The sequence below is a fragment of the Acidovorax sp. 1608163 genome (genome assembly GCF_003669015.1).
Lineage (GTDB): Bacteria > Pseudomonadota > Gammaproteobacteria > Burkholderiales > Burkholderiaceae_C > Acidovorax.
Genome location: NZ_CP033069.1, coordinates 3307702 through 3535723, shown reverse-complemented (window position 1 = coordinate 3535723; position 228022 = coordinate 3307702). Strand labels below are relative to the sequence as shown.

Below are 228022 nucleotides of genomic sequence, written 5' to 3'. Positions count from 1 at the left end.
CTACGACATGGTGCTCAACGGCTGGGAGCTGGGCGGTGGTTCGGTGCGTATCCACCGTGCGGATGTGCAGGCCAAGGTGTTTGCGGCGCTCAACATCGGTCCAGAAGACCAGCGCGCCAAGTTTGGCTACCTGCTGGACGCGCTGCAGTACGGCGCTCCTCCACACGGGGGCCTGGCATTTGGCCTGGACCGCCTGATCACGTTGATGACCGGTGCCGAGTCCATCCGTGACGTGATTGCCTTCCCGAAGACACAGCGTGCCCAGGACCTGCTGACCCAGGCCCCTTCGCCTGTGGACGAGAAGCAACTGCGCGAGCTGCACATTCGCCTGCGCAACCTGGATGCTGCCAAAGCCAGCTGATAGGACACAAACCAAGGCCTGTTGCATGCAGTAGCAGGAACCCAAGCGGCACAGGCGTTGGTCTGGGCCGCTTTTTCGTTGGAGCCTACCTTTTCGATTCAGGGAGTAAGAGATGAAAAAAAACGTGCTGTGCCGCCGTGTGGGTGTCCGTCTGGTGGTGTTGGCCGCAGCCCTGGCTCTGGCCGGCTGTGGTGAGAAGAAAACCGAGCTGGGCGAGGGCGGCTCGGTGGTTTCAGGGTCTGCAGGCCCTGCCGGCGCCAAGGGGGCAGACAAGTCGCTCACGCAGTGCGATGCCCCGGTGGCGACGCTGGCCCTGGCAGAGAACCCGAACGGCTACACCGTCTCCAGCAGCTACCACCTGCCCGCGTCGCCTGTGCCCCTGATTCGGCTGATCGCCCAGCAAAGCGGCTGCTTTCGGGTGGTGGACCGTTCGGCGGGCCTGCGCGGCACGGTGCAGGAGCAAGAGTTGAAAGACGCGGGCATCCTGCGGCAAAAGTCCACCGTGGCCAAAGGGCGCGGTTACGAGGCCCAGTACACCCTCATCCCCAGCCTGACGTTCAGTGAGCAGGATGCGGGCCGCAGCATTGCGGGGGTGATCGCCATGATTCCGGTGCTGCGCGACATTGCCGGGCTGATCGGGCTGGCAGAGCAGGTCAAGCTCAAGGAGGCGCAAACGGCGCTGCTGCTGACCGACAACGAAACCACTGAACAAGTCGCTGCCGCCACGGGCTCGGCCCGCACCACGGACCTGGGCGCCGCCGGTGTTCTGTTTGGCCGCCTGGGCGGTGGGGCGGGTGCGGGCTGGAGCAACACCAACGAAGGCAAGGTGATTGTCGCAGCCTTCCTGGACTCGCACAACAAGCTGGTGGCCCAGGTGCGTTTGCTGCAGGCCAAGGAGTTGCCGCCCCCCGTGGCGGTGAAGAACCAGCGCTGATGCTGGCCCCAACGGTTTGTACAGAACTGCCTGCCCCGATGGCCGCCATGCCCGCCCAGGATTCGTTCAAGATCCCTGAATCGGTCTTGGTGGTGATCTACACCCCCATGCTGGACGTGTTGATGGTCCAGCGCACGGGCACCGAGGTGGGTGTGGAGCACTGGCAGTCGGTCACCGGCAGCAAAGACCGTTGGGACGAGCCGTGGCACGAGACGGCAGCGCGCGAGGTGCACGAAGAAACCGGCATGGACGTCGGCGCGCCCGGTTGCAGATTGACCGACTGGCAGCTGGAAAACCACTACGACATCTGGCCCCAGTGGTTGCACCGCTATGCGCCTGGGGTGCAGCGCAACCGCGAGCGGGTCTTTGGCCTGTGTGTGCCGGTCGGAACGCCGGTGCGGCTCAACCCGCGTGAACATGTGCGCTGGCAGTGGCTGCCTTGGCTGGAGGCTGCCGACTTGTGTTTTTCAGCCTCCAACGCGGAGGCTTGCCTGTGGCTGCCGCGCTTCGCAGCCCAGGTGCGGTGACACGGCCTGGCTCCGCTTCAACCGGGGCGCAGCCTGAGCTTGTCCAACGGGTCCGCCTCGCTCCACTGCGCTGCGGGGTCTTCCGCCGGGGCCTGGGCGGAGGGCATGCTGTCTGTGCGTGGCCGCGCCGCCCCTTCGGCATCGCCCGACGATGAGCGTGTGCGGATGACCACGCCGCCTGGGTGCCGTTCGCTGTCTTGCCCCAGCACCGCGCGCGTTGGGGCCGTGCCGCAGCGGGCACGCAATGCGTCAATCTCCTGCTGAAGCTCGTCGCTTTCTTCAATGCGCTCGCGGTGTCGCAGCAGCACCTGCTGCGACATGTCCACCAGTTTGGAGTTGAGTGTCTCGCCTCCGTGCCGGATCAGATTGCGCACAGCGCCTGCGGCATCGCCGGACAGGCTGCGGGCCATGGCCTTTTCGGCCCTTTTGTTGATGTGCTGCAGGCACTCGCGCACGCTGTCTGCATAAGGGGGGTACAGGTTGCAGGCATTGGCCATCAACTCGCAGAGACCCCGTGTGTTGGCGTAGCGCATGCCAATGGCATTCACCCACATCGGTCCCTCGTCCAGCTCAATCGACGTGGTGGCCAGCACGGCCAGCAGGCTGCCCAGGTTGCAGGCCGCTTCAAAGTCGAAACTGCTCTCCATGATTTCCAGCGCCATCTGCTTGACCGAGGCCACGGCCTGGGAGAACTGGCGCTGCTGGATGAGCTGCAGGGTGCGGGAAATTTCGACAAACCGCAGGATGCGCGGGCTGTTGGTGTTTTCGTGGCGCTCGAGCAGGCGCGCAAAGTCCGCCATGCAGCGCTCAATGCCCTTGCGGTCGTTGTCGGCAAAGTAGGCGAACGTGAGCAGCACCAGCGACTGGCAGTCAAACAGCTTGGAATCCAGCCCCAGAATGGCCGCCCGCGACAGCACCCGGGTGGCGGTGGCCCGCTCGCCCATGTAGTACGACATCATTCCCAGCTTTTGCAGGCGCACCACCGAGTCCGGGGTCAGTTCGCTGGCAACGCGGTAGGTTTCGATGGCCTCGCTGAAGTGCCCCAGCTCCACCTGCGCGCGGCCTAGCACGTCGTAGGCATCGGCAAACGATGCGTCTTCGCCAATCAGCCCTTGCAGAGTGGTGATGGCGCGCTGGGCCTGGCCTGACTCAATCTGCGCGCGCGCCACCCCCAGCTTGGCCCAGGGCAGGGCACGCGCTGCAATCACGGCTTCGAACAGGGTGCGGGCCTCGGCGTGGCGGCCCAGGCGCAGCAGCAGCTCGGTGCCGATGCGCGCGGCATACAGCCAATACGGCTGGCGCGCCTCAAAGCGCTCTGCGCACAGGCTGGCGGCCAGCTTGAAGTCGTCTTGCTCAATGGCGTCGAAGATGGGCTTGAGGTGGACTTTGCGCAGCCGCGCCAGGCTCATGCGTTCAAACAGGGCGCTGGGCGTGAAGGGCTTGAGCAGGTAGCCGTCCAGTGCGGACTCGGCCGCCTCGGCCACGGCGGCGTAGGACGCTTCGGCCGTCACCATGAAAAACACGGTGGAGAACGGCAGCAACTGCGCGCGGCGCAGATCGTCCAGCAGGGTCTGGCCCGAGTGGTTGGATTCGGTGAAGTACTGCTCGCACAGCACGTAGTCAAATACGGTGTGCTCCAGCCGGTTGCGGGCATCGCGCACGCGGCTGCACTGCACGATCTTGCTCACCCCGTATTCGCGCAGCTGGGCCACCAGGATGCTGCGTGACGTGGCATTGCTGTCAATCACCAGTGCCTGGCTGTCCTGAGGGTCCTGATCTTTGCCTGTGGCCATCGGGGGTGCTGTCTCGCAAATAACGGTCCGCTGAAATCGCGCGTTCACCTCTGCCACTGCGAACGGCACGAGCCAAAGGCTTTGTTTCCGCCGCTTGCTCGTGGCGCAGCCACTGGGTTGTGTTTAAGCACACGGCCTGTGGGTGAATTGCGGCTAGTGTATGCCCACTTTGGTGGCTTTGCGGATGCGGGAAAGCCCGTTGATGCGCTCTGCGCGGCGCCGTTGCGACACAATCAGCGCCATGGATCACACCGACATCTTGCGCGTAGCCACGTACAACATCCACAAAGGCGTGCAAGGCCTGGGGCCCGCGCGACGGCTGGAGATCCACAACCTCGGTCTGGCCGTGGAGCAACTGGACGCCGACCTGGTCTGCCTGCAGGAAGTGCGCAAGCTGCACCGGCGCGAGCAGGCCTACTTTCACCACTGGCCCGAGCTGCCGCAGGCCGACTTTCTGGCCCCCGAGGGCTATGAGGCCGTGTACCGCACCAATGCCGTGACCAAGCATGGCGAGCACGGCAACGCGCTGCTGACGCGCTGGCCCGTGGTGGGCCACCAGCATGAAGACATCTCTGACCACCGCTTTGAGCAGCGCGGGCTGCTGCATGTGCAGGTGCAGGTGCAGGGGCGGCCGCTGCATGCCATCGTGGTGCACCTGGGGCTGATTCCCGGCAGCCGCGTGCGGCAGGTCGAGCGGCTGCAGCAGTTCATTGAGCGCGAGGTTCCCCGCAGCGAACCCGTGGTGGTGGCGGGAGACTTCAACGACTGGGGCCCCCAGCTCAAGCGCATCCTGGCGGGGTACGGGCTGCACGAGTTCGATGCCCCCGCGCCTACACCTACCCGGCGCGGTTGCCGCTGGCGCAACTGGACCATGTCTACGTGCGGGGCCTCACGCCCCTGGGCCTGCATGTGCCGCGTGGCCGCATCTGGTGGCGCATGTCAGACCACCTGCCGCTGATCGCTGAATTCAAGCTCTGACCCCGTGGCCCTGTCTTTATCTCCGCCCAGGCTATGACCCAGACGCCAGAGTTTGCGCGCGACCACGACGTGCAGCTGTACCAAGGCGCGCAGGAATTGTTTCCTGCGCTGGTGCAGGCCATGGATGCCGCGCTCAGCGACATCCAGTTTGAAACCTACATCTTCGACTTCACCGGCGCGGGCGCCAGCGTGGGAGATGCGTTGATCCGCGCAGCGCAGCGGGGCGTGCGCACCCACCTGGTGGTGGACGGCGTGGGCACCGGGCGCCTGCCCGAGCCCTGGGCGGCGCGCCTGAGCGCCGCCGGGGTGCAGTGGCGCGTGTACTCGCCCCTGGGCACCCTGGGCCTGCTGCTGCCCCACCGCTGGCGGCGCCTGCACCGCAAGCTGTGCGTGGTCGATGGGCGGGTGCTGTTTTGTGGCGGCATCAATGTGCTGGACGACTTTCACGACCCCAACCATGGCGCCCTCGACGCCCCGCGCTTTGACTTTGCCGTGCGCGCCACGGGCAGCCTGGTGGCGCAGGCCAGCGACACCATGGAGCAGCTGTGGTGGCGCATGCAGGCCGTGCGTGACGTGCGCAAACGCCGCCTGCCCGAAGCCCTGCTGGCGTTGCGCACGGCCAGTGCCCAGCACCACGCGCAGCAACCTGCCGGGCCAGGCCAGGGTTCGTCCCCCGTGCGCGCGGCCCTGGTGCTGCGTGACAACGTGCGCAACCGCAGCCGCATTGAAAAAGCCTACCTGCGTGCCATTGGCGCCGCCCGGCATGAGGTCATCATCGCCAACGCCTACTTCATGCCCGGGCGCAAGCTGCGCAAGGCCCTGCTGATGGCGGCTCGCCGGGGCGTGCGTGTGCGCCTGCTGCTGCAGGGGCGCTACGAATACTTCATGCAGTACCACGCGGCGCGCCCTGTGTACGGCACGCTGCTGGAGGCGGGCGTGGAAATCCACGAGTACGAACCCAGCTTCCTGCACGCCAAGGTGGCCGTGGTCGATGCGCGGGGCGACAAGCCCTGGGCCACGGTGGGCTCGTCCAACCTCGACCCCCTGAGCCTGCTGCTGGCCCGCGAGGCCAACGTGGTGGTGGAAGACGCCGCCTTTGCCGCCGACCTGCGCCAGCGCTTGGTACACGCCATGCAGCACGCCGGGCGGCGCATGGACCCGGCCCGCTACGCTGGGCGCCCCCTGCGCCAGCGCGTGCTGGACCGCGTGGCTTTTGGCCTGATGCGGCTGGCGTTGTGGATCACCGGCAACCGCTACTGACGCCGCTGCCGTGGCGCTTGACCGCCTGGGGTGGTGCTGCATGGCAGGGCCTGGCCTGCATTGGTTGCGTGGTTTGCTATGTATTTGGTAGCTGCTAGCGCTTATCCAATAAGCGCTAGGGGCCTAAAACCTTTGCAGCACTGCGTGGTGCGATCGCTGGTAGGATGTGCCCATGTCCAGTCAACCCGCTGCCGCTATGACGCCCACCCCGCCGGATGAAGAAGGCACCCCCGTTTCCGTGAAGATCCGCGAGCGGATCAACGCCTCTCGCAAACGCTTCAACGCCAACGACAACATTGCCGAGTTCATCGAGCCAGGCGAGTTGGAAAAGCTGCTGGACGAAGTCGAAGCCAAGATGCAGGGCGTGCTCGACAGCATGGTGATCGACACGGCGGGCGACCACAACACCCACAACACCGCGCGCCGCGTGGCCAAGATGTACCTCAACGAGGTGTTCAAAGGCCGCTACGTGGCCGCGCCACCCATCACCGAATTTCCCAACGCCGAGCACCTCAACGAGCTGATGATCGTGGGCCCGCTCACCGTGCGCAGCGCCTGCAGCCACCACTTCTGCCCCGTCATCGGCAAGATCTGGATCGGCGTGATGCCCAACGAGCACACCAACGTGATCGGCCTGTCCAAGTACGCGCGCCTGGTCGACTGGATCATGGGCCGCCCCCAGATCCAGGAAGAAGCCGTGGTGCAACTGGCCGACCTGATCATGGAAAAGACCCAGCCGGACGGCCTGGCCATCGTCATGGAGGCCAGCCACTTCTGCATGTCCTGGCGCGGCGTGCGCGACATGGACAGCAAGATGATCAACTCCGTCATGCGCGGCGTGTTCCTCAAGGACAGCGCCCTGCGCCGCGAATTCCTGTCCCTCATCCCCAGAAAGAACTGACCATGTTGGTACGCCTGCTCTACGCCAGCCGCGCGGTCGACACCTCGCCCGCCGCCATCGAAGCCATCCTCACCCAGTCGCGCCAGCACAACCCGGGCTGCGGCATCACCGGCGTGCTGTGCTACGGCGGCGGTGTGTTCCTGCAAGCTATCGAAGGCGGCCGCTCGGCCGTCAGCGAGCTATACGGCCACATCCAGCGCGATGTGCGCCACAAGGATGTGGAACTGCTGCACTACGAAGAGATTTCCGAGCGCCGCTTTGGCGGCTGGACCATGGGGCAGGTCAATCTCAACAAGATCAACCATTCCATCTTGCTCAAGTACTCTGAAAAGCCCGAGCTGGACCCGTATGCCGTGTCGGGCAAGGTGTCGTTTGCGCTGCTCGAAGAGCTGATGGCCACGGCCTCCATCATCGGCAGGGCATAAGGATCACCCCCCTGAGGCGCTGCGCGCCTTCCCCCCGCTCTCGCACCGCTGCGCGGTGCGGGCAGGGGGACGCCACCAGTGCGGCGGGGCGGCCCTTGCACGGTGGCCGCTGGCTGGGGTCGCGCCAGTTGCAGATGCCTTGAGCGATATTCAACCCTGCAATAGACAGACCCTTTCACGCCACACCAAGCCGCAGCCCCAGGCGCTGCGGCTTTTTGCATTCAAGCCGTTCTTCTTTTCAGCCGTGACCCTTAACGCCTTCGCCCTCATCATCCTTGCCGGGCTCATCCATGCCTGTTGGAACATTGCAGCCAAGAAAGCGGGGGGCGATTCGCGTTTTGCGTTTTTTACCTCGGCGCTGATGATGTTTTTCTGGGCACCGCTGGGGTGGTGGCTGGGGCGTGATGCGGTGCCGCTATGGGGCGCGGTGGAGTGGGGCTTTGTGGTGGCCAGCGGCGTGCTGCATGTGCTGTATTACGTGATCCTGCTGCGCGGCTACCGCGTGGCCGATCTCACGGTGGTGTACCCGCTGGCGCGGGGCTCTGGGCCGCTCTTGTCGTCGCTGGTGGCCATCACCTTGCTGGGCGAGCAAATTTCGGCCCTGGGCGCGCTGGGCATTGCAGGCGTGGTGGGCGGGGTGTTTTTGATTGCCGGTGGCCCCGGCCTGCTGCGCGCAGCGCACGACCCCGCTGCGCGTGAGCGCGTGCACAAAGGCATTGCCTACGGCTTGCTCACCGGGGCGTTCATTGCCAGCTACACGGTGGTGGACGGCTATGCCGTCAAGGTGCTGCTGATGTCGCCCATCCTCATCGACTACATGGGCAACTTTGTGCGCGTAGGCCTGCTGGCCCCCGTGGTGCTGCGTGACTTGCCCACAGCCCGCACGCTGTGGCTGGCGCAATGGCGATTTGCCCTGCTGGTGGCCTTGGTGAGCCCCGTGGCCTACGTGCTGGTGCTGTATGCCATGCAGCAGGCCCCCATGTCGCATGTGGCCCCGGCGCGTGAAGTGTCCATGCTGTTTGCCGCGCTGATTGGCGGGCATTTGCTGGGCGAGGGCGACCGGCTGGCGCGCGTGTGCGGGGCCGTGTGCATTGCCGCGGGCGTCACGGCACTGGCTTTAGGATGACAAGATGCACCCCCTGAGTCGCTTCGCGCCTTCCCCCTCTCTCATCTCGCGGCGCGAGTTGGGTGGGGGACGCCCCCAGCGGGGCGGGGCGGCCCTTGCGCGGGGGCGCTGGCGTTTGTCGTGCCAGTAGCGTAGGTTGCGCCCCGTAGGTAGTTCAGAGTCTGAAAGGAATAGGCATGTTAGTCGGCTGCGATTTCTCCAGCAGCCCCAGTCGCCGCAAACCCATCGTGCTGGCGCTGGGCCGCAGCGACGGTGTGCGTGTGCAATTGCTGGCGCTGGAGCGCATCGAGACCTTGCCTGCGTTTGCCCAGTGGCTGGGCCAATCCCGGCCTTGGGTGGGCGGCTTCGATTTGCCCTTTGGCCTGCCGCGTGAACTGGTGCAGACGTTGCGCTGGCCCACCGATTGGCGTGCCTGCATGCAGCACTACCGCAGCCTCACGCGCGAGCAGATCCGTGAGGCCTTTGCGGGCTTTTGCGATGCCCGGCCCGTGGGCGGCAAGTTTGCCCACCGCGCCACTGATGGCCCCGCGGGCTCCAGCCCCTCGATGAAGTGGGTGAACCCGCCGGTGGCCTACATGCTGCACGCCGGCGTGCCCTTGTTGCTGGAGGCCGGGGTCTGGTTGCCCGGCCTGATGCCCCCTGGCGCAGGCGATGCCCAGCGCGTGGCGCTGGAGGCCTACCCCGGCCTGCTGGCGCGCGAGGTGCTGCAGCGGCGCAGCTACAAAAGCGACGACCGCGCCAAGCAAACGCCCGAGCGCCTCATTGCCCGCAAGGACCTAGTCAACGCGCTGGAGATGGGGCAGACCCGCCTGGGCCTGCGCCTCAAGCTCAGCCACGCGCAGCGCGATGCGCTGGTGGCAGACGCCAGCGGCGACAGCCTGGACGCTACGCTGTGCCTGCTGCAAGCCGCCTGGGCGCAACGCGAGCATGTGCAGGGCGACGCGCTGTATGGCCTGCCACCGGGGCTCGATGCGCTGGAAGGCTGGATCGTGACCGCCCCTGTTCCCTAGTGCCTCGAATCTCTGCCCACCATGAACCACCCCCAACCCCTGCACTGGTGCATCCGTCTGTCGGCCCTGGCGTTGTGCGCGGGCCTGGCCGCCTCTGCATTGCAGGCCGCCCCTGCGCCCTGGTACTACTGGCGCAGCAAGGTCGATGGTGCGCGGGTATGCGCCCAGACCTCGCCCGGCCCTGGCTGGGAGCGCGACAGCCCGCCCTATGACGGCCCCGGCTGCCAGCCCCGCCGCAAGGTCATCGTGGTGCCTGTGCGATAGCGCCTGTTGCGGCGCTGTGCCTGCGCCGTAGCGGCACAATGGCAGGTTGCTGCCCGGCGTGGCGTGGCGGCCTGCTTGTTCCGTTTGCCCGTCACTTTCACCACGGGCTTTTTTGCACCTTTGCGCCATTCGCGTGGCGATAGATTCATGCCTTCTACCGATACCTTGCTGGCCTTTTTCGGCGTCTCCATTCTTCTGGGCCTGACCCCCGGGCCAGACAACCTCTTTGTGCTGCTGCAATCGGCCCAGCGCGGCTGGCGTGCGGGCATGGCCGTGGTGGTGGGGCTGTGCATGGGCTTGGTGGGGCACACGGCGGCCGTGGCGCTGGGGCTGGCGGCGGTGTTTGCGGCCTCGGCCGTGGCGTTCACGGTGCTCAAGCTGCTGGGCGCTGCCTACCTGGCGTGGCTGGCATGGCAAGCGCTGCGGGCCCCGGCGCCGTCGGGCGATGCGGGCGGCACCGCGGCGGCATCGGCGGGCGCGGCAGCCCCCAGCCTGTGGCGCATGGTGGGGCGCGGCGTGGTCATGAACCTCAGCAACCCCAAGGTGCTGGTGTTCTTCCTGGCCTTTTTGCCGCAGTTTGCCGACCCTGCCCGTGGACCCATGGGCGGGCAGCTCATGGTGCTGGGGCTGGTGTTCATCGTGGCGGCGCTGCTGGTGTTTGGCGCCATCGCCTGCTTCTCTGGCGTGTTTGGTGCGCTGCTGTTGCGCTCGCCCCGGGCGCAGCAGTGGCTCAACCGCATTGCGGGCGTGGTGTTTTTGGGCCTGGCGGTGCGCCTGGCGACCTCTCAGCGTTGAATCCCCTACAGCGCTGAGGCTGCAGAGTTTGCTATGAATTGAATAGCTGCTAGCGCTTGTGGTTCAAGCGCTAGGCGCTGTTTTTGCTTGTCATTTGCGTCTGTATCTTCAAAAATGACGCCATGACCGAACTCATCCTCATCCGCCATGGCGAAACCGACTGGAACCGTGAGCTGCGTTTTCAGGGCCAGGTGGACGTGCCCCTGAACGCGATGGGGCATGAGCAGGCCCGCCGCCTGGCGCAGCGGCTGGCGCAAGAGCAGTGCGTGGTCGATCACCTGGTGTGCAGCGACCTCATCCGTGCCCAGCAAACTGCGCAACCCGTGGCCCAGGCCTTGCTGCCGCATTTGGCGCTGGAGGGGCTGACCGATGCCGGGCTGCGCGAGCAGCACTTTGGCGAGGTGGATGGCATGCGGGTGAGCGACATCCAGCAGCAGCACGCCCAGGCCTGGGCCGACTGGCTGCGCTTTGATGCCGACCACGCCATGCCCGGGGGCGAAACCACACGCCAGTTCCACGCCCGTGTTATGGACGCCGTGCGCCGCCTGGCCGCGCAGCACGCGGGGCAGACGGTGACGGTGGTGACCCACGGCGGCGTGCTGGACATGGTGTGGCGCACCGCCCAGGGCCTGGGCCTGAGCGGCCCCCGGCAAAGCGACATCCCCAACGCAGGCCTGAGCCGTGTGCGCCTGCAGGGCGATGCCATTGAGGTGCTGCACTGGGCCGACACCCGCCACTTGGCAGACCTGCCCGCGCAGCCGGTGTACGACCAGAAGAAATTGCTGGTGCGCTGAGTTCTCAGCGTTCCGGTTGGGCGCCTTGCAGCCGCGCCTCCCAGTTCTCCGCCAGCCCTTGCTCCAGCCGCCGCGCAAACAGCTTGCGCCAGGAAGGCGGCAGGGGCAGCTCCAGCACACCGCTCAACGCTGCGGGATCGCATTCCCGGTCGCGGATCAGCGCCAGCAGGCGCTGCACCGTCCAGCCGGGGTGGGGCCGCTCCAGCAGCTTCAGCCTGTCGCCCGCCTGCACCACACCGCCTTGCAGCGTGCGGCAGTACCAGCCCGCGCGCAGGGTGTTTTGCACGCGGGCCGACATGTCGGGCACGCCAAAGCGCAGGTTGAGCTTCCAGCACGGCTGGCGGCCCTGCGTGACCTCCAGCACCGCACTGCCCGCGCGCCAGTGGTCGCCCAGGCACACACCGGCCTCGTCCAGGCCCGTCAATGCCAGGTTCTCTCCAAACGCGCCGGGGGCTTGCAGCAGGGGCAGGTTGCCCAGCTCGCGCTGCCACTGGGCGTAGTGCTCCCAGGCATACAGGTGCACCGCCTTGTCCTGCCCGCCGTGCACGCGCAGGTCGGCCTGGGCATCGCCCGCCAGCCCCAGCGGGCCGATGGCAACCGGATGGGCCACGGGCTGCTTGGCAATGGCGCTGGTGGCACCGGCTTCGCCCAGTGGGGCCACGGCTCCGGTCAGCACTTGCAGGATGTGGGCGGTGGGTGGGGTCATGGGGTGTTTCGCGTTTCTTGGTCAAAGGTGTGGCGCAGGGCCCGGCTTGGGCCCTGCGCGCCACGGGCGGGCGATGTGGGCTATTGCTGCGTGTGCAGATCAGGCTGCAGGGCGCAGTTTGACGGCAGGGAAATCCACCGGCACCTCAAAAGCCACGTTCACATAGTTGGTGAACAGGTTCAGCGCTACATGGGCCAGGATTTCCATCACGGCTTCGTCGCTGAAGCCCGCGGTGCGCAGGGCCTGCACATCGTCGGCGGTGATCTGGGCGCGCTGCTCCACCACCTTGAGGGCGAAGTTCAGCGCCGCCTGGGTGGCGGCATCGCCAGCGTTCCCCACCTGGGCGGCGGCCATTTCGTCGGCGGTGGCACCGGCCTTGCGGCCCAGCGCCGTGTGGGCGGCCAGGCAGTACTCGCACGCGTTGCGGTTGGCCACGGCCACGGCAATCTGCTCGCCCAGCTTGGCGCTGAGCGTGCCGCTGCCCAGTGCGCCAAAGGCGGCCCACATGCTTTGCAGCGCGGCGGGCGAATTGGCGACGGCACGGAACATGTTCGGTGTGGCCCCAAAGGCGCCGTGGATCTGGTCCAGCAGTGCCTTGCGGTCGGGGCTGGTGTGGGCGCGGTCGATGAGGGGGATGCGGTTCATAAAGACTCCTGTGGGTGGTGTGAAAGAGCCTCTAGTGTGGGGCGGATGTTTGTATGATTGGATTCATAAAATACATCAAACAATGCAGATCGTCCAATGAGTGCACCAACCCCTTCTTCAGAAGCCCCAGCGGCACCCAACGCAGGGGTGGACCGCCTCTCGGCCCTGCTGGAGCGCTTTCGCGTGCGGGCGCACCTGTTCCACGCGGGGCCGCTGTGTGGCGTCACGCACTTTGCGGCGCAGCCGGGGCGGGCCTTTTTGCATGTGCTGCGGCGGGGCGACATGGTGGTCACGCACCAGCCGCGCAGCGGGGCCCCGCGCCGCCTGCAGGTGAGCGAGCCCACGCTGCTGTTCTACCCCCGGCCGCTGGACCACGACTTTCACAACGCTCCGGTCGATGGCAGCGACTTTGTGTGCGCCACGCTGGACTTTGATGGCGGCGTGCGCCACCCGCTGGTGCAGGCCTTGCCCTCGGTGCTGGCGCTGCCCGTGGCACAGGTGCAGGGCATTGGGCAAACGCTGGACTTGCTGTTTGCCGAGACCGAGCGCGTGCGCTGCGGCCAGCGCCTGCTGGCCGACCGCTTGTTTGAGGTGCTGCTGCTGCAGATGCTGCGCTGGCTGCTGGACCAGCCCGCGCACAGCGGCATCCAGTCCGGCGTGTTGGCGGGCCTGGCCCACCCCAAGCTGGCCCGCGCGCTCACCGCCGTGCACGAGCAGCCCGGCGCCGATTGGTCCCTGGACCGCATGGCCCAGGTGGCGGGCATGTCACGCAGCGGCTTTGCCGCTGAATTCAAGGCGGTGGTGGGCACCCCGCCGGGCGACTACCTGCTGCGCTGGCGGGTGTCCATCGCCCAGGCGCAGTTGCGCAGCGGGGCGGCGGTCAAGTCGGTGAGTGACGGGCTGGGCTATGCCAGCCCGGCAGCCTTCAGCCGGGCGTTCACGCAGGTGGTGGGTGCGTCGCCCCGTGCATGGCTCAAGGCCGAAGCGACGGAGACCGTGGATGGGCCTTGAGCTGCTAATGCTTTGGCTGATTGTTTGCTATTGATTTGATAGCTTCTGGCGCTTGTGGATAGAGCGCTAGAGGCCTGAAAGGCTTGAAGGCTTAACGGGTTGGAGAGAGAAAGCAAGTTCTCAATCTGGCAAACCCAGCGCCGTGTTCACCGTGTGCATCTGCCGCGCCAGCCGCCGCGATTGCGGCTGCGCATTGCACTGCGGCTGCAGCAGGTTCTGGGCCGATGCCCATTGCCCGTTGCACTGCAAGGCGTGCAGGTACAGCTGGCTGAACAGGTCGCGCTGCGCATGGCTGCCGCCAATCTCCACCAACTGGGGCAGGGCCTGGCCCAGGCCTGCGACGGCATCGCCCCATTGCTCTTGTGCAAATGCTTGAATGCCGCGCGCGGCGGGCACGCACACGCCCTGCCATACCGCCCGTTCTTGTGCCTCGGTGCGGCTGGCGGCATGGGCTTCGATATGGGCCATAAGGCGTGCGGCAGCAGCGTCTTCGCCCGCACGGCCCAGCCCCAGCAGGTATTGCAGGTCGAGAAAGGGCAGCACTTGGTCCTGCCCACGCGCAGCCAGGTAGCGGGCCACATTGGCCCAGCGGTCGCCAACGTCCACGCCCGCCAACTCCAGCCGCACCAGCAGGGAAATGGCGTTGATCTGGTCTTGCGAATACTCCTTGACCACCCCCCAGACCTGCGTGTCGTACAGGTGCAGGGCCTCGGCGTGCAGGTCTTGCTCCAGCAAAAACAGCGCCTGGTGCCACCAGTTGTGCGTGACCATGAAGGAGTTCAGTCCCGTCCAGGTGTCGTTCACGCTGGCCATGAAGGCCGCGCCCTCGCGGATGCGGCCTTGCGTCAGCATCACATGCGCCAGGGCGTGCTGGGCCCAGGGCTCCTTGCGGCACAGGGCGATGGCGTGACGGGCCGCAGCCTCGGCCTCTTGGAGGCGGTGGCACTGCTCCCAGCCAAAGGCCAGCATGCCGTGCAGGTAGGGCACCTCGGGCGCAGCGGGCAGGGCCTGCAAGGCCAGGCGCAGCATGCCGGGCGAGTCGCCCCGGTTGAACAGGTGGTACTGGCCCAGCTTGAGGGAGGCGAGGTCACGCGGGTGCAGGCGGGCTTGCTCTTCGTGCAGGGCAATGGCGCGGGGCACATTGCCATCCACCCACGCGGCCACGGCGGCCACAAAGCGCTGCTCGCGCTCGCTGGCCTGGTGGGCGCTGGCCTGCGCCTGGGTGATGAAGGGGTGCGCGTTGCGCGGTGCCTCGGCCGATTCGGCAAACATGTGCAGCGCGGCGCAGCAGGCCTGCACCATGGCACTGGTATCGCCTGCGGCTTGCAGCACGTTCACGGCCCTGGCTTCGCAGGCGATGAAGCCTTCTACAAAGTCGTTCACCGCATCCACGCTGCCTGTGTGATGCAGCGTGAGCGGGTTGCCCAGGCTGTCGGCCAGGGAGGGTGCACGGCCTTGCATGTGAGGTGGCTGGCGACGGGCGGGGCGCCTATTCGCCCTGGATGAGCGCCAGATAGGCGCGCCGGGTGGTCTCAGAGACCGATTCCACCAACTGCGCGTGCGGCGTCTGGTGGCGCGCCATCATGCGGGCCGAGGCGATGGTTTTGGACTTGCAGTACCAGTGGCAGGTGTGCTGCATCAAAAACAGCTCGGCCGTCATCATGAAGGCGCGGTCTTTGGTGGCCAGGTGTGCGGTGTTTTGCACCACATGGGCGATGCCCTTGGCGTGGATGGCCAGGGCCTGGCGCATGTCAAAGGTGAGGGCAGGCAGCAGCTTGTCGGCAAAGGGCAGGGCGATGGGCAAGCGGCTCACGCGTGCATCCTCTTCGCTGACCTTGGCGAAATCGGCGGCAAAGCGGCTGAATTGCTCGCTGAGTTGCTGCTCTGTGGTGCTCAGCAGCGACCACACTTGGTCGCGCCGCTCTGCGCTGCTCTCGCCCAGGGCGCGCATGTAGCCTTCGGTCAGGGCTTCCATGAGCTTTTCAATCTGGTAATGGCTCAGGTGCATGCCCAAAATGGCGATGCGTTTGCGCTGCTCTTTGGCATTGAGCATGTAGGTGCCGGAGGCGATGAGGATCGCCATGAAGAGAAGGTCCATGAAGTGCTGCAGTGAAGGCGTGAAAAAGTGAGGCGGGCTGGCCGCCAGGGTGGTCTTACCCAAAGATAGCGGATATTCCCGCCGAGTCAACGCAGCACCGCAAAAAGGCTGCGCAGTGCGGGGTGGGTCGTGCGGGAGATCAATTTGTGGGCTGCAGTGCCTACAAATGCACATCTGCTTGCATATGGAACGTAGGGGCTTGGCCTGGGTGCTCAGAGGCGCTGGTATTCTCCCGCGCACCATCCGAGGGGGTGGGTAACCCAATTCACAGATTCAAAATGAGCAAAAAAACAGCTTTGGGCGCCGCCGTGGCGCTGGCCGTGGTGGCCTATGGTGGCGCCACTTGGTACATGGGCCAACGTGCGCAAGCCAGCTACAACGAGGCGCTGGAGGAAGTGCGCAAGGTGCTGGGCGCTGAAGCCGTGGTGTCGCAGGACTACCAAAAGGGCTTTTTCACTTCGCAGGCCAAGCTGGTGCTGCAATGGACGCCGCCTGCCGATGCCGAGACCAACAAGCCAGCCCAGCCCCTGCGCGTGGTGGTGAACAGCGCGGTGCGCCACGGCCCGCTGGCCGGTGCCCGCCTGGCCGCCGCCGTGGTGGACACACGCTTTGCCCTGGACGGCCTGGATGAAAAAGCCGCCAAGGACCTGGCCAAGGTGACAGCCCCCACGCTCACCACCGTGCACGGCCTGATGGGCGGCCACGATGCCACCCTGCTGGTGCCAGCTGGCGAAGTGGGTGACGAAGAAGTGACGCTGCGCTGGCAAGAGATGAAGACCGAGTTCTCGGTCAATGGCGACCGCACACGCGTCAAGGGCAGCCTCCAGTGGCCCGAGATGTCTTTCTCGGGGGTGAACAAATCTGCGGACGAAGACCTGGGCGGCTCGGGTGACCGCTTTGCCGTGTCGATGAAGGGCATGACGGGCGACTTCGAGAACCAGATCATCGATGGCCTGTGGATGCTGGCACCGGGCAAGGGCAACATGCGCTTTGCGCAGATTGAAGCGACCAGCACCCCCAAGGACGGCGCTGCCAAGCCGCTGATGTCGCTGAAGGACCTGGCGGGCACCACCACCATTGACCGTGCGGACAAACTGATGAGCGTCAGCACATCGATCAAGGGCAAGGGCCTGATCGGCCCGGTGGATTTTGAGTCCATCGGCTTTGAAGAGAAGCTCCAGCGCATCGACGCCGATGTGCTCAAGAGCCTGCAGGTGCTGATGGTCGAGAGCTACAGCAAGGACGGGTTCAAGGCCATGACCATGGCCAACGAAGAGCAGGGCGGCAAGCTGATGAAGCTGCTGGCCGACAACGCCCAGCGCCTCACGGCCGCGTTGCCTGCGTATTCGATGAAGTTCTTTGCCACGCTGGGCGGGCAACAAGGCGAGCTGTCGTACGGTGGCGAGGTGACCCGCGCCCCTTCTGCTGACGAAGTGACCCAGGCCGGTTGGGGCCCTGTGCTGCTCAAGAACTCGACCCTGCATGCCGATGTGCGCCTGCCCAAGGCCTGGCTGCCCCAGTTGGCCAAGGCCGCTGGCCAGCAAGAGTTCAAGAGCGAGGACATGGACGGCATGATCGGCATGGCCCAGGCCGCTGGCTATGTGCGCCAGGAGGGCGACAACCTGACCAGCTCGCTGAAGATGGAAGGCGGCCAGGCCAAGCTCAATGGCAAGGTGATGGATTTGCCTAACTTCCTGCAGTAATCCACCGGCCCGCGACTGCCCTCAGGGCGGCTGTGCGACGGTACAAAAAAGCCCCGGTCACCGCACAGGTGACCGGGGCTTTTTACATGGCAGCGTCAGCGTGCGGGCGGCTGGGGCCAAGGCCGCTGCGGGTCGCGGATCAGCTCAAAGGCCCGCGCCACCTGCAGCACGCCCAGGTCGTCAAACCGTGCCCCGGCAATTTGCAGCCCGATGGGCAGACCGCTGGCGGTGTAGCCGCAGTTGATGGACGCTGCGGGCTGCTCGGACATGTTGAACGGCACCGTGAAGCCAATGTGCTCCAGCGGCCGCAGCGGGTCATTGGTGGGCGAGGGCAGCTCCGCCGCAAAGGCGGGCATGGGGGCCACGGGCGAGAGCACGTAGTCGAACGCGCTGCATGCCTTGACCGTGGCGACCCGTGTGAGGTGGAACTGTTGGCTGGCCTGGAACACCTGCGTGCCCGTGAAGCCCGCCGCGCTCTCGGCCCAGGCGCGGATGTAGGGCAGCACCTTGGCGCGCTGCGCATCGGGCAGGGCTTGCAAATCCATGTGCGAGCGCATGCGCCAGAAGTGGTCCATGCCGTCGAGCATGGCCTGGGTCATGAAGGGCTGCATCAGCGTCACGCGGGCACCGGCTTGCTCGAACAGGCGGGCGGCATGTTCCACCGCAGAACGCACTTCGTCTTCCACGGGCAGGCCACAACCGGCATCCAGCAGCAGGCCGATGCGCAGGCCGCGCAGGCGTTGCACGCCCTGGTCGTGGTCGTCCCAGGCAATGGTCTGCGGCGGCAGGCTCATGCTGTCGCGCGCATCGGTCAGGCTGAGCACCTGCATCATCAGCGCGGCGTCCTGCACGGTGCGCGTCATGGGGCCCGCCGCACGGCCGGTGTAGGGTGGGTCGATGGGAATGCGCCCCAGGCTGGGCTTGAGGCTGAAGATGCCGCACCAGCTGGCAGGCAGGCGCAGCGAGCCACCGATGTCGGTGCCAATGTGCAGCGGCCCATAGCCCGCCGCTGCGGCAGCGCCACCCCCGGCGCTGGAGCCGCCCGGGCCCTTGCTCACATCCCACGGGTTGCGCGAGAGGGGGTGAAAGCTCGACAGCCCTGAGGACAGCATGCCGTAGTCGGGCATGGTGGTCTTGGCCACCATCACTGCGCCGGCCTCGCGCAGGCGGGCGGCGGGGGGCGCATCGGCCAGCGCAGGCACCAGCGGCACGGCGGCGGTGCCCAGCGGCGTGGGGTCGCCCTGGGTGGCGATGTTTTCTTTGATGGTGACAGGCACGCCATCCAGCAGACCTTGGGGCTCGCCGCGCTGCCACCGGGCTTCGCTCTGGCGGGCCTGCGCCAGCGCGTGCTCAGGCCGCAGCAAGTAGGTGGCGCGGATGTGGGGCTCCCAGCGCTCCATGTGCGCCAGCACGGCCTGCGTGATCTCCACGGGGGACAGCGTGCGCTGGCGGTAGGCTGCAAGCAGGTCGTGGGCGGGCAGGTCGTGCAGTGCGGTCATGGCGGGGGGGGCTATCAATGAAAATGGCTGATAGCGCTTATGAATAAAGCGCTAGCAGCTATCATTTAAGGAGTAATCCGCTGCCGCAGAGGCAGCATGGGCATCATGACCAAGAGAGGGCGGAGAGGTCGTTCACAAACACCGGCATGTCCTTCCACAACCCTTTGAGGTTTTTGTTCGCCACGGTGATCCACTGTGGCTGGTACAGGAAGGCGTGCACAGCGTCTTCGGCCAGCAGCTTTTGTGCGTCGCCCAGCAGGCGGGCCCGGTCTTGCGGGCGGGCTGCGTTCTTGATCTGGTTGTACAGGTCGTTGAACTTGGCCGACTGGTAGCCCCAGTAGTAGTCGGGCTTGGCGAAGTTGCCCAGGTCGAAGGGCTCGACATGCGAGATGAGGGTCAGGTCGTAGTTCTTGTTGCCATAGGTGCCGCTGAGCCACTGCGCCCATTCCACGTTTTGCGTCTTGGCCACGATGCCGACCTTGGCCAGCTGGGCCACGATGACCTCACCGCCCTGGCGTGCATAGGGCGTGGGGGGCAAGGTGAGGGTCAGCTCCAGCGGGGTCTTGACGCCTGCCTCGGCCAGCAGTTTTTTGGACTTTTCGATGTCGAACGGGTTGACGCCTGTGGTGTCCACATAGCCAAACGCGCCGGGCACATAGTGGCTGCCGATGGGGGCGCCGTAGCCGTCACCCGCGCCTTCGATCACGGCCTTGCGGTCAATGGCCGCAGCGATGGCGCGGCGCACGCGCACATCATCGAGCGGCTTCTTGGCGTTGTTGATGGCGAGGATGGTCTTGGCCCGTGAGCCACAGACCAGCAACTGAAAGCGCGGGTTGGCTTTGAACTGCGCCACGCTGCGCGGCGTGACGCGGGGGAACAAGTCCACATCGCCCGCCAGCAAGGCGGCCACCTGGGCGGCGGGGTCTGAGATGAATCGGAAGGTGGCGCGGCGGATTTTGGCGGCGCCCGGGGTGCGAAAGCCATCCCACGCCGTCAGCACCACGGACGAGCCCTTGTTCCAGGCCCCCAGCTGGTAGGGGCCAGTGCCCACGGGCTTGGTGGCGTTGGTGTCGGCGCTCTTGGGCTCCACGATGATGGAGGTGGCCTGGCCCAGCGCAAACAGCAGGTCGGGGTCGATGTCCTTGTTCAGCACCACCAGGGTGTGCTCGTCCACCACCTGGGTGGTCAGGTTGGCAAAGGTGCGCTTGTCTTTGTTGGTGCTTTTTTCGCCGCCTGCGCGGTCGTACGAGAACTTCACTGCGGCTGCGTTGAAGGGCTCGCCGTTTTGGAACTTCACGCCACGGCGCAGCTTGAAGGTGTAGGTTTTGAGGTCGGGCGAGACCTCCCAGCTTTCGGCCAGCAGGGGCGTGACGCTGCCGTCGGCGTTGATCTTGGTGAGCGTCTCGAACACGTTGTATTGCACGATCTCGGCAATGGCCGACGCGGCCCCGGCCGTGGGGTCCAGGCCTGGGGGCTCCAGGGTCATGGCGAGCACCACGGCGTCTTTGCGGCCCTGGGCCAGTGCACCCACGGGGGCGGCGAGTGGGATGGCGGCCAGGGCGCCAGTGGCGAGGACGGATCGGCGGTTCAGCATGTTCGCAAACTCCAGACTAAGACCAGACAAAAACCTGCAGCCGCCCGCGCATCGGTGCGTGGCAGCGGGGCGGGAGACAGAGCGCTTTGTACACCATCGACAGCCTTTGGGACGTCACGCCGCAGGCGCGGGGGCAGGGCTGTGGGCGCGTGCGGCCGCCGCTGCCAGCCGCCTTGCACGCGCCCGCCCCGGCTGCACCTGGGGCACCGCGGCCACCAGGGCCTGGGTGTAGGGGTGCTGCGCGTGGTGGAACAGTTGCGCAGGTGCACCGCGTTCCACAATCTGCCCCTGGTAAAGCACCACGACCTCATCGCACAGGTGGTTGACCACGGCCAGGTCGTGGCTGATGAGCAGGTAGCTCACGCCAAAGGTCTGCTGCAAATCCTGCAGCAGGTTGAGCACCTGGGCTTGCACCGACACATCCAGGGCGCTGACCGGCTCGTCCGCCACGATGAGCCGGGGCCGGGTGATGAGGGCCCGCGCAATGGCAATGCGCTGGCGCTGCCCGCCCGAGAATTCATGCGGGTACTTGTCCAGGTCGTTGGTGCGCAGGCCCACCTGGGCCAGCACTTCGGCGGCTTGCTCGCGTTGCATGGCGCGGGTGGTTTCGCCCTGGGCCTGCAGGGGCTCGCTCACGATGCGCTCTACCGTCTGGCGCGGGTCCAGCGAGCCGTAGGGGTCTTGGAACACCATTTGAAAATCCCGCCGGGCCTGGCGCAGCGCTGCTGGGGCCAGTTGGTGCAGGTTGCGGCCCAGCAGGTGCACGCTGCCCGAGGTGGGGGTGTCCAGCGCCATCACGGTGCGGGCGAGAGTGGATTTGCCCGACCCTGACTCGCCCACGATGCCCAGGCTGCGGCCGCTGGGCATGGAAAAGCTCACGCCTTTGAGAGCCTGCACTTTGGCCGGTGGGCGCAGCAGGTGCTCGCGGGGCAGGGTGTATTCACGCACCAGGTCGGTCACTTCGAGCAGAGGCGCGTCGAGGGCTGGTGGGGCCGAAGAGGGGGTGGACAGGGTCATGCGGCTGCCTGAGTGGTCTGGGCGGTGTGGCTGGCCGCCTGCATGGCCTCGGGGCGCAGGCAGCGCACCTCGTGCACACCGTCTGCATCGTGCGCGACCACGGTGGCCTGCGGGCAGGTGCCGTGGCAGGCTTGTGCGGTGAAGGCGCAGCGGCCTGCAAAGGTACAGCCTGTGGGCAAATCCACCAGCTCGGGCACCGTGCCTGCGATGGTGGCGAGCCGCGCTGTGGGTGTCCGCTGCGCGCCCATCTGCGGGCGTGCGGCCAGCAGGCCGCGCGTGTAGGGGTGGGCCATGGCCGCAAACACCGAGGCCGTGGGGCCGCTCTCGACCACGCTGCCGCCGTACATCACCAGCATGCGGTCCACGTTCTGCGAGATCACGCCCAGGTCGTGCGAGATGAGGATGAGCGCCATGTGGCGTTCGGCCACCAGGTCGCTGATGAGGTCCAAAATCTGCTGCTGGATGGTCACATCCAGCGCGGTGGTGGGCTCATCGGCAATCAGCAGGTCTGGCCCGCAGGCCAGTGCCATGGCGATGGTGATGCGCTGGCGCTGGCCGCCCGAGAACTGGTGTGGGTAGGCGTCAAAGCGCTGCGCCGCGCTGGGGATGCCTACGCGGTCAAGCAGGGCAATGGCTTGCTGGCGTGCGGTGCTGGCATCCAGGCCCAGGTGCCTGCGCAAGGGCTCGGCCACCTGGCGGCCTATGGTGTGCACGGGGTTGAGCGCGGTCATGGGCTCCTGGAACACCATGCCGATGCGGTGCCCGCGCAACTGGCACATCTGCGCGTCGCTGCGGCCCACCAGTTCTTGTCCGTCAAACTGGATGCTGCCCGAGACTTCTGCGCTGTCAGGCAGCAGCCCCATGAGCGCCATGGCGGTGAGCGATTTGCCGCAGCCCGACTCGCCAATCAGCCCCAGCGTCTCGCCACGCCCCAGCGCAAAGCCCACGCCGCGCACCGCATCGGCGGGGCCCCGGTGGGTCTGCAAGCGGATGCGGAGGTTGGAGACTTCAAGCAATGTCATCTCTTCCTCGCCAAACGGGGGTCCATCAGGTCGCGCAAACCGTCGCCCAGCAGGTTCAGCCCCAGCACGGCCAGGGCAATCGCCACGCCGGGCCAGACGGCCAGCATGGGGGCCTGGAACATGAGGGTCTGGGCCTCGCTCAGCATGCGGCCCCAGGAGGGCTCGGGCGGTTGTGTGCCCAGGCCCAGGTACGACAAGGCCGCTTCGGCCAGGATGGCCAGTGCAAAATGGATGGTGGCCTGAACAATCAAAGCGGAAAGGATGTTGGGCAGCACATGCTCCAGCGTGATGCGCCAGGGCCCCTTGCCGCAGGCGCGGGCCGCCAGGATGTACTCGCGCGACCACACGGCATTGGCCGACGCCCGGGTGACCCGCGCGAAGGTCGGTATGTAGAAGATGCCGATGGCAATGATGGAATTGACGATGCCCGCGCCAAACACGGCCGTGAGCATGATGGCCAGGAGCAGGGCAGGGAAGGCGAAGGTGAAGTCGGCCAGGCGCATGATGGCTTCTTCTACCCAGCCGCGCCGTGCAGCGGCCAGAAGGCCCAGCGCGGTGCCGATGCCCATGCCGATGCCCACCGCAATCACGCCGACGAGGATGGAGTTGCGCGCCCCCACCATGATGAGCGAGACGATGTCGCGCCCAAAGGCATCGGTGCCCAGCCAGTGCGCGCCCGAAGGGGCCTGCAGCTTGCTGGCCATGTCCACCTCATAGGGCGACCAGGGTGTCCAGACCAGGGACAGCGCGGCGGTGCCGAGCATGAACAGCGTGAGCACGGCACCCAGCACAAAGCTGCGGTGGCGCAGTGCACGCTGCACCCAGGTGGGCGGGCGCAGGGCAGCGGGCGCGGGCTGTGGGCCTGTGGCCTGCGCCGAAGCGAGTGTGGAGGTGTCTTTGGCCATGGGGCAGGTTCAGCCTCTCAGATGTCGCTGGCCTTCACGCGAGGGTCGATCACCGCGTAAAGGATGTCCACCACAAAATTCACCACGATCACCATGGCCGCCAGCAGCATGACGCAGTTGCGCACCACGATGAGGTCGCGGTTGGCGATGGACTGGAAAATCAGCCGCCCCAGCCCCGGCAGGTAGAACACGTTTTCCACCACGATGGTGCCCGCCAGCAACGAGGCAAATTGCAGCCCCATGACGGTGACCACCGGGATCATGGCGTTGCGCAGCACATGGCCCCACAGTGCGGCCCGTTGCGACAGGCCCTTGGCGCGGGCGGTGCGCACAAAGTCTTCGCGCAGCACCTCCAGCACGGCCGATCGGGTGATGCGGGCCAGGATGGCCGCTTGCACCACGGCCAGGGCAATGGCAGGCAACAGCAGCGCCTGGAGTGCTTGCAGAAGTCCACCACCGCTGTCCTCGGTCCAGCCCGGAAAACCGCCCGCCGCAAACCATTGCAGCTTGACCGAGAACAGCAGGATCAGCAGGATGGCAAACCAGAAGTTGGGGATGGCGATGCCCACCTGTGCCAGGGCCATCACGCCCACATCGCCCCAGCGGTTGTGGCGCGAGGCGGCATAGACGCCTGCCAGCAAAGCGAGCACGGTGGTGATCACCATGGCCATGAGCGCCAGCGGCACCGTGAGGGCCAGCCGCTCCAGCACCAGGTCCAGCACGGGCGAGCTGTAGGCGTAGCTTTCGCCCATGTTGCCTCCCACCAGGCCTCCGATCCATTGCCCATAGCGCTGCAGCGCGGGCTGGTCCAGCCCCAATTTGCTGGCCAAGGCGGCCACGGCCTCGGGAGACGCATCCGGGCCCATCAGCATTTGTGCGGCATTGCCCGGAAGTATCTCCAGCACCAGGAACACCACCGCAGACGCGCCGAGCAAGGTGGCGAGCAGCGTGGTCAATCGTTTGAGGAGAAACAGTCCCATGGGGAGGTGTCAGTGGCGAGGCAAGAGAGGAGGTATCAATGCATGTGCGGACAAAGCATAGCGGCAAAGCGCCCCTTCTGCGGGCAGTGGGTTGTGCCCAGGTGTGCAAGCTTTGTGCCATGGTCGCGGGATAATCACGGCCATGACGTTTGCCTTGCCCTCTTCGGTGGCCCCATCCATGGCCCTGTCCCTTCGTATTCAGGCGGCCCCTGGCGCCTGTGGGAGCCTCGCATGGCGCTGATGATCACCGACGAATGCATCAACTGCGATGTGTGTGAGCCCGAATGCCCCAACGATGCGATTTACCTGGGCCAGGAGATCTATGAGATCGAGCCCAGCAAATGCACCGAGTGCGTGGGGCATTTTGATGAGCCGCAGTGCGTGCAGATTTGCCCTGTGGCCTGCATCCCGGTGAACCCGCAACATGTGGAAAGCCGCGAAACCCTGTGGCAGAAATTCCAGCGCCTGCAGGCCGCTGCATCCTGAGGCGGTGGGGTCGGCATGGCCCCGCAAGGCTTGGGGCGACGATGCGCCGCTTGCATCGTGCTTGGGCTGGTCGTCCCAACGGGGCGGCTGGGGATAGGGCCCCGCTTGCTGGGGAATTTATGACCCAATTGGGTCTCTAGCGCTTATCAATCAAGCGCTAGCAGCTATCTAAAACATAGCAAATTGTTGAAGTATCAGAACGTTTCGGCAGGCCGAGGCGGCTTGGGGCGTGGGGGCTTGGTGGTGTGCACCAGCAAGGTGGCTTTGTCCATGTCGCCTCCCAGCAGGGCGGGGTGGGCCTTGAGCGAGTGGGCAATGCTGTCTTCAATCAGCGTGCGCTGGTCGGGGGCCGGCTTTTTGAGCACCCAGTGGGGGACTTCGGCTTTTTCGCCCGGGTGGCCGATGCCGATGCGCAAGCGCCAGTAGTCGGGCGAGCCCAGTTGGGCATGGATGTCCCTCAACCCGTTGTGGCCTGCGTGGCTGCCGCCGCGCTTGAGCTTGACCTGGCCTGGTGGGAGGTCCAGCTCGTCGTGCACTATCAGAATCTCATCTGGCTGGATCTTGAAGAAGCGTGCCAGCGATGCGACCGATTTGCCGGAGAGGTTCATGAAGGTCTGCGGTTGCAGCAGCCAGACGCTTTGCCCGTGCACCGTGGCGCGGCCCGCCAGCCCGTAGTAGCTGCGCTCAGGCACCAAGTGCACTTTCAACTCGCGTGCCAGTGCATCAATCCACCAGAACCCGGCGTTGTGGCGCGTGGCCTCATAGTCTGGCCCGGGATTGCCCAGGCCCACAAACAGCTTGATCATGTCGGCGATTATCTGTGGAGCAGATCAAAAAAAACGGCCCACATGGGTGGGCCGTTTGGGCTGCCAACCCTGTATAGGGCGGCAGCAGCAGGGGAGTCAATGCAAGCCTGAGCTTACTTCTTGCCCTTGCCCTTGCCCTTGGCGTCAGCAGCTGGAGCGGCTTCAGCTGGGGTGTCTTCCACCACCACTGGAGGCACCACCGACACGAGCACAGGGTTTTGCTTGTTGCCACGGATCACGGCGCTCACGCCCTTGGGCAGCTTGATGTCCTTGAGGTTCAGGGACACGCCCTTTTCCAGCTTGGACAGATCGACAGCGATGAACTCTGGCAGGTCCGAAGGCATGCAGGTCACATCGAGTTCGTTCACGATGGGGTTGACCATGCACTTGTCCACCTTGACGGCAGGGGACTCTTCTGCACCGCTGAAGTGCAGTGGCACCTTCAGGTGCAGCTTGGTCTTGTCGTCCACGCGCTGGAAGTCGATGTGCAGAACCAATTGCTTGTAGGGGTGGTATTGCACGTCGCGCAGCACAACCTTGGCAGTCTTGCCAGCCACTTCCATGTCCAGCACGCTGGAGTGGAAGGCTTCCTTCTTGAGGGCGTGCCACAGAGCGTTGTGGTCGATCTCGATCAGTTGGGGTTCCGCAGCACCGCCGTACACGATGCCAGGCGTCTTGCCCGAATTGCGCAGACGGCGGCTCGCACCCGTACCTTGCTTGGCGCGCTCAAAAGCGACGAAGTTCATAGTTAGCTCCTGGAAAGGGTCGACCGCGACCAGTCGTTCCCTGTTAAAAAAGATCTGCCTGCGTATCGCGTATGGCAGACCTACTGGGTTGTTCTCGAACGGACAAGCCTCCCGAAGGAGGCTTGTTGCAGCGTCGATGAAAACGCGGCTTCCCTTGAGGGGAGCCCGCTGGTCATCAGGCGTTGTCTTGGTCCGAGAACAGGCTCATCACCGACTCGCCCTTGGCAATGCGCTGGATCGTCTCTGCAATCAGCGGTGCCACGGACAATTGGCGAATCTTGGAACATCCCTTGGCGGTTTCGCTCAATGGGATGGTGTTGGTCACCACGATCTCATCCAGGGCCGAGCCCTTGGAAATGCGTTCGATGGCAGGACCCGAGAAAATGGGGTGGGTACAGTAGGCGTACACCTTCTTGGCACCGCGCTCCTTGAGCACTTCGGCGGCTTTGACCAGCGTGCCAGCCGTGTCGATCATGTCGTCCATGATGACGCAGTTGCGGCCTTCGATCTCACCGATCACGTGCATCACTTCCGAAACGTTGGCCTTGGGGCGACGCTTGTCGATGATGGCCAGATCGCAACCCAGTTGCTTGGCCAATGCGCGAGCGCGCACCACACCACCCACGTCGGGGGAGACCACAATCAGGTCTTCGTAGTTCTTTTGGCGCAGGTCACCCAGCAGCACAGGCGATGCGTAGATGTTGTCTACGGGAATATCGAAGAACCCTTGAATCTGGTCCGCGTGCAGATCCATCGTCAGCACACGGGCCACCCCGACGGCCTGCAGCATGTTGGCCACCACTTTGGCGGTGATGGGCACGCGTGTGGAGCGGGGGCGGCGGTCTTGGCGGGCGTAGCCAAAATAAGGAATCACGGCACTGATGCGTTCGGCCGATGCGCGCTTGAGCGCATCCACCATGATCAGCAATTCCATGAGGTTGTCGTTCGTTGGTGCGCAAGTGGACTGAACCACGAACACATCGCGTGCACGAACGTTTTGCTTGATTTCGACAGTGACTTCACCGTCAGAGAATCGGCCCACATCGGCTGCGCCCAATTGGGTGCCAAGGTGTTTTGCAATTTCAGCTGCCATGCCAGGATTGGCATTGCCGGTGAAAACCATGAAGTCGGGTTGGTTGGCTTGCATGAGCATCCCAGCAGTCTGAAAAAAGCCTGTATGCGGAAACGAGAATTTGGCAGGGGAAGAAGGATTCGAACCTTCGCATGCCGGAATCAAAATCCGGTGCCTTAACCAGCTTGGCGACTCCCCTACACGGGTCAACTGCCGAAGGCAATCAACCTTAATTTCATTCTGAAACCCACCCTGCCAGAGGATGAATCATCAGATTGCCGCATGTTTTAATTTTCCATTCGCTGGGAGCGTCCTGAAAATTGACATCGCGCGGCATTTGTGCAAACACTGCACTACCCGAGCCCGTCATTCTAGCATGCATTCCTTTGAATTTCAGCCAATTTATGGCTTTTTTCACATCGGGGCACAAACTTTCTGCGACTGGCTGCAAGTCGTTACGACCAAAGTCGTAGTGTGCTGCAGCAAAGCCTAAGATTGTAGCATGACTTGAATCGCGCTTCAGAACGGGTGAAGAAAAAATTGCTTTTGTCTCCAATCCGGCCTGAGGTTTGACCACCACAAATTGCGTAGATGGTGGTTGTTGTCCTGGCTCAAGGGGCCGGATTGTCTCACCAATTCCTTCCACCCAGGCGTTGTGCCCGCGCAAAAAAAACGGAACGTCTGCACCCAATGCCAAGCCGATGCGCTCCAGCGCTGGGCGGGGAAGGTTCAGCTTCCAGAGGCGGTTGAGGGCGATCAGGGTGGTTGCTGCATCTGACGAGCCGCCGCCCATGCCTGCTTGCGCTGGAATGTTTTTTTGCACTCCAATGTGTGCGCCTGCGCGGCAGCCCGTGGCCTCTTGCAGTGCGTGGGCTGCTCGCAGGGTCAGGTCCATGGCGGGCAGTTCAGTGTCGAGATCCTCGCGGCTGAGTCTCCCGTCGGACCGCATTTCAAAGTGGAGCGTGTCGCACCAGTCCAGCAGCATGAAGACTGACTGAAGCAGGTGATATCCGTCCTCTCTGCGGCCGGTGATATGCAAAAACAGATTCAGCTTTGCTGGGGCGGGAACGTCGTAAAGCGCTTGCATACGTTGGTGTTGAGCCAGGCTCAGTGGGACAGCGAGATGCGCAGCGTCGCCTTGGGCTCGGGGAGGACCCGCTGCGCCGTGATGCGACCTTGGTGGGCCGCACTCAAGTCAGAAGTCCAGCCGGCTGCCTCTGCTTGGGAGCCCTTTAGCCAATGAAAAATGGCTTTGACTGGCAATGCTGCACCGGTCAGTTGGAGCACCAAGGCGTCCAGCGAGTCGGAGCGCTGAATTTGTTGGCCGGTTTGCAAGGTCGCGGTGCCTGCATCCCAGCGCAATTGCCCCAGCGTAGTGCCCAGGGGGCTGAACAGCGTGAGTTGGCCTTGGCTTTCTTCGCCTTCCAGTTCAAACAAGGCTGCAAACGATTGGGGTGTGTCGCCTTCTACCTGTAGCGCAATGCGCCCCGACCAGAATGGAGTCTCTGCATTGGTGGTGCGAGGGGGGAGTGCGCAGCCCACAAGCCCTCCCAACAGGGTGCTTGAGATGCTCAGAAGCATCCCTCTGCGCAGGGAGGATTGCGGTGCATCACATGTCAAATAGCGCGCATCACGCATCAAAATGAAACCCCGAGGCGCTTGAGCGTTTCTTTGAGCGTCTGGTTGTCGGGGCTCAGCCGCAAGCCCTCTTTCCAGATGGCTTTGGCTTTCTCTGTATTGCCCTGGCTCCAGAACACTTCACCCAGGTGGGCTGCTATTTCAGCGTCGGGCTTTTTGGAGAAGGCGGATTGCAGCAGTTGCTGTGCCTGGGCCTTGTTGCCCAAGCGGAATTCCGCCCAGGCCAAGCTGTCTGTGATGAATGGGTCACCGGGGGCGAGGTCAAGGGCTTTTTGAATGAGCTGCTTGGCTTCGTTCAACCGCACCCCACGGTCTGCAAGCGAATAGCCCAGAGCGTTGTAGGCATGGTGGTAGTCGGGCTGCCGTGCGATGACTTGGCGCAGCAGCTTTTCCATGACATCCAGTCGCCCCGTTTTTTCTGCCAGCATGGCTTGGTCATAGGCCAAGTCGTTGTCTTCTGGTGACTCGTTCAGTGCTTTGCCCTGCAGCTGAAAAGCTTCTTCGTTTTGGTTGTGCTCTTTGAGCAATTGCACTTCGGCCAACAGTTTCATCCGTTGCTCTTCTGCGTTGCTGCCTGGCAGCTCTTTTAGCAAGGCCCTTGCTTCATTCATGCGCCCTTGCTTGGCCAGAATGGACGCGCGTTGGCGTTGCACGCTGAAAGAATCGTTGGGACTTTCGATGCGATCCAACCAGCCCTGCGCCGCCTTCAGGTCGCCTTGCTTTTCTGCAATTTGCGCGGCCAGCACATAGGCTTGGGTCATGATCCGCTGGTTGATCTCGGTATCACCCGCAGCTTGGGCTATGTCCATGAACTTGCGCAAGGATTCTGCTGCCAGCGTCAGCTTTTGATCCTGCATCTGCAGGCTGGCGAGCACAAGCCATGCCTCTGCCATATCAGGCTTGTCTTGGGTGACTCGATGCAGTTGGTCTGATGCTTCTGTAAATTGGGATTGGGCAAGCAGAACCCGTGCATAGAGCATCCGGATTTCAGGGGCTGGCTGTTGTTGTAGAAAGTGTGTAACAAAAGGCTTGGCTTCGTTACGACCTTCATCCAGAAGCTCCAACGCGAGTCTGGCCAAACCTTCATGGGCAGGGTCGATGGCCTGCGCCTTCGCGAGACTTTCCAGCGATCCGGGTTGGTCGCCAGCGGCCAAACGCATGCGTCCCACGGTAATCCAGGCCGCTGCCCCGGTGGACGGATTGGCTATTTCGGCTTTGAGTGCTTCTTGTACTGCTCTGGCTGCGGCAGCTTTATCGCTTACGCGCCCATACATCTGTGGGATGGCGCTCAAAATGCCGACTTTGCCGGGCGCAGGCGCTTGCAGGATGAGTTGCTGCAATGGCGCTGCGGTTTCACTGACTCTGTTGAGGGCAATCAGGATCTGGAGCACATAGCGATTGGCCTCCCGGGATTGGGGGTGGTCTTCTTGCCACGCCTTGGCTGCTGCCAACGCATATTCGCCAGAGCGTGATTGCAAGGCAATGTCGGCAGCCCGTTGATACAGCTGGCTGCTGTGGCTGCGCCGGGCGGCGTCCAGCATCAAGGCATAGCCTGCACCTGGATCGCCCGTGCGTGTGGTGACTTCTCCAAGCAAAACTTCGTAGAAAAGGTTACCGTCTGCCGGCGTACCTTCCTCTGCGACGTCGGTCGTGGCTGTTTTTTGTTTGGCTGTTTGTACTGGTTGAGCCCAACTGCAAGTCGCGGCAAGCGCCAAAACAGTGGTCAGGGGGATCAAGCGAAAGCGATGAATATGCTCCATCGAACCATAATAATCCACATGTACACCCCCTTGCTCGAAGAGACTGCATATGCCTGAGTTGCCAGAGGTTGAGGTCACTCGACGCAGCTTCGCGGACGCCATTGCGGGTGCTCAGGTGCTCTCCATGCGAATGGGGAAACCCTTGCGTTGGCCCTTGGGGTGTGAGCCGAACGCGGTGGTTGGTCGATTCGTGGTGCGGGTTCGGCGCCGTGGCAAGTACCTCTTGCTGGACCTAGATCGGGGGATGTTGCTGGTTCACTTGGGAATGTCGGGGAGTTTGCGATTTGCGTCGCATTTGCCCGAAGCGGACAAGCATGACCACTGGGATTTGGTGACTTCCAGCGGAACGCTGCGCTTGCATGACCCACGGCGTTTTGGCGCTGTGGTTTATGCAGTGGACGAGGGTGACCCTGTCGCGGTCAAGCTGCTCGGGGGTTTGGGCATGGAGCCTCTGGGAGGCGCCTTTGCCGTTGATACGTTTGTGCAAGGCGTGCGGTCGAGCCGTTTGCCAATCAAGCAACTGCTGCTTGCAGGGCGCTTGGTGGTGGGGGTGGGCAACATTTATGCGTCCGAAGCCCTTTTTCTGGCTGGCATACGCCCCACAGTACGGTCTTCTGGGTTAACGATTGCCCGGATCAAGCGCTTGCACCAGAGTATTTGCGAAGTGCTGGAGAGGGCTGTGCAAATGGGGGGAAGTAGCTTGAAGGACTTTTCTAGCGCAGATGGCGCCAGTGGCCATTTTCAGACGGCGGCTCAGGTTTATGGGCGTGCCCAAGCGCCCTGCCATGTGTGCGCCACGCCCATCAAAATGGTGCGCCAGAGTCAACGCAGCAGCTTTTATTGTCCTGTTTGCCAACGATAGTTGTAACAGCTTGATGGGCTGATCATGGGCCGCGTTATGTAGGCAGAGCGGTCGGTGCTATATTTTGTTCATGTCTGCTTGCAGACCGACTATCGCATTCCGGGAGCAAAGTGGGACCCTCATTCAACGAACAGTTCGACCAGCATGGTGCATGGCGACGTGCATTTGCTCAGCAGCTCAAGCAGCTTGCCGAGTGGATGTCTGGCCATGATCTTATGGATGCTGCTGTGCAGGAGCGGCTTCAGCGCTTGGAAAATCAGGTCCGGACTGACAAAGTCATGGTGGCCTTCGTGGCCGAGTTTTCGCGTGGCAAGTCGGAGTTGATCAACTCCATTTTCTTTGCCGACTACGGTCGGCGCATCATGCCTGCCAGCGCTGGGCGCACAACGATGTGCCCCACCGAGTTGGGTTACGACCCCGCATTCGCTCCCAGCTTGAGGCTGCTTCCTATTGAGACGCGTCTGCAGATGCAAGGCTTGGCAGAGTGGCGTCTTAAGCATGATCGTTGGGTTGAGATTCCGCTCGATGTGAATGACGCGGATCAGATTGCGAAAGCCCTCGAAAAAGTCGCAGAAATTCGGCGGGTGAGTCTCGACAATGCCAGGGCCTTGGGCTTTTGGCACGACGATCTTGCCGAAGAAAACCCCGTGCCTGACGCTGAAGGCATGGTGGAAGTGCCCATGTGGCGCCATGCGTTGATCAACATTCCGCATCCGTTACTTAAACAAGGGCTGGTCATCCTGGACACGCCCGGACTTAATGCGGTTGGGGCAGAGCCAGAGCTGACGGTGAACCTGATTCCGCAGGCGCATGCCGTGGTGTTCATCCTCAGTGCGGATACCGGGGTGACCCGCTCGGACCTCTCTATTTGGCGAGAGCATCTGGCCACATCCACTGACAGCATGGACGCGCGGCTTGTTGTTCTGAACAAGATCGACACCTTGTGGGATGCCTTGAATTCGCCAGAGCAGGTGCAGGCGCAACTGGATCGCCAATGCAGGACTTCTGCAGAGATGCTGGGCATTCCGTTAGATCAGGTGGTGCCTGTCTCAGCCCAAAAGGGACTGGTCGCAAAAATTGCCTGTGACGACCTTTTGCTGGAGTCCAGTGGACTTCCTGCATTGGAGGAGGCACTTGCGCAAGGCGTGATGGGGCGACGGCAAGCCATTTTGCGTGCCGCTGTGGCCACGGGCGTGGCCAATCTCCGCGCTGAAACATCGCGTGTCATCAACATCCGGCGCCGTGACCTCGATGACCAGATGGCGGAGCTGCGTAGCTTGCGCGGCAAGAATATCTCGGTCATTGAGAGCATGCGGCATCGCATCGAGCAGGAGCAGCAGGAGTTTGATCTCAGCACTGCAAAGATTCAGGCTGTGCGCGCCGTACACCTCAAACTGTTGCGCGAGGTGTTTCATCAGCTCGGCTCCAAGGCTCTGAAAACCGAGTTGACGGAGCTGTCACAGTTGCTCCAGCAAAAGGGCTTGAAGCTCGGGGTGCGCAAGATCTATCTGGAAACCTTTGATAGATTGCGCGGCACCTTGGACAAAGCCCAGGCTTCCGGTACCGAGATCCAGGCGATGCTGGGCGGCACATTCAGGCAATTGAATGCGGAGTTCGGGTTCTCTTTGCAGGTGCCGCCGCCGCCTCAGCTTGAGCACTTTTTGCACGACCTGGCCCAAATTGAGCAAAGCCATTTGCAGTACCTTGGCGTGAGCAATGCGCTGAAGCTGGCCCAACCAGAGTTTTCTGAGCGCTTGGTGCGCGCACTTGGAACGCGTTTGCGTACCGTGTACGAATCGGCGGCCAACGATCTGGAGTTGTGGAGCAAGTCTGCGACAGCACAGCTCGACGCTCAATTAAGGGAGCGTCGGCGCAGTTTCTCCCGCCGCATTGAGGCTGTGGATCGCATTCAGCAAGCTGCCAGTGGACTGGTTGAGCGCATTGCCGAAATTGAGGCGGGTGAGGATGAGTTGATTCAGCTTGAGCACCGCTTGCAGGAACTCACCGCCCAATTGATTTCGTTGCCTGAGGAAGAGCATCAAGACGCTTCACTGGACTTCTTGATCGCATGACCGTGGTTGTTGATTCAGTGGCCACGCGTGTTGTACGGTGGCAGGTTGAGCACGGGCGTAGTCATTTGCCTTGGCAGCAAACCAGAGATCCTTACAGGGTTTGGCTCTCAGAGATCATGCTGCAGCAAACCCAGGTGGTGACAGTCCTCGACTATTACGCCCGATTTTTGGCGCGTTTTCCAGATGTGAGAGCATTGGCTTCGGCTTCTTTGGATGAAGTCCTGGGGCTGTGGAGTGGCCTGGGATACTACAGCCGCGCACGCAATCTGCATCGCTGTGCCCAACGGGTGGTCGCTGAGTACGGCGGTCTCTTCCCCGGTACGGTTGCATTGCTGGCCGATTTCCCTGGGATTGGTCGGTCTACCGCCGGTGCCATCGCGGCTTTTTGTTTTTCACAGCGTGCCCCCATTCTGGATGCCAATGTCCGCAGGGTTCTTACGCGCCTGCTTGGATTCGATGCGGATTTGTCCGTTGCCAAAAACGAGCGGGTTCTGTGGGACCATGCGGAATCTTTGCTACCGGTGGATGAGCTTTCGGTGAGCATGCCGCGCTACACGCAGGGAATGATGGACTTGGGTGCCACCATCTGTGTGCCTAAGAATCCGCAGTGCCTGATATGCCCCTTGATGGGCCTGTGCGCTGCACAAAAATCGGGCGAGCCAGAGAAGTACCCTGTCAAGACACGCAAGCTTTCGCGCCGTTCTGAGTCTTGGTGGCTTTTGGTGGTATTGCGGGAAGATGGTGCTGTGTGGTTGGAAACACGTCCTCCCAAAGGCATCTGGGCAGGCCTGCAATGTGTGCCTGCATTTTCGGACCGTGATGCTTTGTGGGCGTTGGCTTCGTCACTGGGCTCTGTGGATCAAACTCGGGAAGTGGGTGTATTCCTGCACGTTTTGACGCACAGGGACCTCCACTTGCATCCCGTTGTGGCTCAGGTGCCCACAGGCTCTCGCCCCAATGGAGACGGGCAGTGGTTGACGAAAGAGCAGTGGTCCAAAACCGGTTTGCCTGCACCGATTCGCAAAATGCTGGACGCTTTGGTCTAGCTGCTCTCGGCGTGCGGCACTTCAGCGTCCGTCCAGCTCTCTGTGCCGCCGCAGAACCTTCCAGCGTGTTTCAAAAATCTGCGCCAGTTGCTCTACCAAGTACACCGAACGGTGCTGGCCTCCAGTGCATCCAATGGCCACAGTGACATAGCTCCTGTGGTTTTGTTCCAAGACGTCCAGCCAGTGGGTTAGAAATTGCTCGATGTGTTGGCGCATGGTGGATACGTCCGGCTGCTGCTTCAAAAAATCGGCCACAGGCGCATCCAACCCGGTGAGGTCTCGCAATGCGTTCTCGTAGTGGGGGTTGGGTAGCATGCGTACGTCAAACACATAGTCCGCGTCCACCGGAATGCCCCGTTTGAAGGCAAATGACTGGAACACCAGCGTCATGCCACCCGGCGCTACGGACAGCAGTCCCTTGACATAGCTTTGCAATTGGGACGCGCGGATGTTGCTGGTGTCGATGACATGGGCTTGTTCGCGCAGGTCGGCCAGCAGCTCCCGCTCCAACTCAATGATTTGCACCAGTGCTTGGCGTCCCTGTTGGGTTTCGTCGTGGGAGAGTGGGTGCCTTCGCCTTGTCTCTGAAAACCGGCGTACCAAAGTGCCTGTGGTTGCATCCAAGAACAGAGACTGAACGACGACCCCTTGGGACTTTAGTCGGTTGAGTTCTTTGGGGACCTGGGGCAACGAGGTGGCACTGCGCACATCCATCGCAATCGCCACTCTGTTGCCGTGGTGCTGATGCTCCAGAGCGACAAATGCGGTCAGCAGTTCGGGAGGCAAATTGTCGACGCAGTAGTAACCTGCATCTTCCATGGCATGGAGTGCCACCGACTTTCCAGAACCCGACATTCCGGTGATCAACACGATTTCAAGCGCCATGGGTTTCCCCGCATTCGCTGTTGGCCGCTTGCAGCATTTCTGCGGCATGGGCCAGGCTGGTGGCTGTGGAGCGCTCGCCTCCGAGCATGCGCGCAATCTCGGCAGTTCGCGCTTCTTTGGTAACGTGCCTCACTGTGCTGGTGGTGCCTGTGCTGGATCGCAGCTTGGAGACCTGCAAATGCTGGTGGGCGTATGCGGCCACTTGTGGCAGATGGGTGACTGCCAAGACCTGCCTGTCTGCGCCCAGCTTTTGCATCAAGCGACCCACGGTCTCGGCGACGGCACCGCCCACTCCGGAATCTACTTCATCGAAGATCAAAGTGGGTGCTTTGCCCAACTGGCTGGTGGTCACGGCAATGGCCAGCGAGATGCGCGATAGCTCCCCGCCAGACGCGACCTTTCCAATGGGTTTGGGCGCCATGCCAGGATGACCTGCGACGAGGAAGGACACTTCGTCCAATCCATGCGATGCCGGCTCGTGCAGTTTGCGCAACTCCACCTCAAATTTGCCACCTTGCATGCCCAGCCCTTGCATGGCCTTGGTGATCGCCAAAGACAGCCTTGGTGCCGCCTTGGTTCTTTGCACTGACAAGGCCCTGGCCGCAGCGTGAAAGGCCTTGCCGCTGGCATCCGCTTTGGTCACAAGAGCGGCGAGATCACTGGAGGCGTCCAACTGTGCCAGCGAAGTTTTCCAGTCCTTGAGCAGAGCCGGTAGGTCGCGCGGGGGGCGCTTGTGCCTGCGGGCCAGTTGGAGCCATTGCGAAATCCGTGCATCCAGCTCTGCCAATCGTGTGGGATCAATCTCAGTGCGCCGCAAATAGCTTTGCAACGAGTGTGCAACATCGCTAGCTTGGGCCAAGCTGGATGCCAGTATGTCGGCCATGCTGCTGAAATCGACCTCGATATGCTCTTGATTTTGCAGCAGAAGATGAGACCTGGAAAGCGCTGCCAGCACACCGGAGTCTTCGTCTTCCAAGAGGTCAATGGCCGACTGCGCGGCTTCGATCAATGCATGGGCGTTGGACAGGCGTTTGTGCGTTGACTCCAGCTCATCCCATTCATCGGGCTGCGGGGCGAGCTTGTCCAGTTCTGAAATTTGCCACTGAAGGCGGTCGCGTTCCTGTTGCAGCGTAGCCTGCGCTTCGTGCGCTTGTTGTACAGCTTTTTGATCTTGCCGCCACTGTGCCCAGAGCGCTGCCGTCAAACTGGGATCTGTGTTGGCATAGGCGTCCAGCAGTCCACGGACAGACTCGGGGCGGGTCAAACTCTGCCACGCGTGCTGCCCATGGATGTCCAGCAACTGCTCCCCCAAAGCCCGCAATTGGGTGGCTGTGACGGGTGTGCCGTTCATCCAGGCGCGACTTCGACCGTGGGTATCCACCGTGCGCCGCAACAAAACGGTGCTGTCGGCATCAATGCCCAAATGCTCTAGCCACGGCCGCAAATGGTCTGGTACGTCAAATTCTGCACAGATGTCCGCCTTGGTGGCGCGCTCTCTTACTACGCTGGCATCTGCCCGGGAGCCTAAGGCGATTTGCAAGGCATCCACCAAGATGGATTTGCCTGCACCGGTCTCCCCTGTCAGAACGGTAAATCCCTCTTGCAACTCCAGTTCAAGCGATTCCACGATGACAAAATCGCGCAGCACCATCCGCTTGAGTGACATGGTCAGGACCCTCCCTCATTCCAGCGGAGCTTTTTCCTCAATGTCGCAAAGTAGTTCCAGCCGACCGGGTGCAAAAAGCGCACGCAATGCTCCGACCTGCGCACAAGGATGCGATCTCCGTGCTGAAGCGAGGCCAGCGATTGCATATCAAAATTGGCGCTGACATCGCGTCCGCTCACCACTTCCACCGCCACCTCGGTCGCGTCAGATAGAACAATGGGGCGATTGGACAATGTGTGGGGGGCAATAGGAACCAGCACCCAGCCTGGAATAGAGGGGTGAAGCATGGGGCCGCCAGCAGACAGAGAGTACGCGGTGGACCCCGTAGGTGATGCAATGATCAAGCCGTCAGCACGCTGATTGGATACGAACCTGCCTCCCACTTCCACGCGTAACTCCACCATGCCAGAGGTTCCGCCTCGGTTTACCACCACATCGTTCATGGCAAAGGCTTCGAAAACCATTTCATCGTTGCGCATGACCCTGGCGTGCATCAATGGCCGGGAATCTTCTTCATATTCACCTCGCAACATGGGCCCCAGTGTGGTCTGATAGGCATCGAAAGGGATATCGGTGATAAAGCCCAATCGACCTTGGTTAATCCCAATCAGCGGCGTACCGTGCCGAGCAAGCCTTCTGGCAATCCCAAGCATGGTGCCGTCACCTCCAACGACCAGCCCGACATCACAGTTGGCAATCGCATCAACCTCTATGGACGCATATTGCCGCAGACCTGTGTTCGCAGCGGTCTCGGCTTCCAGCATGACTTCACAGCCCATATGGGTCATGAAGCTGGCAATTTCTTCCAGAGCCTGCAAGCTGCTGTCAGTCATGCCGGACGCTGCAGAGGCTTGGTATTTGCCAATCAAGGCGACGCGACGGAGTTTCGGGGTCATTTGGAAATTACATCATTAAAATCAAACAATGCTCGATGACCGTGCCAAGTTGTTGCTCAAAGCGCTTGTCGAGCGCTATATCGCTGATGGGCAGCCCGTAGGCTCGCGCACCCTTTCACGTGCGTCTGGGCTGGACCTTTCGCCTGCAACGATCCGCAATGTGATGTCGGATCTGGAGGAGTTGGGGCTGATCGCCAGCCCACACACCTCCGCCGGGCGTATTCCGACAGCCCGGGGCTACCGGCTTTTTGTGGACACGATGCTCACGGTTCAGCGCGACGGACTGGATGCGCCGCAACTGAGGCCAGAGCAGCCGCAAAAGGTCATTGCCAATGCAGCCCATTTGCTCTCAAACTTATCTCAGTTTGTGGGCGTGGTCATGGCTCCGCGCCGTACCTCGGTGTTTCGGCACATTGAGTTCTTGCGGCTCTCTGAGCGACGCTTTCTGGTCATCATCGTCTCCCCTGAAGGTGACGTTCAGAACCGCGTGATCTTTACGGACGCCGACTATTCCCAGTCACAGTTGATAGAGGCCGCCAACTTTCTCAATACCCACTATGCGGGGCTCGCGATGGAGCAGGTGCGCGAGCGCCTCAAGTCAGAGGTGGACTTGCTGCGAGGAGAAATCGCTGCATTGATGCAAGCGGCGGTGACTGTCAGCTCTGAGGTGCTTTCACAAGCGCAAGATGAAGTCGTGATTTCTGGCGAGCGCAACCTGCTGTCCGTCAGTGACTTCTCCAGCGACATGGGCAACCTGCGCAGGGCCTTCGACCTTTTTGAGCAAAAGACGCAGATACTGCGGTTGCTCGACATCTCCAGTCAGGCGGAGGGTGTGCGTATCTACATTGGCGGTGAAAGCCAAGTGGTGCCATTTGAAGAGCTGTCTGTTGTAAGTGCGCCTTACGAAGTCGATGGCAAAGTGGTTGGCACTTTGGGGGTGATCGGGCCTACGCGCATGCCGTATGACAAGATGATTCAGATCGTGGACATCACCTCCAAGTTGGTCTCCAACGCGCTCAGCTACCGCAAATAAACACCTTACAATCCGGGTCTTCCGCGAGAGCGGGTTGGTACCGGGGCGTTAGCTCAGTTGGTTAGAGCAGAGGACTCATAATCCTTTGGTCGCGGGTTCAAGTCCCTCACGCCCTACCAAAGCCCGCGGTTGTCTGCACTCTTACTTTTTTATGAAAAGTTGAGATTTTGGGGAAAACACCCATCAGAGTGCATTACAATCTGAGGCATGCGATGAAGTTGATGTCTTCGTTAAGTTGACAAAAACAAGTTGCATAAATTTTTAAAGTTATAAAAATTTATGCTATAATTCAAAGCTTAGCGGCTGTAGCTCAGCTGGATAGAGTACTTGGCTACGAACCAAGGGGTCGTGGGTTCGATTCCTGCCAGCCGCACCAATGTTTAAAGCCTGCAACTGAAAAGTTGCAGGCTTTTTCATTTGTCTGATCGCTTGATTCTTTTTGGGGATGAGCGCGCTATGAGTAAAGCCTTTACCAAAGAGTCTGATGGGGATGAGGGTGATGAAGTCGCTCTGTCTCCCATCCCCGTAGGTGGAAAAAACTACATCACACCCGCTGGATATGCCCGTTTGCGTTCTGAGCTGCTGGACCTCATCGACAACGAGCGGCCCAAGGTGGTTGAGACGGTGCACTGGGCGGCCAGCAATGGTGACCGCTCGGAGAATGGTGACTACCTGTATGGCAAAAAGCGCCTGCGCGAGATAGATCGGCGCATTCGATTTTTGACCAAGCGGCTAGAGATTGCCGAGGTGGTCGATCCCAGTTTGCACGCGGGCAGTGACCAAGTCTTCTTTGGCGCAACGGTCACCTATGGCGACGATGAAGGCATTGACCGCATCATCACCATCATGGGGATTGACGAGGCCGATAGCCATGCTGGCCAAGTCAGTTGGATTTCTCCAGTCGCACGTGCGCTGCTCAAGGCGCGTGTGGGCGATGAGGTGCCTTTGCCCACGCCGGGCGGGGTGCGGTCGTTGGAGGTTTTGTCCGTAACCTATCCAAAGCCTGCATTACCCGGCTATTGATCCGGCACGAACCTACTTGATCCGTTCACGCTGAGCTTGCCGAAGCGCTGCACAAGGTTTCGACAAGCTCAACCCGAACGGATATTTCAAGTTCAAAGAGGCCTGCTCAATAAAACCCAAGCTATCCTGGATTGATGGATGGCTTGAGGTGCTTGTGCTTGTCAGGTGGCTTGCGGAGTGATCCGTGAGGCGCGAAGGACCGCCTGGGTGCGGCGGAGGTTGCGCAGTGCGGCTTCCAGGTGGGCTTGGTCTCTGACGGCGACGATGAAGCGCAGGTCGGTGGTGTCCAGGGCGACCTCATCGTCCATGTCCACATGGGTGATGTCCGCTTCGGAGTTGGCGAGTTCCTGTGCTATGCGCGCCAGCACGCCCTTGCCATTGGCAACGGTGACTACCACGCCGGTTTCAAACATGCGTATTGGCTCATCGGCCCAGTCCACTGCGATGAAGCGTTCACTGTCTTTGTGCTGCAGCCGCTTGGCCACACTGCAGTGGGCGTTGTGTACAACCAGTCCTTCACCGCGTCCCAGGTAGCCCACGATGCGATCCCCGGGCACAGGGCGGCAGCAGGGCGCGTACTGCACGGACGCGTTTTCACTGCCATCCAGTGTGACGGCCCCCTGTGACAACGTCTCGTGAGAGGTGTAGCGTTCTCGGGTGAGCAGCAGTGCGTCAGGGCGATGTCCGGTTTCGCCCAGCAGCACCACCAGCCGTTTGGCCACGATGCCTGCGATGCGTTTGCCCAATCCCAAATCTGTCATGAGCTCACTGCGATTACGGTTGCCCGTGAATCGCAGCAGTCTTTCCCATAGGACATGTGTGTCGCCTTCATCCGGCGGCAGTTGCTCCAAGCCCTCGGCCCGAATGGCCTGGGTGAGCAGCTTTTCGCCCAGGCCCTCGGACTCGGTTTGGGCCAGGGTTTTGAGGTAGTGGCGAATTTTGGAGCGTGCACGCCCCGTGCGCACAAACCCCAGCCAAGCGGGGTTGGGTGTGGACACGGGGGCTGTGATGATTTCCACCACATCGCCGTTCTTGAGCTCGGTGCGCAGGGGAACCTGCTCATTGTTGATTTTGGCTGCGGTCGTGCGGTCGCCCACGTTGCTGTGGATGGCGTAAGCGAAGTCCACCACGGTTGCGCCACGGGGCAGGGCCATGATTTGGCTCTTGGGTGTGAAGACGTACACCGCGTCTGGGAACAGATCCACTTTGACGTGGTCCCAGAATTCGGCCGCGTCTCGGGTTTCATTCTGGATGTCCAGCAGCGATTGCAGCCATTTGGTGCCCAAACGCTCTGCTGATGTTCCGTCGGTGTCCTGTGCCTTGTATAGCCAGTGCGCAGCCACACCGGCTTCTGCGATCACGTGCATTTCGTCGGTGCGCATCTGGAACTCAATGTTCACTCCGGATGGGCCCACCAGGGTGGTGTGCAAAGATTGGTAGCCATTGAGCTTGGCAATCGCAATATGGTCCTTGAACTTGCCCGGCACGGGCTTGTACATCTGGTGCAGTACTCCCAGTGCGGTGTAGCAGTCCGTCACGGTGGGCACAATCACGCGAAAGCCGTAGATGTCTGTGACCTGCGCAAAGCTCAGGTGCTTGAGGTCCATCTTTTGGTAGATGGCATACAGCGTTTTCTCGCGGCCCGCGAGACGGACCTTCATGCCGATGCGATTGAAGGCGGCATCGACTTCTGTTTGCACCTTTTGCACCAGGTCGCGCCGCCGGTTGCGTGATTTGTTCACGGCTTTGGACAGCGTGGCGTAGCGCCAAGGGTGCAGGTGCCTGAAAGACAGGTCTTGCAACTCCCGATAAGTCTGGTTCAGCCCCAGGCGGTGCGCGATGGGGGCATAGATTTCGAGGGTCTCGGAGGAAATGCGCCCCCATTTGCTGCGCGGCATGTCCGACAGCGTGCGCATGTTGTGCGTGCGGTCGGCCAGCTTGATGAGGATGACGCGCACATCGCGCGCCATGGCCAGCAGCATTTTGCGAAACGACTCGGCCTGGTTTTCTTCGCGGGTGTTGAACTGCAGCTTGTCCAGCTTGGTCAGCCCGTCCACCAGCTCGGCCACTGGCGCACCAAAGCGGTCGATCAAATCAGCCTTGGTCACGCCGCAATCTTCCATGGCGTCGTGAAGCAGTGCCGCCATCAGGGCTTGGGCATCGAGCTTCCAGGTGGCGCATTGGGCCGCCACTGCGATGGGGTGGGTGATGTAGGGTTCGCCGCTGTTGCGCAACTGGCCCAGGTGGGCCTCGTCTGCAAAGCGATAGGCCTGGCGCACCTGCTCAATGCTGGTGGCGTCCAGGTAGTCCAGGTTTTCTGTCAGCGCAGCAAAGCTGGCTGCAGCTGCGTTGGCGGCTGCAGCGGTTTGGCTGGCAGGGGATTGGCTGTCGCCAGGTCGGGTCTGCGTTGCAGAAGTTGAATTGAGCACCGCGTTCATGCCTTAAATGTAGCGTGGGAGCGCGCGGGCCGACGGGGAAGCAAAAAAAAGCACCGCAGAGCGGTGCTTTTTGGAAGGCATTGCCTGACAAAGCTCAACCGGGAACCTTCTTGAGCATTTCCAGGCCGACTTTGCCCTCGGCGATTTCGCGCAGGGCTGTCACGGCAGGCTTGTTGCGGCTTTCAATGCGAGGGGCGTGGCCCTGGCTCAGCATGCGTGCGCGGTACGTGGCGGCCAACACAAGCTGGAAGCGGTTGGGGATCTTTTCCAGACAGTCTTCTACGGTGATGCGTGCCATCGTTTTACTCCGGGGATTCAGGTGATATTGAGCGACTTGAAGGTGTCAGCACGGGCGCGGCGCTGTGCGGCGTACTTGAGTCGCTGGGCGTGAACTACGGCTTTCAGGTCGAAAAGCGCGCGCTCAAACAACTCGTTGATTATAACGAAGTCGAATTTGTTGGCCTGTTCCATCTCGGTGGCTGCATTTTTCAGCCGCAACTCGATGGTTTCTGGAGAGTCTTCGCCGCGCCGCTCCAGGCGGGAGCGCAATTCCTCCCAGCTCGGGGGCAGGATGAATACCAGCACCGCATTGGCAAAGGCCTGTTTGACTTGGAGTGCGCCTTGGAAGTCGATTTCCAGAATCACATCAGCCCCTTGGGCGATGCGTTCTTCAATGGCCTTTTTGGAGGTGCCATAGCGGTTGCCGTGCACCAACGCCCATTCCACAAAGGCGTTGCCCTGCACCATGGCGTCAAACTCTGACTGCGATGCGAAGAAGTATTCGCGGCCGTGCTTTTCTTGCCCGCGGGGCGCGCGCGTGGTGTGCGAGATAGAGGGGCTCACACGCGAGTCCAGCTCCAAAAGGGCTTTGACAAGGCTGGATTTGCCCGCCCCGCTGGGGGCTGCAACAACGAATAAATTTCCGGGATAGTCCATAGCTGGTAAGCGCTAAGCGCTATCAAAAAATGAGTGTTACTCGATATTTTGCACTTGTTCGCGCATCTGCTCGATCAGCACCTTCATGTCCACGCTGATGCGGGTCAGGTCCAGTGCTGCAGATTTGGAGCCCATGGTGTTGGCTTCGCGGTGCAATTCCTGGATGAGGAAGTCCAGGCGCTTGCCGACTTCTCCGCCTTTTTTCATCAGGCGCTCAATTTCGTCCAGGTGCGATTCCAGTCGCGTGATTTCTTCGGCCACATCAATGCGAATGGCAAAGGCGGTGGCCTCGGTCAGTGCGCGGTCGCGGGCTGCTTCGGGCAGGGTGGAGCCGTCGGTCAACGCCATGGCTTCCTTCCAGCGCTCCATAAAGCGCTGGCGCTGCTGCTCCACCAGTTGGGGCACCAGCGGCACGGCCTGCTGGGCCAGCGCGCGCAGTTGTTTGGCGCGGTCCAGCACCATGGCGGCCAAGCGCTTGCCTTCGCGCTCGCGGGCGGCCAGCAGGGCGGTGAGGGCCTCTTCGGCCAGGGCGGGCACAGCCTCGCTCCAGTCTTCCGATCCTGTGTTGGCGTTGGCGCACAGGCGCAGGGCATCTGCCACGCTCAGCGGTGCGGCGCCTGGCAGCCAGGCCTTGACGGAGTCTTGCAGGGTGTTTAGCCGTTGCAGCAGGCGCGCTGGCGGGTCTTGCAGGGTGTTGCTGTCTTCGTTTTCAATGGCCGCGCGCACTTCGACCTTGCCGCGCTTGAGGCGGGCTGTGAGCAGGCTGCGCAGCGTGGGCTCCAGCGCGCGCAGGTCATCGGGCAGGCGAAAGGACAGGTCCAGAAAGCGGCTGTTGACCGAACGGATCTCCAGGCCCAGCCTGCGATTTTGGGGGGCGCGGCCCTCGGTTTCAGCGCCAGCGGCAGACGCGCCTTGCTGTGCACTGGCGTATCCGGTCATGCTGTAAACTGGCATTGGACTTTTTGATGGTTGCTTGCGATCCGGCGATTATCCGGGTTCCGCCTTACCCCCGAGTCATCTTCGCAAAATATGTCAAAAATCAAGCCGGCTCCATTGCCGCCAGACACCGTTCTTGGTGGGTACCGCGTGGTTCGCAGGGTCTCCTCGGGGGGCTTTGGTGTGGTGTATCTCGCCATGGACCCTGAGGGCCAACAGGTCGCTATCAAGGAATACCTGCCATCGTCTCTGGCCACGCGCGGGCCGGGCGAGTTGCTGCCCAAGGTGCCCTCCGAAAAGCTCTCGCTGTACCGACTGGGGCTCAAAAGCTTCTTTGAAGAAGGTCGCTCGCTGGCGCAGATCTCGCATGCCTCGGTGGTCAGCGTGCTCAACTTCTTTCGAGAAAACGAAACCGTCTACATGGTGATGAATTATCTGGAGGGCGCGACCCTGCAGGATTTCATCATCACCGCACGCGATTTGAAGACGCAGAAGGTCTTTCGCGAGTCCACCATCCGCTCGTTGTTTGACGAGGTGTTGCGTGGCCTGCGCATCGTGCACCAGCACAAGATGCTGCACCTCGATATCAAGCCCGCCAATATCTTCATCACCGACGACAACAAGGCCGTGTTGATTGACTTTGGCGCGGCACGCGAAGTGTTGAGCAAAGAGGGCAACTTCATCCGCCCGATGTATACCCCCGGCTTTGCGGCTCCCGAGATGTACCGGCGCGACTCCTCCATGGGGCCTTGGACGGACATCTACGCCATCGGTGCCTGCATCTACGCTTGCATGCAAGGGTTCCCGCCCAACGAGGCGCCGCAGCGCATCGAAAAAGACCGCCTCTCGCTGGCGTTGACCAAGCTGCGTGGCGTGTACTCTGACAACCTGATCGAGGTGGTGGAGTGGTGCATGGCGCTGGACCCCTTGTCGCGCCCGCAGTCGGTGTTTGCCTTGCAAAAGGAACTGAGCCGCGAGGGCGAGCGCCGCTACACCAAGCTCACGGTGGCCGAAAAAATGCGCCTGCAGCTGGACACCCTGGTGTCTGACACCAAAAAGAACGTGCAAAAGGTGGGTGAAGCCACCGGCATCGGAGCCAAGCCCAAATGAAGGCGACCCACGCAAAGCGGGTTGGGGCAAGGCACATCTTCATTGACGATGCCAGCGTGCATCCCTGTTTGCGTGAGTCGCTATGAAATTTTCGGTTTTCCAGATCAGCCGCCGTGGTGGCCGCGAAAAGAACGAAGACCGCATGGGCTATTGCTACACGCGCGAATCGGGCCTGTTCGTTTTGGCCGACGGCATGGGTGGCCACCCCGAGGGGGAAGTGGCTGCGCAAATCGCGCTGCAAACCGTGTCGGCCCTGTTCCAGCGCCAAGCCAAGCCCCAGATCCAGGATGTGCAGGAATTCCTGTCGGGCGCGCTGCTGGCGGCCCACCACCAGATTCTGCGGTACGCCTCTGAGAAAGGCATGATCGATACGCCGCGCACCACGCTGGTGGCGGCGGTGCTGCAGGGCGGCTCGGCTTCGTGGATCCATTGCGGCGACTCGCGCCTGTACATGGTGCGCGATGGTGAGCTGCTGACCCGCACGCGCGACCACTCGTACCTGGAGCTGCGCAACGCGCCGCCCCCTGGGCTGGACCGCATCAACCGCAACGTGTTGTTCACCTGCCTGGGCTCGCCGACCAAGCCCATCTACGACATCACCGGCCCGGTGTACCTGGAGCAGGGTGACCGCATTCTGCTGTGCTCGGATGGCCTGTGGGGAACCTTGAGCGACGAAGAAATCGCCAAGCAAATGGCCCGCCAGGCGGTATCGCATGCCGTGCCCGACCTGGTCGAAGAAGCGCTGCGCAAGGCGGGCGAAAGCAGCGACAACGTGACGGTGGTGGCGCTGGAGTGGGAAACGCCCGATGCGTTTGAATCCACCCAGGGCGTGTCCACCGACAGCATCAGCGACGATGTGTTTGCCTCCACCATCCAGGCCGGGCCGCTCGATGGTTTGGTGGATGACCTGGACGACGCCGCCATCGAGCGCTCGATCGCTGAAATCAACGAGGCCATCCGCCGCTCTGCTGCCCGCAGGGGCTGAGGGGCGCTGACCCTTTTGCACCGGGGCTATTGGTGGCTACTGGTGTCTATTGGCGGCCCTGGGCCGCCCTTGGCGCTCCATTGCAGCCTTGCCTGCTCCTGTCTTTTCCTGTCTTTTCTTTTGCGATGCCATCGCTTGTGCCATGACCACCTTCCAACGCTCCGGCCAACGCGCCGCTGACCAGCTGCGCCCCGTGCGCATCACCCGCCACTACACCATGCACGCCGAGGGCTCGGTGCTGATCGAGTTTGGCAACACCAAGGTGCTGTGCACTGCCTCGGTGGAAGAACGCGTGCCCCCACACAAGCGTGGCAGTGGCGAAGGCTGGGTGACGGCTGAATACGGCATGCTGCCCCGCGCCACCCACACCCGCAGCGATCGTGAGGCCGCACGCGGCAAGCAAAACGGCCGCACGCAAGAGATCCAGCGCCTCATCGGCCGTTCGCTGCGTGCGGTGTTTGACTTGAAGCTGCTGGGTGAGCGCACCATCCAGCTCGACTGCGATGTGATCCAGGCCGACGGCGGCACCCGCACCGCCGCCATCACCGGCGCCTGGGTGGCCGCGCAAGACGCAGTGAACACGCTGATCGCCGCGGGCAAGATCACCCAGTCGCCCCTGCGCGAGCCCGTGGCCGCCATCTCGGTAGGCATCGTGCAAGGCACGCCGCTGCTCGATCTGGAGTATGTGGAAGACGTGGGCTGCGACACCGACATGAACGTGGTGATGACCGGTGCGGGCCACTACGTGGAAGTGCAGGGCACGGCCGAAGGCGTGGCCTTTACCCGCAAGGAAATGGACCAACTGCTGGCGCTGGCCGAAAAGGGCATTGCCGAGCTGATCCAACGGCAGCAGCAAGCACTGGTCGTTTAATCATTTGCTATTTATTTGATAGCTGCTTGCGGTTGATAAATAAGCGCTAGGGCCTGATTTGACTATGAAACTCGTATTGGCATCCAACAACCAGGGCAAGCTCGCCGAGCTGCAGGCCATGTTCGCCCCGCTGGGCGTGGAACTGGTGCGCCAGGGCGACCTGGGTGTGGGCGAGGCCGAAGAGCCCTTTCGCACCTTTGTCGAAAACGCGCTGACCAAAGCCCGCTTCGCCTCGCAGCACACCGGCCTGCCCGCGCTGGCCGACGATGCGGGCATGTGCGTGGACGCCTTTGGCGGCCTGCCGGGCGTGGACACGGCCTACTACTGCACCCAGTTTGGCTACGAAAAAAGCGATGCCAACAACGTGCGCGCCTTGCTGGAGCAACTGCAGGGCGTGGCCAACCGCCGCGCCGCTATGGTCAGCACCCTGGTGGCCGTGCGCAGCCCGCAAGACCCGGAGCCGTTGATCGCTGTGGGCCGCGTGGTGGGCGAGATCACCACCGAACCGCGTGGCAGCAATGGCTTTGGGTTTGACCCGATCATGTTCATCCCTGAATTTGGCAAGACCTTTGCCGAGCTGCCCGTGGAGGTGAAGAACGCCAACAGCCACCGTGGCCGCTCTGCCGCGCAAATGCTCGCCCTGATGCGCGAGCGCTGGTTTTGAACATTGAGTGGTGAGAAGAGCCTGCCTGTGACCCATATCCCGATTGCCCCGCACACCGACGATGCGCCCGCCGTGGTGCGCGACATCCAACACTACATGCGCCCCGGCCTGCTGCAACTCACAGCCCTGCCGCCTTTGTCGCTGTACGTGCACCTGCCCTGGTGCCTGAAGAAGTGCCCCTACTGCGACTTCAACTCGCACGAAGCGCGCGGTGGCAATGCTGCGGGTGAGGTGCCAGAGCAGCGCTACATCGACGCGCTCATGGCCGACCTGGAGGCCGCGCTGCCGCTGATCTGGGGCCGCTCGGTGCACAGCATCTTTATCGGAGGCGGCACACCCAGCCTTTTCGCACCGCAGGCGATAGATCGCCTGCTCAGCGACATCCGCGCCCGCTTGCGGCTGGAGGCTGACTGCGAGATCACCATGGAGGCCAACCCTGGCACCTTTGAGAAGGACCGGTTCCGCGCCTACCGCAGCGCGGGCGTCACGCGCCTGTCCATCGGGGTTCAGAGCTTCAACGATGCGCACCTCAAGGCCCTGGGCCGCGTGCATGACCGTGCCCAGGCCCTGGCAGCGGTGCAAGAGGCCGCCAGCGCGTTCGACACCTTCAACCTCGACATCATGTACGCGCTGCCGGGCCAGACCCTGGCGCAGATGGAGCAGGACATGCAGCAGGCGCTGCAACTGGCACCGCCGCACATCTCCATCTACCACCTCACCATCGAGCCCAACACCTACTTCGCCAAGTTCCCGCCCGCCATCCCTGAGGACGACCTGGCCTACGCCATGCTCGACCGCATCACCGAGATGACGAGCGCTGCAGGGCTGGCGCGGTACGAGATTTCAGCCTACGCCCGCGAGGGCCACCAGTGCTTTCACAATACCAACTACTGGCAGTTTGGCGACTACCTGGGCATTGGTGCGGGCGCGCACAGCAAGCTCAGCTTTGCGCACCGCGTGGTGCGGCAGGTGCGTTTTCGTGACCCGGCCCGCTACATGGACAACGCCCTGGCAGGCCATGCCGTGGCGCAGGACGACGATGTGCGCCGCGCTGATTTGCCGTTTGAATACATGCTCAACGCGCTGCGCCTGCGCGGTGGGTTTGCGTTGCCCGAGTTCACCGAGCGCACAGGCCTGCCAATCAGCGCCATCGCCAAGGCGCTGGAGGCGGCGCAGAGCAAAGGCCTGATCGTGCGCGAGGGCGTGCAGGTGCGCCCCACCGAGCGGGGCTTTGACTTCTTGAGCGACCTGCAGGAATTGTTTTTGGCGGACTGAGAAGGGCTCCAGGGCGTGGACGTGCAGCGCACGCCCACCCAGCCTGGTGCGCCCGTCGTCAGCCTTAGCCGCAGCGCACGGCGGTGATGCGGCCGCTGTCGTCCACCAGCAGGTTCAGGCGCTGCTCGTTGTATTCCTTGGTGATCATCTGGCCGGGCCGCAGCACCCGCGCCATGTGGGCGCCGGATTGCACGCGTGCCGCTTCGACCACGCTGGCAGTGCTGTCCTTGCCCACAAACGACTGCGCTGGCGCTGCATTGCATTGCCCGCCCACGGGTGGGGCGCCGGGTGCGGTCGGGGCGGGGTTGGCGCCTGCGCCGTGGCCTGCGCAGCCTGCCATCAAACCAGCGGCCACGGTGCTGCAGGCCACCATCCAGAGGGTGTGTCTCATACCAATACTCCTAGTGCCGAAAAATGAACCACACCATAGCGCAGTTGGGCCGGGGTGCGGTGTCGGCGCGTAACGGGACTTGCGCTGGCTGGCTTGGGGGCAAGGTCCGTCACAGCGCTGTCAAACTGTCTTTACACACTCGTGGTTTTGTTTCTTCCTGGGTTCCCCATGTCGATAAAGACCTTTGTGTTCCGCTCTGCTCAACCCGCCCAGCCCGGGCACCCTGGGCACTTGTCGCGCCGCACCGCCACGCTGGGCGTGGTGGCCATGGCCGCATCCACGGCCCTGCTCACTGCCTGCGGTGGCAGCGATGGCGGCCCGTCCAACGCCGGTGCCACAGCCACCCTGGCGGTGCTGGAGACGACCGACCTGCACTTCAACGTGCGCAGCTACGACTACTTCAAGCTCGCTGAAGACAAAAGCTACGGCTTTGAGCGCACCGCCACGCTGGTGCGCGCTGCGCGCAAAGAGTTTTCCAACACCTTGCTGGTGGACAACGGCGACACCATCCAGGGCACCGCGCTGGCCGACTACGAGGCCACCATCAGCCCCATCCCCTGCACGCAGCAGCTGTCGATGTACAAGGCCATGGGCGCACTGGGCTTTGACGCGGGCACGTTGGGCAACCACGAGTTCAACTATGGCCTGCCCTTTTTGAATCAGGTGCTGGGCGGAGGGCTGGATGTGGACGGTGTGGACGCCACCAAGAAATGCGCAGGCGCGGGCTACCCCGCCGTGCTGGCCAACGTGTACAGCAGCAAGACCAAGAAGCCGCTGGTGCAGCCCTACACACTGCTGGAGCGCACGCTGGTGGCCAAGGGCACCGACGGTCAAGAGGTGAGGCTGCCCATCAAGATCGGCGTGATCGGCTTCACGACCCCCGGCATCATGAACTGGGACAAGCGCTACCTCGAAGGCAAGGTCTACACCGAAGGCGCCGTCGAGTCGGCCACCAAGTACGTGCCCGAACTGCGCGCCAAGGGCGCCGACATCGTCGTGGCGCTGCTGCACGGCGGGCTCGATAGCGCGGCCTACTCGCCCACCATGGAGAACCCCGGCCTGCACCTGTCGAAGGTGGCGGGCATTGACGCGATGGTGATGGGTCACCAGCACGGCGTGTTCCCCGACACGGCAGCCACCCCCAGCTTCAACCTGCCCGGCGTGGACCACAAGGCGGGCACCATCAACGGCGTGCCCGCGGTGATGGCCAGCTCCTGGGGCAAGGCCCTGGGCGTGGTGCAACTGGCGCTGCAATGGGATGGCAGCAAATGGGTGATCAACAAGACTGCCAGCAAGAGTGAGCTGCGCAACATCCAGAGCAAGAATGCCGCAGGCGCCACGGTCTATGTGGATGCGGATGCGACCATCGCCCCGCTGATCGAGACCCAGCACCAGGCCGCGATCAAGTACGTGAAGACACCCATCGGCCAGACCGACTTCCGCATGAGCACGCTGTTTGCCGATGTGGGCGACCCCGGCGCGATCCAGATCGTGAACCAGGCCCAGCAGGCCTATGTGGCCGCCTACATCAAGGCCAACTTGCCGCAGTACGCAGCGCTGCCGGTGCTGTCGGTCAGCGCGCCGTTCAAGAGCGGCTTCCAGGGCGGGGCGGACTACACCGACGTGGCAGTGGGCCCGCTGGCCATCAACAATGCGGCCGACCTGTACCTGTACCCCAACACCGTGTACGCGGTGAAGGTGAACGGCGCCGACATCAAGAACTGGCTGGAAGCCGCTGCCCAGCGCTTCAACCAGATCGACCCCGTCAAGACCACCGAGCAGGCGCTCATCAGCACCTTCCCTGGCTACAACTTCGACATGTTCACCACAGCCGACGTGCAGTACGACATCGACGTGACACAGGCCAAGGGCGGCCGCATCAAGAACCTGACCTACCTGGGCAAGGCCATGGACCCCGCACAGGAGTTCGTGATCGCCACCAACAACTACCGCGCCACCAGCGGCAAGAGCTTCATCGACAAGCTCGACGGCTCGGGCACCATCTGGGCTTCGCCCGATGCCAACCGCGACGTGGTGATCGAGTACATCCGCAAGAACCCCGCCGTGACGCGAACCGCCAACGGCGCTGCCAAGAGCTGGCGCTTTGCCAAGGCCACCGTGGCCGGGCCGGTGGTGTTCAGCTCGGGCGCCAACGGGCTGGCCGTGGCGCAGGCTGCGGGCCTGGCCAATGTGAGCCTGGTGGCAGCGGACGATGGCAGTGGCAAGGGCACTTCCAAGTACGCCGTGGATTTGTCCAAGTAAGCCTGTGGGCCGTCCGCCTGATGGGCGGGCGGCTGCTGAGGTATCGGATTGGAGCCACTCCGTAGGCATCTACGGGGTGGTTCCTTTTTTGCTATTAAAGATATAGCTGCTAGCGCTTGTGGATAAAGCGCTAGAGCCTGTTTTTATCAAAGATTCAGGGCCTCAGGCGCTGCGCCCGCCCGCAGGCTGCAGCAGCACCAGCAGCGCCCCGGCGCCGCCGTCCATGGGGCGGGCCTGCACAAAGGCCAGCACTTCCTTCTTTTGCACCAGCCAGCCCTGCACGCGCCCTTTGAGCACCGGGCTTTTGCCGGGCGAACCCAGGCCCTTGCCGTGCACCACGCGCACGCAGCGCACGCCCAGTTTGTGGGCGTGGCGGATGAAGTCGCCCAGGGCCTCGCGGGCCTCGTCTACGCGCAGGCCGTGCAGGTCCAGCTGGCGCTGAATGCTCCAGTGGCCCGATCGCAGGCGGCGGGTGATCTCCACCCCGATGCCCGTGCGGCGAAAACTCAGCTGGTCATCGGTGTCGAGCAGGGTGCTCACGTCAAAGTCATCGCTGATGGATTCCATCAGCACCCGCTCTTCGTCCAGCCAGTGCTGCACCGGCAGGGGCGGGGGCAGTTGCTGCTCCAGCCGCGCCAGGTTGGGCTGGGGCAGGGGCGTGATGGGCCCCACGGCTCGGCTGAACAGGGTGCGCTCGGCCGCCTGCCGGGCTGCGGCTTCGCGGCGGGTCTGGGCCTCGGCTTCGGCGCGTTGCTGCTCCTCGCGCAGTTGCCGGGCCACGGTGGCCAGGTCGTGCAAGTCGTGCAGGCGCACGCTGGCGCGGCGTGGGGCGGTGGGCGTGCGCCGGGTCTTGGTGGGCTGTGCCGCGCCTTGCGCGCCTGGGGTGTTAGGCACCTGTGCGCGTGGCGATGTTTGGCGCCAGGCTTGCAGCGCCGCCTTGCGGGCTGCGGCGGCCGCCCGGCGCGCTGCACGCGAGGGGGGCGCAGGTGTCTTCACGGCTGGCTCTATGGGTTCTTTGGCAGGGCCGGCGGGCTGCGCCGCGCGTGTCAAAGCAGCGGCCAGGGCGCCACCAAGCTCTGGCGCCGTGGGGGCTGCGGGCGGCTGCCGTGGCGGGGTGGGCTGGGTCACACCAGCCCTTGTTCTGCCATCGACAAGGCCTGGCCCGGCGCCACGATGACGTGGTCGAGCACGCGCACATCGACCAGGGCCAACGTGGTCTTGAGGGTTTGCGTCAGCGCCTCGTCGGCGCGGCTGGGCTGCACGCTGCCGCTGGGGTGGTTGTGGGCCAGCACCACGGCGGCGGCCTGGTGGTGCAGGGCGCGCAGCACCACTTCGCGGGGGTAGACGCTGGTCTGCGTGAGCGTGCCGCGAAACAGCTCCTCCAGCGCCAGCAGGCGGTTTTGCGCGTCCAGAAACAGCACGGCAAACACCTCGTGTCCCTTGGCGGCCAGGTGCAGTTGCAGGTAGTGCTTGACGGCGTTGGGCGAGTCGAACACTTCGCGCTCACGCAGTTGCTGGGCCAGGGCCCGGCGCGCGAGTTCGAGCACTGCGACCAGCTCGGCGCGCTTGGCGGGGCCCAGGCCTTTGATGCGCTCCAAATCGGCCGCGCTGGTGTGCAGCAGCCCGGCAATGCCGCCAAAGCCGCCGGTGACGCACCCAGTGTCCGGGTCCACGCCGGGCGGCTCCAGCAGCTCTTGCGCCATTTGCAGCACGCCTTTGCCCACGATGCCGGTGCGCAGCAAGATGGCCAGCAGCTCGGCATCGGCCAGCGCGGCGGGGCCACGGGCCAGCAGTTTTTCGCGCGGCTGGGCGTCGGTGGGCAGGTCTTTGAGGGCCATGGCGCGGGTGTGTCGAAGAGGCGGGGGAGGGGCTGAAGGGCGGGCGGGGCGGGTGGCAAAGTAGGGGTTTGCCCGGTTTTCTACAATCGCAGGAGTTTATCGAGACTGCCATGACCACAACCGCTGCTGCTTTGCCCACCGTCCAGCCGGGCTCCTTTCTCACTTTGCACTACCGCCTGGCTGGCCCGGCGGGCGATGTGATCAACACGTTTGCCGACAAGCCCGCCACTTTGTCGCTGGGCACGGGCGAGCTGTCGCCCGCCATGGAGCAGCGCCTGCTGGGCCTGCCGGAGGGCACGCGCACCACGTTTGAGCTGCCTGCGGGCGAGGCCTTTGGCGAGCGCAACGCCGACATGCAGCAATGGGTCGCGCGCAAGCTGCTCAATGAGCTGGGCGACCCGGACGAAAAATACAACGTGGGCGATGTGGTGCAGTTCCCCACGCCTGACGGCCTGGGCAGCTACGCCGGTGCCGTGCAGCAGGTGCGTGAAGACGGCGCGGTGCTGTTTGACTTCAACCACCCGCTGGCGGGCCAGCCGGTCACGTTTGAAGTGCAGTTGATCGGGGTTTTGTAATGATCAGCCCCCAGGAGGTATTGCTGGCCGAGCCGCGCGGCTTTTGCGCGGGCGTGGACCGGGCCATCGAGATCGTCGAGCGCGCCATCCAGAAGTTTGGCGCCCCCATCTATGTGCGCCACGAAATCGTGCACAACACCTATGTGGTCAACGACCTCAAGGCCAAGGGCGCGATCTTCATCGAAGAGCTGGCCGACGTGCCGCCCGGCTCCACGCTGGTCTTCAGTGCCCACGGCGTGAGCCGCGCGGTGCAGCAAGAGGCCGAGCAGCGCGGCTTCAGCATTTTTGACGCCACCTGCCCTCTGGTGACCAAGGTACACGTCGAGGTGGCCAAGCTCGCCAAAGAGGGCTACGAATTCATCATGATCGGCCACAAGGGTCACCCCGAGGTCGAAGGCACCATGGGCCAGCTGGACCACGGCATCCACCTGGTGGAAGACGTGGAAGACGTGGCCCGCGTGCAGCCTGCGCAAACCGCCAAGCTGGCCGTGGTGACGCAGACCACGCTGAGCGTGGACGACGCTGCCGAGATCACAGCGGCGGTGCGTGCGCGCTTTCCGAGCGTGCGCGAGCCCAAGCAGCAAGACATCTGCTACGCCACGCAAAACCGCCAGGATGCCGTGAAGGTGCTGAGCCCGCAGGTGGACGTGGTGATTGTGGTGGGCAGCCCCACCAGCTCCAACAGCAACCGCCTGCGCGAGCTGGCGGCGCGCCTGGGCACCCAGGCCTACATGGTCGACAGCGCCGAAGAGCTGCGCACAGAATGGTTTGCAGGCGCCGCCCGGGTGGGCCTGACGGCGGGGGCATCGGCACCAGAAATCCTGGTGCAACAAGTCATAGACCGCATCAAGGCGCTGGGCGCGGTGTCGGTGCGCAGCATGTCGGGCATCGAAGAAACCATCAAGTTCCCGCTGCCCAAGGGTCTCAAGATCGACGCCGCCACGGGGCTGGAGATTACCCAGCGCATGCCGGAGACGGGGCCGGCTGCGCATTGAGGGATTTTTGCTATCTATTTGGTAGCTGCTAGCGCTTTCTGATAAAGCGCTAGAGGCACTTTCTGCTTCAAGGTTGGTGGGGTGCAGGTCCACTCCACAAATCCAGCGGCGGGTCTGCCGCCACGGCGCGCAAGATGTCGGTGCGCGAGATGAACCCCGCTAGCACGCCCGCCTCGTCGGTCACCGGCAAACCGGGCAAGCCAGTGGTCAGCAGCACGCTGGCCACGCGGCGCAGGGCGGTGTCGGCCGCCACCGTGGTCACGGGGCTGATCATCACTTCAGACACCGGGCGGCGCGCCAAGGCAATGGCCTGCTGCACCGCCCCGGGTTCGGGCAGCAAATCCAGTGGGGCCATGTCGGCGCGCAGCAGCAGCCCCACCACGCGGCCCCGCTCGTCCACCACCGGGGCTTGCGCCACCTTGTGTTCGGCCAGGGTTTGCCAGGCGTCGTTCACCCGCGTGCCGGGCTCCACACTCAAGGCCCCGTGGCTCATCACATCGCGCACCAGCGTCAGGGGCTCGCGCCGGCGCTGGGGCCCCTTGCCCGTCTGGACATAGGCGGCCACCGCATCCTGCAGACGCAGGTTGACTGCGGGCGCATGCTTTGCATCCTGCGGAGCAGGGGCCGCGGCTGCGTCTGGGGGAATGTCCATGCCCCGCGTGCGCAGCGCCTGGGGGCGCTCCACCCGCCGCACTGCGGCAATCTGGGCCAGGTTTTCAGGCCCCCCTCGGTAGATCTGGCCCGATGGGCCGAATACAAAAAACATCACCACCTCCTGTGGGGCTGCGCTGGCGCACCGAATAGGGGCTTGTTGACAAACGAATCTCCCACTCTGTGCGCAATCGGCCTTTAGCGGATGGTATCGGCATCCGGGGCCAGGCCATTGAGTCCTGCTGCGGAGGGGCAGTAAGGCCGTTGCACCCTACACTGCAAGCCCCTTTCCCATCGGAGCCCTCTGAATGATCGACCGCGCCGCCATCTCTGCCGCCCGCCAGCGCCTGGCCTTGCAGCCCCACTTCTTGCGGACCACGCCGCTGCTGCGCCTGCCCGGGCAGACGCTGGGGGTGGACTGTGCAGAAGTCTGGCTCAAGCTGGAGCACCTGCAGGTGGGCGGCAGCTTCAAGGCCCGGGGCATGCTGTACCGCCTGCTCGCCAACCCGGTGCCCAGCAGCGGCGTGGTCATTGCCTCCGGCGGTAATGCCGGCATTGCCGTGGCGGCGGCAGCCCAGGCCCTGGGTGTGCGCTGCGAAGTCTTCGTGCCAGAGGTCTCGCCCGAAGCCAAACGCGCCCGCCTGCGCGCCCTGGGGGCCGAGGTGGTGGTCACCGGCGCAGCCTATTCCGAAGCGTTTGACGCCTGCGTGGCGCGCCAACAGGCCACCGGCGCATTGCAGGCCCATGCCTACGACCAGCCCGAGGTGGTGGCCGGTGCAGGTACCCTGGCGCTGGAGCTGGAAGAACAAGCGGGCCGCCTCCCCGACACGGTGCTGGTCAGCGTGGGCGGCGGTGGCCTCATCGGCGGTGTGGCCGCATGGGTCGAGAGTCGCGCGCATGTGGTGGCCTTGGAGCCCGAGCGCGCGCCCACGCTGCACGCTGCGCGGGCGGCGGGCCAGCCGGTGGATGTGGCGGTGGGCGGCGTGGCCGCCGATTCCCTGGGGGCCAAGCGCATCGGCGCCATTGGCTGGGAAGTGAGCCAGCGCCATGTGCACGATGCCTTGCTGCTGCCCGATGACGCCATCCGCGCCGCCCAGTTGTGGCTGTGGAAAGAACTGAAACTGGCCGTGGAACCCGCTGCCGCGCTGGGCCTGGCAGCGCTGCAAACCGGCGTCTATAAGCCGCAGCCGCAGGAGACCGTGGGCCTGATCCTGTGTGGTGCCAATTTCGATCCGACAACGCTGGCCTGAGCCCAGTGCCGAGCGCCCCTTTAAAATCCTCACATGCTTGACATTCTTCTTCTCCGCAAAGACCTCGATACCGCGATCGCGCGTCTGGAAACCCGCAAAAAGCCCCAGGCCTTCCTGAACGTGGAAGCGTTCCAGGCACTGGAATCCGAGCGCAAGACGCTGCAGACCCGCACGGAAGAGCTGCAAGCCCAGCGCAACCAGCTGTCCAAGCAGGTGGGCATGCTGATGAGCCGTGGCGACAAGGACGGTGCCGAGGCCATCAAGGCCCAAGTGGCTGCAGGCAAGGTCGAGCTGGAGCAATCTGCCGCCCGCCTGGAACAGATCCAGGCCGAGCTGCTGGCCATGCTGGTGGCCGTACCCAATTTGCCGCACGAATCCGTGCCTGTGGGCAGTGACGAGGCTGGCAATGTGGAAGTGCGCCGCTGGGGCACCCCCGCCACCTTCGCTTTTGAGGTCAAAGACCACGTGGACGTGGGCACCCCGCTGGGCCTGGACTTTGACATGGGCGTCAAGCTCTCGGGCTCGCGCTTCACGGTTATGAAGGGCACCATCGCCCGCCTGCACCGCGCGCTCAGCCAATTCATGCTGGACGTGCAGACCCAGGAGCACGGCTACACCGAGTGCTACGTGCCCTATGCCGTGAATGCCGATTCGCTCAAAGGAACGGGCCAGTTGCCCAAGTTCGAAGGCGATCTCTTCGCTGCCAAAAAGGGCGGCCAAGACGGCGAGCCCGTGCCCGACAACGCGGCGCTGTACCTCATCCCCACTAGCGAAGTGCCACTGACCAACTTTGTGCGCGACGTGGTGGTGGCCGAAGACCAGCTGCCGATCAAGCTCACGGCCCACACCCCGTGCTTCCGCTCTGAAGCGGGCAGCTACGGCCGTGACACGCGCGGCATGATCCGCCAGCACCAGTTCGACAAGGTCGAGATGGTGCAGATCGTGCACCCTGAAAAGAGCTACGAAGCGCTGGAAGAAATGACCCGCCACGCCGAAGCCGTGCTGCAAAAGCTGGGCCTGCCTTACCGTGTGATGAGCCTGTGCACCGGCGACATGGGCTTTGGCGCCGCCAAGACCTACGACCTGGAAGTGTGGCTGCCCGCGCAAAACACTTACCGCGAAATCAGCTCGGTGAGCAACTGCGAAGCCTTCCAGGCCCGCCGCCTGCAAGCCCGCTTCAAGAACGCCCAAGGCAAGAACGAGCTGCTGCACACCCTGAACGGCTCGGGCTTGGCCGTGGGCCGCACCCTGGTGGCCGTGCTGGAAAACTATCAGCGTGCGGACGGAACCGTCGAGGTTCCGGCTGTTCTGCGCCCCTACATGGGCGGAGTGTCGGAGCTTGCACCGCAGGCTTAAGTCGGAACCTCTGCTGCGCTCTTTGCACAACGGGCCTTCGGGCCCGTTTTTCATGCCCGGTAGGTATTAGGGTGGCGCCGCCAGCAGCATCCTGGGCGTTGTGGTGCAATCCGTTGCCGCTGCGGGCGCCACGCCACAGCGTCGCGATCACACCCACCTACCAGGACCGATTTCCATGACCTACCCCATGCACACCTCCAGCATCCCCGTGTTTCGCCAGATGCTGGGCGCCCTGAAGGACGTGCTTGCCAAGACAGAGGCCCACGCCACCGCCCGCAAGATCGAGCCCGATGCCCTGCTGCAAGCCCGGCTCTACCCCGACATGTTTCCCATGGCCCGCCAAGTGCTGATTGCCTGCGACTTCGCCAAGGGCGTCTGCGCCCGGCTGGCCGGCGTTGAAGTGCCATCGTTTCCTGACGGCGAGCGCCCTGGCTTTGCAGAGCTGAATGAACGCATCGATGCGGTGCTGGCATTCATCGAAGGCCTGCCCGCCGAGAACTTCGCCGAAGCCGCCACCCGCCAGATCACCCTGCAGCCCGGCACTCCGCGTGAAAAGCAGTTTGTGGGCCAAGCCTACTTGCTGCACTACGGCCTGCCGCAATTCTTCTTCCATGTCACCACCGCCTATGCGCTGGCGCGCCACAACGGGGTGGAACTGGGCAAGCGCGACTACATGGGCAAGGTTTGAGCGGACAGAGTGTCAAGTGCGGAGTCTTGGGTATACAAGACAAGAACAGGCACGTGCTGCTTTGAACACTTGCTAAATTGGCAGCGTTGGCTCAAGCGAGAGTCGGTAGAGTGGTCGAATGTGCCTGACTCGAAGTCAGGCTTGGTGGCAGTACTACCGTGGGCTCAAATTCCCCTGCAAGTATTCATGTCAAACGGGCCCAAGTGCCCGTTTTGTATTTCTATCTATCGTTTCGCCTACTTTCGGAGAGCGCGTGTGGGCGGTAGCGCCGCCACTACTTTTCTTCTCTATTGAGCGGGTGAATCGATTGCCAGCGTGGGTGGCGATGGGGCCTATGGCGCCAAGGCGTGCCATGGACTTCACCCGGTTTCGTAGACATATTTCAACTTCCGTTTCGAAGTTGTTCGAATGCCAGCGGACTCAGTTGGTCTAGGTGACTGTGCCGACGGATTCGATTGTAAAAACCTTCGATGTAGTCAAACACATCTGACTTGGCGTCTTGCCTGGTGGCATAGATATGGCGTTTGATTCTCTCCTTCTTCAAGCTGCTGAAGAAGGACTCTGCTACCGCGTTGTCCCAACAGTTTCCACGTCGGCTCATGCTTGGCACCAATTGGTTGTCCTTGCACCAGCGGGCGAAGTCGTCACTGCCAAACTGACTTCCTTGGTCGGAATGGATCATCACTGGACCCGTTGGGCGCCTGCGCCACACTGCCATCGTGAGCGCATCCAACACCAACTCTGTAGCCATGCTGGAGTTCATCGCCCAGCCGACCACCATGCGCGAGTACAGGTCAATTACGGCCGTTAGGTACAACCAGCCCTCATGGGTTCGGATATAGGTAATGTCGGTGACCCACACTTGGTTCGGTAGCGTGACCGTGAACTCACGTTGCAACCGGTTCGGTGCGGCAGTCGCAGGAAGACCGACTCGGTAGCGTGGCCGCTTGTAACCACGCACTGAGCGCAGTTGGGCCTGGCGCATCAGGCGTGCTACACGTTTTTGACCGCACGCCATACCGTCCTCTCGCAAGTCCCGCAGGATGCGTGGGCTTCCATAAATCCCGTGGCTGTCGTCAAAGGATTGCCGAATGCTTGCCAGCAAGACATCGTCGGCTAAGGCGCGTTTGGACTTTGGATTGGCCTTCCAAGCGTAATAGCCACTGCGCTGTACGCGCAGAACGCGGCACATGCTGCTGAGCCGGAACTGGCCTTTATGTTCGGCCATGAATGCGTACTTCACCCGGACAGCTTGGCAAAGTACGTTGCGGCCTTTTTTAGGATGTCGCGCTCCTCATTGGCCCTTTTGAGCTCCGCTTTGAGCCGGGATACCTCGGCCTTGAGCTGGCTTGTCTCTGCCCCCCTGCGCTCGATTGCTCTTTGGCAAGCCGCACCCACAGGTACAGGCTTTTGTCCGACATGCCCAATCGCTTGGCTACATCCACTACCCCATGACCACGCTCGGTCACCTGTTTGACGGCTTCTGCCTTGAACTCAGCCGGGTATCGCACTCTCTTCATTTCTCACTCTCCAGTTCAATTTCGACCTTGATAGGTGTCTATTGAACCGGGTGAAGTCCATTTACCGCGATGAGTGTGGAAAGAGCGGCTCCATCACCGCGATGGGGGCATGCACCATCTCAACGCCGAAAGACACAAACAACAACGCGGCGGATTTCATCTTCGTCGATACCAACGGCACCTCAGCTGGCGCAGGCCAACGGCTTGGCGCACCGGGCCCACAGAACATGAGCAGCCCGATACACGGCGGCTTGAGCGTCGCCCCGTCATCGCTTGACAGTTGTGCCGCGCAGTTGAGCGCCCCGAACTATGTGCGTGACTTCACCAGCGACCCAGCCAACAATTCGACCTTCGGCACTTCGGACGTGCGGCTGACATTCACAAACAACACAGGTGCCAACATCACACGGCTGCGCTTCCGGGTTGTCGATCTCACGACCTTCCCCGCACCGTCTGGTTTCGCTGACTATCGCCCGCGCACATCGACGGCGGTTGTCGTGACCGTGGATCGCACACCTTGTGGCAGTGGCACCAGCAATGTCACCGTCCAGGGAACGAGCTTGGAGCAGCCTCCCAGTCAACCCAATGGGGGGGATTCAATAGCACGATGTCTGTGGGGACGGTCACGTTGGGGACGCCCCTGGCAAATGGTGCCAGCATTGATGTGCGGATGCTTCTGGGTATCCAGCAGACCGGCACGGCCAAGCTCGGCATTGTTCCGGAGGGACTTGTCAACGGTACAGGAACCGTTCTGGGCAATGTGCTTACCCTGTCGGGCACGACCGACGGTGGCCTGTCTTTCGTACCAACAAGCGTCACGATCAATCAGGCCTCTGGTCAGGCAGACCCGGCGGGTGCGTCACCGATCAACTTCACGGCGGTCTTTGACCAAGGAGTGACCGGTTTCACGGGAACAGACGTCAGCTTCGCTGGAAGCACCGTGGGCGGGACCTTGGTTGCTACTGTTACTGGTGGACCGACGACATTCAACATCGCGGTCACTGGCATGACAGGCAATGGCACCGTGGTCGCATCGATTCCAAGCAACGTCGTTGATCAAACTAACCCTGCATCGACGAGCACCGACAACACGGTGACGTTGGTTGCCAACACCGCTCCCAGTTTTGTTGGTGCCACCACCACCCTGAGTGTGTTGCAAAACGCCAGCGCCACGGACATCAAGAGTCTGCTGCACGCCAGCGACAGTAATTCCGGCCAAACCCTCACTTGGTCGCAAAACACTGCGCCTTTGCACGGTACGCTGAGCTTCAGCAGCGCTACTGCCGGCAGCGGCAGCGCCGACATTACCCCTGGCGGTGTGATCACCTACGCCCCCACGGCTGGCTACGCTGGCACTGACAGCTTTACAGTGCAGGTCAGCGATGGCACCAGCACAGCGACGCGCACGATCAGCGTGACGGTGGTGCCGGTTGCGAATCAGGCGAGCATTCCGACCACCACTGCAGGCGTGACCTCCTCGCTAAGTGTGGTCGGTTGTTCTAGCATCAGCAGCCCGACCTTCATGCCCGCACCGGCTGGAGGGCCTGCCAGCTTTCCTTATGGTCTGCTTGGTTTTACGCTCACCGGCTGTGCGACTGGTGGTACGGCAACGGTTACGGTGACCTATTCGCAGAATCTGCCCAGCGGAGCCACCTTCTACAAATATCAAAATGGCAGCTACGCAAGTTACCCTGCAACGCTTGGCGCCAACAGCGTGACCTTTACGCTGACCGACGGTGGCGCAGGGGACAGTGATGGCGTGCCGAACGGCAGCATCAGCGATCCGGGCGGCATTGGTGTGCCCGGTGCTGCGAGCGTTGAGAATATTCCCACGTTGTCGGAGTGGGGCATGATTATTCTTTCGCTGTTGCTTGCCTTGGGTGCATCCGTTGCAATCTCTTCCTCGCAGCGGGTCAAACAGGTTCTGCCGCCGCAATGAGGGCTCAAGAGGCGCAGGCACCTGCAGGGTAGTGGCCAAGGGGTAAGTACAAGACGACGACTGGGCTGCCTATAACTTCTGACCCAAGGTTCGCAGGTCACGGACGGTTTGGCTGACAAGGGCATTCGGTGGTGCGCCCTACCGCCAGTACGCGTGGATGCCAACTGACATTCTTCGATGCTGCCATTCAGCTCTGCCTGAGCATCAAGTGCTTGTTGGGTCTGGGTTTGTGTCAAAGCCCGGGACTGGTAAGAGCTACGAAGCGCTGGAAGACATGACCCCCGGCACGCCGAAGCCGTGCTGCAAAAGCTGGGCCTGCCTTACCGCGTGATGAGCCTGTGCACGGGCGATATGGGCTTTGGCGCCGCCAAGACCTACGACCTGGAAGTGTGGCTGCCCGCGCAAAACACTTACCGCGAGATCAGCTCGGTGAGCAACTGCGAAGCCTTCCAGGCCCGCCGCCTGCAAGCCCGCTTCAAGAACGCCCAAGGCAAGAACGAGCTGCTGCACACCCTGAACGGCTCGGGCCTGGCCGTGGGCCGCACCCTGGTGGCTGTGCTGGAGAACTATCAGCAGGCCGACGGCAGTGTGTGACGGTGCCCGAAGCGCTGCGTTCCTATTTGGGCAGCACCGCTGTGCTGAAGCACAGAAAATCTTGCTATAATCGTAGGCTTCGACACATTGGAGAGGTGGCAGAGTGGTCGAATGTACCTGACTCGAAATCAGGCGTAGTGGCAACACTACCGTGGGTTCGAATCCCACCCTCTCCGCCAATAGGCAAACAGACAAGCACCCCTCGGGGTGCTTTTTTGTTTCTGCCCACACTTCCACCCCGCTCTGGGGTGTTGAATCAAAACCCCACCCTATCAATCGATAAGCTGCCCATCCGGCTCATGGAAGGGGAACGGCCCTTCAAATGACCCACTGGCTGCCAGATGAGACACCATGCGCGACCCGTGTGGCAGGGCGTGGATGGCGAAGCCTGGGGGCTCCAGCATCCAGGTGGATGGCGCTTGCGGCGACAGGTCCAGGCTGACCTGGTGCGCGGGGCGGGCACGGTGGATGCGATGGTGCCGCCAAAGCGCACCTGGATGCTGCGGTGCAGGTGGCCGCAGATGACGCGTTCGACGTTGGGGTGGCGGGCCACGATGGCCTCTAGCGCCTGGGCGCCTTCGAGCAGGCCAATGTGGTCCATGTGGCCGATCAGTGTTTGAAACGGTGGGTGGTGCATGGCGATGACCACGGGGCGGTGGCTCTGGCGTTCCAGCTCGGCCTCCAGCCACGCAAGGCGTTGGGCGCACAGGCTGCCGGTGCTGGCCCTGGGCACCACGGTGTCCAGCGCAATCAATTGCAGGTCACCCACGGGCACGCTGTATTGCACAAACCCGTCGTGACCGAGGTGGTTGCCCAGGTAATGGGCGTGTTCTGGAAAGCTGGCGCGCAGTTGGCTGCGGTCGTCGTGGTTGCCCGGCAGCAGGTAGATGGGCATGGACCCCAGCGGGGCCAGCAGGGCGCGCAAGTGGTCGTACTCGGCTGCGCGGCCAAAGTCGGTCAGGTCGCCGGTGATGACCACGGCATCGGGGCGCTGGGGCAGGCGGGTGATGCTCTGCACCGCCTGCTGCAGGTACGGTGCCGTGTTGATGCGGCCATAGGCCAGGCGGCCTGGCTCGCGGATGTGCAGATCGGACAGTTGCAGCAGCAAGGTGGTGGTCATTGCGTGGATTCCTCGGCCAAGGGCATGAGGCGTTCTGGGTGGATGCGGATGCCGACGGTGTCGCCCGTGCGTGCAGGGTGGTCGCGGGCCACATCGGCGTGCAGCAGGGCGCTTTGGTCGGCCACGCGCAGGCTGAGCTGTACGCGGTCGCCCAGAAAGCTGCGCTGAACCACCTCGGCACGGCCCCAGGCCATGGTGAATGCGTCGCCTGTGGTGTCCAGGGCCACTTCCAGGTCTTCAGGGCGCGCTAGCAAGGTGTCCAGGCCTTGGCAGGATGCAGTGCAGGGCAGGTCGATGCCGCCCAGGGGCAGCACTTGGCGGTCGCGGGCGGCGGCGTTGCGTTCAAGGCGATTCACCTTGCCCAAAAAGGCCGCCACAAACGGGTGCGCCGGGGTGCGGTACAGCGTCTCGCCATCGCCCACTTGCACGATGCGGCCCGCACGCATCACGGCCAGGCGGTCGGCAATGGCCAGGGCTTCTTGCTGGTCATGCGTGACGTGGATGGCGGTGATGTGCAGGCGGCGCAGCAGCTCGGCCAGCTCGTCGCGCAGCGATTCCTTGAGTTTGGCATCGAGCGCGGTGAGCGGTTCGTCCAGCAGCAGCACACGCGGGCGCACGGCCACGGCGCGGGCCAGGGCCACGCGCTGGCGTTGGCCGCCCGATAGTTCGGCGGGGCGTTTTTTCTCCAGGCCATTCAGGCGCACCAGGTCGACCAGCTCGCCCACCGTGCGGCTGCGCTCGTCTTCGGCCACTCCGCGGATCTTGAGGCCGTAGCCAATGTTGGCCTCCACGCTCATCTGCGGAAACAGCGCGTAGTGCTGGAACACCATGCCCACGCCGCGCTGCTCAATGGGCAACTGCGTCACATCGTTGCCGCCAAAGGCGATGCGGCTGCCCGCATCGGGGGCTTCCAGCCCCGCAATCAGGCGCAGCAGCGTGGTCTTGCCGCAGCCCGAGGGGCCGAGCAGCGCGAGCACTTCGCCGGGCTCCACCACCAGGTCGGTGGGCTGCAGGCCGCGTGTGCCGTCGGCATAGGTTTTGGCGCACTGGACGATGTCCACGCGCGTGCGTTCAAGTTCCATGGTGTTTTTCGATGAGGGCGCCGATGGCCTGAAGGCCCCAGAGCACGGGCAGGATGACGATGAGGAAGACCAGCGTGTAGGCCGATCCGATTTCGATGCGCATGGAGGCATAGCTGTCTGCCAGGCCCACGGGCAGAGTGCGGGTGAGCGGCGTGTGCAGCATCCACGTAAGGTTGAATTCGCCCACCGACAGCGTGAACACCATCAGGCTGCCTGCCACGATAGCGGGCAGCACGGCGGGCACCAGCACGCCCAAAAAGCGCTGTGCAAAGCTGGCCCCCAGCGAGCGTGCAGCCTCTTCAAGCGCGCGCAGCTCCCCCTTGCGAAACGCCGCGCCCACGGTGCGCACCATGAAGGGCAGCGTGAACACCATGTGGCCCACCAGAATGAAGGCGAAGCTTTGGCGAAAGCCCGCAAGCTGGCCATAGACCAGGATGAGCGCCAGCGCGCTGGCCAGGCCCGGCACCGCCACGGGCAGGGTGAGCAGCTCTTCAAACCACCGCGCCGCGCGCGATGGACTGCGTGCCAGAGCGTAGGCACAGGGCACGCCCAGCAGCAAATTGCCTGCCACGCACAGCAGCGCAAGCCACAGCGATGCACCCACCGTGCCGCCGTAGAGCTCCCACACCTCGGCGAGCCAGCGTGTGGTGAGCCCGCTGGCGAGGCCCTTGCTGTAGTTGACCACCAGCCCCGTCATCACCGACAAGGCGATGGGCGCCAGCATGAAAATAGCCACCAGCGTGGTGAGCGCGATGAGCAGCCAGGGGGCCTGGCGGGCTTTGTAGGCGTTGGGTGGGGTAGACATCAAAACGCCTCCTTGCCGCCCACGCGGCGCGCCAGCCACAGCACCAACCAGGTGATGAGCCCCAGCGCAATCGACAGGCTGGCCGCCAGGGCAAAGTTGGCGTAGTTGGTGAATTCGTTGTAAATGGTGATGGGCAGCACCTCAAATTTGCTGGCCAGCGTGAAGGCTGTGCCAAACGCCCCCATGGCTGTGGCGAACACGATGGCACCGCAGGCCAGCGTGGTGGGGGCCAGCTCGGGCATCCACACGTCGCGCGCCACACGCCAGCGCGATGCGCCCAGAGAGCGCGCGGCCTCTTCCAGCTGCGCGTCTATGGCCTCGGCGGCCGCGGTGTAGGTGGTGATGGCGCGGGGCAGCGAGAAGTACAGGTACGCCAGGAACAAGCCCGCAAGCCCGTAGGCAAAGGTGATTCGCTCGCCGCCCAGGTGTGCAGACAGGTCCGCCACTACGCCCTGGCGCCCGCCCAGCAAGATCATGAAGAACCCCACGATCACCCCCGGGAACGACAGCGGCAGCGTGAGCAGCGACAACAGCAGCCTGCGCCCCGCAAACCGCTGGCGTGCCAGCGTGATGCCCACCAGGGCCCCAGCACCAGCGTGGCCAGGGTGACCACGATGGACAGGCCCAGCGTTTGCAGCAGGCTTTGCAGATAGCGGCCATGGCTGAGCACGGCAAAGTACGTGGCCCAGCCTTGGTGGGCGGGCAGCGCCAGCAGCCGCGCCACCGGCAGCAGCCAGAACGCGGCAAAGAAGGCCGCCGCCGGTGCGGCGCAGGCCAGCAGCAGCGTGCGGGAAGGAGCAAAGCCGGAGCGCATGGCGATGGCAGATTGCAAGAGGAGGTCGCTGAAGGCAGTGGCCGCAGCGGCTTACTGCACGTCCTTCAGATAGCGCTCAGAGAACGCCTTTTGCACGGTGGCCATTTTTTGGTAGTCCACCGTCTTGGCGCGGGCGTATTCGCTGGCGGGCAGGAAGCGGGCCTGCACCTCCTTGGGCATGGCCGCTGCACGCACCGGGCGCAGGTAGGCATTGGCCCAGATGGCCTGGCCTTCGTCCGACAGCACAAAGTCCAGCACCTTCTTGCCATCGACCTCGTGCGGGGCGTTGGCCACCAGGCTCATCACATAGGGCACCACCACCGTGCCTTCGGCAGGGATCACAAACTGCACATTGGCCTGGTCCTTGTACTTGGCGCGGTAGGCGTTGAAGTCGTAGTCCAGCAAGATGGCGATCTCGCCCGACAGCACGCGGGCATACGAGGTCTGCTTGGGCACGATGGGCTCGTTCTTTTGCAGTGCCTTGAAGTAGTCGATGCCCGGGGCAAAGTTGTCCAGAGTGCCGCCGCGCGCCTGGTTTACGGCCACGGCGCCCACATAGCCCACGAAGGCCGAGGCGGGGTCCAGGTAGCCGATCAGGCCCTTGTAGTCAGGCTTGAGCAAATCGGCCCACGATGTGGGCACCGGCTTGCCCTTGAGCGCATCGACATTGACCATGAAGCCGAGGGTGCCTGAGTGGATGGTGAACCACTGGCCGTTGGGGTCCTTGAGACCGTCAGGGATATCGGCCCAGGCGGCGGGCTTGTAGCTGCCCACCACGCCGTCCTTTTGCGCCTGGATGGCGAAGGTGACGCCGAGGTAGGTCACGTCGGCCACGGGGCGGGCCTTCTCGGCCACCAGCTGCGCCAGCGACTGGCCCGAGTTCTTGTTGTCAGGCGGCACGGTGACGCCCGTCTTGGCCTTGATGGCCTTGATCTGGCTGCCCCAGTCGGCCCATTCGGGCGGGCAGTTGTAGCAAATGGCCGTCTGGGCCATGGCCAGGGTGGAGGCGGTGAGGCCAATGGCCAGCGCTGTGGTGCGCAAGAGGGAAGGCAGCATGGAACGCATGGAAGAAGCTCCGTGGGTTGAGGGAAAAAAGGTGAATGAGAAATCTCGGTTGTCAGGCAGAGCCTTTGGGTGCCTGGCCGCACGATTCGCCCGCACGCCAGGCATGCGGCAGCGTCAAGCTGGCCTGGGCAGGCAGCAGCGCCTGGTTGGCCATGGCTTGCACCAGCAGCTCCACACTGGCGTGGCCCAGGTCGGCATTGGGTTGGGCCACGGTGCTCAGCTGCGGCGCCAGGTCTTCGCCCAGCGCAATGCCGTCGAAGCCCACCACGCTCACATCGCGCGGCACCGACAGGCCCGCCAAATGGGCGCTGCGCAGCGCGCGGATGGCCAGCAGGTCGTTGGAGCACACCAGTGCGGTGGGGCGTTCGCGGGCTTGCAGCAGGCCGCAGATGGACTGGATGGCCGTGTCCACAAAGGGCACCTCCAGCACCGTGGCACTGGTGCCATCGCCCAGCCCTGCTTGCGCCATGCCGCGCTGAAAGCCCCGGCAGCGTTGCTGCGCGCGGTCTGAGGCGTGGAGTTGGCCCGTCACCATGGCGATGCGCCGGTGGCCCAGGCCCGCAAGGCGCGCCACCAGTTCGGCCACGGCCTGCTCGCCGTCCACCGACACGCAGGGGTGCTCGGCATGCCGGTTGTAGACCAGCACATAGGGCAGGCCCGTGTCTGCCAAGCGGCGCAGCGCCAGAGAGGTGCCGGGGTTGGACACGGTCAGGATCATCCCGTCCACATTGCCCGCGATGAGCAGGGACGCCGCCCGCTCTTCCTGGTCCAGCCGGTAGTCGGTGGTGAAGGGCAAGATGGCGTAGCCCGCCGCAGCCGCAGCGCGGGCAATGCCTTCAAGGCATTCGGCAAAGACCGGGTTGGTGAGGGTGGGCAGCACCACGCCCACGACGCGGCTGCGCTGCGTGCGCAGCGTGCGGGCGCTGGCATTGGGCTGGTAGCCCAGGGTGCGGGCCACCTGTGCCACATGCGCACGCGTGGCGGGTGTGACCTTGTCCGGCAGGTTGAAAACCCGCGAGACCGTAGCGACCGAAACGCCCGCAGCCTGGGCAACATCCTGGATATTCACGCAGCTCCTGGGCCTGATGTAATCGATTACATTGGGCCGCGCTTGTGTGACATGGGTGTGACCTGGGTGTGACATGTCTCCCGTAGCGAGCGTTTTTTAAGTGCGAGCCGTTTTGTCGGATGGACGGATCAAGTCGGCTCAGGCGGGTGGCACCATGCGATGCACGGACTCCGTAGCGGTAGCGCCGCCGACCCCCATGAACCGCGTGAAAACGCGTACCATCCGGTGCCCGGCGCACAGTCGAATCCCTCGGTGTGGCCAAGGCTTGCTGTTGGCCTTCCCATGACTCAGCCCCGACGCCGTGAGTTTCTTCCCCGCCAGATAGTGGAGGCGTCGCCCAATCGCTGGGACTGGGCCTTGTTGCCCTTGGTGCTCGCCGTCGTGGTGGTGCTGGCCTATGGTGCGGCGCAGATGGCCAAGCCCTTTCAAATGGGCGACACGCTGCCGCTGTCGCTCGATCCCTGGCAACTGCCCTACTACCTGCTGCGCACCACGCTGCGCATGTTCATCGCCATGGGGGCGGCACTGATTTTCAGCGCCGTGTTTGCCGTGCTGGCGGCCAAATACCGCTGGGCCGAGCGCGTGCTGGTGCCATTGCTGGACATATTGCAGTCCATTCCCATCCTGGGCTTCCTGTCCATTACCGTGACAGGGTTCATTGCCTTGTTTCCCGGCAGCTTGCTGGGGGTGGAGTGTGCAGCCATCTTTGCGATATTCACTTCACAGGCCTGGAACATGGCGTTCAGTCTGTACCAGTCGCTGCGCACGGTGCCTGCAGAACTGCAGGAAGCAGCGCGCGTGTTCCAGTTGTCGGGCTGGCAGCGGTTTTGGCGCCTGGAGTTGCCCTTCGCCATGCCAGGACTGCTGTGGAACATGATGATGTCAATGTCCGGGGGCTGGTTCTTTGTGGTCGCCTCCGAGGCCATTTCCGTTTCGCACCAGGACATCAAGCTGCCTGGTGTGGGCTCCTACATTGCGCTGGCCATTGAGGCCCGCGATCTGGGTGCCATCGGCTGGGCCATTGGCTGCATGCTGGTGGCCATCTTGCTGTATGACCAGTTGCTGTTCAGGCCACTGGTGGCGTGGGCCGACAAGTTTCGTTTCGAAGAAAGCGGCGCCGATGCCGCACCGCGCTCCTGGCTGTTGAGCTGGCTGCGCCGCGCACATGCCGTGCAGAGCCTGGCGGGGGGCGGGCAACGGTTGTTGGGCCGCACCTTGGGCTGGTTTCGGCGCAGCTACGACGGCACCTCGATCCGCGCGAGACCACGCGCAGTCTCTACCAGGGCCGAGCGGGTGTGGGATGCGTTGTTGGCGGCTTGTGTGCTGTTTGCCGTGGCGCGGTTGGTGCAGTTTGTGCACACCGAGGTGGGCTGGACTGAGGTGGCACATGTCTTCGTCCTGGGTGGCTACACGCTGGTCCGCGTGCTGGTGCTGATTGCGCTGGCGGCGCTGGTGTGGGTGCCTATTGGGGTGTGGGTGGGCATGAGCCCGCGCTGGTCTGGGCGTTTGCAGGCGGTGGCGCAGTTTCTGGCAGCGTTTCCTGCCAATCTGTTCTTTCCGATTGCCGTGATGCTGATGGTGCACTGGAAATTGGACCCCGACATATGGCTCTCGCCACTCATGATCCTGGGGACGCAGTGGTACATCCTCTTTAACGTGATTGCCGGGGCCTCCAGCATTCCGAACGAACTGCGCCTGGCCGCGCAAAACCTGGGCCTCAAGGGCTGGCTGCGCTGGAAGCGTTACCTCTTGCCCGCCGTATTTCCCAGCTTTGTGACAGGGGCCATCACCGCCAGTGGTGGCTCATGGAACGCCAGCATCGTGGCCGAATATGTGACCTGGGGTGACACCACCTTGCAGGCCCAAGGCCTGGGCAGCTACATCGCCCAGATGACGGCCAGCGGCGACTTTCCTCGCATCGCGCTGGGCATTGGCGCCATGGTGGTGTTCGTCATGGGACTGAACCACTTCCTGTGGCGAAGGCTCTACCGCTTGGCGGAAGACCGCATGCATTTCTGACGCCCCAGGGAAAAGACCGCACAAGACCGCAACTGCTGCCACCATGACGCAATCCATCATTGAACTTCGAGGCGTTGGGAAAACCTTTCGCTCTTCAGACGGCCGAGAGCGGCCCGTATTGCATGGCGTGGACTTCACCCTGAAGGAAGGCGAGATCGTCGCGCTTCTAGGCCAGTCGGGCTCGGGCAAGAGCACCTTGCTGCGCATCATGGCTGGCCTGGTGCCCGCCGACCAGGGGGACGTGCAATACCGCGGGCAACCGTTGCACGGTCCTGCGCGCGCGATCAGCATGGTGTTTCAGTCGTTTGCTTTGTTCCCCTGGCTCACGGTGCAGCAGAACGTGGCGCTGGGGCTGGAGGCGCGCGGTGTGCCGCAGGTGGAGAGCGACGCGCGGGTGGCTGCGGCCATCGGCTTGATTGGCCTTGCGGGCTTTGAAGGGGCGCTGCCACGGGAGCTGTCGGGCGGCATGCGCCAGCGTGTGGGCATTGCCCGCGCGCTGGTGACCGAGCCGGACGTGCTGTTGATGGACGAGGCCTTCTCTGCCCTGGACGTATTGACTGGCGAACGCCTGCGTGAAGACATCTTGCAGTTGTGGCGCAGTGGCACCATGCCCACCAAAGCCATGCTCGTCGTCTCGCACAACATTGAAGAGGCCGTGATGATGGCCGACCGTGTGCTGATCTTCGCGAGCGACCCGGGCCGCATCCGCTTTCAGCTGGCGATCCAGCTGCCAAGACCCCGCAACGCAGACAGCGCCCACGTGCGTGCGCTGATCGATGAGGTCTACGCGTTCATGACCGCCGGTGCCACACGCCATGGCGCCACACCCGGTGATGCCGAGACCGAGCAGCCGGAAGAACTCGCCCTGCTGACCGACCGCCTGCCCGCCGCAGACGTGGTGCGCATGGACGGGTTGTTGGAGCTCTTGGCCGAGCCGCCCTTCGATGGCCGTGCGGACCTGCCGCAGCTGGCTGAGGAAACCAGCCTGACCGATGCGGAGCTGCTGCCTCTGGCCCATGCAGTGGCACAGCTGGGGCTGGCAACGCTGGCGGGTGGCGACTTGCAGATGACCCCGCTGGGCCGTCGCTATGTGGAGGGCAGCCACAGCCTGCGACAAGACATTTTCGGGCAGCAATTGCTGGCCCACGTTCCGTTGGTGGCACACATTCGCCACAGCCTGGAGCAGGAGCCGACAGGTGAGCTGCGCGAAGAGCCCTTCTTGCACCTGCTGAGTGAGCAGCATGGAGACGCAGAGGCCGAACGTGTGCTGCGCACCGCCATCACCTGGGCACGCCACGGGGAGGTGTTTGAATATGACGCGCGCACAAGGGTCATGCGCTTGCCTGCAGGAGATGATGCGTCAGCCTGAGTCGAGCTGCGTCAGCCACTCCGCTAGCGGGTCTGCCCAAGGCCGCTGCGCTGCGAGATCGCAGTCACCCCCTGGCATCCCTGCGGGTGAGGAGGATCGTCAGGTGTAGCGCTTTTCCAGCGCGTCCCACGCAGGCTTGCCGACCAGGCGCTGGCGCTCTGCAAACGGGGTGACGAGGCCACTGTCCTCGCGCACTTCCTTGGCGTCGCGCAGCGTGGTCAGCGCGTTTTGCATGCCCATCACTGCGCCCTGCAGCGCCGCATTGGCGTACAGCACGATGCCGTAGCCCAGCTCGCCCAGCTGGTCGGCGTTGAAGAGGGGCGTTTTGCCGCCAATCACCATGTTCATCAACTGGGGCTTGTGCAACCGCTGGGGCAGGGCGCGCACTTCTTCGGCTTGGGTCACCGCCTCTACAAACAGGATGTCGGCCCCCGCCTCGGCAAACCTCTGTGCGCGCTCCACCGCCGCCTCAAAGCCGTGCGTGGCGGCAGCGTCGGTGCGCGCCATGATGAGGAAGTCTGGGTCGCGCCGTGCGTCCACTGCCGCCTTGATCTTGCTGACGGCCTCTTCGGTGCTGATGACCTCCTTGCCGCTGAAGTGCCCGCAGCGCTTGGGCGCCACCTGGTCTTCAAGCTGGATGCAGTCGGCCCCGGCACGCTCCAGCGTGCGCACGGTGTGCACCACGTTCAGGGCATTGCCAAAGCCGGTGTCGGCGTCCACGATCAGCGGCACATCCACGGCGTCGCGGATGCGGGCCGTGTGGTCGGCAATCTCGTGCAGGCCTATGAAGCCCTGGTCGGGCATGCCGAACCACATGTTGGTCACGCCTGCGCCCGTCACGTAGATGGCTTTAAAGCCCAGGTCGGCAATCACCTTGGCGGAGAGGGCGTTGAAAGCGCCAGGCACGATCAGGCCGTTGCGGGCTTCGACGAGTTGCTTGAGTTGTTTGCGGGTAGACATGGTGTTTTGAATAAAAAGGGCCGCTAGCGCTCACTAAATAATCGCTAGCAGCTATCAAATCAGGAGTGACTGCTGTGGGGCTTCAGGCCAGATCGCCCGGCACCCGCACCCAGCCTTCCATCAGGATGCGTGCGCTGCGGCTCATCAGGGCCTTGGTCACCGTCCACTGGCCGTTGATTTGTGCTGCCTCTGCGCCCACGCGCAGCGTGCCAGAGGGGTGGCCGAATCGCACGGAGCCTGGCATGGCGTTGCGCGTGCCGCCACTGGCCGCCCGGTGCACCAGCGTGCCGGGCACTGCGGCGGCGGTGCCAATCGCCACAGCCGCTGTGCCCATCATGGCGTGGTGCAGTTTGCCCATGGACAGGGCCCGCACCAGCAGGTCCACATCGCCTGCCTGCACAGCTTTGCCGCTGGATGCCGTGTAGGCCGCAGGCGGTGCCACGAAGGCGATCTTGGGTGTGTGCTGGCGCGTGGCGGCTTCGGCCACGTCGCGGATCAGCCCCATCTTCACGGCGCCCCAGGCGCGAATGGTTTCCAGGCGGGCGAGGGCCGCCTTGTCTTCGTTGATGTCGCTCTGCATCTCGGTGCCGGTGTAGCCCAGGTCACGGGCGTTGAGGAAGATGGTGGGAATGCCCGCGTTGATGAGCGTGGCCTGGAAGCTGCCGACGCCCGGCACCTCCAGCGCATCGACCACGTTGCCCGTGGGGAACATCGCGCCGCCACCATCGCCCTCACTGTCGTCCGCCGGGTCCAGAAACTCCAGCGCTACCTCGGCGGCCGGGAAGGTCACGCCGTCCAGCTCAAAGTCGCCCGTCTCCTGCACCTGCCCCTCGGTGATCGGCACATGCGCCACGATGGTCTTGCCGATGTTGGCCTGCCAGATGCGCACGGTGCACACGCCGCTGTGCGGAATGCGCGCGGCATCGATCAAGCCCATGTGGATGGCGCAGGGCCCCACGGCGGCCGAGAGGTTGCCGCAGTTGCCGCTCCAGTCCACAAAAGGCTGGTCGATGGACACCTGGCCAAACAGGTAGTCCACATCGTGCCCCGGCTGCGTGGCGGGCGAGAGGATCACCACCTTGGACGTGGACGAGGTGGCGCCGCCCATGCCATCGGTCTGCTTGCCATACGGATCGGGGCTGCCCACCACGCGCAGCAGCAGCGCGTCGCGCGCTGGGCCGGGCTGCTGTGCGGCCGGGGGCAAGTCTTGCAGGCGAAAAAAAACGCCCTTGCTGGTGCCGCCGCGCAGGTAGGTGGCGGGGATTTTGATTTGGGGTTTGCTCATGTTTTGATAGCTGCTTGCGTTTTAAGAAAGCGCGCTAGCGGCTGATTTGGCATTGGATTCCAAAAAGTCCTGTGCAAAGCGCTGCAGCACGCCACCCGCTTCGTACACCGAGACTTCCTCGGCCGTATCGAGGCGGCAGGTCACCGGCACCCGCAGCACTTCGCCATTGCGCCGGTGCACCACCAGCGTGAGGGTGGCGCGCGGCGTGCGCTCGCCCAGCACATCGTAGGTCTCGGTGCCATCCAGTCCCAGTGTCAGGCGGGTCACACCGGGCGTGAACTCCAGCGGCAGCACGCCCATGCCGATCAGGTTGGTGCGGTGGATGCGTTCAAAGCCCTCGGCCACCACGGTCTCCACGCCCGCCAGGCGCACGCCCTTGGCGGCCCAGTCGCGGCTCGACCCCTGGCCGTAGTCGGCCCCGGCGATGATGAGGAGCGGCTGGCGGCGGTGCAGGTACGTCTCCATCGCCTCCCACATGCGCACCACGCGGCCCTCGGGCTCGATGCGGGCGAGCGACCCCTTCTTCACCTGCCCATCCACCACCGCCATCTCGTTGACGAGCTGCGGGTTGGCAAACGTGGCGCGCATGGCGGTGAGGTGGTCGCCCCGGTGCGTGGCGTAGGAGTTGAAGTCCTCCTCGGGCACGCCCATCTTCGCCAAGTACTCGCCCGCCGCGCTGTCGGCCAAGATGGCGTTGGACGGCGAGAGGTGGTCGGTGGTGATGTTGTCGCCCAGCAGGGCCAGCGCTCGCATGCCCTTCAAGTTGCGCGGGCTGGCGGCCAAAGCGCCCACGCCCTCAGTGTCCCAGTACGGCGGGCGTCGGATGTAGGTGGACTGGGGGCGCCAGTCGTACTGCGGGCTCACTGCCTCGCCATCGTCCTGGCGTATCGCAAACATGGGCCCGTACACGGCGCGGAACTGCGCGGGCTTCACCGCCTGGGCCACGATGGCGTCGATCTCTGCATCGCTGGGCCACAGGTCCTTCAGGCGCACGGGCTGGCCATTCACTACCGCAAAGGCGTCGTTCTCAATGTCAAAGCGCACCGTGCCCGCAAGGGCGTACGCCACCACCAGCGGTGGGCTGGCCAGGAAGGCCTGCTTGGCGTACGGGTGGATGCGCCCATCGAAGTTGCGGTTGCCCGAAAGCACGGCCGTTGCGTACAGATCGCGGTCGATGATCTCTTGCTGGATGGCGGGGTCGAGAGCGCCGCTCATGCCGTTGCAGGTGGTGCAGGCAAAGGCCACGATGCCAAAGCCCAGCGCCTCCAGGTCGGCCAGCAGACCGGCTTCTTTCAAATACAGCTCCACCGCTTTGGAGCCGGGCGCGAGCGAGGTCTTGACCCACGGCTTGCGCGTGAGGCCCAGGCGGCGGGCGTTGCGCGCCAGCAGGGCGGCAGCGATGACGTTGCGCGGGTTGCTGGTGTTGGTGCAGCTGGTGATGGCCGCGATGACCACGGCGCCATCGGGCATGCGGCCGGGCTCTTGCACCCAGTGGGCGGCAATGCCGCGCTCGGCCAGCGCGGTGGTGGGCAGGCGGCGGTGCGGGTTGCTGGGGCCAGCCATGTTGCGCACCACGCTGCTGAGGTCAAAGCGCAGCACACGCTCGTACTGCACCTCGCGCAGCGTGTCGGCCCACAGGCCCGCGGCCTTGGCATAGGTCTCCACCAGCTGCACCTGCGCCTCCTCGCGGCCCGTCAGGCGCAGGTACTGCAGCGTCTGCGCGTCGATGGCGAAGAGCGCTGCGGTGGCGCCGTACTCGGGGCACATGTTGCTGATGGTGGCGCGGTCGCCAATCGACAGGCTCTCGGCGCCTGCACCGTAGAACTCTACGTAGGCGCCCACCACCTTCTCGTGGCGCAAAAATTCGGTGAGCGCCAGCACGATGTCGGTGGCGGTGATGCCGCTTGGGCGCTGGCCCGTCAGCTCCACGCCCACGATATCGGGCAGGCGCATCCAGCTGGCGCGGCCCAGCATCACGTTCTCGGCTTCGAGCCCGCCCACGCCCACGGCAATCACGCCCAGCGCATCCACATGGGGCGTGTGGCTGTCGGTGCCCACGCAGGTGTCGGGGAAGGCCACGCCTTCCTGAACATAGACCACGGGCGACATCTTCTCCAGGTTGATCTGGTGCATGATCCCGTTGCCCGCCGGGATCACCTCCACGTTGGCAAAGGCCTTCTTCGTCCACTCGATGAAGTGAAAGCGGTCCTCGTTGCGACGGTCTTCAATGGCGCGGTTCTTGGCAAAGGCATCGGGGTCAAAACCGCCGCACTCCACGGCCAGCGAATGGTCCACGATGAGCTGCACCGGCACCACCGGGTTCACGGCGGCAGGGTCGCCCCCTTCTTTCGCAATCGCATCGCGCAGTCCCGCCAGGTCCACCAGCGCCGTCTGGCCCAGGATGTCGTGGCACACCACGCGAACGGGGTACCAAGGGAAGTCGATGGTGCGCTGGCGCTCGATGAGCTGGCGCAGGTAGGCACCCAGCTGCGCGGGGTCGGCGCGCCGCACCAGGTTTTCGGCATGCACGCGGGCGGTGTAGGGCAGGGCGGCCCAGGCGCCGGGCTGGAGCTGTTCGACGGCATCGCGGGCGTCGAAGTACTGCAGCGTGGTGCCGGGCAGGGGTTTGCGGTGGGCGGTGTTCGTCATGGGGCAGAGTGGTTCACTATTTTTTTGATAGCTGCTAGCGCTTGTTGTGTGCGATTTTCAAGCATGAATGGCTTGAAAGTGGCGTCCAACCAGCGCTGGCTGCTATCGTTTTTTGTCAGCAGCGTTCTTCAATGGGCACGAACACCTGGTCCTCTGGCCCGGTGTAGTGGGCGCTGGGGCGGATGATCTTGTTGTCCACGCGCTGCTCGATCACATGCGCTGCCCAGCCGCTGGTGCGCGCGATGACGAACAGCGGCGTGAACATGGCGGTGGGCACCTGCATCATGTGGTAGCTCACGGCGCTGAACCAGTCGAGGTTGGGGAACATCTTCTTCACCTCCCACATCACGCTCTCCAGCCGCTCGGCAATGTCGAACATCTTGGTGCTGCCCGCCTCTTGCGACAGGCGTTGTGCCACGCCTTTGATGACGACGTTGCGTGGGTCGCTCACGGTGTAGACCGGGTGGCCAAAGCCGATCACCACCTCCTTGGCCTCCACGCGGCGGCGGATGTCGGCCTCGGCTTCGGTGGGGTTGTCATAGCGCTTCTGGATCTCGAACGCCACCTCGTTGGCGCCGCCGTGCTTGGGGCCGCGCAGCGCGCCAATTGCGCCAGCAATGCTCGAATACATGTCGCTGCCCGTGCCCGCAATCACCCGGGCGGTGAAGGTGCTGGCGTTGAACTCGTGCTCGGCATACAGGTTGAGCGAGGTGTGCATGGCGCGCACCCAACCCTCGGGCGGCGGGGTACCGTGCAGCAGGTGCAGGAAGTGGCCGCCAATCGAGTCGTCATCCGTCTCCACCGCAATGCGGCGGCCCGAGTTGCTGAAGTGGTACCAGTACAGCAGCATGCTGCCCAGCGATGCCATCAGGCGGTCGGCAATGTCTCTGCTGCCTGGCAGGTTGTGGTCGTCCTTCTCGGGCAGCGCACAGCCCAGGGCCGAGACGCCGGTGCGCATCACGTCCATGGGGTGGCTGGCGGCGGGCAGTTGCTCCAGCGCGGCCTTTACGCTGCCCGGCAGGCCACGCAGGGCGCGCAGCTTGGCCTTGTAGGCCTTCAGCTCGGCACGCGTGGGCAGCTTGCCATGCACCAGCAGGTGGGCAATCTCTTCAAACTCGCATACCTCGGCAATGTCCAGGATGTCGTAGCCCCGGTAATGCAGGTCGTTGCCGGTGCGGCCCACGGTGCACAGGGCGGTGTTGCCCGCCGTCACACCCGAGAGGGCGACGGATTTTTTGGGCTTGGGGAGTGGGGCCGAAGGGGCTGAAGGTGCAGAGGGGGCCGTGCCCGCGAGGGTGGTGTTCATGGTGTTGTCTCCTGGTTCAAGTGCGAAGGGTGGATGGCGACGGGGCGGCCGGTGGCATCCACCGCAACCATCTCGAACACCCCTTTGAGAACGTCTTCGCCCGGCATGTGGGGCCGCACGGCCAGGCAGTGGATGCACACGGTCATCGAACTGCGACCGATTCGGCTCGCCCAGCCGCGCAGCGTGAGCTGGCAGCCCACGGGCACTGGCGCGAGGAAGTCCACGCGGGTCACACCCGCCATGACGACCTCGCGCTGCGCCAGGCCACGGGCCGTCAGAAACGCAGCCTTGGCCAGCCACTGAAGCCCTTGCCCTGCAAACAGCTGGCCATGGTGGTTGCTGTGCATGGGCAGCACCAGTTCGTGCAGTTCCATCGTTCCAAAAGGTGTTGTCATGATTCGCAATTTACGCAAAATACACGCCTCGAAGAAGGGCTAAAAGGGCGAATTTTTGCGAAAGCAAACCTTCAAATTGCAAATTTTGCGAATTTCGATGAGCGAAAAGTGCGCTGCAAATACGCGATCAAGGCGCAATCCATGCGCGCAAAAAGGGGCAGGGTTTGAAAAAGACATTCATGGGCGTCAAGCTGCGCAAGCTGCGGGCTGAGCAGGGGCTGTCCCAAATTGCGTTGGCGCAGGCGCTGGGGCTGTCCCCCAGCTACCTCAACCAGCTGGAGCAAAACCAGCGGCCCTTGACGGTGTCGGTGCTGCTCAAGTTGCACCGCACTTTGGGCGTGGACATCCAGCAGTTTTCTGAAGACGAAGAGGCGCGGCTGATGGCCGGGCTCAAAGAGGCCCTGGCAGGCAGCGCTGAGCCTATCGGGCTGCCCGAGCTGCAGGAGATCGCCGCGCAGATGCCCGGGGTGGGGCGCGCCGTCATCGCCTTGCACCGCCGCAACCTGGAGGCGATGGAGCGGCTGGAGGCGCTGTCGCTGCAGCTGGGGGACGACCGCTCGGCCGCATCGGCGCCCCGGGCCATGGCGTTTGAGGTGGTTCGGGATTTCTTCTTTGCGCACCAGAACTACTTCGATGGACTGGACCGTGCGGCAGAAGCCTTGGCCGTGCAGGCCCAAGCCCACCCCGGCCCCCTGGCCGATTGGCTGACCGTGCGGCTGCAGCAACTCCATGGCGTGCGGGTGGCGCTGACGCAAGACCCCGCGGCAGGCAAGCGGCAGTTTGACCCCGACACGCGGCTGCTGCGGCTGTCGCACACGCTCGATGCCTCGCAGCGGGCCTTTCAGCTGGGCACGCAATTGGCCTTGCTGGAGTGCGAGCAGGCCATCAACGCCCTCATCCAGGTGGCGCCATTCACCGCCGACCCGGCCTCACGCAAGTTGGCCCGCGTGGGCCTGGCCAACTACTTTGCCGGGGCGCTGTTGTTGCCCTACCAGGCCTTTCTCAGCGCGGCCGAGGCGCTGCGCTACGACATCGATTTGCTCGACCAGCAATTTGGCGTGGGCTTTGAGACCGTGTGCCACCGGCTAAGCACCTTGCAGCGCCCGGGTGCGCCGGGGGTGCCGTTTTTCTTCATCCGGGTGGACCGCGCGGGCAACATCTCCAAGCGCCAGTCGGCCACGCATTTCCACTTCAGCCGCGCTGGGGGCACTTGCCCGCTGTGGAACGTGTACGAGGCCTTTGCGCGCCCTGATCGCGTGCAGGCGCAGCTGGCCAGCATGCCCGATGGGCGCCGCTACCTGTGGATTGCGCGCACCGTATCCACCTGCGCGGGCGGGTACGGCGCACCGCAAAAAACCTTCTCCATCGGCTTGGGCTGCGATGTGCGCCATGCCGCGCGCCTGGTGTACGCCAAAGGCCTGGACCTGCAAGACCCCGAGGCGGCGGTACCGATCGGCATGGGGTGCAAGGTGTGCGAACGCGAGCACTGCACGCAGCGCGCCTTCCCGTACGTGGGCCGGGCGCTGCAGGTGGATGAGAACCAGAGCCGGTTCACGCCGTATGGCTCTCCAGCGGCAGCACCAGCCTGAATTCAGCACCCCGGCCCTCTTCGCTTTCCACTTCCAGGCTGCCGCCGTGCCGTTGCACCACGGTGTGCACCAGGGCCAGCCCCAGGCCTACGCCAGAGATGTGGGGGTGGCTTTGGTCGTGCAGGCGGGCAAAGGGGGCAAACAGGCGGTCTTGCTGGCCTGGGGCAATGCCGGGGCCTTCATCGCGCACCGCCAACACCCAGTGCGTGCCGCGTGCTTGCAGACTGCACTGCACCACGCCGTTTTCCGGGCTGTATTTGATGGCGTTGTTCAGCACGTTGGCCACGGCGCGGCACAGCAAGGCCCGGTCGCCCAGGCAGGGCGCGGTGTCGGGCAGTGATTGCAGGGTGACTTGCACGTCGCGTTCGCTGGCCAGGGCCCAGGCGTCGTCCACGGTTTCGTTCAGCACGGCCACCAGGTCCAGGGGGGCCATGCGGTATTCCTGCGTTTGCGCACTGGCCAGGCGCACAAAGTTTTCTGCCATGCCGAGGGACGCCTGCGCGTACCGCTCGATGCGCTGCATCAGCGTGTCTGCGGGCATGCGGCCAGGGTAGGCGCGCTGCATCTCCAGCAGCGTCAGGATCGAGGCGTTGGGCGCGCGGATGTCGTGCGAGATGAAGTGCAGCGCCTGGTCGCGTTGCTGCAAGGCGCGGCGGATTTCGGTCATGTCCACCAGCGTGATGAGCCAGCCCACGTTGGCAAAGTCGGTGAACGGTTTGCACAGCATGAGCAGGTTGCGGCTTTGCCCGTCTTGTCCTTCGCTTTGTGCGGGCAATTGGCCGCTGCGCAATTTGTCCTGGGTGATCAGGGGCTCTTGGGTGCGCGGGTCTTGCAGGTCGTGCAGCACCTGGGTGATGGGTTTGCCCTGCAGTGCCGATGGCGGCTCGAACGCCCCCAGGCCGGTGTGGCGCTGCGCCGCCAGATTGGCCAGCAGGATGCGCCCTTGCGCATCGCAGACAAAGTTGGGTGAGGGCAGTTGCTGCAGGCTGGTGCTCACAAACTGGTGCAGGTCGCGCAGCTGGCGCGATGCGCTCTCGACCGCGTTGATGCGCCGCTCCAGAAAATCACCGGTGCCTGCCGTGGGGGTCTTCAGCACCAGCATGCCTTCGCGCTGCAGGTGTTCGATTTCGGTGCGCAAAAACTGGGCGGCGGCGCTGAGCCGCCGCCAGCTCCACAGCGGGTAGGCCAGCACCAGGCCCAGCAGCGCGGCGGCGGGGGCAAACTGCCATCCCGTCCAGGCAGGCAGCAACATCGACAGCAGCAGCGTGACCAGCGCCAGCCCCGCACTGGTGAGCAAGGCCGCCAAGGGGCCCGTCACCAGCAAGGCCAGCAGGGCCGCCGCGACAGGCACCAAATTGAAGGCGATGTTGGCGGCGGTGGGGGCGGTCTGCAGCCGCACCTGGGCCAGGTGGCTGTCGAGCACATGGGCGACGACTTCGACGCCGGGCATCAGCCGGGAACCGCTGCTGACCGGAGTGGCAAACATGTCGCCCAGGCCCGATGCCGCTGCGCCCACCAGCACGTATTTGCCGCGAAAGGCGCTGCTGGGCACCTGCCCGCGCAGTACATCGATGTAGGAATAGGTGGGGTAGTGGGCGGGCCCGCCGGCGTAGGCAATCAGCTCATGCTGGCGCACGGCCCAGGGGGCGGGGGTGCTGTTGCCCAAGGCGCTGGCGGGGTCTGACGGAGCCTGCGGTTTGCAGCCTTGCGCTGGGGGCTGTGCAATGCATTGCAGCGCCTGGCTGAGGTGGCTCCAGGGCGCATCCGCCGGGCCTTCTTGTAGGTACAGGCCGCGCACCACGCCGTCGCCATCGGGGGCCACGTGCACATGGCCCAGGGCGGCTGCGGCCTGGGCGAACATGTCCAGGGGCAGCTCGGACATCCCTTCAGATCCCCCTGCAGACAGCCCCGCATAGTTGCGCTGCAGCACAGGCAGCGCCACCCGGTGGCTCGCCGCAATGGCCTGGGCCAGCAGGGCATCGTCCAGCGGGTAGTCGGCATCGGCCTCGCTGAACAGAATGTCCAGGCCGATGGCCTGGGGTTGTTGTGCGCTGATGGCCTCCAGCAACTGCGCATGCAGCGCGCGCCGCCAGGGCCAGCGGCCGATGGTGGCGATGCTGCGGTCGTCCACCGCCACCAGCACGATGTCGGGGTGGGGTGGCCGCGCCAGGGCGCGCAGCCCCAGGTCCTGGATCAGGTGGTTGGGGCCTGCCAACTGCCCCGGAGGGCTCAGCCAGGCCACCAGGGCCAGCAGCGCCAGCGCCAGCAGGGTCCATTCAAAGCGTCGCTGCTGGGCGCGCGTGCGTGCGGCTTTGAGCATGGCCGTGCGGGCGGTTGGGGTGATGCGGTGCCGGTGCTGGAGCCTCAGGGGCGCCGCACAGCCTCGCCGCTGGAGTCCGACACCGGCAGGCCGGAGCTGGTGCTGAAGCCCGTGCCCACGCGGATGGAGCGTGGTGGCGAGAAGTCGCTTTGCAGGCCGGAGGGGTCCAGCACCTGGATGCGCACAAAGTAGGTGCCCGCCGCCAGGTCGGTTGCGGTCCATTGGGGGGCGTCCAGCGTCGTGTCCAGCGTGGGCTTGTCAAAGCCTATGTCGCGTGCCAATTGCAGGCGAAAGCGTTGCCCGGCCTGGGCCTGCCAGCGCAGGTTCACGGTGGTGTCCCCATCGCTGGCCTGCATGGACTGGGCCGAGAGGGTGGGGGGCTGCTGCGCCAGCACGAAGCTTTGGGCGGCCGCAAACGGGCCTTGGTCGGCCTTGCCCTGGGCCAGCTCACGCACGCTGGCTGCGCGCCAGAAGTAGTTGCCCACGGGCAGCGAGGCGACCGAGAGCTTGCAGTTGTCCAGGCGGGCTTCGTCCAGCGCAGGCTGGGTGAAGGCCGCGTCTGCCGCCACCTGGATGCGGTACCAGCGCACGCCGGGCACCTGGGTGCACAGCAGTTGGCCACCGGCGTTGGACACCACGCCCGCGGCGGCGGGCTGCTGGTACAGCGGCGGCACCGGCTGGGTCTTGACGGTGAGCGGCTGGGTGCTCGGCAGGCCCGCAATGCCTGCCGCATCGACCGAGCGCACGGAGAGGTAGTACGGCCCATCTTCCAGCCCCGGCCAGCGCAAACGGCCGTTGGCAAAGGTGCCTGAGCGCAGCACCTGGGTCAGGTCTGCATCGCGCGCCACAACGGCCTGGTAGGCCGTGGCTTCGGGCTGCGGGGGCACGTCCAGCGCCAGCAGGCCGGGCTCGTGCACGGCTTTGGGCAGGGTTTGCAGGTCGGGGGCGGGCAGCAGAGGGCGGGGGCTGCCCACCGTGCCGTCGGCCTGCACCGCCAGGCCTTGGCCGGGCTGCAGCAGGGCGGCAGGGCTGCCAGGCACGGGGATTTCGCCGGTGCGCGACTGCACGGCCACGGCACCTTGCAGCACTGCTGCCGTGGTTTTGCCGTCCTCGCTCAGGGCCACGCCAAAACGGGTGCCGCGCACGCTGGTCACGGCACGGGGTGTGCGCACTTCAAAGCGTCGCAGTTTGTCGCTGCTGGGGGAGACGGTGGATTCGACGCTGCCGCGCTGGACCTCCAGCACCGACTGCACGGACCCTGCGCGGCCCCGGCGGCGCAGCTGGCGCAGTTGCACGTCCGACTGGGCATTCACCCGCACGATGGAGCCATCGGCCAGGCGCACGGCGACAAAGCCATCGGGCCCGACTTCCAGCTTGGTGCCTTCGGCCAAGGTGCTGCCTGCGGCCAGGGGGGCGCTGGCCGGTGCCGCGTTGCCAGCCTTTCCGTCGGGTGCGGGCGGCAGCGCTTTGACGTTGCCGTGCACAAACTCCACGCTGGCCGATTCCACCGGTTGCAGGCCCACCGGAATCCACACCACCGAGCCCGGCTGCAGGTGCTTGGGGTCTTTGACCTTGTTGCGTGCCTGCAGGCGCGGCCACAGCTGGGGGGCGGCCAGGTAGCTTTGGGCCAGCCCTTCCAGCGTGTCGCCGGGTTGAACGGTGTGGGGAATTTCGTCGCCCCGCTCGGCCGCAAGGGCCAGGGGCGCGGCAAAGGCGCTGAGCGCCAGACCGGCCACCAGTAAGGCAGAAGGCAGGCGTTGGAAGGGGGCACTGAGGTGCAAAAGAGACTCCTTGGTATCCTTGGTAGGGGCGGGCGGCAAGGGCTTCTGGACTGCGGTGCAAATAGCGGGAGAGGCGGGCGTGCGGCGGTTGGACTGCACCCCCTGCGGCACCATGGCCCGACGCAGGTTGTGAAACCCGCTTCTTTGAACAGGTTCTCAGGCTCTGCGCTCTTTCTCCACCGCTTCAAACCGATAGCCCACACCGTACACCGCCGTCACCATGAAACCATTGGCGGGTCGCAAATCCAGTTGCGTGCGCAGGCGGGAGATGTGAGTGTCCAGTGAACGGGACATCACATCGGGCACCTGGCCCCAGATGATTTCCTTGAGGTGATCGCGTGACAGCAGCCGCCCCATGTTTTGAAACAGGAACAGGGCCAGATCGTACTCGCGGTTCTTCAGCTCAACCGGCTTGCCGCTGATTTCAATCGAGCGCGATTCGGGGAAGAAGCGGTAGGGGCCGAACTCCAGCACTTCGTCTCGGGCGTCGGGGTAGGCGCGGCGCAGCAGGGCGCCCACGCGGGCACGCAGCTCGCCAATGCGCACGGGCTTGGTCATGAAGTCGTCGGCGCCGCTGCCCAGTCCTTCCACGATGTCACGCTCTTCCTGGCGGTGGGTCACGAACAGGATGGGCATTGGGGCGTCCACATGTTCGCGCACCCAGCGCACCACCTCGGGGCCGGTGGTGTCGGGCAGGTGCCAGTCCACGATGAGCAGGTCAAACGTCTCGCGGCGCAGTTCGCGCAGCAGATCGGCTCCGGTCAGGTGGGTGTGACAGATGTGGCCCATGGCTTCCAGGGCCTGTTTGAAGAGATCGAGCTGAAGCGCGTCGTCGTCCAGCGCGGCTATGCGCATGGGTTGCCTGTCGGATAAGTCATGGCCCATTATTTCCGAGGGCCTGCCGTTTTCTCGCCCTGCCTGTGTAACAGGCGGGGTGAGTTGACGGTTGTTTACGTTTTGCGATTCTTGAATCTTGACGCCAGGTCAAGGGCGGTCAAGGGCGGCTGGCGGCGCCAGTGGCCTCGCCCCACTCCCGCAGCAGGCGCATGCCGACCAGCGTGTAGCGGGTCTCCGGGCTGTTCCAGTTGCGGTAGCTGCAGCGCGCATAAAACGCCCAGGTGTGCCACGAGCCACCCCGGCGCACCCGCACCGAGCCCGTGGCCGGGCCCTGCGGGTCGGTGGCGGGGGATTGGGCGTAGTAGCCCTCGTCATGCCAGTCGGCCACCCATTCCCACACGTTGCCCAGCATGTCGTGCAGGCCAAAGGCGTTGGGCGGGTAGCTGCCCGCCGGGGCGGTGAAGGCCTGGCCATCGCTGCCGGGCAGTGCGTGCTGCTGCCAGCGCGGCCACAGGGGGGCGGCCGTCTGGTCGAACACGTTGGCGTGCTGGGTGAGCTGGGCCGGGTCGTTGCCGTGGGGGTAGCGGGTGCGGGTGTTGGCGCGGCAGGCGTATTCCCACTCGGCCTCGGTGGGCAGGCGGTAGCGCACGCCTTCGCGCTCAGTCAGCCAGCGGGCCAGGGCCTGGGCATCGTTCCAGGTGACATTGACCACGGGGTGTTCGTCGCTTTGCGCAAAGCCGGGCTGGGCCCAGCTGTAGCGGGGGTTGCGCCCCTCAAAGGCGTCGCCACGCGCCGTGCTGGCGGGGTCGTACTGGGCGTTGTAGCCGTAGCCGCCCGTGCCGTCGGCCACGGATTCGGGCTGGTAGCCAGACAGCTCCAGAAACCGGCGGAACTGCCCCACCGTGACCTCGTGCCGCCCCAGGTAAAACGGCTGGCTGATGCGCACTGGGTGCACCGGGGCTTCATCGGCCAGGGCCGTGAAGCGTGCGGCGCCCAGCAGCGGAAACGCCAGGGCCAGCTCGCCCGGAGCCTCGTCGCTGCCCATCCAGAAGCTGCCTGCGGGCACTGGCACAAACTCCATGCCGAGCGAGTTGGTCAATCGTGTGACCGCTGGCTGGCTGGTCGCCGCAGGCGTGTGGTCCGTGATGGGTGTGGTGGTGCAGGCGGCACAGGCCCAGGCCAGCCCACCGTAAAGCCCCCATGCGATGAGGCGTTGCCAGAGGGCGTGAGGGGTGGTCATGGTGTGCCGGGGTGAGGTGGGATGGTCAGCGCGCTGGCGCCTCGTTCACGCACTGGTAGGTCATGCGGGCGCCGTCGTTGCGCAGCAGTTTGTGGTGCAGGCCTTGTCTGCGGCACTCGGCTTTGGCGGTGGCGTCTGCCCGGCCTGGTTCGTTGGCGTACACGGGCACGGTGAAGGTCCGGTCAGGCGCCAGGGGCGGGCCTGAGGAGCGGCTGGGCGCGGTGCTGCAGCCCCCCACCAGGACCAGTGCGGCGATCAGCGGTGCAACATGAAAGGGTGCTTGCATGGAGGGCCTCAAGACGTGAGGGGCAGTGTAAGGCAAGGCGTTTGCGGTGTGCCTGACCCTGGACCTTGCAGCTGCGCGACGAGTGTTGGTCGCGCTTGCAGATGTGTTGGGGCTTGATGAAAAATAGCCTCTAGCGCCTGATTGGTAAGCGCTAGAAGCTATTGATTTGATAGCGTTTTGGATGGGCGGTGCTGTCACCGCCACGCTTCAGGCGGCGTTGGCCTCTGCCAGGGCTTGCAGCGCGGCGCGCACGTCGGCCGGGTCCACACCGGCCACCGCAGGCAGCTTGGCGGCCAAGATGCTCAGCGCGTCGGGCTGGCTTTGCAGCTGTGCAATCGCCTGGCCTGCTTCCTTGGGGGCATCAAAGCCCGTGCTTTGCAGCAGCAGGCGCCCGTCGGCGGCCAGCAGCTTGAAGTAGAACTTGCCATCGGCCTCGCGGTATTGCTTGAACGAGGGCAGCGCCACTTTGGCTGCCTTGGTGGCTTTGGCGGTGCTGGCTTGCGACAGGCTGCGCAGGCCCACGGCCGAGCGCAGTTCTTTGATGAACGGCGTGGCCAGTGCGCGGGCGCGTTCGGCGCCGGCCAGCAGGGTTTGCTCAATGCGCGCGGGGTCGTTGATCAGCGCGTCGTACTGCTCGCGCATGGGGGCAATCACCTGGTCCACCCGCTCCAGCAGCAGTTGCTTGGCGTCGCCCCAGGCAATGCCGTCGGCGTAGGCGCGGCGCAGGGCCTCGGTTTCATCGGCGCTGGCAAAGGCCTGGTAGATCTGGAAGAGGGCGGAGCCTTCGGTGTCCTTGGGCTCGCCGGGCGCGCGCGAGTCGGTCAGCAGGCTGCCGATGAGCTTCTTTAGCTGCTCGCGCGACGAGAACAGCGGGATGGTGTTGTTGTAGCTCTTGCTCATCTTGCGGCCGTCCAGCCCGGGCAGGGTGGCCACGTTGTCGTCGATGACGGCTTCGGGCAGCACAAAGTGCTCGCCGTACAGGTGGTTGAAGCTGCTGGCCATGTCGCGCGCCATCTCGATGTGCTGCACCTGGTCGCGTCCCACGGGCACCTTGTGGGCCTTGAACATGAGGATGTCCGCACCCATGAGCACGGGGTACATGAACAGCCCGGCGGTCACGCCGTCGTCGGCTTCACGGCCGGCTTCGGTGTTCTTGTCTTGCGAGGCCTTGTAGGCATGCGCCCGGTTGAGCAAGCCCTTGCCCGTCACGCAGCTGAGCATCCAGTTCAACTCGGGGATTTCAGGGATGTCGGACTGGCGGTAGAAGGTGACGTGTTCGGGGTTCAGGCCCGCAGCCAGCCAGCTGGCCGCAATCTCCAGCGTAGAGCGCTGGATGCGCACGGGGTCCTCGCATTTGATGAGCGCGTGGTAGTCGGCCAGAAAGTAAAAACTCTGTACGCCCGGACGCAGGCTGGCTTGCACCGAGGGGCGGATGGAGCCCACAAAGTTGCCCAGGTGGGGCGTGCCTGTGGTGGTGATGCCGGTCAGAAAACGGGTAGTGCTCATGGAGGGAAAAACGGGGTCAAAAAGGACAATGGGGTCTGGCGGCTAGGGCCGGTGTGGTCTGCGCGCTCAGCGCAGCAATGCGTTGAGCGGGGACAGCACCAGGGCTTTGATCAGGTTCAGGCCCATGGTCATGAGGGGCGTCATCCAGAACTGCGAGACGATCTGGAAATAGACCAGGGCCATGACCACGAAAAAGCCGTAGGGCTCGACGCGGGACAGTATTTGCGATGCCTTCCAGGGCAGCAGGCCGACCAGGATGCGCCCGCCATCCAAGGGCGGCAGTGGAAACAGGTTGAAGGCCCACATCGACAGGTTGACCAGCACGCCCGCGCGGGCCATGCCGATGAAAAACTCTTCCTCAACGCCCACACCAGCCAGCACTGCCCACAGGGCCGCCCAGGCCACGGCCTGCGCAAAGTTGGACGCGGGACCCGCCAGGGCCACCCAGATCATGTCGCGCTTGGGGTTGCGCAAGGCGCCCACATTCACCGGCACAGGCCGGGCGTAGCCAAAAACAAAGGCCCCCGAGGTTGCGAAGAGCAGCAGCAGTGGCATCAGGATGGTGCCGACCGGGTCGATGTGCTTGACGGGGTTGAGGGTGATGCGTCCCAGCATGTACGCCGTGTTGTCGCCAAAGTGGCGCGCTGCGTAGCCGTGGGCCGCCTCGTGCACTGTGATGGCAAGCAGCACGGGCAGGGCGTAGATCAGGATGGTTTGGATGAGATTGGAGGTGTCCACGCGAAGATTGTCTCAGAAGGTGCCCGTGCCTCTGGCGTGTGCTGGCCTGCAGGCTTGTGTGGGCCCGGGGCTTTGCTCGCCGCGGCGGCACGCTGCAGATTGTCTCGGATGTGCGACGACGGTCGGTGCTCGCCAGCGCCAGACCGCGTTCGTGGGTACGATGCCGCAACACACTGCGGTGCCACCGCTGGCGTTTGCCAGCCGCGCGCACCGCAAAAAACCAAAGGACGGAGACAAAGACATGGGATTGGATCGACTGCGGATTGGAACGCTGCTGCTGCTGGGTTTTGGAACGGTGGCTTTGCTGGTGGCGGTGTTGGTGGGCGTGGTGTGGCTGGGCATGGGCCAGGCGGAAGACGCCTACCGCACGGCGGTAGCCTCGGTGTCGGGACTGGAGCAAGCGCAAAAGCTGCCCCTGCTGCGGGCCGCTGACCAGGCCCATGGCCTGCTGCAAAACATGCGGGTGTGGCTGGTGGTGCTGGGCCTGGCGGCATGCGTGGTGGCTGTGGTGGCGTTTGGCGTGCTGCGCAGCGCCATCGTGTCGCCGCTCAAGCAAGCCTTGCTGATTGCCGAGACCGTGGCGGCCGGGGATTTGAGCCAGGAGTTTTCGTCTGACCTGCATGGCGACTTTGGGCGTTTGCTCACGGCGCTCGGGTCCATGGAAGACACGTTGACCGAGCTGGTCACGGGCATCAAACAGTCTTCCGACTCCATCTCGGACGCCACCGGCGAAATTGATTCAGGCAACAGCGACCTGGCCCGGCGGACCCAGGACCAGGTTGCCTCCTTGGCCGACACGGCGGCCAGCATGTCGCAGTTGACGGTGACGGTGCGCGAAAACGCCGACCGCGCCCGTTCGGCCAGCACCCTGGCCGTGAACGCGTCGCACATTGCCGAGCGCGGCGGCGCCGTGGTGGGTGATGTGGTGCAGACCATGGACGCCATCAGCAGCAGCTCGCGCAAGATCGTGGACATCATTCAGGTGATCGAGGGCATCGCGTTCCAGACCAACATCCTGGCCCTGAATGCGGCGGTGGAGGCCGCGCGGGCAGGGGAGCAGGGGCGCGGCTTTGCCGTGGTGGCCAGCGAAGTGCGCAGCTTGGCCCAGCGCAGTGCTGTGGCCGCGCGCGAGATCAAGACGCTGATCAGCCAGTCGGTGGATCAGGTGGAAAACGGCTCCGGGCTGGTGGGCAAGGCGGGCGAGACCATGCAAGAGATCGTGCAGGCCGTGGGCCAGGTCACCACACTGCTGGGCGATATCTCGGGCGCGCTGCATGCGCAGACGGCGGGCATTGAGCATGTGAACCAGGCCGTGGCCCACATGGATGGCGCCACCCAGCAAAACGCGGCCTTGGTGGAGCAGGCGGCCAGCGCGGCCTCGGGCCTGGCAGGGCGGGCTCAGGAACTGCAGCGCGCGGTGGGCGCGTTCAAGCTGTAATCCGTGGGGGCGGGGCGGCAGGTGCCGCAGCCTGCCACTGTCCGCGCTCTTAAAGCCCCAGGGCTTGCAGGCTGCCCCGGCCTTCGCGCACCACTTCGGGGTCGCCGCCGGTGCCCATGGGGGTCAGGTCGATCACGGTGGTGGGCTCTAGCGGGCAGGCGCCAGCGTCCACGATGGCGTCCAGCACCTTTTCGTAGCGTTCGCGGATCTGCTCGGGGTCGTTCAGGGGCTCGCTCTCGCCCGCCGGGATGAAGGTGGTGGCCAGCAGCGGCGCGCCATGCAGCTCCAGCAGCAATTGCAGGCCCTTGCGGTCGGGCACGCGCAGGCCAATCGTTTTGCGTGAGGGGTGGCTCACCCGGCGGGGCACTTCCTTGGTGGCTTCCAGGATGAAGGTGTAAGGCCCCGGCGTGCCCAGCTTGAGCAAGCGGTACTGGCGGTTGTCCACCCGCGCATAGTTGGCCAGCTCAGACAGGTCGCGGCACAGCAGCGTCAGGTGGTGCTTGTCATCCACCTGGCGAATGCGTCGCAGGCGGTCCACGGCGTCCTTGTCGTCCAGGTGGCACACCAGGGCGTAGCTGGAGTCTGTGGGCACGGCCACAATGCCGCCTTTTTGCAGCAACGCGGCAGCCTGCTTGAGCAGGCGGGGCTGTGGGTTGTCGGGGTGAACTTCGAAGTATTGGGCCATGGCTTGGGTGTTCTGGGGCCCTCAGGCGGCGGGCCGCACGCGGTGGGCCAGCGTTTCCCAGACGGGCGTGAGGTGGCCCGGCAGCAGGGGCAGGGCGCCCAGGTCGGTGTGGGATTCGTCGGGGCTGTGGAAGTCGCTGCCGCGTGAGGCAGCCAGACCGAATTCCTGCGCCATGTCGGCATAGGTCAGGTATTCGGCGGCGCTGTGGCTGCCTGTGACCACCTCTACCCCCGTGCCGCCATGGGCCTTGAATTCGGAGAACAGCGCGTATTCCTCGGTGGCGGTGAACTTGTAGCGCGCGGGGTGCGCAATCACCGCCACGCCGCCAGCCTCGGTGATCCAGCGCACGGCATCGCCCAGGGTGGCCCAGCGGTGGGGCACGTAGCCGGGTTTGCCCTCGATCAGGTACTTGCGAAACACCTCGGCCGTGTCGCGGCAGACCTTGGTTTCGACCAGAAAGCGCGCAAAGTGGGTGCGCGAGATGAGTTCGGGGTTGCCCACAAACTGCAACGCGCCCTCGTAGGCGCCTGCAATGCCCACCTGGGCCAATTGCGCCGCCATCTCCTGGGCACGCTGGCCGCGTCCGCCGCGTGTGGCGGCCAGTCCCTGGGCCAGGGCGGTGTTGTCGGGGTCAAACCCCAGCCCCACGATGTGCACCGTGGTGTCCGCAAAGGTGACAGAGATTTCGGTGCCTGTCAGATACGCTAGCCCCTGGCTGTGCGCTGCAGCGGCCGCGCGGTGTTGGCCGCCAATTTCGTCGTGGTCGGTCAGGGCCCACAGCTCGACGCCATTGGCTTTGGCGCGGGCTGCGAGGTCTTCGGGCGTCAAAGTCCCGTCGGACACCACGGAGTGGCAGTGCAGATCAGCGTTGAGGTAGGTAGTCACGGTTTCATTCTACGGGTTTGCCCCAGACCACGAGGGTGGTATAGCTTCTATTATTTTGAATAAAATAAAACAAATGATAAATATGATGCATCATGCCTCACTCTCGTTGCCTGGTGGCTGTGTGCAGCCCCAAGCCGTCTCTTTTTCTCAGCCCACCCACGAAAAACTATGAAATTCAACGACCTGCGTGTAGCCCACAAGATGTGGAGCGTGATCCTCGGTCTCTTGCTGCTGATGTTGGCGGCCGCTGTGAGCATCCAGCTGTACAGCCGCAGCGTGACCGACAAGACCGAGGCCCTGGTGGAGCGGTACGAAAGCGCCATCACCACGGCGGTGAGCTGGCGTGGCTTGGCGGAGCTGGCGGTGACGATGTCGATGTCCGGCTTCGTCACCACCGACGCCAAGCTCAAAGAAGACTTTGACGCCCGGGTGCCAGCGCTCACCGCCCGCATCACCCCGGTGCAGGAAAAGATCAACAAATCGGCCATCTCGGACGCTGACAAGGCCGCGCTGGCCGCCGTGGCGGCTGCGCGTGCCGACGTGCGCGGCCAGGGCGACAAGATCAAAGAGCTGGTCGAGGCGGGAGACCCGGCAGCCAAGCAGAAATTCCTGGAGACCGTCTACCGCCCCAAGATTGCGCTGTACCTGGAGTCCATCGACAAGTTCGTAGCGCTGCAAGAGCGCCAGCGTGACGAGGCAGTGCAAGCAGCCAAAGCTGCCAGCACCAAGATGGTGTGGGTGGCTGGCGCCGTGGTGTTGGTTTTGATGTTGCTGGGCATGGGCTTGGCGGCCTTGCTGGTGCGCTCTGTCACGGGCCCGCTGCACCGTGCGGTGGACACGGCCAATGCCATCGCCGCAGGCGACCTCACCCGCGAGCTGCAATCCACCCGCAAAGACGAACTCGGCCAGATGCTGCGTGCCCTCTCGGACATGTCTGCGCGCCTGCGCGGCGTGGTGAGCGAAGTGCGCCAGGGCGTGGACTCCGTCTCCAGCGCCTCGGTACAGATCGCCAACGGCAACCACGACCTCTCGGCCCGCACCGAGCAAACCGCCGCCAACCTGGAAGAGACCGCATCGAGCATGGAAGAGCTCACAGCCACCGTCACCCAATCGGCCGACACCGCCCGCCAGGCCAACCAGCTCGCAGGCACCGCCGCCCAGGCGGCAGCCCGCGGCGGAGAAGTGGTGGGCCAAGTGGTCACCAGCATGCAGCAGATCACCGAAAGCAGCCGCAAGATCAGCGACATCATCGGCGTGATCGACGGCATCGCCTTCCAGACCAACATCCTGGCGCTGAACGCAGCGGTGGAAGCCGCCCGGGCCGGAGAGCAAGGCCGAGGCTTTGCCGTGGTGGCCAGCGAAGTACGCAGCCTGGCCGGGCGCAGCGCCGAAGCCGCCAAGGAAATCAAAACCCTCATCGGCAAATCGGTCGAAAACGTTGAAAGCGGCTCCGAACAAGTCACCCAGGCAGGCAAAAGCATGGACGAAATCGTCGCCAGCGTGCGCCGCGTGAGCGACCTCATTGGAGAAATCACGGCATCGTCCACCGAACAACGCGACGGCATCGGCCAAGTCAACCAAGCCGTGGCCAACCTGGACCAGATGACCCAGCAAAACGCCGCGCTGGTCGAGGAATCCACCGCAGCCGCCGCCTCCATGCGCGACCAGGCGCAGCGGCTGGCCGAAGTGGTGAGCGTCTTCAACGTGGGCGCCAGCACCCGCGCGAGCGCGAGCGCCCCGGCCCCCCGGCCTGCGCCTGCCCAGCGCTTTGCTCCGGCCCCCGCCCGGGCCGCAGTGGCGGGCAGCAAGGCGGCGCCAGCGGCCAAGCTCACCAGCAGCGCTAAGGCACCCGCCCCGGCCAAGGCCCCGGCGCCAGCGGCAGCCAAGGGCAATGACGATGAGTGGGAGAGCTTCTGAGGCAGTGCGGGGCAAGGGTTTGCTATTGAAGTAATAGCTGCTAGCGCTTATAGATAAATCGCTAGAGGGTGATTTGGCTTGAAGATTTACTTTGCTTGCCAATGAAAAAACCCTGGAATGGCGACGCTGCCCTTCCAGGGTTTTTGTTTGAGGCACCCCACAGGGGGCGCGGCCTTGCGCATCCCTTCAGAGCTGCGCTCCTTCCACCAGAAACTGCACCTTGCGCTCCCCCTTCCACTCGTTCACGTCGAGGCGGAAGGCCAGTAGCACCCGCGCAGGCAGTTGCTCGGTGTGGCCGAACCAGATGGCGTCCACCGGGTTGCCCTGGTGGATGAGCTTGAGCGAGAGGTGGTTCTTCGCTTCGCCCACCAGGCGCTGGCTTAGCACTTGCACCTCTTCGCTGAAGGTGGGGGGCAAAAAGCCCTGGCCCCAGACCTCGCGGTGCAGGGTGTCCACGATATCGGCGCGGCAGTATTCGGGGGCCAGGGGGCCGTCGGTTTCGATCTTGCGGGTGAGGGTGGCGGCGTCCAGCCATTCTTGCGCCACCTGGGCCAGGCCTTGCTCAAACACCTCGAAGTGCTCCTCGGCCACCGTGCAGCCTGCGGCCATGGCGTGGCCGCCGAATTTGAGGAGCACGCCGGGGTGGCGCTTGGCCACGAGGTCCAGCGCGTCGCGCAGGTGAAAGCCGGGGATGGAGCGGCCTGAGCCCTTGAGTTCGTGCTCTTTGCCCGGCGCGCTGCTGGCGGCAAACACAAAGGTGGGGCGGTGCAGCTTGTCCTTGATGCGGCTGGCCACGATGCCGACCACGCCTTCGTGGAAGTCGGGGTCGAACACGCTGATGGCCGGGGGCGGTTCTTCGTCTTCCTGGAACAGGCTTTCGGCCATCAGCATGGCTTGGTCGCGCATGCCGCTTTCAATATCTCGGCGCTCGCGGTTGATGCCGTCCAGCGTGGCGGCCAGCTCGGCGGCGCGGCCGGTGTCGTCGGTCAGCAGGCATTCGATGCCCAGCGTCATGTCGGCCAGGCGGCCTGCGGCGTTGATGCGTGGGCCCAGGGCAAAGCCAAAGTCGAACGTGGTGGCGGCAGGCGCTTTGCGGCCGGCGGCGGTGAACAGCGCGGCCACACCGGCAGGCATCTGGCCCATGCGAATGCGCTTCAGGCCCTGGGCGACCAGGCGGCGGTTGTTGGCGTCGAGCTTGACCACGTCGGCCACCGTGCCCAGTGCCACCAGCGTGAGCAGCGGGTCGAGCTTGGGTTGCGTGGCGGCGTCGAAGACTCCGCGTGCGCGCAGCTCCGCACGCAGGGCCAGCAGCACGTAAAACATCACGCCCACGCCGGCCATGGACTTGCTCTCGAACGTGCAGCCGGGCTGGTTGGGGTTGACGATGGCATCGGCCGCAGGCAGCGCGGGGCCAGGCAGGTGGTGGTCGGTCACCAGCACCTGCAGGCCCAGGGCCTTGGCCTCGGCCACGCCTTCCACGCTGGCGATGCCGTTGTCCACGGTAATGAGCACATCGGCCCCGCGCTCGGCCACGCGGCGAGCGATAGGGGGGGTGAGGCCGTAGCCGTCGGTCACGCGGTCGGGCACGAGGTAGTCCACGTTTTTTGCGCCCAACATGCGCAGGCCACGCACGCCCACGGCGCAGGCGGTGGCGCCGTCGCAGTCGTAGTCGGCCACGATGACCAGGCGCAGGTTCTGCGCCATGGCGTCGGCCAGCAGGCGGGCGGCGGCGTCAATGCCCTTCAGGCCTTTTTCGCCGCTGGGGGGGAGCAGGCGGGCCAGGCCGTCGTCCAGCTCGTCTTTGCTGTGCACGCCGCGCGCGGCGTACAGGCGCGCCAGCAGGGGGTGCACGCCCGCTTGCTCCAGTGCCCAGGCGGCGCGGGGAGGGATGTCTCTTGCTATTATTTTCATAGCTTTTCGCGCACGTCTTTCAAGCGCTGGGGGCTTAAAAGGCTTTGAATTTTTTGCAGCAGGCCGCGGGGCGCGGTGTGAAAGCTCTGCACGCCACGGTCGCCGCACAGGGTCAGGCGCACGGGGCGGCCTTGCTCGGCCTGCTGGCGCAGTTGGGCCAGGGGGCCTGCGTCCAGCGCTTGCCAGGCTGCGACCCAGGTGCGCCAGTCTTCGCCCAGGGCCGGGGTTTGCAGGGAGGCGTCAATGTGTGGCGCGGCCGTTGCGGCGGGGGGGCTGGGCAACTGGCCCGCGCCGTGCACCCAGAAGGAATTGACGGTGGGCAGGCCCTGGCTGCTGCGCTCGTCGTTGAAGGCGTGGGTGTAGAGCAGCATCTGCATCTCGCTGAACAGGCGCTGCAGGGTGCGGGTGGCTTGTTTGTCGGTGCCCTGGGGCATCCAGGTGCGCACGTCGCGGCACAGCACGCGCTCCAGCGATGCGGTGGCCAGGCCCTGCAGGGGCGCGCCCTGGGCCAGCCATCGGGTGGGCTGGTCGTAGGTGAGGGCGATGCCGTCTTCGGCAAACCAGGGCGCCACGATATCCAGCAGCGCGCGCGAGGCGGTTTCGTCCAGCGCCAGTTGGGCGGGGTCGCTCAGGGTGACGTGGTTGGTGCTGACCTGCCACTGGCAGGGGGTGATGAACGCCCAGGCGGTGCTGTCGGCGCCCAGGCCCTGCTGCACCCGGTGCCAGGCGGCCCAGGGGATGCGGCCGTCTTCGGTGGGCAGGCCCAGGCTGTGGGCCAGGGCCACTTCGGCGGGGCTGGAGTAGCTGTTCTCGTCGCCCCAGTGGGCGCGGGCGGTGTCGGGGGTGAGGCGGGCGAGCAGGGCGGCCAGATGGGGCAGCGCCAGGCTGTCCAGGGTTTGCTGGGCTCCGTCGGCGGTGCTGGCCGCGCAGGGGATGAGCAAATGGTGGGGGTCTGACAGGTGCATAGGTGCCGGTATTGTCCGGGATGCCACAATCCGCGTCGCCCACTTCCCCCTACATTCCCCACGTCGCCCAGTTCGGGCGCCGTGGCGGGCGAAATTTCAGGTGACTATGCAACTTCCTTACGAACTGGCCTTGGGCTGGCGCTACACGCGCGCTGGCCGCGCCACGCGGCGCAATGGCTTTATCTCGTTCATCTCGGGCGTGTCCATGCTGGGCATTGCGCTGGGGGTGGCGGCGCTCATCATCGTGCTGAGCGTGATGAACGGCTTCCAAAAAGAGGTGCGCGACCGCATGCTGAGCGTGGTCTCGCACATCGAGATTTTTGCGCCCCACGGCGCAGCGCTGCCCGACCCAGCCCGCACGCTGGCCGAGGCGCAGCAAAACCCTGCCGTCATCGGCGCAGCCCCCTTTGTGGCGGCACAGGCGCTGCTGGCGCGTGGTGAGGACATGAAGGGCACGTTGGTGCGCGGCATTGACCCGGACAAGGAAGGCGCCGTGACTGACCTGGCTGCCACGAATGCCGACGTGCTCAAGCAACTGGTGCCGGGCGCGTTCCATGTGGTGCTGGGGCGTGAGCTGGCCCGTTCGCTGGGCGCGCGTGTGGGCGATGCCGTCACGCTGATCGCACCGGCCGGGCAGGTCACGCCTGCGGGCGTGGTGCCCCGCCTCAAGCAGATGACGGTGGTGGGCACGTTCGATTCGGGCCACTACGAGTACGACTCGGCCCTGGTCATGCTGCACCACGAAGACGCTCAGCGCATCTTTCGCCTCGAAGGTCCCACAGGCGTGCGCCTGAAGCTCAAGGACCTGCACCAAGCCCGCGAGGTGGCGCAGCAGCTGGTGGGCAGCCTGAGTGGCGACCTGCTGATCCGCGACTGGACGCAGCAAAACCGCACTTGGTTTGCCGCCGTGCAGCTCGAAAAACGCATGATGTTCATCATCCTCACGCTGATCGTGGCGGTGGCCGCGTTCAACCTGGTGAGCACGCTGGTGATGACGGTGACGGACAAGCGCGCGGACATCGCCATCCTGCGCACGCTGGGCGCCAGCCCGAAAAGCATCATGGGCATCTTTGTGGTGCAGGGCGCCATGGTGGGCGTGATCGGCACCTGCGTGGGCCTGCTGCTGGGCCTGGGTATTGCCGCCAACATCGATGTGATCGTCCCGGCCATTGAGCGGGCGCTGAACGCCAGCTTCCTGCCCAAGGACATTTACCTCATCAGCAAGATGCCCAGCGAGCCGCAGGCCAGCGACATCGTGCCCATCGGCGTCATTTCTTTGGTGCTGGCCTTTGTGGCCACGCTGTACCCCAGCTGGCGCGCCAGCCGCGTCAATCCCGCAGAGGCACTCCGCTATGAATAATGTAGCTGCTCGCGCTTATTCAGAGGGCGCTACAGGCCAAAATGGCCAAAATTCTCTGAGTGGTGAGGTGGTGCTCGAAGCCAAGGGCCTGACCAAGCGCTTCACCGAAGGCCGCCTGGATGTCACGGTGCTGCACGGTGTGGACCTGCAGATCCGTGCGGGCGAGGCGTTGGCCATCGTCGGCGCTTCGGGCTCGGGCAAGAGCACGCTGCTGCACTTGCTGGGCGGGCTGGATGCGCCCACGGCAGGCTCGGTGCGGCTCAAGGGCTCAGAGTTGTCCACCCTCTCGCCCGAGCGGCAGGGCCAGTTGCGTAACCAGCACCTGGGCTTTATCTACCAGTTCCACCACCTGCTGCCGGAGTTCAGTGCGCTCGACAACGTGGCCATGCCGCTGCGCATTCGCCGCCTGCCGCTGGTGCAGTGCCATGCCGAGGCGGCGCGCGTGCTCACCGCCGTGGGCTTGAAGGATCGCCTGCAACACCGCCCGGCCGAGCTGTCCGGCGGCGAGCGCCAGCGCGTGGCCATCGCCCGCGCCCTGGTCACCCGCCCCGGCTGCGTGCTGGCCGATGAGCCCACCGGCAACCTGGACCGCAACACCGCCGATGGCGTGTTTGACCTGATGCTGCAACTCGCCCGCGACCAAGGCACGGCGTTTGTGATGGTGACGCACGACGAATCGCTGGCGGCGCGCTGCCACCGGGTGGTGCGCCTGGTGCAAGGGCGGCTGTCCGAGCCCTCTGCGTAAAAGCGGTTGACGGTCCCCTGCGAGATCGTCAACAGGCTCCTGGCTATAGGCATCCGTGTATAGGCGCCCGTGGCTTTGTGCCCACGGGCGTCTCTCATTTTGGGCTCGCACCAGACAACCCGGCCGTATTTGGGTTGTTTTGTTACAGAACGTGTGCAGAATGGGGCATCCTCCGTGCGCTGCCATCAGCGCAGTGCAGTCGCCGACCAGGGCAGGGCAGTCAGGAGGGGAAGGGCTATCGATGGAGGGTTCCTTGCCAAACCAGACCCAGGACCAGGAAGAGGCCCGGCGGCTGGCCGCTTTGCGCGACCTGCTGGTGCTGGACACTTCGCCCGAGCCTCTGTTTGATTCCATCGCCCACATGGCCGCCGAGATGTGCGGGGCCCCCATTGCGCTGATCAGTCTGCTGGACGAGCACCGGCAATGGTTCAAGTCCAACGTGGGGTTGCCTGGGGTGACAGAGACCGCGCGCGATGTGGCGTTTTGCGCGCACGCCATCCTCACGCCCGACGTCATGGAGGTGGGTGATGCCACCCTGGACACCCGCTTTGTATGCAACCCCTTGGTCACGGCGGAGCCCCATATCCGTTTTTACGCCGGAGCGCCGCTGCATGCGCCCGGCGGTGAACGGGTGGGCACGTTGTGTGTGATTGACCGCCAAGCGCGGCAGTTGAGCGCGCAGCAGCGTGCGGCACTGCAATCGCTCTCACACCTGGCTGCACAGGCCCTGGCCATGCGCCGCGACTTGCTGACGCGGGCCTTCAGCGTGCGTGACGATTACGAAAAAGCGCTGGCCGAAAGCGAAGCCCGTTACCGCACCATGGTGGAGGGGCAGGGCGAGATGGTCGCGCTGTCGTGGGCCGATGGCGAGATTTTTTATGCCAATCCGGCCTACGCGAGGCTCGCGGGCATGGAAGGGCAGAGCATGGTGGGGTGCAACCTGTACGACTATGTGAAGCCCCAAGACCGCGATGTTTTGCGCCAGCGCCTGGCCGATGTGTTTCGCACCGGCCAGCGCTGTGAAGGTGAAGACCGCATGGTCCACACCCCCAAAGAGGGCGGGGAACGCTGGGTCTCCTGGATCAACAGCCTGTTGCGTGACCCCCAGGGGCGGCCCTATCTGCACTCGGTGGGGCGGGACATTTCTGCCCAGAAAGAGGCTGCACGTGCTTTGCGTGCCAGCGAGCAGCTGCTCGAACGCATTGGCAACGTGGCGGGCGTGGGCGGGTGGGAGCGCGATTTGGTCACTGGCCATTCGGCCTGGACGGTGCAGATGCAGCGCATCCACGAAACCGAGCCGGGCGTGGTGCCCGCCATGCGGGATGCCCTGGATTTTTACGAGCCCCATGCCCGCCCATTGATCCACAAGGCGGTGGAGCGCGCCGTCCAGACCGGCGAGCCGTGGGACCTGGAGCTGCCCGCCGTCACCGCCAAGGGCAAGCGCCTGTGGCTGCGCTCGTTTGGCGAGGCAGAGCGGCGCGACGGCGTCACCGTGCGCCTGGTGGGGGCGGTACAAGACATCACCCAGCGTGTGCAGGCCGAGCGTGCACGGCGCATGCTGTCCGACATCATCGAGAGCACGTCGGACTTTGTGGTGCAGGCCTCGGTGCAGGGTGAAATCACCTACCTCAACCCCGCTGCAAGGGCCCTGCTGGGGTTGGCGCCCGAGGTGCCTGCGTCCAGCGTGCAGCTCTCCCAACTGCTGCCGCCCGACATGCTGCAGCTGCATGCCGAGGTGGTGGTGCCCGAGGTGCAGCGCAACAGCCTGTGGACGGGCGAGATCACGGTGTGCGGCGCAGGCGGGCGCCTGCTGCCGGTGAGCCACATGGTGATCGGGCACCGTGACCTGCAGGGCAAGCTGGAGCACTTGTCCGGGGTGATGCGCGACATCTCGCACGCCGAGCAGGCCCGCCAGGAGCTGCTGCGCCAGACCAACACCTTGCGCTCGGTGACCGAGGTGGTGCCTGCCCAAGTGGCCGTGGTGGGCTCCGATTTGCGATACCGCTTCATCAACAGCGCCTTTGAGCGCTGGCATGGCAAGCGGCGCGACGAGGTGGTGGGCCATTTGCTGCAAGAGGTGCTGGGCGAGGCCGAGCACCAGCGCAGCCTGCCCATGGTGCAGCGCGTGTTGGCGGGAGAGACGGTCACCTTTGAAAAAGACTATGCGCACCGCGCGCCTGCGAGCCACCTGTCCATCCACTACATGCCCCTGCGCACCGAGTCGGGCGAGGTCGATGGTTTTGTGGCCATGGCCCAGGACATTACCGAGCACCGCCAAGAAGCCGGGCGGCTGCTGGCCTTGTCGCAGCGCGACCCCCTCACGGGCCTGCTCAACCGCGCCGGGCTGGACGCCTACATGCAGCGCAGCCTGGCCCAGGGCGGCGGTGCCCACATGGCGCTGTTGTACATTGATCTGGACTGTTTCAAGCCCGTGAACGACACCTACGGCCACCCCGTGGGGGATGAGCTGCTCAAGCTGTTTGCCCAGCGCCTGCGCTCGCTGGTGCGCCCGCGCGACGCGGTGGCCCGCCTGGGCGGCGATGAGTTTGCCGTGGTGCTGGAGCAGGTGCGCGAGCTGGACCACGCCCGCACCGTGGCCGCCAAGATTGTGGAGGCGGCCCAGGCGCCTTTCGAGCTTCAGGCTGCCACCGTCTTTGTGGGCGCCAGCGTGGGGCTGGCGTTTGGCGTGGACCCCGCCAAAGGCGCCACAGACCTGATCGCCCGTGCCGACGCCAAGCTCTACCTGGCCAAGCGCAACGGGCGCGGGCGCTTCGAGGGGCCGCCCGGGGAGGCGTGAGCGCCCTTGGGGCATCATGCCGCCATGACTTTCTGGATAGACACCCACGCTCATCTGGACGCCCCCGAACTGGCGCACGACGTAGACGCGGTGCGCCAGCACGCCGCGCAGGCCGGGGTGGCGCACTGCGTGCTGCCCGCCGTGGAGCGCAGCAACTGGGACACCGTGCGCCTGCTGGCCCACCGGCATGGTGACAGCTACGCCCTGGGCATTCACCCCCTGTACACCGGCCGCGCGCAGGACGAAGACCTGCAGCACCTGGCCGACGCCCTGCAGCAGCACCGCAGCGACCCGCGCTTGGTGGCGGTGGGCGAGATCGGGCTCGACTTCTTTGTGCCGGGGCTGGACAACGCGCGCCAGCAGCGCTTTTACCGCGCGCAACTGGTGCTGGCGCGGCAACTGGATCTGCCGGTGATTCTGCATGTGCGCCGCTCGGCCGACTTGCTGCTCAAGGCCCTGCGCGAGGTGAAGGTGCGCGGGGGCATCGCGCACGCCTTCAATGGCAGCTTGCAGCAGGCACAGGCTTTCATCGATCTGGGCTTCAAGCTGGGGTTTGGCGGCGCCGTGACGTACGACCGGGCCCTGCAGCTGCGCCGCCTGGCGGCCGAGTTGCCACTGGACAGCCTGGTGATGGAGACCGATGCCCCCGACATACCGCCCCACTGGCTGTACACCACCGCTGCGCAGCGCGCACAGGGCCAGGCCCAGGGGCGCAACACCCCCGCCGAGCTGCCCCGCATTGCGCAGGTGGTGGCCCAGCTGCGCGGCATGGCGCTGCCAGAGCTGGCGCAGGCGACCACCGCCAACGCCTGTGCCGCCTTGCCGGGGCTGTCTTTAATTTTCAATAAAAAATGGCCCTAGCGCTTTACCTATAAGCGCTGGCAGCTACGGTTTTGGTAGCATTTCAAGAGCGGACACCGGCGGGATACATTCCAGATACGTGAGCGCATCACAATGCTGGGCATGAAAAAGATGGAGGGCGGTGTGCCCGTGAAAGCCCCCAAATCCCCAGGTTTCGCCGACCTCCCCCCATCCGTCGCAGCCGCCCCCTCGTTGGCGGCCCCTGGCGCGCCCACCCGGCTGGTGGGGTTGCCGCCGGTGGTGTCGGGCCGCACGGTGGTGTTGATACTGGGCAGCTTCCCAGGGGCGGCGTCGCTCAAGGCGCAGCAGTATTACGGCCACCCGCAAAACCACTTTTGGCGCATTTTGCAAAGCCTGTGGCCCCAGCACCCGCTGCCGCCTGCGGGGCCGCAGCACTATGCCCAGCGCTGTGCCTGGCTGCTGGAGCGTCGCCTGGGTGTGTGGGATGTGTACGCGAGCTGCGAGCGCGAGGGCAGCCTGGACACCAGCATCCGCCGCGCTGTGGTCAATGATTTTGCGCAGTTGCTGCGCGAATGCCCCGCGCTGCGCGCCATCGCCCACAATGGCGGGGAAAGCTTCAAGCACAGTGCGGCGGTGCGCCAGCAGTGGGCGGGTGTGCATGCCGATGCCCAGGTGCAGTCGGCCCTTCTGCCCTCTACCAGCCCGGCCAACGCCTCTTGGAGCTTTGAACGTAAACAGACCGCGTGGGCCCAGTTGATGGCCGCGCACGGATTGCTTTGAACCCATGACCCGCAAAAAAAATACCCTCCCCGAGCTGCCAGAAGTCAGCGTCTCTGACGATGGCGAAGTGCGCCACCTGCACCTGGGCACGCCCTGGATCCAGGGCTCCATGCGCGTGGACGACCCCTTTGTGCTCGAGCTGGAATACGTGCAGCGCATGATGGCTTGGCTGCTGTTTGTGGAGCCCACCTCCGTCACCAAGCGCCACGCCATGCAGCTGGGGCTGGGGGCCGGGGCCATCACCAAGTTCTGCCACAAAAAGCTGCGCCTGTGCGCCACTGCCATCGAGCTGAACCCGCAGGTGCTGGCCGTGTGCCGCCAGTGGTTCAAGCTGCCGCCCGATGGCGCCAAGCTGCGCGTGGTGCTGGCCGATGCGGCCGAGGAAATCAAGAACCCCATGTGGCTGGGCACGGTGGACGCACTGGCGGTGGACCTGTACGACCATGAGGCCGCAGCCCCGGTGCTCGACAGCCCCGATTTTTACGCCGACTGCCGCGCGCTGCTGTCGGACGATGGCTGCATGACGGTGAACCTGTTCGGCCGCTCGTCGAGCTATGAGCGCAGCCTTAAAAGCATGGCCAGCGCGTTTGGCGAAGACGCGCTGTGGGCCTTCAAGCCCACCCGCGAGGGCAACACCGTGGTGCTGGCACAGCGCACCCCCTCGCGCCCCAAGCGTGCCGAGCTGATGGCGCGGGCCGAGGTGGTGCAAGAGCGTTGGGGCTTGCCTGCCACCAAGTGGGTGCGCGTGTTCAAACCCGTTGCGGCATAGCGGGCCGGATGGGGCTGGTGCTCCCTGGGCCTTTTTGATTTTTCCGGTTTTCTTTCGGTCTCTTCTGGTCTCTTTTGGTCTTTTCTAGGTTTTTGCCATGTCCCCTCACACTGCGACCGCTGCACGTACTTCTGCCACCTCTTTTTCAGGCCCGCTGGTCTGGCGCAAGGTGGTGGACTGGCTGAGCGCGGACGGTGTGATATCTGCCGAAGAAGCGCAGCGCACCATTGCCCGCTGCTCTCAGGCCGAGAGCGCACAAAACCCGCTGGTGCGCCTGGCCAACGTGGCCATGTCTCGGGCCAGCGATGGCCGGCCACTCGATATCGAGGCCCTGACCGAATACCTGGCCAAGCGCGCGGGCCTGCCCTACCTGCGCATTGACCCGCTGAAGGTGGATGTGGGCCGCGTGGCCGACACCATGAGCGCCTCATACGCCGAGCGCCACAAGGTGCTGCCCGTGCAGGTGACGCCCAAGGAGGTGGTGGTGGCCACGGCCGAGCCCTTCATCACCGATTGGGTGGGCGAGGTCGAGCGCCAGTCGCGCCGCACGGTGCGCCGCGTGGTGGCCAACCCGCAAGACATCCACCGCTTCACGGCCGAGTTTTTTGCGCTCGCCAAGTCCGTGCGCTCTGCCCAAAAGGCGGGTGGCGCCAATGCGGGCAGCAGCTTTGAGCAGCTGGTGGAGCTGGGCAAGACCAACAAGCAGCTCGATGCCAATGACCAGGGCGTGGTCAAGGTGGTGGACTGGCTGTGGCAGTACGCCTTTGACCAGCGCGCCAGCGACATCCACCTGGAGCCCCGGCGCGAGCAGGGCGTGATCCGGTTTCGCATCGACGGTGTGCTGCACCCTGTCTACCAGATGCCCATGGGTGTGCACAACGCCATGGTCTCGCGCATCAAGCTGCTGGGCCGCATCGACGTGGTGGAAAAGCGCCGCCCGCAGGACGGCCGCATCAAGACCCGCAACCCGCGCGGCGAAGAGGTGGAAATGCGCTTGTCCACGCTGCCCACGGCGTTTGGCGAGAAGATGGTGATGCGGATTTTTGACCCCGACAACGCCGTGAAAGACCTGGATGCGCTGGGCTTTTCGCTGCACGATGCGCAGCGCTGGGAAGGCTTGGTCAAGCGCCCGCACGGCATCATTTTGGTGACGGGGCCCACGGGCTCGGGCAAGACGACCACGCTGTACTCCACGCTCAAGCGCGTGGCCACCGAAGAGGTCAATGTGAGCACGGTGGAAGACCCGATCGAAATGATCGAGCCCAGCTTCAACCAGACGCAGGTGCAGCCCCAGCTCGACTTCAATTTTGCCGAAGGCCTGCGCGCCCTCATGCGGCAGGACCCCGACATCATCATGGTGGGCGAAATCCGCGATCTGGAAACCGCGGAGATGGCGATCCAGGCGGCGCTGACGGGGCACTTGGTGTTCTCGACCCTGCACACCAACGACGCTCCGAGCGCCATCACGCGGATGATGGAGCTGGGTGTTCCGTCCTACCTCATCAACGCCACGCTGCTGGGTGTGCTGGCCCAGCGGCTGGTGCGCACCTTTTGCAAGCACTGCAAGCAGCCTGACGAGGCGGCCCAGCGCGAGACGCTGGCCGATGTGGTCAAGCCCTGGAAGCTCAATGGTGCCTACCAGCCCTACAAGGCCGTGGGCTGCGTGGACTGCCGCATGACGGGCTTTCAGGGGCGCATGGGGCTGTATGAGTTGCTCACGGTGACCGAGACGCTCAAGGACAAGATCAACCAGGCCCCTTCCATCGACGCGCTGCGCCGCCAGGCAGTGCAAGACGGCATGCGCCCGCTGCGCCTGGCTGGGGCACTGCGCGTGGCCGAGGGCGTGACTTCGCTGGACGAGGTGATCGCGGCCACGCCGCCGCTTGAATAGAGCATTGCAAGGGTCGGGGTTTTCCCGGGGTGTGTCTCCTCTCCCATAGGGGCGTTACCGAATGTAGGTGGAATCCACATCGAGTCGCTGGACCCGGGCCACCACAATCGGCCGATCCGAATTTCCTGAAGGGGACACACTCGTGAATATCAAGAGTCAGAAAGACTTTTTTTCCGGCCTCATGTTTATGGGCGTCGGGACAGCGTTTGCGTGGGGAGCGACCACGTACAACATCGGCAATGGAGCCCGCATGGGCCCCGGCTATTTCCCACTGATCCTGGGTATCTTGCTGGCCATCATCGGCTTGGTGATCACCTTCAAGGCGACCACCGTGGAGACCGCCGATGGCGACAAGATCGGCAAGTGGGCCTGGAAGCCGCTGTTCTTCATCCTGGCAGCCAACTTTGCGTTTGGCATCTTGCTCGGCGGCCTGCCCAGCATCGGTGTCCCCGCCATGGGCCTGATCGTTGGCATCTACGCCTTGACCTTCATTGCCAGCCTGGCGGGCAATGAGTTCAATGCCAAGGCCGTGTTTGTGCTGGCCACCGTGTTGGCGGCTGGCAGCTATGTGGCTTTCGTGTGGGCGCTGAAGTTGCAGTTCCCGGTGTGGCCTAGTTTCATTTCGGGTTAAGGCAGGAGCACCTCCATGGACTTGATTAACAACCTGGCGCTCGGCTTCGGCGTCGCCTTTACGTTCCAAAACCTCGTTTACTGCTTTATCGGCTGCCTGTTGGGCACGCTGATTGGTGTGTTGCCAGGCATTGGCCCTGTGGCCACCATCGCCATGCTGCTGCCCGCCACTTACGCGCTGCCCCCTGTGGCTGCGCTGATCATGCTGGCCGGTATTTACTACGGCGCGCAATACGGTGGTTCGACCACCGCCATCTTGGTGAACTTGCCTGGCGAGTCTTCGTCGGTGGTGACGGTGATCGATGGCTATCAGATGGCGCGCAAGGGCCGAGCGGGTCCTGCGTTGGCGGCTGCGGGCCTGGGCTCGTTCTTCGCTGGCTGCGTGGGCACGCTGATCCTGGCGGCCTTCGCTCCTCCGCTGACCGAAGTGGCCTTCAAGTTCGGCCCTGCCGAATACTTCTCGCTGATGGTGCTGGGCCTGATTGGCGCCGTGGTGCTGGCCTCGGGCTCGCTGCTCAAGGCTGTGGCCATGATCGTATTGGGTCTGCTGCTGGGTTTGGTGGGTACCGACGTGAACTCGGGTGTGGCCCGTTTCAGCTTCGACATCCCTGAACTGACCGACGGCATTGGCTTCGTGACCATCGCCATGGGCGTGTTTGGTTACGGCGAAATCATTGCCAACCTGTCGCGCCCTGATGAAGACCGCGAAGTGTTCACAGCCAAGGTGGAAGGCCTGTTCCCCACCAAGGAAGACTTCAAGAACATGGTGCCAGCCGTGCTGCGCGGTACGTTGCTGGGCTCTGCTCTGGGTATCTTGCCCGGCGGCGGTGCGTTGCTGGCCGCGTTTGCTGCCTACACGCTCGAAAAGAAGACCAAGCTGCGTCCTGGCGAAGTGCCTTTCGGCCAAGGCAACATCCGTGGTGTGGCCTCGCCTGAGTCTGCCAACAACGCGGGTTCGCAAACCTCGTTCATTCCACTGCTGACCCTGGGTATCCCCCCAACGCAGTGATGGCGCTGATGGTGGGTGCGATGACCATCCACAACATCCAGCCTGGTCCCCAGGTGATGACCAGCAACCCAGAACTGTTCTGGGGCCTGATCGCTTCGATGTGGATCGGCAACGCCATGCTCGTGATCCTGAACCTGCCGCTGATCGGCATCTGGATCAAGCTGCTCACCGTGCCTTACCGCTGGTTGTTCCCCTCCATCGTGCTGTTCTGCGCGGTGGGTGTGTACTCCACCAACAACAACACGTTTGACGTGTGGATGGTGGGCGCGTTTGGCTTGATTGGCTACATCTTCCACAAGCTGGGTACCGAGCCTGCACCGTTGCTGCTGGGCTTCATCCTGGGCCCGATGATGGAAGAAAACCTGCGCCGTGCGCTGCTGCTGTCGCGTGGTGACTGGAGCGTGTTTGTCACGCGTCCGCTGTCGGCCGGTTTGTTGGCAGCTGCTCTGCTGCTGCTGATCATCGTGCTGCTGCCTGCCGTGAAGAACAAGCGCGAAGAAGCCTTCGTCGAGGAATAAGCCAGTGGGGCGGGGCAAAGGCCCGCGCCCCTTTGGACTTGCGCCCTACCAAAACAACGGCACCTTCGGGTGCCGTTGTTTTTTGTCGTTGGGTCTCAGGTCGTGCAAGGGGCTCGGTACACAATGGTGGCCAGCCTTCAGGGATTTCCATGCCACCCACGATCCGCCCCACGCAGCACCCGCACCGGGTCTTGCTGCACAACGAAATCCACGCCCGCCCGCCAGAGGCCATGTCTTCGCCCCTGGCCATCGCCCATGTCGTGATGCTGGCCGATGCCGCAGAACGCGAGGCCAGCCGGGCGCATGTGGCCGCGCTGCTCAGAGACCACCATCTGGCTTTGCCCGATGCAGACACCACCCACTTGCGCATGGACCTGGGGGCCTTTCGCATTCGCTGGGAACTGCACACCGAGTTTGTCTCCTGGACCTTCATGGTGCCCACGGCCATGGACGCGTTTGGAGAGCGCGAGCCCGTGAGTGCGACGACGGCGGTGCCGCGTGAGTGGCTGGCCGCTTTGCCGGGGCAGTGCCTTTGTAGCCTGAACTTGTGGGCGTTGCCCACGCACCAGTTTGGGTCCGGCACGCTCGTCAAGCATGTGCTGCACGAAGACACGCTGGTGGCATCGACCGTGGCCGATGGGCACGGTGAGGTGTACACCGACTTCGCCATCCATGCCGATGGTTTTTCGCGCATGGTGCTGCTGGCCGGTGGCATGACGCCCCGCCGCCTGGGCCGCCTGGTGCAGCGCCTGCTGGAAATTGAAACCTACCGCATGGCCGCGCTGCTGGGCCTGCCTGCTGCGCGCGAGGCTTCTTCTGTACTGGCCTTTGCCGAGCGCGAGCTGGCCGAGCTGGCCAACGCCATCCGCACGGCCAACCGCGACGATGAGCCCGCGCTGCTGGACCGCCTGACCCGGCTGGCCGGGCAGGTGGAGAGCCAGTACGCGGCCACGCATTCCCGCTTCTCGGCCAGCAGCGCTTACTTTGAACTGGTGGACAAGCGCATCCAGGACATTGCCGAGTCGCGCCTGGCAGGCATGCAGACCATCGGTGAGTTCATGGACCGGCGCCTGACCCCTGCGCGCAGCACCTGTGAGTGGGCCGCGCGCCGCCAGGATGCGCTGTCGCAGCGGGTCTCGCGCATGAGCAATCTGCTGCGCACCCGGGTCGAGATCGAGCAGCAGCAAAGCAGCCAGGCCTTGCTGGCCACCATGAACCAGCGGCAGGATTTGCAGCTCAAGCTGCAGTCCACGGTGGAGGGCCTGTCGGTGGCTGCCATCACCTACTACATCGTGGGCTTGGTGTCTTACCTGGCCAAAGGGGGCAAAGCGCTGGGGTGGCCGCTGTCACCAGAATCCACCGCGGCCATCGCCATCCCTGTGGTGGCCCTGGGGGTCTGGTGGTCGCTGCGGCGCTTGCACCACCGGCTGTTCCGCAAGCACTGAGGTTTTTACAGGGCTGCTTGCCCTTTGGGCTCCTGTGAGGCTGCCCGAGGTGTGCGCTTTGCAGGCATCTTGTGCGGCGTGGCCCGCCACCCTCAGTTCCGATGCCCGTCAGGCTCGGGGCCGTGCCACACTGGCACGTGCCGGTGCTGTTTGCGATGCACTCGGCGTGTGCCGATGTGTCGGCCGTTGCTTACCCCGTCGCTTGCCCCTTTGCTAGGAAGAATGCCCGTGTCCAATCCCGCCCCCGCATCGCCAGCCAAACCTCCTGCCTCTGGCTTGGCGGTAGGTCTTGCGCTGGCGTTGCTGGGCTCCATCGCCTTCAGCGCCAAGGCCATCATCGTCAAGTTGGCCTACCGGCATGGGGTGGATGCGGTCACGCTCATCATGTACCGCATGCTGTTTGCGCTGCCCATCTTTGCCGCGATGGCCTGGTGGGCCAGCCGGGGCAAGCCGCCGTTGTCGCGCAAGGATGTGTGGGGGGTGCTGGGGCTGGGGGTGACGGGGTATTACCTGGCCAGCTTTCTGGATTTTGCCGGGCTGGTCTACATCACGGCCAGCCTGGAGCGGCTGATTCTCTATCTCAACCCCACCTTGGTGGTGCTGCTGGGCTGGGCGCTGTACGGCAAGCGCATCCATTGGGGGCAGGCGGTGGGCATGCTCATCAGCTACTGCGGGGTGGTGCTGGTCTTTGGGCTAGAGGCCCAATCGCAGGGCGGGCAGGCGGCGTGGGGGGCGTTGCTGGTGTTTCTCAGCGCTGTGAGCTATGCCGTTTACCTTGTGTACAGCGGAGAGATGGTCCAGCGCATCGGCGCATTGCGCCTGGTCGGGCTCGCCACCACCGTGGCGTGCATCTGCTGTCTGGTTCAGTTTGTGGTGCTGCGGCCGCTCAGTGCCGCCATCGTGGCCCCGCAGGTGCTGTGGTTGTCGGTGCTCAACGCCACGCTGTGCACGGCGGCACCGGTGCTCATGGTGATGATGGCCATTGAGCGCATTGGGGCCGGTATGGCGGCGCAGGCTGGCATGGTGGGGCCCTTGTCCACCATCTTCATGGGCATCTGGATCTTGGGGGAGCCCTTCACGCTGTGGCTGGCCGTGGGCACCTGCCTGGTGGTGGCGGGGATCTTTGTGTTCACCCGCCTGGCGCGCAAGGCGGTGGGAGGCTAGCCAGGAGCCCGCAGCGCGGGCCCCTGCTTTTTTGGGGGGCTGCCTTACTTGTTGTTGCCCCAGCTGTTGGCACCACCGTTGTTGTTGTTGTTGTTGTTGTTGTTGTTGCCCATGCCCCAGTTGTTATTGTTGCCCGACGAATAGGTCGACAGGCCCGGGGCCGCAGGGGCTTGTGGGTTGTTGCTGGGAGGGCGCTGGTAGGCCGATGCCTTGTTGCCATTGCCCGTGTTGGCGTTGCGTGCCCCTTGCTGTCCCTTGGTGGGGGCGGGGGTCTCTTCGCCCATGTCGTCATCTTCCCCATCTTGCGACTGGTGGGCTCCGGCGGGGGCCTGTGCGCCTTTGCCATTCCCCCAGCCCCGCGTGCCGGCGGTGCTGGTGGGGGTGGTGGTGCTGGTGCCGCCCCGGCCCAGCACGCCGCCCAGGGTGCGCATGTTGCCGGTGCTGGCGTTGTTGTTGCCCGATGGGGCTGCTGAGTTGGCGGCCCCCATGTCGAAGTTGTGCACCCAGCCGCTGGCGCCCTCAGGGGTTTGCACCTTGACCCACGGGCCATTGCGCTCGGAAGTCCGCGTGACCTGCGTGTTGGCGGGGATGGAGCCCAGACTGGGGGCGTTGTCTGCGGGGGATTCGCGCAGTTCCGTCGAGCGTTTGACCACGGCAGTCTGCGCGTGCGCCGTGCCAAAGGGGATCGCAACAGTCAAAGCCAAGCCGCTGGCAAGGGCTAGGTGGTTCAGCCAGTTCATGGTGGATGCCTCAATTTATGATGCTTTGGAATCAAGCATCAACATTCAAACCGGAGATTGTTATGGATTTGGGAATTGCGGGCAAATGGGCGCTGGTGTGTGGTGCCAGCAAAGGCTTGGGGTTGGGGTGCGCGCAGGCCTTGGTGCGCGAGGGTGTGAACGTGGTGATCAACGCTCGCAACGCCGATGTGCTGGCTCAGTCTGCTGCAAAATTGATAGCTGACAGCGCCATTCAGATCAGCGCTGGAGGGCTGAAACACCCGCAACCTGTGGTGATCGCCGTCGCGGCCGACATCACCACGGCGCAGGGCCGTGATGCGGTGTTTGCCGCAGCAGGCGGGCCGGGGCGCGACTTTGACATTGTGGTCACCAATGCGGGTGGGCCACCCCCAGGGGACTTTCGTGACTGGGGCCGAGATGCTTGGATCAAAGCGGTGGACGCCAATATGCTCACGCCCATTGAGCTGATCAAGGCCACTGTGGATGGCATGGCGGCGCGCGGTTTTGGTCGGGTGATCAACATCACCTCCAGCGCGGTGAAGGCGCCGATTGACGTGTTGGGTTTGTCCAACGGTGCGCGCAGCGGCCTCACGGGCTTTGTGGCGGGTGTGGCCCGCAGCAAGCTGGCTGCGCAGGGTGTCACCATCAACAACCTGCTGCCCGGCAAGTTCGATACCGACCGGCTCGCAGCCACCATCGGCGCGGCTGCGGCCAAGACGGGCAAGGCACTGGATGAAATCCGCGCGTCGCAGCAGGCGCAGATTCCCGCCGGGCGGTATGGCACGCCTGAGGAGTTCGGGGCTATTTGCGCATTTTTGTGCAGCGTGCATGCTGCCTACATGACGGGCCAGAATGTGTTGGCCGACGGCGGCGCTTACCCAGGGGCTTGAGCCCGGTCAAGTCGTGCAACGCAGGTGAGCGGTGCTCGAGGTGGGCGCCTGCTCTTGATTAGTGTCAATTAAATGTGTCCAAACGTGGTTATTTGGGGGATGGTGCGGGCGTAGCGTAGGCACAATGGGCGCCGCTACGCCTGTGGCCCGCAGGGTGGTGCTTTTTGGCTTTTCCGATTGGGAGAAGCAAGACTCCTCACAAACCAGGGTTGTCCGGCTGCCATGTTTCGCCTATCACGTCCGCTGCGATTGCTTCGCCACTGCGCTGCTCTGGCGTGCTGCTGCGCGGGCGGTTTGGTGGCTACGGCGGCATGGCCCCAGGCCAAGCCGCAGGCGGCGCCTTACCACCTGCGTGTCGTGGGGGCTTGGCAGACCTGAGCCAATACACGCGCCGCGAAGAGCCGTTTTGGAAGCATGACCTCGCCCGCCTGAGCGGTGGGCGCTACAGCGCTGAGATCGTCCCTTTTGACCGTGCTGGCGTGCCGGGCACCGAAATGCTGCGCTTGTTGCAGCTGGGGGTGGTGCCGTTTGGCACGGCGCTGATGAGCTCCTTCACGGCGCAGTACCCCGAGTACACCGCCCCCGATCTGGCGGGGTTGAACCCTGACATTGCCACCCTGCGCAGCACGCTGGCGGCATTCCGCCCCTACCTGGAAAAGACACTGCGCGAGCAGCATGGGGTGGAGCCTCTGGCCATTTACGTATACCCAGCCCAGGTGGTGTTTTGCGGCAAGCCATTGCGTGGGCTGTCGGACTTGTCGGGGCGGCGGGTGCGTGTGTCCTCGTCCACCCAGGCTGATTTTGTGAGCGCCCTGGGCGCAGAGCCCGTACTGACGGGGTTTGCGCAGATCGTGCCCAGCTTCACGGCGGGCAACACCGACTGCGCCATCACCGGCACCATGTCGGGCAACACCTTGGGTTTGCACACCCTCATGACCCATGTGCACGCCCTGCCTGTGACTTGGGGGCTGGCGGTGTTTGGGGCCAATCGCACGGCCTGGGCGGCGTTGCCTGCAGACCTGCGCGAGTTGTTGCGGCGCGAGTTGCCCAAGCTGGAGTCCTCCATCTGGGCGGAGTCCGAGCGGGAAACAGCCGATGGCATGGCCTGCAACCGGGGGGCGGCAGAGTGCGTTGGTGGGCGCAAGGGGCGTCTGGTGGTGGTGCCTGTGTCGGCGCAGGATGAGCGCCGCCGCAGTGAGATCCTGGCATCGACCGTGCTCCCACGTTGGCTGCAGCGCTGTGGCGCCCGCTGTGCCCAGGTCTGGAACTCCACCATCGGGCCGGTGCGCGGCATCATGGCCCCTAAAGCCCCATGAACGTGGCGGTACCCCGGCGCATCAAACTTTTCGTGTGGGGCGGTGTCGCGTCGTTCGTGCTGGCCGTGGTGGCCGTGGCCGTTACCCTCATCCTGAACGCCCGGCAGGTGGCGCTGGCCGATAGTGCCAGCGGTGCCAGTCGATTTGTGTCCAGCGCGGAGTCGGCGCTCAACCGCTCCTTGCTGGCGGTGGACGTATTGTTGGCCAGCATGGACGAGATGCTGGAGCTGTCAGGCGCGCGCCCCGAGTGGCTGGACCCTGAGGTAGCCAGCCAACGCCTGCGCAGCTCTGCCCGCCAGAACCTGATGGTGCGCTATGTGGCGCTGTTGGACACGCAGGGGCGCGTGTTCGCTTCGTCTGACGCGGCCGGGGCCTCGCTATCGGTGTCACTGCCTGCGGGCTTTGCGGCATCGGTGTTTGAACAACCGGTCTCGATGCTGATGGTCAGCGCACCGGCCGTGAGCTTTGTCAGCGCCGAGCGTGTGCTGTACCTGGCCCGGCAGATGCGGCTGGTCGATGGCACCCAGATGTTGGCCGTGGCCGAAGTGCCGGTCAGCGCGCTGGCGGGTGTACTCACCCAGGGCATGGACATCGCAGGGCTGCAAGTGACGCTGGAACGCGCCGCGGGCCAGGCGCTGCTCACCATGCCTCGGCAAGAAGACGCGCTGGCCCGCTCCCTGGCGCCGCCGCTGGCCGATCTGGATGTGCTGGGCCCGGCATGGCAAGCGCGTGCGCGTTTGAGTGGGGCGCTGGCCCTGGTGGTGTACCGGCCTTTGATGTACCAGGACTTGCGCATCGCCGCGAGCGTGCCGCGTGACGATGCGCTGGTGGCCTGGCGTTCTACCCGCGACGGCATCCTGCTCACGACCTTGGGTTTTGTGGTGATGATGGTGTTGGTGGGCGCGGTGTCCATGCGCTACCTCGACCGCATGACGCAGGCCCGCCTGGCCATTGCCCACTCCAAGGCCACGCTGGACGAAGCCCTGGAGTCCATGGTCAGCGGCTTTGTCTTGCTCGACAGCCAGATGCGCCTGGTGCAGTGGAACCGGCGTTTTGAAGAAATTTACCCCTGGCTCAAGGGCCAATTGGCAGCGCAGGTGCCCTTTCGGGAACTGCTGATGGAAAAGGCCCGCCACCACCTGGACAACGCCAGTGCCGAGGAGCAATTGCGCTGGGTGGAGCACCGCGTGGCAGTGCAGCGCAACCCTCAGGGCCCACATGAGCAGGGCCTGCCCGATGGGCGCGTGATCCAGGTCACCGAGCGTGCCACGCCCGATGCAGGCCTGGTGATCACCTACCACGACGTGACCGAGCTGCGCCGCGCGAGCGCCGAGATCGAAAACCTGGCTTTCTACGACCCGCTCACCGGCTTGCCCAACCGCCGTTTGCTGATGGACCGCATCCAGCAGACGGTGGCCGCCAGCGCCCGCAGCGGCCTGCATGGCGCCTTGCTGTTTCTGGACCTGGACCATTTCAAAACCCTCAACGACACCCTGGGTCATGAGGTGGGGGATGTGCTGCTGCGCCAAGTGGCTCAGCGCCTGAAGGCCTGTGTGCGCACCGAAGACACCGTGGCCCGGCTGGGGGGCGACGAGTTCGTGATCATGCTCAAGAACCTCGCCACTAGCAGCGAAGAGGCCGCCTCACTGGCCCGCCGGGTGGGCGAGAAGATCTTGCGCCGCTTGAATATGCCCTATGCATTGGGTGCACACACCTACCACAGCACTCCCAGCATTGGCGCCACGCTCATCGGGCTGGACATGCAGCCCCCCACCGATCTGCTCAAGCAGGCCGACATCGCCATGTACCAGGTCAAGTCGCAGGGGCGCAACTCGCTGTGCTTTTTCGACCCGCAGATGCAGATCGCCATCAACCAGCGGGTGCAACTGGAAAACGACCTGCAACTGGCCATCACGGGCAGCCAGTTTGAGCTGCACTACCAACCCCAACAGCGCCTGGATGGGCGCATCGTGGGGGTGGAGGGGCTCATCCGCTGGCGCCATCCTGAGCGCGGTCTGGTGGCGCCAGGGCAGTTCATCGCCGTTGCCGAGGAGAGCGAGTTGATCGTGCCCATTGGCCACTGGGTGCTGCGCACGGCGTGTGAGCAACTTGCCGCCTGGAAGGGCGATGCCCGCTACCAGCATGTGCAGGTGTCGGTCAACGTCAGCGCGCGGCAGTTTCGCCAGCGCGACTTTGTGGCCCGGGTGGTCGAGGTGCTGCGCGAGACCGGGGCCCAAGCCCATCTGCTCAAACTGGAGCTGACGGAATCACTGGTGTTGGACGATGTGGACGACACCATTGCCAAGATGGTGCAACTCAAGACCAAGGGCGTGCGGTTTTCGGTGGACGACTTTGGCACCGGCTACTCGTCTCTGGCCTACCTCACGCGCCTGCCGCTGGACCAGCTCAAGATCGACCAGTCCTTTGTGCGCAACCTGGGCGCCAAGCAGACCGACGATGTGATCGTGCAGACCATCATCGGCATGGCGCGCAACCTGGAGCTGGACGTGATTGCCGAAGGGGTGGAAACCGCCGAGCAGCGCGACACATTGGCCCGCTACGGCTGCCACTACTTCCAGGGCTATTTGCTGGGCCACCCCATGCCTGTGCAAGAGCTGGAAGCCCTGCTGGCCCGCGATCCGGCTGCCGCCGGTCTGGAGGCCTAAGGCCCTCCGAGGGGCTGCGCCTCAGCGCCTAGACGACACCACAATCCCTCCCACGATCAGCGCGAACGCCACGCCGTGGAACAGGTGCGGCGTCTCCCCCAGGAACGCGGCCGACAGCAGCGCGGCAAACAGCGGCGTCAGGTTGATGAAGAAACCCGCCACGGCAGGCCCCGCCCGCTGAACGCCCACGCCCCAGCAGCGGTAGGCCAGCACGGCAGGCCCCACGGCAATGAAGGCCAGCGCCGCCGCCAGGGGCCAGCTCCAGTCAATGTGCGTGCGGCCCAGGCCCCATTCCACGCCCGCAAATGCGCCCGACCAGCCCAGGCCGAACACCATCTGCGCCATCAAAAACGCCGCCCAGTCACCCCGCAGGCTGGCGGGCTCGCTGGTGCGCACCAGCAGCCAGCTGTAAAACGACCAAGACCCCGTGGCCAGCAGCATGAAGAGGTCGCCCGGCACCAGGCGCAGCGCCAGCAACTGGCCCCACTCGCCCCGGCTCAAGACGATGAGCACCCCGGCGATGGACAGCACGGCACCGGCCAGCTGCTGGCGCGTGACCTTGGCACCAAAGAACAGCGTGCCCACGGCCAGCATCCATACCGGCATGCTGGAGCCCACCAGCGTCACATTGATGGGCGTGGAGGTTTGCAGCGCCATGTACTGCAGCGCGTTGTACAGCCCAATGCCCAGCAGTCCCAGCACGGCATAACGCCGCCAGTGCGGCCACAGCGGGCTGTCTTTGCGCAACACCGCATGCGCCAGGGGCAGCAGGATGGCAAAGGCCAGCAGCCAGCGAATGAAGTTCAAGGCGATGGGGGCAATCATGGTGTGCACCAGTCGGCCTACCACGGCGTTGCCGGCCCACAGCAGGGGGGCGGTTACCAGCAGCGCCGCCGTGCCGGGCGTGAGTCTTTGGGTCATGCCCAGAAATGTAACGGCCTTGGTGTGCGCGCTGCAGGGAAGGGGTACTGCGCGCAGCCCTTCGTCGCGCTCGTGTGCCACAGAAAGCTCGGCAGGCAAGGCTGGTGGATTCATGGCAGGATGGCGGCCGTTTGTCCTGCACGCGCCGTTGGCGCGTTCCACCCCTTACAGGAGCCTGTTGCCATGAGCCTTGCCGTCCAGATCCGCCAGCATGGTGGTCCCGAAGAACTCCAGATTGTTGATGTGCCGGTGGGTGAGCCCGGGCCCGGCGAGATCCGCATCCGCCACCGTGCCGTGGGCCTGAACTTCATTGACGTGTACCACCGCACGGGCCTGTACCCGCTGGGCATGCCCGCCACCATTGGCATGGAGGGCGCCGGGGTGGTCGAGGCCGTGGGCGAGGGTGTCACGCACCTGCAACCCGGCGACCGCGCCGCCTACGCCAGCGCGCCCCCCGGCAGCTACTGCGAGGCGCGTGTCATGCCCGCCAAGACAGTGTGCAAGCTGCCCGATGCCATCGACTTTGAGACCGGCGCTGCCATGATGCTCAAGGGCCTGACGGCGCAGTACCTGCTCAAGAAAACACTGCCGGTGGAAGGCCTGCAGCCTGGTGACTTTGTGCTGTTCCATGCCGCAGCGGGCGGGGTGGGGCTCATCGCCTGCCAGTGGGCTAAGGCCCTGGGCCTGCAGCTGATCGGCACGGCCGGGTCAGACGCCAAATGCCAGCTGGCACTGGCCAACGGCGCGGCCCACGCCATCAACTACAGCACAGAAGACTTTGCCGCCCGCGTGAAGGACATCACCGGGGGCAAGGGCGTCAAGGTGGTGTACGACTCGGTGGGCAAAGACACCTGGGACAAGTCCCTCGACTGCCTGCGCCCCTTCGGCCTCATGGCCAGCTTTGGCAATGCATCGGGCCCGGCGCCGGCCTTTGCCCCAGGCATGCTGGGCGCCAAGGGCTCGTTGTACGTCACGCGCCAAACGCTGTTCACCCACATCGCCACGCGCGAAGCCACCCAGGCCATGGCCGACGACCTGTTTGCGGTGGTCGCCAGCGGCCAAGTCAAGATCCACATCGACCAGCGTTACCCCCTGGCTGAGGTGCAGCAGGCCCACCGCGACCTGGAGGCGCGCAAGACCACCGGCTGCACCATCCTCACGCTGTGACGGTGCGTGTGCCTGTGTTGAATGCGTTGAAGCCCAGCCCCGTGCCACCCCATGCGGCCCTGGCCCAGTGGCTGGTGACCGCCCGCCAGGCGGCCCACCAGCCCGCAGCCCAGGCCCGCATGCCGCTGGTGGCAGCAGGGCAGGTGGTGGGTTCGGTGGCCCAGGGTTTTTTGAATGAGATTGGCCTGCAGCGCTTGCTGGATAAGCGCTACCAGCTATCAATTCAGGAGTTGGGTGCAGGGCCCGCATGGCACTTGCAGGTGGCGCCCGAAGAGATCACCCCAGCGCTCAATGCGGTGGCTGCCGTCCTGCATGCCGCAGGCCGCTGCGGCCCGTGGCGCAACGAGCAACTGGCCGTGACCAACCCGCAAGGCGAGGTGGTGGGCACGGTAGAGCGGGGCGCCGTGCGCGTGCTGGGCATCACCACGCGCGCCGTGCACCTGGTGGGCCTGGCGCCCGACGGCCGCATGTGGGTACAAAAGCGCTCGCTCACCAAGCCCAACAACCCCGGCATGTGGGACACGCTGATGGGCGGCATGGTGTCTGCCGCCGATTCATTGCCCCAGGCCTTGGCCCGCGAAACCTGGGAAGAAGCGGGGCTGGACGTGGCCCAGCTAGAGGCCGTCACCCACGGCGGCCATGTCGACTTCAGCCGCCCCAGCCGCGAGGGCGGTGGCGTGGGCTTCATGGTCGAGCGCATCGACTGGTTCCAGGCCCAGGTGCCGCACGCACTGGAGCCCAACAACCAGGACGGAGAGGTGGAGCGGTTTGAGCTGCTCGCCCCGGCACAGGTGCATGAGCGCATGGTGCAGGGGGCTTTTACCTCAGAAGCCGCACTGGTGTTGGCTGGCTTTTACCGGTGGTGACGGGCGCGCGATCCTGCGCAGGGTTGGAGCGAAGCGCGTCCTGACTTTGCTCAAGTTTTTTGGCAGCGCGCCGATACGAGAGTGGTCGGCCTAAACCGCCCTTGAAACCCACAAGACACTTAGCAGGATCGCGCGCATGGCAGCCACCATCAATACCAACGTCGCCTCACTGACCGCACAGCGCAACCTCGGTGCCAGTCAGTCTTCGCTCAATACTTCCATCCAGCGCCTTTCCTCTGGGCTGCGCATCAACAGCGCCAAGGACGATGCCGCAGGGCTGGCCATTTCCGAGCGCTTTACCAGCCAAATCAAAGGCTTGAACCAGGCGGTGCGCAATGCCAACGACGGCATATCCCTGGCCCAGACGGCGGAGGGCGCGCTCAAGGCTTCAGGTGATATCTTGCAGCGTGTGCGTGAACTGGCTGTGCAGTCTGCCAATGCCACCAACAGCGCTGGCGACCGCCAGGCCCTGCAGGCAGAAGTGGGTCAGTTGGTGAGCGAGTTGGACCGCATTTCCAAAACCACTGAATTCAACGGTATGAAGCTGATGGATGGCAGTTTTGGCACGCAGCAGTTCCAGGTGGGGGCCAACGCAAACCAAACCATCGTCGCCTCGACCGGGGACTTGCGCACCAACGGTTATGGCAACAACCAAGTGCTTGCCGCTGGAACGGCAACCACCACAAACAACAACAACAATGGAGTGACTGCAGGGACCCTGTCGGTGAACGGTTTTGTGGGTAGCAAAGACATCGCTGTAGCGTCTTTGGCGACCGCATCCGCTATTGCTGCTTCTGTGAATGGGGTCAAGGCCGACACGGGCGTTACCGCAACCGCCCGTACCGAGTTGAGCGTAGCGTTTGGGGCTGCCGGGGCTTATACGCTGGCTATCCAGTCCGACAATACAGTGGGTCAGTCGATTTCTTTCACGTTGTCGGCCAGCAATACCGCTGATGGTTTGTCGGCCGCCATCAGCGCTATCAATGACCAGTCTTCTAAGACCGGGGTGACGGCTGCTTTGAGCGCCGATGGCACCAAGATACAGATGACCAATGCCACCGGCAACGATGTCCTGATCAATGACTTCAACACCCCCAATGCAGGCACCGTGACGGTCCAGAAACTGGATGCTGCTGGTGCCAACGTGGGCGCTGCGGTTGTCTTGGCAGTCAACGCCACATCTGACAACGCAAAAACGAGCGGCTATGTCACCCTGGATTCTGAGAAATCATTTTCTGTAACGGCGACGGGCACCAATGCCGCAACGGCTGCGTCGTCCACCATCAAGAAGGTCTCTGAGCTGGACATCACTACGTTCGCGAAAGCGACAGATGCACTCAAGACGGTCGATTCCGCCCTGAGTTTCATCAATGGTGAACGCGCCAAGCTCGGCGCGTTGCAGTCGCGCTTTGAAACCTCTATCTCGAACCTGCAGGTCACCTCGGAAAACCTGTCTGCCTCGCGCTCGCGCATCCTGGATGCAGATTTCGCCTCTGAAACAGCTAACCTCTCGCGTGCGCAAATCTTGCAGCAGGCTGGCACGGCGATGGTGGCCCAGGCCAATCAGTTGCCGCAAGGGGTGCTGTCACTGCTGCGTTGATACCAGGGCAACCGAAGCCCCTGAGGCCTTTGCTGGCTCATGTGCTTGCCCGCTGCGCCGCCACATCCCTCACCAAGTCCCACGCCGCCTGTGCCACCGGCGAGAGCGCCCGGTTGCGCCGGTGCACCAGCATGATCTCGCGGTTGATGCGGGGGAGCAGGGGGCGCACGGCCAGCTGTGGCAGCCCCTCGGGTGGGATGGCCAAGGTGGGGATGACGGAGATGCCCAGCCCCGCATCCAGCATGCGAAAGATGGTGGTGGGGTGGCCCACCTCTTGCGCCACTGTGCATTGCACGCTGTGCTCGGCCAGGGCGCGGTCGATCAGGCGGCGGCTGCCCGATTCGTGGTCCAGCAGCACCAGGGCCTCGCCCTGCAGGTCAGCCCAGCGCACCTGGCGCTTGCGGACCAGTCGGTGGCCGGGTGGGCAGGCCAGACAAAAGGGCTCGGTCAGGATGGTCTCGCAGTGCAGGGCATCGCGCTCGCTGGGATCGATCACCACACCAAAGTCCACCTCGCCCGACAACACGCTGGCCAGTACCGCGCTCTGAATGCGGTCCAGCAGCACCAGCTCCAGCCCTGGCAGGGCGCTGTGGGCCTGGGCAATGCAGTCGGGCATCAGGTTGGCCGACAGCGTGGGGCTGCTGGCCACGCGCACGCGGCCACGCCGTTCAGTCGCTAGCTCGCGCACATCCAGCAGGGTGGTTTCCAGCTCCTCCAGCACGCGGGGCAGGCGTGCCGCCAGGCGCTGGCCTGCGTCGGTCAGTGTCACCTCCCGCGTGGTGCGGTTGAGCAGCTTCAGGCCCAGTTGGGCCTCTAGTTCGGTGATGCAGCGGCTCACGGCCGGTTGGGTCAGCCCCACGGCATCGCCGGTGCGGCTGAAGTTGCGGGTGTCCGCCACCGACTGGAATACGTGCAATTGGCGCAGGGTGATATTCATGCGCTCAAATCATAAATCCATCAGAGAAATCCATTTCTCTTTGGAATGGGGCTGGGGTCCAATGCAAGTCCTTGGCCCTGGTTTGCCAGTGCTCCCTGTTCATGACTTTGCGTGTGTTTTGACCCATGGCCCGTTCCCGCTTTCTTCCTGACAATTTCACACTCGCCTTGCTGGGCACCGTGACGGTGGCCAGCGTGCTGCCTGCATCGGGCGTGGCCGCCCAGACGCTGGAGGGGCTGACGGTGGCCGCTGTGGCGCTGCTGTTCTTCTTGCACGGGGCCAAGCTTTCGCGCGATGCCATCGTGGCGGGGCTGTCGCATTGGCGGCTGCACCTCGTGGTGGTGGGGGCCACGTTTGTGCTGTTTCCATTGCTGGGCTGGGCGCTGCGGCCTGTGCTGCAGGGCTTGGTCACTCCGGGGCTTTACACCGGCATCCTGTACCTGTGCGTGTTGCCTGCCACGGTGCAGTCAGCCATTGCCTTCACTGCCATGGCGCGCGGCAACATGCCTGCGGCCATTTGCAGTGCATCGGCGTCCACGCTGCTGGGCATTGTGATCACCCCGGTGCTGGTGGGCCTGCTGTTGCCTGAGGCGCAGCACACGGCAGGCTCTGCGCAGCCCGATGCATTGGCCAACATCGGCCGCATCATGCTGCAGTTGTTGGTGCCTTTTGTGGCGGGCCACTTGCTGCGCCCCTGGATCGGTGGCTTCGTCAAGCGCCGGGCTGCTGTGCTCAAGTTTGTGGACCAGGGTTCTATCTTGCTGGTGGTGTACACCGCGTTCAGCGCGGCGGTGGTGGAAGGGCTGTGGCAGCAGTTGCCGCTGCCAGCCTTGTTGGGCCTGTTGGTGGTGTGCGCCATGCTGCTGGCCTTGGCCTTGGCCACCACCACCTGGGCCGCGCGGCGCATGGGCTTCTCCAAAGAGGACGAAATCACCATCGTGTTCTGCGGCTCTAAAAAGAGCCTGGCCAGCGGCGTGCCCATGGCCAAGGTGCTGTTTGCATCGCATGCAGTGGGCGCCATCGTGCTGCCGCTCATGGTGTTCCACCAGATGCAGCTGATGGTGTGCGCGGTGCTGGCGCAGCGCTATGCGCGGCGCGATGGGCAAGTGCCTGCAGGCGAATGAGGCACGGGGGGGCCGTGCCCATTTGGGATTAAAGTCGCAGGCTTGCGATGACACCCGCCCGGCCCGCAGCGCCCGGGCCCTGCTTTTTTCAGCGAGACCTGTATGGCAAAGATTTCTGGCGGCACCGACATCTATCTGATCCCGGGGGACCCCATCACCAACGTGCGGGCACCGCGCATGTTCAACAAGGTGTTTGAGCGCTGCGGCCTGGACGCGGTGATGTTGCCGGTGCAGGTGCGTGAACGGGACTTTGCCGTGTGGCTCAAGGCGACGTTTTTGGCGCGCAACGTGAAGGGCGTGATCATTGCGCCGCCCCACAAGCCGCAGGTGGTGCATTTGCTGGACAGCTGCGGGCTGGTGGCGCGGGTGGCGCGCTCGGTCAACATCGTGCGCCGGACCAGCGAAGGCCAGCTCGAAGGTGATTTGTTTGACGGCGAAGGTATTTTGGGTGCCCTCGATTGGTTCAACATTCCCTACAGGGGCAAGCGTGTGCTGATTTTGGGTGCAGGGGTAAGTGCTGCAGCCATTGGGGTGTCTCTGGCGCAAGGCGGCACCACCCAGGGCGCCGAGTTCATCGCCTTCTACGACCCTGTGCCCGGCAAGGCGATTGGGCTGGCCACGGAGCTGGATGGATTTTTTGACGCCAATGTGGTCGCGGTGGACAGCAGTGACCCCGCTGGCTACGACCTGGTGGTCAACGCATCGGCCGTGGGGCTGGGTAACGATGACCCGCTGCCCTGCGATGTGGATCGCATGGAGCCGCATGCCGCGCTGTTTGACATCTTGCTGCGCAACCAGCCCACCCCGCTGGTGCGCGCCGCCCGCTCGCGTGGGCTGCATGCGCAGCCGGGGTTTGAGATGCTCATCCAGCAGATGCCGTTTTACCTGGACTACTTTGGCCTGCCAGAGGCTGCGCAGATGGTGCGCGAGGACGCGAACTTTGTGCGTGAACTGATCTACCCACCTGCGCTGGCGGCCGAGATCACCCAGCCCCTGCGCTACCCCTGCACCAGCGTGGCCTGACCGAATGCCCGCTGACTGCTACCCGATGCAGTCGACGTTGTCGCAACGTCACACCTGATCGGGCGTGGGCTTGAGGCGGCTGGGGGCCAGCGCGCCAGCGGACTCCAGGATGGGGTAGGCAATGGAGCACAGCAGCGAGTTGATGCGCTTGAGTTCGCTGATCAGGTCAATGTGCAGGGAACTGGTCTCGATGCTCTGCACCGTGTTGTCCGACAGGCGCGCCAGGTGGGTGGCCGAGTAGGCACGCTCCAGGTCACGAAAGCGTGCTTTTTCTTCCAGCAGCTTTTGTGCATCGCGCACGTTGCCGTTGAGGAACACGCTCATGGCCAGGCGCAGGTTGGCCACCAGGCGGGTGTGCAGCTCGTTGATTTCTTCCATGCCAGCCTCGGAGAACTGGCGGCCCTTTTTGATCTTCTTGTCCTCGATGTCGATCAACACGCGCTCGATGATGTCGCCAATCTGTTCCATGTTGATGGTGAAGCTGATGATGTCGGCCCAGCGCCGCCCCTCGCGCTCGTCCAGCGCTTCGCGAGAGATCTTGGTCATGTAGTACTTGATGGCCGAGTACAGGCCATCGACTTGGTCGTCGAGCTTGCGCAGGTCTTCTGCCAGCTTCTGGTCATCGGTGCGAATCACCTGGTGCAGGCCCAGCAGCATGGACTCGACCACGTCGGCCTGGTGCAGCGCCTCGCGGGCGGCGCAGGAGATGGCCAGTGAGGGGGTGGCGAGCGCGGAAGGGTCCAGGTGCTGCGGGCGGCTGCCTGCCGACGGGGCTTGCGCATCGGCCGTGGGCAGAATGCGCTGAACCAGCCTGGACACGGGGCGGGTGAGCCCGATGCACACCAGGCCCACCACCAGGTTGAACGCGAGGTGGAACAGCACCACCAGGCTCGCGGTGTCGGGCACATAGGGGCGTGCGTGGCGCAGCCACAGGCCAATCAGCGGGGTCATGATGACCACGCCGATGACTTTGAACATCAGGTTGCCCATCGGAACCTGCCGGGTCTGCACATTGGCCTTGAGTGTGGTGAGCACGGCCAGCAGGCCACTGCCCAGGTTGGCCCCCACCACCAGGCCCAGGGCCACGTCCACCGGAATACCGCCAGAGCCCGCCAGCGTGGCCGTGAGCAGCACAGTGGCCAGGCTGGAGTAAGACAGTACGGCCAGCACCGAGCCCGTGAAAATCTCCAGCAGCAAATCGCTGGTGAGTGCGCCCAGCAGGGTGCGCACGGTGGGTGACTGGGTGAGGACGGTGGTGGATTCGGTGATCAGCCGCAGCGCCAGCAGCATCAGGCCCAGGCCAATGAGCACTCGCCCCACGCGGCCCACGGCCGTGTCTTTGCGCGAGATGAACAGCACCACCCCCACAAAGATGAAGAGGGGCGACAGCCAGGACAGGTCCATGGCAAACACCACCGCCATCACGCTGGTGCCCACGTCGGCCCCCAGCATCACGGCCAGCGCCGCAGGCAGCCCCACCAGCCCCTGGCCTACGAACGATGACACGATGAGCGCCGTGGCTGTGCTGGACTGCACCAGCGCCGTGACCCCCATGCCGGACAGCACCGCCGTGAACCGCGTGCTGACGCTGCGGGCGATGAGCTGGCGCAGGTTGGCGCCAAACACACGCAGGATGCCGGTGCGCACCAGATGGGTGCCCCAGATGAGCAGGGCCACAGCGGCCAGTAGGTTCAACAGATGCTTCATGAAATACCGTCGTTGTTCTTGTTGTGGTGCTTGCGGCGGGCTTGTTCAGCACCCACCCGCAGCATGTCGCGTGGCTCTTGCCGACCTTTGGCCGAAACACTGCAGGTGCTGGCCGGGCCGTTGAGCGATCGCATAACGGGTTATGCAAAAAACGCGCTCACCCTTGTTTTTCATCAAATTGACACACAAGCATACTCCTGAATCGATAGCGTCCGCGCAGAAGCCCATGAGGCTGGCGAGGCATCGTGCATGACGCATGTGGCACATGCCATAACGCCAACGGCCCGCACAAGGCGGGCCGTTGGGTGGGGAAGGGCGCCACAGTGTGGCTGCACCGGCTCAGCGCTCGCGACGCGCTCTCAGCAGTTCATCCAGAATCAGGCAAACAGCCCCCACGGTGATGGCGGAGTCCGCCACATTGAACGCGGGGAAGTGCGTGCCCATGGCGTGGAAGTCCAGAAAATCCACCACGTAGCCGTGCATGAGGCGGTCCACCACATTGCCGATGGCGCCACCCATGACGCTGGCCAGCGCAAAGCAAAACAGCTTTTGGGTGGGGTGCTTGTACAGCTGCCACACAATGAAAATGCTGGCCACGGCCCCAATGCCCGTGAACAGCCAACGCTGCCATCCCCCTGCATTCGACAGGAAGGAAAACGCCGCACCGGTGTTGTGGGCGCGCACGATGTTGAAGAAGCCCGTGATGTGCGTGGCTTCACCCCATTGGTAGTTGCGCAGGATCAGGTCCTTGGTCCACTGGTCGGCCACCACAATGACCACGGCCCACAGCAGCCACCAGCCCATGCTGCGGGCCACAGACTGCCCGCCGAAGGTTTGCGCGCCCGCCATTTAAGCGCACACCCGGTTTTCACCGGCGCCATGGAGGTTGCTGGTGCAGCGGCCGCAAATGGTGGGGTGGGCTGCGTCTTGGCCTACATCGTCGCGGTAGTGCCAGCAGCGCTCGCATTTGGCACTGGAGCTGCTTGTAACGCTGATCTGCAAAGCGCTACCAGCTGCCAATTCGATAGCGGAGATGATGAACACAAACTTCAGGTCGTCACCCAGGCTGCTCAGCAAGGCGTAGTCCTCGGGGGCTGCCGTGAGCGTCACGTTGGCTTGCAGGGGCGAGCCCACCTGGCCTGCGGCGCGCAGCGTCTCGATCTCCTTGTTCACCACGTCGCGGATCTCGCGGATGCGTGTCCACTTGGCCAGCAGGCCTTCGTCGGCGCTGGCGATGGAGCCATAGGTCTCCAGGAAGATGGAGTCGGAGCTGCCAAACACCTTCCATGCCTCTTCGGCCGTGAAGGAGAGGAACGGCGCCATCCAGCGCAGCATGGCGTGGGTGATCTGGTACAGCGCGGTCTGGGCGCTGCGGCGGGCCAGGCTCTTGGGGGCTGTGGTGTACAGGCGGTCCTTGAGCACGTCCAGGTAGAAGCCGCCCAAGTCTTCCGAGCAGTACAGCTGCAGCTTGGCCACCACGGGGTGGAATTCATACACCTTGTAGTGGGCCAGCACCGTGGCCTGGAATTCGGCTGCGCGGGTGAGGGCGTAGCGGTCGATCTCCAGCATGTCGCCAAATGGCACGGCGTCCTTCGTGGGATCAAAGTCGCTCACGTTGGCCAGCAAGAAGCGCAGGGTGTTGCGGATGCGGCGATACGCGTCCACCACCCGGGCGAGGATCTTCTCGTCGCCCGCGATGTCGCCGGAGTAGTCGCTGGCGGCCACCCACAGGCGGATGATTTCCGAGCCCAGCTTGTTGCTGATCTCCTGAGGATCGATGCCGTTCTTGAGCGATTTGCTCATCTTGATGCCCTTGGCATCCACGGTGAAGCCGTGCGTGAGCAGGCCACGGTAGGGCGCACGGCCTTCCAGCGCGCTGGCCAGCAGCAGTGAGCTGTGGAACCAGCCCCGGTGCTGGTCGTGGCCTTCCAGGTACAGGTCGGCCTCGGGGCCGGTGTCGTGGTGCACGTTGGGGTGCGTGCCACGCAGCACGTGGCTGAAGGTGGAGCCGGAGTCAAACCACACTTCCAGGATGTCGGTGCTCTTGGTGTAGTGGGGGGCGTCTTCAGCGCCCAGGATTTCTTCGGTCGTCACGCGGCTCCAGGCCTCGATGCCGCCCTTTTCAACGATGGCTGCCGCCTGGTCCATGATTTCCATGGTGCGCGGGTGCAGCTCGCCCGAATCCTTGTGCAGAAAGAACGGGATGGGCACGCCCCAGCTGCGCTGGCGCGAGATGCACCAGTCGGGCCGCCCGGCGATCATGTCGTGCAGGCGGGCCTTGCCGTTCTCGGGGTAGAAGCTGGTGTGCTCGATGGCGTCCAGGGCAATCTGGCGCAGCGTCTTGGCGGGCTTCTCGCCCGCTTTTGTGAACACGCCTTCACCTTCGTCCATGCGGATGAACCACTGGGCGGCGGCGCGGTAGATCACCGGCGTCTTGTGGCGCCAGCAGTGTGGGTAGCTGTGGGTGATGTCCTTGGTGGTCATCAGGCGGCCCGCCTTGCGCAGCGCTTCGATGATGACGGGCACGGCCTTCCAGATGTGCAGGCCGCCGAACAGCGGGAAGTCGGCCGCGTAGGTGCCGTTGCCTTGCACGGGGTTCAGGATGTCGTCCAGCGCCATACCGTGCGCGCGGCAGGAGTTAAAGTCTTCCAGACCGTAGGCGGGCGACGAGTGCACGATACCCGTGCCGTCATCGGCTGTGGCGTAGTCTGCCAGGTACACCGGGGCGAGGCGGCGGTAGCCTGCATCGACGTCGTACAAGGGGTGTTCAAACTCCAGGCCGCCCAGGTTCTTGCCCAGGGTGGTGGCCAGCACGCTGCCCGTGAGGCCGTAGCGCTCCAGGCACGAGGCCACCAGGGGCTCGGCCACCAGCAGCAGGCGTTCGCCTGCATCGACCAGCGCGTAGGTGATTTCGGGGTTCAGGTTCAGGGCCTGGTTGGCGGGGATGGTCCACGCGGTGGTGGTCCAGATGACCACAAACGCGTCTTTGGTTAGCGAGGGCAGGCCAAAAGCTGCGGCCAGCTGGGCTGGGTCGTGTGACTTGAAGGCCACATCCAGCGTGGTGCTCTTCTTGTCTTGGTACTCGATCTCGAACTCGGCCAGCGACGAGCCGCAGTCAAAGCACCAGTACACGGGCTTGAGGCCACGGTACACAAAGCCACGCTCCATCACGCGTTTGAACGCACGGATTTCGCCCGCTTCGTTGGCGAAGTTCATGGTCTTGTAGGGGTTGTCCCATTCGCCCAAAACGCCCAGGCGCTTGAAGTCCGTCATTTGCTGCGCGATCTGCTCGGTGGCGAAGGCGCGGCTCTTGGCCTGCATTTCGTCACGCGGCAGGTTGCGGCCGTGCAGCTTTTCGATGGCGTTCTCGATGGGCAGACCGTGGCAATCCCAGCCGGGCACGTACAGCGCGTCAAAGCCTTCGAGTTGGCGCGCCTTGGTGATCATGTCTTTGAGGATCTTGTTGACCGCATGGCCCATGTGGATCTGGCCATTGGCGTAGGGCGGGCCGTCGTGCAGGATGAACTTGGGCGCGCCATGGCGGGCATCGCGCAGGCGCTTGTACATGCCCTGGTCTTCCCACTCCTTGACCCAGCCTGGTTCGCGCTTGGGCAGGTCGCCGCGCATGGGGAAGCTGGTGTCGGGCAGGTTCAGCGTGGCGCGGTAGTCCACTGCAGTAGTGCCGCTGGACGGGGTGGGGCTGGCGTTATCGGACATGAAGAAGCCTTAAAACGGTGCAATCCGGGGCAGACCCGGCGCGAAAAACGAGGGATGCAAAGACAGAGGTGGGCCTGCAATCCGCAGGCGCTGCGCGCAGGCAGCCCTCTAAATTCGGTCGCGCGTGGTCTGGCGACGGGTTTCGGTGTGCGAGGGGGCTTGGGCCGAGGCAAAGTACGCTCGCGCATCGGCGCAGTCTTTCGCAATGCCCTTCGTCAAGGCATCGAGACCGTCGTACTTGAGCTCGTCGTGCAGTTTGTGCAGAAGTTCCACCCGGATGATTTTACCGTACGCCCCCTCGGGCCCCAGGGTGGAGGGCCAGTCCAGGCAATGGGTTTCCAGCAGCACCCGGCCGCCATTGACGTCGCTCGGGTCCAGTGAGGGGCGCACCCCCAGGTTGGCCACGCCGGGCAAGGGCGCTGCGCCCAGGCCGTGCACCAGCACGGCAAAGATGCCGCTGGCGGCAGGCTTCCAATGGGCAAAGCGCAGGTTCAGGGTGCGAAACCCGTCCTGCGCCCCCTGCTTGCTGGCGCCCAGCTCACGGCCCAGCTTGCGGCCGTGCACCACATGGCCAGAGATGGTGTAGGGGCGCCCCAGCAGGGTGGCTGCGGCCTCCATGTCGCCCTGCGCCAGAGCATGGCGTACGGCAGAGCTGGAAACGCGCAGGCCGGGGCCGCCGCCGGGCCGCCCCAAGGCGGGCCCAGCCCCCTCGGGGGGCAACGACGACACGAAGTGCGGAGTGTGGGGGTAAGAAACCTCGTAGCTGTTCATGCGGGCCACGTCAAAGCCCTGGGCTTGGCCTGCCGCATCCAGCATGGCGTAGTCGCCCGCGCGCTGGGCGCCAAAGCGAAAATCGTCGCCCACCAGCGCATAGCGCACCCCCAGGCCTTGCACCAGCACCTCGTCGATGAACGCCTGTGGAGTTTGTGCGGCCAGGCGTGCGCTGAATGGCAGCACCACCACCTGCTGCACGCCACAGCGCTCCAGCTCGGTCAGCTTGTCGCGCAGTGTGCCGATGCGGGCCGGGGCCAGCTCGGGCTTGTGCAGCGCGCCGGCAAAGTAGTCGCGGGGGTGCGGCTCAAAGGTCAGCACGCAACTCTCCACCCCTCGGTGGGCGGCTTCGTTGTTCAGCAGCGCCAGCATGGCCTGGTGGCCACGGTGCACGCCGTCGAAATTACCGATGGTCAACGCGCACGCGCGGGCGATGCCGGGGTGGTGAAATCCGCGAAAAATCTTCATCGGTTTGTTATCTTTTTGATAGCAGCTAGCGCTCACAGATCAAGCGCAAGACGCCAATTTGTCATGAAAACGGAGTATATTGTGACCGAGGCTTCTTCTTGTGACACTTTGCCCCACGCACGAGCGTAACTGGACGGGGCTGGCGTGCAAGAGGGCCTGAATGGCGCCGACCCAGGGCCATCCCGAGACATCCGAGTTCCGAATCCTTGTGTACCCAGAGTTCCAGGAGGCGTGTTTTGAAGGTCTTGAAGCTGTCAGCCCAAGGGCTGCCCCAATCGTGGATTACGCTGGAGCAAGCGGTCATTCATTACGCTGCGGGTGAAGTGCGCTGGGAGTCCGGCGCGCAGATCGCGCGTTTTCGAGGTGGGCACAACGCTGTAACGGGCGAGCAGTCGGTGATTGCGGTTAACAGCATCATCGGCACCAAGGGCGTGCCACGCATCAATCCGTTTGACCTCAAACCAGGCCTGACCAACAGCAAGCTGTTTGCGCGCGATCGGAATGTCTGTGCCTACTGCGGCGGGCATTTTCATGAGGAAGAACTCACCCGTGAGCACATCGTGCCCTTTGCCCACCATGGGCAGGACCACTGGATGAATGTGGTGACGGCCTGCCGCGCCTGCAACCACCGCAAAGGCCCACGCACCCCCGAGCAGGCCCACATGCCTTTGCTTTACACCCCCTACGTGCCCAGCCTGTGGGAGGACTTCATCCTGCGTAACCGCCGTATCTTGGTGGACCAGATGGAGTTTTTGATGGCGCATGTGCCCAAGTCGTCGCGGTTGTCGGCTTAGCGCGTTCGGCACAGCGCCTGGGCAGTGTTGCAGTCTGGTCGGGTAATGGGTTTGTGAAAAAATAAGGGTTTCCCCTTGATTTGATCCCATGATTGTTCGCGATCGGCCTTCCGGGCTGCGGTTGTTTCTGCTGCTGCGGGGCTCGATCCTTCAGCGCATTCGCTGGACGCTGCTGTTCAACACCCTGTTGGCCACCGGGGTCACCTTGGCCCACGGCAGCCTGTTCACGTTCAAAATCACCCTGACGCCGATTCCCTTCACGCTGATGGGTTTGCCGCTGGCCATCTTTTTGGGCTTCAGAAACACCACGGCCTACGACCGCTACTGGGAAGGGCGCAAGCTGTGGGGGGACCTGGTGCTGCGCACGCGCAACTTGTCCCGGCAGTGCCTGAGCCTGATTGAGCTGGACCAGCCCGTGGACCCATTGGATCGCGCGGGCGATGTGCGCGTGCGCCTGGTGCACCGCGCCATTGCCTTTGTGCATGCGTTGCGTCTGCATTTGCGTGCGCAAAGCGATGATGCGCTGCTGCAGCGCTGGTTGCCTGCGGAAGACTGGCCGCGTGTGGCGCAGTCATCGCAGCGCCCTGATGCCATCATGCAGGGCATGGGGCAGGACTTGGCGCTGTGCCTGCGTGAGCGGCGCATCGACCCCTGCCTTGCCGCAGGCATTGACGCCACCCTGTCGGCCATGACGGCATCGGCAGCCTCTTGCGAACGCATTCGCAACACCCCGGTCCCTTTCTCGTACACGTTGCTGCTGCACCGCACGGCTTACCTGTATTGCTTCTTGCTGCCCTTTGGCTTGGTGGACACCACAGGCTTCATGACGCCGTTTGTGGTGGCCATCGTGGCTTACACCTTCTTTGGGCTGGATGCACTGGGCGATGAGATCGAAGAGCCCTTTGGCCTGGAGAGCAATGACTTGCCTCTGGACACTCTGTGTCGGGCCATTGAAATCAACCTGCGCGAAGCGCTGGGCGAGCGCGACTTGCCTGCGCCTTTGCTGCCTGTGGATTACCTGCTGACTTGAGTGGGGCACGCACAAGCCTGTCTTTGCCCGTTGCTGCGTAAAAAGCAAAAAGGCCAACCGCATGCGGTTGGCCTTTTGTTTCGAGAAGATCCCTGCTGGAGCGCAGGGTCTGGGCATCAGGCTGCCGCAGGCTTGTGTGCCGTCACGACAAAACCTTGCACGGGCGTGCCGCCTTCCGTGCGCAGGGTGGTGTCTTCCACGCCCACCTCATCAAAGCCCGCCGCACGGCACAGCGCCTCTACATGGCTGCGCTTGTGGGTGTAGCGGCCATTGGCCTGCAGCACCAGATCGGGGCCGTTTTCATCGGCGGCTTCGCACGAGAAGATCAGTTGGCCATCGGCGGCCAGCACCCGCAGCGCGTTCGGGATGGCCGTGGTCAGATCGCCGGCGTAGATGAAAACATCCAGCGCCGTGATGACTTGGTACAAACCATCGGGGGTATCGCGCAGTGCATCGTGCAGGTTCACGGTGTGGAAGCGGTCGTACACCTTGTGGCGCGCCGCTTGTTCCACCATCTTGGTGGACAGGTCCACCCCGATCATGTAGCCGCCATTCAATGGGCCCAGGCACACCCCCAGCAGCCCGGTGCCGCAGCCCAGGTCGAGCAAGTTCAGGTGCTTGTCGGGGTAGCGCGCCACGATCTTTTCTGCCACTTGCTTGGGCAGTTGGTATTTGAGACCACGCACCATGTGCCCGTCGTACACGTCGGCCATGCCATCAAACAGGTGGCGCATCAGTGCAGGAGGTTGCTGGCTGGGCACCTGGCCCTGGGCCAGTTGGGCGTAATACTGGTACACCTCGTCTTGCGGTGCCAGCGCCAGCAGGGCTTGGGTATCTGGCAGAGCGTCTGCGGCCTTGCAGCAAGCCAGCAGCGTTTGTACGCGGCCCACCAGGGATTCATGGTCGCTGGGGTTTTCGGCAATCAGGCCTGCCCACAGGGCCAGCGCTTCTTCAAATTGGCTTTGCTCGGTCAAATCGCGCGCGAGCAGGCGGCGCAGCATCACATCGTTGGGCACCAGCTCCAGGCCACGGCGCAGGTGGCGAATGGCCATGTCAGTGTGGCCCGCACGGTGGGCGATGTCCACCACACCGGCCAGCACCTGCAGGTTCTTGGGCTCCAGGGCCACCACTTTTTCTGCCGTTTCCACGGCATCCTTGAACTGGTTCTGGCGGGCATGCAGCAGTGCCAGTTCCAACAGGCCTGGCGCCCAGTCTGGCGAGAGTGAAACGGATTTGCGCAGGGCCTCAAACGCCCCCTTGATGTTGCCGGATTTCTCTGCCATCAGGCCGCCCAGCATGAAGACCCGAGGGTCTTGGGGCCATTGCTTGTTGGCCTTGTTCAGGGTCAGTGCCGCATTCTTGAGATCGCCCTTGGCGATTTGCTCGCGGGCTTTTTGCAGGTGCTTGAGATTGGGGTCGGTCGCGTTAACGCTCATGGGTGCATGGATCGCTGCAAACAGACCGATAGCGGCCTGCCAGGCTTTGCTGCGCCTGTGGATTGGCTGTGAAACCCTGATTATCCAGGATTCATCATGCCGTCACTTGGCAAGGCGCTGTGCGGCAATCGTCAGTCGAAAGCAGGTGCCGTGGCCCAGCCGCGATTCCACATCAATCTCTCCTCCGTGCAGCAGTGCCACGCGGCGCGCTACCCACAATCCCAGGCCAAATCCACGGCTTTGGTCTGTGCGGTCTCCGCGCTCAAACTGGGCAAATATCTTGTTCATGACTTCCAGGGACATGCCCGAACCTTCGTCGGCCACGGAAAACTCCAACAGCCCCGCTTCGTTCTTCCTGGCGGCAATAAAGATTTCTCCAGCCTTGGCGAACTTGACAGCGTTGTCCACCAGATTGGACAGGGCAATGCGCACCAGTGTGCCGTCGCAAATCCACTCGTGGGGAGCGGCATGGGTGAACAGTCTCAGATGGTGTTTGGAAGACCAGCGCACCAGTTGGGCCGCGTGCTCCATGAGGTCTGTGATGTGTACGGGGGAGGGGTGCAGCGTGAAACCTGCCGTGTCCATGCGTTCATTGATCAGGCAGCTGTCGACCAATGAAGTCAGCCGCCTGCAGGCCCGCCGGATCTGCGCTGCCCGCTCGGTTTGGTCTTCCATCGCCGTTGAGGGAAATGCCTGTTGCTCTGCCGCCGCGCTGTCGATGACCGCCAACGGTGTGCGGAACTCATGGCTGATCATGTGGAAAAACTGGCGCTGCTCATGGCGCAAGGTGCGCTCGCTCTCCAAGGCTTCGCTCAGCGCGACCTGCGCAAGGGACAACTCGACCGTTCGCACCGCAATCCCGTCTTCCAGCCGGTGTTCAGACTCTGCAAGCCGATCGATGGCATGGTCTTTGGCCTCAATAGCCTTGCGATAGCGCACGACCATGCCCGCAAAAATAGCCATCGCCAGCAGTGCGATGAAAACGAGAATTTCCATCTGCCACAGGTTGGTCGCGTCAATGTCCCACCGGGACTGCCCCAGCATGACGAGCGTGATGGGTCCCCCGCCGAGGGTGTGAATGCCATAGGCCAGCAGCAAAACGGCGTGCAGTGTTGTGCGCCGCCCTTGGCGCAATGCCACCAAGCACAGCGTGGTGGCAATCACATCGCAGATCGTCAGCGAAGCCAGGTTTATCCAGGCCACTGATCCGTAAAAATTCAGCGGCACGCTGAGGGTGCCAAGCAGATTCAGCGCGATGAGGGCGGACAGCAGTCGGTCGGTTTTGCGATACCGGGTGCGGGCTGTGAGTTGGACTTTGATCTGCCAGGCCATTGCTGCGGCAATGGAGAAGGCACCGATCCCAACGGCCTGGCTGGCCCACTCGGTCCATTGCGGTGTTGCCCAAAGGCTGGTGTAGCCACGCACGTTGACCAAGTGGATGGTGCTGATGAACCCGAGGCCCGCTACCGCACGCAGGGCAGGGGTTTTGAAAATGAGGGCTGCTGCCAGCACCCCCGCCAGCAATGCACCCACTGCGCCGAAGTAAAGCCCCTGGTAGTGCTCCGCCGCCGTGAGTTCGCGCACCAGCGCCTGACCGGACAGCACCTTGCCTTGAAACTGGGTGGCGCTCGTGGTCTGAATCCTGACCAGGGTGAGTTGCCCGGGCGAAAGCCGAAACAGATGTTGCCGCACGCGTGGCTTCTGAGGGGCTGGAACAAGGTCGCCGCTGAACTGGGGAACCCATGCGCCCGTGCTGCCACTCTGCTGGTACACGGTGACTTGGTCCAGGTAGGTGGGTTGCGCCAGCAGCCACAGCCGTTGGTCATCGGCGTGTCCTTGGGGGCTGGGTGTGTTGAATTTAAGCCACACCACATGCTTCAGGTAGCCCGCGTTCAGCGATTGATTCAGTGTGGATGTGGGGACCGATGGGCTTTCCGAATTGCCGACGTCCTCGGGCCCCAAGTGGCTCTCCAGGTCGTCCACCCGCTCCACGGGAATGTCCCAGCCCAGCCGGAGATGGGTCTCTGTGGCGGGGTCCATTGCGTGGGCCAAAGGCACCGCCAGTGTGATCAAGCTACTAAGCAACAGAGTGGCCAACAGAGAAACCCACAGACGCCGGCGCAGAAGCAGTAAGAGAGGGTGTGTTGTGAGTTTTTGTGAGTTGTTGTGCATGGCCGGGTTCATTTGTCGCTGAGACAATGGTACGTATCAAACTGTTTCTTTGTCCAAAGTGTTCTCTGCCCTGGATTTCAAAGCCACCATTGCCGTCGTTGAGGACGATGAAGACATTCGGGCCAATGTCTGTCGGTACCTCACGCGCGTGGGCTTTGACGCATGGGGTGCAGAATCCGCCGAAGATTTTTACGTCAGGCTTTTGCGTGATCGTGTGGACCTCGCGGTCATTGACATTGGATTGCCTGGCGAGGATGGACTCAGCTTGGTGCGCCGTCTGGCTGCGCAAGGCGTCCCCACTGTGCTCATGACAGCGCGGGCTGATCTGGACAGCCGAATTGAAGGGCTGGATGCCGGAGCGCTTCAGTACTTTGTCAAACCCGTGGACATGCAAGAGCTGGTGGCGGGCATCCGGTCACAGCTTCGCAGCAAGCGTTTGCAAATGGGCGGTACCCCTGTGGGCCCCGCTTGGCGCCTGGACAAACTGGGAGCCAAGCTGGAGGCCCCGAATCACAAGAACGTGTTGTTGACCACCCGTGAGCTGGAGATTCTCTCGTGCCTCATGCAAACCCCCGGAGCAGTCATCAGCAAGCAGGTTTTGTCGGAGTCGGTCGGTGCCCGCGACTTGGAAGATGACTTCCATCGCATTGAGTCCGCTCTGACGCGCTTGCGGCGCAAAACGCTGGGTGACACCGGCATGGCTTTACCGGTGCGTGCTGTGTTTGGCAAAGGCTTGGTGTTCGCCATGTGAGCCCGCTTTTTCTTTGAGTTGGGTGGTCCTCCGCTAGCGGGCTGACACCTTCTCTCCCCTCATTCCCCTTGCTTGTTTTTTTGGCGGCTTGGCCGCCGGGGGATGGCTTTGCCCTTTTTTTGTGCGGTGCATTATTTTTGAAGGAAAACTCAGCGTGAAAAAGACAATCTGGAGGGCCCTTGCCGAGCGCAGTCGTCATTGGCTGGGCGCTGGTCTGATGACCTTGGCGGCCACTTTGACGGCCATGCCAGCGCAAGCGGGCGTGACCAACGGCAATTTCGAGACCGGTGATTTCACCGGCTGGAATGTGGAGTATCTGCGCAATAACGGGATTACCACCTTTCCGCCAGTGACGAGAGCAGACTTGGGTTTGGTCGCTGGCGCTGCTAACACCAACACCACGGTGCGTGGTACACCTGCCTTCAACGACGGACCCTTGGCCATTCCGCTGCAAGGCAGCTGGAGCGCCAATGTGAACAATCGTGGTAACAACCAACGTGCCAGTGCGATCACGCAAACGGCGACCATGACGTTGGCCGATGTGGACCCCACCGACAACAAGATCCATTTGCGCATGGCCGTGGCCCCTGTGATTCAGGATGGCGGTCACGCCCCCAGCGCTCAGGCTTACTTCTTTGTGGCGATCACCAATGTCACGAAGAATCGCCAGATGTTCAGCACCTTCAATTTTGCCAACCAGCCTGGCGTGCCTTGGAACACGGTGGGTGGCTACCAGTACACAGGCTGGCAGGCGATTGACGTGGCGCCGGGCAATGGTTTCCTGGATGTGGGAGATCAGGTGCTCATAGAGGTGATTGCCGCAGGCTGCAACGCGGGCGGGCATTCGGGTGAGTTGTATGTGGATTCAGTGGGCCCTTTCTTTGCGGGCCTTTTGGTCAGCGCTAAGACGGTGGATACGGCGCTGCCTGGCACCGACGTGACCTACACCTACACCTACAGTAACAACAGCGGCCTGACCGTCACCGACACCAAGGTTGATGTCGTGGCCCCTGCGACGCTCAACGCATCCAATGCGGTGGTCAACGCTACATTCAAATCGCTCTCAGCCCCAGGCGGAACTTGTACGGCGCCAGCCGTGGGTTCCTCCGATCCTGTGAGTTGCAACTTCGGTACCTTGAACGACCACACCAGTGGCACATTCCAGATTACCTACACCGTGCCAGCCACGGCGACGACCACTTCGCCCAACAACAAGCTCAACCACGGCAACTACAACATCAGCGGCACGGGTGCCAGCACATTCCTGGGGCCTTTGGTGCAGACCAATGTGATTGCCAGCGGTTCTTTGACAGACCTGGCTATCAGCGTGAGCGACGGTGTCTCTTCTGTGGCACCCAATGGCGCACTGACCTACGTGGTGACCGTGACCAACCTCGGCCCTACCGCTGTTACCGGTGCTCCCGTGTCGCAAACAGCGTCGTCTTTGACGGTGGGGTCGTGGACCTGCACTGGCAGCAATGGCGGCGCATGCGGTAATGCCACGGGCAGCGGTGCACTCAGTGGTGAATTGGTCAACTTGCCTTTGGGCGCCAGTGTGACTTACACCGTCAACGCGACGGCCGCTGCATCGGGCACAACGTCCACGGTGTTTTCAGTAGCCGCCCCTGCGGGCGTGACGGAGAACTCGTCGGCCAACAATGCGGCAGGCGACACCAATTCCATCGGGGTTTTGCGCCAGTTGACTGTGACCAAAGCGGGCACGGGCACCGGCACGGTTTCCAGCGTTCCTGCGGGCCTGAATTGTGGCGCTTCTTGCGGCATGTCGGTGGCCAACGGTGGGCAGGCGATCCTGACGGCCTCGGCCCCCGCTGGCAGCATATTCACGGGCTGGACGGGCGCGTGCACTGGCACCGGCAATCCTTGCACGATCAGCAACATGACCAGCGACCAGTCTGTCGTGGCAACCTTTGCCCTCACTGCCACTGTGACATCGTCTGTTGGCGCCAATGGCACGGCTACGCCGACTGCCCCCCAAGTGGTCGGCCAGGGGGGTACCGTGGTTTACAGCCTGACCCCTGCAGCGGGCTACTACCCAGCCGTTTCGGGTACCTGTCCTGGCAATCTGGTGGGCAATATCTACACAGTGGGCCCCGTGACAGGTGATTGCACAGTGCGGTTTGACTTTTCTGATATCACCGTGACGGCGACATCGGGTGCCAATGGCTCCATGTCCCCCACTGGCGTGACGGGCGTGGTTGCGGGCAATCGCGCGGTGTACACGCTGGCTCCTGCTGCTGGTTTCATTGCCCGGATTGCCACGGGTGGTACAGCTTGCGGCGGCACGTTGTCGGGTAACACCTTCACGACCAACACCGTCAACGCCAATTGCACGGTGGACGTGACCTTTGTGGCCGCCACGGCCAACAGCATTCCGACCCTGTCCGAGTGGGGGCTCATTCTCATGTCGGCATTGCTGGGCCTGATGGCCTTCATGCACCGCCGTCAACTGGGCGTGCGCTGAACCGTGTGAGCGCTTGCGGCCCTGAGATTGGGTTTGTGCTGTGGCACAGCCCAGCGCCAAGGCCGTGACAAGGCGCTGACAACGGTTTTGTTCGGAACGAACCTTGCAACCCAGGCTTTGCTTGTGCAGAGCATGGGTTTGTCTATTTATGGAGTTGCTCAATGGGTGTGCGATTTTTACGGCCTGACGAGAGCACGAATCCGTCTGGTCATCGGGCTTTGGGGGGGGCACTGGTATTGCTGATGGGCGCAGCCGGGGCCTATGCCGATGCGTTGCCAGTGCGAAAGCCCGGGCTTTGGGAGGTGACCTTGCGCTCAGGTACCCAGTCGGTCATGCGCCAGCAGCAGGTGCAGCAATGTACCGATCGGGCGACCGACCAGGTGAGTTTGATGTCTATCGTTCCGGGGCAAGAGCATTGCCACCAGACACGAGTGAAGAAAACGCGCAATGGCCTAGAAGTCAACACCACCTGCTGGGTGCACGACAACAGGGTAGAGGCCCAAATACGCCTTCTGGGAGATTTCCAAAAGGCTTACGAGGGGCAGTTTGAAGTGAAGTACTCCAAACCAGTGCGCTTTAACCCGGGGCTGACGCACTTCACTGCGCGTTGGCTGGGTGAGTGCAAGCCTGGACAACGTCCTGCCGACATGGTGCTGCCCAATGGCGTCACGGTGAACGTGGTTGATGACCTGAAAGCCCACCAAGGGCACGATGGCCACGCCCATTGACGCTTGTGCTGAGCGCCGAGCGAATTTTTCTTACCGCTGTTGAACGCAATTTTGAATGGGCCAGGAAGGATTTTTGTGTTGTGGATATGCGACTGATGGAGGCTCAGGGCGCTCGGTGGAGTGGCTCTAAATAACTTGAAAATGTGAACAATTGCCAATTTTTGAATTGGGTGTCTAGCCGTTGATACCCTCGCCTGCGTCCTCTCCACCGCTGGCGTTCTTAGCGCGCGCTCAGCACTTCTGCTGATGTCTCCAGCCTTGCTTAAGCAGGTGCCTGTCGGACTTCTTCGGATCTTAGAAGTTCACCATTCATGAAATTAATAAAGCAACTGAGCAGTTTGTTGCTCATAGGGGCGGGTGCGTTCTGTTCACTGTCAGCGCACGCTGAAGGCAGTCGCTCCTTGTATCCAGCTTCTTACGAGGCCAATTACGTTACGGGCGGCAACGCAGACGGCGGGCGCGCCAATCTCACGGTCAGCGGAACCTCTGTCTGGATGAATGTCGTGCCCGCGCGTTCACTGATCTATGTGTACGCACAGGCCGGCGAAGTCATTTTGCTGGGTTCCCGAAACCGCGACTCTGCTGGAACGGGTGTCGTCTCCGTATATTCCATGCCGCCTGGCGGATTCGCAGGCGTGAAAGGCAACGAAGACCTGAGCGGCTTGACTGCGGGGTTTGATTGCTCTGCAGGTACGGACGGTCTGATCGCCAACCGGGCAGATGAAACCTATGGCCCTAAGCAAAACGCTGCAGATCCGAATGGCTTCGTCCCATGTGTATGGAGCGTGCCTGCAACAGGAATTTATGGCGTGCGTTTCTCCGGGGCTGGGGGCAATGGTGCCAATGCCTCAGTCGCTACGCCTGCCTTGGCTCAAACGGGTGTCTCGGCTTGGGATGTCGCGGTGCGTGATTTCAGCGTCACTAATCCTTATGGCGTGAGCGAAAAAACAGGTCGCGTGTTTACCTATGCCTGGGCTGCGGACACGGGTGGTAACGGCTCGGGGAAGCGTATTTATTCCAGCCTTTACTACGTCACTGACGATGGCTATCGCTATCGCCAGCAGCTGGTGGGGATTGATCCCAATGCGGGCGTTTTCTATGCCAACGCCTTTGGCTTTCGGGATCAATCTGAGCCGCTGTACAAAGACATTCGGGGTCAGAACCAAACGGTCAGCCAGTTCCGCCCCGTGGGCATATCGGGCGTGACGGCAGACGGTGCCCAATACCCGCTGTTTTTTAGCGACATCACCGCAGGTGGAAGCAGTGTTGAATCTACGCTGACGGCTTTGGGCATCCCCTTGGCTCCTAAGCCTCCGCAAGTCAACTCATTCAAGTTCTCCTATCCCCCTGCCAATACATCGACGAGTTATGTGGGGCAAGGTGGGGTGTTCGAGTTCTATGTGACTGACACCATGTCGTTTCAGATCATCATCAGTCACGATGGTGTGGATTGGAACCCAGCGAGCGGTTTGAATCGTGTCTTGACGGGTACGTCAGGTACGGGGTCTTATTCCGTGACTTGGGATGGGAAGAACAACAACGGCGCCAACATGGGCGTCGGCAACTACCAATTCCGCATTTCGGGTCGCAATGGTGAGGTGCACTTTCCCTTTGCCGACGTGGAAGGAAACCGATACGGTGGTCCAGTTATCACCAAGCTCAACGGAAGTTCCCCTGGCGACCCAACCGTTTATTACGACGATCGCGGATATGTGACCAAGAATGGCACTGCCGTTGGCACATTGAATGGCCATATTTGTGGTTCTGCGTATGCACAGCCTACGCCCAATGAAGCCTTGCTTGGCGTGGACTCTTCGTTGCGCAATCAGGACAACGGCAGTGGTCCGAATACGGCCTATGCGCGTTGGTGGCCAGAGGGTAGCAACAACAACTCAGATTGCGCGGGGGCCGGACAGTATTTTGGTGATTCAAAGGCGCTCAATCTTTGGACGTATCAAACAACTCAGCCGCAAAGCAACGTACTGACAGTGGTTGATTTTGCGGATGTCAAAGCCGCGGTATCTGCTCCTGTGAGTGTGGCGCCCGGTGCATCGGTATCTGTCGGGGTGGCGTTTGGCAACGTGGGCTCGCAGATTGCCTCTGGTGCGTCCTATGCCTTGCAACTGCGCGCTGGGCTGGGCAATGTGTCGTGCTCGGGGGCTACCTGCAACTACAACCCAAGCACCGGTGTGGTGACCGTAACGGGTCTGCCAGCCTCGCTCTCGCCTGGTCAATGGGCCAACCTGAATGTTTCCTATACAGCTCCGGCTTCGGGCAACGTGCCTGTGATGGCGTCGGTGGGTACGGTGACATCCCAGGGCGACAACCTCGCACCAGACACTGCAAGCGCTGTCACGCTGGTAGGTACTGGCAACAACGCCCCTGATGTGATGACCACAGTTGCCGCGCCTCCCTCTGCCGTGGTGGGCGGCACGGTAACAGTGCCCGTGACGTTTGGCAACGCCGGCGGCACCACCGCCACAGGCGTTGTGTATGGAATGACCCTGGCCACAGGGTTGAATCCTGCCCAGGTAAGCTGCACTGGCGCGACCTGTTCATACGATGCGGGCACGGGTGTTGTGACGTTGACAGGGCTGCCCAATACGCTCGTTGCTGGACAAAGCATTTCCGTTACCGTGGGCTATGTAGCGCCAGCCACCCCTGTCACGGTGGCAACCAGCATCAACGCTGCCAGCGACGCGAACGCTGCTAATAACGCTGCCAGCGGTACCACTACGCCCTCCAGCTCCACGGGGCTTGCGGACACGGTTACCAGTGTCACGGCTCCTGCAACCACAACCCCTGGTGCGCCGGTGGATGTGGTGGTCCGATTCGGAAATATGGGTGACGCAACTGCGACGGGGGTCACATACTCAGTGCAATTGCCTGCAGGTCTGACAGGTGTGTCTTGCGCTCAGCCAGCCGTTTGCAATTACAACGCAGCTACTGGCGCTGTCAGTGTCAGCGGCCTGCCTGCTAGCCTGGGCGCAGGTATCTGGACAAACATGACCTTGCGATACACCGCACCGACCTCCGGTGTTGTGGAGGTCTCCTCCACCGTCGCAGCGGCTGCTGAATCGAACACCGCCAACAACACGGCCACAGGTGCTACCACTGTATCTACAGCTTCGACGGGAGCTGACGTTCGCACCACCGTACAGCCTCCAGCAAAAGTGGCTCCAGGAGCCACAGTGAATGTACCTGTGACATTGTCGAACGTTGGCCCACTGACGGCCGACAACGTCACGGCCTCTCTCAAACTGCCCGCTGGTTTGACGGGGGTTGCGTGCAGTGGCGGAGTCGGGTGCACCTATAACGCTACGACGGGCAATGTCACCCTGACCAGTGGGGTCTCAACCCAACTGACATCGGGTCAGAGTGTGGTTTTCTCTGTGGCTTACACGGCGCCAGGTGTTGGTTCTGTACCTGTGGAGGCCAATATCGCCACCACGTCTTTTGATCCCAACAGTGGCAATAACAAATCCACTGGCAGCACCGAAGTGACGGTAGGTTCTTCGCCTGACATGACCACTACCGTATCCGCGCCTGCTACCGGTGCGGGCGGCGGTGCTGTGTCAGTGCAAGTGCGCTATGAGAACGCTGGTGGCAGTCAAGCCACCTCCGTGGGTTACAACATTGCGTTGAGTGGGAGTCCAACGGGTGTTGAGGTTCGCAACAACGGGGCTCTCTGTACCTACGATGCCGGCACAGGTGCTGTCACTGGTTGTGGTTTACCCGCTGTGCGTAACCCAGGTGAGGCCGTCAACTTGGTCGTGACTTACACGGCACCCGGCAGCGGATCTGTGGGTGTGACGTCCACTGTGTCTGCCGCTGTAGATGGCAATGCAAACAACAACACGGCCAATGGCTCAACCGCGCTTTCGGCCGCACCTGATATGGCCGTGAGTTTGGCAGGACTGCCCACTACGGCCAGCCAAGGCGTTGCCTATAGCGGCAGCTTCACTTGCTCTAACGTTGGTGCTCAGGGAGCGGTGGGCGGCACAAGCTGTGCCGTGTCTGGTCTGCCAGCAGGTGTTGTTCAGGGTGCTTGCACCATCAGTCCTGGAGCCACGGCCTGGTCTGCAGGCGCTGCGGTTCCAGCGGGGCAAACGGTGACGTGTCTCGTCAGCGGTGCTCCGACGGCCACTGGTGCGTTTACGGTGACCGGTAGCACGGGGGCAACGAGCGACATGAATGCCGCAAACAACTCCGCTACGGCAACCCTCACGGTGGGCGTTGCGCCCGATGTGCGTGTCAGTACCAGCGGCTTGCCAGCCACTGCAACGGTGGGGTCGTCTTATTCGGGTACGTTCACTTGCTCGAACACCGGCTCGGCAAGTGCTGTGAGTGGTACCAGCTGCACCATCAGTGGTTTGCCTGCAGGTGTGACGCAAGGCGCTTGTACTGTCAGTCCTGGTGCGTCTGCCTGGAGCGCCGGCAGTGCGATTGCGGTTGGCGCCACAGTGACGTGCCAAGTGTCTGGTGTGCCAACTGCCGCTGGATCTTCCATCGCCACGGCCAGCACCGGGGCGACCAACGACGCCGATGCGTCTAACAACACGGGGCTGCACACTATCACCGTGAATTCGGTCGTTGCGAGCCCTGCATCTATTCCCACACTGGGTGAGTGGGGGCTGATCATCTTGTCGGCCTTGCTTGGCTTGCTGGCGTTGGGTCAACGCCAGCGGTTCACAAGGGGCTGAGCTTGAGCCCTGGGCTTTGCGGCAACGCAAGAGCCCAACATCGCAAAACCCCATGGCTCCCGTACAAGGTGCCTTGGGGTTTTTCATTGGAGCGATGGCACAAAAAAATGCCCGCAGACCATGACGTCTGCGGGCATTTTTACGATGGCTTGCAACTCAGGCAAACACCCCCGCCGTATCCTGCATGCGGGCCGATACCTCACCCAGGTGGTGCAGCGTGTCGCCAAAGGTCATCTCCAGTTGCGTGAGCTTCTTGAAGTAATGGCTGCCGATGTACTCGTCCGTCACGCCGATGCCGCCATGCAGCTGTACCGACTGCTGCCCCACAAAACGCATCGACTGGCCCAGCTGCACCTTGGCGCGCGCCATGGCGGCGCGGCGTTCGGCCGCAGGGGCGCCGAGCTTTAGGCTGGCGTAGTAGCTCATCGAGCGGGCGAGTTCCAGCTGCATCTTCATGTCGGCCACGCGGTGGCGCAGCGCCTGGAAGCTGGCAATGAACACGCCGAACTGCTTGCGCTGGTTCATGTATTCGACGGTGAGTGCCACCGCCTTGTCCATCACGCCCACGGCTTCGGCGCAGGTGGCGGCAATGCCGGTGTCCACCGCCAGCTCCAGCGCGGCCAGGCCGTCGGTGGTGACGAGCGTGGCGGGGGCGTTGGCCAGCTGCACTTCGGCCGCGCGGCTGCCGTCTTGCGTGACGTAGCCCCGCGTGGTCACGCCAGCGGCCGAGCGTTCCACGAGGAAGAGGGCGATTTTTCCGTCCAGCTGCGCAGGCACGATGAAGGCATCGGCCTGGTCACCAGCGGCTACTATGCTTTTTGTAGCTGTTACGGTATATCCAGCGGGCGCAGAGGCTGCTTTCGCCTCACAAACGTCCACGCGGTAGCGCGCCTTGCGCTCCTGGTAGGCCAGCACCACCAGCGCTTCACCGCTGGCCACGCGGGGCAGCCAGGCGCCTTGTACGTCGGCGGTGCCGTAGTGCGACAGCACGCTGCTGGCGATGAAGGCCTGGGCGATGGGCTCCAGCACCATGCCGCGGCCCAGCTCCTCGGCCACCACCATGGCGTCGATGGCGCTCTGGCCCAGGCCGTCGTGGGCCTCGGGCACGGTCAGCGCCGTCAGGCCCAGCTCGGCCAGCTCGCCCCAGGCGGCGCGGTCGAAGCCGCCGGCGGCCACGGCAGCGCGGCGGCGCTCGAAGGTGTAGCCCTTGTCCACCCACTTGCGCACGGCGTCGCGCAGTTGTTCCTGGTCGTCAGAAAAATCGAAATCCATGTTCTTGTCTCCTTAGCCCAGAACCGTCTGCGCGACGATGTTGCGTTGCACTTCATTGCTGCCACCGTAGATGGTGGTCTTGCGCAGGTTGAAGTAGGTGGACGCCAGCGGCGCGTTGGCGGTGACGCCGCCAGGGAAGTTTCCTTGCCATCCGGCTTCCATCGCCTCTTCGATAAAGGGCAGGCTGAACGGGCCTGCGGCCAGCATCATCAGCTCGGCGTAGCGCTGCTGGATCTCGCTGCCGCGGATCTTCAAGAGGCCGGCGATGTCGAGCGAGTTCTTGCCCGACTTCTCGGCCGACAGCACGCGCAACACCAGCATTTCCAGGGCCACGATGTCCACTTCGAGCAGCGCGATCTGGTCACGGAAACGCTGGTCGTCCCACATGCCCTCGGCCTTGGCGATGCGCTTCAGGCGCTCCAGCTCGCGCTTGCTGCGGTTCACGTCAGCGATGTTGGTGCGCTCGTGGGACAGCAGGTGCTTGGCATAGGTCCAGCCCTTGTTCTCTTCGCCGATCAGGTTCTCGGCGGGCACTTCGACGTTGTCGAAGAACACCTCGTTCACCTCGCACTCGCCGTCCAGCAGCTTGATGGGGCGCACGGTCACTCCCTTGGACTTCATGTCCAGCAGCAGAAAGGAGATGCCGGTCTGGGGCTTGCCTTCGGTGCTGGTGCGCACCAGGTTGAACATCCAGTCGCCATGCTGGCCCAGCGTGGTCCAGGTCTTCTGGCCGTTGACTATGTATTTGTCGCCCACGCGCTCCGCGCGGGTCTTGACGCTGGCCAGGTCCGAGCCCGAGCCCGGTTCGCTGTAGCCCTGGCTCCACCACACTTCGCCGCTGGCGATCCCGGGCAAAAAGCGCTTTTGTTGTTCGGCATTGCCAAACGCCATGATCACCGGGGCCACCATCACGGGGCCGAAGGGGATGATGCGGGGCGCACCGGCCAGCGCACACTCTTCTTCAAACAGGTGCTTTTGCACGGCCGTCCAGCCGGGGCCACCAAATTCCTTGGGCCAGCCAAAGCCGAGCCAGCCTTTTTTGCCCAGGATCTTGGCCCAGCCCTGCATGTCTGCACGGGTCAGACGCAGGGCGTTGTGCACCTTGTGGGAAATTTCCTGGGGTAGGTTGGCGTGAACCCATGCGCGAACTTCGTCGCGGAAGGCCTGTTCTTCGGGGGTGAATGCGAGATCCATGCGGCTTGTCTCCTGAGAAGTTTTGTTTTTAGCATGGGCGTTCGTTTTATTCCTGTCCGGGTGGCGACATGGGCAATGCGTTGATTTACTAATGTGCAATTTGCCTTGGCACGCGACCCCGCCATGCATCCGCGTAATACCCGAAATCTAAGACCCACGGGTTTTAATCCAGGCCAGTTGTACTGGAAGGAGCTTGCGATGCTGGATGCGTTACACCGTGGGGTAGCATTTCTAAAAGGGCCGCTGAAGCCACCCAGGAGGCTAGTTGTAGCGAAGCAATGACGCCGTGCTCGGAATCTGAATCCAAGACCCCGTGTTTATCCCGTCGGTCCATGCGCTGAGCCAGGAGCTACGACGGCTGAACGGCAGACTCAGGATCGCGACCTTCGTTAATACAGGCGCTTGAGAACCTGCGGCCACTGGCAGAATCGACCACCATGCCCCACTTGCTATTGAACTGTGAGCTCGCTGAACGCCAAAACCCAGGCCTGCACCAAGGCCAAGTGGCGTTTCAGATCGATGACCTTTCGATCTCGACCCGCGAGCTGATCTCCGTCAGCGTCCGCGCCCACCTCGCCCTGCAGCGCATCGCGCGCGCAGGTGCGGCCTTATCGGCACGGGCCGCTCACAACACACCCACACTGACACCGGCCTTGATTGATGAGGGCTTGGCGCAGGGGCGTGTGGCCTTGCCCCGGCCACCAGAGCCCGCCAGTGAACCCGACTTGGCGGCACAGGAGCATGCCGAAATCCAACGGGCCCTCGCCGCTTTCGAGGCGGGCGATTTCCAGATGGTGGTCGATGGCACGCTGTACCGGTCGCATGCGGAGCTGCATTTGACGGACAGCTCGCACGCCGTTTTCTTGAGATTGCGTCCGCTGGTCGGTGGATGAAAGGAACCCATGAGTGATGAGCAGTGGAAGGCGAGCGCAACGCAGCACGCCAGAGTTCAACGTTTCGAAACCTGGTTGTTGGGCTACGTGCAAGCGGCTAAGGAAGCAGGTCGCCTGGATGACGACGAGTGCGCCATTCGCAACGGCGGTGAGGACTCACCGTTCTGTTCGGCACTGCAACAGGAATTCGAGGGCGAGGCCGAGCAGCACCTCGCCGACTTTTTCATGTTCCCGGTGCTGCATGAAAGCATTCCGAACATGCGCGCGCGCGCAGACAGTGTGTGGAGCTTCGCGCGTGATGTGAGTGATCTGCTGACCGAGGCCGTCAAGAAGTGGGGGCGGGATTACACCTGCCATCTGGCCTTGCAGCGCTTGCGTTATCAATTGAGCCACCCGGCCGATGCGACCGAATGCGCCGCACCGCGCTGGATGGACGCGGAGCGCAAGAGGATTCGCGCTCAGTTTGCAGAGCCGATCCGTGGCTACAAGCTCGCGGAACTTAAAGCGGCCTTGAGCCGCAGCTTCCATCCCTTTCTGGAGCCCGCTCCCGACACGCTGGGCGGACTGATCTGCGAAATGAAGTCCTCGCGCGCCCAGCTGGACGAATTGTTGGATTTGATGGAGCGTTCTTGCGACATCTGGGTGGATGAGCAGTTCCAGCCGCCACCGCAGGTGGAAGATTGCGAGTGCGAGGGCCGCATGCGCACCTCCGAGTTTCTCGGCCTGACCGACTTTGCGGAAGAGCTGGCGCAGTCGTATGCGCGCTTTGGCCCGCTGGACCCAGTATGGGTCCAACGCCTGTTCGAGGTGGAGTGGCCACGCGCTGCACGGGTGGTGAACACCTGCCTTCGGCAGGATGAAGAGATCTTGAAAGACTTCCAACCCGAGGCGCTGGACTGGGTGTACGCCCACTGCGCCAAACCACTGGCCGAGGCCATCAGCTCGCTGAGCAAGCTCGCAAACGATTGGGGCGTGGACTATGAGCGTGACACCGAGCGCAGCCTGCGTGGTATCCGGTTCGTTGTGGCAGGTGCACGCTTGTTGGCGCAGATGCCGTCGCCGCCGCCGCTCCTCGGTTTGGTTCAGTCCGATGCTGATCGCCCCGCTGCGCGGGCCTTGAAACTGATCTGCAATGTGCAACCCCTAAGTGCAGCAGAGTCCGCCGAGCTGGTGGCTGAGCTGCGGCAGTTCACCCCAGAGGTTTTGCTGCAATTGCTGCGCCATTGCCGCGCTCAGGCCGACGAAGTGCTGGAGGCCATGGGCTGGGGCAGCGCAGCGCCTTTGTACCGTTTCATGCGCGAGCGCGAGCGGGCCGATGCGAACGAGTACTTCGATGTGCTGTTGTTGAAGGAGTACCTCCAGCGCGCGGGCAAGTCTGGTGAGCTGCTGCTGGCATGGCACAAGAAGTACAAGCACCTGAAAGTCACCATGCACCGTATCGAAGCGGTGCAAGGCGTGGAAGACAAAAGGCTGGCGGGCATGCTGGGCAAGCTCTCCCAAGAGCACATTCGCGTCTGGGGCATGGTGCCGATTCGGGATTCGGCAGACTTGCGCGAGCGGTTCGACTTTTTCAAAGGCGCTGGCAAGCAGGCTTCAAAGATGTACGGTTCCGAGCGCACCGCCAATGTGCGCGACGCCGCCGCAGCAGCGCTGGTGCAACTGGCGCACAACGCCGGTTTTGCGGACGTGACCGAAATGGAGTGGTCGCTCGATGCCAGCTCTTACACGGCCCAGGATTGGGCCTGGCAGCAAGATGAGTATGCCGTGGAGCTGAACCTGGTCAGGTTCCAGCCGCAACTGCAGGTTCGCAAGGCTGGCAAGGCTTTGAAGAGCCTGCCGCCTGCGCTCAAGAAAGACCCTGGACTGGCCCCGCTGCTGGCGCAGCTCGATCTGCTCAAGGACCAGAGCAAACGCTACCGCACTGCTCTGGAAAACCTCATGGTCAGCGGGCGAACGCTCACGCCCGACCAGCTTCGCGAACTCTCTCACCTGCCCATGGCCCGGCAACTGCTGAGCGCGCTCTACCTGCAAACGCCGGACGGCGGGCTGGGCCTGCTGGATGACAGCCTGACCCAACTGCGTCTGCTGGACGCAGAGGGCCGCTTGGCCGATGAACCCCTGCCGGTGGAGCAACCCCTGACCATCGCACATGTCCACGCGATGCTGGTGGCAGGTCGCTTGATCGCGTGCCAGCGGCACGCGGTGCAGTCGTCCCTGGTGCAACCTTTCAAGCAGGCGTTTCGTGAGTGCTATGTGCTCACGCCCGCCGAGCGCGAGGCGCATGACCTGTCGCGCCGTTTCGAGGGGCGCCGCGTCAAGACTTCGGTGCTGGGCGCGATCCTGTCGGCCCGAGGATGGCGAATCGATGGCGGCGAAGGCGATTGCACGGCCCGCAAACGCCTGACGCCCGACATCGCCGTCGAGCTGTCTTTGCCCGATGTCTATCACTTCCTGACCGAGGAAGAGGCTACCGTGCTGGGCGAGATTTCGTTCTACCGCCAAGGGGTGCGCGTAGCACTGGAGGAGGCCCCAGCGCTGGGCTTCTCCGAGGCCATGCGCGACCTGGACCTGGTGATCACCGCAGGTGCGGCCGACAGCGATGAACACTCAGCCGAAGTACAACACGCCCGTGTGGCTCTGGTTGACGCCCTGCTTCCCAGCCTGGGTTTGAAGAACGTCAGCGTTGAGGGGCACCACGCCATCATCCAGGGAAAGCGCGCGAGCTACCGCTTGCACCTGGGTACCGCAGTGATCCATGTGATTCCTGCGGGTTACCTGTGTATCGTGCCGGCCGACAAAGCCTCTCAAAAATCAGTCGCCTTGCCTTTCGTTGATGACGACCAGCGCACCAGCGAGGTGTTGTCCAAGCTGCTGCTGCTCAGCGCCGATGACAAAATCAAAGACCCCAGCATCCTGGCGCAGATTGAGGGACGGGTGGCCCAGGCCTGAGTGCTGGGCGCGCTTCGCCGCCGGGGTCTCGTTCAGGCCTGCTTCGCTGGGCTTGGCCTGGGCAGAGGCTACTTTTCGTCTTCCAAGTCGCGCAGGCCCAGTTCGTCGCACAGCCGGCGCACAGTGGCTTGCAGGCCCGCCACTTCCGCCTCCAGGGCCTGCACGCGGCCTTGCAGTGCGGGGGCAGGGGTGTCCAGTGGGGGCATGGGGTGGCCGCTGTAGGGCTGCTGGCTGGTGTCCACCGGCCCGCACAGCAGGTGCGCCCAGCGCGGTTCGCGGGCGCCAGGGGCGCGGGGCAGCAGCACGACCAGCGGGCCGCCTTTTTCTTCGCTGCGGTTTTGCAATTCGTCCAAAAACGCTTCCACCGAGGAGATGTCGGCAAACCGGTGCCAGCGCTCGGCGTTGATGCGCAGTTCGCCTGCCGTCTGGGGGCCGCGCAGCATCAGCAGGCCGAGCAACGCGGCCGATTGGTCGGGCACGCCCACTCCGCGCTGAAAGTTGTGCTCCCAGCGCGTGGTGCGGTTGCCGCTGGTCTCAAACACCAGTGTGAGCAGCTTCAGCGCATCCAGTGCCTCTTGCGCCTGGGCGTCGGTGAGTTGCATCACCGGGTCGCGGCTGGATTTTTGGTTGCAGCCGGTGACCAGGCCGTTGAGTGACATGGGGTAGCTGTCCGGCACCGTGCGGGCCTTCTCCATCAAGGTGGCGAGCACGCGGGCCTCGTTGGGGGTGAGGGGGCGGGCGGCGGGGCTGTAGGCAGTGGGTGTGTGCATGGCAGGGATAATCAGGGGCAAATGAAGAACATTGTGATTTTGATCTCCGGCGGTGGCTCCAACATGGCGGCCATCGTCAAAACCGCACAACAAGAACAGTGGGCGCAGCGCTATGGTGCGCGCGTGGCAGCGGTGGTGAGCAACAAGGCCGACGCCCAGGGCCTGGTGTTTGCCCGCGAACACGGCATTGCCACCGCCGTGCTGGACCACAAGGCCTTTGCCAGCCGCGAGGCGTTTGATGCCGAGCTGGCCGCCGTGATCGATGCGCACCAGCCCGCGCTGGTGGTGCTGGCGGGCTTTATGCGGATTTTGACGCCCGGTTTTGTCGCGCATTACGCGGGGCGTTTGGTCAATATCCACCCTTCGCTGTTGCCCGCCTTCACGGGCTTGCACACCCACCAGCGCGCCATCGATGCAGGCTGCAGGTTTGCAGGGGTGACGGTGCACCAGGTGACGGCCGAGCTGGACGTGGGCCCCATCCTGGACCAGGCGGTGGTGCCGGTGCTGCCGGGCGACACCGCCGAGACGCTGGCGGCCCGGGTGCTGACGCAAGAGCATGTGATCTACCCCCGCGCCGTGCGAGCACTGGTGCAGAAGCTGCCTGCGGCTTGATTTGCTATTTAAATAATAGCTGCTAGCGCTTTTGGATAGTGCGCTAGCGGCTGTTTTGATAAGAAGGCTCCGACGCGCGCGGCTCGTCAACTGACGGGCGGCACTCGCACCGCACGGCCAGAACCTGGGTGTGCCACCCGCCCCCTGCGTCAGGGCTGCGGTGGCTTCAACTTGGGCGGGAGTGGCTTGCGAAGGCCTCAGGCCACGGCGCTCAAGGCCTCGGTGCTGTTGCGGTTGCCAAAGTCATTGGCAGCTTGCTCGTAGCGGCGCCGGGCCAGGTCGGCCAGCCGCACCAGGTCGCCGCGCTGGCTGCTGTCCTTGCTGGCCGAGGATTGCGAGTCGCTGCTGCTTGTGTTGGTGCTGCTGGTCAGGCTGCTGCTGGCTGCAGCGGTCGACGCAAACTGGCTGGTCAACTGGTCGATGAAGGTTTTGGATTCGCTCTCGCTGATGGTCTTGTCGCCGTCGGTGTCTATCGCGCTGAACAAGGCCGTGACGGCGTCTTGCTCGGTCGTCGAGGTGGCCCCGGCCAGGCGTTCGGTGAGCGACACCACACCATCTTCGTTGGTGTCCAGCGGGTCGTAGGTGGTGGTTTCGCTGGTGCTACCTGCGCCACCCGCTCCACCTGGGCCCCCAGGGCCACCAGCTCCGCTCGGGCCACCGGCGCCACCGGCACCGCCAGGTGGCATGCCACTGGCCTGCGCCCCGTCGCCCGAGGGCCGCCCGGCATCAAACTCCGCCTGCGTCAGGCTGCCGTCGCTGTCCGTGTCCAGCGCGGCAAAAGCATCGTCGCTGCTCACGCCCGTCTGGCTGGCGGTGCCGCCCGACATGGCTTCCAGCAACGCCTGCAGCTCGGTCTTGCTCACGGCACCGTCGCCATCGCTGTCCACCTTGCCAAACAGGTCGTCGCCCGCTTCGCCGGTGGCTGCCGATGTGCTGTCGGTGCCATCAGCGATGTTGCGCGACTGGGCAAAGTCCATGGTGGACCGGGCGGGCATGATGCTTTCCATCGTCTTGCCCAGCTCGTCGGCATTGAGGTTGCCGTCGCCGTTGGCGTCGTACTGGGTGAGCAAGTCCGCTGCACTGGTGTCGCTGGTGGTGCCGGTCTTCTTGGCCACCTTGTCCAGCAAGCCTTGCAGCTCGGTGCTGTCCACGCCGCCACTGCCGTCGGCATCTATTTTTGACAGCAGCCGCTCCGGCGAGGGCCCAGGGCGGCTGGCCCGCTGGACACTGGCACTGGACCAGGCACTGCTGACGCTACTGATGGTCGTCATCATCGTTCCTTTCGTTCCAAGGGTGGTGGCAACGCTGGGCCTGTCTGTGGCGCGCGTTGGGGCCAACACGCGCGGGGGATCGATTCATCGTTGCCTTCTGGGCCCTCTGCCCATACCCCGTGGGGCAGAGCAGAAGGTCCTCGGGGCCGCAGAACCTGTGGTGGCCGGTGAGGGCGCTGGCAGGTCGATACAGCCTGAATCCATTGTTGGTGGGGCGTGTCAATGGTGTTTGTCCGGTTTGTACCAAGGTCGATACAAAGCGCGGTTTCATGCGCTGAATTGGGGGGTAAAACCCTGCCAGTTCTGCGCAAGCCCGTGGCTGGGGGCTGCCTAAACTTGGTGGGTCTTTTAGCCCTGCCCCTGCCCATGCAAACCATTTTGGTGGTGGACGACGATGTCGAGATCACCACCCTGTTGACCGAATACCTGGCCCGCTTTGGCTTCACCACGCTGGCGGCGGGCGATGCAGCGGCCATGCGGACGCAGTTGGCCGCCCACTCGGTCGACCTGGTCGTGCTGGACGTGATGCTGCCCGGCACCGACGGCATCACCCTGGCGCGCGAGCTGCGCCAGCGATCACGCGTGCCCATCATCATGCTCACTGCCCGGGCAGACCCCTATGACCGCGTGCTGGGCCTGGAGATGGGGGCTGACGACTACATGGCCAAACCCTTTGAGCCGCGCGAGCTGGTGGCCCGCATCCAGACCGTGATGCGCCGCCTGGCCCACGAGGGCCAGCCGGCCAGCCAAGGCCCCGACGAAGTGGTGCGCTTTGACGGCTGGGAGCTGCACTGCGTGGAGCGCCACCTGCGCTCGCCGCAGGGCGTGGTGGTGCCTTTGTCCAACGCCGAATTTCGGCTGCTGTGCACCTTCTTGCGCATGCCACGGCGCATCTTCAGCCGCGACCAGCTCATGGAGCAGGCCCGGGGCCGCGCCATGGATGCGTTCGAGCGCAGCATCGATCTGCTGGTCTCGCGCCTGCGCACCAAGCTGGCGGACGACCCGCGCTCGCCCTCCATGATCCGCACCGTGCGGGGCGCGGGCTACCTCTTTCATGTGCACACCCTGCAAGGGCAGGTGGGATGGCTGCGCTGACACTGCCCGGCAGCCGCGCATGGGCGCGCTCTGCGGTGGCCTGGTGGTTGCCCTCCACGCTGTTTGGGCGCCTGGCGGTACTGCTCATCGTGGCCGTGCTGGCCAGCCATGTGCTGGCGCTGTCTTTGATGTGGGAGTTGCGGCCCGCGCCGCCGCACCACGGTGGGCCAGGGGGTGAAGGCCCACCGCGTGCCTGGGCCGACCGCAGTGCCCCGGCAGCGGCAGGGGCGGCGCCTGCGCCTGCCCCGCCAATGCCCCCAGCCGCTGAGCCGAGCGGCCGTGGCGGGCCAGGCCCGCGCCCCGGCTCCCCCAGCTTGAGGCAGGTGCTCGACGCACCCTTATCGCTGCAATTGGGATTGCTGCTGGATATTTGTGTGCGCCTGGCCGTGCTGATCGCTGCCGCCTGGTGGGCCGCCCGCTGGCTGGCCCAGCCCATCCACCGCCTGGCCAGCGCCGCGCAAGAGCTGGGGCGCAACCTGGACCGCCCCCCATTGCCCGAAGACGGGCCTGCCGAGTGCCGCGACGCCAGCCGCGTCTTCAACCAGATGCAAGAGCGGCTGCGCCAGCAACTGGCCGACCGCGACGGCTTTGTGGCCGCCGTATCGCACGACCTGCGCACGCCGCTCACCCGCCTGCGCCTGCGCGCCGAAAGCCTGGCAGACCCGCAAGACCAGCAGCGCTTTGGCCGCGATATTGCCGAGATGGACGCCATGATCACCGCCACGCTCGACTACCTGCGCGGCGTGGCCCACGCCGAGCCAATGGCACTGGTGGATGTGGCAGCCCTGGCGCACAGCCTGGCCGACGACCACCAGGACATGGGCCACGACGTGACGGTGCAGGGCCATGCCGCCCCTTTGCCCGTGCAGGCCGGTGCGCTGCGCCGGTGTCTGGACAACCTGGTGGGCAATGCCGTGCGCTACGGTGGCGCTGCGGAGTTGGCATTGCATGACGGACCCGAGCAACTGCGCATCACCGTGCGCGACCATGGCCCCGGCCTGCCCGAGGCCGAATTGGCCCGTGTGATGGCTCCGTTTTACCGGGTCGAGGCCTCACGCAACCGCGACAGTGGCGGGGTGGGGCTGGGCCTCACCATTGCGCAAGACATTGCACGCCGCCACGGCGGGCTGCTGCGCCTGAGCAACGCGCCAGCAGGCGGCTTACTGGCCGAGGTGCTGCTGCCGCGTTCACCCGGTGCGGGCCCCGGCGGGTAGGGCAGGGGCTGCGCTGGTCGCCCGTGTTTTGGCGTGGTTTGAAGTAAAAATAGCTGCTAGCGCTTATTGGATAAGCGCTAGCAGCTATTTATTTGATAGCAATCTAGTCCGCAGCCTCTTCGCCCTTGGCCGGTTCTTGGCATTTCTCAAACCGCTGGCGCAGCACCCCGTCGATCTCCACTTGCTCGGCAAACATGGCGGCCGGGCGCACCCACAGCCCGTGCTCGCCATACAGCGCGCGGTACACCGTCATGGGCTCCAGCGTCTCGCTGTGGCGGGCGGTGCCCACCACCTCGTACATCAGGCCCTTGTAGTGGCGGTACAGGCCGACGGGCGTAGGGGTGAGTGCAGGGAGTTTTCCGTTCATGGTTACTATGGCGGGTTGTACCGGGCTGCTTGGCCGTCATGGCCGCGCCGCACGGTACATCCAAAAAACAAAATGGGAGGGGTTGACCTGTGGAATGGGCAGACTTTGTGCACTTGGTGCGCACCAGCGAGCAAGACAGCGCTGAAAACAGCGGCGCTTACCGGCGCAGCGTAGCCGCTTTTGCCGCCTTGGGCTACGCCTGGGTGCTGGGCTGCTTTGTCCTGGCCCTGGGCCTGGTGGCCTGGGCGGTGCAGCAACTGTTGTTTGGACGCTTTCGCCTGGGGCTGTTGTTGATGCTGCTGGCGGCGGGCAGTCTGTTGTGGTTCAGCCTGCGTGCGCTGTGGCTGCGCATCACCCCGCCTGAGGGCGAGGAAATCACTGCCACCGAAGCGCCGGAGCTGTTCGATGCGCTGGAGCGCATCCGCCGCAAGATCAAAGGCCCACCCATCCACCATGTGCTGCTGAGCGACGACTTCAACGCCAGCATCCAGCAGATACCGCGCTACGGTCTGTTTGGCGGTGGGGTTAACTACCTGGTCATCGGGCTGCCGCTGTTGATGGCACTGGACCGCACCCGCTTCTTGGCGGTGCTGGGCCACGAATATGGCCACCTGCGTGGCGACCACGGCCAGTTTGGCGCCTGGATTTACCGCACCCGCTGGTCGTGGATGCAGCTCAACAAAAGCCTGGGTGACGACGAGGGCCTGGCCGGAGCGGCCACGCAGGCCTTCTTGCGCTGGTACTTCCCTCGCTTTGCCGCCAAAACCTTTGCCCTGGCGCGCCAGGATGAATACGAAGCCGACAACGTGGCCGGGCGCCTGTCGGGCCGCGAGGCCATGGCGGCTGCGCTGATTGAGGTGGAAATTCGGGGCCATTGGCTGCAGACCGAGTTTTGGCGCGACCACTGGTGCACCGCTGCGGCCAACCCGCTGCCCGTGGGGCCTTTCCGTGGGCTGCGCCGCCTGATGGCCGACGCGCCCGAGGCGGCCTTCGCCAACGATGCGCTGCGCCAGGCGCTCAAGCGCATCAGCAATCTGGACGACACCCACCCAGGCTTGCGCGACCGACTGGAGGCTCTGGACGTGGCGGGCACCTTGCCCGACTGGTCGCGCGGCAGCGCCCTGGCCCTGCTGGGCAAGGACGAAGCCAAGCGCTGGATCGCCCACTTCGACAAACAATGGTGCGCCGCCAACGCGTCGGACTGGAAGCAGCACCACGCCTGGCTGCAGCGCGTGCGCGCCAGGGCCGAGGCTTTGCAGGCCGGCATGGCCCAGGCCAGCGCCGCCGATTTGGTGGAGCTGGCCCGCCTGCGCAAGCACCTGGACCCGCGCGCCGAAGTGCGTCCCCTGTACGAACTGGCACTGGAGCGCAGCGCCGAGCACCCCGGCGCCCTGCGTGGCCTGGCCCAGTGCCTGCCCGATGGCGACCGCGCCGCCAAGCTGGCCTGCCTGCATCGCCTGTGGGACGCTGGCAGTAACGACCGCTGGTGGGCTGCCCGCACGGCGTTGGCCGAGCTGGAAACCCCCCGCATCGGCTACGACCATGACGCCGCCGCCTTCAAGCAGTGGCGCAAGCGACTGGAGCGGGCCCAGGAGTCTGAAGAGCGCGCCTGGGAGGAGTTGAGCAACGCCTCGTACTTCAGCCACATTGCCCGCAACGATCTCAGCGAGTTCGAGCTGGGCGAATTCCAGGCCGAACTGGCCCGCTGCGCGCCCGTGGCCTGCGCCTGGCTGGTGCGCAAGAACCTGCGCGAGCACCCACAGCGCCGGGCCTATCTGCTGTTTGTGGAGCTGCCCGGCATGGACGACGAAGACCGCTACGACCTGTGCCGCTGGCTGGAGCGCACCCTGAGCTTGCCCGGCCCCCTGCTGGTGCTGTGGGCGGGTGAATCGCCCACGCTCAAGGAGATCAAGCGCTCGGCGTTTGACCCTATCTACACACGCTAAGGGTCAAGTGAGGGGATGGGTTTTTCGACTACCAACCCATGCTTTATCGCTCTCTGCCTGTGCAACTGGCGTGGTGCAGGCCAGTGCCCTCGCGCAAGGGCCGCCCCGCCGCGCTGAGGGCGTCCCCCGCCGGGGGAAGGCACCGAAGGTGACTCAGGGGGGCTTAACAGTAGACAATCGGGGGATGCATCCCAAAGTCCTTCTAGACGCCTGTGCCGAATTGGTTCGGCTCACCCTCACTTTTGAACACCCGGCCGACGCCGTGGTGTCCCGCTACTTTCGCGACAACCGCGGGCTGGGCCCGCGTGAGCGCGCCACGCTGGCCGAAACGGTTTACAACGTGCTGCGCAAAAAGCTCTTGTTCGACCACCTGGCCCCCTCGGGCTCGGGTTCCAAAGAGCGTCGCCTGGCCATCCTGGGCTTTCATGGCCCGCGCGATTTTCTGAAAAGCGCGCTCACCGACCAGGAAAAGAACTGGCTGGAGCAGTGCGACACCGTCAGCCCTGACGACCTGATGGAGCGCCACCGCCACAACCTGCCTGAGTGGCTGGTGCAGCCCCTCAAGGACCAGTTGGGCAACGACTTCTGGCCCCTTGCCGAAAGCATGGCCCAGAACGCGCCGCTGGACTTGCGCGTCAACGTTTTGAAAGAAAAACGGGCCGATGTGCAGAAGGAACTTGCGCAAGCAGCTATTAAATCTGTAGCAACACCTTACTCCCCCTGGGGCTTGCGCATCGAGGGCAAGCCCGCGTTGACCAAGCTGGACGCCTTCACCCGGGGTGCCATCGAGGTGCAGGACGAAGGTTCGCAGCTGCTGGCGCTGCTGCTGGACGCCAAGCGCGGCGAGATGGTGGTGGACTTCTGCGCCGGTGCCGGTGGCAAGACCCTGGCGATTGGCGCCACCATGCGCAGCACGGGCCGGTTGTACGCGTTTGATGTGTCGGCCCACCGGCTTGATGCCCTCAAGCCCCGCATGGCCCGCAGTGGCCTGTCCAATGTCCACCCCGCAGCCATCGCGCACGAGCGTGACGAGCGCGTGAAGCGCCTGGCCGGCAAGATCGACCGGGTGCTGGTGGATGCTCCCTGCTCGGGCCTGGGCACCCTGCGCCGCAACCCGGACCTCAAGTGGCGCCAGTCTGCCAAGGCCGTGCAAGAGTTGGTGGCGAAGCAAACCGCCATCCTGGACAGCGCCGCCCGCCTGCTCAAGCCCGGTGGCCGCTTGGTGTACGCCACGTGCAGCATCCTGCCGCAAGAGAACGAAGCCATTGCCGAGGCCTTCAGCGCGGCGCACCCCGATTTCATCCCGCTGGATGCGGGTGAAGCCCTGGCCCAGCTCAAGGTGGCGCAGGCCGCCAGCCTGTGCAGCGGTGGCGAAACGGGCAGCGCCTATCTGCGCCTGTGGCCCCACCGCCACCAGACCGACGGGTTCTTTGCCGCTGTGTGGACGCGCAAAGACTGAGCTTGGCGCCACCTCGGGCTGCCCGCTTTGCGCGGCCCGGGCGTCAACCTGTGGTGAACCCTGAACCACAAAAAGTAACGCGGTTCTAAAATGAAATCGGCCTTTCGCCTGTCGGCGGGGCCGTGTCTGCGTGTGAAAAGGCTGGAAAAGATATGTTGTTACCCGACTGGGCTGTACTGAACGCCGCCATCGACTGGCTGGGCCACGGCCTGTGGGACTTGGCCTGGTGGCAAATCGTGCTCTACACCTTGCTCACCACCCACATCACGATTGCGGCGGTGACCATCTTCTTGCACCGTGCACAGGCCCATCGGGCGCTGGACCTGCATGCCATCCCCTCGCACTTTTTCCGTTTCTGGCTGTGGGTGGGCACGGGCATGCAGACCAAGGAATGGGTGGCCATCCACCGCAAGCACCACGCCAAGTGCGAAACGCCGGACGACCCGCACAGCCCGCAGACGCGGGGGCTGGACACCGTGATGTGGCGCGGTGCCGAGCTGTACCGCGCTGAGGCTAATAACCCCGAGACCCTGCAGAAGTTTGGCCACGGCACACCCAACGACTGGGTGGAGCGCAACGTGTACAGCCGCTTTGGCTGGCAGGGCGTGGGCCTCATGCTGATTCTGAACCTGGCCTTGTTTGGCGCTGCAGGTGCTGCGGTGTGGGCGGTGCAGATGGTCTGGATTCCGTTCTGGGCGGCAGGTGTCGTCAATGGTGTGGGGCACTTCTGGGGCTACCGCAACTTTGAGGCGCAAGACGCCAGCACCAACCTCTCGCCCTGGGGCATCCTGATTGGCGGGGAAGAGCTGCACAACAACCACCACACCTACCCCACGGCGGCCAAGTTCTCGATCAAGCCGTTCGAGTTCGACATTGGCTGGCTGTACATCAGCCTCATGCAAAAGGTGGGTTGGGCCACCGTGAAGAAGGTGCCACCCAAGCTGCAGCTGGGCGCCATCAAACCCGTGGCCGATGAGAAGACGCTGGAAGCCTTGATTGCCAACCGCTACGAAGTGATGGCTGGCTATGCGCGTGGCGTGCGCCAGGCCTGCAAGGAAGAAATGGTCGCGCTCAAGGCGCGCCATGGGGATGTGTCGGTGCTCAAGGCCGCCAAGCGCTGGCTGCACCGTGATGCCGAGAAGGTGCCTGCCCTGGCCTTGCCGCAACTGGCCCAGGTGCGTGCAGCCTACCCGGCGCTCGACAAGATGGTCACCATGCGGGAGGAGTTGCGCCAGCTGTGGCTTAACACCACCCAGTCGCGCGAGCAGCTCACGGCCGATTTGCAGGCTTGGTGCCGCCGCGCTGAGGAAAGCGGCATCGCCACATTGCGCGATTTTTCGCTACGCCTGCGTTCTGCCCAGGCTTGATCCAGCGGTGCGCCGGGGCAGCGCATTGCCCCAGCGTTGAATGCTCCGCCAGGTTTGCCGCAGCCACGCGGCTGCGCTGGGGCCTGTGGCTGGCTCTGTGCACAGCACCCGCGCTGGGGCGGTACCCGCGTTGCGCAGATGTACCCAGGTGGCCGTCTCTTGCCCGTCAGGCTGCAGCATGTCGCCCGCATGCAAAGCCTGCCGCCTGGTGGTTAGCACTTGGCCGTATACCAGGGGCCCCGTAGCAACGTCTACCGATCCTTGCAGCACCTGCAAGGTGGCCCCGGGTGGCAGACAAGTCAGCCGGTGTTGCCCGGCGCGCAGCGGCAGGATGCAAGAGGGTGACGATGCGCTGAAATCGGCGCGTCTTTGGGGTGGCTGCATGGGGTTCTCTCGATGGCTGGATGAGGGCCTTCAGCGTAAGAAAAACGGTGCAGTGCTGGTAGACACACTACCGGCTTTCATGGAGCAGAACAGTTGCGATAAGCAAGGCACTGTTATGGTGCTATTGCTGTGGTTCTGTATCTGTTGTGCCTTCTGGCTTGTGGGCATGATGGGCGGACCCGTTCAGTTCTTTCCCTTTGAACCGGCTCTCACGTTCGCCATGACCCGCTCCGAAAACCGCGGCGAAAACCGCTCCGATACCCCGCGCTACCGCCAGTTGGCGGCCCTGTATGAGAAGGCAATCGCCTCTGGCAGCTTGCAGCCGGGGATGCGCATGCCTTCGGTGCGCGAGCTGTGTCAGCGCCACCAAGTCAGCTTGACCACTGCGTTGCAGGGGCTGCGCCATCTGGAAGCCCAGGGCTGTGTGGAGGCGCGCGAGCGCGTGGGTTACTTTGTGCGTGCCCCGGGCAGCGCCAGCTTGCCCCGTGCACGTGAGCCTGAGGTGTGCGAGCCGTTGCCCAGCGACCCCCGCGTGTTTGCGGGCATCAATGAGCGCATCTCCCTGTTTTTGGAAAAAGCCCGGCTGGCGGGCCCGCTGCCACTGGACCTGGGCAGCGCCATGCCGGCCCCGAGTTTGTTTGATGCCACGGCGCTGAACCGGCTGGCGCACAGCCTGCTGCGCGAGCAGCCCGACATCCTGGTTTATGGCCCCTCGGCGCCCACCACCCACCCAGAGTTTCAGCAGGCCATGGCCCGCCACGCCCTGGGGTTTGGGCTGAGTGTGGCGCCCAGTGACATCAGTGCCACCCTGGGCAATTCAGAGGGGGTGAACCTGGCCTTGGACGCCGTGGCTGAGCCCGGCGACGTGATCGCTGTCGAGTCGCCCACCTTCTTTGGTATCTTGCAGGCCATTGAGGTGCGCGGGCTGCGGGCGCTGGAGATTCCCAGCAGCCCGCACACCGGCATGTCGCTGGAGGCGCTGGAGCTGGCCGCGCGCAACGAGCCGCGCCTCAAGGGGGTGGTGGTGGTGCCGCACCTGCAAATGCCCCAAGGCAGCGTGATGCCCGATGCCCACAAGCAGCGCCTGGTGGCGCTGTGCGTGGAGTATGGGCTGGCGTTGGTGGAGGACGACATCTACCGGGAGTTTGTTGAAACCTCGCACCCGCTGCGCCCTGTCAAGGCGTGGGACCGGCCTGGGGATGCGGGCCAGGTGATTTACTGCGCGTCGCTCAGCAAGAGCTTTGCCCCCGGGCTGCGCCAGGGCTGGATGAGTGCGGGCCGGTGGCAGGCCCGGGTACAGATGCTCAAGTTTGCCAGCACGCGCAACATGCAGACTTGGTCGCAACTGCTGGCGGCGCGCAGCGTGAATTCGCCCGGTTATGAGCGCCATTTGCGCCGCCTGCGTGCACAGCTGCGCTTGCAGCGTGAGCAGTCCGCACGGGCCGTGGCGCGCTATTTTCCGCAGGGCACGCGGCTGAGTTTGCCGCCGGGCGGGCTCAGCCTGTGGCTGGAGCTGCCCGTCGGCATTTCGTCTACGCGCCTGTACGACCAGGCTCTGCAGTGCGGCATCCGCATTGCGCCGGGGCCCATGTTCTCCAATACCGGGCGGTATGAGCATTTTTTGCGATTGAGCTGCGGCATGCCCTTCACGCCACAGGTGGAAGAGGGCTACCGCACGCTGGGCGAGTTGATGGCGCAGCAACTGGGGCAGGGCCGGGGCGTAGACGCGCTGCCTGTGCCCAGGGCTGCCTGAATGTGTGGGTGAGTGGTTGGGCTGTGGGTTATCACGGGCCCAAGCCATCGACGTAAAAAAATCGCCAAACATTGCTGTTGGGCGGTTTTGGGGAATTTGGCGAAATGCCGCTGAATTACTTCAGCTTCATTTCCTTGTATTCCACATGCTTGCGAGCTTTTGGATCAAATTTCATGATCAGCATTTTCTCGGGCATGGTCTTCTTGTTCTTGGTCGTGGTGTAGAAGTGGCCAGTACCCGCAGTGGATTCCAGCTTGATCTTGTCGCGTCCGCCTTTGCTTGCCATGGTGCTTCTCCTTAAGCCTGACCACGTGCACGCAGGTCTGCGAGCACCGAGTCGATACCGTTCTTGTCGATCAAACGCAGGGCAGCGCTCGAAACGCGCAGGCGAACCCAGCGGTTTTCGCTCTCAACCCAGAAACGGCGGTATTGCAGGTTCGGCAGGAACCGGCGCTTGGTTTTGTTGTTGGCGTGGGAAACGTTGTTCCCGACCATGGGCTTCTTGCCCGTTACGTCGCAGACGCGTGCCATGAGGACACTCCGATAACTTATTAACGGCCATTTGCGGGCGCCCCGGCACAGTGCGCGGGGCTCGCTAGCGGCCTCACCTCGCCAGAAAGGGTGGCGGTAACCCGATTGCAGAATCTGAATATCCACCAAGTTGGCGGGCAGGATTCAGCAAAGCCGCAGATTATAGCCTGCGGCCTTCTTTTTGATCAAGCCCCTTGTTCCAGGAAGCGCTGCGCGTCCAGTGCGGCCATGCAGCCTGTGCCCGCGCTGGTGATGGCCTGGCGGTACACGTGGTCTTGCACGTCGCCTGCGGCAAACACGCCGGGCACGCTGGTCTGCGTGGCAAAACCCTTGAGGCCGCCTTGCGTGACGATGTAACCGTTGTCCATCTCCAGCTGGCCCTGGAAGATTTCGGTGTTGGGGGCATGGCCAATGGCGATGAAGCAGCCCTTGAGCTCGATGTCCTGGGTGCTGCCGTCTTGCGTGCTCTTGATGCGGATGCCGGTCACGCCGGTGTTGTCGCCGAGCACTTCGTCCAAGGTGTGGAACACCTTCAGCTCGATCTTGCCTGCCGCCACTTTCTCATTGAGCTTGTCCACCAGGATGGGCTCGGCCTTGAATTTGTCGCGGCGGTGCACCAGGGTGACCTTGCGGGCGATGTTCGACAGGTACAGCGCCTCTTCTACGGCCGTGTTGCCGCCACCCACCACACAAACGTCTTGCTCGCGGTAGAAGAAACCGTCGCAAGTGGCGCAGCCCGAGACGCCCCGGCCCATGAAAGCTTCTTCGGACGGCAGGCCCAGGTACTTGGCCGATGCGCCCGTGGCCAGGATCAGCGCGTCACAGGTGTAGGTGCCGCTGTCGCCTGTCAGTGTGAAGGGGCGCTTGCTGAAATCGACCTTGTTGATGTGGTCGAAAATGATCTGGGTCTTGAAGCGCTCCGCGTGCTCCAGAAAACGCTGCATCAGGTCGGGGCCTTGCACGCCGTGCACATCGGCGGGCCAGTTGTCCACTTCGGTGGTCGTCATCAGCTGCCCGCCTTGGGCCATGCCGGTGATGAGCACGGGGTTCAGGTTGGCACGTGCCGCATAGACGGCAGCGGTGTAGCCTGCAGGGCCAGAGCCAAGGATCAGAACTTTCGCGTGTTGGGTGGTGGACATGGTACAAGCCTGTGTTTTGCGCGCCGACCGGTAGAGTGGCGCTGTTGGAGAATGGGGGAGGGTTGCCAAGTATCCGCTGGGCGGAGGCTTTCAAGGGCAGCCCGTTTTCAATCACGGCGATTGTAAGAACCCATCAAAAACCTGTAGAACTTACGCAAATCCGGCGGTAGCCCCTGCAGTGCCTGTGGGCCTGGGCCGCGTTTTGTGTAAGCCATGACCTGTTGCGGCGCCAGTGGAGCCGCGTCCTTTGTTGAGGAGAAGTCTTTCCATGTCGACGATGTTGTCCAATCTGGACCTGCTGCGCCGGGTACCTTTGTTTTCGCTGTTGACGGTGGCCCAGGCCGAGGTCATCAGCGGGGCTGTGACCAAGCGCCGATTCAAGCGAGGCGAGGTGCTGGTGGAGCAGGGACAAAAGTCCAATGCCTTGTCCATCTTGCTCACAGGGCGCGCGCGCGTGGTGTCGGCAGACAGCCGGGGTCGCGAGGTGATTCTGGCCACGCTGGGCCCGGGGGACTACATCGGCGAGATGAGCATCATCGACAACGAGCCCCACTCGGCCACGGTGCGCGCTGAGGTGCAAACCGACGTGCTGCTGCTGGGCCGCGCAGACTTTGCCCGCTGCCTGTCAGAGAACGCGTCTATGTCTTTGGTCGTGATGCGCGGTCTGGTCAAGCGCTTGCGCCATGCCGATCGAAAAATTGAGTCACTGGCGTTACTGGATGTGTATGGTCGCGTGGCCCATGCGCTGCTGGATTTTGCGGTGGAGGATGCGCAGGGGCAGTGGGTGATCCGCGAGAAGATCTCCCGCCAGGATCTGGCCAAGATGGTGGGGGCTTCGCGCGAGATGGTGAGCCGTGTGATGAAGGACCTGGAAGAGCGCGCCTTCATCCAGACCCAACCCAACGGGTCGACCTTGCTCAAGGAGCGTCTCAACGCCCTGAGTTGAGGGGCCGGGCCCGCTGGCGCGGGCCTCGACCCCAGCTGCCCATGGGGTAAGCTTGCCCGGCACGTTTATGACTTATTCCCTCAATACCCTGAATGCATCTGCGGCGGCCAAGTCGCCCCCCCGAACGGGCGCCGCCCGGTTCGGTCATGAGGTCAGTTTGCTGGTGGGCCTGCTGGCCCTGATTTTCTGGTTGCTGGCGCTGGTCAGCTACTCTTCACAAGACCCGTCCTGGTCCTCCTCGGGCGTGGGGGCGTCGCGCATGGTGTCCAACTGGGCGGGGCGCCTGGGGGCGTGGCTGGCCGATGGCAGCTACTTCGCGTTTGGTTTTTCGGTGTGGTGGTGCGTGGCGGCGGCCGTTTGTGCCTGGTTTTCATCACTCGCCCGCTGGATGCGGGGGGGCGAAATGCCCGAGGGCTCGCCTTCGCCAGCCGTGCGCCGCGTGGTGTTCTGGGTAGGGCTGGTGCTGCTCGTCAGTGCCAGCGCGGCCTTGGAGTGGTCGCGTCTGTACCGGTTTGAGCCCTACCTGCCCGGCGGGCACGGCGGCGGCGTGCTGGGCTACACCGTGGGGCTTGGGGGCATGAAGTGGCTGGGTTTCATGGGCTCTGGGCTGGCTTGCATCGTGCTGCTGGTGCTGGGGGCCTCCATGGTGTTCCGGTTCTCCTGGGGGCATGTGGCTGAGTGGCTGGGGGCGCGCATGGACGCGCTGGTGCAGTCGAGCCTGGCGAGCCGCGAAGTGGCCAAGGACGTGGCCGTGGGCCGCAAGGCTGCCCGTGAGCGTGCGGTGGTGGTACGCGAAGAGCGCACCGAGAGCGAGGAGCACCACCCCGAGCCTGTGCAGATCATCGAGCCTGTGCTGGTCGATGCCCCGCAGAGCGCACGTGTCGTCAAAGAGCGGCAAAAGCCCCTGTTCACAGAGATGCCCGACAGCAAGCTGCCGCTGGTGGACTTGCTCGACGGCCCGCTGCAGCGCCAGGAAACCGTGGCGCCTGAGACGCTGGAGATGACCAGCCGCCTCATCGAGAAAAAGCTCAAGGACTTTGGCGTGGAAGTGCGCGTGGTGGCCGCCATGCCCGGCCCGGTGATCACCCGCTACGAGATCGAGCCCGCCACGGGCGTGAAGGGCTCGCAGATCGTGGGCCTGGCCAAGGACTTGGCACGCTCGCTCAGCCTCGTCTCGATCCGCGTGGTGGAGACCATCCCGGGCAAGAATTTCATGGCGCTGGAGCTGCCCAATGCCAAGCGCCAGTCCATCCGCCTGTCCGAGATTTTGGGCTCGCAGATTTACCATGAGGCCAAGAGCATGCTCACCATGGGCCTGGGCAAGGACATCGTGGGCAACCCGGTGGTGGCCGACCTGGCCAAGATGCCGCACGTGCTGGTGGCCGGTACCACGGGCTCGGGCAAATCGGTGGGGATCAATGCCATGATCCTTTCGCTGCTCTACAAGGCCGAGGCGCGCGACGTGCGCCTGTTGATGATCGACCCCAAGATGCTGGAAATGTCGGTCTACGAAGGCATCCCGCACCTGCTGGCGCCGGTCGTGACGGACATGAAGCAGGCCGCGCACGGCCTGAACTGGTGCGTGGCCGAGATGGAGCGCCGCTACAAGCTCATGAGCAAGCTGGGTGTGCGCAATCTGTCGGGCTACAACGCCAAGATCGACGAAGCCAAGGCGCGCGAGGAGTTCATCTACAACCCCTTCAGCCTCACGCCCGAAGAGCCCGAGCCGCTGCAGCGCCTGCCGCACATCGTGGTCATCATCGACGAGCTGGCCGATTTGATGATGGTGGTGGGCAAGAAGATCGAAGAGTTGATTGCCCGCCTCGCTCAAAAGGCGCGGGCTGCAGGGATTCACCTGATCTTGGCCACCCAGCGCCCCAGCGTGGATGTGATCACGGGCCTGATCAAGGCCAATATTCCGACCCGCATCGCGTTCTCGGTGGGCTCCAAAATCGACAGCCGCACCATTTTGGACCAGATGGGCGCGGAGGCGCTGCTGGGCATGGGCGACATGCTCTACATGGCCAGCGGCACGGGCCTGCCGATTCGGGTGCATGGCGCTTTTGTCAGCGATGAAGAGGTGCACCGCGTGGTCAGCTACCTCAAGACCCAGGGCGAGCCCGACTACATCGAAGGCGTGCTGGAGGGCGGAACTGTCGAAGGTGACGGCGATCTGTCTGCAGACGGCGGGGGTGAAGGCGGTGAAAAAGACCCCATGTACGACCAAGCCGTGGAAGTGGTGCTCAAGGACCGCAAGGCCAGCATCTCTTACGTCCAGCGCAAGCTGCGCATTGGCTACAACCGGTCGGCGCGCTTGCTGGAAGACATGGAGAAAGCTGGGCTGGTCAGTGGCCTGACCACCAGCGGCCAGCGCGAAGTGCTGGTGCCCGCGCGCGAGTCTTAGACATCTATGCGGGCCGCTGTGCGGCCTTTTTGCGGTGTTGGCTGACTTGGGTAAACCGGTTTGGGGCCTAAGGTGTCTGCCGCTGTCGCGTTTGAGGAATTCGTTTTGAAAAAAATCGTCACTACTATTTTGATAGCTGCCAGCGCTGGTCTGGCAAGCGCTGACGGGCTTAAAAGCCTGGAAGGCTTCATGAAGGGCACGCACACCGGGCGTGCGGACTTCACGCAGGTGGTCACCGCGCCGCCCAAGGACGGGCAGGCCGCCCGCAGCAAAACCTCCAGCGGCACGTTTGAGTTCCAGCGCCCGGGGCGCTTCAAGTTTGTGTACCAAAAGCCGTTTGAGCAAACCATCGTGGCCGATGGGCAAACCCTGTGGCTGCTGGATGTGGACCTGAACCAGGTCACCCAGCGCTCGCAGGCGCAGGCGCTGGGCTCCACACCCGCCGCGCTGATTGCCTCGGCGGCAGACTTGTCGGCCTTGCGTGCTGATTTCGCCCTGGAGTCGGCCCCTGACCAGGACGGCCTGCAATGGGTGCAGGCCACGCCCAAGGCCAAGGACGGGCAGCTGCAAAGCGTGCGCGTGGGTTTTGCGGGCGAGCAACTGACGGCGCTCGACATTGTGGATAGCTTTGGTCAGCGCTCGGCCATTCGGTTCAAGGGCATGCAGGTCAACCCCGCGCTGCCAGCGGGCACCTTCCAGTTCAAGCCGCCTGCAGGTGCGGACGTGGTCAAGCAATAAGCCCCCTCAAGGCACCAACCCACGGTGGTCAGCTGAGGGGAGGCTGAAAATGCTATGGTTTGCATAGCTGCTTGCGCTTATTGATAAAGCGCTGCAGGCCATTTTTACCCTTGATGCCGTGTGCCTGTGGCAGAGCCTTCTGACCAAACCGCGTTGTGCCTAGTGTCCTGAGTTGGAGATTCGTTTCATAAAGATGCCGAGAATCGCCGCCATGCCGCGTTGCAAATCCTCGCGATAGCTACGGCTATCGCTGCGGTTTGCGCCTTGCCTGACGACGATTTCGACCTCTTTATTTCATCAACGAACTTCCAACTCAGGGCACTAGGTGCCATACCCCATGAGCCGAAAACCCTCTGACTCCACCCCAAGCCCGTTGGGCTTGCACCAGCCTTTGGCCGAAATTTTGCGCCCGCGCACTCTGGCCGAGGTGGTGGGCCAGCAGCATGTGCTGGGGCCGGGCATGCCGCTGCGGCTGGCGTTCGAGTCGGGCCGCCCGCATAGCTGCATTCTGTGGGGCCCGCCGGGCGTGGGCAAAACCACCATTGCCCGGCTGATGGCCGATGCGTTTGACGCGCAGTTCATCAGCATCAGTGCGGTGTTGGGGGGGGTGAAGGACATTCGCGAGGCGGTGGAGCGCGCCCAGGCGGCCCGCGACGGGCTGATGCAGCAGCGCACCCTGGTGTTTGTGGACGAGGTGCACCGCTTCAACAAGAGCCAGCAAGACGCCTTTTTGCCGCATGTGGAAAGCGGCCTGTTCACCTTCATCGGGGCGACCACCGAGAACCCCTCGTTCGAGGTGAACTCCGCGCTGCTGTCGCGGGCGGCGGTGTATGTGCTGCAGCCGTTGTCGGCTGACGACTTAAAGCAAATTGTGGCCCTGGCGCAATCCCATCAAGCGGTACCAGCTATGGAAAGCATAGCAATAGACCGCTTGGTGGCCTATGCCGACGGCGATGCCCGCAAGCTGCTCAACACGCTCGAAACCCTGGCCATGGCGGCCACGCAGGAGAAGCTGCCAGAGATCACCGATGCCTGGCTGCTCAAGGTGCTTGGCGAGCGCATGCGCCGCTACGACAAGGGCGGCGAGCAGTTCTACGACACCATCAGCGCGCTGCACAAATCGGTGCGCGGCTCTGACCCCGATGCGGCGCTGTACTGGCTGGTGCGCATGCTCGACGGCGGTGCCGACCCGCGCTACATGGCCCGCCGCCTGGTGCGCATGGCCAGTGAGGACATCGGCCTGGCCGACCCGCGTGCCCTGCGGCTGGCGCTGGATGCCGCTGAGGTGTACGAGCGCCTGGGCTCGCCCGAGGGCGAGCTGGCCCTGGCAGAGTGTGTGGTCTATCTGGCCGTGGCCCCCAAGTCCAACGCGGTCTACAAGGCCTACAACGCCGCCAAAGCCTGGGTGAAGCAGGACGGCACCCGGCCTGTGCCCATGCACTTGCGCAATGCGCCCACGCAGCTGATGAAGCAGCTGGACTACGGCAAGGGCTACCGCTACGCCCATGACGAGGTGGACGGCTTTGCTGCGGGCGAGCGGTATTTGCCCGACGACATGCCCGAGCCCGGCTTTTATGAGCCCGTGGAGCGGGGGCTGGAGATCAAAATTGCGCAAAAACTGCGCGATTTGCGTGAGCGCAATGCGACGGCCTCGGCCACTGCTTCGGATGCGCCGGGCAGTGCCGAAAACGGCTGAAAACTCTGACCGGGGTCAACAATTTGCCTCTTTATGCCGACCTTGCATGAGGTCGGTAATAAGTTTGCACATCATTTGCAGTAGGTCTATCAAAATTCCTTATGCGTGGCGTTTGCACCTGATGGAGCGCAAATCCACGGGAAAACCCCGCCAATACTGGCGTGGGAGCGAATCGACTACTGGCTACAATCCCGACCACAAACCCGCGCAGCAGCATTTCTGGCGGGTTTTTTGCTAGATGGCAGTCGGGCCCAAAAGGCTGCACCGATTTCGGTGCCTGCAAGATGGGCACGTCACAAACGAAGGACTTTTTTATGGACATTTTGCTGCAGCAGATCATCAACGGTCTGGTATTGGGCAGCATGTACGCCTTGATAGCCTTGGGCTACACGATGGTGTACGGCATTATTCAACTGATCAATTTCGCCCACGGCGAGGTATTGATGATCGGTGCACTCACCAGTTGGAGCTGTATCGGCCTGATGCAAGAGGCCATGCCCGGCGCGCCTGGGTGGCTCGTTTTGCTTTTGGCCACGCTGATCGCCTGTATCGTTGCCGCCAGCCTCAATTTCGTCATTGAAAAAGTGGCCTACCGCCCCCTGCGCAGCAGCCCCCGGCTGGCTCCGCTGATCACGGCGATCGGGATGTCCATCTTGCTGCAAACGCTGGCAATGATCATCTGGAAGCCTAACTACAAGCCCTATCCCACGCTGCTGTCCAGCACTCCTTTCGAAGTGGGCGGCGCTTTCATCACCCCCACGCAGATTCTGATTCTGGGCGTGACGGCCGTGGCACTGGCTTCGCTGGTCTATCTGGTCAACCACACCAACCTGGGCCGCGCCATGCGCGCCACGGCGGAGAACCCCCGCGTGGCCTCTTTGATGGGTGTGAAGCCTGACATGGTGATTTCTGCCACCTTCATCATTGGCGCCATCTTGGCGGCCATCGCCGGCATCATGTATGCCTCCAACTACGGCACTGCGCAGCACACCATGGGCTTTTTGCCTGGTTTGAAGGCTTTCACGGCTGCGGTGTTTGGCGGTATCGGCAATTTGGCCGGTGCGGTGGTGGGCGGCATTTTGCTGGGCTTGATCGAAGCCATCGGCTCGGGCTACATCGGCACCTTGACGGGCGGTGTGCTGGGCAGCCACTACACAGACATCTTTGCGTTCATTGTGCTCATCATCATCCTGACGCTGCGCCCCTCGGGCCTGCTGGGTGAGCGTGTGGCGGATCGCGCCTGAGGAGCCTCACACCATGAAGAACACCAAAATCAACTGGATCCTGGGCGGCATTGCGCTGCTCGTCCTGCCGCTGATCCTGCAATTCTTTGGCAACGCCTGGGTGCGTATCGCCGATCTGGCCCTGCTGTACGTGATGCTGGCCCTGGGCCTGAACATCGTGGTGGGCTACGCAGGCCTGCTTGACCTGGGCTACGTGGCGTTTTACGCCGTGGGTGCCTACCTGTTTGGCCTGATGGCCTCGCCGCACCTGGCGGACAACTTTGCGGCCTTTGCCGCGATGTTCCCTAACGGCTTGCACACCTCGCTGTGGCTGGTGATTCCGCTGGCGGCTTTGCTGGCGGCCCTGTTTGGGGCTTTGCTGGGTGCACCTACGCTCAAGCTGCGCGGTGACTACCTGGCCATCGTGACGCTGGGCTTTGGCGAAATCATCCGCATCTTCCTGAACAACCTGGATCACCCCGTCAACCTGACCAATGGCCCCAAGGGCATTGGCCAGATCGACTCGGTCAAGATCTTCGGCCTGGACCTGGGCAAGCGCCTGGAGCTGTTCGGCTTTGATATCAACTCCGTCACGCTGTACTACTACCTGTTCATGATCCTCGTGGTCATCAGCGTGGTGATTTGCTACCGCTTGCAGGACTCGCGCGTGGGCCGCGCCTGGATGGCCATCCGCGAAGACGAAATTGCTGCCAAGGCCATGGGCATCAACACCCGCAACCTCAAGCTGCTGGCCTTTGGCATGGGCGCCTCGTTTGGCGGCGTGTCGGGCGCCATGTTCGGTGCCTTCCAGGGCTTCGTCTCGCCCGAGTCGTTCAGCCTGATGGAATCCGTGATGATCATCGCCATGGTGGTGCTGGGCGGCATTGGCCACATTCCTGGCGTCATTCTGGGCGCGATCTTGCTGGCCGCATTGCCTGAAGTGCTGCGCTATGTGGCCGGCCCGCTGCAGGCCATGACCGACGGCCGCCTGGACTCGGCCATCCTGCGCCAACTGCTGATTGCCCTGGCCATGATCATCATCATGTTGCTGCGCCCCCGCGGTTTGTGGCCTGCGCCCGAGCACGGCAAGAGCCTGACCCAGAAGACTTGAACCCATCGCAGAAAGTTAGAACATGGCAGAAAAATCCAACGATGTGGTGCTCAAGGTTGCAGGCATTTCCAAGCGCTTCGGCGGCCTGCAAGCCCTCTCTGATGTGGGCATCACGATTGAACGCGGTCAGGTCTACGGCCTGATCGGCCCCAACGGCGCTGGCAAAACCACGTTTTTCAACGTGATCACCGGTCTCTACACCCCCGACAGCGGCACCTTTGAGCTGGCAGGCAAGCCCTATGAGCCCACGGCCGTGCACGAAGTGGCCAAGGCCGGCATTGCCCGCACCTTCCAGAACATCCGCCTGTTTGCAGAAATGACGGCGCTGGAAAACGTGATGGTGGGCCGCCACATCCGTACCAAATCGGGCCTGCTGGGCGCCGTGCTGCGGACCAAGGCCTTCAAGGAAGAGGAAGCCGCGATTGCCAAGCGCGCGCAAGAGCTGCTGGACTATGTGGGCATCGGCAAGTTTGCCGACTACAAGGCCCGCACCCTGAGCTACGGTGACCAGCGCCGCCTGGAGATCGCTCGCGCCCTGGCGACCGACCCTCAGCTGATCGCGCTGGACGAACCCGCCGCTGGCATGAACGCCACCGAGAAGGTGCAACTGCGCGAGCTGATCGACCAGATCCGCAAGGACAACCGCACCATCTTGCTCATCGAGCACGATGTGAAGCTGGTGATGGGCCTGTGCGATCGCGTGACGGTGCTGGACTACGGCAAGCAGATCGCCGAAGGCACGCCTGCCACCGTGCAGAAGAATGAAAAAGTGATTGAGGCCTATCTGGGCACCGGAGGACATTGAGAATGGCCGAAAAATCCAACAAGGTACTGCTGCAGGTCAAGGGCCTGAAAGTGGCCTACGGCGGTATCCAGGCCGTCAAGGGCGTGGACTTTGAAGTGCGTGAAGGCGAGCTGGTGTCGCTGATCGGCTCCAACGGTGCGGGCAAGACCACCACCATGAAGGCCATCACCGGCACGCTGCCGATCAACGATGGCGACATCGAGTACCTGGGCGAAAGCATCAAGGGCAAGGGCGCGTGGGACCTGGTGAAAAAGGGCCTGGTGATGGTGCCGGAAGGCCGTGGCGTGTTCGCCCGCATGACCATCACCGAAAACCTGCAGATGGGTGCCTACATCCGCCGCGACAAAGCGGGCATCCTGGCTGACATCGAGAAGATGTTCACCATCTTCCCGCGCCTGCGCGAGCGCAAGGACCAGCTGGCCGGCACCATGTCGGGCGGTGAGCAGCAAATGCTGGCCATGGGCCGTGCGCTGATGAGCCAGCCCAAGGTGTTGCTGCTGGACGAGCCTTCCATGGGCCTGTCGCCCATCATGGTCGACAAGATCTTTGAAGTGGTGCGCGATGTGTACGCCCTGGGCGTGACCATCGTGCTGGTCGAGCAGAACGCCAGCCGTGCGCTGGCCTTGGCTGACCGTGGCTACGTGATGGAGTCGGGCTTGATCACTATGACCGGCCCTGGCCAGGAACTGCTGAACGACCCCAAGGTGCGTGCAGCCTACCTGGGCGAGTGAAGCCATGGCCCCTGGCGCTGTGCGCGGGGTGGCCGAGACAGATGGAAGGCACGGTGGCAACACCGTGCCTTTTTTGTTGCTCGCTCCATTCTTGGTGCTATGTTTTTGATAGCTTCTTGCGCTTATCTGTCAAGCGCGAGGGTGGAATTTTGTTCATAATTTACGGCTCTGCATTCACCTTTGCGCCGGGCTAGCCTGTGCGCCTTCGCCATGACTGCCTTGCAATCTCTGCCGATTTCGCTACAGACCGTCTTGTTGCTGCTGGCCAGCAATGTCTTCATGACCTTTGCCTGGTACGGGCACCTCAAGAACTTGGCCACGTCGCCGTGGTACATCGCCGCACTGGTCAGCTGGGGCATTGCGCTGTTTGAGTACCTGCTGCAGGTGCCAGCCAACCGCATTGGCTTCACCCAGTTCAATGTGGGGCAGCTCAAGATCATGCAAGAGGTCATCACCTTGGCGGTGTTTGTGCCGTTTGCGGTGTTCTACCTCGATCAGCCCCTCAAGCTGGACTACCTGTGGGCTGGCCTGTGCCTGGTAGGGGCGGTGTATTTCATCTTTCGCAGTGCCTGAGCTGCAGGCTGCAACGGCGCACAAAGGCGCTTAACGTCGCTCAAAGGCCTGCCTGGCTGGGGTTGGTGCTTGTCGTGCGACCGGCGCGGGGTGTGTTTTCGCCTGCCATCGCCTGGAAGTGAGTGGTTGCCGCCACCGATGGGCAGACACGCACGGTTAAAATCCGCCGTCACAAAACCGTCACGGTACCCCGTGGCGTTCGTTCTTTTGTATCTTTGAATTCCCACCAGGAGCTTCCATGCTGTTTGCCAAGCTGTTGCCACGCGAAGGCAATTTTTTTGAAATGTTCAACCAGCATGCTGATCGCATCGTGGAAGCGGCTCGCGCCTTTTCGCAACTGGTGGCCAACTACAACGACCCCCATCTGCGGGACAAATACAACCAGGATGTGGACAACGCCGAGCGCGCGGCCGACCGTGTTACGCACGACGTGAACAAGGCCATCCACAAGACCTTCATCACCCCCATTGACCGAGAGCAGATCCACACGCTCATCAACACGATGGACGACGTGGCCGACCTGATCCAGGACTCGGCAGAAACCATGGCGCTGTACGACGTGCGCCACATGACCGAAGAAATCACCCGCCTCACGGACCTGAGCCTCAAGTGCTGCGAGCGCCTGCGCGATGCCGTGAAGCTGCTCGACAAGATTGCCGACCCCGCTGTGGCCGAGGCCGCTCTCAAGACCTGCGAAGAGATCGACCGGCTCGAATCCGACGCCGACCGCGTGATGCGCAGCGCCATGAGCAAGCTGTTTCGCGAAGAGCCCGATGTGCGTGAAGTCATCAAGCTCAAGGCCATCTACGAGCTGCTGGAAACCATCACCGACAAGTGTGAGGACGTCGCCAACTGCATCGAGGGCATCGTCCTCGAGAACTCCTGATCCACCGGGCGGACCAACATGGAAACCGTACAAACGGCCCTGTGGGTTGTGATGCTGCTCGTCGCGCTGGCGATTTTGTTCGACTTCATGAACGGGTTTCATGATGCGGCCAACTCGATTGCGACCGTGGTGTCTACCGGGGTGCTCAAGCCTGCGCAGGCAGTGCTTTTTGCCGCCTTTTTCAATTGCGTGGCGATTTTTGTCTTCCACAACCTGACCGTGGCGGCCACGGTGGGCAAGGGCATTGTGCAGCCTGGCATCGTGGATGTGCACGTGGTGTTTGGTGCCCTGGTGGGGGCCATCACCTGGAATGTGATCACCTGGTACTACGGCATTCCCAGCAGCTCTTCGCATGCGCTCATCGGGGGCATTGTGGGCTCGGTGATTGCCAAGGCGGGGGCCGGTGCGCTGGTGGCAGCGGGCATTCTGAAGGCTGTGGCTTTCATCTTTATCTCGCCATTGCTGGGCTTCTTGCTGGGATCGCTGATGATGGTGGCGGTGGCCTGGATATTCCGCCGGGTGCGCCCGAGCAAGGTGGACAAATGGTTCCGCCGTCTGCAGCTCGTGTCTGCTGGCGCCTACAGCCTGGGGCATGGGGGTAACGACGCGCAAAAGACCATCGGCATCATCTGGCTGCTGCTCATCTCTACCGGCTACGCTTCGGCCACCGATGCGGCGCCACCGACCTGGACCATCGTGAGCTGCTACGTGGCCATTGGCCTGGGCACGATGTTTGGCGGCTGGCGCATCGTCAAGACCATGGGCCAGAAGATCACCAAGCTCAAGCCGGTGGGCGGCTTTTGCGCCGAGACGGGCGGGGCGCTCACGCTGTTCCTGGCCACCACGCTTGGCATCCCAGTGTCCACCACGCACACCATCACCGGTGCCATCGTGGGTGTGGGCTCCACCCAGCGTGCCAGCGCCGTGCGTTGGGGCGTGGCGGGCAACATCATCTGGGCCTGGATTTTGACGATACCGGCCAGCGCGTTCGTGGCGGCCATTGCGTACTGGATCAGCTTGCAGTTGTTCTGATTGCTATTGAAATAATAGCTGCTTGCGCTTATAAATAAAGCGCTAACGCCCTGTTTGGCTGATCGCCGAACAGGGCGTTTTGTCTGGGGCTCCAGCGTCTGGGCTGCCGCTGGCGGTTACTGCGATATCTTTCGCGCTTCCTCGATCTGGTATTCAAAGTAGCGCTGAAAGCTGAATGCCAAACTGGCCATCAGCACTGTGGTGCCCACCAGCAGCGAAACCACAATGGCGCCAATGGTGAGCCAGCGGGTTTGGCCGGGGGCGGCTTCTGCGGGGGCGGCGGGGTTGTAGCGGGCGTTCCACTTCTCGGGTGTTTGCAAGCCATACCAAATGGCCTGCAGCGCGCAGCCCGCAATGGTGAACCCGAGCAGCGGGATCAGCACCCAGCTGTACTGGTCGTCCTGGCCAAACTGCTGTACCCGTTGAATACCGTACAGCCCCAGCGCCGTGGGGATGGGCAGCATCCAGCCCAGCGTGTCCGACAGACCGCGCAAGTAAAAACGGTGCAGGCCCAGCGGCCCACCCAGGAAGGCCAGCCAGGCGGCCAGGGTTTTGTTTTTCATGCGGGCTTCACTCGGGTGCAGTCGTGTCGCCAACGCCCAGCACCTTTTCCATGAGCACGATGTCGCGCCAGGCGCCAAACTTCCAGCCCACCGATCGCATGATGCCCACGTCCGTGAAGCCCAGCGAGCGGTGTACGCCGATGGAGCCCGCGTTGGCCGAGTCGCCAATCACTGCCAGCAGTTTGCGCACACCGGCCGCCTCTGCCTGCACGGTCAGCTCTGCCAGCAATTTGCGGCCTACGCCCATGCCGCGAGCGGTTTCGGCCACGTAAATCGAGTCTTCGGCCGAAAAGCGGTACGCCGGGCGGGGCTTGAACCAGTTGGCGTAGGCAAAGCCCAGAACTTCGCCGTTCTTTTCCGCCACGATCCAGGGCAGTTGGCGCGCCAGCACGTCGGCTCGGCGCGTCGCCATGTCGGATTCGGAGGGGGGATCGATCTCGAAGGTGCCTGTCCCGTGCAGGACGTGGTGGGTGTAAATGGCGGTGATGGCGGCGATATCGGCGTCAGTGCTGGGGCGGATGGTGGGCATACGGAGAGGGTTGTGGATATAATTGCAGGCTTTGCAGCGTGTCGCTGGCCGGGTGGTCATGTCGCGTGTCTCAAACGTTGCGAAATTTCCGTGGCCTGCGCATTTTGACGCTGGCTCACCACCCGAAGGATAAATCATGGTCGTCATTCGACTCTCCCGCGGCGGTTCTAAGGGCCGTCCTTTCTTCAACATCGTTGTGGCTGACAAGCGCGTTCGTCGCGATGGTCGCTTCATCGAGCGCATTGGCTTCTACAACCCTACAGCCAAGGAAACCGAAGAAGGCCTGCGCATCGTGCAAGACCGCCTGACGTACTGGCAGAGCGTGGGCGCCCAGTCCTCGCCTACCGTGGACCGTCTGATCAAGCAAGCCGCCAAGAAGGCTGCTTAAAGTCCCCTGACGAGGGCGGGCTCCGTGGGTTTTCCCGGCGGATCCCGCCCTTTTCTTTTTGTCTGATCCCAACATGGCCACCTCCCTCACGCTCGAACCGATTGACCTGCCCGAAGATGCCGTCGAGGTTGCGCGCATTGCCGACGCCTGGGGGGTCAAGGGCTGGTTCAAGGTTTTGCCCCACAGCACCAGCCCTGAGGCCCTGTTTTCGGCCAAACGCTGGTTTCTGCAGCCCTCAGAGCGCGGAGCCAAAACATTCTCTGGCACGTTACTGCTCAAGATCCGCCAAGCCAAGGACCATTCCGACACCGTGGTGGCCTGGGCGGAAGGTGTGGATGACCGCGATGCCGCAGAGGCATTGCGCGGCGCGCGCGTGTTTGTGCCGCGTTCCAGTTTTCCGTCTACCGGCAGTGATGAGTATTACTGGGTGGATTTGATTGGCCTGCAGGTCATCAACCGCGAGGGTATTGCCCTGGGTGAAGTGCGTGAGCTGCTCTCCACAGGCCCGCAAACCGTGCTGGTGCTGGCTTATGAGCAAGACGGCAAGGCGCAGGAGCGCATGATTCCCTTTGTATCGGCCTTTGTGGACAAGGTGGAGCTGCCCGAGAAGCGCATCACCGTGGACTGGCAGCCGGACTACTGAAGCGACCGCTTTGCCTTGTCCCTCTGAGGTGGTCTTTCATGCGCTTTGATGTCATCACCCTGTTCCCGGAGCTGTTTGCGCCTTTCCTTGCGGCCGGTGTGACGCGTCGTGCCTACAGCACTGGCCAAGTGGATGTGCGCTTGTGGAACCCGCGTGACTACGCGCAGGGCAATTACCGCCGGGTGGACGACCGCCCCTTTGGCGGTGGCCCCGGCATGGTGATGATGGCCGAGCCCTTGGAGCGCTGCCTGGCAGACATTCGCGCGCAGCGCAACGAGGCGCCAGAAGCCCAAGTGCCCCTGGTGCTGTTTTCTCCCATTGGTCGCAGGCTCAACCATGCCGAAGTAGAGGGCTGGTCTGCCAGCGCCGGGGCTGTTTTGCTGTGCGGTCGCTATGAAGGCATTGACCAGCGCTTCATCGATGCCTATGTGGGGGTGCAACTGAGCCTGGGCGATTTCGTGTTGTCTGGGGGGGAGATTGCGGCCCTGGCCCTGCTGGATGCGGTTACCCGGCTGCAGCCTGGTGTGCTCAATGACGAAGGCAGCCACCAGCTCGACAGCTTCAATCCTGCGTTGGATGGTTTGCTGGATTGCCCGCACTACACCCGCCCCGAGGAGTGGGCGGGCAGGGCGGTGCCGGCGCCTTTGATGTCGGGTCACCACGTTCAGATCGAGCGCTGGCGCCGTGACCAGCGGCTGCTGACCACCGCCCAGCATCGCCCGGACCTGATTGACGCGGCACGCGCCGCAGGCTCGCTCAAGCCTGCAGACGAAGCGGTATTGGCCAAATTGCGCTGACTGGCTATAATGGAGGGCTTTTCGATCCTCTGGCCGGCCGTTTTGTGCAAGATGCAAACCTTGGCAAAACCCTGAACGTCAATCCCGACGCAGCCATTTTTGGCGCGGACAAGATCGTTGGATATCAACATGAACCTGATCCAGACCCTGGAAGCGGAAGAAATCGCCCGCTTGAACAAGACCATCCCCGAATTCGCCCCTGGTGACACCGTCATCGTGAGCGTGAACGTGGTGGAAGGTACCCGCAAGCGCGTGCAGGCTTACGAAGGCGTGGTGATTGCCAAGCGCAATCGCGGCCTGAACAGCGGCTTCACCGTGCGCAAGATCTCCAGCGGCGAAGGCGTGGAACGTACGTTCCAAACCTACAGCCCGCTGATCGCCAGCATCGAAGTCAAGCGCCGTGGTGACGTGCGCCGTGCCAAGCTGTACTACCTGCGTGACCGCAGCGGTAAGTCGGCACGTATCAAGGAAAAGCTGCCTTCGCGCAAGGCTGCAGCTGTCGCCGCATAAGGCGCCAGGCATTCTCGGATGCTGCAAACCGCTACAGTGCCTTGGCCTGTAGCGGTTTTTTCATTTCTGCCTCTGAATCAATGTGCGGCGGCGCGGCCCCCGGATTTTTTCGCGCCGACTGGGGTTGTGCCGCATCCGCTTTCCTGCGCCCTCTCTGTCTTGGCTTTTGCTTGCTGTGAACACACCCCATCGCTCTGAACCCCCTGCTGCTGTTGCGCTGAGTGCGATCCCTGGCTTTGATCCGCGCAAGGTGCCTGTCACTCAGGTGGATGCCCATTTGCCCTCTGTCAATGCGGCAGCGTTGACGGCAACCGCCTTGCGCCAGCGGTTTGCAAACCCGCCCGTGTGGGCGCCCGAAGTGGTGTTGGAGAAGCCCTATGCCAATCGCGCGCCAGCGCAGGCGGCTGTGTTGGTGGGCATTGTGCAGCGTGAGCAGCCCATGGTGTTGCTGACGGAGCGCACAGCGCACCTGTCCACGCATTCGGGGCAGGTGGCATTTCCGGGGGGCGGACCGATCCTGAAGACGCCAGCCCCTCTCACACTGCCCTGAGGGAGGCGCATGAGGAGGTTGGGCTGGCCGCTGCCTATGCCGAAGTGCTCGGCGTGCTGCCCACCTACGTCACGGGCTCTTCTTTCATCATCTCGCCGGTGGTGGCGCTGGTGGCGCCAGATTTTGAGTTGCAGCCCAATCCCCACGAAGTGGCCGATGTGTTTGAGGTGCCCTTGGCGTTTTTGATGAACCCGGCCCACCACCGCCACCATGTCTTTGAGGCTGGCGGTATTCATCGGCAGTGGTTCTCCATGCCGTATGACGATGGGGAGCAGCACCGCTTCATCTGGGGCGCGACAGCGGGCATGCTGCGCAATCTGTACCGATTCTTGAGTGCCTGACCATGGTGGATGGCGTGGCTGGCGGCCCGTTATCATTGGTCCCATGAGTTTCTTTGCCATCCTGTTCGCTCTGCTGATCGAGCAGGCACGCCCCCTGTCCAGAAGCAATCCCATCCACGCCGGGCTGCGCGCGTGGGCACTGTCTGTGAGTCGCAACTTCGATGCGGGCAAGACCCACCACGGCTGGGTGGCCTGGAGCCTGGCCGTGGTTTTACCGGCGCTGATTACCCTGGCCATCCATTGGGCGCTGCTGTGGGGGCTGGGCTGGCCTTTCGCCGTACTCTGGAGCGTGGCGGTGCTTTACATCACGCTGGGGTTTCGCCAGTTCAGCCACCACTTCACGGGCATTCGTGATGCCCTGGAGGAAGGGCAGGAAGACGCTGCTCGGGAGCGTTTGGCGCATTGGCAGCAGGTGGATGTCGGCATGCTGCCGCGCAGCGAGATCGTGCGCCATGTGATTGAGTATTCGGTCATTGCGGCCCACCGGCACGTGTTTGGCGTTCTGGCCTGGTTTTCGATTCTGGCGGCTGTGGGGCTTGGCCCTACTGGCGCGGTGTTGTACCGCATGGCGGAGTTTGTCTCCCGGTACTGGCACCCGCGCCACCATGCGGCTGGCCAGTCGGCCAGCGAGGCGCTGCAACAGGCTTCGGCCAAAGCCTGGTGGGCCATGGACTGGTTGCCATCGCGGCTGACGGCGCTGAGCTTCGCGGTGGTCGGCAGTTTTGAGGAGGCGATTGAGGGCTGGCGCTTCCATGCCCAGCGCTTCCCCAACGACAACGATGGGGTGGTGCTGGCTGCCACGGCGGGGGCCATCAATGTCCGCCTGGGCGGTGAGGCTTTGAAGGCCCGCGTGGATGCGATGGCTGCACAGCAGGGGCTGGAGATGGATGCCGACCTGGGCGACAGCGACTCCACCCCGGGCGTGGCGCCCGAAGTGGGCCATCTGCGCAGCGTCGTGGGCTTGGTGTGGCGCTCGGTGGTGGTGTGGATGCTGCTGCTGGCCCTGTTGACCTTGGCCCGCCTGCTGGGCTGAAGGTCGCTGCTAGCGCTTGCCCAGCCCAGGGCGGGCGTTGTGCTCTGGGTATCAGTACCGTGGCTGGCTCAGCTCTGCAAATAAATCGCTATATATTTTGTAGCGTGTCGCGCTGATTCCGCCTTGCTCAGTGGGCTTTTTCAACGTGTCCAAAACACCGCAACCCGGTTCGTGCAAATGGGTGCAATTGTAGAACCGGCAGTCTGTGGCATGGGCTGCAATATCGGGCATGCAACTGGCGAGTTGCATGGGTGCGATGTGGTGCAACCCAAACTCTTGAAACCCTGGTGAATCGATCAGTGCGGTGGTGCGCTCTGCATCCACCCAGTACCAGTGGGTGCTGGTGGTGGTGTGTTTGCCAGAGTTCAGCGCCTGGGAGATTTCGCCTGTCAGCACCGTGGCGCCGGGCACCAGCAGGTTGATCAAGGTGCTTTTGCCGGAGCCAGAGGGGCCGAGCACCAAGGTGGTCTTGCCCTTCAGGTGTCCCATGAGGGCATTGCGGTCCACGTCGCTGGATTGCGTCAGCGACAGAGGGAGTACCCCGTAGTGCTTGCCCTCTGCACCCATGTGGCGATAGGGCTGCAGCCGCGCCCAGGCGCGTGCAAAGGGCTCCACCAGATCGCTTTTGTTCAGTGCAATCAGCGGTGTGATGTGGGTGGCTTCTGCTGTGATCAGTGCGCGGGCCAACTGGCTTTCTGAAAACACGGGCTCTGCAGCGATCAGGATCAGCACCTGGTCGATGTTGGCGGCGAAAGACTTGGTGCGGATCTCATCTTGGCGATAGAACAGGTTGCGCCGCTCCTGTACTTTCTCGATGGTCCCTTCGTCTCCTTGCCCGGCTGGGGCGGCCTGCCACAGCACGTGGTCGCCCACCACCGCTTGGCTTTTCTTGCCCCGAGGGTGGCAAATGCGGCGCTGGCCGTCGGGTGTTTCCACCACGCAGTGGCGACCATGGCTGGCTACCACGGTGCCTTGCATCAGGGCGCTGCGCTCAGCCATGGTTCAAGCCGGTGCGGGTCATGCCAGCACCAGCAGGCCGTCAAACTGCGCTGCGCATTCGATATCGGTGATCGAAATGCCCTGCACATCATGGGTGTTAAGACGCACCACGCAGCGGTTGTAGTGCACCGACAGGTCGGGGTGGTGGTCTTGCGCGTTGGCGATAAAGGCAACCGCGTTCACGAACGCGATGGTTTCGTAATAGTTGGCAAAGCGGTAGGTCTTTTCGATGGCCACATCGGCGCCATCGCCACTCAGGCTCCAGCCTTCGAGTTGGGCCAGTTTTGCTACAACTTCAGGAGCTTTCAGCGCCCGACGGGTCTGCGTTGACCAGTCTTTTTTCTTCAGCATGGAGGTCATGGTGTGGTGGTGAGAGGGAGTCGGGCCAGCCGCTCGGAAGCGGGTGGGTGGGAGTAGTAGAACTTCACGTAGATGGGGTCGGGCGTCAGTGTGGACGCATTGTCCTCATACAGCTTGAGCAAAGCCGATGACAGGTCTGCCGCCTGTGTTTGCAATGCGGCATAGGCATCGGCCTGGAACTCGTGCTTGCGCGAGAGCTGTGAAAACAGGGGAGAGATGAACTGGGTGAACACCGGTGTTGCCAGCATGAACAACAGCAGTGCCAACGCGTCGTTGGGCGCCGCTGTGCCATCGGCCTGCAGCCCCATGGATGGCAGTACCCCCAGCCCGGTGTAGAACCAGGCTTGGGTGGACAGCCAGCCCAGCAGGGCGAAGCCCACCAGGCTGAAGGCGAACAGGCTCACGATGCGCTGCACGATGTGGCGGTGCTTGAAGTGGCCCAGCTCGTGCGCGAGTACGGCCTCCACTTCACCGGGGGTGAGCTGTCGCAGCAGGGTGTCGTAAAACACCACCCGCTTGGCCGCGCCAAAGCCCGTGAAGTACGCATTGGCGTGGGCACTGCGGCGGCTGCCATCCATGACAAAAAGGCCCTTGGCTGCAAAGCCGCAGCGCCGCATCAGCTCAGATACGCGCTGCTTCAGGGCGTCGTCTTCCAGGGGCTTGAACTGGTTGAACAGCGGCGCAATGAAGGTGGGGAAAATCACCATGAGCAGCAGATTGAAACCTATCCACACCCCCCAGGCCCAAGCCCACCAGTAGGCGCCTGCCTGGCCCATCAGCCACAAAATGGCTGCGGCAATCGGCAGGCCAATGGCGGCGCCCAGCAGCGTGGATTTGCACAGGTCAATCAGCCAAAGTTTGGGGGTCATGTGGTTGAACCCAAACCGCTTTTCTTGCACGAAGGTTTTGTACAGCGATAGCGGCAGATCGATGAGCCCGCTGATGAGCACAAAGGTCGCCAGCAGCGCCAGTTGTTGCAACATGCCACCCCCAGCCACTGCAGCAGGGCTTGGTTGAGCAGGCTCAGTCCGCCCAGCAAGGTCCAGCCCAACAGCACGGCCGTGCCCAAGGCCAGCTCCAGCAACTCCAGGCGTGTTTTGGACAGGGTGTAGTCAGCGGCTTTTTGGTGGGCTGCCAGGCCAATGCGTGCGGCGAAGGCCTGTGGCACGGCGCTGCGGTGTCGCGCTACGTGGCGGATTTGCCTGGACGCAAGCCACAGCTTGAGGAGCATGCCCGCACTGACGGCCAAGGCAAACAGCAGGGTCAGAAGCAGGGAGGGGGAGGGGGTGTCAAGGGCTGCCATGTGCGGCGAGTTTAGGTCATCGGCGACAATGCGCCCCATGTCAGAAGCTAACACCCCTATCCCCGCCGCGCTCTCCAAATCAGACCAAAATCTGGTCTGGCTGGACTGTGAGATGACCGGCCTGGACCCTGAAAACGACCGATTGCTGGAAATTGCCGTGGTGGTCACTGGCCCCAATTTGGAGCCGCGCATTGAAGGCCCGGTGATTGTGATTCACCAGTCTGATGAGCAACTTGGCAAGATGGATGCTTGGAACCGTGGCACGCATGGCCGCAGTGGCCTGACCGACAAAGTCAAGGCGTCCCAGGTGACGGAGGCCCAGGCTGAGCAGGAGATTCTTGCGTTTTTGAGCAAATACGTGCCCAAGGGCGTGGCCCCGATGTGTGGCAACAGCATTGGGCAAGACCGCCGTTTTCTCGTTCGCTACATGCCCAAGCTGGAGCGATTTTTTCACTACCGCAATGTGGATGTGAGCACCCTCAAGGAACTGGCCAAGCGCTGGAAGCCCGAGGCCTACAGCAGCTTCAAGAAAGCGCAAAAGCACACGGCACTGGCGGATGTGCATGAATCGATCGAAGAGCTGGCCCACTACCGCACCCATTTGCTTTCGGTGTGATGGCAGGCCTGCCGGGCGAATGGCGAGGCCCTGCGATTCGCTTGGACTCCTGGGGCGATTGCAGGTAATTTGCCTTTCCCCTATTGCGGGAAAACCCTCAACCATGCAATAATCGATGGCTGCGCAGTTTTCTGACGCAGATTGTGCATCTCCCCTCACACACTGGGCTTGCAAGCCCGTTGCAAATTGCAACGCGAGCTTTGCGATCTTTGCCCACCCGCCTCGGGTATAGCCAAGGCAGGTTTCGTTTGATGGTTGATGTTTTTTAACCATTGACGGAACCACCGCTGGCGCCTGCCAGCGGCAGGCTTCGTGTGAGAAAAATATGACCGACACTTTGCAAGTGCAGGGCGAATTCGCGCCTGCTGAATCTTCTTTTGCCGCTGAAATTTCGGCTGTCGCTGCCGTGGCCGATGCGCCTGTGGATGCCGTCACTGCCGAGCCCAATGGCTTCGTCGAACTGGGCTTGGCGCCTGAGCTCGTGCAAGCCGTGGCTGACCTGGGCTACACCCAGCCCACCAGCGTGCAGCGCAAGGCCATCCCTCTGGCCATGGGCAGCGATGCCTCCAAGTTCATCGACCTGATGGTCTCCAGCCAGACCGGTAGCGGCAAGACAGCAGCTTTCCTGCTGCCTGTGCTGCACACGCTGATCAACCAGCAAGCCGCTGCAGAAGCCGAAGAGCGCGCTGCTTTCGAGCGCGCCGTGGCCGAAGCTGCTGAGCGCGGCGAGCCTGCTCCTAAGCGCGCCAAGCGCAAGGATCCCACCAGCTCGCGCAATTTCAAGGCTGCCACCCCTGGCGCCCTGATCCTGTGCCCCACGCGTGAACTGGCCCAGCAGGTGGCACACGATGCCATCGACTTGGTCAAGCACTGCCGTGGCCTGCGCGTGGCCAACGTGGTGGGCGGCATGCCCTACCAGCTGCAGATCGCCAAGCTGCAGAACGCCGACCTCGTGGTCGCCACCCCTGGCCGTCTGCTGGACCTGCAGCGCTCGATGCAAATCAAGCTCGACAAGGTGCAGTTTTTGGTGGTGGACGAGGCTGACCGCATGTTGGACCTGGGCTTCTCGGACGATCTGGCCGAGTTGAACCAGCTCACAGCCCAGCGCAAGCAGACCATGATGTTCAGCGCCACCTTCGCGCCGCGCATCCAGCAACTGGCCATGCGTGTGATGCACGACGGTGGTTCGTCGGTGCAAAAGGTGACCATTGATTCGCCGCAAGAGAAGCACACCAACATCAAGCAGATGCTGTACTGGGCTGACAACGCACAGCACAAGCGCAAGCTGCTGGATCACTGGCTGCGCGACACATCGATCAACCAGGCCATCGTTTTTGCGAGCACCCAGGTGGAATGTGACGGTTTGGCCAACGACCTGCAGCAAGACGGCTTCTCGGCCGTGGCCCTGCACGGTGCCCTGAGCCAAGGTTTGCGCAACCGCCGCCTGATGGCGCTGCGCAGTGGTCAAGTGCAGATCCTGGTGGCCACCGATGTGGCGGCGCGTGGTATCGATGTGCCTACCATCACCCACGTGTTCAACTTTGGCCTGCCCATGAAGGCTGAGGATTACACCCACCGCATTGGCCGTACGGGCCGTGCGGGGCGTGATGGTCTGGCTGTCACGTTTGCTGAGTTCCGTGACCGCCGCAAGATTTTTGACATTGAAGGCTACAGCCGTCAGCAATTCAAGTCGGAAGTGATTCCTGGCCTGGAGCCTGCGCAGCGCGCTCCTCAAGCACCCCGTGGCGACTTCGGTGGCCGTGGCCGTTCGGGTGGTTTTGAAGGCCGCGATAACCAGTCCCGTGACCGCCGTTTTGGTGGTCCAGCACGCGGCGGCAATGATCGTGGTGGAAACGACCGTGGTGGTTTCGGCGGCGGCTTTGGTGGCGGTTTTGCTGGTCGTGGTGCTCCCGCGCCCCGTGGTGGCGATGGTTATGCCCCTCGCGAAGACCGTGGCTTCGCTCCGCGCCGTGATGGTGAGGGCTATGGCCGCAAGCCTGGCTTTGGTGACAATGCCCCGCGTGGTGGTGGCTTTGCCCCCCGAGGCGACATGGGTGCCCCCCGTGGTGGTGACCGTGGTGACTTCGCTCCACGCAAGCCCGCTTTCGCCAAGCCTGCTGGTGGCAAGCCGTTTGCGCCCCACGATGCACGCAAGCGTCCTGCACGCCCTGCGCGTTGATTTTTTGTAGCCCAGGCATTGGTCCTGGGTTGCTTTGGGTCAAAGGCCGCCTCTCGCAAGAGAGGCGGCCTTTTTTCATGGCCCCACCATCCACAAGATGCACCAGCCTGTGCCCGCATGATGGGTCTGGACCCTCGCATAATGGGCGCAGAAAGGAATCCTTGTGCTGCCCACCGACTCTTCTGATGCTGCTTTCGAGCACATGTTCAATCTGGCGCCTGTCTCGCTGTGGTTGGAGGATTACAGCGCCTTGAAGGCGCTGTTTGAGCGCTGGCGTGCCCAGGGGGTGGAGGACTTGCAGGCCCACTTGCAGTCTGATCCATTGCTGCTCTCGCAGTGCAGCGCGTCTCTCAAGGTGCTGCGTGTGAACCAGCGCACGCTGGACTTGTTCTCCGCTGCCAGCCAGTCGGAGTTGCTGGGCCAGCTTGCCCTGGTGTTCCGGGGCGATATGCACACGGCCATGGTGCGCGAAATGGTCCAGCTGTGGGAGGGGCGGCTGGAGTTCACCAATGAGACTGTGAATTACGCCCTGGACGGTCGGCGGCTTGATGTGCGCATCAGCATCCGTGTCTTGCCGGGCCATGAGGCGGATTGGGGGCGGGTCTTGGTCTCCCTGGAGGACATCACGCAGCAGGTGCAGGGGGCTGCCCGTTTGCAGCGCAGCGAGCACTACGCCCGCGATTTGTTCGAATACTCACCCGTCTCTTTGTGGGTGGAGGACTTCAGCGCCATCAAGTTGTTGCTGGAGGGGGTGCGTGCGCAGGGTATTGTCGATTTCAAAACCTTCTTGAAGGTGCACCCGGAGTTCGTTTCGCGGTGCATGCAAGAAATCCGCGTGATCGATGTGAACCAGCAGACGCTGCAGATGTTTGGCGCTACCTCCAAAGAGCATTTGCTCAACAACATCGGCCGCGTTTTTCGGGGGGAGATGCAAGAGTCTTTTGCGGAGCAGTTGCAGGACCTGTGGGATGGCAAGACGGTGCAGCAGCGCGAGGTCACGAACTATTCCCTGTCGGGGGATGTGGTGCACATCCACATGCAGTTCTCGGTGCTGGGCAGCCACCTGGATGATTGGAGTCTGGTGTTGCTGTCGTTGGTGGACATTACCGCGCGCAAGAAGGCGGAGGCCTACCTGGAGTATCTGGGCAAGCACGATGTCCTCACTCAGCTGCGCAACCGTGCGTTTTATGCGGAAGAGCTCAACCGCCTGACCCGCAAAGGGCCATGGCCCTTTGCGGTGATCGCCATTGATTTGAATGGTCTCAAGGCCATCAACGATGAGCAGGGGCATGCCGCGGGCGATGCCATGCTGCGCCGTGCGGGCGAGGTACTGGCCAAAGCGGTGGATGCGCCCGCCTGTGCTGCCAGGGTGGGGGGAGATGAGTTTGCGGTGTTGCTGCCCGGCCTGGACGAGCGCGCGGCCCAGGTCGTGCGCGAGCGCATCCAGTCGTTGATTGAGCTGAACAACCAGTTTTACTCAGGCCAGCCTTTGGGCTTTGCCATAGGCATTGCCTGTTGCCAGTCGGGGGAGGGGGTTGAGGCTGCCTTGCACAAGGCCGACCAGGCCATGTACGAGGAAAAGAGGCGCTACTACCAGCACATTGGTGCAGAGCGCAGGCGCTAGGATTTTTCTGCTGGGGTTGGTGCGAGGGTTGGCGGATGGCTGGCTTGGGCTCCGATCTCAGGCCAGCGGTGGTGCAAATAAAGCCAAGCCACGAGCCCGATGCCCAGCATCGACAAGGATGCCAGTGCCAGGCCTTGCGTGGAGTGCATGACCATCGGAGAAATCACCCCTGCGACAATGCCGTTGGCGGTGGAGCCGACGAAGGCCTGCAAGGACGACGCCATGCCTCTGCGTTCGGGCACCAGGTCCAGCACCAGCAGGGTGACCACAGGCACCATCAGGGCCCAGCCGAAGGCAAAAACGGCGATGGGAAGCAGTGCCCAGGCAGGGTGGGGTGGGATCAGAAAATTCAGCGCAACGTTCACGATGCCCACGCTGAACATGATGACGAACCCATGCCTGATCTGGCGCTTGGGGGCAATGCGCCCGGCCAGTCGTCCGCTCAGCCATGCGCCGCCCATGATGCCGGAGATGGTCAGCACAAAGAACCAGAAAAACTGCGTGGGCGCGAGTTGCAGGTGCTCTCCCAAAAAGGCGGGGGCAGAGAGCACGTACAAAAACATGCCGTTGAACGGAATGCCGCTGGCAAAGGCCAGCAGCACAAACTTGGGGCTGGCGCCCAATGCCCAATACCCGCGCATCAGGTGCTGCACATTGAACGGCTGGCGGTGTTGGTGGGCCAGTGTTTCGGGCAGCAGCCTGAAGTTGGTGATCCACAGGGTGGCCCCCACCAGGGTCAGAAACCAGAAAATGCTTTGCCAACCCGCGTGCACAAACAGCCAGCCGCCCACAATGGGCGCGATGGCGGGGGCCACTCCAAAGTAGATGGTGACTTGGCTCATCACCTGCTGGGCTTGTGCGGGTGGGAACATGTCGCGGATGACGGCGCGAGACACCACGATGCCCGCCCCTGTAGACAGCCCTTGCACTGCGCGGAAAAAAACCAGCTGCCCAATGTTTTGCGACAGAGCGCACCCGGCGGACGCTAGGGTGAACAGCGCAATGCCCCATAGCACCACTGGCCTGCGCCCGAAGCTGTCTGCTAGCGCGCCATGGAACAAGTTCATGAAGGCGAAGCCGAACAGATAGGCTGACAGCGTTTGCTGCATCTGGATGGGGGTGGCCCCCAGCGCCGTAGCAATGCCTGAAAACGCGGGAATATAGGTGTCAATGGAGAAGGGTCCCAGCATGCCCAGAATGGCGAGGAGAACGGCCAGTGCCCATTTGGGGCCAGTCCAGAGCGTGTCGGCTTGTGGGTTCATTGCCTGGGTGGATGTTGGGGGCGCAGAAAGGGATTTTGCGTGCGCCAAAGCAAAAAGCCGAAACTACGATGTAGCTTCGGCTTTTTCTGCCTTGCGGCTTTGTTTGGTGGGTCCTGAGTGACTCGAACACTCGACCTACGGATTAAGAGTCCAAACACTAAACGCGCCGCGCGTAGTTTGTCTACGCCATTCTACCCCCCATGGTGTCACATAAAACCCGGCCCAGCATTTCGACTCCTCCCCTCGTAGCACTTGTCTGAGGCAACTGGATATGTGACTCAAATCTCGGTTGAGCGTTGGCCACTTTTGAGAACATAGACGGCTTTAAGCCTCTGGGCGAGGTAACGTTATCCTCTATGAACCGGCCGCTGTCGGCCAAGAGCGGACTTTGCTTTTCTCTGACAAACAGACCTAAAGCCGAATTTGCAGAGTCGATTGAAGGTCGCAAAGGCTAGATATGGGTCAGTGGACAATTTGTCAAGCCAGCGGGCACCGCGCCTGGACACAATGGCGCCTCAGACGCCTTTTCGCTTTTCTACACCACCCTCATGTCTTCCAACATCCTGACTTTTACTTGCGTAGGTGCAGACGCTCTCAAGCTTTCCACGCTGCACGATCACCTTCAGATCGCCGTCGGCAAGTTTGCTGACCAGTGGCCCGCGCCACTGCAGGTTTGCTTCGACGACTGGGAGAAGCCCTTCTTGGCCAGTGCGTCGCTGCGCGGCGAGACGCTGCGCTTCGTGGTCGACAGCTCATCCGGCGACGAACTGGAGAAAGCGCACATCCAGGCATTGCACGACGCTGGCGCGACGCACATCCGGGTACGCATCTGGTACGGGCAGGTCGGCGAAACGCGAACGCTGCACTACCAGGGCGGCAAGAAGGTTGCGGCCAAGGCCTTCCCGGCGCCGACGCTGACCGAGGAGGAGGAGCTGCTGGAGTTGCTGCTCGAGGGCAAGGAAGCAGCCTTCGCCAAGGCCATCAAGGGCGGCGCACCGAAGGACGCGCTCGTCGATGGCGCGCCGCTACTGGTACATGCGGCCAAGGCCAGCCTTGGCAAGGCGGTGTCGGCCTTGTTGAACGCCGGAGCTGACGTGATCGCTTGCCTTGCTTGGGTCGACGAGATCGCTGGGGCGATTCAGCGCCACGGCGGTAAGGCGGCACCCGCACTGCTGCGCACGCTCGTCGAGGCGCCGCAGGCCGATCCCTCGGCGCTGTGGCGTTCCGCAAATGTGCTGCTTGTGCTCTGCGTGTATCCTGAGCTATTGGCCTTGCTGGCGTCGCGCGAGGGCGTTGACGTCAACGCGCAGATCCGCTGGGCCCACAAGGGCCAACTGGAGGGGAGTCTGCTCTTCAACAGCAGATTTCTATTCGACAACCGGCCAGGCGTACTGGCCGTGTTGGAGGCATTGGGGGCGCGCTCCGTACCGCCGCCGACCATGAGTGATCAACGCCGCCTCGAGCGAATGTACTTTCAGGAACGCGACGCCGACACCGTTGCCGAGCTGGTCGCCGCGGGGGTGGACCTGGACACTCCTCTGTGGGATGACCGCCCCATCTCCTTGCTGCGCAACTTGTTTCGTCACCCCACGATGGGATGCAGACCGTTGACCCTGGCCAACGAACTTCTCGCAAGCGGTGCGAGCGCTGCATTCTGGATGGAGCCAGATGCGTTTCAGGACCAGGTGCTAAAGGGCCTTTTCGATACCGATAATCTGGCCTGGATAACCGATGCCACGCTAAGCGACGAGCGCCGTTTTGTACCGCAGCGCGATGCCAACCTGGTCGCCAACTTCATTGGCGGGCTGCTTGCCCGAGGCCTGGACGCAAACATGACGGTGCGCCTGTGCGTGGAAAAGCTGTCGAGCAAAGGCAGAGGCGCGGCGGGTAGCTACAAGAGCCTGCGTTGGCGCGGCCCTCTTCTCGGTGCCGTCGCGTTGCTCCTGTGCGGTCGAGGCACGGAGATGCGTTCGATCTGCCTGCCACTTGTCGAGCTGCTGTTGAGCCACGGAGCCAACCCGGATACCGAAGGCGAGTTGCTCGACGCCATGAAGAACGAGACAAACTGGGTAGTCCATCTGCGTGGCGACTGGACCATCGAAGCGTGGCGAGACCATGCCGCAAAAGGCACGGTGCTTGAACGCCTCCGGCAACGGCAGGCGCAGGATCCGGACGAGGTCGATGCGGTCTTGATTGCCAGCATGGAGCGGACCGTCGCCTCCGCACGATGAGTTTGACTTGACCATGTCCAATTGCATTGGGCTGAACCTGGTCGAAAGTCCGCTTTGGGCCGAGGCTGTGTGGAAACGCTCAACGAGCATGTGGGCCAGCCCTGTCCCGCATCCTTACACCGCATTTTCCACCAGTGCTGGTGCAGAGCCGGTTTTGGCGCACCTGGGGCCTTCTGACGCCTTCCTGAAGCCCTTGCCAGCCGGTAAAAGCCAACAAAGGCCTCACGCCTTCGCCATCCGCATCTCTTGCATCATCTGCGTGATGCCCATCACGCACATCACCCGCTTGAGGTTGTAGGCCAGCACATGAAGGCTCATCTCTGTACTCACATGCTTGAGGGTCTTCATCAAGAAGTGCGTCGAGCCCATCCAATGCTTGAGCGTGCCGAAGACGTGCTCTACCGTTGACCTTCTCAACGTCATAGCCTCGGGGTTGCTGTCCAGCCGTTGCTGCACGCGCTCCAGAACCTCTTCGTGCTCCCATCGTCGGATACGTCTGTATTTGCTGGTCGTGCATTGCTCACGTAGCGGGCAGTGCGGACAGGCACTGGTCCAATAGATGCTCAGGCTAAGGCCCTTCTCGGCCGTGTTGAACCGATGGATCGCACGCTCACCTGCGGGGCATTGGTACTCGTCATCCTTGGCGATGTAGATGAAGTCGCCTTTGTCGAAGCGCCCCTCGGCTTTCGCGTTGGACGTCTTCGGCTTGGGTACGAAGGTCGTGATGCCAGAGTCTTCGCAGGCCTTGAGTTGCGGGCCACTGAAGTAGCCTCTGTCGGCGAAGGCTTGCAAGTCCTGGCTCCCCATAGCCTGGTCTGCGGCACAGGCCATGTTGTGCAGCTGTGCACGGTCATTGCCGACGTTCGTGACCTCGTGCGCAACGATCAGGTGGTGCTTGGCATCGACAGCGGTCTGCACGTTGTAGCCCACCAGGCCCGATCCCTTGGCCTGGGTGGCCATCGAACGCGCATCGGGATCAGTGAGGGAGATCTGGCCATCGGGCAGGCTCTTTAGCCGCTCCTTGAGACCATCGAGTCGCCGCATCTGATCGCGCAACTTCTTTAGCTTCTCCTGCAGTCGTTCTGTCTTGGCTTCAATCTCTGTAGGCTGCGTGCGATCGGCAGTCTCCAGCGCGTCCAGATTGGACTTCACCCGGTTCAATAGACACCTATCAAGGTCGAAATTGAACTGGAGAGTGAGAAATGAAGAGAGTGCGATACCCGGCTGAGTTCAAGGCAGAAGCCGTCAAACAGGTGACCGAGCGTGGTCATGGGGTAGTGGATGTAGCCAAGCGATTGGGCATGTCGGACAAAAGCCTGTACCTGTGGGTGCGGCTTGCCAAAGAGCAATCGAGCGCAGGGGGGGCAGAGACAAGCCAGCTCAAGGCCGAGGTATCCCGGCTCAAAGCGGAGCTCAAAAGGGCCAATGAGGAGCGCGACATCCTAAAAAAGGCCGCAACGTACTTTGCCAAGCTGTCCGGGTGAAGTGCGCATTCATGGCCGAACATAAAGGCCAGTTCCGGCTCAGCAGCATGTGCCGCGTTCTGCGCGTACAGCGCAGTGGCTATTACGCTTGGAAGGCCAATCCAAAGTCCAAACGCGCCTTAGCCGACGATGTCTTGCTGGCAAGCATTCGGCAATCCTTTGACGACAGCCACGGGATTTATGGAAGCCCACGCATCCTGCGGGACTTGCGAGAGGACGGTATGGCGTGCGGTCAAAAACGTGTAGCACGCCTGATGCGCCAGGCCCAACTGCGCTCAGTGCGTGGTTACAAGCGGCCACGCTACCGAGTCGGTCTTCCTGCGACTGCCGCACCGAACCGGTTGCAACGTGAGTTCACGGTCACGCTACCGAACCAAGTGTGGGTCACCGACATTACCTATATCCGAACCCATGAGGGCTGGTTGTACCTAACGGCCGTAATTGACCTGTACTCGCGCATGGTGGTCGGCTGGGCGATGAACTCCAGCATGGCTACAGAGTTGGTGTTGGATGCGCTCACGATGGCAGTGTGGCGCAGGCGCCCAACGGGTCCAGTGATGATCCATTCCGACCAAGGAAGTCAGTTTGGCAGTGACGACTTCGCCCGCTGGTGCAAGGACAACCAATTGGTGCCAAGCATGAGCCGACGTGGAAACTGTTGGGACAACGCGGTAGCAGAGTCCTTCTTCAGCAGCTTGAAGAAGGAGAGAATCAAACGCCATATCTATGCCACCAGGCAAGACGCCAAGTCAGATGTGTTTGACTACATCGAAGGTTTTTACAATCGAATCCGTCGGCACAGTCACCTAGACCAACTGAGTCCGCTGGCATTCGAACAACTTCGAAACGGAAGTTGAAATATGTCTACGAAACCGGGTGAAGTCCAGATAACGCTGGATGCTTTGCTCGATCTGCTGCTGGCGAGCCTCGATCTTGCCGGGTGTGAAGTTGCGGTCGCGACTGTTGACGGCCTTGAATTTGCTGCCGTCAATCGCCACGATGGCCTGCGAGAAGAGGTTCAACTGTCGGCACATGGCGATGAAGCGCTTGCAGACGTTGCGGATGCCCGTGCCGTTGCTTCGGCGGAAGTCCGCGATGGTCTTGAAGTCTGGTGCAAGGCGCCCGGTCAGCCACATCAGCTCGACATTGCGCTGGGCTTCACGCTCCAAGCGGCGGCTCGATTGGATGCGGTTCAAGTACCCGTAGATGTAGAGCTTGAGCAGTACGGCTGGGTGGTACGCAGGCCGGCCAGTGACAGCAGGATGGGCCCCATCGAAACCGAGTGCCCGAAGATCCAACTCTTCGACAAAGACATCGACAACCCGCACTGGGTTGTCCTCGCAGATGTAGTCGTCCAGGCACTCAGGCAGCAGGGTGACCTGTTGTCGGTCTTCGCCTTCGATGAATCGCTTCATGGAGCACCTCGCTTGAATCGGGTGCCGTTATTTTAGTTTTTAGCAGCTGTTGTGGGTTGGGTTTTCACACAGCCTCGGCCCTGAGCTGTCTTTTGGGAATGCCGCCCGTAAGCTGCCGTTGATTTGATGCACGCCACTTCCAAGAGAAATCAATGTCCAGAATATCCCGTACGGTCCAGTTTATCTCGCAGGTTTTGCGGGACACATCACGTTATGTAACATGAAGCCAGGCTGAACACGAACTGCCCCAAAGCCAACCGCCTGCTGGCGCGCGCAGTGTTCCAGGTGATTGAAATCAAGTGCCCCCGCTGCGGGACACTGAACAACTTGAGGGCCGCGAGTCCCCAGCCAGAACGCCAGCGAGCGTCAAACACAACTGACCATGACGCAAGCGAACGACAACTCAATCACAACCCCGGACGCACCCTGGTGCCGCCACATCGGCAACGCCACGATCTACCACGGCGATGCAATGCAGATACTGCAGCACCTGGGCCTGCAGGTGGACGCCCTCATTACTGACCCGCCCTACAGCAGCGGTGGCATGGTGCGGGGCGACAGGATGCAATCCACCTCTGCCAAGTATGTGCAGAGTGGGCCAGCACTGGCGGCCGCGCACAACGTGGACTTCAGCGGCGACAACCGAGACCAGCGCAGCTGGGCGTTTTGGGTGAGCTGCTGGGTGTCCATCGCTCGCCAAACTTTGCGCACGGGTGGCTATGCCATGGTGTTCACCGACTGGCGCCAGCTGCCAGCGTTGACCGATGCCTTCCAGGCCGGTGGCTTGGTGTGGCGCGGCTTGGTGCCCTGGGACAAGACCGAGGCATCACGCGCGCCACACAAGGGCTACTTTCGGCACCAGTGCGAATACGTGGTTTGGGGCAGCAACGGCCCCCTGGCCATCGCAGAGCATGGCGGCCCCTGGCCTGGCGTCGTGCGTGAACGGGTGGACCACCGCAAGAAGCTGCACATGACAGGCAAGCCGGTGGAGCTGATGCACAAGCTGGTTCAGGCGGTGCCACCCGGCGGCGTCATCCTCGACCCGTTCATGGGCAGCGCATCCACGGGCGTGGCGGCAGTCCAGGCCGGATACCGCTTCATCGGCATAGAACAAGACCGGCACTACTTCGACGTGGCTGCGGCCCGCCTGCAGGCGCTGCTGCCAGAGGATCGGCAGGCAGCGGCCTAGCAACCCGACCCGGCGCCCCATCGTGCAAACCAGGCCACCCATGCGGTGGCCTTTTTTTTGCCCCTACAGCGTGCGCACCGCTTCACCCACCCCAGGCCATGCCCGCGCCCTGTTGTGCGCCTCGCTGGCCCTGTGCGGGGGGCGCCAGAGGGGGAGGGCGCCCCCGCCCCCACCCGACCCGCACCCACCCCATTCAACCCGGCGGCGCGCAGTCGAGACCCCGCCGCGCCCGCCCTCTTGATAGGCCGTTTTTGCCGACCCTGCCGACCCTATACCGCGCAAGGCCCGGCGCGGCCTCACGGCCCGTTTTGTGAGCCTTCCGCATGACGGGATTTGACGGCTTCTGTCGGTGCGCGCGTGCGCTGTATGGAAAACGAGGCTGCGTTACGGGCCTATGATGAATGGCCGACAGATTTCGGCCAGAAGCAGCCGGTGGCGGCAAATGAAAGCGGACGCTCAACGTTTGACGTGAGGGGCGGCCGGAGCCGAAGGCGGAGGGAACCCAAAGCGCAGCTTTGGGCCGTCCCTCTCGACGGAATTGTTAGAGCTATTCACTTGGCGCGCTGCTTTGCGAGGACTTCTCTTTCGAGCATGGACGCTCGGGAGTAAGTTTCCCTCTGGACAAGCGGCAGCCCCTTTTCGCGGAGAACAGTGGCCATATCAGAGATGACCTCTGGAATATTGGATTCGTCATCTAGAACGTGCCAGAAGTTGCGATCGAATGCCAAAGTTGTGTTGCTCAGTTTCTCGTAGATTTCGCTCTGGGCAATGGTTCGCTCCTGGATGAACCTAAGACGAGACTGTCGATAGGTTGGTATCGGATTGCCCGATTCGTGCAGTGGTGGCTTACCAAAGCCCGGCAAGTCTTTGTAGTAGATATGCAAGGTACAACTCAAGCTCTTCCAGTGCTCACCGCGAAATGCTCCCGAGACGCCGACCTCTGCAAAGTAGATGGCCTCATCGGTGTATTTGTAGAAAAACTGATCGTGATAGAAATCCATGCCACTTTCTTCAAGAAAACGGGTGGCATGGGCGTCAAGCACTCGGCGAACGTACTTCAACTCGGTTGCGCGGCTCGGCATAAGTAGCTCTAACGTGATGTATCCCGCAAAACCTGCGGGATAAACTGGACCTTGCGGGATATTCTGGACACTGATTCCTTCTGAAAATGGCTTGCAGATTGGGCTTGCGGTCAGTGCGCTGTTCAAAAGCACAGGTATAAAATTTCCGACAAACCCGGCACGCGTCAACTCGGCAAACTATAGCTTGCCAGTAGGCAGGCACCGGGCACTGAGACAGCGCGGTTTGGACGTCAAGCCAGCGGGTAGTGAATCAACGGCAGCTTTGGGGTACTTTTGTCCCACGGCGGCTCAGGGCCCGCCAGCGTCCCTCACCGTGGGGCAGAATCCGGCCAAAACCCGTCATTCACTATCAACCCAAGACGAAGATGAGTCGCGTGACTATTTCAACCGCGCCGTGCGACGCTTCTGCCTCGCTGGTGAGCTCTGTTCGCCGTATTACGAAACTGGGTATTCTCGACGTGCGTGACCGTCTCTCGGCAGGGAAGCCACTCTTTGACCAAGAGCTTTTTGGCAACCGAACAGAAGACGTCTTCGCGAAAGCGCGTGCGCTGCTATCTGCCTTGGAGCAAGGCGGGCATCAACCTGTTGTCGTAGAGGGGGAAAGGCGAATCACGCCGGAGGTCCTGCGAAACATCTTTCAAGCGTCCGAGGACTCTGCCGAAGAGCTTAGGCGGCTTGATGAGATGGGCCATTCGTAGGCAAATGCAGAATCGGCCAAGACCAGACGCTCAACCTCCGCTTCCAAGTTCGATGAAGACTGCACTTTCCGTCAATACCGCGCTTGATGAACTACCGACCTTGGTCGGCCAGGACGTTGCTTTGGAGGGCGTTCTGCGCTTCGAGTTTGAGGGAACTGCACTTGACCACTTTCCCAAGTCTGAACGCCGTGACCCGCAAGATGACGGCCCGTTCGAAGCCTCAAGCGTTTGGCTGAGCGTTGGGTTAGGCTCTTTGCGGTTCAACGAAGAGCAGCTTCGGCGGTGGCATGGCAAGAGAGTCACGGTGCTGGGCACCTTGCTCAGCCCGGATGCGAATTTGGGGGGGTGTGGCCACTTTTCAGCGTTTCCTGCCGAGGTACTGGCTCGCTCCATCGAGCGGCTTTAGTCGGCCAGAAGCAGTCGGTGGCGGATGCTCAAGGTTAATGGCAGCGACCACAATAGGCGGTCGGATAGATTGACATGCTATGCGGCGTCTCAACCGAACATTGCAACATGCGTGTCACCGAGCAATGCCCCATCAAAGGAGTCCACGTACAGGCTGTGACCCCAAAACATCCCATCGTCGTCATACCAAAATGTGAGCAAAGTTCCACCGGTGGCCTCAAAGGACTTCAGCTCCAGTTTTTCGCAGAACTCCGCTGGCGACAGCGCGGGTTTCTCAAATCGCTCGAAATTACCATCAGGACGCATCACCTCGCCAATGCGCCAACCTGTGTTGTACGAATCTAGATACTCCGCCGCCACAAGTTCTTTGCACCTACGATCAAGGTCGGTCAGAGCGCCCGCCGCAGATGCAGCGAGTGCAAGCGAATCTTCAATGGGTTCGCCATCCGGATCGATGACGAAATCAACATGGCCAGTTCCGTAGGAAAGTTGACCAACCAATGCAGCCGAAAATTGGCTGCTCAGCACCAACCTACCTAGACCGGCATACTCGGCAGGGTAGCTCATAACTTCCTAAAACGTGATATCCCCCGCAAACCACGCGGGACAAGCTGAATTGTGCGGGACATTTTGGACATTCCCGCCTCCGGGAAGGAGCTTGCGGGTTTGGGTTGCGACCAATGAACTCTGAAAAACACAGATATAAAAACTCCGCGAAATCTGGCAAGCGGTAAGTTCTCAACCTACAGCTTTCCCGTAATCAGAAACCCAGCACTAAATTTGCGGCTGTGGACAGCAGATCAATGGCAGCTCAGGGCCCAAAGCCGCTGGTCACGCCCCTTCAAAGCGGTCGCAGGACGAGTTGTTACCTACCGCTGAATGGGGGAGAACGACCCGATCTCAACTTGCGTGAAGCCCATCTCTTCGAGCACTGACAGTAGATTTTCCAGCGACTTGAGTTCGGCCGAACCTAGGTCAACCATCGTTTGCCAGTAGCCACGACTGGTCGAGGGATAAAAGACGCTGTGAACAACTCCCAGCAGCTCGCCCTTCTGCACGCTCTTTGTGTCAGAGATGTCCATCCATTGCTCAGCCCATTCGGTCAGAGGTCTGTCTGTGGTCGGCCGCTGCTTCGAGCGAACCTCAACTCGATTCCAAACGAACGGGTGGATAGTCACTTTCAGCTTCGCTGAATACTGAATAGTTTCAGGCTTGAAAGTCTTGAACGGCTTTTCGTGCTCATACCGAGACACCTCGAACTTTCCGTTGAGGTTCGACACTAGGTCCATCCGAATCTGATCGTAGGGAGGTGGGACGGCCATGCCGCCGGGCCGAATCAATAGTTCGTTGACGCAAACATTGGCCTTTTCGTTGCACCACCGCTCGTAGGCCTCTTTCAAATTGCGAACGTAGTGATCACGCTCCTGCAACGCAATCGTCCGTAGCCGAGGATGACCATTGCTCAGTTCCTCAGCGATTGCCTGGGTAGCGACAAATGCAATGGCCAAAAGGATGGCGCAGACGCGGCAATTCATGAAGGGCATAGATATCGAGCTTAGCATCGGCCCTGCACTGCCAGAGACCGCTCCTGGCCGGTTGCGGCCAGTGTCCGGGCTGCGCCAAGCACTGTATATGTGACACGTCACATAAAACGTCACATTTGCGCCAGAAACAAAAAAGCCGACGCTACATTTTGTATAGCATCGGCTTCTTGTGCCTTGCGGCTTTGTTTGGTGGGTCCTGAGTGACTCGAACACTCGACCTACGGATTAAGAGTCCGCTGCTCTACCAACTGAGCTAAGAACCCAAACTTTTTATTTGTCTGCATCGCAGCAGAGACTCGTATTATGCACTACTTTTTAGGCACTTTGCAAATCAGGTTAAAAATTATTGCATCGCGTTGCGGCTGGCCAGCTCTACAAACAGTCCGCTGTGGTCCAGCTCGCCCAGGCCGTGCTCCACGCCCTCGGCGTAGAGGGCTTCAAACAACGCGGTGACGGGAGCGTCGAATCCAATCTCTTGCGCGGTGGCGAGCGCGTTCCGCATGTCCTTGAGTTGCACGGCCATGCGGCCCTTGGGAGCGAAGTCGCGCTCGACCATGCGCTGCCCATGCAACTGCAGGATGCGGCTGTCGGCAAAGCCGCCTTGGATGGCTTCGCGCACCTTGGCCATGTCGGCGCCGCCTTTGGCGGCGAACAGCAGGGCCTCGGCCACGGCGCCAATGGTGATGCCCACGATCATCTGGTTGGCCAGCTTGGCCAATTGCCCGCTACCGTGAGGGCCCACATGGGTTGCGCGGCCCAGTGCGGTAAACACAGGCTGTGCGCGCGCAAAGTCCTCTGGCCGCCCGCCTGCCATGATGGCCAGCGTGCCGTTTTCTGCACCTACGGTGCCTCCAGAGACAGGCGCGTCCACATGGGATAGCCCCATTTCATCGAGCCGGGCGGCATGGTCGCGGGCCTCGCGGGGCTGGATGGATGCCATGTCGATCAACAGTGCGCCAGGGCGCATGGCCTGTGCTGCACCCCGCTCGAACAGCACTTGCTCGACCACCGTGCCGTTTTCCAGCAGGCTCACCACCCGGTCTGCGCCTTGCACGGCCTCTGCCGCCGTGGTGTGCACGGCAATGCCCAGGGCTGCCAGCGGCTCTGCCTTCGTGCGGGTGCGGTTCCAGGCGTGCACCTGGTGCCCTGCCTGGTGCAGGCGGCGGGCGATGGGGTCGCCCATGTTGCCAATGCCCAAAACGGCGATGCGGAGCGAAGGAGGGGTCATAGTTTTGATCTCGCGCGGAGTTGTCTCTGCACGCATGATGTTCCGTTTTGGTGCGTTCAGCCTGTCACGTAGCTTGCAGCTTTGGGGCGTTGGCAAGATGATGGGAGCCTGTTTTGAAGGAGCCACACGCCATGTCTCTCCCGCTGCACGACCCCGCCTGGCTAGAGCGCATGTACAACAACCGCGCTTTGGTGCCTGACCACATGGATTACCTGCAGCGCTGGGCGCAGGATTCTGCCCAAGTGCGTGCCAACATGCCCTGTGTGCTGGACGTGGCCTATGGCGCAGAGCCTGGCGAGACGCTGGATGTGTTCCCGCCGCTGCGGCCCAGCCCCGCGGGGGCGCCCGTGCTGGTGTTCATCCATGGTGGCTACTGGCGCTCGCTCGACAAGTCTGAGCATTCCTTCATTGCGCCGCCGTTCACCCAGGCGGGCTGCTGTGTGGTGGTGGTCAATTACGCCTTGTGCCCTGGCACGCCAGAGTTTCCCATCACCGTTCCCCACATCGGCAGACAGATCGAGGCAGCCCTGGCCTGGGTGTGGCGCAATATCGCCCAGCATGGCGGTGATCCGCAGCGGATCACCGTGGCGGGGCACTCCGCAGGTGGGCAACTGGCGGCCCTGTTGCTCACCAGTGTGTGGCCACTCATTGGCAATGGCTTGCCAGATAGCCTGGTGCGCAAGGTGCTGTCCATCTCGGGGGTGCACGATCTGGAGCCCGTGATGTACGCCCCGTTTCTGCAGCAAACCTTGCGCTTGACCGAGCAGCATGTGCTGCTGGCAAGCCCGGCGCGGCTGCAAGCCCCGGCGCAGGGCTTGCTTTACAGCGTGGCGGGTGGTGACGAGAGCGAAGAGTTTGCCCGCCAAGCCCGCTTGATCCAGGATGCCTGGGGCACGCACATCGTGCCGCGTTGCCAGATCCTGCCGGGGCTGCACCACTTCAGCATTGTGGACGCGCTGGCCAAGCCGGGGCATGACCTGCACCACATGGCGCTGAACCTGCTGCGCGCGTGAAGCAGGGGCCACCTCCTGCGGAGTTGCACGCCTTTTCCTTTTACGTGCGCTGAGCCCGGACAAGAGATGCCGCCAGCGCGGCGGCCCTTGTGCCGCCGCTTGGCACGGGACCGCTGCACGCGCCCTGGCGTCGCACAGGCCCCGGCACCGGCGGTGCGCTACATCAGCAAATGCTCGCCCGCGTTGTCTCCGCCCAGAATCACGTAGTTCACCTTGCGCACGTCCATGAGCTTGGTGCCACCCGAGTAGCTGATGGAGCTTTGGACATCCTGCTCCATCTCAATCAGCGTATCGGCCAGCTTGCCCTTGACGGGCTCCAGAATGCGCTTGCCCTCCACGTGCTTGTACTCGCCCTTGTTGAAGTCTGAGGCCGAGCCGTAGTACTCCTTGAACAGCGCGCCATCCACCTCCACCGTCTTGCCGGGCGATTCTTCATGGCCTGCGAACAGCGAGCCGATCATCACCATGCTGGCGCCAAAGCGGATGCTCTTGGCAATGTCGCCGTGGCTGCGGATGCCGCCATCGGCAATGATGGGCTTGGTGGCCACGCGGGCGCACCACTTGAGCGCGCTGAGCTGCCAGCCACCCGTGCCAAACCCCGTCTTGAGCTTGGTGATGCACACCTTGCCCGGGCCCACGCCCACCTTGGTCGCGTCCGCGCCCCAGTTTTCCAGGTCGATGATGGCCTCGGGGGTCGCCACATTGCCTGCGATCACGAAGGACTTGGGCAGCTTTTCCTTGAGATAGCCAATCATGTTTTTCACGCTGTCGGCATGCCCGTGGGCAATGTCGATGGTGATGTACTCGGGCGTGATGCCTTGGGCCACCAACTGGTCCACCGTGTCGTAGTCGGGCTTTTTTACGCCCAGTGATATCGACGCGTAGCAGCCCTTGGCGTGCATGTCTTTGACGAATTGCAGGTTATCCAAGTCAAAGCGGTGCATCACGTAGAAGTAGCCGTTTTGCGCCATCCAGGTGCAGATGGTTTCGTCCACCACCGTCTTCATGTTGGCAGGCACGACCGGCAGGCGAAAGCGGCGCCCGCCCAGCTCCACGCTGGCGTCGCACTCCGAGCGGCTTTCCACACGGCACTTGCGGGGCAGCAGCAAAACGTTGTCGTAGTCGAAGATTTCCATGAGATTCCAAGCTCCATCAAAGGACGCAGCAAAAGGATTTTTGCCACGGTGGGCGCTTGGCTTGGGACCGGCTTTGTGGGTGTCAGCGTGAAAGCTGCCACCGAACCCTGGTTGCACAGGCACAAAAAAACCGGGCGTCAAGAAACTTGGGCCCGGTGATTGATTCTAGGCGCCTATGGCGTGCTTGTCATAACGTCGGCCGTATTACCTGCATACAGACTGCACAGCCGCCAGCACGCGGCCCTCGGCATCCTGCACCCAGCCCACCATGTGCAGCCGCTGTGGCTGCGCGCCGGGGGGAATGCGCATGGGGCGGTTGTCCATCCACCAGAAAAGCTCATTTTTTGATAGCTGCTCGCGCTTATTCCATGTGCCTGAGAGCATGTTTCTGACCAAATTGCGAGCCACCAACGTGCCCTCGTTGCCTGCGGGCACGGCTTCTGCCAGCACAAGGTGGTACTGCCAGCCCTGTGGGGGCGGTGTCACGCCGTGTGTGCGGGCCAGCGCAATGCCCGTGCCCAGATAGTCATTGATCGGCAGGCCATGGGCCACCCGCAAGCGCAGGGGGCGGGCAGGGGGCTCTACGGTAGACAGTGCCACATCGGTGCCCGCTGGGGCTTGGCGGCCCAGCGCCTGCAGTCGCAGTGCGGCGTCGTTGGTCGCTGCCGCAGACAACGGCGCCTCATCCCCTTGCGCGCTGGGAACGATCCAGTCCAGCACCACGGTGGACGGTGCGGAGGGCGCTGGCGTGGCCGGGTCGGCCCAGCATGCCTCACAGTCAGCGCTGATGAAGCGCTCGAACAGTGCGGTAGGGCGCGCTGTGCCATCGCTGCTGCAGCTGGCCTGTGCCGCTGCGTGGGGGGCGTGGCATACCAATGCGGCTGCGGCAAACGTGCTGGTAACAAAGGCAAGGGGCTTCATGTGGGCCATGGTGCGAGTGGCTTTCTACAATGGGCACATGTTCCCACAAGATATGTTCTCGGACGCGCCCGATAGCGGCGCGCCCGCTGCCCCGGCCGCTGCGGCTGGCGTCTCGCCCCTGTTGCACAACCTCAACCCCGAACAGCTCGCTGCCGTCACGCTGCCCGCAGGCCACGCGCTGATCCTGGCGGGCGCGGGGTCTGGCAAGACGCGCGTGCTCACCACCCGCATCGCCTGGCTGCTGCAAAACGGGCACGCCACCCCTGGCGGCATCCTGGCCGTCACCTTCACCAACAAGGCGGCCAAGGAGATGGTGGCCCGCCTGTCGGCCATGCTGCCGGTCAACGTACGCGGCATGTGGATTGGCACCTTCCACGGCCTGTGCAACCGCCTCTTGCGCGCGCACCACAAGGCGGCCGGGCTGGCGCAGACCTTCCAGATCCTCGACACGCAAGACCAGCTCTCGGCCATCAAGCGCCTGTGCAAGCAGCACAACGTGGACGATGAGCGCTTCCCGCCCAAGCAGCTCGCGTACTTCATCGCCAACTGCAAGGAAGAAGGCCTGCGCCCCGCCAACGTAGAAGCCCACGACAGCGATGCGCGCAAGAAGGTCGAGATCTACCAGCTGTACGAAGAACAATGCCAGCGCGAAGGCGTGGTGGACTTTGGCGAGCTGATGCTGCGCAGCTACGAGCTGCTGCGCGACAACGACCCCATCCGCGAGCATTACCAGCGCCGGTTCCAGCACATCCTGGTGGACGAGTTTCAGGACACCAACAAGCTGCAGTACGCCTGGCTCAAGCAACTGGCGGGCAACGAAGTGGGCGGGCGCTTTGAAGCCCGTGGCAGTGTGATTGCGGTGGGCGACGACGACCAGAGCATCTACGCCTTCCGTGGTGCGCGCGTGGGCAACATGACCGACTTCGTGCGCGAGTTCGATGTGCAGCGCCAGATCAAGCTGGAGCAAAACTACCGCAGCTACAGCAACATTCTTGATTCGGCCAACGCCCTCATCAGCCACAACAGCCGCCGCCTGGGCAAGAACCTGCGCACCACGCAGGGCGCGGGCGAGCCCGTGCGCGTGTACGAGGCCAGCTCTGACCTGGCCGAGGCGCAGTGGATGGTTGATGAGATCAAGCAACTGGTGCGCAGCGACGGCTTTGATCGCAAGGAAATCGCCGTGCTCTACCGCAGCAATGCGCAAAGCCGGGTGATCGAATCTGCGCTGTTCAATGCCAGCGTGCCCTACCGCGTGTACGGCGGCCTGCGGTTTTTTGAGCGCGCTGAAATCAAGCACGCACTGGCCTACCTGCGCCTTTTGGAGAACCCGCACGACGACACCAGCTTCACGCGCGTCGTCAACTTTCCGCCGCGCGGCATCGGTGCGCGCAGCATCGAGGTGCTGCAAGACGCTGCCCGCAGCGCAGGCTGCTCGCTGCACGACGCCGTGAGCGCCGTGCCCGGCAAGGCCGGAACCAACTTCAAGGCTTTCGTCGCCATGGTGGATGTGCTGCGTGAGCAGACCGAAGGGCAGAACCTGCGCAGCATCATCGAACAGGTGCTCGAAACCACCGGCTTGGTAGAGCACTTTCGCACCGAAAAAGAAGGCGCCGACCGCATCGAGAACTTGCAGGAACTCGTTAACGCCGCCGAGAGCTTTGTCACCCAGGAAGGCTTTGGCCGCGACGCGGTGGCGCTGCCGCTGGACGAGCATGGCACACCGCTCACCCAAAGTGTGGTCAGCCAAGGGATCAACCCCAACGCCCCCATGCTCGACGAGCCTTTGAAGCCCGCCGTAGCGGGCATCGTCGACGCCGACACGGGCGAAACCCTCTCGCCCCTGGCCGCCTTCCTCACCCACGCTGCGCTTGAGGCTGGCGACAACCAGGCCCAGGCCGGGCAAGACGCCGTGCAGCTCATGACCGTGCACGCCAGCAAGGGCCTAGAGTTCGACGGCGTGTTCATCGGCGGCATGGAAGAGGGCCTGTTCCCGCACGACAACGCCTCCAGCGACCGCGATGGCCTGGAGGAAGAGCGCCGCCTGATGTACGTGGCCATCACCCGTGCGCGCAAGCGCCTGTACCTCAGCCACTCGCAAACGCGCATGCTGCACGGCCAGACGCGCTACAACGTCAAGAGCCGCTTCTTTGACGAACTGCCCGAAGAGTGCCTCAAGTGGATCACGCCCAAGCAGCAAGGTTTTGGTGCCTATGCTCCTAATTCGGGAGCTGGTAGCGCTTATGGATCAAGCGCCAGAGGCAATTTTGGCTTCAAGTCTGAAACCTTTGCCAGCCCCCCGGTGCCCCCGCAAAAGGCCGCCCCCTCGCACGGCCTGCGCGCAGGCATTGCCGTGTTTCACACCAAGTTTGGCGAAGGCAAGGTGCTGGCCATTGAAGGCACGGGCGACGACGCGCGTGCCCAGGTCAACTTCCCGCGCCACGGCACCAAGTGGCTGGCGCTGAGCGTGGCGAAGTTGACGGTGGTGGACTGACGCCCGCAGAAGGCACCCGACAGGCATGGCACTTCCGCCCGATCTGCAATGGCGCACGCAGTGGCGTGAATGCCAGCGGCGCTGGAAACTGGCCACGCTGGCGTTGGGCATTGGCCTGCTGCTGCTGGGGGCAGAGCTGACGCCCGCGCCGGACTGGGACATTCCCATCAGCTTCATCATGGGCCTGCTGGCCTACGCCACCGCTCCCTGGAGCTTGCGGGTGCTTGTGCGGCGCCATTGGCGCGCTGTGCCACTGGCGCTGTTTCTGGCTTGGTTGACCGTGGACGGCTGCTACGTCCTCTACTGGTCTTTGAAGGACCCCGCCGTTTTGGCGTTGATGCGGGATGTGAACTTTCCCGCATCGCTGTCGCTGTACGGCATGTGTAGGCTGGGGTGGCTGTACCAGGGCTCTTTGCGCCAAGCCTGGCAGGCAATCAGTCGCTCGCTTGGGTAGCTGCTGCCTGCAGACCGCCCCTGCCTCGTCGTCAAAACTCCAGGTTGTCAATCAACCGCGTGCTGCCCAGCCGCGCGGCGCCCAGGGCCACCAGGGTGCCTGCGCCGTCGTGGGCGGTGGCGGGTTGCAGGTCGGCGCGGCGGCGCACCGTGAGGTAGTCGGGCTGCCAGCCACGGGCACGCAGCACGTCCATGGCCTGCTGCTCCAGCGCGTGGGCTGGGGCGGTGAGCGGCGTGGCGCTGTGGGCGGCCAGCCAGCGCTCGCTCAGTTGCTGCAGGGCGTGGGCTAGGGCCACGGCTTCTTGCCGCTCGTGCAGGCTCAGATACCCGTTGCGCGAACTGAGGGCCAGGCCATCGGGCGCGCGGGCCGTGTCGCCCGCTACGATGGTGATGGGCAACGCAAACTGCTGCACCATCTGGCGGATCACCATGAGCTGTTGGTAGTCCTTCTTGCCAAACACGGCCACGCCGCCGGTTTGGCCTAGCACGCAGGCAAACAGCTTCATCACCACGGTGGCCACGCCCGTGAAAAAGCCGGGGCGAAAGTGGCCTTCGAGCAGGTCGGCCAGTGCGGCGTCGGGGTGCACCTTGAAGGTTTGCGGCTGGGGGTACAGGTCGGCCTCGCGCGGGGCAAACAGCACATCGCAGCCCGCGCCTTGCAGGGCGGCGCAGTCGGCCTCCCAGGTGCGGGGGTAGCTGTCAAAGTCTTCGTGCGGCAAGAACTGCAGGCGGTTCACAAAGATGCTGGCCACTGTCACGTCGCCCAGGGGCTTGGCCTGGCGCACCAGGCTGATGTGCCCCTCGTGCAGGTTGCCCATGGTGGGCACAAAGGCGGGGCGGCGGTGGGGGGCCAGGGCCTGGCGCAGTTCGTCGATGGTGTGGGTGATGAGCATGGGGTGGGGCTTCGTATTCGTGTCCAAAAGGGCTTACCAGGCGTGCAGTGCGTTGTCGGGGAAGCGGCCTTGCTTGACGGCCTGCACGTAGGCCTCCATGGCACCGCGCACGCTGCCCGCGTCCTGCATGAAGTTATGGACGAATTTGGGCATCTTGCCCAGGTTCATGCCCAGCATGTCGTGCAACACCAGCACCTGGCCAGCGGTGCCGTTGCCCGCGCCAATGCCGATGGTGTGGCAGTGGGGCAGCTCGACCGTCAGCTCGGCGGCCAGGGCCGTGGGCACCATCTCCAGCACCAGCATGGTGGCTCCGGCGTCTTGCAAATCGTGGGCGTCTTTGCGCAGGGTGCGGGCGGCCTCGTCGGTTTTGCCTTGCACGCGGTAGCCGCCCAGGGCGTGTACGGTCTGGGGCGTCAGGCCCAGGTGGGCGCACACGGGCACGCCGCGCTGCACCAGAAATTCCACCGTCGGTGCGGTCCACCCGCCGCCTTCGAGCTTGACCATGTGCGCGCCCGCCTGCATCAGCGTGCAGGCGCTGCGCAGGGCCTGTTCGCGGCTTTCGGCATAGGTGCCGTAGGGCAGGTCGGCCACCAGCCAGGCGGTGCCCTGCACGCGCTGCAGGCCGCGCGCCACGCTGGCCGTGTGGTAGGCCATGGTGTCGAGCGCCACGCCCACGGTGCTGGGCAGGCCCTGGCACACCATGCCGAGCGAATCGCCCACCAGGATGCAGTCCACGCCCGCCGCATCGGCCACGGCGGCAAAGGTGGCGTCGTAGGCGGTGAGCATGGTGATTTTTTCACCAGCCTCGCGCATTTGCGCCAGGCGCGGCAGGCTCACGGGGCGGCGCTGGGGCAGGGGCGATGCGGGCGGCAGGGTGCCGTAGGGGGTGGTGCTGGGTTGGTTCATGCAGGCTCGCCCTCGTGGGGGCGTTGTCTCCAAAAAATTGCCGAGAGTCTATGTCAGACAGGGGGATTTCTTTCAAACAGACCTTGGTCTCCAAAGGAAAGCGGTCCCGAACGCGAAGCAAGCCCTTAGGGGCAAGTGCCAGAGCCTCACATTTTTGGACGCACAATGGCCCACAGAGATGCAGCCTCCCGTGGAGGGGCTGCCAACGAATGCACAGAGACATGCAGGTGCGCAGGCCCACGAGCGCAAGCTGCAGGAAAGGCGGCCGATGACAATTCTTCAAAACACCGACTTGCGGATTTTGGTGGTGGATGACCAGGACTCGGTGCGCCAGCACCTGTGCCTGGAGCTGCTGCGCATGGGGGCCGAGCAGGTGATCGAGGCCGCTTCGGCCGATGAGGCGCTGGCGGCCTTTGGGCAGCACCGGCCCGACCTGGTGCTGTTGGACATCATGATGCCCGGCCACAATGGCTACTGGATTGCAGAGCGCATCCGCGACCTGGACGATGGCCGCTGGACGCCCATCATCTTCCTGACCGGGATGGACCGCGACGAAGACCTTTGGGAGGGCATTCGGGCTGGGGGTGATGACTACCTGGTCAAGCCCGTGCGCTCCACGGTGCTGGCCGCCAAGATCCGCGCCATGCAGCGCCTGTTGACCATGCAGCGGCGTCTGGTGACGGTGACGGAGGAGTTGTACGAAGCCAATCGCCAACTCAATTCGCTCATCGAGCGCGATGCACTGACCGGACTGGTGAACCGCCGCGGTTTTGACCGGGTGCTGCACGAGCAGATCCGCATGGCCCGGCGCGAGGGCAAGCCCCTTACTCTGATGATGTGCGACATCGACTTTTTCAAGCAGTACAACGATGCGCTCGGGCACCCCGAAGGGGACATTTGTCTGAAGACCGTGGCGCGCCTGCTGGCCAGCATTTGCCAGCGCCCGGGAGACGTGGCCTGCCGCGTGGGCGGCGAAGAGTTTGGCTTGATCTTGCCCAACACCCCGCGCTCTGGCGCCATGATGTTTGCGCGGGCGCTGACGGAGGTGCTGGCGGGGCGCAAGCTGGTGCACCCAGCGTCGTCAGTGTCCGAGTTCGTCACGGTGTCTGGGGGCATCTCCACCTGTGTGCCCGACGAGGCCACCACGTACCTGGGGGTGATCACCCGGGCAGACGAAGCGCTGTACGCCGCCAAGGCGCTGGGGCGCAACCACTTCTTCAGCTACGAATTGCAGGTGACGGCCAAGGAGCACCTGGCGCAGCGCTGATCGCAGGAGCCCTGCCTGATCCCTGTTGTGCCCCGCAGTGCTGATATTCAGGCTGGTGTTGTGCAGCCCGTTGCCGCTGAAAGGCACCACCGGACAACTTGTCCAGTGCACAACGCAATGCTCTGGCTAACATCCACCGCAACCGGCCGCTGTGGCGACTGGGTGGTGAGCGAGCCCTGGAACAACCCCGCTGCATTGCTCGCCCCCTGTGCTCCATCGCAGTGCCCGCTGGGCCCGCTGAGGGCCAAGTAACCATTTCAAACCTAACCCAGCTAAGACGAGAGCGCGAAACCATGCAAACCAACGCATTTGTCAGTGAACCCGGAGCCTTCCGAATCCGTGCGGCCGACCATGCCGCCGCTTTGAAGAGCTTGCAGCGCGGGTGCCCCAAGCACATGGTGATTGCGGACTACCTGCAGAACCCCGAAGAGTTCGCCAGCACGCGCTATCTTGCGCGGGCGTTTGAGCTGCTGGGCACGCAATGCGATGTGGATGGCGGCGATCTGGTGCTGGTGCCTTTTGCAAGCAGCGAGAGCGCGGACCTCTCGGTCTACTACTGGGACTTCATTGAAACGTTGGCGCACGAAGAGAACCCGGGCTCCCTGTCCGAGGGGACCAAGTTGGCGATGATCGAAGCCGGTGAGGATGTGGACGACGAGCAGGACGCTCGCCACCACGCCAGCGAAGCGGCCGATGACTTCATCAGCGAGATGGGAGATCGCAAGATCACCTTGGCCGAACTCGATGCCGTGATCGCCAGCGAAGGCAGCGTGGACTTTTGCGACTACAACGGCGACACGCCGTTGCTTGCGGCGAGCACGAGTTACCGCTGGGCCATTTCGGCGCGTGCAGATGCGCAGATGGACGGCGACACCGATACCGACGGCGACGAGGGCGACGACGACGACGACCCGGAAGAAGAAGCCTACGCGGCACAAGAGTGGGAAAGGAACGTGCACAACCTGCACACCGTGCTGCAACGCCGTCCGGACATGGGCGCGCGCAACAGGGATGGCTCGGACGCCCTGGGCCTGGCGGCAGAGTCCGGCAGCGTGGAGTTCGTCGATCTGCTCATGGCACACGGCGCAACGGTCAACGCGGGCGCGCTGCAGGGCGCAGTCCGCAGCCTTTCGCTGGACATGGTGCGCAAGCTCGCCCAGCACCACGCGCACCTCGCGGGGCCTGATCTGCTGGTTGGCGCTTGCTCTGCCTATAGCATCGTGCCCGGCAAGCTGGAGATGGTGCGTTATCTGGTAGAGGAACTGGGCTGCGACGTGAATGCCCGCGCGACAAAGGTCGCCAGCGCGTTCAAGGGGCCGGTGGGCCGCCTTGGCACGGCCTTGATGGCGGCCGCGCTGACAGACGACCTGGCGCTTGTCCAGTACCTGCTGTCCGCCGGGGCCGACCTGCACGCGGCAGACGCGTACGGCAACACGGCGCTGCATTACTGCAGCGGCCAGACGTGGGTGAACGAGCCGGGCGGGGGGACGCTTTGGTTCGCGCTGGATGACAACCCGAAGGTCATCGACCTGCTGCGCAGCCACGGTGCGGACGATGGCGCCCGCAATGTGGCCGGTAGAACGCCTGCCGATCTGCTTGCCAGCCGCCGCCCGCACGGTCCCGCTGACGAGGCGGACTGACGGCCTTGCCGTCGTCCACCGGGCGGGCATCCTTGGCTGCACTGGGCCGTTGCTCATGGCCCATGGTGCACCCCGCTTGGCATCAAGTCCTGCCAATGCCGCTGCGAGATCGCAAACAGGCGCCACGGCATCCGTCAAAAAGTGCCGCGCGTCTGTGCGATGCCGCTATGCTTGCCCTCCATGAAAAATCGAGACGATGAAACCGCTGCGGCCCTGGCCGCACTGGCCCAGGCCGACGTAGCCCGCGCCCTGGCCGAAGATGTGGGCACTGGCGACCTCACGGCTGGCCTGATTGACCCCGCCTGCCGTGCCCGTGCGCGCATCCTGGCGCGCGAAGACGCCGTGATCTGCGGCGCCCCCTGGGCCGAAGCCGCCCTGCGCGCGTTGGACCCTACGGTGCAGATCACCTGGCACGTGCAAGAGGGCCAGCGCTGCACGCCCGATCAGGTGGTGCTGGAGCTGGAGGGCAATGCCCGTGCTCTGCTGAGTGCCGAGCGCACCGCGCTGAATTTTCTGCAACTGCTGTCGGCTGTGGCCACCAAAACGCGCACCTATGTGGACGTGGTGGCAGGCACCCGCGCCCACATTGTGGACACGCGCAAGACCATCCCCGGCCTGCGCCTGGCGCAAAAGTACGCCGTGCGCGTGGGCGGCGGCACCAACCACCGCATTGGCCTGCACGACGCCGTGCTCATCAAAGAGAACCACATTGCCGCCGCCGGTGGCGTGACGGCGGTGCTGAAAGCTGCGCAGGCTGTGGCCGCGCAGGCCAGCTTCATCGAGATCGAAGTGGAGACGCTGGAGCAACTGGCCGAAGCGTTGGATGCGGGCGCCAAGATGGTGCTGCTGGACAACATGCCGCTGCCCATGCTGCGCGAGGCGGTGCGCATCAATGCTGCGCACGCGGGCGGTGGTGCCATCCTTGAAATCTCCGGTGGCGTGACGCTGGCGGGCCTGCGTGAGCTGGCCGAGACGGGCGTGGACCGCATCTCGATTGGCACGCTGACCAAGGATGTGAAGGCCACCGATTTTTCGATGCGTCTACAGGAGCTGGCATGAGCACCGTAGCCCTGAACCGTATTGACGTTGAGTACGAGAAGCCCGAAGAGGCTGCATCTGGCGCCGTCTGCTCCACCAAACACGCCTGGGCGCGCGTGCCGCCCGAGCCATCGCAGGCCGAGCGTGCCGCGCTGAAAGACAAGATCCGCCGCCTGCTCAAGGAAAAGAACGCGGTCATGGTGTCGCACTACTACGTGCACCCGGACTTGCAGGACCTGGCTGAGGAAACCGGCGGCCTGGTCAGCGATTCGCTGGAGATGGCCCGCTTTGGCCGCGACCACGCCGCACAGACCCTGGTGGTGAGCGGTGTGCGCTTCATGGGCGAGACGGCCAAGATTTTGAGCCCGGAAAAGACCGTGCTCATGCCCGATCTGGACGCCACCTGCTCGCTCGATTTGGGTTGCCCCATCGACGAGTTCAGCGCGTTTTGCGACCAGCACCCCGACCGCACCGTGGTGGTGTACGCCAATACCAGCGCAGCCGTGAAGGCACGGGCCGACTGGCTGGTGACATCGAGCTGCGCGCTGGAGATCGTGAGCGCCCTCAAGGCCGCAGGCCAGAAGATTTTGTGGGCGCCAGACCGCCACCTGGGCGCCTACATCCAGCGCGAAACGGGCGCGGACATGGTGTTCTGGAACGGTGCCTGCATCGTGCACGACGAGTTCAAGGCACTGGAGCTGGAGCTGCTCAAAAAAGAGCACCCACATGCCAAGGTGCTGGTGCACCCCGAAAGCCCCGCCGACGTGGTGGCCCTGGCCGATGCCGTGGGCTCCACCAGCGCGATCCTCAAGGCCGCGCGCGAGATGGATGCCACCGAGTTCATCGTGGCCACCGACAACGGCATGATGCACAAGCTGCGCACGCTCAACCCCGGCAAAACCTTCTACGAAGCCCCCACGGCGGGCAACAGCGCCACCTGCAAGAGCTGCGCGCATTGCCCGTGGATGGCGATGAATGGCCTGGCCGATGTGGCCCGCGTGCTGGAGACTGGGGCCAACGCCGTGCACGTAGAGCCCGCGCTCATCCCCCGTGCACGCCAGCCGATTGACCGCATGCTGGCCTTCACCGCTGCGCTTAAAAATGGGCAGCCCACGGCGGGCCTGGTGCCGCACCTGGGCGCTGCTTAATATTTGCTATTAAAAATGTAGCTTCCAGCGCTTGTGAGTCAAGCGCTGGCAGTGATTTTTACTCAAAGAATTGACTCATGTCGCCGCCGAAGGTGCTTGCGCCTCCATCCGGTAGCCCAGCCCGCGCACGGTGTGGATCAGCGCGGTGGCGTGGCCGTCGTCGATCTTGCTGCGCAGGCGGCGGATGTACACGTCCACCACGTTGGTCAGCGGGTCTTCGCTGTGGCCCCACACGCTGGCCAGGATGCGTTCGCGGCTGAACAGGCGGCCCGGGGCGCTCATCAGCAGCTCCAGCAGCGCCAGCTCGCGGGCTGTCAGCGTCAGGGCCTGGCCGGCGCGCGTGGCCTTCATGCTTTCGCGGTCCAGCACCAGGTCGTCCACCTGCAGGCGGCTGGCGCGGCCCGGCAGCAAGGGGCGGGCGCGGCGGGCCAGGGCTTCCAGGCGGGCCAGCAGTTCTTCAAATTCAAAGGGCTTGCACAGGTAGTCGTCCGCACCCATGCGCAGCCCTGCCACGCGGTCTTCCAGCGTGCTCAGCGCCGTCAGCATCAGGATGGGCAGCGCCACACCTGCGGCGCGCAGGGTTTGGCAAATCTCCATGCCGTTCATGCCGGGCAGCATCAAGTCCAGCACCAGCACGGTGGGCGCGTCGCTGGGCTGGGCGGTGCGGGCGGCCTCTTGCGCCAGCGCCAGCCCCTCCACGCCGTGGGCCGCGCGCTGCACGCTGTGCCCTTCGGCCCGCAGGCCGCGCATCAAAAAGTCTGCGATCCGGGGATCGTCTTCCACCAAAAGGATGTTCATGCCGTGTCTGGGGTGGTGCCCGCGTTCCGTGGGGTGTCTGTCTCGGCGCCATGCCACAGCGGCAGCCGCAGCACGGCGCAGGTGCCGCCATCGGTGCTGCTTTCGGTGCTTGGGGGCCAGGGGCTGTGCAGCTGCAGCGCGCCGCCATGGGCCTGTGCCAGGGCGCGGGCAATGGGCAGGCCCAGGCCGCTGCCGCTGGCACGGTGCTGGCGCGCTGCGCTGCCCCTGAAATGCCGCTCAAACACCTGGGGCAGCTCGGCCGCCGGGATGCCAATGCCCTCGTCGCGCACCTGCAACTCGGCCCAGCCGTCTTTTGCCAGCAGACGCCAGGATACGGTGCCCCCCGGGTGCGAGTAGCGGATGGCGTTGTCCAGCAACAGCAGCACCAACTGCGTCAGGCGCTGGGCATCGCCAAACACCGTGAGGGTGTCGGGCAGGGCGCCCTCTGCCTGCAGGCGCACGCCCTGCTCGGCCGCCAGGGCCGTGGCCAGCCCCAGGGCGTCCAGCACCGGCTGCTGCAACGCCACGGGCTCGCGGGCCACGCTGAAGGTCTCCATGTCGGTGCGGGCCATGGCCAGCAGGTCGTCAATCACTTTGCCCTGCTGGCGTGAGATGTCGACGATGCGGGCCAATGCCTCGCGGTATTCGGTGGCGGGGCGCTCGCCGCCGCGCAGGGTCACTTCGGCCTCGCCACGGATCGCGGTGGTGGGCGTGCGCAGTTCATGGCTGATGTCGGCCAGCAGCTGGCGCCGCCGCACGTCGGTGCGCTGCAGCGATTCGTTGGCCTGGTGCAGGTCGGCGGTGCGCTCACGCACGGTGGCTTCCAGCACCTGGCGCTGCTGCTGCTCGCGCTGGCGGTGGCGCTCCAGCTCGTCGGCCATGGCGTTCATGCTGCGCGCGGCATCGGCAAACTCGTTGCGGCCCGGCAGGTTGATGCGGTGGTGCAGCTGCCCCTGCTGCAGTGCCCGTGCGCCGTCTGCCAGCGCATGCAGGGGGCGGCGCAAGGCGCGCCCAAAGTACAGCGTGGCCGCCAAGGCACCCAGCGCCAGGGCCAGGGCGGTGCCAATCCACAGCGCCCGCATGCGGGCCAAAGAGGCATCGGCAGCGGCGCGCTCTCGCTGCATGGCGGCCTGTTCGCGTGCAATGCTCTGGGCCACCAATTCGCGCAGGTCGCGCCCTTCGGACTGCTCGAACACCGCCGTCAGCGCGTTCCACACGGCGCTGGCCTGCACCTCGGGCGAGAGGGGCTGCATCTCGCGCACCGCTGCGCCCAGCTGGGCCACGCTGTGGGTCAGCACGCGCAGGGCGTCCAGGCGGGCCGCGTGTTCTTCTGGCGCCTCCTCGGCAAGACCCATGGTTTCGGCATCGCGCGCCAGCGCCACCAGCGACTGCAGTTGCGCCTGCATGCGCTCGACCAGGGTGTCGCGCTCGGAAGGGGCGCCGCCTGCGCCAATCTGGTGCTGCGTGGCCCAGGCACGCAGGCGTTGCTTGGTGGAGGACAGCTCGACAAAGCGCTGCAGGGTGTCGCTGGCCACGCGGCCCCGCACCACCTGCCGTTCGGCCTCGCGCACGGCCACCACGGCCGCCAGGCCCTGCAGTGTGACGGCGGCGGCCAGCAGGACGAGGACGAGGCTGAGTCGGCGGCGGAACATGGCCGGGATTGTCGCTGCAAAGCCTGCGCCGCAGCCCGTGTTCATCCGGCGTTAATGTTCGCCTCAGGCACCGTTCATGTGGCGTCCATCGGTGTTTCATGCCAGCCTTTTCCAATGCAGAGCTGTGGTTGCACATCCCGTGCATCCACTGCCAATCCAACACTTGCTTGTGAAAGAACCCCTGAAATGAAAGCACGCCACCTCGCTCCTCTTGCTTCCCTCGTTCTTGCCGGGCTCAGCACCCTGGGCCATGCCACCGTGGTGAACCGGGCCATCACCGAATCCGAAGTCACCGCCGCGCAGGCGGCCTGGTGCCAGGCGCTGGTGGACATCAGCGCTGCTAACGACAAGGGCGGACAGCCCGCCGCCAAGGCCTTGGCCGAGAAAGTCATCGACGCCGCCTACGGCTACCAGCTGGGGGCCGTGCTGTTCAAGCCCACCCTGGCGGCCGCGCCGCAAACTTTCCGCATTACCCGCGCGGGCGCGCTGGCCTACTTTGTGGGGGCGACAGCAACTTCCCCAAGGACACGGGCTTTGCCCTCAAGGGCTGGACGCGCTGCGAAGCCACGAATGCCGCTGTGTTTGTCGCGGGCGACTCGGCCTCCAGCATGGGCAACGTGGTGATGACCGGCAAGGACGGCAAGGTGACGACCGTGGACAAAACCTGGTCGTATGTGAAGGACGATGCGGGCAAGCTGCGCATCGTGGTCCACCACTCCTCCTTGCCCTACAGCGGCCAATGAGGGTTTGAGGGCTTGATGGAGGGCGTGAAGCCCCTTGCCGGGCCGAGATGAAGGCAATGTCGCAAGGCGGGTGGTCAAGGGGTTGCGCTGCAGGGGTGGGCGCAATGTGGCTATCCTTGCCACCTTTGCCTTGGCGCAGGTAGCTGGCAACGTGGGGCCGCAAGGCCCGGCGTGCTGGCTGGTTTGCTATGAAAAGAATAGCTGCTTGCGCTTGATTGGATTGCCCTAGGGGCCAGTTTGACTCTTTATGTCCTGCATCGACTTCACCCAGCCCCTGCTGCCTGACGCGCCGCGCCTGCGCTGCCAGTTTGGCGTGCCACGCCAGGTGCTGCGCGCCGATGCGCCCACCCAGGTGCGTGCGGTGCTGGACGCTGTGCACGCCGCCGCACGGCAGGGATCATGGTGCGTGGGCTATGTGCGCTACGAAGCGGCTGCCGCGTTCGATGCCGCCTTGCAGACCCATGCGGCCGATGGCCCCCTGGCCTGGTTCGCCGTGTACGACCACGCCGAGCCCTGGGCTGCGGACGCGCCGCCCCTCGGCGTAACCGGCGATGCCCCCAGCGTGGATTGGCAAGCAGGCATGGCGCGCCAGGACTTTGATGCCGCCATTGCCCGCATCCAGCAGGCCATTGGCAACGGCGAGCTGTACCAGGTGAACTACACCGCGCCGCTGCAGGGCATGCTGCACGGGCATGCGGCAGACCTGTTTGCCGCCTTGCACCGCGCCCAGCCACAGGGCTACGCGGCCTGCATCGACGCGGGGCCTGAGCAGGTGCTGTCCGTGTCGCCTGAGCTTTTTTTTGACTGGCAGGAAGGGCTGGACAGCCCGGCAGGAGAGGGGCCCTTGCTGGCCCGCCCCATGAAGGGCACGGCCCCGCGCGGCGCGACCCCTGAGCAAGACGCAGCCCATGCCGAACACCTGCGCACCGCCCCCAAGGAGCGTGCCGAGAACGTGATGATCGTGGACCTGCTGCGCAACGACGTATCGCGTGTGGCCTTGCCCCACAGCGTGAGGGTGCCTGCGCTGTTTGCCACCCAGGCGTTGCCTACGGTGTGGCAGATGACCTCGGACGTGGTGGCCCGCACGCGCCCCGGCACCACGCTGGCCGATGTGTTTGCGGCTTTGTTCCCCTGCGGCTCCGTCACCGGTGCGCCCAAGGTGCGGGCCATGCAGATGATCCGCGCGCTGGAGGCCGGGCCGCGTGGCGTGTATTGCGGCGCGGTGGGCGTGGTGCGGCCTGCGGGCCCGGCCACTGACCGCGCAGCGGGCCCAGGCCTTGTCCAGGGCTTGCACCCAGTGGCGGCCACTTTCAATGTGCCCATCCGCACCGTGGTGCTGCGCACGCAGGGGCCGGGCAGCGCACCGCAGGCGGTGTGCGGTATTGGCAGTGGCATCACCTCGGGGGCCGAGGCTGAGGCCGAGTGGAACGAGTGGCGCCATAAGCGCGCCTTTGTGGAAAGGGCGAGCATGCCGTTTGAGATTCTGGAAACCCTGGCGCTGGACGCTGGGCAATTGCGCCACGTGGGCGAGCACCTGGCCCGCATGGCCGGGGCGGCGCAGCACTTTGGCTTTGCCTGGGATGCTGCCCGTGTGCAGCAATGCCTGCAGGCCCTGGCCGCGCAGCACCCCGAGGGGCTGTGGCGCGTGCGCTTGCTGCTCAACGCCACGGGCCAGCCGCGTGCCGAGGCCTTCGCCACGCAGCCCACCGCCGTGCCCGTGTTGCTGCAACTGGCTGGGCAGCCGTTGGCCGAGGCGCACAGCGAGTTCACCCGCTTCAAAACCACGCGCCGCGCCCACTACGACACCTTCACACCCGACGCGGCCACGCAGCCTGGGGTGTTTGACACCTTGCTCTACAACGGGGCGGGCGAGATCACCGAATGCACACGCGGCAACATCGCCGCGCTGCTGCCCGATGGCCGCTGGGTGACCCCGCCCCTGGCCAGCGGCCTGCTACCCGGCGTGGGCCGCGCCGTGGCCCTGCGCGAAGGCCGCGTGGTGGAGGCCGTGCTGCGCGTGAGCGATGTGCCGCAGGTGCGCGAATGGGCCTTTGTAAACAGCTTGCGGGGCTGGTTGGCGGCGCGTGTTTTACCGTCGGACCTGCCCGTGGCGTAAGCGCCGCTCTGCGGTCGGCACCCCTGCGATCTTTTTTTTGGGGGTGGGTGGGCGTTCATGCCTGTTGGCTCTTGCTCTGTACACGCTGTTGCGATCATCATGTGCACCGGCGAGGCCATCGCGCCTTGCTGCAGCAGCACAAAGCTCCACGGTTTGTTGTTTCAGCCCTTCCTTGTTTGATCTTTCCAATGGTCGTGGGGTGAACGCGTGCGCTGCTTGAGGAGGGGCATGTCCTTTGTCTGATCATCACCAAAAACCATGACACACCATCATTGGATTCGACAAATCGCCCTGGCTTCGGTGGCGCTGTGCGCCTCGCTGGCTTTTGCACAACATGCCCCACACTGGGAATACAAGGGCAAACACGGCGCAGCCCACTGGGGCGAGCTGGAAGCGGGCTTTGAGGCTTGCGCCCGGGGCGTATCGCAAAGCCCCATTGACATCCGCAACGCCGTGAAGGCGGACCTGCCTGCGCTGGACTTTCAGTACACGGCATCAGCCCCCACGCTGGTCAACAACGGCCACACCGTGCAGGTAAACCTGCCAGCGGGCAACAGCCTGGTGGTCGATGGCAAGAAGCTGGAGCTGCTGCAGTTCCACTTCCATACCCCCAGCGAAGAAGCCGTGGCGGGCAAGCACACTGCCATGGTGGCGCACTTTGTGCACAAGGGCGAAGACGGCAGGCTGGGCGTGGTGGCGGTGCTGATTCAGCCGGGCAAGGCCAACGCCGCATGGGCACCTATCTTTGCCCACCTGCCACGCGTGGGCGAGCAGGTGACGGTCGATGGCCTGACGCTGGACCTGGGCGCCTTGCTGCCTGCCAAGAAGGGTTACTACAGCTTTGAAGGCTCGCTGACCACGCCACCATGCTCCGAAGGGGTGCAGTGGATGGTGCTCAAAGACCCCGTGAAGCTGAGCCCGCAGCAAATCAAGTCGTTCCGCAAGGTCTACAACGCCAATGCACGGCCCGTGCAGCCCCTGAACGGCCGGGTAATCAAAGAAAGCACCTGAGCGGCCTGCGTCACGATGCACCTGTGGCCAAGGGCTTGAGGTGCTGCCGTGCCATGGCCAAGAAGGCCATGGCCGCTGGGCTCAGCGGCTGTTTGGCCAGGCGGATGGCGACCACCGGAAACTCCAGCACCGGCCGCACGATGGGCACGGCGCGCAGATCGGGCGGCATGAGGCGCGCCACATAGCGCGGCAGCAGCGCCACCCCGGCGCCCGCCTGGATCATGCCAAAGGCCGTGGTCAGCATCGAGACATGGTGCACCACCTGCGGGTACACATTGGCCACGGCGCTCAGCTCGCGGCTGATGGCGCGCCACACCACGGCATCGGGGTTCACATGCACCAGGGGCAGGCCATCCAGGTCGCGCCCTTGCACGCTGGCGCGCTGGGCCAAGGGGTGGTCGTGCCGCAAAAACAGCGCCATGCGCTCGCTGAACAGGCGCTCGGTGGCCAGCTCTGAATGCGTCTGCCCGATGTCCGAGCCGAGGGCCAAGTCCGCCTCGCGTGAGAGCACTTGCGCCACCATCTGCGCGGCATTGCTGTCGTGCAGCGTGGCCACCAGTTGGGGGTGCGCCTTCGAAAAGCGCGCCAGCAGCGCGGGCAGCAGCGCCCCTGCCGTGAGGTGCCCCACGGCCACCACCACCCGGCCCTCCTGCAGCTGTGCTTGCGAGCGACAGGCGTGTACCGACTCGTCGATCATGCGCAGCGCGCGCTGGGCCGTGTCGGCCATCATCTGCCCGGCATCGGTGAGCCGAATGCGCCGCCCGCGCACCACCAGCGGCTGGCCCAGCTGCTGCTCCATGCGCTTGATGAGGTGGCTGACGGCGGGCTGCGTCAGCTGCAACGCGTCGGCCGCCAGCGTGAAGCTGCCCGTCTGCGCAATGGCGGCCAGGGCGCGGAACTGCTGCAAAGAGACTTCATCAGCAGGGGCGGCAGAGGGTTTCATGGCGTTATGTATGACATGACGTCATAGCGAAATAATTTTGATTATCTGTTTTGATGGATGGCCAGCGCCTACATTGGGGACGTTGAAGGCGCCTTCTTTTCGTTGTTTCCGCTCCCCCCCTCTTGCAAGGAATCGATCCATGATCCGTCGCCACCACTTTCTGCGCGGCCTGGCCGCCGCCCTGGCACTGGGCGCCACCGTGCCTGCAGCGCTGGCCCAGGCCAGCAAACCCATCCGCCTGATCGTGCCCTTCCCAGCGGGCGGTGCCACCGACCTGTTTGCGCGCACCCTGTCGCAGAAGATGGGAGAAAAGCTGGGCACCTCCATCGTGGTGGACAACAAGCCCGGCGCGGGCGGAAGCCTCGGGTCAGACCTGGCGGCCAAGGCCCCGGCCGATGGCCTCACGCTGCTGTTGGCCACCACCAGCACGCATTCGATTGGCCCCGCCATGGGCGGCAAGCTGCCCTACGACACCGTGCGCGACTTCACACCGATTGCCCACGTGGGCAATGCGCCCAGCATCATGCTGGTGCCCAACAGTTCGCCCGCCAAGACGGTCAAAGAGTGGATCGAGTACGCCAAAAAGAACCCCGGCAAGCTCAACTACGCCTCCAGCGGCAACGGCACCATCGTGCAGCTGACGGCCGAGCTCTTCAAGGCGCAGGCGGGCCTGTATGTGACGCACATCCCCTACAAGGGCACGGCGCTGGCGATTCCAGACCTGGTGAGCGGCCAACTTGATGTGCTGTTTGATTCATTGCCCACCGGCATGCCCCACGTGCGCGATGGCCGCCTGCGTGCACTGGGCGTCACCACGCTCAAGCGCAGCCCGCTGGCGCCCGACTTGCCGCCCATTGCCGACACGCTGCCCGGCTACGAGTCAAATACCTGGTTTGGCCTGTACGGCCCCAAGGGCTTGGGTGCTGACATCGTGACCCGGGTGAACACCGCCGCCAACCAGGCGCTGAACGACCCCGAGGTGCGCAACAAGCTCACCACGCTGGGCATTGAGCCCGTGACGAGCACGCCCACCCAGTTCAGCAAGATGGTGGCGGACGACCTGGCCAAGTGGAAGAAGATCATCAGCGAACGCAAGATCGTCAACGAATAAGCACCCTATTCAAGCACCTTATCCATTTCAAAAAATCGCCAGGAGACCGCATGCAGTTCAACTACCACAACCCTTACCTCTCCACCCGCATCCCGGTGTTTGCGCGCAATGTGGTGTCCACCTCGCACCCGCTGGCAGCGCAAGCCGGTTTGCGCATCCTGCAGCAGGGCGGCAATGCGGTGGACGCCGCTGTGGCCACCGCCGCCGTGATGACGCTGGTGGAGCCGGTGAGCAATGGCCTGGGCAGCGATGCGTTCTGCATCTTGTGGGATGGGCAGCAACTGCACGGCCTCAATGCCTCGGGCCGCGCGCCGCAGGCCTGGACGCCCGAATACTTCAAAACCAAGTACGGCGCAGACGCCACCACGCCACCCATGCGCGGCATCGATTCGGTGACCATCCCCGGCGCGGTGCGCGGCTGGGTGGCGCTGAGCCAGCGCTTTGGCAAGCTGCCGTTTGCCGATCTGATGGCGCCTGCGATTGAAGTGGCTGAGCGCGGCTACCTGGTGCCGCCCGTGGTGCAGCAAAAGTGGGCGGCTGCCACCCCCGTGCTGCAGGGTATGGCGGGCTTTGCCGACACCTTCTTGCCCTGGGGCCGCGCGCCCGAGGTGGGGGAGCTGTTCCGCTTCCCCGCCGCAGCGCGTGCGCTCAAGGCCATTGCCGCCACCCACGGCGATGCGTTGTATGAGGGCGAAATCGCCGAGGCCCTGGCGGCCTTTGCCAAAGAGCAGGGCGGTGCCCTGACGGTGAAAGACCTCGCCAGCTACCAGCCCGAGTGGGTCAAGCCCCTGGCCCGCGACTACCGGGGCTACACGCTGCACGAGATTCCGCCCAACGGCCAAGGCATTGCTGCGCTGATAGCGCTGGGCATTCTGGAGAAGTTCGACATGGCCAGCCTGCCGGTGGATTCGGTGGCCTCGCAGCATCTGCAGATCGAGGCCATGAAGCTCGCGTTTGCCGACGTGTACCGCTATGTGTCCGAGCCATCGACCATGGAGGTGGCGCCCGAGCAGATGCTCGATGACGCCTACCTGGCATCGCGCGCCCGCATGATCGACCTGGGCCGTGCACAAGACTTCAAGGCGGGCAACCCGGTCAAGGGCGGCACCATCTACCTCACGGCGGCCGACGAGAACGGCATGATGGTCAGCTTCATCCAGAGCAACTACATGGGCTTTGGCTCGGGCTGCGTGGAGCCTACCTACGGCATCAGCCTGCAAAACCGGGGCCATGGCTTCAGCCTGGACGCTGCCAGCCCGAACGTGGTGGCGCCCGGCAAGCGGCCGTTCCACACCATCATCCCGGCCTTCCTGACCAAGGATGGCCAGCCCGTGATGAGCTACGGCGTGATGGGCGGCAACATGCAGCCACAAGGCCACATGCAAACGCTGGTGCGCATGCTGGACTACCGCCAGAACCTGCAGGCCGCCTGCGATGCGCCGCGCTGGCGCTTCAACAAGGGCCTGAACATCAATGTGGAAGCGGCCATGAACGCGGCCACCGTGCAGGGCCTGCAAGACCTGGGGCACGAGATCGATGTGATCAACGACTCGTACCAGGACTTTGGCGCGGGCCAGTTCATCTGGCGTGCGGGCAACCCGGCTGTAGAAGGCTACGTGGCAGCGAGCGATCCGCGCCGCGACGGGTTGGCTGCGGGGTATTGAGGGGCTGGGCGGGCTCCTTGTCCGCTTCATCCGCTTTGCCCGCTGGACTACTGGCGTGGGGCAGGGCAGCCCCCGCAGCGGCTTTTATTCGAGCCGTGCCTTGGCGTAGGTGGCGCGGTCCATGTCGCGCACCTCCACACTCAGCTGCACCGACATGCCTTCGGGGCGTGGCGTGTTGCGCTGCAGTACTTCCAACACGCGCCCGGCCAGCTCGGTCTTGGCCTCGGGCGTGCGCCCTGTCATCAGCCGGAGTTCGGCATGCGCGAAGCCACGCAGCTCAGGGGCAGTCCCCATCACAAAGTCGCTCACATCCACAAAGCGGATCTTGAGATCGGCCTCTACTGGAATCTGCGGATGCGCGGTGAGCGACGCGGCCAGCTCCTTGAGAACCTGGGCCTTGGGGTAGGTGCCGAGGTTGGCGGTGGTTTCGATAACCAGATGGGGCATGTGTGTCTCGCTTTCGGTATGGAACAGAATCTAGGATGCTGGGGCAAGAAGAGAGTCCGCGTGCTCGGCCAGGGCTTGCACCAGCCGGTCTACGTCAAACGGTGTGTGGGCCGCCGACAACGCGATGCGCAGCCGCGCAGTGCCCTCGGGCACCGTAGGCGGGCGAATGGCGGGCACCCACAGGCCGCGTGATCGCAGCGCTTCCATGGCGGCAAGAGCGGCTGCGTTGCTGCCAATCACCAGCGGCTGGATGGGTGTGTGCGACGGCATGAGCTGCCACGGCGTGCGCGCCAGCAGCGGGGCCAGCCCCGCGCGCAGGCGGGCGATGAGCTGCTGCAGGTGCGTGTAGCGCCAGGTCTCGGTCTGCATCACCTGCACGCTGGCCTGCAGCGCCTTGGCCAGCAGGGCGGGGGCGGCGGTGGCAAAGATGTAGCTGCGGGTTTTTTGCAGCAGCCATTCCACCAGCACCTCACTGCCCGCCACAAACGCACCGGCCACGCCTGCGGCCTTGCCCAGGGTGGCCATGTACAGGATGCGGGGCGAGGCGTTCTCGCCCGTCAGCCCAAAGTGCGCCAGCGTGCCGCGCCCTTCCTGGCCGGGTGCCCCCAGCACACCAAAGCCATGGGCGTCGTCGATGAGCAGCAGCGCGTCGTAGCGCTCACACAGCGCCAGCAGGGCAGGGATATCGGCCACGTCGCCGTCCATGCTGAAGACGGCGTCCGTCACCACCAGCTTGCGCTGCGCGGGGCTGCTGGCCAGGGTGGCTTCCAGTGCGGTCAGGTCGGCATGTGGGTTGCGGTGGATGGTGGCCCGCGACAGGCGTGCGCCGTCGATCAGGCAGGCGTGGTTGAGCGCGTCCGAGAACAAGGCATCGCCCGCACCCACCAGCGCGGGGATGATGCCCACGTTGGTGGCATAGCCCGCGTAAAAGTACAGCGCGCGTGGCAGGCCGACAAAGCGGGCCAGATCGTGCTCGAGCAGCGCATTGGCCGTGCTGTGCCCGCTGACCAGGGGCGAGCCGCCCGAGCCCAGACCGTAGGCGTGGGCGGCCTCGCACGCGGCAGTGGCCAGCGCGGGGTGGCTGGCCAGGCCCAGGTAATCGTTGTTGCAAAAGGCCAGCATGGGCTGGCCGTCGATTTGCAGCATGGCGCCGCCCGCCGGGGCCACGGTGCGGCGCACGCGCAGCAGGTGCCCGTCCTTCAGGTCCGCGATGCGGCCGGGCAGCTCGTCCAGCCAGGATGCCGTCGGTGAAGTGGCTGGGAGGGCAGGGGTGGGGGCAGCGGTGTTCATCGGGTCCAATCTGCGGGCAGTTGAAAGTGGGCTGCCAGGCTGTGGGCGGTGTGTTCGCCCCAGGGGATGTCGGCCAGCGGCGGGGCGCCCAGGCGCTGCTGCAGCCAGGCAATGTTCTCCTCGGGCGCCAGCATGTCTGGGTCCACCCGGTTGGCCACCCAGCCTGCCAGCGTCAGCCCGCGTGCGGCAATGGCCTCGGCCGTCAGCAGGGCGTGGTTGAGGCAGCCCAGTCGCAGGCCTACGACGAGCACCATGGGCAGATTCAGCGCCACGGCCAGGTCGGCCCCGGTCTCGGTTGGCGACAGCGGCACATGAAAGCCACCGGCCCCTTCGACCACCACGGCATCGGCTTGCAGGGACAGTGCCTGGTAGGCCTGCACGATGGCCGCGATGTCGATCTGCACCCCCGCGCGTGCGGC

Annotated in this window: 191 protein-coding genes, 5 tRNA genes and 10 pseudogenes (2 of these 206 running past the window's edge); 113 read left to right on the top strand and 93 right to left on the bottom strand. The window is 63.7% G+C overall.

What is annotated here, in order from left to right; genetic code table 11:
• The 3 genes from aspS to nudB form a co-directional block, all read left to right on the top strand.
• Window positions 1–361, top strand: the final stretch of a protein-coding gene (gene aspS, locus EAG14_RS15695) for an aspartate--tRNA ligase (protein WP_099658297.1). The gene continues 1454 nt to the left of window position 1, outside the view; the window shows 361 of its 1815 coding nt (coding positions 1455–1815); the start codon falls outside the window, past its left edge; its stop codon occupies window positions 359–361.
• A gap of 112 nt (window positions 362–473) precedes the next feature.
• A complete protein-coding gene (locus EAG14_RS15690; protein WP_121729447.1) occupies window positions 474–1295 on the top strand; it encodes a CsgG/HfaB family protein in 822 nt (273 codons plus the stop codon).
• Window positions 1296–1333: 38 nt separating this feature from the next.
• Window positions 1334–1822 (top strand): dihydroneopterin triphosphate diphosphatase, encoded by a 489-nt coding sequence (gene nudB, locus EAG14_RS15685; RefSeq protein ID WP_121729446.1) that lies wholly within the window; start codon window positions 1334–1336, stop codon window positions 1820–1822.
• 17 nt (window positions 1823–1839) lie between these two features.
• On the opposite strand, the gene EAG14_RS15680 is transcribed toward nudB, so the two are convergent.
• The gene (locus EAG14_RS15680; RefSeq protein ID WP_121729445.1) at window positions 1840–3615 is read right to left on the bottom strand and encodes a response regulator; all 1776 of its coding nucleotides are present in this window, start codon (window positions 3613–3615) and stop codon (window positions 1840–1842) included.
• A gap of 241 nt (window positions 3616–3856) precedes the next feature.
• Here EAG14_RS15680 and EAG14_RS15675 point away from each other — a divergent pair.
• From EAG14_RS15675 to EAG14_RS15635, 9 genes and pseudogenes are all read left to right on the top strand, one after another.
• Window positions 3857–4593 (top strand): annotated as a pseudogene (locus EAG14_RS15675) (endonuclease/exonuclease/phosphatase family protein).
• 33 nt (window positions 4594–4626) lie between these two features.
• Window positions 4627–5853: a cardiolipin synthase ClsB gene (gene clsB / locus EAG14_RS15670; RefSeq protein WP_121729444.1), complete on the top strand. Its 1227-nt coding sequence runs from the start codon at window positions 4627–4629 to the stop codon at window positions 5851–5853.
• 172 nt (window positions 5854–6025) lie between these two features.
• A complete protein-coding gene (gene folE, locus EAG14_RS15665; protein ID WP_099659059.1) occupies window positions 6026–6754 on the top strand; it encodes a GTP cyclohydrolase I in 729 nt (242 codons plus the stop codon).
• A gap of 2 nt (window positions 6755–6756) precedes the next feature.
• Window positions 6757–7179: a BLUF domain-containing protein gene (locus EAG14_RS15660; protein WP_099658303.1), complete on the top strand. Its 423-nt coding sequence runs from the start codon at window positions 6757–6759 to the stop codon at window positions 7177–7179.
• A 244-nt stretch (window positions 7180–7423) separates the two neighbouring features.
• On the top strand, window positions 7424–8305 hold the full coding sequence (locus tag EAG14_RS15655) for a DMT family transporter (protein WP_121729443.1): 882 nt from the start codon (window positions 7424–7426) through the stop codon (window positions 8303–8305).
• A gap of 176 nt (window positions 8306–8481) precedes the next feature.
• Window positions 8482–9315, top strand: coding sequence for a DUF429 domain-containing protein (locus EAG14_RS15650; RefSeq protein WP_121729442.1), 834 nt, complete (start codon window positions 8482–8484; stop codon window positions 9313–9315).
• A 21-nt stretch (window positions 9316–9336) separates the two neighbouring features.
• On the top strand, window positions 9337–9579 hold the full coding sequence (locus EAG14_RS15645; RefSeq protein WP_233194729.1) for a hypothetical protein: 243 nt from the start codon (window positions 9337–9339) through the stop codon (window positions 9577–9579).
• A 147-nt stretch (window positions 9580–9726) separates the two neighbouring features.
• Window positions 9727–10374 carry a LysE family translocator gene (locus tag EAG14_RS15640; protein ID WP_121729441.1) on the top strand — a complete coding sequence of 216 codons (648 nt, stop codon included), beginning with the start codon at window positions 9727–9729 and terminating at the stop codon, window positions 10372–10374.
• A gap of 122 nt (window positions 10375–10496) precedes the next feature.
• A complete protein-coding gene (locus EAG14_RS15635) occupies window positions 10497–11168 on the top strand; it encodes a histidine phosphatase family protein (RefSeq protein WP_121729440.1) in 672 nt (223 codons plus the stop codon).
• A 4-nt stretch (window positions 11169–11172) separates the two neighbouring features.
• On the opposite strand, the gene EAG14_RS15630 is transcribed toward EAG14_RS15635, so the two are convergent.
• Window positions 11173–11874, bottom strand: a complete 702-nt coding sequence (locus EAG14_RS15630; protein ID WP_121729439.1) for an MOSC domain-containing protein — start codon at window positions 11872–11874, stop codon at window positions 11173–11175.
• 99 nt (window positions 11875–11973) lie between these two features.
• Window positions 11974–12519, bottom strand: a complete 546-nt coding sequence (locus EAG14_RS15625; protein ID WP_121729438.1) for a carboxymuconolactone decarboxylase family protein — start codon at window positions 12517–12519, stop codon at window positions 11974–11976.
• 96 nt (window positions 12520–12615) lie between these two features.
• Between EAG14_RS15625 and EAG14_RS15620 the strand changes: the two genes are divergently transcribed.
• A complete protein-coding gene (locus EAG14_RS15620; RefSeq protein WP_121729437.1) occupies window positions 12616–13530 on the top strand; it encodes an AraC family transcriptional regulator in 915 nt (304 codons plus the stop codon).
• A gap of 120 nt (window positions 13531–13650) precedes the next feature.
• Here EAG14_RS15620 and EAG14_RS15615 read toward each other — a convergent pair whose 3' ends face one another.
• Window positions 13651–14991 carry a tetratricopeptide repeat protein gene (locus EAG14_RS15615; protein WP_121729436.1) on the bottom strand — a complete coding sequence of 447 codons (1341 nt, stop codon included), beginning with the start codon at window positions 14989–14991 and terminating at the stop codon, window positions 13651–13653.
• Window positions 14992–15019: 28 nt separating this feature from the next.
• Entirely contained in the window at window positions 15020–15628 is a 609-nt protein-coding gene (locus EAG14_RS15610; protein ID WP_121730509.1) for a hypothetical protein, read from the bottom strand.
• A 278-nt stretch (window positions 15629–15906) separates the two neighbouring features.
• Between EAG14_RS15610 and EAG14_RS15605 the strand changes: the two genes are divergently transcribed.
• Entirely contained in the window at window positions 15907–17331 is a 1425-nt protein-coding gene (locus tag EAG14_RS15605; protein ID WP_121729435.1) for a YdgA family protein, read from the top strand.
• A 95-nt stretch (window positions 17332–17426) separates the two neighbouring features.
• Here EAG14_RS15605 and EAG14_RS15600 read toward each other — a convergent pair whose 3' ends face one another.
• From EAG14_RS15600 to EAG14_RS15575, 6 genes are all read right to left on the bottom strand, one after another.
• Window positions 17427–18830 (bottom strand): amidase, encoded by a 1404-nt coding sequence (locus EAG14_RS15600; RefSeq protein ID WP_121729434.1) that lies wholly within the window; start codon window positions 18828–18830, stop codon window positions 17427–17429.
• A 103-nt stretch (window positions 18831–18933) separates the two neighbouring features.
• Entirely contained in the window at window positions 18934–20424 is a 1491-nt protein-coding gene (locus tag EAG14_RS15595) for an ABC transporter substrate-binding protein (protein WP_121729433.1), read from the bottom strand.
• Between the two features lie 114 nt (window positions 20425–20538).
• Window positions 20539–21441 (bottom strand): ATP-binding cassette domain-containing protein, encoded by a 903-nt coding sequence (locus tag EAG14_RS15590; RefSeq protein ID WP_121729432.1) that lies wholly within the window; start codon window positions 21439–21441, stop codon window positions 20539–20541.
• Window positions 21438–22463 (bottom strand): ABC transporter ATP-binding protein, encoded by a 1026-nt coding sequence (locus EAG14_RS15585; RefSeq protein WP_121729431.1) that lies wholly within the window; start codon window positions 22461–22463, stop codon window positions 21438–21440. Before EAG14_RS15585 ends, EAG14_RS15590 begins: the two co-directional genes overlap by 4 nt.
• On the bottom strand, window positions 22460–23368 hold the full coding sequence (locus tag EAG14_RS15580) for an ABC transporter permease (protein ID WP_121729430.1): 909 nt from the start codon (window positions 23366–23368) through the stop codon (window positions 22460–22462). The genes EAG14_RS15585 and EAG14_RS15580 overlap by 4 nt, the downstream gene beginning before the upstream one ends.
• Before the next feature lie 17 nt (window positions 23369–23385).
• Window positions 23386–24348: an ABC transporter permease gene (locus EAG14_RS15575; protein WP_099740398.1), complete on the bottom strand. Its 963-nt coding sequence runs from the start codon at window positions 24346–24348 to the stop codon at window positions 23386–23388.
• A 231-nt stretch (window positions 24349–24579) separates the two neighbouring features.
• On the opposite strand from EAG14_RS15575, the gene EAG14_RS15570 reads away from it, so the two are divergent.
• Complete coding sequence (locus tag EAG14_RS15570) at window positions 24580–24834, top strand: YfhL family 4Fe-4S dicluster ferredoxin (RefSeq protein ID WP_099658319.1); 255 nt, start codon at window positions 24580–24582, stop codon at window positions 24832–24834.
• Window positions 24835–25028: 194 nt separating this feature from the next.
• Here EAG14_RS15570 and pth read toward each other — a convergent pair whose 3' ends face one another.
• The 7 genes from pth to EAG14_RS15535 all read right to left on the bottom strand — a co-directional run bounded on the left by pth (window position 25029) and on the right by EAG14_RS15535 (window position 30958).
• Window positions 25029–25640, bottom strand: a complete 612-nt coding sequence (pth, locus tag EAG14_RS15565) for an aminoacyl-tRNA hydrolase (RefSeq protein ID WP_121729429.1) — start codon at window positions 25638–25640, stop codon at window positions 25029–25031.
• 113 nt (window positions 25641–25753) lie between these two features.
• Window positions 25754–26386, bottom strand: coding sequence for a 50S ribosomal protein L25/general stress protein Ctc (locus EAG14_RS15560; RefSeq protein WP_099658321.1), 633 nt, complete (start codon window positions 26384–26386; stop codon window positions 25754–25756).
• A gap of 175 nt (window positions 26387–26561) precedes the next feature.
• The gene (locus EAG14_RS15555) at window positions 26562–27533 is read right to left on the bottom strand and encodes a ribose-phosphate pyrophosphokinase (RefSeq protein WP_099659062.1); all 972 of its coding nucleotides are present in this window, start codon (window positions 27531–27533) and stop codon (window positions 26562–26564) included.
• Between the two features lie 47 nt (window positions 27534–27580).
• Window positions 27581–27657: transfer RNA gene (locus tag EAG14_RS15550), tRNA-Gln, on the bottom strand.
• Window positions 27658–27693: 36 nt separating this feature from the next.
• Window positions 27694–28545 (bottom strand): 4-(cytidine 5'-diphospho)-2-C-methyl-D-erythritol kinase, encoded by an 852-nt coding sequence (gene ispE / locus EAG14_RS15545; RefSeq protein ID WP_121729428.1) that lies wholly within the window; start codon window positions 28543–28545, stop codon window positions 27694–27696.
• 20 nt (window positions 28546–28565) lie between these two features.
• A complete protein-coding gene (locus EAG14_RS23405) occupies window positions 28566–29039 on the bottom strand; it encodes a lipoprotein insertase outer membrane protein LolB (RefSeq protein WP_371414365.1) in 474 nt (157 codons plus the stop codon).
• Window positions 29040–29095: 56 nt separating this feature from the next.
• Window positions 29096–30958, bottom strand: coding sequence for a tetratricopeptide repeat protein (locus EAG14_RS15535; protein ID WP_240456804.1), 1863 nt, complete (start codon window positions 30956–30958; stop codon window positions 29096–29098).
• Between EAG14_RS15535 and mutM the strand changes: the two genes are divergently transcribed.
• The 3 genes from mutM (at window position 30906) to mutY (ending at window position 34836) form a co-directional block, all read left to right on the top strand.
• Entirely contained in the window at window positions 30906–31718 is an 813-nt protein-coding gene (gene mutM / locus EAG14_RS15530) for a bifunctional DNA-formamidopyrimidine glycosylase/DNA-(apurinic or apyrimidinic site) lyase (RefSeq protein ID WP_121729425.1), read from the top strand. The two genes, EAG14_RS15535 and mutM, sit on opposite strands and share 53 nt — an antisense overlap.
• Before the next feature lie 110 nt (window positions 31719–31828).
• Complete coding sequence (locus EAG14_RS15525; RefSeq protein WP_121729424.1) at window positions 31829–33790, top strand: dynamin family protein; 1962 nt, start codon at window positions 31829–31831, stop codon at window positions 33788–33790.
• Window positions 33787–34836, top strand: a complete 1050-nt coding sequence (mutY, locus tag EAG14_RS15520; protein ID WP_205603414.1) for an A/G-specific adenine glycosylase — start codon at window positions 33787–33789, stop codon at window positions 34834–34836. The genes EAG14_RS15525 and mutY overlap by 4 nt, the downstream gene beginning before the upstream one ends.
• A 21-nt stretch (window positions 34837–34857) precedes the next feature.
• Here mutY and rapZ read toward each other — a convergent pair whose 3' ends face one another.
• From rapZ to EAG14_RS15505, 3 genes are read right to left on the bottom strand one after another with little or no spacing between them, the layout of a single operon-like run.
• Window positions 34858–35721, bottom strand: a complete 864-nt coding sequence (gene rapZ / locus EAG14_RS15515) for an RNase adapter RapZ (protein ID WP_099658327.1) — start codon at window positions 35719–35721, stop codon at window positions 34858–34860.
• Window positions 35711–37387: a DNA repair protein RecN gene (gene recN / locus EAG14_RS15510; RefSeq protein ID WP_121729423.1), complete on the bottom strand. Its 1677-nt coding sequence runs from the start codon at window positions 37385–37387 to the stop codon at window positions 35711–35713. The genes rapZ and recN overlap by 11 nt, the downstream gene beginning before the upstream one ends.
• A gap of 2 nt (window positions 37388–37389) precedes the next feature.
• Window positions 37390–38283, bottom strand: coding sequence for an NAD kinase (locus EAG14_RS15505; protein WP_099658329.1), 894 nt, complete (start codon window positions 38281–38283; stop codon window positions 37390–37392).
• Window positions 38284–38311: 28 nt separating this feature from the next.
• On the opposite strand from EAG14_RS15505, the gene hrcA reads away from it, so the two are divergent.
• From hrcA to greB, 4 genes are all read left to right on the top strand, one after another.
• On the top strand, window positions 38312–39316 hold the full coding sequence (gene hrcA, locus EAG14_RS15500) for a heat-inducible transcriptional repressor HrcA (RefSeq protein ID WP_121729422.1): 1005 nt from the start codon (window positions 38312–38314) through the stop codon (window positions 39314–39316).
• A gap of 42 nt (window positions 39317–39358) precedes the next feature.
• A tRNA-Ile gene (locus EAG14_RS15495) sits at window positions 39359–39435 on the top strand.
• A 180-nt stretch (window positions 39436–39615) separates the two neighbouring features.
• Window positions 39616–39692: transfer RNA gene (locus EAG14_RS15490), tRNA-Arg, on the top strand.
• Window positions 39693–39772: 80 nt separating this feature from the next.
• The gene (gene greB, locus EAG14_RS15485; protein ID WP_121729421.1) at window positions 39773–40339 is read left to right on the top strand and encodes a transcription elongation factor GreB; all 567 of its coding nucleotides are present in this window, start codon (window positions 39773–39775) and stop codon (window positions 40337–40339) included.
• A gap of 161 nt (window positions 40340–40500) precedes the next feature.
• Here the strand turns inward: greB and EAG14_RS15480 are convergent, their stop codons facing one another.
• From EAG14_RS15480 to EAG14_RS15465, 4 genes are all read right to left on the bottom strand, one after another.
• Window positions 40501–42777, bottom strand: coding sequence for a bifunctional (p)ppGpp synthetase/guanosine-3',5'-bis(diphosphate) 3'-pyrophosphohydrolase (locus tag EAG14_RS15480; protein WP_121729420.1), 2277 nt, complete (start codon window positions 42775–42777; stop codon window positions 40501–40503).
• 94 nt (window positions 42778–42871) lie between these two features.
• Window positions 42872–43075: a DNA-directed RNA polymerase subunit omega gene (gene rpoZ / locus EAG14_RS15475; protein WP_005794722.1), complete on the bottom strand. Its 204-nt coding sequence runs from the start codon at window positions 43073–43075 to the stop codon at window positions 42872–42874.
• Between the two features lie 17 nt (window positions 43076–43092).
• Entirely contained in the window at window positions 43093–43713 is a 621-nt protein-coding gene (gmk, locus tag EAG14_RS15470) for a guanylate kinase (RefSeq protein WP_099658372.1), read from the bottom strand.
• 36 nt (window positions 43714–43749) lie between these two features.
• On the bottom strand, window positions 43750–44667 hold the full coding sequence (locus tag EAG14_RS15465) for a YicC/YloC family endoribonuclease (protein ID WP_121729419.1): 918 nt from the start codon (window positions 44665–44667) through the stop codon (window positions 43750–43752).
• Between the two features lie 75 nt (window positions 44668–44742).
• On the opposite strand from EAG14_RS15465, the gene EAG14_RS15460 reads away from it, so the two are divergent.
• The 5 genes from EAG14_RS15460 (at window position 44743) to hemW (ending at window position 49554) form a co-directional block, all read left to right on the top strand.
• Entirely contained in the window at window positions 44743–45759 is a 1017-nt protein-coding gene (locus tag EAG14_RS15460) for a serine/threonine-protein kinase (RefSeq protein WP_099740409.1), read from the top strand.
• A gap of 82 nt (window positions 45760–45841) precedes the next feature.
• Window positions 45842–46744, top strand: a complete 903-nt coding sequence (locus EAG14_RS15455) for a PP2C family serine/threonine-protein phosphatase (protein WP_099658374.1) — start codon at window positions 45842–45844, stop codon at window positions 46742–46744.
• Between the two features lie 142 nt (window positions 46745–46886).
• Window positions 46887–47615, top strand: coding sequence for a ribonuclease PH (rph, locus tag EAG14_RS15450; protein ID WP_121730507.1), 729 nt, complete (start codon window positions 46887–46889; stop codon window positions 47613–47615).
• 64 nt (window positions 47616–47679) lie between these two features.
• Entirely contained in the window at window positions 47680–48279 is a 600-nt protein-coding gene (gene rdgB, locus EAG14_RS15445) for an RdgB/HAM1 family non-canonical purine NTP pyrophosphatase (RefSeq protein ID WP_099740411.1), read from the top strand.
• A gap of 27 nt (window positions 48280–48306) precedes the next feature.
• Window positions 48307–49554: a radical SAM family heme chaperone HemW gene (gene hemW / locus EAG14_RS15440; RefSeq protein WP_205603412.1), complete on the top strand. Its 1248-nt coding sequence runs from the start codon at window positions 48307–48309 to the stop codon at window positions 49552–49554.
• Between the two features lie 64 nt (window positions 49555–49618).
• On the opposite strand, the gene EAG14_RS15435 is transcribed toward hemW, so the two are convergent.
• A complete protein-coding gene (locus EAG14_RS15435; RefSeq protein ID WP_099658377.1) occupies window positions 49619–49945 on the bottom strand; it encodes an I78 family peptidase inhibitor in 327 nt (108 codons plus the stop codon).
• Between the two features lie 267 nt (window positions 49946–50212).
• On the opposite strand from EAG14_RS15435, the gene EAG14_RS15430 reads away from it, so the two are divergent.
• Window positions 50213–52207, top strand: coding sequence for a bifunctional 2',3'-cyclic-nucleotide 2'-phosphodiesterase/3'-nucleotidase (locus EAG14_RS15430; RefSeq protein WP_240457066.1), 1995 nt, complete (start codon window positions 50213–50215; stop codon window positions 52205–52207).
• Between the two features lie 162 nt (window positions 52208–52369).
• Here the strand turns inward: EAG14_RS15430 and EAG14_RS15425 are convergent, their stop codons facing one another.
• The gene (locus tag EAG14_RS15425; protein WP_371414425.1) at window positions 52370–52987 is read right to left on the bottom strand and encodes a Smr/MutS family protein; all 618 of its coding nucleotides are present in this window, start codon (window positions 52985–52987) and stop codon (window positions 52370–52372) included.
• Between the two features lie 344 nt (window positions 52988–53331).
• Window positions 53332–54045, bottom strand: coding sequence for a DNA repair protein RadC (radC, locus tag EAG14_RS15420; protein WP_121729417.1), 714 nt, complete (start codon window positions 54043–54045; stop codon window positions 53332–53334).
• A gap of 110 nt (window positions 54046–54155) precedes the next feature.
• On the opposite strand from radC, the gene EAG14_RS15415 reads away from it, so the two are divergent.
• Entirely contained in the window at window positions 54156–54620 is a 465-nt protein-coding gene (locus EAG14_RS15415) for a peptidylprolyl isomerase (protein WP_121729416.1), read from the top strand.
• Window positions 54620–55615 carry a 4-hydroxy-3-methylbut-2-enyl diphosphate reductase gene (ispH, locus tag EAG14_RS15410; protein ID WP_099740414.1) on the top strand — a complete coding sequence of 332 codons (996 nt, stop codon included), beginning with the start codon at window positions 54620–54622 and terminating at the stop codon, window positions 55613–55615. The genes EAG14_RS15415 and ispH overlap by 1 nt, the downstream gene beginning before the upstream one ends.
• A 67-nt stretch (window positions 55616–55682) precedes the next feature.
• Here ispH and EAG14_RS15405 read toward each other — a convergent pair whose 3' ends face one another.
• A complete protein-coding gene (locus EAG14_RS15405) occupies window positions 55683–56381 on the bottom strand; it encodes an HPP family protein (RefSeq protein ID WP_121729415.1) in 699 nt (232 codons plus the stop codon).
• A 193-nt stretch (window positions 56382–56574) separates the two neighbouring features.
• Here EAG14_RS15405 and EAG14_RS15400 point away from each other — a divergent pair, with 193 nt between their 5' ends.
• The 3 genes from EAG14_RS15400 to EAG14_RS15390 all read left to right on the top strand — a co-directional run bounded on the left by EAG14_RS15400 (window position 56575) and on the right by EAG14_RS15390 (window position 59560).
• A complete protein-coding gene (locus EAG14_RS15400; protein WP_121729414.1) occupies window positions 56575–57516 on the top strand; it encodes a threonine/serine dehydratase in 942 nt (313 codons plus the stop codon).
• 33 nt (window positions 57517–57549) lie between these two features.
• Complete coding sequence (serS, locus tag EAG14_RS15395) at window positions 57550–58872, top strand: serine--tRNA ligase (protein WP_121729413.1); 1323 nt, start codon at window positions 57550–57552, stop codon at window positions 58870–58872.
• A gap of 175 nt (window positions 58873–59047) precedes the next feature.
• Entirely contained in the window at window positions 59048–59560 is a 513-nt protein-coding gene (locus tag EAG14_RS15390; protein WP_099658385.1) for a DUF1993 family protein, read from the top strand.
• Between the two features lie 382 nt (window positions 59561–59942).
• On the opposite strand, the pseudogene EAG14_RS15385 reads toward EAG14_RS15390, so the two are convergent.
• A pseudogene (locus EAG14_RS15385) lies at window positions 59943–61080 on the bottom strand (IS3 family transposase).
• Window positions 61081–61708: 628 nt separating this feature from the next.
• Here EAG14_RS15385 and EAG14_RS15380 point away from each other — a divergent pair.
• The 3 genes and pseudogenes from EAG14_RS15380 to EAG14_RS15365 all read left to right on the top strand — a co-directional run bounded on the left by EAG14_RS15380 (window position 61709) and on the right by EAG14_RS15365 (window position 63792).
• A complete protein-coding gene (locus EAG14_RS15380; protein ID WP_205603410.1) occupies window positions 61709–63019 on the top strand; it encodes an IPTL-CTERM sorting domain-containing protein in 1311 nt (436 codons plus the stop codon).
• Window positions 63020–63269: 250 nt separating this feature from the next.
• Window positions 63270–63660, top strand: a pseudogene (locus tag EAG14_RS15370) (aminoacyl--tRNA ligase-related protein); the annotation flags it as partial.
• Between the two features lie 42 nt (window positions 63661–63702).
• Window positions 63703–63792: transfer RNA gene (locus tag EAG14_RS15365), tRNA-Ser, on the top strand.
• Between the two features lie 93 nt (window positions 63793–63885).
• Here the strand turns inward: EAG14_RS15365 and EAG14_RS15360 are convergent.
• From EAG14_RS15360 to EAG14_RS15335, 6 genes and pseudogenes are all read right to left on the bottom strand, one after another.
• Window positions 63886–64733: pseudogene (locus EAG14_RS15360) on the bottom strand (phosphodiesterase).
• Window positions 64730–65815 carry an ABC transporter ATP-binding protein gene (locus EAG14_RS15355; protein WP_121729411.1) on the bottom strand — a complete coding sequence of 362 codons (1086 nt, stop codon included), beginning with the start codon at window positions 65813–65815 and terminating at the stop codon, window positions 64730–64732. Before EAG14_RS15355 ends, EAG14_RS15360 begins: the two are co-directional and overlap by 4 nt.
• Complete coding sequence (locus EAG14_RS15350; RefSeq protein WP_121729410.1) at window positions 65805–66620, bottom strand: ABC transporter permease; 816 nt, start codon at window positions 66618–66620, stop codon at window positions 65805–65807. The genes EAG14_RS15355 and EAG14_RS15350 overlap by 11 nt, the downstream gene beginning before the upstream one ends.
• Window positions 66620–67434: pseudogene (locus tag EAG14_RS15345) on the bottom strand (ABC transporter permease). The gene EAG14_RS15350 and the pseudogene EAG14_RS15345 overlap by 1 nt, the downstream one beginning before the upstream one ends.
• 51 nt (window positions 67435–67485) lie before the next feature.
• Entirely contained in the window at window positions 67486–68490 is a 1005-nt protein-coding gene (locus tag EAG14_RS15340) for an ABC transporter substrate-binding protein (RefSeq protein ID WP_240457064.1), read from the bottom strand.
• Between the two features lie 61 nt (window positions 68491–68551).
• Window positions 68552–69568, bottom strand: coding sequence for a LacI family DNA-binding transcriptional regulator (locus tag EAG14_RS15335; RefSeq protein WP_121729408.1), 1017 nt, complete (start codon window positions 69566–69568; stop codon window positions 68552–68554).
• 282 nt (window positions 69569–69850) lie between these two features.
• Between EAG14_RS15335 and EAG14_RS15330 the strand changes: the two genes are divergently transcribed.
• Together EAG14_RS15330 and EAG14_RS15325 are read left to right on the top strand one after the other, a co-directional pair.
• Window positions 69851–71587 (top strand): ABC transporter permease subunit, encoded by a 1737-nt coding sequence (locus EAG14_RS15330; protein ID WP_121729407.1) that lies wholly within the window; start codon window positions 69851–69853, stop codon window positions 71585–71587.
• A gap of 43 nt (window positions 71588–71630) precedes the next feature.
• On the top strand, window positions 71631–72956 hold the full coding sequence (locus EAG14_RS15325) for a nitrate/sulfonate/bicarbonate ABC transporter ATP-binding protein (protein WP_099658393.1): 1326 nt from the start codon (window positions 71631–71633) through the stop codon (window positions 72954–72956).
• Between the two features lie 99 nt (window positions 72957–73055).
• Here the strand turns inward: EAG14_RS15325 and EAG14_RS15320 are convergent, their stop codons facing one another.
• From EAG14_RS15320 to EAG14_RS15300, 5 genes are all read right to left on the bottom strand, one after another.
• Window positions 73056–73916, bottom strand: a complete 861-nt coding sequence (locus tag EAG14_RS15320; protein ID WP_121729406.1) for an oxaloacetate decarboxylase — start codon at window positions 73914–73916, stop codon at window positions 73056–73058.
• A gap of 82 nt (window positions 73917–73998) precedes the next feature.
• The gene (prpF, locus tag EAG14_RS15315) at window positions 73999–75201 is read right to left on the bottom strand and encodes a 2-methylaconitate cis-trans isomerase PrpF (protein ID WP_121729405.1); all 1203 of its coding nucleotides are present in this window, start codon (window positions 75199–75201) and stop codon (window positions 73999–74001) included.
• 21 nt (window positions 75202–75222) lie between these two features.
• On the bottom strand, window positions 75223–77850 hold the full coding sequence (gene acnD, locus EAG14_RS15310) for a Fe/S-dependent 2-methylisocitrate dehydratase AcnD (protein ID WP_121729404.1): 2628 nt from the start codon (window positions 77848–77850) through the stop codon (window positions 75223–75225).
• Window positions 77851–77965: 115 nt separating this feature from the next.
• The gene (prpC, locus tag EAG14_RS15305; protein ID WP_121729403.1) at window positions 77966–79156 is read right to left on the bottom strand and encodes a 2-methylcitrate synthase; all 1191 of its coding nucleotides are present in this window, start codon (window positions 79154–79156) and stop codon (window positions 77966–77968) included.
• Entirely contained in the window at window positions 79153–79551 is a 399-nt protein-coding gene (locus EAG14_RS15300; protein WP_121729402.1) for an acyl-CoA thioesterase, read from the bottom strand. The genes prpC and EAG14_RS15300 overlap by 4 nt, the downstream gene beginning before the upstream one ends.
• A gap of 164 nt (window positions 79552–79715) precedes the next feature.
• Here EAG14_RS15300 and EAG14_RS15295 point away from each other — a divergent pair, with 164 nt between their 5' ends.
• The gene (locus tag EAG14_RS15295) at window positions 79716–81140 is read left to right on the top strand and encodes a short-chain fatty acyl-CoA regulator family protein (RefSeq protein ID WP_121729401.1); all 1425 of its coding nucleotides are present in this window, start codon (window positions 79716–79718) and stop codon (window positions 81138–81140) included.
• On the opposite strand, the gene EAG14_RS15290 is transcribed toward EAG14_RS15295, so the two are convergent.
• The 7 genes from EAG14_RS15290 to EAG14_RS15260 form a co-directional block, all read right to left on the bottom strand.
• A complete protein-coding gene (locus EAG14_RS15290; protein ID WP_121729400.1) occupies window positions 81103–83460 on the bottom strand; it encodes a CHASE2 domain-containing protein in 2358 nt (785 codons plus the stop codon). The two genes, EAG14_RS15295 and EAG14_RS15290, sit on opposite strands and share 38 nt — an antisense overlap.
• A 44-nt stretch (window positions 83461–83504) precedes the next feature.
• Window positions 83505–85241: a FecR domain-containing protein gene (locus tag EAG14_RS15285; RefSeq protein WP_240456803.1), complete on the bottom strand. Its 1737-nt coding sequence runs from the start codon at window positions 85239–85241 to the stop codon at window positions 83505–83507.
• Window positions 85242–85397: 156 nt separating this feature from the next.
• Complete coding sequence (locus tag EAG14_RS15280) at window positions 85398–86096, bottom strand: response regulator transcription factor (RefSeq protein ID WP_099740436.1); 699 nt, start codon at window positions 86094–86096, stop codon at window positions 85398–85400.
• A gap of 139 nt (window positions 86097–86235) precedes the next feature.
• Entirely contained in the window at window positions 86236–87159 is a 924-nt protein-coding gene (locus EAG14_RS15275; RefSeq protein WP_240457063.1) for a formylglycine-generating enzyme family protein, read from the bottom strand.
• A gap of 184 nt (window positions 87160–87343) precedes the next feature.
• Window positions 87344–87604: a hypothetical protein gene (locus EAG14_RS15270; RefSeq protein ID WP_121729397.1), complete on the bottom strand. Its 261-nt coding sequence runs from the start codon at window positions 87602–87604 to the stop codon at window positions 87344–87346.
• A 207-nt stretch (window positions 87605–87811) separates the two neighbouring features.
• Window positions 87812–89110, bottom strand: a complete 1299-nt coding sequence (locus tag EAG14_RS15265; protein ID WP_121729396.1) for a tryptophan--tRNA ligase — start codon at window positions 89108–89110, stop codon at window positions 87812–87814.
• A gap of 66 nt (window positions 89111–89176) precedes the next feature.
• Window positions 89177–89848, bottom strand: coding sequence for a site-2 protease family protein (locus tag EAG14_RS15260; RefSeq protein ID WP_099740440.1), 672 nt, complete (start codon window positions 89846–89848; stop codon window positions 89177–89179).
• A 241-nt stretch (window positions 89849–90089) separates the two neighbouring features.
• Between EAG14_RS15260 and EAG14_RS15255 the strand changes: the two genes are divergently transcribed.
• Window positions 90090–91286, top strand: coding sequence for a methyl-accepting chemotaxis protein (locus EAG14_RS15255; protein WP_121730504.1), 1197 nt, complete (start codon window positions 90090–90092; stop codon window positions 91284–91286).
• A 49-nt stretch (window positions 91287–91335) separates the two neighbouring features.
• Here EAG14_RS15255 and EAG14_RS15250 read toward each other — a convergent pair whose 3' ends face one another.
• A complete protein-coding gene (locus EAG14_RS15250; protein ID WP_099740441.1) occupies window positions 91336–91971 on the bottom strand; it encodes an L-threonylcarbamoyladenylate synthase in 636 nt (211 codons plus the stop codon).
• A gap of 21 nt (window positions 91972–91992) precedes the next feature.
• On the bottom strand, window positions 91993–92856 hold the full coding sequence (locus EAG14_RS15245) for a 3',5'-nucleoside bisphosphate phosphatase (protein ID WP_099740442.1): 864 nt from the start codon (window positions 92854–92856) through the stop codon (window positions 91993–91995).
• 168 nt (window positions 92857–93024) lie between these two features.
• On the opposite strand from EAG14_RS15245, the gene EAG14_RS15240 reads away from it, so the two are divergent.
• Window positions 93025–94773 carry a methyl-accepting chemotaxis protein gene (locus EAG14_RS15240; protein ID WP_121729395.1) on the top strand — a complete coding sequence of 583 codons (1749 nt, stop codon included), beginning with the start codon at window positions 93025–93027 and terminating at the stop codon, window positions 94771–94773.
• A 186-nt stretch (window positions 94774–94959) separates the two neighbouring features.
• Here EAG14_RS15240 and recJ read toward each other — a convergent pair whose 3' ends face one another.
• Complete coding sequence (recJ, locus tag EAG14_RS15235) at window positions 94960–96684, bottom strand: single-stranded-DNA-specific exonuclease RecJ (protein WP_121729394.1); 1725 nt, start codon at window positions 96682–96684, stop codon at window positions 94960–94962.
• A complete protein-coding gene (locus tag EAG14_RS15230; RefSeq protein ID WP_121730503.1) occupies window positions 96681–97643 on the bottom strand; it encodes a phosphoglycerate mutase in 963 nt (320 codons plus the stop codon). The genes recJ and EAG14_RS15230 overlap by 4 nt, the downstream gene beginning before the upstream one ends.
• A 112-nt stretch (window positions 97644–97755) precedes the next feature.
• Here EAG14_RS15230 and EAG14_RS15225 point away from each other — a divergent pair, with 112 nt between their 5' ends.
• From EAG14_RS15225 to EAG14_RS15175, 11 genes and pseudogenes are all read left to right on the top strand, one after another.
• Window positions 97756–99009, top strand: a complete 1254-nt coding sequence (locus EAG14_RS15225) for a lipoprotein-releasing ABC transporter permease subunit (protein WP_099658410.1) — start codon at window positions 97756–97758, stop codon at window positions 99007–99009.
• A complete protein-coding gene (gene lolD / locus EAG14_RS15220) occupies window positions 99002–99754 on the top strand; it encodes a lipoprotein-releasing ABC transporter ATP-binding protein LolD (protein WP_205603408.1) in 753 nt (250 codons plus the stop codon). Before EAG14_RS15225 ends, lolD begins: the two co-directional genes overlap by 8 nt.
• A 253-nt stretch (window positions 99755–100007) precedes the next feature.
• A complete protein-coding gene (locus EAG14_RS15215) occupies window positions 100008–102551 on the top strand; it encodes a PAS domain S-box protein (protein ID WP_162996016.1) in 2544 nt (847 codons plus the stop codon).
• A gap of 24 nt (window positions 102552–102575) precedes the next feature.
• A complete protein-coding gene (locus tag EAG14_RS15210) occupies window positions 102576–103412 on the top strand; it encodes a TatD family hydrolase (RefSeq protein ID WP_121729392.1) in 837 nt (278 codons plus the stop codon).
• Window positions 103413–103514: 102 nt separating this feature from the next.
• Window positions 103515–104153, top strand: coding sequence for a DNA-deoxyinosine glycosylase (locus EAG14_RS15205; RefSeq protein WP_371414424.1), 639 nt, complete (start codon window positions 103515–103517; stop codon window positions 104151–104153).
• A gap of 4 nt (window positions 104154–104157) precedes the next feature.
• On the top strand, window positions 104158–104922 hold the full coding sequence (locus EAG14_RS15200) for a spermidine synthase (protein WP_099658413.1): 765 nt from the start codon (window positions 104158–104160) through the stop codon (window positions 104920–104922).
• A 97-nt stretch (window positions 104923–105019) separates the two neighbouring features.
• A complete protein-coding gene (locus tag EAG14_RS15195) occupies window positions 105020–106813 on the top strand; it encodes a GspE/PulE family protein (protein ID WP_121729391.1) in 1794 nt (597 codons plus the stop codon).
• 142 nt (window positions 106814–106955) lie between these two features.
• Window positions 106956–107444, top strand: a complete 489-nt coding sequence (locus EAG14_RS15190; RefSeq protein WP_099658415.1) for a tripartite tricarboxylate transporter TctB family protein — start codon at window positions 106956–106958, stop codon at window positions 107442–107444.
• Between the two features lie 15 nt (window positions 107445–107459).
• A pseudogene (locus EAG14_RS15185) lies at window positions 107460–108970 on the top strand (tripartite tricarboxylate transporter permease).
• Between the two features lie 149 nt (window positions 108971–109119).
• Window positions 109120–110415 carry a DUF3422 family protein gene (locus EAG14_RS15180; protein WP_099740451.1) on the top strand — a complete coding sequence of 432 codons (1296 nt, stop codon included), beginning with the start codon at window positions 109120–109122 and terminating at the stop codon, window positions 110413–110415.
• A 228-nt stretch (window positions 110416–110643) separates the two neighbouring features.
• Window positions 110644–111579, top strand: coding sequence for a DMT family transporter (locus EAG14_RS15175; protein WP_371414364.1), 936 nt, complete (start codon window positions 110644–110646; stop codon window positions 111577–111579).
• 44 nt (window positions 111580–111623) lie between these two features.
• Here the strand turns inward: EAG14_RS15175 and EAG14_RS15170 are convergent, their stop codons facing one another.
• Entirely contained in the window at window positions 111624–112319 is a 696-nt protein-coding gene (locus EAG14_RS15170; RefSeq protein WP_121729389.1) for an SH3 domain-containing protein, read from the bottom strand.
• A 62-nt stretch (window positions 112320–112381) separates the two neighbouring features.
• On the opposite strand from EAG14_RS15170, the gene EAG14_RS15165 reads away from it, so the two are divergent.
• The 3 genes from EAG14_RS15165 (at window position 112382) to EAG14_RS15155 (ending at window position 117191) form a co-directional block, all read left to right on the top strand.
• Window positions 112382–113209 (top strand): SDR family oxidoreductase, encoded by an 828-nt coding sequence (locus EAG14_RS15165; protein WP_121729388.1) that lies wholly within the window; start codon window positions 112382–112384, stop codon window positions 113207–113209.
• Between the two features lie 209 nt (window positions 113210–113418).
• Window positions 113419–114525, top strand: coding sequence for a TRAP transporter substrate-binding protein (locus EAG14_RS15160; RefSeq protein ID WP_371414363.1), 1107 nt, complete (start codon window positions 113419–113421; stop codon window positions 114523–114525).
• Window positions 114522–117191 carry an EAL domain-containing protein gene (locus tag EAG14_RS15155; protein ID WP_121729387.1) on the top strand — a complete coding sequence of 890 codons (2670 nt, stop codon included), beginning with the start codon at window positions 114522–114524 and terminating at the stop codon, window positions 117189–117191. Before EAG14_RS15160 ends, EAG14_RS15155 begins: the two co-directional genes overlap by 4 nt.
• Before the next feature lie 21 nt (window positions 117192–117212).
• On the opposite strand, the gene EAG14_RS15150 is transcribed toward EAG14_RS15155, so the two are convergent.
• The gene (locus EAG14_RS15150) at window positions 117213–118112 is read right to left on the bottom strand and encodes a DMT family transporter (protein ID WP_099658423.1); all 900 of its coding nucleotides are present in this window, start codon (window positions 118110–118112) and stop codon (window positions 117213–117215) included.
• Between the two features lie 183 nt (window positions 118113–118295).
• On the opposite strand from EAG14_RS15150, the gene EAG14_RS15145 reads away from it, so the two are divergent.
• The 3 genes from EAG14_RS15145 to EAG14_RS15135 all read left to right on the top strand — a co-directional run bounded on the left by EAG14_RS15145 (window position 118296) and on the right by EAG14_RS15135 (window position 121745).
• Window positions 118296–119279 (top strand): quinone oxidoreductase, encoded by a 984-nt coding sequence (locus EAG14_RS15145; protein WP_121729386.1) that lies wholly within the window; start codon window positions 118296–118298, stop codon window positions 119277–119279.
• Window positions 119280–119296: 17 nt separating this feature from the next.
• On the top strand, window positions 119297–120145 hold the full coding sequence (locus tag EAG14_RS15140) for an NUDIX domain-containing protein (RefSeq protein ID WP_371414423.1): 849 nt from the start codon (window positions 119297–119299) through the stop codon (window positions 120143–120145).
• Window positions 120146–120281: 136 nt separating this feature from the next.
• Complete coding sequence (locus EAG14_RS15135; RefSeq protein WP_121729385.1) at window positions 120282–121745, top strand: flagellin; 1464 nt, start codon at window positions 120282–120284, stop codon at window positions 121743–121745.
• A gap of 37 nt (window positions 121746–121782) precedes the next feature.
• Here the strand turns inward: EAG14_RS15135 and EAG14_RS15130 are convergent, their stop codons facing one another.
• Window positions 121783–122682, bottom strand: coding sequence for a LysR family transcriptional regulator (locus tag EAG14_RS15130; protein ID WP_121729384.1), 900 nt, complete (start codon window positions 122680–122682; stop codon window positions 121783–121785).
• Window positions 122683–122807: 125 nt separating this feature from the next.
• Here EAG14_RS15130 and EAG14_RS15125 point away from each other — a divergent pair, with 125 nt between their 5' ends.
• Both EAG14_RS15125 and EAG14_RS15120 read left to right on the top strand, forming a co-directional pair.
• Complete coding sequence (locus tag EAG14_RS15125; RefSeq protein ID WP_121729383.1) at window positions 122808–123806, top strand: bile acid:sodium symporter family protein; 999 nt, start codon at window positions 122808–122810, stop codon at window positions 123804–123806.
• 102 nt (window positions 123807–123908) lie between these two features.
• Window positions 123909–124829, top strand: a complete 921-nt coding sequence (locus EAG14_RS15120; protein ID WP_121729382.1) for a shikimate dehydrogenase — start codon at window positions 123909–123911, stop codon at window positions 124827–124829.
• A gap of 48 nt (window positions 124830–124877) precedes the next feature.
• Here EAG14_RS15120 and EAG14_RS15115 read toward each other — a convergent pair whose 3' ends face one another.
• The 5 genes from EAG14_RS15115 to EAG14_RS15100 all read right to left on the bottom strand — a co-directional run bounded on the left by EAG14_RS15115 (window position 124878) and on the right by EAG14_RS15100 (window position 131492).
• On the bottom strand, window positions 124878–126536 hold the full coding sequence (locus tag EAG14_RS15115; protein ID WP_099740462.1) for a Na/Pi cotransporter family protein: 1659 nt from the start codon (window positions 126534–126536) through the stop codon (window positions 124878–124880).
• Window positions 126533–126670, bottom strand: coding sequence for a hypothetical protein (locus EAG14_RS22880; RefSeq protein ID WP_158236290.1), 138 nt, complete (start codon window positions 126668–126670; stop codon window positions 126533–126535). Before EAG14_RS22880 ends, EAG14_RS15115 begins: the two co-directional genes overlap by 4 nt.
• Window positions 126671–126875: 205 nt before the next feature.
• A complete protein-coding gene (lspA, locus tag EAG14_RS15110; protein WP_099658429.1) occupies window positions 126876–127385 on the bottom strand; it encodes a signal peptidase II in 510 nt (169 codons plus the stop codon).
• Window positions 127386–130253, bottom strand: coding sequence for an isoleucine--tRNA ligase (ileS, locus tag EAG14_RS15105; protein ID WP_121729381.1), 2868 nt, complete (start codon window positions 130251–130253; stop codon window positions 127386–127388).
• Window positions 130254–130361: 108 nt separating this feature from the next.
• On the bottom strand, window positions 130362–131492 hold the full coding sequence (locus EAG14_RS15100) for a bifunctional riboflavin kinase/FMN adenylyltransferase (protein WP_121729380.1): 1131 nt from the start codon (window positions 131490–131492) through the stop codon (window positions 130362–130364).
• A 236-nt stretch (window positions 131493–131728) separates the two neighbouring features.
• Between EAG14_RS15100 and EAG14_RS15095 the strand changes: the two genes are divergently transcribed.
• Together EAG14_RS15095 and EAG14_RS15090 are read left to right on the top strand one after the other, a co-directional pair.
• On the top strand, window positions 131729–132286 hold the full coding sequence (locus tag EAG14_RS15095; RefSeq protein ID WP_099658432.1) for an HNH endonuclease: 558 nt from the start codon (window positions 131729–131731) through the stop codon (window positions 132284–132286).
• A gap of 88 nt (window positions 132287–132374) precedes the next feature.
• On the top strand, window positions 132375–133316 hold the full coding sequence (locus EAG14_RS15090; RefSeq protein ID WP_121729379.1) for a bestrophin family protein: 942 nt from the start codon (window positions 132375–132377) through the stop codon (window positions 133314–133316).
• Window positions 133317–133432: 116 nt separating this feature from the next.
• On the opposite strand, the gene EAG14_RS15085 is transcribed toward EAG14_RS15090, so the two are convergent.
• Together EAG14_RS15085 and EAG14_RS15080 are read right to left on the bottom strand one after the other, a co-directional pair.
• Window positions 133433–134752 (bottom strand): tetratricopeptide repeat protein, encoded by a 1320-nt coding sequence (locus EAG14_RS15085; protein ID WP_121729378.1) that lies wholly within the window; start codon window positions 134750–134752, stop codon window positions 133433–133435.
• Between the two features lie 102 nt (window positions 134753–134854).
• A complete protein-coding gene (locus EAG14_RS15080) occupies window positions 134855–136924 on the bottom strand; it encodes an ATP-binding protein (protein WP_162996015.1) in 2070 nt (689 codons plus the stop codon).
• Window positions 136925–136982: 58 nt separating this feature from the next.
• Between EAG14_RS15080 and EAG14_RS15075 the strand changes: the two genes are divergently transcribed.
• The 4 genes from EAG14_RS15075 (at window position 136983) to EAG14_RS15060 (ending at window position 145588) form a co-directional block, all read left to right on the top strand.
• A complete protein-coding gene (locus EAG14_RS15075) occupies window positions 136983–137675 on the top strand; it encodes a response regulator transcription factor (RefSeq protein WP_121730498.1) in 693 nt (230 codons plus the stop codon).
• A 154-nt stretch (window positions 137676–137829) separates the two neighbouring features.
• The gene (locus tag EAG14_RS15070) at window positions 137830–140157 is read left to right on the top strand and encodes an IPTL-CTERM sorting domain-containing protein (protein ID WP_162996014.1); all 2328 of its coding nucleotides are present in this window, start codon (window positions 137830–137832) and stop codon (window positions 140155–140157) included.
• Between the two features lie 161 nt (window positions 140158–140318).
• Window positions 140319–140885, top strand: a complete 567-nt coding sequence (locus tag EAG14_RS15065) for a DUF3617 family protein (RefSeq protein ID WP_121729375.1) — start codon at window positions 140319–140321, stop codon at window positions 140883–140885.
• Window positions 140886–141196: 311 nt separating this feature from the next.
• Window positions 141197–145588: an IPTL-CTERM sorting domain-containing protein gene (locus EAG14_RS15060; RefSeq protein ID WP_121730497.1), complete on the top strand. Its 4392-nt coding sequence runs from the start codon at window positions 141197–141199 to the stop codon at window positions 145586–145588.
• A 156-nt stretch (window positions 145589–145744) separates the two neighbouring features.
• Here EAG14_RS15060 and EAG14_RS15055 read toward each other — a convergent pair whose 3' ends face one another.
• Both EAG14_RS15055 and EAG14_RS15050 read right to left on the bottom strand, forming a co-directional pair.
• Window positions 145745–146860 carry an acyl-CoA dehydrogenase family protein gene (locus EAG14_RS15055; RefSeq protein ID WP_121729374.1) on the bottom strand — a complete coding sequence of 372 codons (1116 nt, stop codon included), beginning with the start codon at window positions 146858–146860 and terminating at the stop codon, window positions 145745–145747.
• Window positions 146861–146872: 12 nt separating this feature from the next.
• Window positions 146873–148054: an acyl-CoA dehydrogenase family protein gene (locus EAG14_RS15050; protein ID WP_121729373.1), complete on the bottom strand. Its 1182-nt coding sequence runs from the start codon at window positions 148052–148054 to the stop codon at window positions 146873–146875.
• Window positions 148055–148491: 437 nt separating this feature from the next.
• On the opposite strand from EAG14_RS15050, the gene EAG14_RS15045 reads away from it, so the two are divergent.
• Together EAG14_RS15045 and EAG14_RS15040 are read left to right on the top strand one after the other, a co-directional pair.
• On the top strand, window positions 148492–148947 hold the full coding sequence (locus tag EAG14_RS15045; RefSeq protein WP_121729372.1) for a hypothetical protein: 456 nt from the start codon (window positions 148492–148494) through the stop codon (window positions 148945–148947).
• Between the two features lie 9 nt (window positions 148948–148956).
• Window positions 148957–151896 (top strand): DUF4132 domain-containing protein, encoded by a 2940-nt coding sequence (locus EAG14_RS15040; RefSeq protein ID WP_121729371.1) that lies wholly within the window; start codon window positions 148957–148959, stop codon window positions 151894–151896.
• Between the two features lie 68 nt (window positions 151897–151964).
• Here EAG14_RS15040 and EAG14_RS15035 read toward each other — a convergent pair whose 3' ends face one another.
• Complete coding sequence (locus EAG14_RS15035; RefSeq protein WP_121729370.1) at window positions 151965–152666, bottom strand: YceH family protein; 702 nt, start codon at window positions 152664–152666, stop codon at window positions 151965–151967.
• 21 nt (window positions 152667–152687) lie between these two features.
• Here EAG14_RS15035 and purN point away from each other — a divergent pair, with 21 nt between their 5' ends.
• Window positions 152688–153278: a phosphoribosylglycinamide formyltransferase gene (gene purN / locus EAG14_RS15030; protein ID WP_121729369.1), complete on the top strand. Its 591-nt coding sequence runs from the start codon at window positions 152688–152690 to the stop codon at window positions 153276–153278.
• A gap of 197 nt (window positions 153279–153475) precedes the next feature.
• Here purN and xopAW read toward each other — a convergent pair whose 3' ends face one another.
• Entirely contained in the window at window positions 153476–154549 is a 1074-nt protein-coding gene (gene xopAW / locus EAG14_RS15025) for a XopAW family type III secretion system calcium-binding effector (protein ID WP_121730496.1), read from the bottom strand.
• Window positions 154550–154915: 366 nt separating this feature from the next.
• Between xopAW and EAG14_RS15020 the strand changes: the two genes are divergently transcribed.
• Window positions 154916–155644, top strand: coding sequence for a response regulator (locus EAG14_RS15020; protein ID WP_121729368.1), 729 nt, complete (start codon window positions 154916–154918; stop codon window positions 155642–155644).
• Entirely contained in the window at window positions 155632–156858 is a 1227-nt protein-coding gene (locus EAG14_RS15015) for an ATP-binding protein (RefSeq protein WP_121729367.1), read from the top strand. The genes EAG14_RS15020 and EAG14_RS15015 overlap by 13 nt, the downstream gene beginning before the upstream one ends.
• 103 nt (window positions 156859–156961) lie before the next feature.
• On the opposite strand, the gene EAG14_RS15010 is transcribed toward EAG14_RS15015, so the two are convergent.
• Window positions 156962–157225 carry a DUF1653 domain-containing protein gene (locus EAG14_RS15010; protein ID WP_121729366.1) on the bottom strand — a complete coding sequence of 88 codons (264 nt, stop codon included), beginning with the start codon at window positions 157223–157225 and terminating at the stop codon, window positions 156962–156964.
• 89 nt (window positions 157226–157314) lie between these two features.
• Here EAG14_RS15010 and EAG14_RS15005 point away from each other — a divergent pair, with 89 nt between their 5' ends.
• From EAG14_RS15005 to EAG14_RS14985, 4 genes are all read left to right on the top strand, one after another.
• Window positions 157315–159171, top strand: a complete 1857-nt coding sequence (locus EAG14_RS15005) for a M48 family metallopeptidase (RefSeq protein WP_121729365.1) — start codon at window positions 157315–157317, stop codon at window positions 159169–159171.
• A 184-nt stretch (window positions 159172–159355) separates the two neighbouring features.
• The gene (locus tag EAG14_RS15000; protein ID WP_121729364.1) at window positions 159356–160630 is read left to right on the top strand and encodes an RsmB/NOP family class I SAM-dependent RNA methyltransferase; all 1275 of its coding nucleotides are present in this window, start codon (window positions 159356–159358) and stop codon (window positions 160628–160630) included.
• 152 nt (window positions 160631–160782) lie between these two features.
• Window positions 160783–161997: a fatty acid desaturase gene (locus tag EAG14_RS14995; protein WP_121729363.1), complete on the top strand. Its 1215-nt coding sequence runs from the start codon at window positions 160783–160785 to the stop codon at window positions 161995–161997.
• Window positions 161998–162601: 604 nt separating this feature from the next.
• The gene (locus tag EAG14_RS14985) at window positions 162602–164134 is read left to right on the top strand and encodes a PLP-dependent aminotransferase family protein (protein WP_121729361.1); all 1533 of its coding nucleotides are present in this window, start codon (window positions 162602–162604) and stop codon (window positions 164132–164134) included.
• A 115-nt stretch (window positions 164135–164249) separates the two neighbouring features.
• Here the strand turns inward: EAG14_RS14985 and rpmG are convergent, their stop codons facing one another.
• From rpmG to trxB, 3 genes are all read right to left on the bottom strand, one after another.
• Window positions 164250–164420 (bottom strand): 50S ribosomal protein L33, encoded by a 171-nt coding sequence (rpmG, locus tag EAG14_RS14980; protein ID WP_008904999.1) that lies wholly within the window; start codon window positions 164418–164420, stop codon window positions 164250–164252.
• Window positions 164421–164431: 11 nt separating this feature from the next.
• On the bottom strand, window positions 164432–164665 hold the full coding sequence (gene rpmB, locus EAG14_RS14975; RefSeq protein WP_005797187.1) for a 50S ribosomal protein L28: 234 nt from the start codon (window positions 164663–164665) through the stop codon (window positions 164432–164434).
• Between the two features lie 185 nt (window positions 164666–164850).
• Window positions 164851–165804, bottom strand: coding sequence for a thioredoxin-disulfide reductase (gene trxB, locus EAG14_RS14970; RefSeq protein WP_099658450.1), 954 nt, complete (start codon window positions 165802–165804; stop codon window positions 164851–164853).
• A 268-nt stretch (window positions 165805–166072) separates the two neighbouring features.
• On the opposite strand from trxB, the gene EAG14_RS14965 reads away from it, so the two are divergent.
• The 11 genes from EAG14_RS14965 to EAG14_RS14915 all read left to right on the top strand — a co-directional run bounded on the left by EAG14_RS14965 (window position 166073) and on the right by EAG14_RS14915 (window position 177949).
• Window positions 166073–166750 (top strand): Crp/Fnr family transcriptional regulator, encoded by a 678-nt coding sequence (locus EAG14_RS14965; protein ID WP_099740487.1) that lies wholly within the window; start codon window positions 166073–166075, stop codon window positions 166748–166750.
• A gap of 67 nt (window positions 166751–166817) precedes the next feature.
• Window positions 166818–169154, top strand: a complete 2337-nt coding sequence (locus EAG14_RS14960) for a DNA translocase FtsK (protein ID WP_099658452.1) — start codon at window positions 166818–166820, stop codon at window positions 169152–169154.
• A 105-nt stretch (window positions 169155–169259) separates the two neighbouring features.
• Window positions 169260–169892, top strand: a complete 633-nt coding sequence (lolA, locus tag EAG14_RS14955) for an outer membrane lipoprotein chaperone LolA (protein WP_121730495.1) — start codon at window positions 169260–169262, stop codon at window positions 169890–169892.
• Window positions 169893–170229: 337 nt separating this feature from the next.
• Window positions 170230–171588, top strand: a complete 1359-nt coding sequence (locus EAG14_RS14950; protein WP_099740488.1) for a replication-associated recombination protein A — start codon at window positions 170230–170232, stop codon at window positions 171586–171588.
• 314 nt (window positions 171589–171902) lie between these two features.
• Entirely contained in the window at window positions 171903–172832 is a 930-nt protein-coding gene (locus EAG14_RS14945; protein WP_099658455.1) for a branched-chain amino acid ABC transporter permease, read from the top strand.
• 13 nt (window positions 172833–172845) lie between these two features.
• Window positions 172846–173922: an ABC transporter ATP-binding protein gene (locus tag EAG14_RS14940; protein WP_099658456.1), complete on the top strand. Its 1077-nt coding sequence runs from the start codon at window positions 172846–172848 to the stop codon at window positions 173920–173922.
• Window positions 173923–173944: 22 nt separating this feature from the next.
• Window positions 173945–174727 (top strand): ABC transporter ATP-binding protein, encoded by a 783-nt coding sequence (locus EAG14_RS14935; protein WP_121729360.1) that lies wholly within the window; start codon window positions 173945–173947, stop codon window positions 174725–174727.
• A 2-nt stretch (window positions 174728–174729) separates the two neighbouring features.
• Entirely contained in the window at window positions 174730–175458 is a 729-nt protein-coding gene (locus EAG14_RS14930; protein WP_099658458.1) for an ABC transporter ATP-binding protein, read from the top strand.
• A 210-nt stretch (window positions 175459–175668) separates the two neighbouring features.
• Window positions 175669–176031: a DMT family protein gene (locus EAG14_RS14925; protein WP_099658459.1), complete on the top strand. Its 363-nt coding sequence runs from the start codon at window positions 175669–175671 to the stop codon at window positions 176029–176031.
• Between the two features lie 238 nt (window positions 176032–176269).
• Window positions 176270–176917 carry a DUF47 domain-containing protein gene (locus EAG14_RS14920; RefSeq protein ID WP_099658460.1) on the top strand — a complete coding sequence of 216 codons (648 nt, stop codon included), beginning with the start codon at window positions 176270–176272 and terminating at the stop codon, window positions 176915–176917.
• Between the two features lie 18 nt (window positions 176918–176935).
• Complete coding sequence (locus tag EAG14_RS14915) at window positions 176936–177949, top strand: inorganic phosphate transporter (RefSeq protein ID WP_099658461.1); 1014 nt, start codon at window positions 176936–176938, stop codon at window positions 177947–177949.
• Window positions 177950–178065: 116 nt separating this feature from the next.
• Here EAG14_RS14915 and EAG14_RS14910 read toward each other — a convergent pair whose 3' ends face one another.
• Entirely contained in the window at window positions 178066–178512 is a 447-nt protein-coding gene (locus EAG14_RS14910) for a hypothetical protein (RefSeq protein WP_099658462.1), read from the bottom strand.
• A 7-nt stretch (window positions 178513–178519) separates the two neighbouring features.
• A complete protein-coding gene (locus EAG14_RS14905; RefSeq protein ID WP_121729359.1) occupies window positions 178520–179041 on the bottom strand; it encodes a GNAT family N-acetyltransferase in 522 nt (173 codons plus the stop codon).
• A gap of 136 nt (window positions 179042–179177) precedes the next feature.
• Here EAG14_RS14905 and rpsP point away from each other — a divergent pair, with 136 nt between their 5' ends.
• The 6 genes and pseudogenes from rpsP (at window position 179178) to EAG14_RS14875 (ending at window position 183303) form a co-directional block, all read left to right on the top strand.
• Window positions 179178–179429 (top strand): 30S ribosomal protein S16, encoded by a 252-nt coding sequence (gene rpsP / locus EAG14_RS14900; protein ID WP_010463504.1) that lies wholly within the window; start codon window positions 179178–179180, stop codon window positions 179427–179429.
• 73 nt (window positions 179430–179502) lie between these two features.
• Window positions 179503–180072: a ribosome maturation factor RimM gene (rimM, locus tag EAG14_RS14895; RefSeq protein WP_099658464.1), complete on the top strand. Its 570-nt coding sequence runs from the start codon at window positions 179503–179505 to the stop codon at window positions 180070–180072.
• Window positions 180073–180110: 38 nt separating this feature from the next.
• Entirely contained in the window at window positions 180111–180869 is a 759-nt protein-coding gene (trmD, locus tag EAG14_RS14890) for a tRNA (guanosine(37)-N1)-methyltransferase TrmD (protein ID WP_121729358.1), read from the top strand.
• Between the two features lie 129 nt (window positions 180870–180998).
• Window positions 180999–181379 carry a 50S ribosomal protein L19 gene (gene rplS / locus EAG14_RS14885; RefSeq protein WP_099659077.1) on the top strand — a complete coding sequence of 127 codons (381 nt, stop codon included), beginning with the start codon at window positions 180999–181001 and terminating at the stop codon, window positions 181377–181379.
• A gap of 217 nt (window positions 181380–181596) precedes the next feature.
• Window positions 181597–182270: pseudogene (locus EAG14_RS14880) on the top strand (CoA pyrophosphatase).
• A gap of 43 nt (window positions 182271–182313) precedes the next feature.
• Entirely contained in the window at window positions 182314–183303 is a 990-nt protein-coding gene (locus EAG14_RS14875; protein ID WP_099658466.1) for a CobD/CbiB family protein, read from the top strand.
• Window positions 183304–183354: 51 nt separating this feature from the next.
• Here EAG14_RS14875 and rsgA read toward each other — a convergent pair whose 3' ends face one another.
• The 3 genes and pseudogenes from rsgA to EAG14_RS14860 form a co-directional block, all read right to left on the bottom strand.
• Complete coding sequence (gene rsgA / locus EAG14_RS14870; RefSeq protein WP_099740493.1) at window positions 183355–184302, bottom strand: ribosome small subunit-dependent GTPase A; 948 nt, start codon at window positions 184300–184302, stop codon at window positions 183355–183357.
• Between the two features lie 18 nt (window positions 184303–184320).
• On the bottom strand, window positions 184321–184662 hold the full coding sequence (locus EAG14_RS14865) for a 4a-hydroxytetrahydrobiopterin dehydratase (RefSeq protein ID WP_099658468.1): 342 nt from the start codon (window positions 184660–184662) through the stop codon (window positions 184321–184323).
• Window positions 184659–186004 (bottom strand): annotated as a pseudogene (locus tag EAG14_RS14860) (M48 family metallopeptidase). The gene EAG14_RS14865 and the pseudogene EAG14_RS14860 overlap by 4 nt, the downstream one beginning before the upstream one ends.
• On the opposite strand from EAG14_RS14860, the gene orn reads away from it, so the two are divergent.
• From orn to EAG14_RS14845, 3 genes are all read left to right on the top strand, one after another.
• A complete protein-coding gene (gene orn / locus EAG14_RS14855; protein ID WP_099658470.1) occupies window positions 186003–186581 on the top strand; it encodes an oligoribonuclease in 579 nt (192 codons plus the stop codon). The pseudogene EAG14_RS14860 and the gene orn sit on opposite strands and share 2 nt — an antisense overlap.
• A gap of 325 nt (window positions 186582–186906) precedes the next feature.
• The gene (locus EAG14_RS14850; protein ID WP_099740495.1) at window positions 186907–188760 is read left to right on the top strand and encodes a DEAD/DEAH box helicase; all 1854 of its coding nucleotides are present in this window, start codon (window positions 186907–186909) and stop codon (window positions 188758–188760) included.
• A gap of 202 nt (window positions 188761–188962) precedes the next feature.
• The gene (locus tag EAG14_RS14845) at window positions 188963–190384 is read left to right on the top strand and encodes a sensor domain-containing diguanylate cyclase (protein WP_121729357.1); all 1422 of its coding nucleotides are present in this window, start codon (window positions 188963–188965) and stop codon (window positions 190382–190384) included.
• Here EAG14_RS14845 and EAG14_RS14840 read toward each other — a convergent pair.
• Entirely contained in the window at window positions 190381–191646 is a 1266-nt protein-coding gene (locus tag EAG14_RS14840; RefSeq protein ID WP_121729356.1) for a multidrug effflux MFS transporter, read from the bottom strand. The two genes, EAG14_RS14845 and EAG14_RS14840, sit on opposite strands and share 4 nt — an antisense overlap.
• Window positions 191647–192194: 548 nt before the next feature.
• Between EAG14_RS14840 and EAG14_RS14835 the strand changes: the two genes are divergently transcribed.
• A complete protein-coding gene (locus EAG14_RS14835; protein WP_121729355.1) occupies window positions 192195–193877 on the top strand; it encodes a hypothetical protein in 1683 nt (560 codons plus the stop codon).
• Between the two features lie 222 nt (window positions 193878–194099).
• Here EAG14_RS14835 and EAG14_RS14830 read toward each other — a convergent pair.
• A pseudogene (locus EAG14_RS14830) lies at window positions 194100–195029 on the bottom strand (transposase); the annotation flags it as partial.
• Between the two features lie 50 nt (window positions 195030–195079).
• Between EAG14_RS14830 and EAG14_RS14825 the strand changes: the two are divergent.
• Window positions 195080–196218, top strand: a protein-coding gene (locus tag EAG14_RS14825) for an IS3 family transposase (protein ID WP_371414362.1) whose coding sequence is annotated in 2 segments (ribosomal slippage) — window positions 195080–195329 and window positions 195329–196218 — 1140 coding nt in all. Because the reading frame shifts where the segments join, the coding sequence is not laid out codon by codon here.
• Between the two features lie 27 nt (window positions 196219–196245).
• Here EAG14_RS14825 and EAG14_RS14820 read toward each other — a convergent pair.
• Window positions 196246–196776, bottom strand: a pseudogene (locus EAG14_RS14820) (transposase); the annotation flags it as partial.
• A gap of 231 nt (window positions 196777–197007) precedes the next feature.
• Between EAG14_RS14820 and EAG14_RS23400 the strand changes: the two are divergent.
• Window positions 197008–197298 (top strand): Com family DNA-binding transcriptional regulator, encoded by a 291-nt coding sequence (locus tag EAG14_RS23400; RefSeq protein WP_121729353.1) that lies wholly within the window; start codon window positions 197008–197010, stop codon window positions 197296–197298.
• Entirely contained in the window at window positions 197249–197965 is a 717-nt protein-coding gene (locus EAG14_RS14810) for a DNA methyltransferase (RefSeq protein ID WP_240456799.1), read from the top strand. The genes EAG14_RS23400 and EAG14_RS14810 overlap by 50 nt, the downstream gene beginning before the upstream one ends.
• Before the next feature lie 551 nt (window positions 197966–198516).
• Here the strand turns inward: EAG14_RS14810 and EAG14_RS14805 are convergent.
• Window positions 198517–199173, bottom strand: coding sequence for a hypothetical protein (locus EAG14_RS14805; RefSeq protein WP_162996012.1), 657 nt, complete (start codon window positions 199171–199173; stop codon window positions 198517–198519).
• Window positions 199174–199797: 624 nt separating this feature from the next.
• Between EAG14_RS14805 and EAG14_RS14795 the strand changes: the two genes are divergently transcribed.
• Window positions 199798–200151, top strand: a complete 354-nt coding sequence (locus EAG14_RS14795; protein ID WP_121729349.1) for a hypothetical protein — start codon at window positions 199798–199800, stop codon at window positions 200149–200151.
• A gap of 89 nt (window positions 200152–200240) precedes the next feature.
• On the opposite strand, the gene EAG14_RS14790 is transcribed toward EAG14_RS14795, so the two are convergent.
• From EAG14_RS14790 to EAG14_RS14775, 4 genes are all read right to left on the bottom strand, one after another.
• The gene (locus EAG14_RS14790; protein ID WP_121729348.1) at window positions 200241–200717 is read right to left on the bottom strand and encodes a DUF2262 domain-containing protein; all 477 of its coding nucleotides are present in this window, start codon (window positions 200715–200717) and stop codon (window positions 200241–200243) included.
• Window positions 200718–201019: 302 nt separating this feature from the next.
• Window positions 201020–201694 (bottom strand): hypothetical protein, encoded by a 675-nt coding sequence (locus EAG14_RS14785; RefSeq protein ID WP_121729347.1) that lies wholly within the window; start codon window positions 201692–201694, stop codon window positions 201020–201022.
• Window positions 201695–201881: 187 nt separating this feature from the next.
• A tRNA-Lys gene (locus EAG14_RS14780) sits at window positions 201882–201957 on the bottom strand.
• Window positions 201958–202037: 80 nt separating this feature from the next.
• On the bottom strand, window positions 202038–202958 hold the full coding sequence (locus EAG14_RS14775; protein ID WP_121729346.1) for an NAD(P)-dependent oxidoreductase: 921 nt from the start codon (window positions 202956–202958) through the stop codon (window positions 202038–202040).
• A 95-nt stretch (window positions 202959–203053) separates the two neighbouring features.
• On the opposite strand from EAG14_RS14775, the gene EAG14_RS14770 reads away from it, so the two are divergent.
• The gene (locus EAG14_RS14770; protein WP_121729345.1) at window positions 203054–203935 is read left to right on the top strand and encodes an alpha/beta hydrolase; all 882 of its coding nucleotides are present in this window, start codon (window positions 203054–203056) and stop codon (window positions 203933–203935) included.
• A 158-nt stretch (window positions 203936–204093) separates the two neighbouring features.
• Here EAG14_RS14770 and EAG14_RS14765 read toward each other — a convergent pair whose 3' ends face one another.
• Together EAG14_RS14765 and EAG14_RS14760 are read right to left on the bottom strand one after the other, a co-directional pair.
• Window positions 204094–205071 (bottom strand): GMP reductase, encoded by a 978-nt coding sequence (locus EAG14_RS14765; RefSeq protein WP_099740499.1) that lies wholly within the window; start codon window positions 205069–205071, stop codon window positions 204094–204096.
• A gap of 204 nt (window positions 205072–205275) precedes the next feature.
• Complete coding sequence (locus EAG14_RS14760) at window positions 205276–206001, bottom strand: hypothetical protein (protein WP_371414361.1); 726 nt, start codon at window positions 205999–206001, stop codon at window positions 205276–205278.
• A 28-nt stretch (window positions 206002–206029) separates the two neighbouring features.
• Between EAG14_RS14760 and EAG14_RS14755 the strand changes: the two genes are divergently transcribed.
• Both EAG14_RS14755 and EAG14_RS14750 read left to right on the top strand, forming a co-directional pair.
• Window positions 206030–208483, top strand: a complete 2454-nt coding sequence (locus tag EAG14_RS14755) for a UvrD-helicase domain-containing protein (RefSeq protein WP_121730493.1) — start codon at window positions 206030–206032, stop codon at window positions 208481–208483.
• Between the two features lie 25 nt (window positions 208484–208508).
• Window positions 208509–208937, top strand: a complete 429-nt coding sequence (locus EAG14_RS14750; protein ID WP_121729344.1) for a hypothetical protein — start codon at window positions 208509–208511, stop codon at window positions 208935–208937.
• Between the two features lie 31 nt (window positions 208938–208968).
• On the opposite strand, the gene panC is transcribed toward EAG14_RS14750, so the two are convergent.
• Together panC and panB are read right to left on the bottom strand one after the other, a co-directional pair.
• A complete protein-coding gene (panC, locus tag EAG14_RS14745) occupies window positions 208969–209829 on the bottom strand; it encodes a pantoate--beta-alanine ligase (protein ID WP_121729343.1) in 861 nt (286 codons plus the stop codon).
• A 33-nt stretch (window positions 209830–209862) separates the two neighbouring features.
• Window positions 209863–210735 (bottom strand): 3-methyl-2-oxobutanoate hydroxymethyltransferase, encoded by an 873-nt coding sequence (panB, locus tag EAG14_RS14740; protein WP_121729342.1) that lies wholly within the window; start codon window positions 210733–210735, stop codon window positions 209863–209865.
• 268 nt (window positions 210736–211003) lie between these two features.
• Between panB and EAG14_RS14735 the strand changes: the two genes are divergently transcribed.
• The 4 genes from EAG14_RS14735 to nadA all read left to right on the top strand — a co-directional run bounded on the left by EAG14_RS14735 (window position 211004) and on the right by nadA (window position 215828).
• Window positions 211004–212002 (top strand): diguanylate cyclase domain-containing protein, encoded by a 999-nt coding sequence (locus EAG14_RS14735; protein WP_121730492.1) that lies wholly within the window; start codon window positions 211004–211006, stop codon window positions 212000–212002.
• A 293-nt stretch (window positions 212003–212295) separates the two neighbouring features.
• The gene (locus EAG14_RS14730) at window positions 212296–213642 is read left to right on the top strand and encodes an ankyrin repeat domain-containing protein (protein ID WP_121729341.1); all 1347 of its coding nucleotides are present in this window, start codon (window positions 212296–212298) and stop codon (window positions 213640–213642) included.
• Between the two features lie 180 nt (window positions 213643–213822).
• A complete protein-coding gene (gene nadC / locus EAG14_RS14725; RefSeq protein ID WP_121729340.1) occupies window positions 213823–214701 on the top strand; it encodes a carboxylating nicotinate-nucleotide diphosphorylase in 879 nt (292 codons plus the stop codon).
• Window positions 214698–215828 carry a quinolinate synthase NadA gene (gene nadA, locus EAG14_RS14720; RefSeq protein ID WP_121729339.1) on the top strand — a complete coding sequence of 377 codons (1131 nt, stop codon included), beginning with the start codon at window positions 214698–214700 and terminating at the stop codon, window positions 215826–215828. The genes nadC and nadA overlap by 4 nt, the downstream gene beginning before the upstream one ends.
• A gap of 75 nt (window positions 215829–215903) precedes the next feature.
• Here nadA and EAG14_RS14715 read toward each other — a convergent pair whose 3' ends face one another.
• Window positions 215904–216626 (bottom strand): response regulator transcription factor, encoded by a 723-nt coding sequence (locus EAG14_RS14715; RefSeq protein WP_121729338.1) that lies wholly within the window; start codon window positions 216624–216626, stop codon window positions 215904–215906.
• Entirely contained in the window at window positions 216623–218278 is a 1656-nt protein-coding gene (locus EAG14_RS14710; RefSeq protein ID WP_162996011.1) for a HAMP domain-containing sensor histidine kinase, read from the bottom strand. Before EAG14_RS14710 ends, EAG14_RS14715 begins: the two co-directional genes overlap by 4 nt.
• A gap of 186 nt (window positions 218279–218464) precedes the next feature.
• On the opposite strand from EAG14_RS14710, the gene EAG14_RS14705 reads away from it, so the two are divergent.
• From EAG14_RS14705 to EAG14_RS14695, 4 genes are all read left to right on the top strand, one after another.
• On the top strand, window positions 218465–218902 hold the full coding sequence (locus tag EAG14_RS14705; RefSeq protein WP_240456797.1) for a hypothetical protein: 438 nt from the start codon (window positions 218465–218467) through the stop codon (window positions 218900–218902).
• Window positions 218887–219021, top strand: coding sequence for a hypothetical protein (locus EAG14_RS23780; RefSeq protein ID WP_256371471.1), 135 nt, complete (start codon window positions 218887–218889; stop codon window positions 219019–219021). Before EAG14_RS14705 ends, EAG14_RS23780 begins: the two co-directional genes overlap by 16 nt.
• A gap of 247 nt (window positions 219022–219268) precedes the next feature.
• Window positions 219269–221137, top strand: coding sequence for a chorismate-binding protein (locus tag EAG14_RS14700; RefSeq protein ID WP_121729336.1), 1869 nt, complete (start codon window positions 219269–219271; stop codon window positions 221135–221137).
• A gap of 258 nt (window positions 221138–221395) precedes the next feature.
• Window positions 221396–222148, top strand: a complete 753-nt coding sequence (locus EAG14_RS14695) for a carbonic anhydrase (protein WP_121729335.1) — start codon at window positions 221396–221398, stop codon at window positions 222146–222148.
• Between the two features lie 10 nt (window positions 222149–222158).
• On the opposite strand, the gene EAG14_RS14690 is transcribed toward EAG14_RS14695, so the two are convergent.
• Window positions 222159–223091, bottom strand: coding sequence for a LysR family transcriptional regulator (locus EAG14_RS14690; protein ID WP_099658488.1), 933 nt, complete (start codon window positions 223089–223091; stop codon window positions 222159–222161).
• Window positions 223092–223230: 139 nt separating this feature from the next.
• Between EAG14_RS14690 and EAG14_RS14685 the strand changes: the two genes are divergently transcribed.
• Together EAG14_RS14685 and EAG14_RS14680 are read left to right on the top strand one after the other, a co-directional pair.
• Complete coding sequence (locus EAG14_RS14685) at window positions 223231–224202, top strand: tripartite tricarboxylate transporter substrate binding protein (protein WP_199173490.1); 972 nt, start codon at window positions 223231–223233, stop codon at window positions 224200–224202.
• A gap of 50 nt (window positions 224203–224252) precedes the next feature.
• Entirely contained in the window at window positions 224253–225866 is a 1614-nt protein-coding gene (locus EAG14_RS14680; RefSeq protein WP_121729334.1) for a gamma-glutamyltransferase family protein, read from the top strand.
• An 84-nt stretch (window positions 225867–225950) separates the two neighbouring features.
• Here the strand turns inward: EAG14_RS14680 and EAG14_RS14675 are convergent, their stop codons facing one another.
• The 3 genes in view from EAG14_RS14675 to bioD are tightly spaced (at most 30 nt apart) and all read right to left on the bottom strand, a layout consistent with a single transcriptional unit that may run on beyond the window.
• Window positions 225951–226313 (bottom strand): 5-carboxymethyl-2-hydroxymuconate Delta-isomerase, encoded by a 363-nt coding sequence (locus EAG14_RS14675; RefSeq protein WP_121729333.1) that lies wholly within the window; start codon window positions 226311–226313, stop codon window positions 225951–225953.
• Window positions 226314–226343: 30 nt separating this feature from the next.
• Complete coding sequence (gene bioF / locus EAG14_RS14670) at window positions 226344–227603, bottom strand: 8-amino-7-oxononanoate synthase (protein WP_121729332.1); 1260 nt, start codon at window positions 227601–227603, stop codon at window positions 226344–226346.
• A protein-coding gene (bioD, locus tag EAG14_RS14665; protein WP_121729331.1) for a dethiobiotin synthase crosses the window boundary here: on the bottom strand, window positions 227600–228022 show its 3' portion. 255 nt of this gene lie beyond the right edge of the window; the window shows 423 of its 678 coding nt (coding positions 256–678); its start codon lies beyond the right edge, outside the window; its stop codon occupies window positions 227600–227602. The genes bioF and bioD overlap by 4 nt, the downstream gene beginning before the upstream one ends.

Coding starts and splice junctions, on each gene's coding strand:
- EAG14_RS15085 (WP_121729378.1), bottom strand. CDS start 134,752: ATGAGCGTTAACGCGACCGACCCCAATCTCAAGCACCTGCAAAAAGCC.
- EAG14_RS14845 (WP_121729357.1), top strand. CDS start 188,963: ATGTTCAATCTGGCGCCTGTCTCGCTGTGGTTGGAGGATTACAGCGCC.
- nadC (WP_121729340.1), top strand. CDS start 213,823: ATGAAAAATCGAGACGATGAAACCGCTGCGGCCCTGGCCGCACTGGCC.
- EAG14_RS14960 (WP_099658452.1), top strand. CDS start 166,818: ATGACTTATTCCCTCAATACCCTGAATGCATCTGCGGCGGCCAAGTCG.
- EAG14_RS15660 (WP_099658303.1), top strand. CDS start 6,757: ATGTTGGTACGCCTGCTCTACGCCAGCCGCGCGGTCGACACCTCGCCC.
- EAG14_RS14675 (WP_121729333.1), bottom strand. CDS start 226,313: ATGCCCCATCTGGTTATCGAAACCACCGCCAACCTCGGCACCTACCCC.
- EAG14_RS15620 (WP_121729437.1), top strand. CDS start 12,616: ATGAGTGCACCAACCCCTTCTTCAGAAGCCCCAGCGGCACCCAACGCA.
- EAG14_RS15320 (WP_121729406.1), bottom strand. CDS start 73,916: ATGTCTACCCGCAAACAACTCAAGCAACTCGTCGAAGCCCGCAACGGC.
- EAG14_RS15480 (WP_121729420.1), bottom strand. CDS start 42,777: ATGAACGCGGTGCTCAATTCAACTTCTGCAACGCAGACCCGACCTGGC.
- EAG14_RS14875 (WP_099658466.1), top strand. CDS start 182,314: ATGAGTTTCTTTGCCATCCTGTTCGCTCTGCTGATCGAGCAGGCACGC.
- prpF (WP_121729405.1), bottom strand. CDS start 75,201: ATGAGCAAACCCCAAATCAAAATCCCCGCCACCTACCTGCGCGGCGGC.
- EAG14_RS23405 (WP_371414365.1), bottom strand. CDS start 29,039: ATGCTTCTGAGCATCTCAAGCACCCTGTTGGGAGGGCTTGTGGGCTGC.
- EAG14_RS15340 (WP_240457064.1), bottom strand. CDS start 68,490: ATGCTGCCTTCCCTCTTGCGCACCACAGCGCTGGCCATTGGCCTCACC.
- EAG14_RS15240 (WP_121729395.1), top strand. CDS start 93,025: ATGAAATTCAACGACCTGCGTGTAGCCCACAAGATGTGGAGCGTGATC.
- EAG14_RS15325 (WP_099658393.1), top strand. CDS start 71,631: ATGACGCAATCCATCATTGAACTTCGAGGCGTTGGGAAAACCTTTCGC.
- EAG14_RS15430 (WP_240457066.1), top strand. CDS start 50,213: ATGGCCGCATCCACGGCCCTGCTCACTGCCTGCGGTGGCAGCGATGGC.
- EAG14_RS15415 (WP_121729416.1), top strand. CDS start 54,156: ATGACCACAACCGCTGCTGCTTTGCCCACCGTCCAGCCGGGCTCCTTT.
- EAG14_RS15065 (WP_121729375.1), top strand. CDS start 140,319: ATGGGTGTGCGATTTTTACGGCCTGACGAGAGCACGAATCCGTCTGGT.
- prpC (WP_121729403.1), bottom strand. CDS start 79,156: ATGAACACCACCCTCGCGGGCACGGCCCCCTCTGCACCTTCAGCCCCT.
- EAG14_RS15350 (WP_121729410.1), bottom strand. CDS start 66,620: ATGTCTACCCCACCCAACGCCTACAAAGCCCGCCAGGCCCCCTGGCTG.
- ispE (WP_121729428.1), bottom strand. CDS start 28,545: ATGCAAGCGCTTTACGACGTTCCCGCCCCAGCAAAGCTGAATCTGTTT.
- EAG14_RS15505 (WP_099658329.1), bottom strand. CDS start 38,283: ATGACCCCGAAACTCCGTCGCGTCGCCTTGATTGGCAAATACCAAGCC.
- EAG14_RS15460 (WP_099740409.1), top strand. CDS start 44,743: ATGTCAAAAATCAAGCCGGCTCCATTGCCGCCAGACACCGTTCTTGGT.
- EAG14_RS15645 (WP_233194729.1), top strand. CDS start 9,337: ATGAACCACCCCCAACCCCTGCACTGGTGCATCCGTCTGTCGGCCCTG.
- EAG14_RS14680 (WP_121729334.1), top strand. CDS start 224,253: ATGCAGTTCAACTACCACAACCCTTACCTCTCCACCCGCATCCCGGTG.
- EAG14_RS15050 (WP_121729373.1), bottom strand. CDS start 148,054: ATGGATCTCGCATTCACCCCCGAAGAACAGGCCTTCCGCGACGAAGTT.
- EAG14_RS15195 (WP_121729391.1), top strand. CDS start 105,020: ATGTCCCCTCACACTGCGACCGCTGCACGTACTTCTGCCACCTCTTTT.
- EAG14_RS14770 (WP_121729345.1), top strand. CDS start 203,054: ATGTCTCTCCCGCTGCACGACCCCGCCTGGCTAGAGCGCATGTACAAC.
- EAG14_RS14925 (WP_099658459.1), top strand. CDS start 175,669: ATGACTGCCTTGCAATCTCTGCCGATTTCGCTACAGACCGTCTTGTTG.
- EAG14_RS15020 (WP_121729368.1), top strand. CDS start 154,916: ATGCAAACCATTTTGGTGGTGGACGACGATGTCGAGATCACCACCCTG.
- trmD (WP_121729358.1), top strand. CDS start 180,111: ATGCGCTTTGATGTCATCACCCTGTTCCCGGAGCTGTTTGCGCCTTTC.
- EAG14_RS15390 (WP_099658385.1), top strand. CDS start 59,048: ATGACCTACCCCATGCACACCTCCAGCATCCCCGTGTTTCGCCAGATG.
- EAG14_RS15270 (WP_121729397.1), bottom strand. CDS start 87,604: ATGCAAGCACCCTTTCATGTTGCACCGCTGATCGCCGCACTGGTCCTG.
- EAG14_RS15280 (WP_099740436.1), bottom strand. CDS start 86,096: ATGCGCATAGCCGCGCTGGACGACGACGCGCTTCAGCTCGATCTCTTC.
- orn (WP_099658470.1), top strand. CDS start 186,003: ATGTCAGAAGCTAACACCCCTATCCCCGCCGCGCTCTCCAAATCAGAC.
- trxB (WP_099658450.1), bottom strand. CDS start 165,804: ATGTCCACCACCCAACACGCGAAAGTTCTGATCCTTGGCTCTGGCCCT.
- folE (WP_099659059.1), top strand. CDS start 6,026: ATGTCCAGTCAACCCGCTGCCGCTATGACGCCCACCCCGCCGGATGAA.
- EAG14_RS14765 (WP_099740499.1), bottom strand. CDS start 205,071: ATGGAAATCTTCGACTACGACAACGTTTTGCTGCTGCCCCGCAAGTGC.
- EAG14_RS15435 (WP_099658377.1), bottom strand. CDS start 49,945: ATGAGACACACCCTCTGGATGGTGGCCTGCAGCACCGTGGCCGCTGGT.
- xopAW (WP_121730496.1), bottom strand. CDS start 154,549: ATGACGACCATCAGTAGCGTCAGCAGTGCCTGGTCCAGTGCCAGTGTC.
- EAG14_RS15405 (WP_121729415.1), bottom strand. CDS start 56,381: ATGTTTTTTGTATTCGGCCCATCGGGCCAGATCTACCGAGGGGGGCCT.
- EAG14_RS15180 (WP_099740451.1), top strand. CDS start 109,120: ATGCCACCCACGATCCGCCCCACGCAGCACCCGCACCGGGTCTTGCTG.
- EAG14_RS15650 (WP_121729442.1), top strand. CDS start 8,482: ATGTTAGTCGGCTGCGATTTCTCCAGCAGCCCCAGTCGCCGCAAACCC.
- EAG14_RS15090 (WP_121729379.1), top strand. CDS start 132,375: ATGATTGTTCGCGATCGGCCTTCCGGGCTGCGGTTGTTTCTGCTGCTG.
- ileS (WP_121729381.1), bottom strand. CDS start 130,253: ATGTCCGATAACGCCAGCCCCACCCCGTCCAGCGGCACTACTGCAGTG.
- hrcA (WP_121729422.1), top strand. CDS start 38,312: ATGCTCGATGACCGTGCCAAGTTGTTGCTCAAAGCGCTTGTCGAGCGC.
- EAG14_RS14760 (WP_371414361.1), bottom strand. CDS start 206,001: ATGGCCCACATGAAGCCCCTTGCCTTTGTTACCAGCACGTTTGCCGCA.
- EAG14_RS22880 (WP_158236290.1), bottom strand. CDS start 126,670: ATGCGATCGCTCAACGGCCCGGCCAGCACCTGCAGTGTTTCGGCCAAA.
- recJ (WP_121729394.1), bottom strand. CDS start 96,684: ATGAAAATAATAGCAAGAGACATCCCTCCCCGCGCCGCCTGGGCACTG.
- rpmB (WP_005797187.1), bottom strand. CDS start 164,665: ATGGCACGCGTCTGCGACGTAACGGGCAAGAAGCCCATGGTCGGGAAC.
- EAG14_RS15600 (WP_121729434.1), bottom strand. CDS start 18,830: ATGACCGCACTGCACGACCTGCCCGCCCACGACCTGCTTGCAGCCTAC.
- pth (WP_121729429.1), bottom strand. CDS start 25,640: ATGATCAAGCTGTTTGTGGGCCTGGGCAATCCCGGGCCAGACTATGAG.
- rpsP (WP_010463504.1), top strand. CDS start 179,178: ATGGTCGTCATTCGACTCTCCCGCGGCGGTTCTAAGGGCCGTCCTTTC.
- EAG14_RS15165 (WP_121729388.1), top strand. CDS start 112,382: ATGGATTTGGGAATTGCGGGCAAATGGGCGCTGGTGTGTGGTGCCAGC.
- EAG14_RS14755 (WP_121730493.1), top strand. CDS start 206,030: ATGTTCCCACAAGATATGTTCTCGGACGCGCCCGATAGCGGCGCGCCC.
- EAG14_RS14940 (WP_099658456.1), top strand. CDS start 172,846: ATGAAGAACACCAAAATCAACTGGATCCTGGGCGGCATTGCGCTGCTC.
- gmk (WP_099658372.1), bottom strand. CDS start 43,713: ATGGACTATCCCGGAAATTTATTCGTTGTTGCAGCCCCCAGCGGGGCG.
- serS (WP_121729413.1), top strand. CDS start 57,550: ATGCTTGACATTCTTCTTCTCCGCAAAGACCTCGATACCGCGATCGCG.
- EAG14_RS15575 (WP_099740398.1), bottom strand. CDS start 24,348: ATGGGACTGTTTCTCCTCAAACGATTGACCACGCTGCTCGCCACCTTG.
- EAG14_RS14795 (WP_121729349.1), top strand. CDS start 199,798: ATGAAGACTGCACTTTCCGTCAATACCGCGCTTGATGAACTACCGACC.
- EAG14_RS15200 (WP_099658413.1), top strand. CDS start 104,158: ATGACCCGCAAAAAAAATACCCTCCCCGAGCTGCCAGAAGTCAGCGTC.
- EAG14_RS15040 (WP_121729371.1), top strand. CDS start 148,957: ATGAGTGATGAGCAGTGGAAGGCGAGCGCAACGCAGCACGCCAGAGTT.
- EAG14_RS15100 (WP_121729380.1), bottom strand. CDS start 131,492: ATGAAGATTTTTCGCGGATTTCACCACCCCGGCATCGCCCGCGCGTGC.
- mutM (WP_121729425.1), top strand. CDS start 30,906: ATGCCTGAGTTGCCAGAGGTTGAGGTCACTCGACGCAGCTTCGCGGAC.
- EAG14_RS14840 (WP_121729356.1), bottom strand. CDS start 191,646: ATGAACCCACAAGCCGACACGCTCTGGACTGGCCCCAAATGGGCACTG.
- EAG14_RS15455 (WP_099658374.1), top strand. CDS start 45,842: ATGAAATTTTCGGTTTTCCAGATCAGCCGCCGTGGTGGCCGCGAAAAG.
- EAG14_RS14685 (WP_199173490.1), top strand. CDS start 223,231: ATGATCCGTCGCCACCACTTTCTGCGCGGCCTGGCCGCCGCCCTGGCA.
- EAG14_RS15465 (WP_121729419.1), bottom strand. CDS start 44,667: ATGCCAGTTTACAGCATGACCGGATACGCCAGTGCACAGCAAGGCGCG.
- EAG14_RS15225 (WP_099658410.1), top strand. CDS start 97,756: ATGCAACTTCCTTACGAACTGGCCTTGGGCTGGCGCTACACGCGCGCT.
- EAG14_RS15690 (WP_121729447.1), top strand. CDS start 474: ATGAAAAAAAACGTGCTGTGCCGCCGTGTGGGTGTCCGTCTGGTGGTG.
- EAG14_RS15275 (WP_240457063.1), bottom strand. CDS start 87,159: ATGGAGTTTGTGCCAGTGCCCGCAGGCAGCTTCTGGATGGGCAGCGAC.
- EAG14_RS15265 (WP_121729396.1), bottom strand. CDS start 89,110: ATGAGCACTACCCGTTTTCTGACCGGCATCACCACCACAGGCACGCCC.
- EAG14_RS15330 (WP_121729407.1), top strand. CDS start 69,851: ATGACTCAGCCCCGACGCCGTGAGTTTCTTCCCCGCCAGATAGTGGAG.
- EAG14_RS14730 (WP_121729341.1), top strand. CDS start 212,296: ATGCAAACCAACGCATTTGTCAGTGAACCCGGAGCCTTCCGAATCCGT.
- mutY (WP_205603414.1), top strand. CDS start 33,787: ATGACCGTGGTTGTTGATTCAGTGGCCACGCGTGTTGTACGGTGGCAG.
- rimM (WP_099658464.1), top strand. CDS start 179,503: ATGGCCACCTCCCTCACGCTCGAACCGATTGACCTGCCCGAAGATGCC.
- EAG14_RS14785 (WP_121729347.1), bottom strand. CDS start 201,694: ATGCCCTTCATGAATTGCCGCGTCTGCGCCATCCTTTTGGCCATTGCA.
- EAG14_RS15595 (WP_121729433.1), bottom strand. CDS start 20,424: ATGCTGAACCGCCGATCCGTCCTCGCCACTGGCGCCCTGGCCGCCATC.
- EAG14_RS15640 (WP_121729441.1), top strand. CDS start 9,727: ATGCCTTCTACCGATACCTTGCTGGCCTTTTTCGGCGTCTCCATTCTT.
- EAG14_RS14735 (WP_121730492.1), top strand. CDS start 211,004: ATGACAATTCTTCAAAACACCGACTTGCGGATTTTGGTGGTGGATGAC.
- lspA (WP_099658429.1), bottom strand. CDS start 127,385: ATGGCGGGCGCGCAAACCTTCGGCGGGCAGTCTGTGGCCCGCAGCATG.
- EAG14_RS15555 (WP_099659062.1), bottom strand. CDS start 27,533: ATGCAAGCCAACCAACCCGACTTCATGGTTTTCACCGGCAATGCCAAT.
- radC (WP_121729417.1), bottom strand. CDS start 54,045: ATGGCCCTCAAAGACCTGCCCACCGACGCCCAGCCGCGCGAAAAACTG.
- EAG14_RS15300 (WP_121729402.1), bottom strand. CDS start 79,551: ATGACAACACCTTTTGGAACGATGGAACTGCACGAACTGGTGCTGCCC.
- EAG14_RS15355 (WP_121729411.1), bottom strand. CDS start 65,815: ATGGAACTTGAACGCACGCGCGTGGACATCGTCCAGTGCGCCAAAACC.
- EAG14_RS15045 (WP_121729372.1), top strand. CDS start 148,492: ATGCCCCACTTGCTATTGAACTGTGAGCTCGCTGAACGCCAAAACCCA.
- rpmG (WP_008904999.1), bottom strand. CDS start 164,420: ATGGCAAGCAAAGGCGGACGCGACAAGATCAAGCTGGAATCCACTGCG.
- nadA (WP_121729339.1), top strand. CDS start 214,698: ATGAGCACCGTAGCCCTGAACCGTATTGACGTTGAGTACGAGAAGCCC.
- recN (WP_121729423.1), bottom strand. CDS start 37,387: ATGTCACTCAAGCGGATGGTGCTGCGCGATTTTGTCATCGTGGAATCG.
- EAG14_RS15400 (WP_121729414.1), top strand. CDS start 56,575: ATGATCGACCGCGCCGCCATCTCTGCCGCCCGCCAGCGCCTGGCCTTG.
- EAG14_RS14705 (WP_240456797.1), top strand. CDS start 218,465: ATGAAAGCACGCCACCTCGCTCCTCTTGCTTCCCTCGTTCTTGCCGGG.
- EAG14_RS15290 (WP_121729400.1), bottom strand. CDS start 83,460: ATGCTCAAAGCCGCACGCACGCGCGCCCAGCAGCGACGCTTTGAATGG.
- EAG14_RS15615 (WP_121729436.1), bottom strand. CDS start 14,991: ATGCAAGGCCGTGCACCCTCCCTGGCCGACAGCCTGGGCAACCCGCTC.
- EAG14_RS15255 (WP_121730504.1), top strand. CDS start 90,090: ATGGGATTGGATCGACTGCGGATTGGAACGCTGCTGCTGCTGGGTTTT.
- EAG14_RS15130 (WP_121729384.1), bottom strand. CDS start 122,682: ATGAATATCACCCTGCGCCAATTGCACGTATTCCAGTCGGTGGCGGAC.
- EAG14_RS15610 (WP_121730509.1), bottom strand. CDS start 15,628: ATGGACCTTCTCTTCATGGCGATCCTCATCGCCTCCGGCACCTACATG.
- EAG14_RS14995 (WP_121729363.1), top strand. CDS start 160,783: ATGTTGTTACCCGACTGGGCTGTACTGAACGCCGCCATCGACTGGCTG.
- EAG14_RS15015 (WP_121729367.1), top strand. CDS start 155,632: ATGGCTGCGCTGACACTGCCCGGCAGCCGCGCATGGGCGCGCTCTGCG.
- EAG14_RS14945 (WP_099658455.1), top strand. CDS start 171,903: ATGGACATTTTGCTGCAGCAGATCATCAACGGTCTGGTATTGGGCAGC.
- EAG14_RS14810 (WP_240456799.1), top strand. CDS start 197,249: ATGCAGATACTGCAGCACCTGGGCCTGCAGGTGGACGCCCTCATTACT.
- rph (WP_121730507.1), top strand. CDS start 46,887: ATGACCACCTTCCAACGCTCCGGCCAACGCGCCGCTGACCAGCTGCGC.
- nudB (WP_121729446.1), top strand. CDS start 1,334: ATGGCCGCCATGCCCGCCCAGGATTCGTTCAAGATCCCTGAATCGGTC.
- EAG14_RS15080 (WP_162996015.1), bottom strand. CDS start 136,924: ATGCACAACAACTCACAAAAACTCACAACACACCCTCTCTTACTGCTT.
- EAG14_RS15630 (WP_121729439.1), bottom strand. CDS start 11,874: ATGACCCCACCCACCGCCCACATCCTGCAAGTGCTGACCGGAGCCGTG.
- EAG14_RS15635 (WP_121729440.1), top strand. CDS start 10,497: ATGACCGAACTCATCCTCATCCGCCATGGCGAAACCGACTGGAACCGT.
- EAG14_RS23780 (WP_256371471.1), top strand. CDS start 218,887: ATGGGCAACGTGGTGATGACCGGCAAGGACGGCAAGGTGACGACCGTG.
- rplS (WP_099659077.1), top strand. CDS start 180,999: ATGAACCTGATCCAGACCCTGGAAGCGGAAGAAATCGCCCGCTTGAAC.
- greB (WP_121729421.1), top strand. CDS start 39,773: ATGAGTAAAGCCTTTACCAAAGAGTCTGATGGGGATGAGGGTGATGAA.
- EAG14_RS14715 (WP_121729338.1), bottom strand. CDS start 216,626: ATGAACATCCTTTTGGTGGAAGACGATCCCCGGATCGCAGACTTTTTG.
- EAG14_RS15055 (WP_121729374.1), bottom strand. CDS start 146,860: ATGGATTTCGATTTTTCTGACGACCAGGAACAACTGCGCGACGCCGTG.
- EAG14_RS14700 (WP_121729336.1), top strand. CDS start 219,269: ATGTCCTGCATCGACTTCACCCAGCCCCTGCTGCCTGACGCGCCGCGC.
- EAG14_RS15590 (WP_121729432.1), bottom strand. CDS start 21,441: ATGACCCTGTCCACCCCCTCTTCGGCCCCACCAGCCCTCGACGCGCCT.
- EAG14_RS14950 (WP_099740488.1), top strand. CDS start 170,230: ATGAGCCGAAAACCCTCTGACTCCACCCCAAGCCCGTTGGGCTTGCAC.
- EAG14_RS15120 (WP_121729382.1), top strand. CDS start 123,909: ATGGCAAAGATTTCTGGCGGCACCGACATCTATCTGATCCCGGGGGAC.
- EAG14_RS15250 (WP_099740441.1), bottom strand. CDS start 91,971: ATGGCCCAATACTTCGAAGTTCACCCCGACAACCCACAGCCCCGCCTG.
- EAG14_RS15605 (WP_121729435.1), top strand. CDS start 15,907: ATGAGCAAAAAAACAGCTTTGGGCGCCGCCGTGGCGCTGGCCGTGGTG.
- EAG14_RS15155 (WP_121729387.1), top strand. CDS start 114,522: ATGAACGTGGCGGTACCCCGGCGCATCAAACTTTTCGTGTGGGGCGGT.
- EAG14_RS15115 (WP_099740462.1), bottom strand. CDS start 126,536: ATGAAGCATCTGTTGAACCTACTGGCCGCTGTGGCCCTGCTCATCTGG.
- EAG14_RS14985 (WP_121729361.1), top strand. CDS start 162,602: ATGACCCGCTCCGAAAACCGCGGCGAAAACCGCTCCGATACCCCGCGC.
- panB (WP_121729342.1), bottom strand. CDS start 210,735: ATGAACCAACCCAGCACCACCCCCTACGGCACCCTGCCGCCCGCATCG.
- EAG14_RS14750 (WP_121729344.1), top strand. CDS start 208,509: ATGGCACTTCCGCCCGATCTGCAATGGCGCACGCAGTGGCGTGAATGC.
- acnD (WP_121729404.1), bottom strand. CDS start 77,850: ATGACGAACACCGCCCACCGCAAACCCCTGCCCGGCACCACGCTGCAG.
- EAG14_RS14775 (WP_121729346.1), bottom strand. CDS start 202,958: ATGCGTGCAGAGACAACTCCGCGCGAGATCAAAACTATGACCCCTCCT.
- bioF (WP_121729332.1), bottom strand. CDS start 227,603: ATGAACACCGCTGCCCCCACCCCTGCCCTCCCAGCCACTTCACCGACG.
- EAG14_RS14915 (WP_099658461.1), top strand. CDS start 176,936: ATGGAAACCGTACAAACGGCCCTGTGGGTTGTGATGCTGCTCGTCGCG.
- EAG14_RS14865 (WP_099658468.1), bottom strand. CDS start 184,662: ATGACCTCCATGCTGAAGAAAAAAGACTGGTCAACGCAGACCCGTCGG.
- EAG14_RS15680 (WP_121729445.1), bottom strand. CDS start 3,615: ATGGCCACAGGCAAAGATCAGGACCCTCAGGACAGCCAGGCACTGGTG.
- EAG14_RS15625 (WP_121729438.1), bottom strand. CDS start 12,519: ATGAACCGCATCCCCCTCATCGACCGCGCCCACACCAGCCCCGACCGC.
- EAG14_RS15135 (WP_121729385.1), top strand. CDS start 120,282: ATGGCAGCCACCATCAATACCAACGTCGCCTCACTGACCGCACAGCGC.
- lolD (WP_205603408.1), top strand. CDS start 99,002: ATGAATAATGTAGCTGCTCGCGCTTATTCAGAGGGCGCTACAGGCCAA.
- EAG14_RS15170 (WP_121729389.1), bottom strand. CDS start 112,319: ATGAACTGGCTGAACCACCTAGCCCTTGCCAGCGGCTTGGCTTTGACT.
- EAG14_RS14835 (WP_121729355.1), top strand. CDS start 192,195: ATGTCTTCCAACATCCTGACTTTTACTTGCGTAGGTGCAGACGCTCTC.
- purN (WP_121729369.1), top strand. CDS start 152,688: ATGAAGAACATTGTGATTTTGATCTCCGGCGGTGGCTCCAACATGGCG.
- EAG14_RS14935 (WP_121729360.1), top strand. CDS start 173,945: ATGGCAGAAAAATCCAACGATGTGGTGCTCAAGGTTGCAGGCATTTCC.
- ispH (WP_099740414.1), top strand. CDS start 54,620: ATGATCAGCCCCCAGGAGGTATTGCTGGCCGAGCCGCGCGGCTTTTGC.
- EAG14_RS15210 (WP_121729392.1), top strand. CDS start 102,576: ATGACTTTCTGGATAGACACCCACGCTCATCTGGACGCCCCCGAACTG.
- EAG14_RS15060 (WP_121730497.1), top strand. CDS start 141,197: ATGAAATTAATAAAGCAACTGAGCAGTTTGTTGCTCATAGGGGCGGGT.
- rdgB (WP_099740411.1), top strand. CDS start 47,680: ATGAAACTCGTATTGGCATCCAACAACCAGGGCAAGCTCGCCGAGCTG.
- EAG14_RS15585 (WP_121729431.1), bottom strand. CDS start 22,463: ATGACATTGCTTGAAGTCTCCAACCTCCGCATCCGCTTGCAGACCCAC.
- EAG14_RS14850 (WP_099740495.1), top strand. CDS start 186,907: ATGACCGACACTTTGCAAGTGCAGGGCGAATTCGCGCCTGCTGAATCT.
- EAG14_RS14695 (WP_121729335.1), top strand. CDS start 221,396: ATGACACACCATCATTGGATTCGACAAATCGCCCTGGCTTCGGTGGCG.
- EAG14_RS14910 (WP_099658462.1), bottom strand. CDS start 178,512: ATGAAAAACAAAACCCTGGCCGCCTGGCTGGCCTTCCTGGGTGGGCCG.
- rpoZ (WP_005794722.1), bottom strand. CDS start 43,075: ATGGCACGCATCACCGTAGAAGACTGTCTGGAAAAGATCCCCAACCGC.
- EAG14_RS14930 (WP_099658458.1), top strand. CDS start 174,730: ATGGCCGAAAAATCCAACAAGGTACTGCTGCAGGTCAAGGGCCTGAAA.
- EAG14_RS15560 (WP_099658321.1), bottom strand. CDS start 26,386: ATGAACTTCGTCGCTTTTGAGCGCGCCAAGCAAGGTACGGGTGCGAGC.
- EAG14_RS15000 (WP_121729364.1), top strand. CDS start 159,356: ATGCATCCCAAAGTCCTTCTAGACGCCTGTGCCGAATTGGTTCGGCTC.
- EAG14_RS15035 (WP_121729370.1), bottom strand. CDS start 152,666: ATGCACACACCCACTGCCTACAGCCCCGCCGCCCGCCCCCTCACCCCC.
- EAG14_RS15535 (WP_240456804.1), bottom strand. CDS start 30,958: ATGGCGTCCGCGAAGCTGCGTCGAGTGACCTCAACCTCTGGCAACTCA.
- EAG14_RS15205 (WP_371414424.1), top strand. CDS start 103,515: ATGAAAAAGATGGAGGGCGGTGTGCCCGTGAAAGCCCCCAAATCCCCA.
- EAG14_RS15570 (WP_099658319.1), top strand. CDS start 24,580: ATGGCGCTGATGATCACCGACGAATGCATCAACTGCGATGTGTGTGAG.
- EAG14_RS15125 (WP_121729383.1), top strand. CDS start 122,808: ATGGCCCGTTCCCGCTTTCTTCCTGACAATTTCACACTCGCCTTGCTG.
- EAG14_RS15145 (WP_121729386.1), top strand. CDS start 118,296: ATGAGCCTTGCCGTCCAGATCCGCCAGCATGGTGGTCCCGAAGAACTC.
- EAG14_RS14905 (WP_121729359.1), bottom strand. CDS start 179,041: ATGCCCACCATCCGCCCCAGCACTGACGCCGATATCGCCGCCATCACC.
- EAG14_RS15150 (WP_099658423.1), bottom strand. CDS start 118,112: ATGACCCAAAGACTCACGCCCGGCACGGCGGCGCTGCTGGTAACCGCC.
- panC (WP_121729343.1), bottom strand. CDS start 209,829: ATGCTCATCACCCACACCATCGACGAACTGCGCCAGGCCCTGGCCCCC.
- EAG14_RS14920 (WP_099658460.1), top strand. CDS start 176,270: ATGCTGTTTGCCAAGCTGTTGCCACGCGAAGGCAATTTTTTTGAAATG.
- EAG14_RS15010 (WP_121729366.1), bottom strand. CDS start 157,225: ATGAACGGAAAACTCCCTGCACTCACCCCTACGCCCGTCGGCCTGTAC.
- clsB (WP_121729444.1), top strand. CDS start 4,627: ATGACCCAGACGCCAGAGTTTGCGCGCGACCACGACGTGCAGCTGTAC.
- EAG14_RS14690 (WP_099658488.1), bottom strand. CDS start 223,091: ATGAAACCCTCTGCCGCCCCTGCTGATGAAGTCTCTTTGCAGCAGTTC.
- rsgA (WP_099740493.1), bottom strand. CDS start 184,302: ATGGCTGAGCGCAGCGCCCTGATGCAAGGCACCGTGGTAGCCAGCCAT.
- EAG14_RS14790 (WP_121729348.1), bottom strand. CDS start 200,717: ATGAGCTACCCTGCCGAGTATGCCGGTCTAGGTAGGTTGGTGCTGAGC.
- EAG14_RS14965 (WP_099740487.1), top strand. CDS start 166,073: ATGTCGACGATGTTGTCCAATCTGGACCTGCTGCGCCGGGTACCTTTG.
- rapZ (WP_099658327.1), bottom strand. CDS start 35,721: ATGGCGCTTGAAATCGTGTTGATCACCGGAATGTCGGGTTCTGGAAAG.
- EAG14_RS14710 (WP_162996011.1), bottom strand. CDS start 218,278: ATGTTCCGCCGCCGACTCAGCCTCGTCCTCGTCCTGCTGGCCGCCGCC.
- EAG14_RS15580 (WP_121729430.1), bottom strand. CDS start 23,368: ATGGCCAAAGACACCTCCACACTCGCTTCGGCGCAGGCCACAGGCCCA.